Annotated in this window: 205 protein-coding genes, 13 tRNA genes and 4 pseudogenes (2 of these 222 cut by a window edge); 97 read left to right on the plus strand and 125 right to left on the minus strand. The window is 41.6% G+C overall.

Translation table 11 applies throughout. The features are described 5' to 3' along the window. From dmpG to MST18_RS16675, 6 genes and pseudogenes are all read right to left on the minus strand, one after another. Window positions 1-233 carry the 5' end (the start) of a 4-hydroxy-2-oxovalerate aldolase gene (dmpG, locus tag MST18_RS13725; protein ID WP_111884105.1) on the minus strand. 787 nt of this gene lie to the left of the window's left edge, so only the first 233 of its 1020 coding nucleotides appear in the window; it begins with the start codon at window positions 231-233; its stop codon lies beyond the left edge, outside the window. Window positions 234-244: 11 nt separating this feature from the next. Then, on the minus strand, window positions 245-1141 hold the full coding sequence (locus MST18_RS13730) for an acetaldehyde dehydrogenase (acetylating) (RefSeq protein ID WP_078192779.1): 897 nt from the start codon (window positions 1139-1141) through the stop codon (window positions 245-247). A gap of 36 nt (window positions 1142-1177) precedes the next feature. Continuing rightward, window positions 1178-1975, minus strand: coding sequence for a 2-keto-4-pentenoate hydratase (gene mhpD, locus MST18_RS13735; RefSeq protein ID WP_078189749.1), 798 nt, complete (start codon window positions 1973-1975; stop codon window positions 1178-1180). A 689-nt stretch (window positions 1976-2664) separates the two neighbouring features. Then, window positions 2665-3333 (minus strand): HAD-IA family hydrolase, encoded by a 669-nt coding sequence (locus tag MST18_RS13740; RefSeq protein WP_180132713.1) that lies wholly within the window; start codon window positions 3331-3333, stop codon window positions 2665-2667. 151 nt (window positions 3334-3484) lie between these two features. Then, window positions 3485-4456, minus strand: a complete 972-nt coding sequence (locus MST18_RS13745; protein WP_078189751.1) for an RluA family pseudouridine synthase — start codon at window positions 4454-4456, stop codon at window positions 3485-3487. Between the two features lie 55 nt (window positions 4457-4511). Beyond that, a pseudogene (locus tag MST18_RS16675) lies at window positions 4512-4820 on the minus strand (hypothetical protein). Window positions 4821-5214: 394 nt separating this feature from the next. Between MST18_RS16675 and MST18_RS13750 the strand changes: the two are divergent. The 6 genes from MST18_RS13750 (at window position 5215) to MST18_RS13775 (ending at window position 11422) form a co-directional block, all read left to right on the plus strand. After that, on the plus strand, window positions 5215-8619 hold the full coding sequence (locus tag MST18_RS13750) for an Rne/Rng family ribonuclease (protein ID WP_180132714.1): 3405 nt from the start codon (window positions 5215-5217) through the stop codon (window positions 8617-8619). A 185-nt stretch (window positions 8620-8804) separates the two neighbouring features. Next, window positions 8805-10646 carry a long-chain-acyl-CoA synthetase gene (locus MST18_RS13755; RefSeq protein ID WP_180132715.1) on the plus strand — a complete coding sequence of 614 codons (1842 nt, stop codon included), beginning with the start codon at window positions 8805-8807 and terminating at the stop codon, window positions 10644-10646. Window positions 10647-10786: 140 nt separating this feature from the next. After that, window positions 10787-10862 (plus strand) — tRNA-Lys (locus MST18_RS13760). A gap of 21 nt (window positions 10863-10883) precedes the next feature. Beyond that, a tRNA-Lys gene (locus MST18_RS13765) sits at window positions 10884-10959 on the plus strand. A gap of 49 nt (window positions 10960-11008) precedes the next feature. Further along, a tRNA-Lys gene (locus tag MST18_RS13770) sits at window positions 11009-11084 on the plus strand. Between the two features lie 262 nt (window positions 11085-11346). Next, window positions 11347-11422 (plus strand) — tRNA-Lys (locus MST18_RS13775). A gap of 137 nt (window positions 11423-11559) precedes the next feature. Here the strand turns inward: MST18_RS13775 and MST18_RS13780 are convergent. Further along, the gene (locus MST18_RS13780) at window positions 11560-12213 is read right to left on the minus strand and encodes a hypothetical protein (protein ID WP_180054323.1); all 654 of its coding nucleotides are present in this window, start codon (window positions 12211-12213) and stop codon (window positions 11560-11562) included. A gap of 300 nt (window positions 12214-12513) precedes the next feature. Here MST18_RS13780 and MST18_RS13785 point away from each other — a divergent pair, with 300 nt between their 5' ends. Next, complete coding sequence (locus tag MST18_RS13785) at window positions 12514-12771, plus strand: PspC domain-containing protein (RefSeq protein ID WP_180132716.1); 258 nt, start codon at window positions 12514-12516, stop codon at window positions 12769-12771. A gap of 118 nt (window positions 12772-12889) precedes the next feature. Here MST18_RS13785 and MST18_RS13790 read toward each other — a convergent pair whose 3' ends face one another. Both MST18_RS13790 and MST18_RS13795 read right to left on the minus strand, forming a co-directional pair. Then, window positions 12890-13996, minus strand: a complete 1107-nt coding sequence (locus MST18_RS13790; protein WP_180132717.1) for an HPP family protein — start codon at window positions 13994-13996, stop codon at window positions 12890-12892. Window positions 13997-14122: 126 nt separating this feature from the next. Further along, window positions 14123-14914: a tetratricopeptide repeat protein gene (locus MST18_RS13795; protein WP_078189755.1), complete on the minus strand. Its 792-nt coding sequence runs from the start codon at window positions 14912-14914 to the stop codon at window positions 14123-14125. 150 nt (window positions 14915-15064) lie between these two features. Between MST18_RS13795 and MST18_RS13800 the strand changes: the two genes are divergently transcribed. The 9 genes from MST18_RS13800 to MST18_RS13840 all read left to right on the plus strand — a co-directional run bounded on the left by MST18_RS13800 (window position 15065) and on the right by MST18_RS13840 (window position 22628). Next, window positions 15065-15505: a hypothetical protein gene (locus MST18_RS13800; RefSeq protein ID WP_180010262.1), complete on the plus strand. Its 441-nt coding sequence runs from the start codon at window positions 15065-15067 to the stop codon at window positions 15503-15505. Between the two features lie 103 nt (window positions 15506-15608). Beyond that, window positions 15609-16592: a glycine--tRNA ligase subunit alpha gene (gene glyQ / locus MST18_RS13805; protein ID WP_180132718.1), complete on the plus strand. Its 984-nt coding sequence runs from the start codon at window positions 15609-15611 to the stop codon at window positions 16590-16592. Then, the gene (gene glyS, locus MST18_RS13810) at window positions 16592-18661 is read left to right on the plus strand and encodes a glycine--tRNA ligase subunit beta (RefSeq protein WP_180132719.1); all 2070 of its coding nucleotides are present in this window, start codon (window positions 16592-16594) and stop codon (window positions 18659-18661) included. Before glyQ ends, glyS begins: the two co-directional genes overlap by 1 nt. A 107-nt stretch (window positions 18662-18768) precedes the next feature. Next, window positions 18769-19242: a hypothetical protein gene (locus MST18_RS13815; protein WP_180132720.1), complete on the plus strand. Its 474-nt coding sequence runs from the start codon at window positions 18769-18771 to the stop codon at window positions 19240-19242. Window positions 19243-19476: 234 nt separating this feature from the next. Further along, a complete protein-coding gene (locus MST18_RS13820) occupies window positions 19477-19761 on the plus strand; it encodes a DUF3060 domain-containing protein (protein WP_180121975.1) in 285 nt (94 codons plus the stop codon). Window positions 19762-19867: 106 nt separating this feature from the next. Then, a complete protein-coding gene (locus MST18_RS13825) occupies window positions 19868-20257 on the plus strand; it encodes a hypothetical protein (RefSeq protein ID WP_180121973.1) in 390 nt (129 codons plus the stop codon). A gap of 353 nt (window positions 20258-20610) precedes the next feature. Continuing rightward, complete coding sequence (locus tag MST18_RS13830) at window positions 20611-21258, plus strand: hypothetical protein (RefSeq protein WP_180132721.1); 648 nt, start codon at window positions 20611-20613, stop codon at window positions 21256-21258. A gap of 260 nt (window positions 21259-21518) precedes the next feature. After that, the gene (locus tag MST18_RS13835) at window positions 21519-22007 is read left to right on the plus strand and encodes a hypothetical protein (RefSeq protein ID WP_180113705.1); all 489 of its coding nucleotides are present in this window, start codon (window positions 21519-21521) and stop codon (window positions 22005-22007) included. A 111-nt stretch (window positions 22008-22118) separates the two neighbouring features. After that, window positions 22119-22628 (plus strand): hypothetical protein, encoded by a 510-nt coding sequence (locus tag MST18_RS13840; RefSeq protein ID WP_180132722.1) that lies wholly within the window; start codon window positions 22119-22121, stop codon window positions 22626-22628. Window positions 22629-23133: 505 nt separating this feature from the next. Here MST18_RS13840 and MST18_RS13845 read toward each other — a convergent pair. The 3 genes from MST18_RS13845 to MST18_RS13855 all read right to left on the minus strand — a co-directional run bounded on the left by MST18_RS13845 (window position 23134) and on the right by MST18_RS13855 (window position 25772). Next, complete coding sequence (locus MST18_RS13845; protein WP_180132723.1) at window positions 23134-24087, minus strand: 2-hydroxyacid dehydrogenase; 954 nt, start codon at window positions 24085-24087, stop codon at window positions 23134-23136. A gap of 97 nt (window positions 24088-24184) precedes the next feature. Beyond that, on the minus strand, window positions 24185-24376 hold the full coding sequence (locus tag MST18_RS13850; RefSeq protein WP_078189765.1) for a hypothetical protein: 192 nt from the start codon (window positions 24374-24376) through the stop codon (window positions 24185-24187). Window positions 24377-24500: 124 nt separating this feature from the next. After that, window positions 24501-25772, minus strand: a complete 1272-nt coding sequence (locus MST18_RS13855; RefSeq protein ID WP_180132850.1) for an alpha/beta fold hydrolase — start codon at window positions 25770-25772, stop codon at window positions 24501-24503. Window positions 25773-25888: 116 nt separating this feature from the next. On the opposite strand from MST18_RS13855, the gene MST18_RS13860 reads away from it, so the two are divergent. Next, window positions 25889-26665 carry a class I SAM-dependent methyltransferase gene (locus MST18_RS13860; RefSeq protein ID WP_180034986.1) on the plus strand — a complete coding sequence of 259 codons (777 nt, stop codon included), beginning with the start codon at window positions 25889-25891 and terminating at the stop codon, window positions 26663-26665. A 15-nt stretch (window positions 26666-26680) separates the two neighbouring features. Next, window positions 26681-27250, plus strand: a complete 570-nt coding sequence (locus tag MST18_RS13865) for a hypothetical protein (RefSeq protein WP_180128374.1) — start codon at window positions 26681-26683, stop codon at window positions 27248-27250. A 139-nt stretch (window positions 27251-27389) separates the two neighbouring features. On the opposite strand, the gene MST18_RS13870 is transcribed toward MST18_RS13865, so the two are convergent. The 3 genes from MST18_RS13870 to MST18_RS13880 all read right to left on the minus strand — a co-directional run bounded on the left by MST18_RS13870 (window position 27390) and on the right by MST18_RS13880 (window position 29736). Further along, entirely contained in the window at window positions 27390-27800 is a 411-nt protein-coding gene (locus MST18_RS13870) for a GFA family protein (RefSeq protein ID WP_180132724.1), read from the minus strand. A 73-nt stretch (window positions 27801-27873) separates the two neighbouring features. Further along, on the minus strand, window positions 27874-29079 hold the full coding sequence (locus MST18_RS13875) for a TIGR03862 family flavoprotein (protein WP_180132725.1): 1206 nt from the start codon (window positions 29077-29079) through the stop codon (window positions 27874-27876). Window positions 29080-29085: 6 nt separating this feature from the next. After that, window positions 29086-29736, minus strand: coding sequence for an SAM-dependent methyltransferase (locus MST18_RS13880; protein ID WP_180132851.1), 651 nt, complete (start codon window positions 29734-29736; stop codon window positions 29086-29088). Between the two features lie 84 nt (window positions 29737-29820). Here MST18_RS13880 and MST18_RS13885 point away from each other — a divergent pair, with 84 nt between their 5' ends. After that, entirely contained in the window at window positions 29821-30006 is a 186-nt protein-coding gene (locus MST18_RS13885; protein WP_067764029.1) for a DNA gyrase inhibitor YacG, read from the plus strand. A 100-nt stretch (window positions 30007-30106) separates the two neighbouring features. Here the strand turns inward: MST18_RS13885 and MST18_RS13890 are convergent, their stop codons facing one another. From MST18_RS13890 to MST18_RS13910, 5 genes are all read right to left on the minus strand, one after another. Continuing rightward, entirely contained in the window at window positions 30107-30751 is a 645-nt protein-coding gene (locus MST18_RS13890; RefSeq protein WP_180132726.1) for an MBL fold metallo-hydrolase, read from the minus strand. 12 nt (window positions 30752-30763) lie between these two features. Then, window positions 30764-31786 carry a ferrochelatase gene (gene hemH, locus MST18_RS13895; RefSeq protein WP_180132727.1) on the minus strand — a complete coding sequence of 341 codons (1023 nt, stop codon included), beginning with the start codon at window positions 31784-31786 and terminating at the stop codon, window positions 30764-30766. Window positions 31787-31851: 65 nt separating this feature from the next. Further along, complete coding sequence (locus MST18_RS13900) at window positions 31852-32880, minus strand: DUF4062 domain-containing protein (protein ID WP_180132728.1); 1029 nt, start codon at window positions 32878-32880, stop codon at window positions 31852-31854. A gap of 121 nt (window positions 32881-33001) precedes the next feature. After that, window positions 33002-33886: a glutamate racemase gene (gene murI / locus MST18_RS13905; protein WP_067764041.1), complete on the minus strand. Its 885-nt coding sequence runs from the start codon at window positions 33884-33886 to the stop codon at window positions 33002-33004. 48 nt (window positions 33887-33934) lie between these two features. Further along, window positions 33935-34543: a DUF1285 domain-containing protein gene (locus MST18_RS13910; RefSeq protein WP_180084748.1), complete on the minus strand. Its 609-nt coding sequence runs from the start codon at window positions 34541-34543 to the stop codon at window positions 33935-33937. A 194-nt stretch (window positions 34544-34737) separates the two neighbouring features. Here MST18_RS13910 and MST18_RS13915 point away from each other — a divergent pair, with 194 nt between their 5' ends. Next, the gene (locus tag MST18_RS13915; RefSeq protein ID WP_078192805.1) at window positions 34738-36450 is read left to right on the plus strand and encodes an electron transfer flavoprotein-ubiquinone oxidoreductase; all 1713 of its coding nucleotides are present in this window, start codon (window positions 34738-34740) and stop codon (window positions 36448-36450) included. 837 nt (window positions 36451-37287) lie between these two features. On the opposite strand, the gene MST18_RS13920 is transcribed toward MST18_RS13915, so the two are convergent. The 3 genes and pseudogenes from MST18_RS13920 to tusA form a co-directional block, all read right to left on the minus strand. Further along, complete coding sequence (locus MST18_RS13920; RefSeq protein ID WP_180132729.1) at window positions 37288-38214, minus strand: hypothetical protein; 927 nt, start codon at window positions 38212-38214, stop codon at window positions 37288-37290. A gap of 1159 nt (window positions 38215-39373) precedes the next feature. Further along, window positions 39374-41938 (minus strand): annotated as a pseudogene (locus MST18_RS13925) (type VI secretion system Vgr family protein); the annotation flags it as partial. A gap of 133 nt (window positions 41939-42071) precedes the next feature. Next, a complete protein-coding gene (gene tusA / locus MST18_RS13930; protein WP_078189780.1) occupies window positions 42072-42329 on the minus strand; it encodes a sulfurtransferase TusA in 258 nt (85 codons plus the stop codon). Between the two features lie 200 nt (window positions 42330-42529). Between tusA and MST18_RS13935 the strand changes: the two genes are divergently transcribed. Beyond that, window positions 42530-43369, plus strand: a complete 840-nt coding sequence (locus MST18_RS13935) for an HlyC/CorC family transporter (RefSeq protein WP_078189781.1) — start codon at window positions 42530-42532, stop codon at window positions 43367-43369. Next, window positions 43366-44925, plus strand: coding sequence for an apolipoprotein N-acyltransferase (lnt, locus tag MST18_RS13940; RefSeq protein ID WP_180078073.1), 1560 nt, complete (start codon window positions 43366-43368; stop codon window positions 44923-44925). The genes MST18_RS13935 and lnt overlap by 4 nt, the downstream gene beginning before the upstream one ends. Window positions 44926-45009: 84 nt before the next feature. Here lnt and MST18_RS13945 read toward each other — a convergent pair whose 3' ends face one another. The 4 genes from MST18_RS13945 to gspF all read right to left on the minus strand — a co-directional run bounded on the left by MST18_RS13945 (window position 45010) and on the right by gspF (window position 47897). Next, window positions 45010-45348, minus strand: coding sequence for a tRNA-binding protein (locus tag MST18_RS13945; protein WP_180042366.1), 339 nt, complete (start codon window positions 45346-45348; stop codon window positions 45010-45012). 250 nt (window positions 45349-45598) lie between these two features. After that, a complete protein-coding gene (locus MST18_RS13950) occupies window positions 45599-45934 on the minus strand; it encodes a hypothetical protein (RefSeq protein WP_180132730.1) in 336 nt (111 codons plus the stop codon). 283 nt (window positions 45935-46217) lie between these two features. Beyond that, entirely contained in the window at window positions 46218-46655 is a 438-nt protein-coding gene (gspG, locus tag MST18_RS13955) for a type II secretion system major pseudopilin GspG (protein ID WP_078189784.1), read from the minus strand. 36 nt (window positions 46656-46691) lie between these two features. Further along, window positions 46692-47897 (minus strand): type II secretion system inner membrane protein GspF, encoded by a 1206-nt coding sequence (gspF, locus tag MST18_RS13960; protein ID WP_180089615.1) that lies wholly within the window; start codon window positions 47895-47897, stop codon window positions 46692-46694. A 150-nt stretch (window positions 47898-48047) separates the two neighbouring features. Here gspF and MST18_RS13965 point away from each other — a divergent pair, with 150 nt between their 5' ends. The 11 genes from MST18_RS13965 (at window position 48048) to MST18_RS14015 (ending at window position 57608) form a co-directional block, all read left to right on the plus strand. After that, a complete protein-coding gene (locus MST18_RS13965; protein WP_180132731.1) occupies window positions 48048-50270 on the plus strand; it encodes a primosomal protein N' in 2223 nt (740 codons plus the stop codon). A gap of 79 nt (window positions 50271-50349) precedes the next feature. Beyond that, entirely contained in the window at window positions 50350-52191 is a 1842-nt protein-coding gene (locus tag MST18_RS13970) for a monovalent cation:proton antiporter-2 (CPA2) family protein (RefSeq protein ID WP_180132732.1), read from the plus strand. Between the two features lie 50 nt (window positions 52192-52241). Further along, a complete protein-coding gene (gene hslO, locus MST18_RS13975; protein ID WP_111885623.1) occupies window positions 52242-53117 on the plus strand; it encodes an Hsp33 family molecular chaperone HslO in 876 nt (291 codons plus the stop codon). Window positions 53118-53363: 246 nt separating this feature from the next. Then, window positions 53364-53816, plus strand: coding sequence for a DUF2147 domain-containing protein (locus MST18_RS13980; protein WP_180035003.1), 453 nt, complete (start codon window positions 53364-53366; stop codon window positions 53814-53816). Between the two features lie 284 nt (window positions 53817-54100). After that, window positions 54101-54565: a DUF2147 domain-containing protein gene (locus MST18_RS13985; protein WP_180132733.1), complete on the plus strand. Its 465-nt coding sequence runs from the start codon at window positions 54101-54103 to the stop codon at window positions 54563-54565. A 189-nt stretch (window positions 54566-54754) separates the two neighbouring features. Then, entirely contained in the window at window positions 54755-55219 is a 465-nt protein-coding gene (locus MST18_RS13990; RefSeq protein WP_168377965.1) for a DUF2147 domain-containing protein, read from the plus strand. Between the two features lie 141 nt (window positions 55220-55360). Continuing rightward, window positions 55361-56323: a DnaJ C-terminal domain-containing protein gene (locus tag MST18_RS13995; protein ID WP_180132852.1), complete on the plus strand. Its 963-nt coding sequence runs from the start codon at window positions 55361-55363 to the stop codon at window positions 56321-56323. A gap of 10 nt (window positions 56324-56333) precedes the next feature. Further along, window positions 56334-56672: a chaperone modulator CbpM gene (locus MST18_RS14000; protein ID WP_111885626.1), complete on the plus strand. Its 339-nt coding sequence runs from the start codon at window positions 56334-56336 to the stop codon at window positions 56670-56672. 81 nt (window positions 56673-56753) lie between these two features. Continuing rightward, the gene (locus tag MST18_RS14005) at window positions 56754-57017 is read left to right on the plus strand and encodes a YdcH family protein (RefSeq protein WP_078192816.1); all 264 of its coding nucleotides are present in this window, start codon (window positions 56754-56756) and stop codon (window positions 57015-57017) included. Window positions 57018-57175: 158 nt separating this feature from the next. After that, window positions 57176-57322 (plus strand): hypothetical protein, encoded by a 147-nt coding sequence (locus MST18_RS14010; RefSeq protein ID WP_180132734.1) that lies wholly within the window; start codon window positions 57176-57178, stop codon window positions 57320-57322. Window positions 57323-57401: 79 nt separating this feature from the next. Beyond that, the gene (locus MST18_RS14015; protein ID WP_180066201.1) at window positions 57402-57608 is read left to right on the plus strand and encodes a DUF2147 domain-containing protein; all 207 of its coding nucleotides are present in this window, start codon (window positions 57402-57404) and stop codon (window positions 57606-57608) included. Window positions 57609-57643: 35 nt separating this feature from the next. Here MST18_RS14015 and MST18_RS14020 read toward each other — a convergent pair whose 3' ends face one another. The 6 genes from MST18_RS14020 to MST18_RS14045 all read right to left on the minus strand — a co-directional run bounded on the left by MST18_RS14020 (window position 57644) and on the right by MST18_RS14045 (window position 72023). Beyond that, window positions 57644-58912 (minus strand): magnesium transporter CorA family protein, encoded by a 1269-nt coding sequence (locus MST18_RS14020; protein WP_180132735.1) that lies wholly within the window; start codon window positions 58910-58912, stop codon window positions 57644-57646. Between the two features lie 138 nt (window positions 58913-59050). After that, window positions 59051-61138: a polyribonucleotide nucleotidyltransferase gene (gene pnp / locus MST18_RS14025; protein ID WP_180078135.1), complete on the minus strand. Its 2088-nt coding sequence runs from the start codon at window positions 61136-61138 to the stop codon at window positions 59051-59053. Window positions 61139-61411: 273 nt separating this feature from the next. Then, window positions 61412-61681 carry a 30S ribosomal protein S15 gene (gene rpsO / locus MST18_RS14030; protein ID WP_067761248.1) on the minus strand — a complete coding sequence of 90 codons (270 nt, stop codon included), beginning with the start codon at window positions 61679-61681 and terminating at the stop codon, window positions 61412-61414. Window positions 61682-62548: 867 nt separating this feature from the next. After that, the gene (gene recD / locus MST18_RS14035) at window positions 62549-64276 is read right to left on the minus strand and encodes an exodeoxyribonuclease V subunit alpha (protein ID WP_257227496.1); all 1728 of its coding nucleotides are present in this window, start codon (window positions 64274-64276) and stop codon (window positions 62549-62551) included. Window positions 64277-64470: 194 nt separating this feature from the next. Further along, the gene (locus MST18_RS14040) at window positions 64471-68241 is read right to left on the minus strand and encodes a UvrD-helicase domain-containing protein (protein WP_180132736.1); all 3771 of its coding nucleotides are present in this window, start codon (window positions 68239-68241) and stop codon (window positions 64471-64473) included. Beyond that, the gene (locus MST18_RS14045; protein WP_180132737.1) at window positions 68238-72023 is read right to left on the minus strand and encodes an exodeoxyribonuclease V subunit gamma; all 3786 of its coding nucleotides are present in this window, start codon (window positions 72021-72023) and stop codon (window positions 68238-68240) included. The genes MST18_RS14040 and MST18_RS14045 overlap by 4 nt, the downstream gene beginning before the upstream one ends. A gap of 179 nt (window positions 72024-72202) precedes the next feature. Here MST18_RS14045 and MST18_RS14050 point away from each other — a divergent pair, with 179 nt between their 5' ends. Continuing rightward, entirely contained in the window at window positions 72203-72724 is a 522-nt protein-coding gene (locus MST18_RS14050) for a hypothetical protein (protein WP_180024754.1), read from the plus strand. 141 nt (window positions 72725-72865) lie between these two features. Here MST18_RS14050 and MST18_RS14055 read toward each other — a convergent pair whose 3' ends face one another. Next, the gene (locus MST18_RS14055; protein ID WP_180132738.1) at window positions 72866-74284 is read right to left on the minus strand and encodes a phosphate--AMP phosphotransferase; all 1419 of its coding nucleotides are present in this window, start codon (window positions 74282-74284) and stop codon (window positions 72866-72868) included. Between the two features lie 205 nt (window positions 74285-74489). On the opposite strand from MST18_RS14055, the gene MST18_RS14060 reads away from it, so the two are divergent. From MST18_RS14060 to MST18_RS14090, 7 genes are all read left to right on the plus strand, one after another. Beyond that, window positions 74490-75203 (plus strand): hypothetical protein, encoded by a 714-nt coding sequence (locus tag MST18_RS14060; protein WP_111885630.1) that lies wholly within the window; start codon window positions 74490-74492, stop codon window positions 75201-75203. A 226-nt stretch (window positions 75204-75429) separates the two neighbouring features. After that, complete coding sequence (ubiE, locus tag MST18_RS14065) at window positions 75430-76374, plus strand: bifunctional demethylmenaquinone methyltransferase/2-methoxy-6-polyprenyl-1,4-benzoquinol methylase UbiE (protein WP_078192823.1); 945 nt, start codon at window positions 75430-75432, stop codon at window positions 76372-76374. A gap of 16 nt (window positions 76375-76390) precedes the next feature. Further along, complete coding sequence (locus tag MST18_RS14070) at window positions 76391-77059, plus strand: SCP2 domain-containing protein (RefSeq protein ID WP_180132739.1); 669 nt, start codon at window positions 76391-76393, stop codon at window positions 77057-77059. A gap of 18 nt (window positions 77060-77077) precedes the next feature. After that, window positions 77078-78697: an AarF/ABC1/UbiB kinase family protein gene (locus tag MST18_RS14075; RefSeq protein ID WP_180132740.1), complete on the plus strand. Its 1620-nt coding sequence runs from the start codon at window positions 77078-77080 to the stop codon at window positions 78695-78697. Window positions 78698-78797: 100 nt separating this feature from the next. Continuing rightward, window positions 78798-79205: a hypothetical protein gene (locus MST18_RS14080; RefSeq protein ID WP_180132741.1), complete on the plus strand. Its 408-nt coding sequence runs from the start codon at window positions 78798-78800 to the stop codon at window positions 79203-79205. A 106-nt stretch (window positions 79206-79311) separates the two neighbouring features. Continuing rightward, complete coding sequence (locus MST18_RS14085; RefSeq protein ID WP_180132742.1) at window positions 79312-80391, plus strand: patatin-like phospholipase family protein; 1080 nt, start codon at window positions 79312-79314, stop codon at window positions 80389-80391. A 72-nt stretch (window positions 80392-80463) separates the two neighbouring features. Continuing rightward, window positions 80464-80778 carry a hypothetical protein gene (locus MST18_RS14090; protein ID WP_180132743.1) on the plus strand — a complete coding sequence of 105 codons (315 nt, stop codon included), beginning with the start codon at window positions 80464-80466 and terminating at the stop codon, window positions 80776-80778. 69 nt (window positions 80779-80847) lie between these two features. Here MST18_RS14090 and MST18_RS14095 read toward each other — a convergent pair whose 3' ends face one another. Together MST18_RS14095 and MST18_RS14100 are read right to left on the minus strand one after the other, a co-directional pair. Further along, window positions 80848-83028, minus strand: a complete 2181-nt coding sequence (locus MST18_RS14095; protein WP_180132744.1) for a SulP family inorganic anion transporter — start codon at window positions 83026-83028, stop codon at window positions 80848-80850. A 246-nt stretch (window positions 83029-83274) separates the two neighbouring features. Further along, on the minus strand, window positions 83275-85635 hold the full coding sequence (locus MST18_RS14100) for a Tex family protein (protein WP_180132745.1): 2361 nt from the start codon (window positions 85633-85635) through the stop codon (window positions 83275-83277). Window positions 85636-85970: 335 nt separating this feature from the next. On the opposite strand from MST18_RS14100, the gene ompR reads away from it, so the two are divergent. From ompR to MST18_RS14125, 5 genes are all read left to right on the plus strand, one after another. Next, complete coding sequence (gene ompR / locus MST18_RS14105; protein WP_078189809.1) at window positions 85971-86735, plus strand: two-component system response regulator OmpR; 765 nt, start codon at window positions 85971-85973, stop codon at window positions 86733-86735. 247 nt (window positions 86736-86982) lie between these two features. Beyond that, a complete protein-coding gene (locus MST18_RS14110; RefSeq protein WP_180024744.1) occupies window positions 86983-88443 on the plus strand; it encodes an ATP-binding protein in 1461 nt (486 codons plus the stop codon). A 206-nt stretch (window positions 88444-88649) separates the two neighbouring features. Then, window positions 88650-90167 carry an acetyl-CoA hydrolase/transferase family protein gene (locus tag MST18_RS14115; protein WP_078189851.1) on the plus strand — a complete coding sequence of 506 codons (1518 nt, stop codon included), beginning with the start codon at window positions 88650-88652 and terminating at the stop codon, window positions 90165-90167. Between the two features lie 127 nt (window positions 90168-90294). After that, entirely contained in the window at window positions 90295-90714 is a 420-nt protein-coding gene (locus MST18_RS14120; RefSeq protein WP_078189811.1) for a GNAT family acetyltransferase, read from the plus strand. A 148-nt stretch (window positions 90715-90862) separates the two neighbouring features. Continuing rightward, a complete protein-coding gene (locus MST18_RS14125; protein ID WP_180022688.1) occupies window positions 90863-91549 on the plus strand; it encodes a DsbA family protein in 687 nt (228 codons plus the stop codon). 76 nt (window positions 91550-91625) lie between these two features. On the opposite strand, the gene MST18_RS14130 is transcribed toward MST18_RS14125, so the two are convergent. After that, complete coding sequence (locus tag MST18_RS14130; protein WP_067761311.1) at window positions 91626-91826, minus strand: dodecin family protein; 201 nt, start codon at window positions 91824-91826, stop codon at window positions 91626-91628. 237 nt (window positions 91827-92063) lie between these two features. Between MST18_RS14130 and MST18_RS14135 the strand changes: the two genes are divergently transcribed. From MST18_RS14135 to MST18_RS14160, 6 genes are all read left to right on the plus strand, one after another. After that, window positions 92064-92312, plus strand: a complete 249-nt coding sequence (locus MST18_RS14135) for a glycine zipper domain-containing protein (RefSeq protein ID WP_218948552.1) — start codon at window positions 92064-92066, stop codon at window positions 92310-92312. 234 nt (window positions 92313-92546) lie between these two features. Then, on the plus strand, window positions 92547-92735 hold the full coding sequence (locus MST18_RS14140) for a hypothetical protein (protein WP_180132746.1): 189 nt from the start codon (window positions 92547-92549) through the stop codon (window positions 92733-92735). A gap of 351 nt (window positions 92736-93086) precedes the next feature. Continuing rightward, complete coding sequence (locus tag MST18_RS14145) at window positions 93087-93266, plus strand: hypothetical protein (protein ID WP_078189814.1); 180 nt, start codon at window positions 93087-93089, stop codon at window positions 93264-93266. 11 nt (window positions 93267-93277) lie between these two features. Beyond that, complete coding sequence (locus tag MST18_RS14150; RefSeq protein WP_180132747.1) at window positions 93278-94417, plus strand: hypothetical protein; 1140 nt, start codon at window positions 93278-93280, stop codon at window positions 94415-94417. A 96-nt stretch (window positions 94418-94513) separates the two neighbouring features. After that, window positions 94514-94726 (plus strand): hypothetical protein, encoded by a 213-nt coding sequence (locus MST18_RS14155; protein WP_180132748.1) that lies wholly within the window; start codon window positions 94514-94516, stop codon window positions 94724-94726. 98 nt (window positions 94727-94824) lie between these two features. Continuing rightward, on the plus strand, window positions 94825-95964 hold the full coding sequence (locus MST18_RS14160) for a hypothetical protein (RefSeq protein ID WP_306669430.1): 1140 nt from the start codon (window positions 94825-94827) through the stop codon (window positions 95962-95964). Window positions 95965-96046: 82 nt separating this feature from the next. Here MST18_RS14160 and MST18_RS14165 read toward each other — a convergent pair whose 3' ends face one another. The 6 genes from MST18_RS14165 to MST18_RS14190 form a co-directional block, all read right to left on the minus strand. Then, complete coding sequence (locus MST18_RS14165; protein ID WP_180132749.1) at window positions 96047-96307, minus strand: hypothetical protein; 261 nt, start codon at window positions 96305-96307, stop codon at window positions 96047-96049. A 153-nt stretch (window positions 96308-96460) separates the two neighbouring features. Further along, complete coding sequence (gene htpG / locus MST18_RS14170; protein WP_180024740.1) at window positions 96461-98380, minus strand: molecular chaperone HtpG; 1920 nt, start codon at window positions 98378-98380, stop codon at window positions 96461-96463. A 117-nt stretch (window positions 98381-98497) separates the two neighbouring features. Then, complete coding sequence (locus MST18_RS14175; RefSeq protein WP_078189819.1) at window positions 98498-98845, minus strand: lysozyme inhibitor LprI family protein; 348 nt, start codon at window positions 98843-98845, stop codon at window positions 98498-98500. Between the two features lie 161 nt (window positions 98846-99006). Beyond that, entirely contained in the window at window positions 99007-99594 is a 588-nt protein-coding gene (locus MST18_RS14180) for an OmpW family protein (protein ID WP_180024739.1), read from the minus strand. A gap of 306 nt (window positions 99595-99900) precedes the next feature. After that, the gene (locus MST18_RS14185) at window positions 99901-101268 is read right to left on the minus strand and encodes a Na+/H+ antiporter family protein (RefSeq protein ID WP_180101526.1); all 1368 of its coding nucleotides are present in this window, start codon (window positions 101266-101268) and stop codon (window positions 99901-99903) included. Between the two features lie 97 nt (window positions 101269-101365). Continuing rightward, window positions 101366-102241, minus strand: a complete 876-nt coding sequence (locus MST18_RS14190; protein WP_180132750.1) for an alpha/beta fold hydrolase — start codon at window positions 102239-102241, stop codon at window positions 101366-101368. A 128-nt stretch (window positions 102242-102369) separates the two neighbouring features. On the opposite strand from MST18_RS14190, the gene MST18_RS14195 reads away from it, so the two are divergent. Further along, window positions 102370-102852, plus strand: a complete 483-nt coding sequence (locus MST18_RS14195; protein WP_180054258.1) for a DUF4442 domain-containing protein — start codon at window positions 102370-102372, stop codon at window positions 102850-102852. A gap of 50 nt (window positions 102853-102902) precedes the next feature. On the opposite strand, the gene MST18_RS14200 is transcribed toward MST18_RS14195, so the two are convergent. The 30 genes and pseudogenes from MST18_RS14200 to MST18_RS14345 all read right to left on the minus strand — a co-directional run bounded on the left by MST18_RS14200 (window position 102903) and on the right by MST18_RS14345 (window position 132282). Continuing rightward, window positions 102903-103259 (minus strand): DNA transfer protein p32, encoded by a 357-nt coding sequence (locus MST18_RS14200; RefSeq protein ID WP_078192840.1) that lies wholly within the window; start codon window positions 103257-103259, stop codon window positions 102903-102905. Between the two features lie 130 nt (window positions 103260-103389). Then, entirely contained in the window at window positions 103390-103932 is a 543-nt protein-coding gene (locus MST18_RS14205; protein ID WP_078189825.1) for a hypothetical protein, read from the minus strand. Between the two features lie 160 nt (window positions 103933-104092). Continuing rightward, window positions 104093-108292, minus strand: coding sequence for a DNA-directed RNA polymerase subunit beta' (gene rpoC / locus MST18_RS14210; RefSeq protein WP_078192842.1), 4200 nt, complete (start codon window positions 108290-108292; stop codon window positions 104093-104095). 141 nt (window positions 108293-108433) lie between these two features. After that, window positions 108434-112522, minus strand: coding sequence for a DNA-directed RNA polymerase subunit beta (rpoB, locus tag MST18_RS14215; protein ID WP_180024736.1), 4089 nt, complete (start codon window positions 112520-112522; stop codon window positions 108434-108436). Between the two features lie 302 nt (window positions 112523-112824). Then, complete coding sequence (gene rplL, locus MST18_RS14220; protein ID WP_078189828.1) at window positions 112825-113196, minus strand: 50S ribosomal protein L7/L12; 372 nt, start codon at window positions 113194-113196, stop codon at window positions 112825-112827. Between the two features lie 48 nt (window positions 113197-113244). Continuing rightward, complete coding sequence (gene rplJ, locus MST18_RS14225) at window positions 113245-113751, minus strand: 50S ribosomal protein L10 (protein WP_111885844.1); 507 nt, start codon at window positions 113749-113751, stop codon at window positions 113245-113247. A gap of 301 nt (window positions 113752-114052) precedes the next feature. Then, window positions 114053-114748 carry a 50S ribosomal protein L1 gene (rplA, locus tag MST18_RS14230; RefSeq protein WP_078189830.1) on the minus strand — a complete coding sequence of 232 codons (696 nt, stop codon included), beginning with the start codon at window positions 114746-114748 and terminating at the stop codon, window positions 114053-114055. A gap of 3 nt (window positions 114749-114751) precedes the next feature. After that, window positions 114752-115180 carry a 50S ribosomal protein L11 gene (rplK, locus tag MST18_RS14235; protein ID WP_004868049.1) on the minus strand — a complete coding sequence of 143 codons (429 nt, stop codon included), beginning with the start codon at window positions 115178-115180 and terminating at the stop codon, window positions 114752-114754. Window positions 115181-115295: 115 nt separating this feature from the next. Next, window positions 115296-115829 (minus strand): transcription termination/antitermination protein NusG, encoded by a 534-nt coding sequence (gene nusG / locus MST18_RS14240; protein WP_078189831.1) that lies wholly within the window; start codon window positions 115827-115829, stop codon window positions 115296-115298. 7 nt (window positions 115830-115836) lie between these two features. Next, window positions 115837-116277, minus strand: a complete 441-nt coding sequence (gene secE, locus MST18_RS14245; RefSeq protein WP_078189832.1) for a preprotein translocase subunit SecE — start codon at window positions 116275-116277, stop codon at window positions 115837-115839. 76 nt (window positions 116278-116353) lie between these two features. Beyond that, window positions 116354-116429, minus strand: a tRNA-Trp gene (locus MST18_RS14250). Window positions 116430-116484: 55 nt separating this feature from the next. Continuing rightward, entirely contained in the window at window positions 116485-117675 is a 1191-nt protein-coding gene (gene tuf, locus MST18_RS14255; RefSeq protein WP_180132751.1) for an elongation factor Tu, read from the minus strand. Window positions 117676-117830: 155 nt separating this feature from the next. Then, window positions 117831-117905: transfer RNA gene (locus tag MST18_RS14260), tRNA-Thr, on the minus strand. A gap of 23 nt (window positions 117906-117928) precedes the next feature. Next, window positions 117929-118004, minus strand: a tRNA-Gly gene (locus MST18_RS14265). Window positions 118005-118042: 38 nt separating this feature from the next. Then, window positions 118043-118126 (minus strand) — tRNA-Tyr (locus MST18_RS14270). A gap of 54 nt (window positions 118127-118180) precedes the next feature. Further along, a tRNA-Thr gene (locus MST18_RS14275) sits at window positions 118181-118256 on the minus strand. A gap of 98 nt (window positions 118257-118354) precedes the next feature. Then, window positions 118355-119848, minus strand: coding sequence for an anthranilate synthase component I (gene trpE / locus MST18_RS14280; protein WP_078193306.1), 1494 nt, complete (start codon window positions 119846-119848; stop codon window positions 118355-118357). Between the two features lie 117 nt (window positions 119849-119965). Then, window positions 119966-120634 (minus strand): phosphoglycolate phosphatase, encoded by a 669-nt coding sequence (gene gph, locus MST18_RS14285; protein WP_111886013.1) that lies wholly within the window; start codon window positions 120632-120634, stop codon window positions 119966-119968. Between the two features lie 77 nt (window positions 120635-120711). Beyond that, window positions 120712-121461, minus strand: a complete 750-nt coding sequence (locus MST18_RS14290) for an FHA domain-containing protein (RefSeq protein WP_180132752.1) — start codon at window positions 121459-121461, stop codon at window positions 120712-120714. 77 nt (window positions 121462-121538) lie between these two features. Beyond that, window positions 121539-123770 carry a type II secretion system secretin GspD gene (gene gspD / locus MST18_RS14295; protein ID WP_180132753.1) on the minus strand — a complete coding sequence of 744 codons (2232 nt, stop codon included), beginning with the start codon at window positions 123768-123770 and terminating at the stop codon, window positions 121539-121541. Window positions 123771-123812: 42 nt separating this feature from the next. Continuing rightward, on the minus strand, window positions 123813-124679 hold the full coding sequence (locus MST18_RS14300) for a type II secretion system protein N (protein WP_180132754.1): 867 nt from the start codon (window positions 124677-124679) through the stop codon (window positions 123813-123815). After that, on the minus strand, window positions 124679-125422 hold the full coding sequence (gene gspN, locus MST18_RS14305) for a type II secretion system protein N (protein WP_168379021.1): 744 nt from the start codon (window positions 125420-125422) through the stop codon (window positions 124679-124681). The genes MST18_RS14300 and gspN overlap by 1 nt, the downstream gene beginning before the upstream one ends. A 167-nt stretch (window positions 125423-125589) precedes the next feature. After that, on the minus strand, window positions 125590-125916 hold the full coding sequence (locus MST18_RS14310; protein WP_078190459.1) for an H-NS family nucleoid-associated regulatory protein: 327 nt from the start codon (window positions 125914-125916) through the stop codon (window positions 125590-125592). 142 nt (window positions 125917-126058) lie between these two features. Next, window positions 126059-126490 (minus strand): thioesterase family protein, encoded by a 432-nt coding sequence (locus MST18_RS14315; protein ID WP_180132755.1) that lies wholly within the window; start codon window positions 126488-126490, stop codon window positions 126059-126061. A gap of 9 nt (window positions 126491-126499) precedes the next feature. Beyond that, window positions 126500-127693, minus strand: coding sequence for a heme biosynthesis protein HemY (locus MST18_RS14320; protein WP_180132756.1), 1194 nt, complete (start codon window positions 127691-127693; stop codon window positions 126500-126502). Window positions 127694-127699: 6 nt separating this feature from the next. Further along, window positions 127700-128542, minus strand: a complete 843-nt coding sequence (locus MST18_RS14325; protein WP_180132757.1) for a hypothetical protein — start codon at window positions 128540-128542, stop codon at window positions 127700-127702. Beyond that, window positions 128539-129318: a uroporphyrinogen-III synthase gene (locus MST18_RS14330; protein WP_180132758.1), complete on the minus strand. Its 780-nt coding sequence runs from the start codon at window positions 129316-129318 to the stop codon at window positions 128539-128541. The genes MST18_RS14325 and MST18_RS14330 overlap by 4 nt, the downstream gene beginning before the upstream one ends. Before the next feature lie 3 nt (window positions 129319-129321). Then, window positions 129322-130239 (minus strand): hydroxymethylbilane synthase, encoded by a 918-nt coding sequence (gene hemC / locus MST18_RS14335; RefSeq protein ID WP_078193127.1) that lies wholly within the window; start codon window positions 130237-130239, stop codon window positions 129322-129324. 95 nt (window positions 130240-130334) lie between these two features. Then, entirely contained in the window at window positions 130335-131075 is a 741-nt protein-coding gene (locus MST18_RS14340; RefSeq protein ID WP_078190465.1) for a LytTR family DNA-binding domain-containing protein, read from the minus strand. 53 nt (window positions 131076-131128) lie between these two features. Further along, a pseudogene (locus MST18_RS14345) lies at window positions 131129-132282 on the minus strand (sensor histidine kinase). Here MST18_RS14345 and argH point away from each other — a divergent pair. Further along, window positions 132273-133703, plus strand: coding sequence for an argininosuccinate lyase (gene argH / locus MST18_RS14350; RefSeq protein ID WP_180036141.1), 1431 nt, complete (start codon window positions 132273-132275; stop codon window positions 133701-133703). The pseudogene MST18_RS14345 and the gene argH sit on opposite strands and share 10 nt — an antisense overlap. Before the next feature lie 27 nt (window positions 133704-133730). Beyond that, window positions 133731-134000 carry an oxidative damage protection protein gene (locus MST18_RS14355; RefSeq protein WP_078190466.1) on the plus strand — a complete coding sequence of 90 codons (270 nt, stop codon included), beginning with the start codon at window positions 133731-133733 and terminating at the stop codon, window positions 133998-134000. Window positions 134001-134817: 817 nt separating this feature from the next. Here the strand turns inward: MST18_RS14355 and pgsA are convergent. The 3 genes from pgsA to uvrC form a co-directional block, all read right to left on the minus strand. After that, window positions 134818-135405, minus strand: coding sequence for a CDP-diacylglycerol--glycerol-3-phosphate 3-phosphatidyltransferase (pgsA, locus tag MST18_RS14360; RefSeq protein WP_078190467.1), 588 nt, complete (start codon window positions 135403-135405; stop codon window positions 134818-134820). A gap of 104 nt (window positions 135406-135509) precedes the next feature. Next, window positions 135510-136304, minus strand: a complete 795-nt coding sequence (locus tag MST18_RS14365) for a thioesterase family protein (RefSeq protein ID WP_180132854.1) — start codon at window positions 136302-136304, stop codon at window positions 135510-135512. A 136-nt stretch (window positions 136305-136440) separates the two neighbouring features. Further along, window positions 136441-138240 (minus strand): excinuclease ABC subunit UvrC, encoded by a 1800-nt coding sequence (uvrC, locus tag MST18_RS14370; protein WP_180132760.1) that lies wholly within the window; start codon window positions 138238-138240, stop codon window positions 136441-136443. Between the two features lie 178 nt (window positions 138241-138418). Between uvrC and MST18_RS14375 the strand changes: the two genes are divergently transcribed. After that, entirely contained in the window at window positions 138419-139465 is a 1047-nt protein-coding gene (locus MST18_RS14375; RefSeq protein WP_180132761.1) for an AAA family ATPase, read from the plus strand. A gap of 53 nt (window positions 139466-139518) precedes the next feature. Here MST18_RS14375 and MST18_RS14380 read toward each other — a convergent pair whose 3' ends face one another. After that, window positions 139519-139932 carry a PH domain-containing protein gene (locus MST18_RS14380; protein ID WP_180042072.1) on the minus strand — a complete coding sequence of 138 codons (414 nt, stop codon included), beginning with the start codon at window positions 139930-139932 and terminating at the stop codon, window positions 139519-139521. Window positions 139933-140113: 181 nt separating this feature from the next. Continuing rightward, a complete protein-coding gene (locus MST18_RS14385) occupies window positions 140114-141196 on the minus strand; it encodes a diguanylate cyclase domain-containing protein (protein WP_180132762.1) in 1083 nt (360 codons plus the stop codon). On the opposite strand from MST18_RS14385, the gene MST18_RS14390 reads away from it, so the two are divergent. Then, window positions 141195-141491, plus strand: a complete 297-nt coding sequence (locus tag MST18_RS14390) for a hypothetical protein (RefSeq protein WP_180132763.1) — start codon at window positions 141195-141197, stop codon at window positions 141489-141491. The two genes, MST18_RS14385 and MST18_RS14390, sit on opposite strands and share 2 nt — an antisense overlap. A gap of 71 nt (window positions 141492-141562) precedes the next feature. On the opposite strand, the gene lpxO is transcribed toward MST18_RS14390, so the two are convergent. Next, entirely contained in the window at window positions 141563-142477 is a 915-nt protein-coding gene (lpxO, locus tag MST18_RS14395; RefSeq protein WP_078190472.1) for a lipid A hydroxylase LpxO, read from the minus strand. A 471-nt stretch (window positions 142478-142948) separates the two neighbouring features. Here lpxO and fadB point away from each other — a divergent pair, with 471 nt between their 5' ends. The 5 genes from fadB to MST18_RS14415 all read left to right on the plus strand — a co-directional run bounded on the left by fadB (window position 142949) and on the right by MST18_RS14415 (window position 148996). After that, window positions 142949-145102, plus strand: coding sequence for a fatty acid oxidation complex subunit alpha FadB (fadB, locus tag MST18_RS14400; RefSeq protein ID WP_180024931.1), 2154 nt, complete (start codon window positions 142949-142951; stop codon window positions 145100-145102). A 12-nt stretch (window positions 145103-145114) separates the two neighbouring features. Next, window positions 145115-146287: an acetyl-CoA C-acyltransferase FadA gene (gene fadA, locus MST18_RS14405; protein WP_180036233.1), complete on the plus strand. Its 1173-nt coding sequence runs from the start codon at window positions 145115-145117 to the stop codon at window positions 146285-146287. Between the two features lie 266 nt (window positions 146288-146553). Further along, on the plus strand, window positions 146554-146676 hold the full coding sequence (locus MST18_RS16680; protein WP_373692670.1) for a hypothetical protein: 123 nt from the start codon (window positions 146554-146556) through the stop codon (window positions 146674-146676). Then, window positions 146676-147884: an ImmA/IrrE family metallo-endopeptidase gene (locus tag MST18_RS14410; RefSeq protein WP_180132765.1), complete on the plus strand. Its 1209-nt coding sequence runs from the start codon at window positions 146676-146678 to the stop codon at window positions 147882-147884. The genes MST18_RS16680 and MST18_RS14410 overlap by 1 nt, the downstream gene beginning before the upstream one ends. 5 nt (window positions 147885-147889) lie before the next feature. Next, window positions 147890-148996: a beta family protein gene (locus MST18_RS14415; RefSeq protein ID WP_180132766.1), complete on the plus strand. Its 1107-nt coding sequence runs from the start codon at window positions 147890-147892 to the stop codon at window positions 148994-148996. A 73-nt stretch (window positions 148997-149069) separates the two neighbouring features. On the opposite strand, the gene tehB is transcribed toward MST18_RS14415, so the two are convergent. Continuing rightward, window positions 149070-149942, minus strand: coding sequence for an SAM-dependent methyltransferase TehB (gene tehB / locus MST18_RS14420; RefSeq protein ID WP_180132767.1), 873 nt, complete (start codon window positions 149940-149942; stop codon window positions 149070-149072). A gap of 297 nt (window positions 149943-150239) precedes the next feature. On the opposite strand from tehB, the gene MST18_RS14425 reads away from it, so the two are divergent. Continuing rightward, window positions 150240-150860 (plus strand): hypothetical protein, encoded by a 621-nt coding sequence (locus MST18_RS14425; RefSeq protein ID WP_180132768.1) that lies wholly within the window; start codon window positions 150240-150242, stop codon window positions 150858-150860. Between the two features lie 55 nt (window positions 150861-150915). On the opposite strand, the gene MST18_RS14430 is transcribed toward MST18_RS14425, so the two are convergent. The 10 genes and pseudogenes from MST18_RS14430 to MST18_RS14475 form a co-directional block, all read right to left on the minus strand. Continuing rightward, window positions 150916-152277 carry a GGDEF domain-containing protein gene (locus MST18_RS14430; RefSeq protein WP_180132769.1) on the minus strand — a complete coding sequence of 454 codons (1362 nt, stop codon included), beginning with the start codon at window positions 152275-152277 and terminating at the stop codon, window positions 150916-150918. Between the two features lie 376 nt (window positions 152278-152653). Beyond that, the gene (locus MST18_RS14435) at window positions 152654-152932 is read right to left on the minus strand and encodes a hypothetical protein (protein WP_078190480.1); all 279 of its coding nucleotides are present in this window, start codon (window positions 152930-152932) and stop codon (window positions 152654-152656) included. 79 nt (window positions 152933-153011) lie between these two features. Further along, window positions 153012-153761 carry a hypothetical protein gene (locus MST18_RS14440; RefSeq protein ID WP_180101567.1) on the minus strand — a complete coding sequence of 250 codons (750 nt, stop codon included), beginning with the start codon at window positions 153759-153761 and terminating at the stop codon, window positions 153012-153014. A gap of 192 nt (window positions 153762-153953) precedes the next feature. Then, window positions 153954-154481: a hypothetical protein gene (locus MST18_RS14445; RefSeq protein WP_227591847.1), complete on the minus strand. Its 528-nt coding sequence runs from the start codon at window positions 154479-154481 to the stop codon at window positions 153954-153956. A 193-nt stretch (window positions 154482-154674) separates the two neighbouring features. Further along, a pseudogene (locus tag MST18_RS14450) lies at window positions 154675-155409 on the minus strand (class I SAM-dependent methyltransferase). Between the two features lie 104 nt (window positions 155410-155513). After that, window positions 155514-156236 (minus strand): hypothetical protein, encoded by a 723-nt coding sequence (locus tag MST18_RS14455; RefSeq protein WP_180101571.1) that lies wholly within the window; start codon window positions 156234-156236, stop codon window positions 155514-155516. Further along, the gene (locus MST18_RS14460) at window positions 156236-156685 is read right to left on the minus strand and encodes a hypothetical protein (protein ID WP_180025927.1); all 450 of its coding nucleotides are present in this window, start codon (window positions 156683-156685) and stop codon (window positions 156236-156238) included. Before MST18_RS14460 ends, MST18_RS14455 begins: the two co-directional genes overlap by 1 nt. A gap of 155 nt (window positions 156686-156840) precedes the next feature. Beyond that, window positions 156841-156916, minus strand: a tRNA-Phe gene (locus MST18_RS14465). Window positions 156917-157053: 137 nt separating this feature from the next. Then, a tRNA-Phe gene (locus MST18_RS14470) sits at window positions 157054-157129 on the minus strand. Window positions 157130-157335: 206 nt separating this feature from the next. Then, window positions 157336-157725: a GNAT family N-acetyltransferase gene (locus MST18_RS14475; RefSeq protein WP_078190486.1), complete on the minus strand. Its 390-nt coding sequence runs from the start codon at window positions 157723-157725 to the stop codon at window positions 157336-157338. Between the two features lie 97 nt (window positions 157726-157822). Here MST18_RS14475 and hisB point away from each other — a divergent pair, with 97 nt between their 5' ends. From hisB to MST18_RS14520, 8 genes are all read left to right on the plus strand, one after another. Then, window positions 157823-158416, plus strand: a complete 594-nt coding sequence (gene hisB, locus MST18_RS14480) for an imidazoleglycerol-phosphate dehydratase HisB (RefSeq protein WP_078190487.1) — start codon at window positions 157823-157825, stop codon at window positions 158414-158416. Next, window positions 158416-159033: an imidazole glycerol phosphate synthase subunit HisH gene (hisH, locus tag MST18_RS14485; RefSeq protein ID WP_180132770.1), complete on the plus strand. Its 618-nt coding sequence runs from the start codon at window positions 158416-158418 to the stop codon at window positions 159031-159033. The genes hisB and hisH overlap by 1 nt, the downstream gene beginning before the upstream one ends. Before the next feature lie 130 nt (window positions 159034-159163). After that, the gene (locus MST18_RS16595; RefSeq protein WP_180132771.1) at window positions 159164-159673 is read left to right on the plus strand and encodes a DUF805 domain-containing protein; all 510 of its coding nucleotides are present in this window, start codon (window positions 159164-159166) and stop codon (window positions 159671-159673) included. Between the two features lie 228 nt (window positions 159674-159901). Further along, a complete protein-coding gene (locus tag MST18_RS14500; RefSeq protein ID WP_162689739.1) occupies window positions 159902-160375 on the plus strand; it encodes a DUF805 domain-containing protein in 474 nt (157 codons plus the stop codon). Between the two features lie 174 nt (window positions 160376-160549). After that, on the plus strand, window positions 160550-161215 hold the full coding sequence (locus MST18_RS14505; protein WP_180132772.1) for a 3'-5' exonuclease: 666 nt from the start codon (window positions 160550-160552) through the stop codon (window positions 161213-161215). A gap of 433 nt (window positions 161216-161648) precedes the next feature. Next, the gene (locus MST18_RS14510; RefSeq protein ID WP_180132773.1) at window positions 161649-162413 is read left to right on the plus strand and encodes a hypothetical protein; all 765 of its coding nucleotides are present in this window, start codon (window positions 161649-161651) and stop codon (window positions 162411-162413) included. A gap of 192 nt (window positions 162414-162605) precedes the next feature. Then, window positions 162606-163337: a 1-(5-phosphoribosyl)-5-[(5-phosphoribosylamino)methylideneamino]imidazole-4-carboxamide isomerase gene (gene hisA / locus MST18_RS14515; RefSeq protein WP_078190493.1), complete on the plus strand. Its 732-nt coding sequence runs from the start codon at window positions 162606-162608 to the stop codon at window positions 163335-163337. A 68-nt stretch (window positions 163338-163405) separates the two neighbouring features. Further along, a complete protein-coding gene (locus MST18_RS14520) occupies window positions 163406-164320 on the plus strand; it encodes a DMT family transporter (protein WP_180132774.1) in 915 nt (304 codons plus the stop codon). Between the two features lie 66 nt (window positions 164321-164386). Here the strand turns inward: MST18_RS14520 and MST18_RS14525 are convergent, their stop codons facing one another. Both MST18_RS14525 and MST18_RS14530 read right to left on the minus strand, forming a co-directional pair. Continuing rightward, window positions 164387-165796: an FAD-binding oxidoreductase gene (locus tag MST18_RS14525; protein ID WP_180132775.1), complete on the minus strand. Its 1410-nt coding sequence runs from the start codon at window positions 165794-165796 to the stop codon at window positions 164387-164389. A 60-nt stretch (window positions 165797-165856) separates the two neighbouring features. Next, the gene (locus MST18_RS14530; protein ID WP_180050676.1) at window positions 165857-167188 is read right to left on the minus strand and encodes an APC family permease; all 1332 of its coding nucleotides are present in this window, start codon (window positions 167186-167188) and stop codon (window positions 165857-165859) included. Window positions 167189-167284: 96 nt separating this feature from the next. On the opposite strand from MST18_RS14530, the gene MST18_RS14535 reads away from it, so the two are divergent. Then, window positions 167285-167644 carry a helix-turn-helix domain-containing protein gene (locus tag MST18_RS14535; protein WP_168378991.1) on the plus strand — a complete coding sequence of 120 codons (360 nt, stop codon included), beginning with the start codon at window positions 167285-167287 and terminating at the stop codon, window positions 167642-167644. A gap of 348 nt (window positions 167645-167992) precedes the next feature. On the opposite strand, the gene MST18_RS14540 is transcribed toward MST18_RS14535, so the two are convergent. The 3 genes from MST18_RS14540 to MST18_RS14550 are packed head-to-tail and all read right to left on the minus strand — an operon-like array spanning window position 167993 to window position 170028. Then, window positions 167993-168385, minus strand: a complete 393-nt coding sequence (locus MST18_RS14540) for a hypothetical protein (RefSeq protein WP_180132776.1) — start codon at window positions 168383-168385, stop codon at window positions 167993-167995. Window positions 168386-168423: 38 nt separating this feature from the next. After that, on the minus strand, window positions 168424-169050 hold the full coding sequence (locus MST18_RS14545) for a DUF1294 domain-containing protein (protein WP_180132777.1): 627 nt from the start codon (window positions 169048-169050) through the stop codon (window positions 168424-168426). A 27-nt stretch (window positions 169051-169077) separates the two neighbouring features. After that, the gene (locus MST18_RS14550; RefSeq protein WP_111884520.1) at window positions 169078-170028 is read right to left on the minus strand and encodes a homoserine kinase; all 951 of its coding nucleotides are present in this window, start codon (window positions 170026-170028) and stop codon (window positions 169078-169080) included. A 110-nt stretch (window positions 170029-170138) separates the two neighbouring features. Between MST18_RS14550 and hisF the strand changes: the two genes are divergently transcribed. After that, window positions 170139-170900: an imidazole glycerol phosphate synthase subunit HisF gene (hisF, locus tag MST18_RS14555; protein WP_320109244.1), complete on the plus strand. Its 762-nt coding sequence runs from the start codon at window positions 170139-170141 to the stop codon at window positions 170898-170900. Window positions 170901-171275: 375 nt separating this feature from the next. Here the strand turns inward: hisF and MST18_RS14560 are convergent, their stop codons facing one another. Continuing rightward, complete coding sequence (locus tag MST18_RS14560; RefSeq protein WP_180132778.1) at window positions 171276-171896, minus strand: hypothetical protein; 621 nt, start codon at window positions 171894-171896, stop codon at window positions 171276-171278. Between the two features lie 111 nt (window positions 171897-172007). On the opposite strand from MST18_RS14560, the gene MST18_RS14565 reads away from it, so the two are divergent. Together MST18_RS14565 and aqpZ are read left to right on the plus strand one after the other, a co-directional pair. Further along, on the plus strand, window positions 172008-173018 hold the full coding sequence (locus MST18_RS14565; RefSeq protein WP_180132779.1) for an AraC family transcriptional regulator: 1011 nt from the start codon (window positions 172008-172010) through the stop codon (window positions 173016-173018). A gap of 165 nt (window positions 173019-173183) precedes the next feature. Continuing rightward, complete coding sequence (gene aqpZ / locus MST18_RS14570; RefSeq protein WP_180132780.1) at window positions 173184-173870, plus strand: aquaporin Z; 687 nt, start codon at window positions 173184-173186, stop codon at window positions 173868-173870. Window positions 173871-173969: 99 nt separating this feature from the next. On the opposite strand, the gene MST18_RS14575 is transcribed toward aqpZ, so the two are convergent. Together MST18_RS14575 and MST18_RS14580 are read right to left on the minus strand one after the other, a co-directional pair. Next, window positions 173970-174218 carry a hypothetical protein gene (locus tag MST18_RS14575; RefSeq protein WP_111884516.1) on the minus strand — a complete coding sequence of 83 codons (249 nt, stop codon included), beginning with the start codon at window positions 174216-174218 and terminating at the stop codon, window positions 173970-173972. Between the two features lie 117 nt (window positions 174219-174335). After that, the gene (locus MST18_RS14580; protein ID WP_078193159.1) at window positions 174336-175424 is read right to left on the minus strand and encodes a DNA/RNA non-specific endonuclease; all 1089 of its coding nucleotides are present in this window, start codon (window positions 175422-175424) and stop codon (window positions 174336-174338) included. Window positions 175425-175687: 263 nt separating this feature from the next. On the opposite strand from MST18_RS14580, the gene MST18_RS16685 reads away from it, so the two are divergent. Further along, the gene (locus MST18_RS16685) at window positions 175688-176404 is read left to right on the plus strand and encodes a hypothetical protein (RefSeq protein ID WP_180116117.1); all 717 of its coding nucleotides are present in this window, start codon (window positions 175688-175690) and stop codon (window positions 176402-176404) included. 203 nt (window positions 176405-176607) lie between these two features. Here MST18_RS16685 and MST18_RS14590 read toward each other — a convergent pair whose 3' ends face one another. Then, window positions 176608-178488: a potassium transporter Kup gene (locus tag MST18_RS14590; RefSeq protein ID WP_078193161.1), complete on the minus strand. Its 1881-nt coding sequence runs from the start codon at window positions 178486-178488 to the stop codon at window positions 176608-176610. 122 nt (window positions 178489-178610) lie between these two features. On the opposite strand from MST18_RS14590, the gene MST18_RS14595 reads away from it, so the two are divergent. From MST18_RS14595 to MST18_RS14605, 3 genes are all read left to right on the plus strand, one after another. Further along, window positions 178611-178701, plus strand: a tRNA-Ser gene (locus MST18_RS14595). A gap of 428 nt (window positions 178702-179129) precedes the next feature. Then, window positions 179130-179357 (plus strand): hypothetical protein, encoded by a 228-nt coding sequence (locus MST18_RS14600; protein ID WP_078190515.1) that lies wholly within the window; start codon window positions 179130-179132, stop codon window positions 179355-179357. Window positions 179358-179547: 190 nt separating this feature from the next. Further along, window positions 179548-179623, plus strand: a tRNA-Thr gene (locus tag MST18_RS14605). A 51-nt stretch (window positions 179624-179674) separates the two neighbouring features. Here the strand turns inward: MST18_RS14605 and MST18_RS14610 are convergent. From MST18_RS14610 to MST18_RS14620, 3 genes are all read right to left on the minus strand, one after another. Continuing rightward, window positions 179675-180502, minus strand: coding sequence for a cyclopropane-fatty-acyl-phospholipid synthase family protein (locus tag MST18_RS14610; protein ID WP_180132781.1), 828 nt, complete (start codon window positions 180500-180502; stop codon window positions 179675-179677). A gap of 1 nt (window position 180503) precedes the next feature. Next, window positions 180504-181802, minus strand: coding sequence for an FAD-dependent oxidoreductase (locus tag MST18_RS14615; protein ID WP_180025071.1), 1299 nt, complete (start codon window positions 181800-181802; stop codon window positions 180504-180506). A 430-nt stretch (window positions 181803-182232) separates the two neighbouring features. Continuing rightward, the gene (locus MST18_RS14620) at window positions 182233-183111 is read right to left on the minus strand and encodes a pirin family protein (RefSeq protein ID WP_078193173.1); all 879 of its coding nucleotides are present in this window, start codon (window positions 183109-183111) and stop codon (window positions 182233-182235) included. Window positions 183112-183439: 328 nt separating this feature from the next. Between MST18_RS14620 and ycaC the strand changes: the two genes are divergently transcribed. Then, window positions 183440-184066 carry an isochorismate family cysteine hydrolase YcaC gene (gene ycaC / locus MST18_RS14625; protein ID WP_078193174.1) on the plus strand — a complete coding sequence of 209 codons (627 nt, stop codon included), beginning with the start codon at window positions 183440-183442 and terminating at the stop codon, window positions 184064-184066. Between the two features lie 107 nt (window positions 184067-184173). Then, window positions 184174-185097 carry a LysR substrate-binding domain-containing protein gene (locus tag MST18_RS14630; protein WP_180025069.1) on the plus strand — a complete coding sequence of 308 codons (924 nt, stop codon included), beginning with the start codon at window positions 184174-184176 and terminating at the stop codon, window positions 185095-185097. Window positions 185098-185164: 67 nt separating this feature from the next. Here the strand turns inward: MST18_RS14630 and ahpC are convergent, their stop codons facing one another. The 4 genes from ahpC to MST18_RS14650 all read right to left on the minus strand — a co-directional run bounded on the left by ahpC (window position 185165) and on the right by MST18_RS14650 (window position 189256). Continuing rightward, window positions 185165-185728, minus strand: coding sequence for an alkyl hydroperoxide reductase subunit C (ahpC, locus tag MST18_RS14635; RefSeq protein WP_078190520.1), 564 nt, complete (start codon window positions 185726-185728; stop codon window positions 185165-185167). 283 nt (window positions 185729-186011) lie between these two features. Then, on the minus strand, window positions 186012-186599 hold the full coding sequence (ssb, locus tag MST18_RS14640; protein WP_078193176.1) for a single-stranded DNA-binding protein: 588 nt from the start codon (window positions 186597-186599) through the stop codon (window positions 186012-186014). Window positions 186600-186650: 51 nt separating this feature from the next. Continuing rightward, entirely contained in the window at window positions 186651-188015 is a 1365-nt protein-coding gene (locus MST18_RS14645; protein ID WP_111884498.1) for an MFS transporter, read from the minus strand. A 155-nt stretch (window positions 188016-188170) separates the two neighbouring features. Beyond that, window positions 188171-189256, minus strand: a complete 1086-nt coding sequence (locus MST18_RS14650) for a DUF475 domain-containing protein (RefSeq protein WP_180035454.1) — start codon at window positions 189254-189256, stop codon at window positions 188171-188173. Between the two features lie 207 nt (window positions 189257-189463). Between MST18_RS14650 and tenA the strand changes: the two genes are divergently transcribed. Then, the gene (gene tenA, locus MST18_RS14655; RefSeq protein ID WP_180132782.1) at window positions 189464-190129 is read left to right on the plus strand and encodes a thiaminase II; all 666 of its coding nucleotides are present in this window, start codon (window positions 189464-189466) and stop codon (window positions 190127-190129) included. Window positions 190130-190240: 111 nt separating this feature from the next. Here tenA and MST18_RS14660 read toward each other — a convergent pair whose 3' ends face one another. From MST18_RS14660 to MST18_RS14670, 3 genes are all read right to left on the minus strand, one after another. Beyond that, window positions 190241-190963, minus strand: a complete 723-nt coding sequence (locus tag MST18_RS14660) for a hypothetical protein (RefSeq protein ID WP_180132783.1) — start codon at window positions 190961-190963, stop codon at window positions 190241-190243. Between the two features lie 189 nt (window positions 190964-191152). Continuing rightward, the gene (locus MST18_RS14665) at window positions 191153-191491 is read right to left on the minus strand and encodes a GlpM family protein (RefSeq protein ID WP_180132784.1); all 339 of its coding nucleotides are present in this window, start codon (window positions 191489-191491) and stop codon (window positions 191153-191155) included. A 134-nt stretch (window positions 191492-191625) separates the two neighbouring features. Beyond that, the gene (locus tag MST18_RS14670; RefSeq protein ID WP_111884494.1) at window positions 191626-192009 is read right to left on the minus strand and encodes a hypothetical protein; all 384 of its coding nucleotides are present in this window, start codon (window positions 192007-192009) and stop codon (window positions 191626-191628) included. Window positions 192010-192188: 179 nt separating this feature from the next. Between MST18_RS14670 and uvrA the strand changes: the two genes are divergently transcribed. Both uvrA and MST18_RS14680 read left to right on the plus strand, forming a co-directional pair. Then, a complete protein-coding gene (gene uvrA / locus MST18_RS14675) occupies window positions 192189-195020 on the plus strand; it encodes an excinuclease ABC subunit UvrA (RefSeq protein WP_111884493.1) in 2832 nt (943 codons plus the stop codon). Window positions 195021-195079: 59 nt separating this feature from the next. Continuing rightward, window positions 195080-195592 carry a hypothetical protein gene (locus MST18_RS14680; protein WP_180132785.1) on the plus strand — a complete coding sequence of 171 codons (513 nt, stop codon included), beginning with the start codon at window positions 195080-195082 and terminating at the stop codon, window positions 195590-195592. 389 nt (window positions 195593-195981) lie between these two features. On the opposite strand, the gene blaOXA is transcribed toward MST18_RS14680, so the two are convergent. After that, window positions 195982-196833, minus strand: coding sequence for a class D beta-lactamase (gene blaOXA, locus MST18_RS14685; RefSeq protein ID WP_257227491.1), 852 nt, complete (start codon window positions 196831-196833; stop codon window positions 195982-195984). A gap of 202 nt (window positions 196834-197035) precedes the next feature. Between blaOXA and MST18_RS14690 the strand changes: the two genes are divergently transcribed. After that, window positions 197036-197845 carry a toxin-antitoxin system YwqK family antitoxin gene (locus MST18_RS14690; RefSeq protein ID WP_180132786.1) on the plus strand — a complete coding sequence of 270 codons (810 nt, stop codon included), beginning with the start codon at window positions 197036-197038 and terminating at the stop codon, window positions 197843-197845. Between the two features lie 41 nt (window positions 197846-197886). On the opposite strand, the gene MST18_RS14695 is transcribed toward MST18_RS14690, so the two are convergent. Continuing rightward, window positions 197887-199593, minus strand: coding sequence for a diguanylate cyclase (locus MST18_RS14695; RefSeq protein ID WP_078193187.1), 1707 nt, complete (start codon window positions 199591-199593; stop codon window positions 197887-197889). A gap of 1096 nt (window positions 199594-200689) precedes the next feature. Between MST18_RS14695 and omp33-36 the strand changes: the two genes are divergently transcribed. Then, a complete protein-coding gene (gene omp33-36, locus MST18_RS14700) occupies window positions 200690-201565 on the plus strand; it encodes a porin Omp33-36 (protein WP_078193188.1) in 876 nt (291 codons plus the stop codon). A gap of 58 nt (window positions 201566-201623) precedes the next feature. Here the strand turns inward: omp33-36 and MST18_RS14705 are convergent, their stop codons facing one another. Then, entirely contained in the window at window positions 201624-202319 is a 696-nt protein-coding gene (locus MST18_RS14705) for an ion channel (protein WP_180008803.1), read from the minus strand. A 252-nt stretch (window positions 202320-202571) separates the two neighbouring features. Here MST18_RS14705 and MST18_RS14710 point away from each other — a divergent pair, with 252 nt between their 5' ends. After that, the gene (locus tag MST18_RS14710) at window positions 202572-202946 is read left to right on the plus strand and encodes a hypothetical protein (protein WP_180132787.1); all 375 of its coding nucleotides are present in this window, start codon (window positions 202572-202574) and stop codon (window positions 202944-202946) included. A gap of 89 nt (window positions 202947-203035) precedes the next feature. Here MST18_RS14710 and MST18_RS14715 read toward each other — a convergent pair whose 3' ends face one another. Beyond that, window positions 203036-204751, minus strand: coding sequence for a cation acetate symporter (locus tag MST18_RS14715; protein WP_180132788.1), 1716 nt, complete (start codon window positions 204749-204751; stop codon window positions 203036-203038). Window position 204752: 1 nt separating this feature from the next. Beyond that, window positions 204753-205085 (minus strand): DUF485 domain-containing protein, encoded by a 333-nt coding sequence (locus tag MST18_RS14720; RefSeq protein WP_078193192.1) that lies wholly within the window; start codon window positions 205083-205085, stop codon window positions 204753-204755. 181 nt (window positions 205086-205266) lie between these two features. Between MST18_RS14720 and MST18_RS14725 the strand changes: the two genes are divergently transcribed. Beyond that, a complete protein-coding gene (locus MST18_RS14725; RefSeq protein ID WP_180132789.1) occupies window positions 205267-208755 on the plus strand; it encodes a PAS domain-containing hybrid sensor histidine kinase/response regulator in 3489 nt (1162 codons plus the stop codon). Between the two features lie 429 nt (window positions 208756-209184). Further along, on the plus strand, window positions 209185-209952 hold the full coding sequence (locus MST18_RS14730) for a hypothetical protein (RefSeq protein WP_180132790.1): 768 nt from the start codon (window positions 209185-209187) through the stop codon (window positions 209950-209952). Between the two features lie 170 nt (window positions 209953-210122). On the opposite strand, the gene MST18_RS14735 is transcribed toward MST18_RS14730, so the two are convergent. Continuing rightward, the gene (locus MST18_RS14735; protein WP_078190543.1) at window positions 210123-210773 is read right to left on the minus strand and encodes a response regulator transcription factor; all 651 of its coding nucleotides are present in this window, start codon (window positions 210771-210773) and stop codon (window positions 210123-210125) included. A gap of 375 nt (window positions 210774-211148) precedes the next feature. Here MST18_RS14735 and msuE point away from each other — a divergent pair, with 375 nt between their 5' ends. The 4 genes from msuE to MST18_RS14755 all read left to right on the plus strand — a co-directional run bounded on the left by msuE (window position 211149) and on the right by MST18_RS14755 (window position 215679). Further along, complete coding sequence (gene msuE / locus MST18_RS14740) at window positions 211149-211880, plus strand: FMN reductase (RefSeq protein ID WP_078190544.1); 732 nt, start codon at window positions 211149-211151, stop codon at window positions 211878-211880. A gap of 39 nt (window positions 211881-211919) precedes the next feature. Further along, the gene (gene sfnG, locus MST18_RS14745; RefSeq protein ID WP_180131156.1) at window positions 211920-213026 is read left to right on the plus strand and encodes a dimethylsulfone monooxygenase SfnG; all 1107 of its coding nucleotides are present in this window, start codon (window positions 211920-211922) and stop codon (window positions 213024-213026) included. A 495-nt stretch (window positions 213027-213521) separates the two neighbouring features. After that, a complete protein-coding gene (locus MST18_RS14750; RefSeq protein WP_180132791.1) occupies window positions 213522-214940 on the plus strand; it encodes a deoxyribodipyrimidine photo-lyase in 1419 nt (472 codons plus the stop codon). Between the two features lie 124 nt (window positions 214941-215064). After that, window positions 215065-215679, plus strand: a complete 615-nt coding sequence (locus MST18_RS14755; protein ID WP_180132792.1) for a riboflavin synthase subunit alpha — start codon at window positions 215065-215067, stop codon at window positions 215677-215679. Between the two features lie 68 nt (window positions 215680-215747). On the opposite strand, the gene MST18_RS14760 is transcribed toward MST18_RS14755, so the two are convergent. Continuing rightward, window positions 215748-216926 carry an acyl-CoA dehydrogenase family protein gene (locus tag MST18_RS14760; protein ID WP_180132793.1) on the minus strand — a complete coding sequence of 393 codons (1179 nt, stop codon included), beginning with the start codon at window positions 216924-216926 and terminating at the stop codon, window positions 215748-215750. Between the two features lie 305 nt (window positions 216927-217231). After that, a complete protein-coding gene (gene acs / locus MST18_RS14765; protein ID WP_111884479.1) occupies window positions 217232-219175 on the minus strand; it encodes an acetate--CoA ligase in 1944 nt (647 codons plus the stop codon). A 284-nt stretch (window positions 219176-219459) separates the two neighbouring features. Here acs and MST18_RS14770 point away from each other — a divergent pair, with 284 nt between their 5' ends. Together MST18_RS14770 and MST18_RS14775 are read left to right on the plus strand one after the other, a co-directional pair. Further along, on the plus strand, window positions 219460-220038 hold the full coding sequence (locus MST18_RS14770; RefSeq protein WP_078193199.1) for a DUF805 domain-containing protein: 579 nt from the start codon (window positions 219460-219462) through the stop codon (window positions 220036-220038). Window positions 220039-220161: 123 nt separating this feature from the next. Then, window positions 220162-221133 (plus strand): mechanosensitive ion channel family protein, encoded by a 972-nt coding sequence (locus MST18_RS14775; protein ID WP_180132794.1) that lies wholly within the window; start codon window positions 220162-220164, stop codon window positions 221131-221133. Here the strand turns inward: MST18_RS14775 and MST18_RS14780 are convergent. From MST18_RS14780 to prfB, 5 genes are all read right to left on the minus strand, one after another. Further along, window positions 221119-221829: a 16S rRNA (uracil(1498)-N(3))-methyltransferase gene (locus MST18_RS14780; protein WP_180124384.1), complete on the minus strand. Its 711-nt coding sequence runs from the start codon at window positions 221827-221829 to the stop codon at window positions 221119-221121. The two genes, MST18_RS14775 and MST18_RS14780, sit on opposite strands and share 15 nt — an antisense overlap. 227 nt (window positions 221830-222056) lie before the next feature. Continuing rightward, window positions 222057-223337, minus strand: a complete 1281-nt coding sequence (locus MST18_RS14785) for a 3-deoxy-D-manno-octulosonic acid transferase (protein WP_180132795.1) — start codon at window positions 223335-223337, stop codon at window positions 222057-222059. Between the two features lie 87 nt (window positions 223338-223424). Further along, window positions 223425-224513, minus strand: coding sequence for an alkene reductase (locus MST18_RS14790; RefSeq protein ID WP_111884475.1), 1089 nt, complete (start codon window positions 224511-224513; stop codon window positions 223425-223427). 37 nt (window positions 224514-224550) lie between these two features. Next, entirely contained in the window at window positions 224551-224850 is a 300-nt protein-coding gene (locus MST18_RS14795) for a helix-turn-helix transcriptional regulator (RefSeq protein WP_078190555.1), read from the minus strand. A gap of 154 nt (window positions 224851-225004) precedes the next feature. Further along, window positions 225005-226100, minus strand: a protein-coding gene (gene prfB / locus MST18_RS14800) for a peptide chain release factor 2 (RefSeq protein WP_111884474.1) whose coding sequence is annotated in 2 segments (ribosomal slippage) — window positions 225005-226027 and window positions 226029-226100 — 1095 coding nt in all. Because the reading frame shifts where the segments join, the coding sequence is not laid out codon by codon here. Window positions 226101-226281: 181 nt separating this feature from the next. Here prfB and MST18_RS14805 point away from each other — a divergent pair. Further along, on the plus strand, window positions 226282-227100 hold the full coding sequence (locus MST18_RS14805; protein WP_180132796.1) for a putative porin: 819 nt from the start codon (window positions 226282-226284) through the stop codon (window positions 227098-227100). 324 nt (window positions 227101-227424) lie between these two features. Beyond that, on the plus strand, window positions 227425-228210 hold the full coding sequence (locus tag MST18_RS14810; protein WP_180132797.1) for a putative porin: 786 nt from the start codon (window positions 227425-227427) through the stop codon (window positions 228208-228210). A 72-nt stretch (window positions 228211-228282) separates the two neighbouring features. Here MST18_RS14810 and recJ read toward each other — a convergent pair whose 3' ends face one another. The 3 genes in view from recJ to glmM are tightly spaced (at most 18 nt apart) and all read right to left on the minus strand, a layout consistent with a single transcriptional unit that may run on beyond the window. Beyond that, window positions 228283-229986, minus strand: a complete 1704-nt coding sequence (gene recJ / locus MST18_RS14815; protein WP_180132798.1) for a single-stranded-DNA-specific exonuclease RecJ — start codon at window positions 229984-229986, stop codon at window positions 228283-228285. Then, a complete protein-coding gene (pdxH, locus tag MST18_RS14820) occupies window positions 229987-230643 on the minus strand; it encodes a pyridoxamine 5'-phosphate oxidase (protein ID WP_180041705.1) in 657 nt (218 codons plus the stop codon). It abuts the gene before it with no gap. An 18-nt stretch (window positions 230644-230661) separates the two neighbouring features. After that, window positions 230662-230686: the final stretch of a phosphoglucosamine mutase gene (gene glmM, locus MST18_RS14825; protein WP_180131185.1), read on the minus strand. 1307 nt of this gene lie beyond the right edge of the window; only the last 25 of its 1332 coding nucleotides appear in the window; its start codon lies beyond the right edge, outside the window; the stop codon is at window positions 230662-230664.

Raw genomic sequence — 230686 nt, forward strand, 5'->3', positions numbered from 1 at the left:
GCCTGTTTCAGGTTTGGAATCACCGCTTTTAGGTATTCTTCATCGGTTGCTGCTGCAAAACCATAGTTCACAGAGTTACCGCCTAAGCCGTCACCATGCGTAACTTCGATTAAAGGTACACCTGCATCATCCAAAGCAGTTGCAATGGCAACCATTTGTTCAGGTGTAGTTTGATGGCGCATAGGATGCATACCATCACGTAAAGTCATATCATTAATAATAATCTTAGACATTTTGGTATTCCTTAAGCTTCAGCAGTGTTTAATACGCGTTCTGCAAACATTTCTGCAGTACGTGCAGCTGCCGCAGTCATAATGTCGAGGTTACCTGCATATTTAGGAAGATAATCACCTAAACCTTCAACTTCTAAGAAGATTGAAACACGGTTACCGTCAAATACAGGACCATTTACAAGTTTGTAACCTGGTACATATTTTTGAACTTCAAGAATCATCGCATGTACAGATTCAGTGATTGCTGCTTGATCTGGTTCACCTTCAACAAGACAGTGAACAGTATCACGCATCATCAGTGGTGGCTCAGCAGGGTTAATGATGATGATCGCTTTACCTTGTTTCGCACCGCCCACTTTTTCAATAGCGCCAGCAGTCGTACGAGTAAATTCATCAATGTTTTTACGTGTACCTGGACCCACAGATTTTGTTGATACTGTTGCAATGATTTCGCCATATTCAACAGGCTGAACTCGTGAAATCGCAGCAACCATAGGAATCGTTGCCTGACCACCACATGTCACCATATTGACGTTCGGAACTTCACCGGCATCCAATAACGCTTCTAAGTTTACTGGTGGTACGCAGAATGGACCGATTGCAGCAGGTGTTAAGTCAATCATTAACACGCCAAGTTCATTCAATTTACGGCTGTTTTCAGCATGAACATAGGCAGAAGTTGCATCAAATGCGATTTTAATGTCGTCTTCAATTACGTGTGCAAGTAAACCATCTACGCCTTCAGCAGTGGTTTTTAAACCCATTTTAGCAGCGCGAGCCAAACCTTCAGACGTCGGGTCAATACCAACCATCCATACTGGTTCTAAAAATTCGCTGCGTTGAAGTTTGTAAAGCAAGTCAGTACCAATGTTCCCTGGACCGATCAATGCACATTTAATCTTTTTCATGAATGTGTACTCTTAAAAATTCCGTAAAACCCAAGCTTATTTCGCTGCAAATGCTGCAGTCACAGAACCAAAGCCTTCAATTTCAACTTTGAATTCATCACCAGGATTTGCCACAACCATTGGGCCTAAGGCACCGGTCAATACGATGTCACCTGCAAGCAATGGACGACCACGACGAACCATTTCGTCAGCCAACCACACTGCTGCATTTAATGGGTTAGAAAGACACGCTTTACCCACACCTTGTGAAACCACTTCTTCACCACGAGTCATGACCATTTTGCAATTTACAAGGTCAAGATCTGCAAGTTTTACAGGCTTAGAACCCAGCACAAAACCTGCTGAAGATGCGTTATCTGCCACAGTATCAATCAACGAGATTTTCCAGTTTTCAATACGGCTATCGACCACTTCAATTGCAGGCAGTGCATATTCTGTTGCACTAATAATGTCTGCATAGGTGTGTTTTTCTTTGGTCAAATCTTGGTTAATCACCAAAGCAATTTCTGCTTCAACTTTTGGCTGAATCAATAAACCAGCAGGGATTTCTTCACCATCGCCATACGCCATGTCAGCAAACAACATACCGAAGTCAGGTTGATCAACGCCTAACTGCGCTTGTACAACTTTTGAAGTTAAGCCAATTTTACGACCTACAAGGCGACGACCTTCTGCCACCGCACGTTTGGTATTCACTTCTTGAACGGCATAAGCAATATCTACATCAGCACTTTCACCACCAAGTTGTGGACGGATCGGTGCAATCGCAGCCTGATTTACTTCCGCATCGCGTAATGCTTGCGCAACTGATTCAACAACAGCAGAATTCGACATCAATGTTTCCTTAAACTGCAAAAATTGGATGCACAACGTGTTTCATCCCGATCACCATCAAAATCAAAGTGATGAAAGTCATGTCAGGATTCGCCTAAAGCATTTCACTTGACATACTACACGTTATGTTTAGATGCATTTAGCATCGAGATTTTAGAAAGTGAATACCAATACTTATTTTATTTATGACTATAGCTATTAGCTATAAATTAATCATTATTTATTATTAATATTCAAAAACTTAAGTAAAAATAATTAAATAAAATTCACTATTTTTTTCGCCCTTAAATCTGAATCTCTACTAAAAAACTTGGCTTATACGACTAAAAGATAAGATTAAAAGATTATTTTAGCGTCAGGCCAGCTTTTACACATAGGTGTTCAATTTCATCTGATTTAGTTTAATAAATTGATAATTTAAAAATAAATCAATAAACAACAATAAGATAAAACCAAAAATTCAAACAAAAAATCTATTCCAGCTTGTGGTAAAAGGCCAAATAGTTGCGCTCAACTTTTTAAGGTAAATTTGCTAGAAGACTGCTTGTTATTGTAGAAAAATCTAGTGTTATTACTTTTTTAAATAATTGAATTTACTCATTTCAACAAGTAGAGCTTGCATTACTATTCATTTGGTAACAAAAAAGGTGAAAACAAATTTCACCCTTTTTACTCGTTTGTATCTAAAACTATACAGCTAGACGTAATTTCACATGTTCTAGTAGAAATTCAGTCAAATCACCTACGCTATGTGCAATATGTAAGGGTTGAAAACACTGGAGTGTTTCTACAGTATGCACTCCATAGCTCACGCCTACACGTGGCATCTGAATATTGAGGGCCATTTCTAAATCATACGACGTATCACCGACCATAATGGCTTGATCAGGACGCAGGCCCGTTTCCGCCAAAATTTCTGCCAACATTAATGGATCTGGCTTAGATTTGGTTTCACTGGCTGCTCGGGTCGCACAAAATAGCTCATGACTTTGTGTTTGAGCCAAAACACGGTCTAGACCTTTACGACTTTTTCCTGTTGCAACAGCCAATTGTAGACCGGCATCACGTAATTCCTGCAACATATCCGCGACACCATCAAACCACATATCCCCTTTGGAATGGGCCACATAGTGATCGGCATAACTTTGCAAAATGTCGCTGTGAAATTCAGGAACCGTCGGAAATAACCGCTGTGCGACTTCCGGCAGACCTAAACCAATAATACTTTTCGCATCAGTATCAGTCAGCGGCTGTGAATATTGATCTGCTGCAAATTTTAAACTCGCTACAATTTGACCCACAGAATCAAATAAAGTGCCATCCCAATCGAAAATGACTAGTTTTACAGCTGAGTTCATACGTTTTCCTAGATTTGATTCAGTGTTTGGTAATTCAGATTCTGGAGTGCATCAATTTATTTACCTCACCCCAGCCCTCTCCTTAAAGGAGAGGGAGAAAGAAAACTTACGAAGCAGTCCTGCTCAGGGAGAGAAGTCTCGTATTTAAAACTTACTCGTCATCTTCTGAAGACTTCACCACTTTGTCGGCTTTTTGCGCGCGTAGCTGCGCCACAAGGCTTTGCATATCTTCTGGCAATGGCGCTTCAATGGTTTGGTAACCCGGAATTTCTAAACGCATAGCATGCAGACATAAACGACGTGGCTTTGGACCACGGTATTCAGTTTCATGACCGTATTTTTCATCGCCCACCAATGGATGACCAATACTTAAACCATGTACACGGATCTGATGTGTACGGCCCGAAAGTGGAGACGCATACACCAATGTGGCATGCATAAAACGTTCTTTCACGTTCCACAGCGTCTTCGACTCTTTACCTTCTTTAGGTGATACACGAACACGACGCTCGCCATTTGCCAGTTCGTAACGATGCAAAGGCTGATCAATCAGCTGCTTATCCAAACTCACCACGCCTTTCACCACAGCAGCATAAGTTTTTTGGATTTTGTGCTCACGTAACATGTCTTGCAGGCTTTTTAACACACTACGTTTTTTCGAAATCATCACCAAACCAGAAGTGTCGCGGTCAATTCGGTGAATCAGCTCAAGGTATTTCTTCCCTGTTGCGGCACGTAAGCCTTCGATCAAGCCATACGCCACACCACTACCGCCGTGAACAGCAATACCAGAAGGTTTGTTTACCACCATTAAGCCTTCATCTTCGTACACCACACGGCTCAGTAAACTTTGTGCCACTTTGTCCGATACGGGAACCGCAGACTCATCTTTTTGCTCATAACGAATTGGAGCAACTCGAACTTGGTCACCAATATTGAGTTTGGTTTCCGCTTTGACGCGTTTTTTATTGACGCGAACTTGGCTTTCACGAATCAGACGATAAATGCGACTTTTAGGCACACCTTTCAGACGACTAAACAGGAAATTATCAATACGTTGACCCGCCTGATGCTCGTCCACTTCAAACCAGGTGACGCTTTGCCATTCTTGCGTAGAATTCATACAGTTACTGTGACCTAAAAAAATACTAAAATTGATTAAAAATTGATCATTTAAGCTATACTTTTCGCAAGAAACATAAGCTTAGCCCATAGGCAGATGATGCAAGGTTTGATATAGTCAGCGCACGGAAACCACCGTAACTGAGTAAAAGTTGATTCATTTCAGTATTTACTGTCATTGAACTTTCAAGCAATTACTCATTTAGCTCGGAAAGGTCCCAAAAGAATTATGCCGACGCCGAAGGCTTATTATATCGGCAAAACTGCAAACTGTTGCGTTTAATTGTGCCGTAGGTACATAAAACAGTTTGCCCCAAAAAAATATGTGCCAACCAAGGTTGGTTTTTAAACGTAAACTGATACACATCAGACCAGTCGCTCCCTGGAAATCGTGTTCAGGCCACAACGTTTGATGCATTGGATCTGCACAGTTTGTAAAGGTACGATGATAATTCCGTATCAAGACGCTCTATCAGATATGAATGGATGCTCTTCGAGCAATGTGACAGTGAAAGTTACTCACATCCAATGCACCGTTTGTCCGCCAGTGAAACGCGTTCAGGTGACTTTAATCGTTTAAAAGATTGAAGCCGTATTGCCATCATCAATACGTGAATCAAAAACCGTTGCCCACCCAAAGAAGGTCGGTACACATGCACAGATGATGTTTTTCGATCTGTGCAACTTGATCCATGCTATCTGATGCTCGCTACGAGTCAGGCGATGTTCTTCTGTGTATCACTATTAGGTGTTACACCCATGAAACGTATGTTGATTAATGCAACACATGCCGAAGAAATTCGCGTTGCACTTGTCACTGGTCAGCGTCTTTACGATTTTGACTTAGAGAATCGTACCCGTGAACAAAAAAAATCGAATATCTATAAAGGTCATGTGACTCGCGTAGAGCCGTCTTTAGAAGCTGTATTTGTTGAATACGGTGCAGGTCGTCAAGGCTTCTTGTCGATGCGCGAAATTGCTAACTCTTATTACAAAGCAGATCCTCGCCAAACTTCAAACATCCGCGAATTGATCACTGAAGGCACTGAGCTTTTAGTTCAAGTGGAAAAAGAAGAACGTGGTAATAAAGGTGCTGCCCTTTCTACATTTATCTCACTTGCTGGTCGTTATTTGGTCTTAATGCCAAACAACCCGAAAGGTGGCGGTATTAGCCGTCAAATTTCAGGTTCAGTTCGTGAAGAATTGAAAGAAATGTTGGCGTCTTTAAATGTCCCTCGTGGCATGAGCGTGATTGTACGTACTGCAGGTATTGGTCGTTCTCAAGAAGAACTGCAACTTGACCTTCAACACTTGCTGGACCTTTGGGCACAAATCCAAAGCACATCAAGTTCTGGTCCATCACCAATGTTGGTTCACCAAGAAGCCGGTGTGGTTACACGTGCGATCCGTGACTATTTACGTGATGATGTTGCTGAAATTTTAATTGACTCTGAGCAAGCGTATAACGAAGCCTATAACTTTGTTAAAGCGGTGATGCCACGTCAAATCGACAAATTAAAAACCTATACTTTAAATGAACCGTTATTCGCTCATTTTGGTATTGAAAGTCAAATCCAAACTGCCTATGAACGTGAAGTGAAACTTCCTTCTGGTGGTTCAATTGTGATTGACCAAACTGAAGCATTGGTTTCAATTGATATTAACTCTGCAAAATCAACACGTGGTAGCGACGTAGAAGATACAGCGCTCAATACCAACCTTGAAGCTGCTGAAGAAATCGCTCGCCAATTACGTTTACGTGATATCGGTGGTTTGGTTGTGATCGACTTCATCGACATGACCAAAGACCGTAACCAACGTATGGTTGAAGCTAAACTTCGTGAAGCAACACAAAGTGACCGTGCACGTATCCAATTCGGTCAACTGTCACGCTTTGGTTTGATGGAAATGAGCCGTCAACGCTTACGTCCATCGCTTGAAGAAGCCACTGGTTATGTGTGCCCACGCTGTCATGGCACAGGTATGGTACGTGACCTACGTTCTTTATCACTTTCAATTATGCGTAAAGTGGAAGAAATTGCGCTACGCGAACGTCATGGTGAAGTTCAAGTTGAAGTGCCTGTTGAAATTGCTGCATTCTTATTGAATGAAAAGCGTCACAGCCTTGTATATCTTGAACAAACTTCAAATGTTCGTGTGACTGTACTTCCACACCCTCACCTAGAAACACCACATTACGAAATTTCGTATAACCCTGAAGGTTTTGCACCTACAAGCTATGAACGCACTGAAGCGACACGTTCTAGCGAAAAAGAATTGGGTTACGAAGCATCTGAATGGCATTTAAGTGAAGAACAGGCCGCTGCTGCTCAGCAACAAGCACCTGTACAACAACAAGAAAAAGGCCACAAAAAGAATAAGCAACAACCCGTTGCTGCTCAACAAGCACCTACACAAGTTGCCGCTCCTGCAGCATCATCTAGTCCATGTGCATGGTTAGAAAACTTATTTGTTCAAAAACAAGCTGCAACCGTTGACCAGTCGCGTACTGCAAACAATGCCGCTGCTGCAATTGAACAAATGGTAAATAGCGGTGCTGCAAGCCGTGGCCAGTTTGGTCAAATTACCCCTGCATCGGCAGCGCCTGTTGTTGTCGTAGACAATAATGCTTACCTTGCGCCTTCTTCTGTTGTGCACAAACAAGAACGTGACAGCCATTCAGAAAAAGCTGACCGTGAAGAAAAACGTCACAACAAAAAGCGTACTAAGCATAAAGAACCACGTGAACAAGAAGCTCAATCGCATCAAGTTCATGAAGAAGTGTTACAACCTTCACGTCAAGACCGTCAAGAACAGCGTAATAACGAAGCACGTCAAAACGAACGCCAAGAGCAACGTTCTGAACGTCAAGAACCGCGCCAAGACAACCGTCAAGACCAACGTGAAAACCGCCGTAACTCACGCCGTCAACACAACAACGAACAAGTACAGCAAGATGTTCAAAATAATGAGCAACCGCAGTCTGTTCCACGTCGTGACCGCAACAACCAACAACGTCCAAATCGCCCAAATCGCCACCGCGATCAAAGCGTATTGAACGAGCAAGCGATTGCTCAGGAAGTTGCAACTGAGCAACAACCTGAAAACCGCAATCAACGTCAACCTAAAGTTGAAGTTGTTAATGCACCACGTCAAGACGTGATGCCAACAGCACTTGTAGTAAATGTTGATCAAGCTCAAAGCGAAATCGTAGCGCTAAATACTGCCCCAGCAGTTGAAAAACCTGTAGAAACCCCAGTAGTCCCAAAAGCCGCTGTCGTTGAAGCAGAAAAAGTGGAAAAACCTGCGACTGAAACAAAAGAAGCAGCGCATAAACCACAGCATGCGCAGCAAAAACCGTCTCGTGCAAGCAATGACCCTCGTCAGCGCCGCCGTGAACAGCGTGAAGCTCGTGCTCAACAAGCACAGGCTCCGAAAATTTCGCCATCTCAAGTGCCGACACTAGGTCAATACACTATAAGCAGCTTGATTAAGCATGTATACGGCGAAGACTGCTCAGTACTGATTGAGCAATTTGGCTTAATTCCAACATTCAACCGTGCATTGCAAAAATTCACGGAAGAATATGCCGCGACTTTGACTGCACCTGCAGCTGAAGCAGCTGTAGAGAAAAAGCCTGTCACTCGTGATGTTCAAGTTACAAAAGCTGCACCTGAAGCTGAACCAGCGCCAATGTTGGATTTGACACCACCAAAGCCTGTGTCAGATAAACGTGTTGCTAATGACCCACGTGAGCGTCGTCGCCTTGCTAAACTTGCCGCTGAACAAGCGAAACAAGACCAAGCAAAAGCACATGCTGAGGTGGAAGCTACGCCTGTCGCAGACACTGCTATTGAGGCGCCTGTAGTTGCAGAAGCTAAAGCTGCTACAGTTGAAGCCAACGTATCTGATGTTGTAGTTCAAACTGAAGCACCTGAACCCGTTCAAGCTGAACTGGATGTGAGTGCGCAGCCTGAAAAGACGGAAGAAGTGTCTGAAGCTCCTACTAAACCAGTAGAAGAAAAAGCTCAAGCCGTTGAAACGGAAAAGAAAGTTGAGGTTCCTGTAGACGAAAACTCGGCCGCTGAAGGTGAAAAACCTGCACGCCCTCGTCGTCCTCGCGGTCGTCCACCGAAAAAAGCAAACACCGCAACTGAGCAGTAATTTGCTATTTTGCAGGTGAATAAAAAAATCCAGTCATTTCGGTGACTGGTTTTTTTTTGATACTTTTGTCAAATTAGGTTGATTGCACTAGATCTAAACGATTAAAAGACAATTGTAGAATTTGCTGCAAATTTCATTGCAAAGAAATAGACCGTATCGGATTACGAAAAATAAATAGGATTCACATGAGCCAAACTACACAACACGACCTTATTGGGATTGCTGATGTTGCAGCAAAAATTCCCGCGTTCATTAGCAAAGTACCCAACCTGTTGAGTGGTCTAAAGCAAGCCTATTTACGCACCCCAAATACTTCCGCAGGCTTAGGGATTGCATTTGAAAAAGCCGTAAAGCGTAATCCCAAAGGCTATGCGCTATATTTTGAAGAGCAAAAATATACCTATAACGAACTCAATGAATGGGCCAATCAAATTGGTCACTATTACCTAGCACTCGGTGCAAAAAAAGGTGATGTGATTGCGGTGATGATCGAGAACCGATCTGAACTCGTGGCAACCATCGTGGCACTAGCCAAAATTGGCGTCACCAGTGCCTTGGTCAACACCTCACAAGTTGGCAAAGTCCTGACACACAGCATCAACTTAGTAAACCCAATTGCGGTGATTGTGGGCGAAGAATGCCGTCAAGCCGTAGAAGAGATTCGTAATGAGCTCAGTGTGGCTACAGATCGTTTACATTGGTTCGCAGATCAAGCCACTCGTGTAGATGCCGGTCAAGCACCGAAAGGTTTCTTAAACCTTGCAGAAGCGATTGATGAATTTCCAAAGTTCAACACACCCACCACTGCAAGTGTAAAAGGCAAAGACGGCCTATTTTATATCTACACCTCTGGGACAACAGGCTTACCTAAAGCGGTGATTTTCACCAACAGCCGTTGGACTTTGGCTTATGGAACTTATGGTCACGTCCTTAATCTGAATAAAGATGATGTGATGTATGTGACCTTGCCGCTCTATCACGCTACAGGCACTGTAGTTTGTTGGTGTGGGGTGATTGCAGGTAGCGCCACCCTTGCCCTGCGTCGCAAGTTTTCAACCTCATCGTTTTGGAAAGATGTACAAAAATTTGATGCATCAGCCATTGGCTATGTGGGCGAGCTTTGCCGCTATTTGATGGATGCTCCACATTCAGACCTTGAAAAAGGCCATCGTGTGAAAAAAATGATTGGTAACGGCATGCGACCAAACATTTGGGATAAGTTTAAAGAACGCTTTGGGGTCGAAGAAGTCCTTGAACTCTATGCTTCAAGTGAAGGCAACGTCGGCTTTAGTAATGTGTTTAACTTCGACAATACCGTTGGTTTTTCACCAACGCCTTATGCGATTATTCAGTTTGATAAAGAAAAAAATGAAGCTGTACATGATGCTAAAGGTCGCTGCATTAAAGTTAAAAAAGGTGAAGTTGGCTTACTCATCGGTAAAATTACCCGTCGCTCACCTTTCGATGGCTATACCGACACGGAAAAAAACAAATCCGTCATTATGAAAGATGTATTCAAGCATGGTGATTCATACTTCAACACTGGTGACTTGGTTCGAGACATTGGCTTCCGACATGCACAATTTGTCGACCGTCTAGGTGATACTTTCCGCTGGAAAGGTGAAAACGTTTCAACCACTGAAGTTGAAAACATGGTGAGTGAGTACGATAAAATTGCTGAAGCTGTGGTTTATGGCGTAGAAATTCCAGATACCAATGGCCGTGCAGGTATGGCTGCCATCACGCTCACCGATGGTGCCGAACTCAACGAACAAGATTGTAGTGAAATGGTTCTGCAATTTAAAAAATGCTTACCAGCGTATGCTGTACCGGTATTTTTACGTGTACAGAAAAAAGTCGAAACCACAGGTACGTTTAAATACCAAAAAAACAAGTTGAAAGAACAAGCTTTTGATCCCAAGCAAACAGATGAGCGAATCTTGGTTTTACTGCCGAACGCGAGTGCTTATTTTGACTTGACCCCTGAAATTTATAACAATATTCAGGCCTATCAATATCGTTTCTAAATCAAAGTGGCTCATTTTGACGACAATCACCCGTCAAAATGAGCCACTTTGTTGTATTTATAATCAAACACAAGCAAGTTTATGATTTTTTACTTGCGCTTGAAGCAGATCTTGCTACAATACGCACCATCAAGCGAAATGGGTCGTTAGCTCAGTTGGTAGAGCAGTAGACTTTTAATCTATTGGTCCCGCGTTCGAGTCGCGGACGACCCACCATTTCCTTCGATACCACAAGATGGGTCGTTAGCTCAGTTGGTAGAGCAGTAGACTTTTAATCTATTGGTCCCGCGTTCGAGTCGCGGACGACCCACCATCTTTCTAAAATTCCAGTTTTAGATTACAATCTTGTGCATACCCCCTAAGGGTCGTTAGCTCAGTTGGTAGAGCAGTAGACTTTTAATCTATTGGTCCCGCGTTCGAGTCGCGGACGACCCACCATTCTTTCTTAGGGCTTCTTTCTTCCGGCAGTTGAAGAAAAAGAAACCTGCAGGTTCCGACCAAGACAAACCATCACCATTATTGGTTTTGATTCGCCATTCTCGAAATTTTGCTATAGCGATGTTGCGAAGTATCATTCTTGTCTTGCTAGATGAATTATTTGACCTGAAAAATTTTAGATAACAAATATTCCCTAGTATTCAAAACTACGCGCTTCGTTTATCTTGCTAAAATTTTAAAATGCTCTTTTAAAATTTTCTCAGGGTTGTTAGCTCAGTTGGTAGAGCAGTAGACTCTTAATCTATTGGTCGTGGGTTCGAACCCCACACAACCCACCAATTCTGTTTTGTCTTAACTATATCGTATTAATAATTCAATTTTTTATAAGCTAGTTGCATTCGATTAGCCAATGTCTGCGAATTTCACGCCGACACTCAAACGCAATTTATAATTTTATTTACTTCATTCGCAGTATTTAATTTGGGTCTTTCACCAAGGTATAGGCATGTTGCGGCTGAGGATAACCCTTGGAAAATAATTCCTGATTTCGATCAACTTCACCTTGACGAATTTTGTCTAAATCCATGGTGATTTTATTTTCATTAATCACGTGATAATAAAAATTCACGCCTTCTTTTCGATGAACCACCAGCTCGGTATGTGCTTCATTGACACTCCACGTATCCTTACGGTATTTCACATTAATGCCTGGCGTATTGGTTTTTTCAGCAAACACTTTACCAATTTGAATAATACTGCGGTGTACCGTGCCATCTGGCAATAAGTTAAGAATGAACTCCGCATCGCCTTCTGGGCATGGAATAAAACTGTCATCGCATTTTACTTTGGCATGAAAACGTCCAATAAAAATTTTGGCATGCTCAGGAACAGGAGCTGACTTTATGTCCTCGTCATTCGGCAATGTCGCCTGCCCTGCCACTTGGGTTAATTTTTTTCCATGATCTTGCTTCGCTTGAACTTCCGATGCGACAGTTGATGCTGAACTTTCACCCTTTTCCGCTGCGGGTTGATGCGTTGGACTACAACCAATAAAAGAGAGGCTGAACACTCCTGCAAACACTGAAAGATATGCAAATTTCATCAAAAAAGGTGAAGCCGATGTTTTCATATAATGTGCCAAGACCAATCATTCATTGGTTTTTTCAGTTCTTGCTGACTTAATATTGTAATCAAATAATCAACGCTGTATACATATATTTGCGATATATGTTAATCATATCTCATTGTTATCGTTGATATTTAATTAATACTCAAGCTATTTTAAAGGCAAACTAATCAAACCAATTCTTCAAATTACATAACTTTACTTAATTTTTTTTCTGCACCCTTTAAATCGCAAAGCTTGTCACCATTTCTATAATATGAATTTGGAAATATTCAAATTTATTCTTTTTTGAAGGAGACCTGAATGGCCAATGTTGGTTTATATCGCTCAAACCGCTCTAACATGATTGCTGGTGTGATGGGGGGTATTGCTGAACGTTTTGGTTGGAACGCAAATTTACTGCGTATTATTTTTATCTTTGTATCATGCTTAAGCGCAGCCTTTCCCGGTATTTTGGTGTACTTGGTTTTATGGTTAGTCATGCCTAAAGCACAAGATAACTTTTTCCGTACCAATGGCTATTCAGACGCTATTCGTACTGTGAATGATGACAGACGTTAAAATCCTTTGACCCATTTTGGTCGCTACGGTTTCTCCCCCAAGATTCCGTAGCTTTTTTTTGCCTATATATTGGCAAAGCCATATTTAAGTCTGATGAATTTAAATCAAAGTTTAAGGCTTAAGATTTTGTTTGCTGATTTAGCTGTTGATATAAGGCGGCAATCATATCGGCACGGCTAATCATTCCCACCAACCGTTTTTGCTCAACAACTGGAATATAATTAAAAGATCTTTCCACAAAATATGGCACCAAGTCTTCAATCGGCTGATCCGGCTGCACGGTCACCACTTTGGGATTCATAATTTGATAAACGTGATTTTCCCAACTGGCTTTGGGGTCTGCGGCACGTTTAAACCATTCCACTACATCATATAAAGCCAAATTTCCCACCAAGCGATCTAAATCACTCACCACAGGCAAACTCATCAAATTGACTTGTTTAAACTTTTCCAATGCTGATTGAATATCATCTTCTGCACGCAGGGTAATCACTTGCTGACTCATGATGTCACGACAATGAAACTGGCTTAGGCCACGACGACTGGCTAATTGCTGTGCTTCTAAAATAATTTTTTGTAAGTCATATTCACTAATATCAAGCAACTGACTTTGCTGTTCTAAGACTTGCTGAATATCCGCTGGCTGAATCGACACTTTTTGTGTCGGTGTTGGATCTGTCGTCCGAGTATTGACTTGTGCTTTTTGTGGATACTGCTTGCCTAGTAATCGGTTATAAATGATAGCAACCACCATCAACAGTACCGAATTTAAAAGGACTGGATAGAAGAGAAAGGCATAGCCTAAATTATGGACTGCCTCTCCGCCCAATACCGCTGTAATCGCCACGGCTCCACTTGGTGGATGCAATGAGTCTGTGGTCATCATTAAGATAATCGCTAATGCAACCGCGATACTAAATGCTTCGGTTAAATTAGGAATAAACATCGCACACGTCACGCCAATCAAGGCCGCAAGACTATTACCGACTACCATATTCCACGGCTGTGCCAATGGGCTGGCAGGTACAGCAAAGAGCAGTACGGACGATGCGCCCATCGGGGCGATATACCACGCATTTAAGTCATCTAGCGCCAGCCAACTGATCAGCGAAGAAATACTCAGGCCCAGCAAAGCACCTACCCCACACAGGATGCGGTCTTTTAAAGGCAGAACTTTAAAGTTGGGTTTAAGCGTATTGAGCCAAGCTGATTTTGCGTGAAACATGGTCATGCCTGATTTTTTGAGGATGAGAAATTATAGGAGATTTAGTCCTAAAATTTCATCAGCATCAGATGGAATTTTAAGGTTATTCTATTTTAACGTTCATATCCCATAGCTTTTACCCTCTTACTAATCCACAATATTTTTGCATTTATTTAAATAAGTTTCTTCTTCTTCCAATTTGAGACCAAAGACAGGTTGAATCGGTATTTCATCCGTTCTGTAATAGCATTTTTCACGCCATTTTATCGCCTCTTCCTCATCTTGAGGCAGTCCATTTAAACCGTGATAATAATTTTGAAACATATTCTCAAGACCTTGTGAATATCCTAAATTACCTGACTTAATGTACCATTCGGTTGAGATTTTTCCATTTTTTTCAACTCCTAATCCTCTTTGGTAAAGTACACCCAAATTGTTCATTGCTGCTGGATTACCTTGAGCAATCGCCTTTTCATACCAATATTTAGCTTGTTGAAAATCAACTTCTGTACCTAATCCTGAATGATAGGACTCTCCAAGTTTAAACTGAGCATCAGCATTACCCGACTCGGCAGACTCTTTTACTAATCTAAAAATTTCAGGATACAGCTCTGGATCATGCTTATATGCATAAAGTCTTGCTAAATTTAATTTGGCGAGTGGACTTCCTTGCTGAGATGCTTTTTCAAATAGTTTTTCGATTTTTATGTCTTGTTCAGTCGGCTGATCATTTTCATCCTCATCTCGATTTCTAACGCCTTCATAGATATTTTTATAGTAGAGTAAAGCAGCATAACGATTTAAATCATCGCCTTTAAGTTCCTGTGTCTTGTATTTAAAAGCAGCTTTAAGATAGTTAAGGTTATTTTTTACACTCGAAAAACCTATAAAAATCAGAAAAACGACACCAAGTAGGAGGTAATATTTTTTTAAGCTCATAATTTTATAGATTTTTTCAAATAATTTTTAAATTTTACTTACATATATTTCATCAAAACACGGTTCATTATGTATAAGATTCATTATCTAGACAATCACTTGTTTAAAATTTAAAATGTTTAAATCGAAAAATTATATAAAACACAGATAATGAATACAGAAAAACCTTTTAATTTCAAACCTAAAGAAGCACTTATTTTATCACCACTTATTCCTATACTACTTTTCATTGGATATTTTTTAATTAATGGTTCATTCAAGCTTGATGTTTTAGAAATTGTAGGAACTTTTGCTGGAATTTATTACGTTATCTTGTATCCAATTTTACTTAAAATTTGCCAAATTCTTATAGCCAAAAAATTATTTATTTTTCCTTTTATATGGTTAGGTGCGCATCTAACCCTAGTCATGATCTACTTTTTCATTACAACTTTTCAAAATTTCTACTATGGATTTCCAATTTTCGAATCTGTTGGTCGAACAGTGTGGGACACAGCATTTTCCTTATTCATAGCGATCGTTAGTTTTGTTCTTTCCATTATTTTTTGGAGTTTTTCAACATTGCAACCAAAGCTAAAACTCAAAAAATAAATAGCGCTATTAAAATCTTAAAAGGAACCAAGTAGCCTTTGCCACTCCTCTGCAAAATCCTTATACTTAGAGCCAATTTTTCACTAATTTTAATGGATGCTACATGAGTCGCGCCATATCGCATATTGATACATTTCAAGGCTTAATTCTTGCCTTACAAAACTACTGGGCTGAACAAGGTTGTGTAGTGTTACAACCTTACGATATGGAAATGGGTGCAGGGACATTCCACACTGCAACTTTCCTACGTGCTTTAGGCCCTGAAACTTGGAACGCGGCTTATGTTCAGCCTTCTCGTCGTCCTAAAGATGGCCGTTATGGTGAGAACCCGAATCGTCTACAACACTACTACCAGTTCCAAGTCGTGTTGAAGCCAAACCCAGACAACATCCAACAGTTGTACTTAAATTCATTAAAAGCCATTGGTATTGATACCCTTGTTCACGACATTCGTTTCGTGGAAGACAACTGGGAATCTCCAACACTGGGTGCTTGGGGCTTAGGTTGGGAAGTTTGGTTAAACGGTATGGAAGTGACTCAGTTCACTTACTTCCAACAAGTCGGTGGTGTTGAGTGCTACCCTGTGACAGGTGAAATCACTTACGGTCTAGAACGTCTAGCGATGTACCTCCAAGGTGTAGACTCTGTTTACGATTTGGTTTGGACTAAAGGTCAGTTTGGTACAGTGACTTATGGCGACGTGTTCCACCAAAACGAAGTTGAACAATCAACCTATAACTTTGAATATGCCAACGTTGAAAAAATGTTTGAGCTATTTGACTTCTATGAAGCTGAAGCGACTCGTTTAATGGAAGCTGAACTTCCACTGCCTGCATACGAACAAGTAATTAAAGCATCTCATAGCTTTAACTTGCTTGATGCACGTGGCGCAATTTCAGTAACTGAACGTCAACGTTATATTTTACGTGTACGTACTTTGGCGCGTGCGATTGCGCAAAGTTATGTTGCTGCACGTGCGAAGCTGGGCTTCCCAATGGCAGAACCAGCTTTACGTGACGAAGTATTAGCTCAGTTAAAAGCACAAGTTGAAGCGGAAGCAAAAGTAGAATCTAAGGAGAGCAAATAATGTCTAAACATACAGTATTGTTCGAATTAGGCTGCGAAGAACTTCCACCAAAAAGCTTAAAAAAATTACGTGACGCGCTACATGCAGAAACGGTAAAAGGCTTAAAAGACGCAGGTCTAGCATTCGATTCAATCGAAGCATATGCAGCACCACGCCGCCTTGCATTGAAAATTGTCAATGTAGACGGTGCACAAGCAGACACACAAAAACGTTTTGATGGCCCTGCTAAACAAGCAGCGTTTGATGCCGAAGGCAAACCAACTAAAGCGCTTGAAGGCTTTATGCGCGGTCAAGGCATTACGGTTGATCAAGTATCGACTTTCCAAGCCGGTAAAGTTGAAAAAGTGTGCTACTTAAAAGACGTGAAAGGTCAAAGCCTTGATGTTTTACTTCCACAAATTTTACAACACGCTTTAGATAACCTACCTATCGCAAAACGCATGCGTTCTGCTGCAAGCCGTACTGAGTTTGTACGTCCTGTAAAATGGGTTGTTTTGTTGAAAGACAGTGATGTAATTGAAGCAACCATTCAGGATCACCAAGCAGGTAACGTGACTTATGGTCACCGTTTCCATGCTCCTGAAGCAATTACACTTGCAAATGCCGATGCTTATCTTGATGCCCTGCGTACTGCAAAAGTGATTGCAAACTTTGAAGAGCGCCAAGCCATCATCGACCAACAAGTCAAAGCTTTGGCTGATGAAGTAAATGCCATTGCGATTGTCCCTGCGGACTTACGTGACGAAGTAACAGCATTGGTTGAATGGCCAGTTGCGCTTCGTGCAAGCTTTGAAGAACGTTTCCTTGCTGTGCCGCAAGAAGCGTTGATCACAACGATGCAGGACAACCAAAAGTACTTCTGCTTAGTAAATGCCGACAATAAGCTTCAACCTTACTTCATTACCGTTTCAAACATTGAGTCGAAAGATCCGTCTCAAATTATTGAAGGTAACGAAAAAGTCGTTCGTCCACGTTTGTCAGATGCTGAATTCTTCTTCTTACAAGACCAAAAGCAACCGCTTGCAGCTCGTAAAGAGAAACTTGCAAACATGGTGTTCCAAGCAGAACTTGGCACACTATGGAACAAGTCTGAACGTATTGCTAAATTGGCTGTGGCTTTGTCGGCTATCACAGGTGCAAACCCAGCAGATGCTGAAAAAGCTGCACTCCTTGCAAAATGCGACTTAACTTCTGAACTTGTGGGTGAGTTCCCTGAGCTTCAAGGTATTGCGGGTACTTACTACGCACGTATTGAAGGCGAAAATGATGAAGTTGCTGAATCTTTAGGTGAACAATACTTACCTAAATTTGCAGGTGACGTTTTACCAAAAACTAAAACCGGTACAACGCTTGCACTTGCTGACCGTTTAGATACATTGACAGGTATTTTTGGTATTGGTCAAGCGCCGACAGGTTCTAAAGACCCATTTGCACTACGTCGTTCAGCCATTGGTATCTTGCGTCTTGTGACTGAAAATGATTTAGATGTTTCGATTGAAGATCTAATCAAACTTGCACTTGCTGCTTATGGCGATGTATTGAAAGATCACGGCAAGACTTTAAACGATGCTGTTGCATTCCTTGAAGGTCGTTACCGTGCGAAATACGAAGACCAAGGCGTGGCTGTAGATGTGATTCAAGCTGTTCAAGCCCTTTCTCCAAAATCACCACTCGATTTTGACAAACGTGTAAATGCGGTAAATCATTTCCGTGACCTCCCTGAAGCTGCTGCACTTGCTGCTGCAAACAAACGTGTTGCCAATATTCTTGCGAAAGAAGCTGCGCCTGAAGGTGCTGTGGTTGAAGCAAACTTGGTTGAAGATGCTGAAAAAGCATTGTTCGCTGAACTTGCAAAAATCACACCTGTAGTTGAGCCGTTATTTGCTGCGAAGGACTACACTGCTGCCCTTTCTGCACTTGCTGCACTTCGTGCGCCAGTCGATGCATTCTTTGACGGTGTAATGGTGATGGCAGATGATGCTGACCTAAAAGCGAACCGTTTACGTATGCTTGCACAGCTTCGTGACTTGTTCACGAAAGTGGCTGATATTTCGGTACTTCAACACTAAGTTTAAGTATTCATTAAAAACCCGCTTTAAAGCGGGTTTTTTTATGCCGTTTGAAATCAAGGTAAAATCCTGTTAGAAATAGCGGGATTTTTTGATAAGAACAATATATGAAAAGTATTACAGCTAATCATCCTTACCGCCCAGATCTCTATCTTTTTATCTTACATGCAGTACTGATGGCATGCAGCTTTTACCTTTGGAAGGTTTATCCATACATTCCAAACAAGCCAGATATGGGTGCTTTATTCTTTTTGATTATTTCTGTTTTGGGTGGATTTATTGGAATCATCATCGTTGCGGTGACTTTGCCCAGATTAGACCGCACTGTGCGTTACTTAACGCTTTCAAAATTTGTTTTAAGTTTGGTGTATTGGTTGTCGAGCACAACCATTTTCGTTTTATTTGGCAGTACTAAATTTATATTCAATAACCCCCTTGTGTTATTTGTCTTTGTTTTTCTATTTTTTAGCAGTCTGTATTTTTCAATAATTCGTGTTGCTGATATGCGTAAGAAAGATTGGCTCATTATCGGTGGAGTATTGGGTGGCCTTGTGTTGTTGTTCTTTTTGCCAAAACTTTAATCGCTAAATAAACCAGCTAAGGCTTCATTGTATATTTAGGATAACGTACTGATAATTCAATGAGACGGTTTGAAACATTAGATAAATCACCAAGCGAAATCACTTCTTAATACATCAATGTGAAAAAGATCTGGCATTGCACTCAATATCTCGTTTTAAATAAAGATGAATAAAAAATTACTTAGCTTTGGACTATTGATTCTATCTTTTTCTTCTGCAAATGCTGGAACGGAAATGACTCATTCCCAAATCAGCATTTCTTCACCCGATACCGTTGCAAGTTATGATTGCGCAGGACGCTCAGTGAATATTCCTGCTCCAGATAGCCGTATTACTCTAAAAGGCAGTTGCCCGATGATTACGGTTGCAGGTCCAAATACAATGGTCTATGTAGAATCAGTCAATAAAATCAATATTTATGGGCCGAATTCGAAAGTGTATTATCAAAAAAGCACCCATCCATCACGCCAAGTCAGCATCAATGCCGTTGGTCCAGGAAGTGCGGCCTATAAACGTTAAATATTAAGTGAATGAAGTTGAATTTAGGTTTAAGACTTAAATCTATAGCCAATAATTCACCAATTCCCTATACTCAATCCAACAACACTCAACAAGAATGAACCTTATGAAATTGAAAGCATTCCTTTTGACTGGTCTTGCGGGTATAACACTTTCTGCATGTACATCTGCACCAACGATTCCACAACTTGAAACAGGTGTATTACAAGAAGTTCAAAACATTGATGTCTACCCAGATACCACAGATAACAAAGCAAAACTGACTAAATTTGTAGATAAATGCGTGATTGAATTTACAGGCAATTTAGAAGAAGCAAAATCGGTTGAACAATGGTCATTTAAAGGCTTAACCCTTATTTCAGGTGGTACAGCAACCTTTGCCAAAGATGGTACAAGTTCAGCGCACAATTTTGATTTAAATGCGTCGGATGTACAAAAGAACTTCCTTGCATTACGCGGTCATTTTGCAAAAGATGCGCTTACACAATGTGAATAAATAATAAGAACCATATCTCCAAAATGGAGGTATGGTTTCATTTTTTTCTTGAATCTTGAACAATAATTCGTTCAAACCCATAATTTTTAATCATGAAAATCGTAACTAGCACCACACCACAGCAACGCGCAAAACACATATAAGCCACTGTATTTTCATAAAATTACAATACTACGTTAACTTAACCAAGTTTCCACACTTCAAACTTCCGCGTATCTGAGCTGTTATTGCATTGTGTGACTTATCGCACAAAACCACTTTTTGCTTTTTTTTACTCTTAAGATGTCCTCTGCTCCAAAAGCGCTAATGCTGAGTGCAACAGCAGCGTTCAATAAAAGAGGACAAATGCAAAGATGAAACCTTTATTTAAAACAACACTGATCACCGCAGCATTATTCGCAACCACCCCACTATTTGCGAACACCGCAGTAGAAGCCAATGCGAAAGTTGAAACACAGCAACCGTCTGTACTGCAAAATCTAAAACAAGACATTAATCAGTCTGCGCATACAGCCGGTGACAAAATTGAAAAAGGCGTCGATAAGACCAAAACATTCACCCAAGAAAAATGGCAAGACACCAAAGAATTCAGTGCTGACAAAAAGCAAGATGCAAAAAATAAATGGGCTGACCTAAAACAGTCTAAAGATGAAAAGTCAGATGCAGCGAAAGCCAAGATCGATGCCAAGGCTGAGCAAAATAAAGCTAAGCTTGATGAGCGCAAAGCACAGCTCGATGAAAAAGCTGCAAAAGACAAAGCAAAACTTGATGAACGTAAAAGCAATGTCGACAACAAAGTTGATCAAACCAAGAGCTATTTAGGTGAAAAAGCTCAGGAAGGTCGCCAATTTGCCAGTGAAAAATGGCAACAAACCAAAGCGAATTTCCAAAAAGGTCAAGAAGCCAATGTGAGTGGCAGCAGCAATGTACAGTTGAAAACGCCTGTCGCACAAGCTGAAGTCCATAGCTCACATGAAGCCAGCTTAGGTGCTCACAAATAAATAAACTGGCTTTCATACCCTCTCCTCCAGAGAGTAAGCTCACCCTTCGGTGGGCCTTTTTTACCTTAAGCAAAATACAAACGTGTACAAAGCTGTCATTTGCTGTATTGATTTTGCTACGGCAAGTTTTTTTCGCTGCAATTTTTCCTATAATGCGTTAAAACCATTCATCAGATAGAAAATCTATAAAATTCAGAGGTGAAGCTGTGAAAATTTCATTAAAAGCAACGTTATGCCTAAGCTTAATATTCACGACACCCATGCTTTGGGCACAAGAAAACACAGCAGCGCAAAGTACTGAGCAACAAGCGAAAAAACCTGTGAGCCCTTATGGCGATAATCCAAATTTATTGCATGTGTGGGCCTATAAAGCCCAAGAAGGCGTGGTCGGTGCTGCTAAAAATATTGGTGAAATGACTGAACGTGGAATTTCTAAAATTAAGCCTTCGGTTGACCAAGCTTGGGACAATACGAAAACTGCTACTCAAAATACAGTGCAACAGGTTGATCAGGGCGCACAGCAAGCCACTCAAAACGTCAATGAAAAATTGAAACAAACCCGTGAAAATATTACAGGTAAAACTAGCCAACCTGCGCCCATTAGCCAACAGTCGTTGAGTGAACCGTCTTCAGGCAATACAATCAATACGGCTCCGAGCAACAATGCGGGGCAAAATAACAATCAATATCCTCAAAGTAGCTATCCTTCGAGTTCGACGTCTACAACCTATCCTGTGACTGATTTATAATTTAACAGTACATTTAAAAGCTCAACTTTGGTTGGGCTTTTTTAAAACCAAAATTAAATACTTTTGGTCTTTGGCCTATGCCTATAAAAATAATGAATTAATGAGAAAAAAATGCGAATTTTATTTGGTATCTTGCTTGGCATTCTGCTCTGTGTTGGCTCTGTGATTGGCTTACAACGTTTTCCACAATTGTTGAAAAGTTATCCACAGTTGCAAACTATTTTTCCCCAATTGTACGATTCATACCAATATAATCATGATGCCGAAGGTAAATTATTACAAACCTTAGAGATGCTAGATGACGAAGAATACAAATCGACTGAAGGCAATGAAGCGACACTGTATCAACTCGATGATCAATGCAAAATTAATCTTTATGTTTTTGGAGAATCCAATCAATCCCTAACAAGTTATTATTTTCACAATGATCAGATTTTACGTGCCTATGAGACAAATTTGATCTACCCAAATGGTGGCTTTAATCCTGTACCCAATACCAAAGAGCCTTTTAAACTCGAAAAAAGTTATTTACGAATCATGATGCCAAACAGTATCAAGACTGAACTTGAATTTGAGCGGATCAAAAATCATTTCAATGTTAAATTTTTGAAAAAATGCTGAAATTTAACTATTAAATTAAGCATTAAGCATTAGGCTTGAGATATCGCCAACGTACAAACGATGCAGTACAGATTTGAATAAGCATCAACAGGCAAAATGGATAGTCAACCCAGACTGATAAACGATCAATATGCGCAACCTCTCCAAAGACGGAAAAATAGACCTGTCCCACAATAATAGGTACCACAACCAGCCATAGTCCCCAATACCAATAGCGATTTAAAAAATCAATAAGCGCTAAGATAAAATGCGCAATAAAAAAATACCGAAACCAGCACAACTTGTAAGGTCGGCATGAATTTATGAACTTCAAAATCAGGGTTCTGGAATAAATAATTTTCACTGATATTTAGTACATAACTGTACCATGCCCAAGTGATGCATGCGGTAAAGAGAATCAGCATGCAAAATATTCTTAAACTTTTTTTATTGGCAAGATCGACCTGCATAGACATCCCTATTTATATGGAGCATTGTTCAAAAATAATATTCCTTAAACACGATTTTAATTCACCTGTCGAATGACTATCCCCGCTTTAAAGGCTTCTACATTTTCCACCAATTGCTGCACAATGCGTTGTCGCGCATCGACGCTTCCCCATGCACTATGTGGGGTAATGATTAAATTTGGAATACTTGGGTCGAGCAGCACATTACCCTGCTTAGGTGGCTCAACCGTCAGGACATCGGTTGCCGCACCTGCGATCTTACCTGATTTTAATGCCTCGGCTAATGCCGATTCATTAACCACACCACCTCGTGCACAATTGATCACAAAGGCCGATGCTTTCATTTGAGCCAAGCTTTCATGATTGAGTAAATCACGAGTTTCCTCTGTTAAAGGACAATGCAAACTGAGAAAATCGACCTGCACTAACATCTCAGAAAATGCCACACGCTCAGCTGCCATAGGTCGATTCGGTAGCGCGCCAATCATAATTTTCATGCCAAACACTTTAGCCAAATGGGCCACGGCTTGACCCAATTCGCCATAGCCGACAATCCCCAAAGTCTTACCAGCCAACTCAATAATTGGAAAATCTAGTAAGCAGAACTGATCTGCTTTTTGCCAATCTCCCTGTTGGACCGCCCGATCATACTGTCGAAACGATGTCGCCAAGTTCAACATTAACATCAAGGTATGCTGTGCGACCGCAGCGGTGCCATAAGCTTGGCAATTACACACCACGATGCCTTGTTGCTGTGCGTGTACAAGGTCAACGTTATTGGTGCCAGTAGCAGAAATCAAGATCAGTTTTAATTGCGGATTGAGCTGCATGTGCTCAGCATTGATGTGTACTTTATTGCTGATAATCACATCAGCCTCTTGTATGCGCTGAGCAACCTCTGCAGCCATTGTTGCGGGATAGAGCGTCAAGTCATCAAACTGTGCTTCTAGTCCGCTAAAATCTAAGTCCTGTTTATCTAGAGACTGATAATCTAGAAATACCGCTTTCATGGCTGCTTCCCTTCTGGCCGATTATAAAAATTCGATTGTGGATGATTAAAACCTGTGATGCACCAAAGTGCAATCGAACAGCATATAAAAAAACCCGCTATTTCGCGGGTTTATCGAGATGATGTTGCAATGAATTTCGAATTTTGAGTATGACATAAATGGTCAGTATCGTAAGTAACAACATACTGCTGCTAAAAATCAGTATGCTTGAACTAACCCCCTGTGCATAGGCTGAACCCATGGTCAGCACTAAGATGAATAATACAGCAAGCATCTGTGTTGAATGCATACTGATACCCCTCGTATTCCTCATGATGTTTTAGGTAGTATGATTGTTTTTTATACTACCTTTCTCTCATCATAATCTCTTCCTACAAATTAGCAAGCTTTGGATTTTCAACCCAATGTCGAGCTTAAATTTGTTCGGGTTGCACCACAAACTGGCAAGATGCATCGGCATTTTCCACAAAGAAGACTTGACCAAATTCATCGCTACTCAAACGCAATTCTTTATAGTTCAGCGTGTAATAGCCCACATATTTCTGCATTAAAATCGGATGCATACCTGCCGCCAGTTCATCTTGAGCTAAGACCAATTTCATTACCTGACGGTCATTCATCACCACCATGTAACGCTCATCTTGGACTTGGACGTAAACTAGACCTGTGCCTTTTGGCTGTAAAGGAATCAAAAACTTATGGTTCAGCGCAATCACACCGGCTGCATAGCTTTCAATTTTTTGGCTAATCACATTAAACACTAAACCATGTTCAAACTGGTCGAGTAGTAGGCTACGATTTTCCTGTGGCAAAAAGGTCGTGATCCCCAACTTTTGCAGATCTTGCTCACTGACTTGTATGTTATTAAACAATACCCGTAATAAGGTTTGTTTTTGTTTGGCATCAAAAAACTGAGGGTCAAGCTGAAACGAATTGCTTTTTAAAATTTCACCCAAGGCATCACGATGGCGTGTCAGTAAATTTTCGATGACTTTTCGATAATAAAATTTGCTGTTTTTCTTAACCCGACGCATTTTTTGATAAAAATACGGTGCATCAAAAGGATGCCTTAAGAAATCATTTAACAGTTCAGAACTCGCCAATACCGCAATGGCATCATGCCCTGTAAACGGCAGATGCAACACATGCACATGCGGAATTAAAGCCTGTAATTTTTCAAAGTGAGCGCGATCTTCTGGACAATAAGGATCATACACCACGATATATTCACGTGTAGTCGATACATCTTCCGCAAGTACTCGCATATTGGCATGCAGATTAGGTTGAAAGAACATGCCATAGCGAGTATCGACAATGTCTTCAGGGTCTATGGAGAACTGTGGCACCATACTCACCACGCGCTGGAATCCAAATAAATTGGCATACTTAATGGCTGCATAGCCACCCATGGAACCACCATATGCAATACGTAGGTCAAATTGTTCGAGGATTGGCTTGATGGCTTGATACATTGGTTGCATTGACGATGCTGGAAACCACGATTTTTGTTTCGGCATCACACCAATCACATTAAAATCATACTTTTGCAAAGACTTCTCTGCATTGATGCTCAAGCCCTTGGCGCGGGTAATCAAATCACCGAAGGAGAAAATAAGCTCACGAGAACTGCCTGGCTGAAAAATGACACGAATTTGATCATCTTCAAAAATGATGTGCTTTTCCATTGTGCTTTGCTCCAGTCCTTGTTGCGTCACGCTTTTCCTTCCTTGTTGCATTCAAAGTTTATCTTGTTCCGAATATGCTATTTTATAGAGGCCATACAGATTAAAAAGTGCAGAATATGACACATTCAATACATCCTGCCGCACAACAAGGCTTTAGCTCTGCAGCTGAACTCTATCAACAAGCCCGTCCTGACTACCCGATTGAAATCAGTGCGTGGCTACAACAACATTTAGCTTTAGCCCCTCAAGCCCATCTGGTGGACTTAGGCTCAGGTACAGGCAAATTTCTCGAGTATATTCGCCCACTCAGTGAGAATATCACCGCGATCGAACCTGTACATGAAATGCTGCAACAATTGCAGAAAAAACATCCGCATATTGCAACTATAGCCGCCCAAAGTGATCAGATTCCACTGCATGATCATTCTGTAGCAGCGGTATTTTGTGCCCAATCATTTCATTGGTTTGCCACCCCTGAAACCCTCAATGAAATCAGTCGTATCTTGGTTCCCAATGGTGATCTTGTTTTGATTTGGAACCAGCGTGATATCCAAGTCAATTGGGTCAAACAACTCGCTGATGTCTTGAGTGAACTCGAAGGTGACACACCACGTTATCATAGTGGGCAATGGCAAAAAGTGTTTGAACAGCAGCAAACATTTAAATTAATTGCCGAAACCACCTTTCAACAATTGCATCATGGTACAGTGGAACACGTGGTTTCCAAACGATTATTGTCCACCAGTTTTATTGCAGCGTTAAACACGGATGAACAACAAAAACTGAAACAACAATTTGAAAATATCGTGGCTGAATCAACCCTAAAGACTGCACAGGATTTCATTGATTTTCCGTATATCACACATGTCTATATCTTTAGAAAAACACATTAGGACACGATTATGCTCATGCCAATCTCTTTTAAAAAATTCAGTGTCGTCTTCTTGATGGGTACGGTGCTAGGACTCACTGCATGTGAAAAATCAACAAAAACAGTGGAACAAAATAGTGAAATCAGTTCCGATGATCAAATCATGAAAGAGCTGAGTAGTGATCCTATTAAAAACTTTGCCAAGACCCCAGATGATCTACACGACTTAACGCTACTGACGCAATATGACGAGAGCTTTAGTCAAATTAGCGATGAGATGGAAGATGAGCTGATGAAACTGCGTGAGGAAGGCAAACTCACTGATGAATTTGCTACACAGCGTAAGCGTGACAACATCCAGTCAGCACTGAATATGCTCAAAGAACTCGAAATGAAAACTGAACAAGGCCGTTACATTCAAGGCTTGATGTACCAGTACTGGGACAATCAATCACAAATTTATCGTGAGAAAAATCAAACAGCCGATGGTGAGTTGAAAAATCCTAGTGATAGTGTCAAAGGTCTCGGTCAGTTTATTCATGCTCAAGAACAATTGGGACATTGGCAAGAACAATATCCTGAACTACAAAAAACTCGACAACCCTAATCATCCACCCTGTTGCAATCTATGCACCCAAATTCAACATAGATGAATGAGAAGGTAACACGAGCTAAAAAACACAAAATAAACTCAACTTCAAGGGCACATCCATGCCCTTGATGTTATTGCTCAATCTTGATTTTCGCTATGGTCGTTCAGCATATTGTGGTAAATCATCATGAATACTGTCCCATTCTGCTTTTGAGCTGACGAATATATGGCAGACTGGTACTTGCTGTATGGGTGTATCCAGTGTTCCTATACGTAAGCGATAGTAATCCGGGGTATCGGTTTTAATACTCATAATTGGTGAACCACATTCCCCACAAAAACAACGCTGTGTGGTTGGTGAAGATTGAAACTTTTTCAATATCTGTTCACCCGACACAATTTTGAAATCTGCTTTGGCTATTGGAGCATTGGTCGCAAATGCCGTGCCATTGGCTTTTCTGCACCGAGAACAATGACATTGCACGATCTCACCAATCGGACCATTAATTTCGTAGCAGACCGCTCCACACAAGCAGCTTCCGGTATATTGTTCTTGTACGCGCATAGTGGTCTTTCTTAGAAGAATTTCATCTCAAAATATCACAACTCCTCAGCAAGATTGTGACAATTTGAAGCGCTTAGCTCTGCAAAGAAACCAGATAGTTTTGAACCCCTTCACCCGCTGCTCGACCGGTTGCAAGGCATGCTGTTAGCAAATAGCCTCCTGTAGGCGCATCCCAATCCAACATCTCTCCGCAGACAAATACTGCAGGATTGCTCTTCAATTGTAAGCCATCATTTAGGACTGAACGCTTCACACCGCCCGCGCAGCTAATCGCCTCATCTATCGGGCGAAATCCATCAAGTTGAATATCTAAGTGTTTAATTTTCGCAGCAAGTAAGGCAGGTTCATGCCACAAAGATTTATCCACCAGTTCACGGACCAGTGCAGCTTTCGCCACATCTAAACCGGCTTTACGCCAAACATTGGTTAAAGATTGCTTTTTCGAAGGCTGTAATTTCTTAGCCAATTGCTCAACACTTTGATCTGGCAATAAGTCCAAAGTCAGCTGCATGGGCTGAGCAGAGTTCACTTGTTGACGCAGTCCTCGACCTTGTTTGTAGATCAATCCACTTTCCAGTCCATAGTGTGAAATAATGATATCGCCTTGGGTCGGCTCGGCTTGCTCGACCCATGCATTGACCCGCTTTAAAGGCTGTCCAAACACGGGCTGCATGAACTTCGACCAAACGCGTTCCACACCGGCATTACTGGCCTGAAAAGCTTCAATGCTCTCAGGCTGCAGCCATTTTTGCCATGCACCATCACTGCCTAAACGTGACCAAGACACAGCCCCACATGCCATAATAATCGCATCAAAACCAAGTACTTGACTTGATTCATCAACAAGGTTTTGAATCGTTAGCTGATTGGACTGCAAGTCCAAAACTTGATGTCGATAATGAAACTGCACCCCGTCGAAACTGAGGCGTTTTAACCATGCACGTAGCAAAGGCGCAGCTTTCATTTCAATAGGAAAGACCCGACCTGATGAACCAATATAGGTTTCAATACCTAGCCCCATCATCCATTGTTGAATCCATGCTGCATCCCACTGCTTAACCCATGGACTCAGCCATTCCACTTGATCATAGCGCTGCACAAATTGTTCAACGGGTTCTGCATGCGAAATATTCAGCCCCGTCTTGCCAGCCATTAAAAATTTACGGGCTGCCGATGGTTTTTGCTCATAAACATGAATGTCATAGTCAAATTGGCTAAGCACTTCCGCCGCCATCAATCCCGCAGGACCTGCCCCAATGATTGCAATACGCTGAGTCATGCCCAATTATTCCGCAGATGCTTCGGTGGGTTGCTTACCTTGTAGCGGCTGAAAATCATCAAAACGTGTGGTGTAATCTACAGGCTTGGTAATGATTAACTGCTGACAGAGTTCACCACGTTCTAGATATTTAATCTCAAAGTGTGTACGTGCTGAAGTCTCTGCAATGCGTTCTTTGACAAAAGGTAGCTTCCAAACATCAATTAACTGCTGCTGCGCTTCCTCAATATATTCAGGAATATTACTGGCCACAGTAATCTGACCACCCGGCTGCAAACGCGACAATAGAAATTCAAAAAACGGCATATTTAACCAGCGCTGTGCAGGATTATGCGGTTCAGGGTTGGGATACAGAATAAAGAATTGCTGTACTTGCGCAGGATGTAAGGCATGTACAACCCAAGGAATTGCATCTGCATGAACAGGGCTAAGATTTTGCTGCCCTTCAATTTGATGCTGTTTTTGCATCGCAACAAATTTTTCACGGGTACGCTCTACTGCGATCAGCTGAAATTCAGGATGTTGTGCAGTGAATAGTAAGGCGTGTTTTCCTTTGCCTGCACCAATTTCCACACAAATTGGAGTTGGCTGAATGGACTGAAAATCACGGGGAGCATGCATACGCTGCGCTTGAAATTGACGAATAGGCATAAACAGATCAAACTAAACAGAACCGCATAAGTCTAACAACTGCGACTGTTTTTGCCTAATTGAATCATCCATTTTCGCTGGAGTTGCCCCATGCCAACCACCATGAACTGCCCTCGCTGTGGCAAACTCACCACATGGGAGGACAATGAATACCGCCCATTCTGCTCAGATCGCTGCAAATTGATTGATCTTGGTGCTTGGGCCAATGACGAATATCGCCTGCCAACCCAAGATGCACCTCAAGCTGATGGTGGCCGTGAGGAAGATCAGTTCTAAATACGTTTAGCTCAAATTTAAATATAAAAAAGTTCCAATAAAAAAGGTCTAACTATGTAGACCTTTTTTTATTTTACCCAATCAAGTTAAAGCGTATTACTTAACCCGCTTTACTTGCAACAAAAGGATTGTGCTGCTTTTCATAGCCAATGGTACTCATTGGCCCATGCCCAGAAATAAACTGAGTATCGTCAGGCAAACTAAAGCATTCGCGTTGAATCGAGTCTAATAGCTGCTGATGATTGCCACGCGGAAAGTCAGTACGGCCGATAGAACCTTTAAATAATACATCACCTGTCCATAACACCCCATATTTAGCGTTATAGAACATAACGTGGCCTGGTGTATGCCCCGGTGCAAAACGTACTTCAAACTCTTCTTCACCCAGTTTCAGTGTTTCGCCACCTTCTAACCACTGAGTCACATGAACATTTTCAGGGATCGGAAAGCCATATTTGGCTGATACGTCTTGAATCATGTCGAGCCAAAATGCATCTTCTTTATGCGGGCCAATCACCGGAACATTCCATGCTTGGGTTAATGCCCCAACCGCACCCGCATGGTCTAAATGTCCATGCGTTAACCACAAGGCTTTGACCGTTAAACCGAGCGCTTCAACTTCGGCTTTTAATTTTTCCGGCTCTCCCCCTGCATCAATCAAGACCGCTTCTTTCGACTCAGAGTCCCAAACAATGGAACAGTTTTGTTGAAATGCCGTAACGGGCACGATTTTAACTTGCAACATAGGGCGAAAACCTCAAGGCGATGAATGGGCTAATGTTTGCTTTAAGGCATCAAGATTAGCTTGAAGTAATAAATTGAGCAATGCGACATGATCATCCCGCACGTTTAATGCGGGAATATAGCCATATTCACCACCGCCTGCAGCTTGGAAAGTTTCAGCATTTTGCAGCGCCAACTCTTCTAGCGTTTCCAAACAATCCGCTGAAAATGCAGGGCTCATAACCTGTACCGATTTCACGCCTTGTTTGCCCCACGCTTCCAAAGTGGCATCGGTATAAGGTTTCACCCATTCTTGCTTACCAAAGCGCGATTGGAAACTGATTTCATATTGATCTTCATTTAAACCGAGCGCTTTTGCGACCAAGTGCCCTGTTACACGGCAACGGTCAGCATAGGGATCACCTTTATCGGCATAAGGCTGTGGAATACCGTGGAATGACATCAATAATTTATCTGGTACACCATGTTTAGCTTGATAATCACGCACACTTTGCGCCAAGGCCTGTATAAACACAGGATGCTGGTAATAGTCACGAATAATGCTCAAACCCGGTAAATTACGCTGCTGTGGAATCCATTTCGCAATCGCATCATATAAAGGTGCCGTAGATGTTGCTGAATACTGTGGAAACAACGGAAATAATAGAATATGGTCTTGAGGCTGCTCAGCCAATTGCGCTAAAGCGGCAGAAATCCCCGGATTACCATAAGTCATGGCCGGAATCACATTCAGTTCAAATTCTGGATATTTTGCTGTGAGATGCTGTTTTACTGCGGCGACTTGCTCAAATAAAATTTCACGCATGGGCGAATCATTACCCCAAACCATGTCATAAGCATGTGCAACACGTTTAGGGCGAAATGGCAAAATAAACAAACGTAGAATGATTTGCCATATCGGTTTCGGGATTTCAATCACCCGCTGATCTGACAAAAACTGTTGCAGAAAACGACGCACTGCGGGCACAGTTGGCGCATCAGGCGTACCTAGATTCGCCAGAATAATGGTGACTTTAGCTTTCTCGACAGGCAACATTACACTTTTTCCATCAATTTGAATGACGCTAATGTAGCAGCTTTTAATCCATTTAATAAAATAGATTAATATGCAGATTTAAATTGAAAAACTCGATCATTATCAAGCAAATTACTTTCTAGTAATTTTTGACCTTTACTGGTCACTTGCCACAACATCCGCTGACGATCATCTCGGCCATTGGGCACAATCCAGTCATTCTGCCGCATCTGGCTTTTAATGCTGTGTAAAGCACGAATATTCACTTGTGCCCGCGCAACCGCATGTGCACGTGGCATCTCAATACGTGCATCATCCAAACCTGTTTCATTCAAAAACTCATTCATTCGTTTAGAGAAGAATTCTTCAGGGGTTGGATTAACAAAGGTTTCGCCTAAAATCGACAAGAGCTGCGCCCACGTCATTTTCTTCTGTACTTTTAATTCTTTGAAATTACCATCTTGATAAGCGTGCATGCGGTATTCAAATGAAAATAGTTCATGCATCGACACTTTTGGTAAAGATAGGAATGGATCAACTTCGCGTTTTCCAGACTCTGTTTCGAGTTGAACTAACTGGGCTTTTAAACGATCAATTTCATCATGTAAAGCTTGAGTATTCTGTGGACGCACCCAACCTGTAACAGGATAGCGTTCTAGCATTTGTGGCATGTTCAATCGAACTGCCATTTCTAAATCACGCAAACTACGATAGGTAAAAACTTGATCAACTTCATTTTGTAATAGTTTTCTAAATTCTTTAAATTTTTCACGGAGTTCAGGTTTAGCATCATGTAAGGCATCATCACGTGAATCTGGATCATCATGCATAAACACAATGACAGGTTTTTGCTTGGTCACCGCATAGATGTATTCAAGGTGCATATAGCCCACACCAGACACAGACTGCTCACCGTATTGACTGCCCAATAAAATCATCACATAGTCACAATCGTCAATTTGACGACGTGCAAAAGCAGTGCTCAATGGTGTGCGTTGTTCTAGCCCCCATGAGAAAAACCCCATTCCTACAAGCGTCTGAGCCAAAATAATCCGTTCTGGCTGCATTTCGCTACCAGATGTGGAAATGAATACTTGATAACGCTTATCGAGCATTAGTGATCCTCTCCCGCTGCATAACGCACTCAGCATCGAATTAATCTTAGCTGGAAAATGCGACATGACTACCCCAATAAAAAACTAATTTTTTCATTTAACGTTGTCCAAAATGACTGATTTAGTCTTCTGAACTTATAAGTCCGATGTTGGCAATGTTCCAAGAAATATCATCTTGAATCAGGCGCGCCACAACCGGTTTTAAATTTTCCGCATTATTGCCACTGACATAGCACTCTATACGCAAACAATTTTCTCTTTTCTGATCAAATAATAACTCATTTTTAATCAAAATTCGGGCTGTTTGTCGTGCAACTGCAAAACCTGAGTCAATTAATGTCAGCTTCTGACCAAAAATATACTGAATTGCCGATTTTAGGAAGGGGTAATGTGTACATCCAAGCACTAAAAAATCTGCACCTTGATTTACAACTGGCTGTAAAACCTCAGTTAATGTGTTAAGACAAGCCTCACTCATCTGCGCACCTGCTTCTACAAAGGGTACTAATTCCAAACTGGTAACAGTCAGAACATTGACCCCTGCCGGCTCAGCAAAACGATGCATCACATCTTTAATCAACTTTCCACGAAATGTCGCAGGTGTTGCAAGAACAGCCACTGTTTTACTTTTTGTTTGCAGAACGGCAGGCTTTAACGCAGGAACTAAACCAATAATGGGGAAGTTCTCCCCATAATGTTCACGCAAATAATCTAAACTAAAAGCAGATGCCGTGTTACATGCCACGACAGCGACTTTACAGCCTTGGCGGTATAACCACTCTATGGCATGTGCAGTCAATTCACGTATATTTTGATCATCACGTGGCCCATAGGGTACATGTGCAGTATCGGCATAATACACAATACGTTCATTCGGCAAGTAGCGCGCAATTTCTAAAGCCACAGATAAGCCACCAATCCCCGAATCAAATAAACCGATCGGTGCATCTGCGCCAGCTTTCGGCATGGGTACATCCAGTGGGTAAATGGGGTGAATGGCGGTCATAGGGTCACTTATATATTGTTCAGAATGACAAGGTGGAAAGCTTAAACCTCAGGTGCCTAATTGCAAGCGCAAATCACCACTTTGTAACACTAAAATGGATTCACCTTTTTCATTTTCAAGCAGTTCACCCATCTCAACCAAATGAAAGAATGCTGCACGCTGGATCAGTGCATTAATTCCAAAACGCACATGTACATAAGGGCGCAATTCACCTTGATATTCACGCATAAAAATAGGATGTTCATCATCCACAACAATCACGTCTTGTGTTGTGGTCGTAAACTGGATATAGCTCTTGTTTTCTAGCTCAAGCATATCGACTTGATTAACAAATAAAGGCTCATCTTCTACCTGTATTTCAATCTGCTCGACTGGGGTCTTTAAATAGAACTTGCTGTCTTCTTTCCATAGTACTGTCGAGAACAAGTCAATAAGCGCTTGGCGTTTGATCAATTGACCATCGTGCCACCATTCTCCATTGGCTAAAACCTTCAGATCCATTGCACCACAATGCTTTGGATGCCATTGATCTAATGGGGGGATTGACCTTTTGTGACCGGACTGTCCATCTTTTAAGTATTGTGCAATGTTCATTAAATTTCTATCATCCCTATTAATGAATTTTTTCGTCGGGTTTTCGTTCAATTGCTGCTTCATCCGCCTAATAAATACCTTAGTGACGGAAAAATAATATGATTCAGCCAATTGGCTAGAACTCGGTTTAAAACTATACTAGCCCACAATATCAAAGACACGATAGAAAAATTGTGTCTGGGCATTAAGAACACTCATGGCAGCACCATTTAAATGAATTGAATGGATGCCACCTTCCGAAATATGAGGAGTCCTACATGGAACACATCGAACGTGAATCGATGGAGTTTGACGTAGTTATCGTCGGTGCAGGTCCTGCCGGCCTATCTGCTGCGATTAAAATTCGTCAACTTGCAATTGAAAATAACCTAAACGATCTGTCCGTTTGTGTCGTGGAAAAGGGCTCCGAAGTAGGTGCGCATATTCTATCGGGTGCTGTGCTTGAACCCCGCGCGATGAATGAATTGTTCCCAGATTGGAAAGAACAAGGCGCACCGTTAAATGTGCCTGTGACTGAAGATAAAACCTTCTTCTTATTGTCTGATGAAAAATCACAAGAAGCACCGCATTGGATGGTGCCAAAAACCATGCATAACGATGGCAACTATGTTATTTCGTTAGGTAACGTGGTTCGCTGGTTAGGTGCTAAAGCTGAAGAATTAGAAGTGTCTATTTTCCCAGGCTTTGCAGCATCTGAAATTCTTTACCATGAAGACGGGACTGTGAAAGGTATTCAGACTGGCGACATGGGCATTGGTAAAGATGGCGAACCAACGCACAACTTTACCCCTGGCTATGAACTTCATGCGAAATACACATTATTTGCTGAAGGCTGTCGTGGTCATTTAGGTAAACGTTTAATCCAAAAATTCAACTTGGATAAAGATGCCGATCCACAACATTACGGTATTGGTATTAAAGAATTATGGGAAATAGATCCTGCTAAACATAAACCAGGTTTGGTGATGCACGGTGCAGGTTGGCCTTTAAGTGAAACAGGTTCTTCAGGCGGTTGGTGGTTATACCACGCTGAGAACAACCAAGTGACTTTGGGCATGATCGTTGACTTATCATATACCAATCCACACATGTATCCATTTATGGAAATGCAGCGTTGGAAAACACATCCACTGATCAAGCAATATCTTGAGGGTGGTAAGCGTATTTCTTATGGCGCACGTGCGGTTGTAAAAGGTGGCTTCAACTCACTACCTAAATTCACTTTCCCAGGTGGTAGCTTAATTGGTGATGACGCAGGTTTCCTAAACTTTGCGAAAATCAAAGGCTCTCATACAGCAATGAAATCAGGCATGCTGTGCGGTGAAGCTGTATTTGAAGCGATTGCTGCGGGTGTGGAAAAAGGTGGTGACCTTGCCATTGCACGTGTGACTGAAGGTGAAGACTTCTTCGCTAAAGAGTTAACTGCGTACACAGACAAGTTCAACAACAGCTGGTTAAAAGAAGAGTTATATAACTCTCGTAACTTCGGCCCTGCTATGCATAAGTTTGGTCAATGGATGGGTGGTGCGTTCAACTTTGTTGATCAAAACATCTTTAAAGTGCCGTTCACGCTGCATGACTTACAGCCCGACTTCAGCGCTTTAAAAACTGTCGATGCTGCGAACTTCAAACCGAATTATCCAAAACCAGATGGTAAAATTACATTTGACCGTTTGTCTTCAGTATTCGTATCGAATACCGTTCATGAAGAAAACCAGCCTGCTCACTTGAAACTGACAGATGCTTCTATACCTGTAAATGTGAACTTACCAAAATGGGATGAGCCTGCTCAGCGCTACTGCCCTGCTGGTGTTTATGAAATTATGGAAGAAAACGACGGTTCTAAGCGTTTCCAAATTAACGCGGCAAACTGTGTTCACTGTAAGACGTGTGATATTAAAGATCCATCTCAAAACATTACTTGGGTAACACCTGAGGGTGGTGGTGGTCCTAATTATCCTAATATGTAATCTCTTTTGAGATTGAAATAAACCCGCTTAATGCGGGTTTATTTTTTAATATACAATCACACTCTTTAAATAAATATTATTACAAAAAAAATAATTCCTATAAAAAATTAATTTCATAATTAGTTTATTTTAAATAATTATCAATGTGTCATTTTATATTCATTAGATTTAGATATTTTATAAATAATTAAAAGAAATAATTTCACTAAGCCTAAATACAAATTTAAATTTCATCTATGTAGTAATATATTCTTTTAGATCCTTCAATTTGATAATAATTAATTTTAATTTCTCGAGGCTTTTCCATATTACAAAGCTTACTTACAACTTCATCTCCTCCACCGTACATTGTAATTCCCTTATTTTCAATCAGAAAATTAAACGATGTCGGCTCTTCATGATTTCGATGAATTTTTTCCAACTTATATTTTAAGGTTAGATCTTTTATCTTAGAAAAATCAGTACTATTAAATGGAAAAATCCCCCTATTACACCCCCTAAAAAAAGCGCTTGTTTATTTTTCTCGTATAAATATGCTATTTTTTCGTCATCAGCATATACATGCGAGCTAATGAGCACTATAAATAACAATCTAAAAACACCAACAAAATTCATCATAGCTCAATTTATTTATTAAAAATAAAAGACATAATTTTTCTAAAATCAAACCCACTAAATAAAATTAAAAAATCAATATCAACAAAAACCATTGCAAGAAAGTTTAAATAATTAAACAATCAGAATAAAATTCCGCCTACAAAATTATTACTTCAAACATTAAAAATACAATTCCCTTGCACAAAAAAATGTGAAAAAACCAAATATATAACATGCAATTCATTTAGAATAAATAAATTCATTCAAACTAGTTAAATAATGAAAATCACCTGCAATAATACTTGGCGATAGCACTCTAAGATCCATAACAACATAATATTTTAGCTCTGCATCATCTATACTTTTTTGATATTCTTCTAGCTTATTCATTTCATTTTTATCTAACTTGAAATGAATACTTTTTTTCATTTTCCCAGGTAATATTAAATTGTTTAATAAATCCTCATTTTTCTCTATCAAATTATATTTATTCAAACTAAATTTAAAAGATGCATTCAAACCATCCCTAATCACTAAATTTGATATTATTTTACTTCTTCTATTTTCATTACTCACCTCCCAATCATTAACTCCAGTGATTGATATATCTTGCCTAGATAAATTCTCAAATATCAATTCTAAAACATAATCAGATTCATTTTTTTTTATTTTAGTAATAATTTTAAATCCTATTTCCATTTTACTTTCACTGGAATTAATAAAATTTATTTTTTTTTCATTAAACCATTTTAAAACTTCCTGCCCATTACTGTCTTTTGAATTAAAAAGTATTGAAGAAACAGTATTCTCACCTGAAACTTCAAAAAATCTAAAATTTAGCTTCTTATCTTTACTACTTTTGACATCATATTTTTTATTAATCAAGAAAATTTTTTTTCCATATTTGTCATAATCTTCAGCCTCTTTTTCGGTTAAGCTTTTAACAATCAAACCGACTCCGTTTATTTTATTATTTTTACTATCTATTCTATCTACTGTAGAATTTTTCAAATAAAATTCTTTACCATTATTAGCCCAAAATTTTTCTATAAGAGGATTACCCCAATAATTTGGATATGTACTCGTGTAAAACTCTTGATTATTTTTCGCCATTGATACAGTACTCACAAATAAAATTGAAACCATTATAAATTTAAGATTTAACATCCCAATTAATCCCTGTTTCTTTTTCAAACCAATCTCGAATTTGATGCAGATAATATTCATGCATTTGTGGATTTTTAATTAAAGTTCCTTCACCCATTAAATTATTTTTTGAATTTCTTTTCCAAAAATCTGCAGGCTCTGCAATCTTAAGATCTATTTGATATGGTGGATTACTTGTAGCTAAAGTATACCTTTGATTTACTGCTCCCCCATAAGCAAAATACTCATCTGGCCAATTAAATAAATGACCAGATTCATGCGCATGTATATTATTCGACATCCAACTTGGCTCAAATTTCCAACATCCGAAGTCATATTGTTGAAAATCAGTTAATGAAGTTGAGTTTTCAATAAATTCATAAATTTGATAGTAATCAGTTACCTGTTTTTTCGATGCTTTGTATTCTGCTGTAGTATTTATAGACCAATTACTTGAATCCGCACGAGTACTTAATTTGTATATATTAACTTCATGACCATCTTGTGCTTCTACAACTTCCAACCAAACTGGAACTTTACACGTACATTTTGATTGAGCACAGTTTTTCGGATATAAATAAAAATTATTTTTATTTAAAATTTTCTCAATTTCAGATTTAGCTTTATTAAAGTCAAACCAATCTTTATATGGAATTTCTATATCCTCAAAAGAAAACATGGAATTTTGCAAATCTAAGCTAGAATCATATGGTAATTCTACTTCTATACCACTTTTATTAGTAACTATCTGGTTATTATTGTCAACTAAGACACGCTTTTTTCCTTTAAAAGATATCTTTGTTGTTACTGTTAAGAGGTTTTTAAGTGGATCAAACTTAATATCAAATGGTTGGCTTATCTCTGAATAATCATAAAATTTGACTTTATACCTCTTTGAATTTTCATAATAGTCAACATAACCATCTTCTAAAGTTTCATTTTTTTCTATACCTATTGATATTAAATTTCCGTTTTCATCCGTATCTACAATTTTCCCAGAAAGAGCTTCTGGTAGATAATCAACTATACTAATTGGTTTTAATAAAGATGAACAACTATTTCCATGTAATGCTGAATCATTCAACGCCGTGGATGACTCAGCATTAGATATATATTCGGTATTTGAATTTGATTGTTTTAACCTTATAGGACATTCGCTCACTGAATTTTCTTTGATTTTCAGTGCAGGTAAATTTACATTCAAAGTGGGAATCTTGTTCCCTCCCACAAACTTATGCTGCCCCGCCTTCACTTCAAACTTACCGCTAGTAGTAGGCAATACACCCCCACTACTAATCTCAATCTGACTACCACCCGCAACTAAAACAATTTTTTTGCTCGCTTTGATTTCAACTTTATCTTCCGTGGAAATAATTTGAATACCTTTTCGGGCAATCAAATCAGCCCCATCACCTTGAGCTTGGATTTCAACTTTGCCTTTGCCTGCATAAGCTCTTAATCCCTCTTGTGCTGCAAATAGACTGATCTTGCTTTGTGCATGGGCAATTAAAGATTTTTGACTGCTGATATTGATGCTATCGCCCGCACTTTGGCTGATCTGTCCTTCTGCTGAAAGATGAATATCTTCCTGACTACTTACAGCAATTGAGTTCGGTGCAGATAAAATCATTAAGGCTTGTTTAAAGGCATCAGCTTTTTCTTTACTGCCTTTTTCGATTTGCCGAAGGAAGTTTTTTAAATTATCCAAGACTTCAAGTGGGTCAGTTTGTTGATTTTTCGCCACTTCACTTAAGGCTTTACTGCTGTTTAAGTTGGCTTCGATTTGTTCTTTCGCCGCTTGTGCGTCGAGGTGCATTGCCGCTGCTTGTTGTTGTGGGTGTGTGCTGACAAGTAGCCCCTGTCCTGCACGTACTGCGCCCCATTGGTCTGTTCTTAGTTCAAAGCCTTCGCCTCGACCTTCACTTTCTGCCATTTCTTTGGGGTGACTGAGGTTACCGAGGTTGAGCTGAGTCGCGCCATGGGTACTTTGTAATTGTGTCGAGATTTGTCCCGTCGTGTCATCAAAGCGCAGTTGTCCAAAGCCTTCACCTTGGACTTCCTTACTTTTTATTCCAGCCAGTTTTTTGGTCTCAGGTAGTTTGCCTTTACTATCAAATTGGGTTGGACTGCGCTGTGCTTCATGTATACGCCCCACCACAAATGGTCGGTCGATGTTACCGTCAAAGAAATCGATGACCACGATTTCATTAATGCGCGGCAAGAAACGTGCGCCATAGCCTTCACCTGCCCATGGAGTCAGTACATCTACCCATGCAGAGTCCGTATCATTGTCATTGCTGCCTGCACCGCCATCATGGCTGTGGTCATCACCACGGGTAAATAAGAAACGGACTTTGATACGCCCCCATTCATCGACATGAATTTCTTCACCACTTGGCCCAACGACTTTGGCGCGTTGCGGATGGGTACTTGGACGGTGTTCGAGTGGGTTATATTCAGGAACCGTCGCAATATTGCGGCGTTGCAATGTGAGCTGATTGGCCTGACGCTCTGCCTGTTCATGGATCGGTTTAATGTTCCACTGACTTTGTTCAATCAGTTGATTGACTTGTTCAGTAAGGTCTTTGGGTAAGTTATTTTGGTTATAGAATTTCTTTTCTGTAATTAAAAATTGTTTGTCTGCACCACTGTGTTGATCGATTTCTGGGTGTTCATTCAATTCAAACCAATAACCGACTTGTGTATCACGCGCGGTCGATTGTGCATTGAATTTTTTCGATTGTAGCTCGTGATAGCGCGTTAGGTTTTGATTCAGTTTTTCAATCTGGCTATTGGATGAAGCGGTAGCTTGGTCTTCGCCTTTTAAATCTTGCATCCATGCAGGGCTGACATGCCATGCTTGTTCCAAACTTAAGCTGGCATTGTCTTGGCTTTGGCTATGCTGATGTTTGCTTTGAACTGAACCTGCGCCTTCTTCTTGGTTCAGTCCATCGGCTTGCCAGCGCTGCACATGGACCGCAGTCGGTTGAATGCTACGCTCACCGATCAAGCTGGTGATGCTGTCTTGTTTTTCAGTGGCGCTAGAACGATGAAAGCGGATACTACGACGGCTGAGCGCTTGATATTGGCTATTGTCATCAATCAGGCGGAGTTTTTGTTTTTCAATTGGTGCTGAGGAATGTGACACTTTCAGCTGCGCTTCATCGATGAGCCAGTTGATACCCTCACTGCGCCAAAGTCGGGTTAAAAAGTCATAATCGCTTTCATTCGACTGCATGATGAAAGGTCGAACATCATAGTTTTGGCTTAAACCGCTTAGATCTAGCGTTAGACTGGCAGCAAAGAGCGGACTTTTGCTTTGCCATTCTTTAAAAAGAGTCTCACTGACATCACGCACCGATTTGTTCATAAACACACGGCTGTTCCTGCGTTTATGCCACAGCGATGTTGCATCTTCTAAAGTGAGTTTATACAGCGTGAGTGAACCGTCACTCTGCCCTTGGGTGGCTTCGGTAATAATACCCGTGGTACGGAAGAGTTCGCCCTGATCGGTCACTTGATCAACGGCGACTTGTGCGCCAATAAATTGTTTTAATGGAATAAGGGCATTGGTAGATAGGCAAATCAAAGTCGCTTGCAGGCCTTGGTTTAAGACATGCTCCCCATCAATACGTTGAATAAAAAGCTCATCATTCAACGCAGGGTTGGAAAATTGCACATGAATGGCACGTTTTTGGGCGGATAAGCCTAATTTTTCAAGTATAAGAGCAATCGAATTTAACATTTTAAAAGTCTGTTTTTTAAACTTTGTATAATTATGCTGCGAATGATATAGGCTAGCCATCAGACTTGACCAGCCTATTTTATTAATAAAAATGTAACATCTTAATAATTATTATTTTTTACAATCTCTTAAATTAACCTTTCTGAACCAAATAATGAAATTCTTTATTTCCATTTTCATCAAGACGTTCTTCTTGAAGCAATAGCTCATGACCTAAATGCATACAAAATTTCGGAATATCCCAAGAGGTCGAATTATCTGTTGCAAAAACCTCAACAATATCGCCCGATTTTGATTTACGAATGGCTTGATGCAACATCATCACAGGCTCAGGGCAACGTAAGCCACGGGTGTTTAATTGAATTGATGGGGGCACAGAAGGCTCAGACATTAGAAAACTCAGTATTAAAATCTAAGGCTATTTTAGCATAATCCTGACGACCGAATGTTAGCTTGAAAAATGCAGATGATAACGTCTTAAAATGACTTGATCGCTCATCATCTAGATCAACATTAACAATAGACAACTGTATTTTCTACGGTATGATAAAATCATCATTTATTAGATATTAAGAGTCTTTAGGAAAGATCATGCAAGAGGAATCCGGCCCGTCGTGGGGCATGCGCGGCTTACGTAAATGGCTGGGCACTGCACCAGAAACCCGTGACGAACTGTTGAAATTGGTACAAGATTCACGTCGCTTCTTAGAACCCGATACAGTTGCCATGCTCGAAGGGGTACTCGACTTACCTGCAACTAAAATCCGCGAGGTTATGACCCCCCGTACTGCGATGATCAGCTTACAAGAAGATGATGAGCTATTAGATATTTTGCATGTACTTGTTGAATCTGCACACTCACGTTTCCCAGTCTTTTCCTCAGACCAGCCAGACAATGTTGTCGGTATTTTGTTGGCCAAAGATTTGTTGCCATTTTTGACAGAGCCGACCACCAAAGTCGATATTCGTGCATTAATGCGTCAACCCTTATTTGTACCCGAGAGCGCGCGTTCTGACCAAGTTTTACGTATGTTGAAAAATACCCAAACCCATATCGCTGTAGTGATTGATGAATATGGCACAACTTCAGGTTTAGTGACTTTAGAAGATATTCTTGAAGAAATTGTAGGTGAAATTGAAGACGAACACGACAAAGTCGATGAAGAAGCTCAATTTATCATTCCAGATGAAGATCCACTAAGTGCAAATACATGGTTGGTTCAAGCACTTACACCAATTGAACACTTTAACAATCTTTTAGATGCTGATTTTTCAGATGATGAAGTAGAAACTGTGGGCGGCTTACTGCTACAAGAAATGGGCTTGGTCAGTGATTTACAAGGTCAAGTGATTGAACTTGAAAACTGGGAGTTTACCATTTTGGAGGCAGATGCACGTACCATTCATCTGATCCGAGCTGTCCGTAAATGAGAACCTACTTTGATAAGCTGCTAAACCACTCACAACAAAAAAAACAGCTACCTTTCATCTATCCTTTGCTGATTGCGTTATTTTCAGGTGCCATCTTCAGCTTGTCGCTGGCACCTTATCATTATTGGTGGTTGGCAATTTTATCTCCAGCCCTGTTGTATGCCTGCCTAAGTCAACGTGCACCTAAACAATCATTTTTCATTGGTCTAGCTTATGGCTTCGGCTTATGGTTTGTCGGGGCTTTTTGGCTATATACCTCAATCCATGTCTATGGTGATACCAATTCAGCACTCAGTGTTTTGATGATTGCCATTATGGCGATTGTGATGGGGCTGTTTACCGCAGTTCAGAGTTGGCTCTACCGCCGCTTCTTTCCAGAAACACCACTGACCTTTGCGCCACTGTGGGTGTTTTTCGAGTGGAGTAAAACTTGGGTCTTTACCGGTTTTCCATGGCTGTTTGCAGGTTATGCCTTTACTGAACGATTTCTCGATGGCTATGCGCCATTATTCGGGATCTTTGGGGTATCTTTTGCGGTCATTGTATTGGCCTGTGCATTGGTTGAAATCCTGCGTAAACGCATCTTCTGGATTGTTCCCTCTGCCCTTGTTTTGCTCGGTGCATGGGGTGCAGGGCAAGTGCAATTTGTTCAGCCTAAAAATGAAAAACCGCTGAGTGTTTCCTTAATTCAAGGCAATATTCCACAAGATTTAAAATGGTTAACAGAATACCAAGCTCAAACCTTAATGAAATATGCGTCATTAAGTCGGACCGAATGGGGGCGTGATGTCATTGTTTGGCCAGAATCCTCTATTCCAATGTTCCAAACCGATATTGAGCCGTTTTTGGATGCGATGAAAGTCCAAGCCAATAAAACAGGTACGGCTTGGGTGACAGGTATTCCCTATTGGGATTTGGCAGAATCACAGCAAAACCAACACCCTATGTATTACAACACCATCATGGCAACTGGTGATGAATCTTCTGGTCTATACAAGAAGCAACGTCTAGTCCCCTTTGGTGAATACATTCCGCTTTCAGGGATGTTAAGTTGGGTACTACCTGCCCTACAAAATGACCCGTCGATGAGTGGCTTTTCACGTGGCGCAAACAACCAAAAGCCTTTGAATGTTAAAGGTCATGATTTAGGCGCAGCGATTTGCTATGAAGTGGCTTATCCCAACTTAACCCGTCGTAATGCCAGTCAAAGTGACTACCTAGTGACCATTTCCAATGACGCATGGTTTACTGGAACAGCGAGCCCGCATCAACACCTACAAATGGTTCAAATGCGTGCCAAAGAAAATGGCCGTTGGTTTATTCGCGCAACCAATACAGGTATTACCGCCTTTATTGATCATAATGGTCACATTGTGAAACAGGCACCGATGGATAAAGATGCAGTACTTCGTGGTGATTTACCTGCCATGCAAGGCGAAACACTTTACACTCGCTTAAGTGATTGGCCTGTGTTGATTTTCTCATTCTTGTTATTGGTTCTCGGTTGGATTTATCGCCCGCGTAAAGTTGATATTTCTTTTAAATCACGCCGTTGATTCCGCTACAAAAGATCAAGAAAACCGAGCTTTGGCTCGGTTTTTTATTGATAAACTTTCAACGTGCCAACTCATCCTACTTTTTTAAAGTAACTTGGTGCCTAGGGGAATCTCTGTATCAGGCACACAAAGAGCAACATGCCCCTCTGCATTATGAAAACCTGTGACTAAACACTCTGACTGGATTGGACCAATTTGTTTTTTTGGAAAATTCACGACGGCAACGACCAATTTTCCCAATAGATTTTCCGGCTGATACAGCTGTGTAATTTGCGCACTGGATTTTTTAATGCCCAGTTCCTCTCCAAAATCCACATGAAGAATATACGCGGGTTTACGTGCTTGCTCAAAGACTTCAGCCTGCACAATTTTCCCCACACGTAATTCAACTTTCAAAAAATCTTGCCAATCGATCTGTTGCATTTTTCCCTCTTTCTTTTCTTTGTTGTACTTCATCTAACTATCTAAGATCTGATATGTAAAGATTATAAAAATTTCATTCAGGCTGACCATATGTGAAACAGACATTCGATGCGTCAAAACGGACAAAGCAAGGTTATGTTAGAGCGCGTACCATGTAGAAGTATGCACTGATGTACGCTACGAACTGTTCATTAACACGAGACATAAAAAAACTGGAACAAGCTCCAGTTTTGAAGGTTTAATTTTGGGGTTATAACTGCGTAACTAAATAGGAAAGCATGGCAGCTAAAGATACCATTGGAATATATCGATAAAGACGAACAACCAGTTGTTCGATGGCAGATGCATGTTCTTGTTTTAAATTTACCACAGTCGCTTTTAATGCAGACCAAAAACTTAAAGCCAGTAATGAACTCATTAAGCTCATGGCAAAGAAGCCCACCATAATTTGGCTACTGCCCTCAGTGCTTTGCCATAAATACACAATGCCTTGACTGATCGGCAGAATACTTAAAATCAAAAGAACAGATTTCAGCATAGACCAATGAAATTGGTTAATTTCATCCGTTAATAATAATGCTTTCATGCTATCCTCCATGGCTAAAAAAGTACCATAAAAGATATTATGCGCGGTTTTATTTAAATGAAAAGCCTATATTTATTCATATTTTGCGATTATTGTAATCAATAAAATTGGGAATAATTCTTATTATAAATATCACATATTTCATATTATGTTATTTAAAGTAAATTCAACAACTTAATATTAATTTTATAATTAAGATTTATTATCACTTCACTCAATATTGAAACATCCTATTAAGTGAAGTGATTAATTCCATTAAAACTGAATTTATAATTATTCTCAGTTAGTGTTTATAGTAAATATCGGCATCATTTTCTTCACCGCCAGACTGACCATCCGCACCAAATGAATAAAGATCATAAGGACGGCCTTCAGAACCTGGAATCACATATTGGATGTCATTGTCCCAACTGTCTTTTGGATAGCCACCTTTGATATAGCCACCCGGCAACCAGTTTTTAGCAGACTCAGGTTTAGTGACCAAAGCATTTAATCCACCGTCTTGCATTGAAGGGAATTTACCATTGTCCATTTTGTATTGATCTAATGAGCCAGCGACACTTTTTAAAGTAATGGCCGTAGTATCGACTTTAGCTTTTTCACCACGGCCCATCACGTTCGGTACAATCAGCGCTGCCAAAACACCTAAAATGACAATGACCACCATCACTTCAATTAAAGTAAAACCTTGTTGCTTCATATTTTTTGTCTTCACTTGCATGTTACAAATCTCTGTTCACATCATTGTTCGAATGTCTTAAATCATATTATTCATATTCACGATTGGCAGCATCACAGCAATCACGATCACCAGTACAATGCTCGCCATAAATACCAACATCAGCGGTTCAAGCAACGCCAATAAAGTTGAAATTAAGGTCGTCACTTCACGGTCTTGCATCGTCGACGCACGTTCTAGCATCCGGTCTAATTCGCCTGAACTTTCACCACTTTTGATCATTTGTACCATCATCGGTGGGAAATAACCACTTCGCTCAAGCTGTGTTGCTAAATTACCACCTTCTGTTACTTTCTCTGCCGCAAGGTTGACCGAATCTCGAATCACCCAATTATTACTGACCGCTGCGCCAATTTTTAAAGCATCGACCAATGGCACGCCAGACTTGGTTAAAATCGACAAGGTACTGGCAAAACGAGCGGCATTAATGCCTTTAGACAGTTTGGAAAATAACGGTAATTTCAAGGTCAATCGGTCAAAGGCATAATGTCCCGCCGCTGTTCTGAGGAATCGAACCAAGAGAAAAATCGAGACTACGCTACCGACCAATAAAAATGGCCAGGCCATTCGAATAAAATCACTGGCTTTCATTAAAGCGATCGTTATCCACGGCAAGGCATCTTTGCTTTGGTCAAAGGTTTTGACAATATCTGGGACCACATAGGTCATGAGTCCCATCACAATACCGAAAGACATTAACATCAGGATGATGGGATAAATCATCGCACCCTGCACTTTTTTTTGCATGGCGAAGCGGTTTTCGGTGTAATCGGCAAGTTGGTCGAGAATGAGATCGAGATGACCTGAACGCTCACCTGCTGCAATCGTGGCAATATACAGTTCCGGAAAGCGTCCCGCTTGTTGTAGTGCGTTGGCTAAAGAATGCCCTTCCAAAACTTTAGAACGCACCGACATCAACAGGTTTTGCACATGGGCTTTTTCGTTTTGTTTTCCCACAGCACGAATCGCTTCTTCTAATGGAATCGCAGCGGCAACCAAAACTGAAAGTTGGCGAGTCAATAAAGCCAAGTCATAGGCATTCAGCCCTTTTTGAAACCAGCGCTGCTGCGCGTGTTTGTCTTTTTGCTCTATCGGATCGACAGCAACTGGAATGAGTGACTGATCTCTGAGCTGTTGACGAATTTGACGCGCAGAATCACCCTCAAGTACACCCTTCTGCTGCTTCCCTGAAGCGTCTATGGCAGTAAACTGATATGCAGGCATTGTAATGCTCTAATTTTCCAAAATTTCTATCAGCGCAGTTGCGTCTGACCATCAAAATCATTCATATTCTTAGATATAAAATATGAGCTCACTCTAACACAACTCCTTTACGATCACGACGAAATTTAATCAGGAACTTATCCACGTTTTATGGCAAATTCAGCGAGCATTGCAACACCTATTTACCGCGTTCGAGTCGCCGTTCCGGTATATTTATACGACTGCTTCGATTACAGCTTAAACCAAGAGCAATACCAACAAGCTGAAGTAGGTGCACGCGTTGCTGTATCTTTTGGTCGGCAAAATTTGACCGGTATCATCGTGGAAAAAATTGCTCCCGATGCACCACTCGATTCAAGCTTTAAACTCAAGGCCATTACCGAACTTCTTGATGATCGTGCCATTTTAGATGAGAAAGTTTTAAATTTATTGACATGGTCTGCACAGTATTACCAATTTCCGATTGGTGAAGTGATGCAAAGTGCCCTTCCGACGCTGTTACGCCAAGGAAAGCCCTATAATTTATTGGCACGGACATGGAATCTGATTGACCATAATGCTGAAGCCAAAATTAAACGTTCAGAGCGTCAGCAAGAAGCGTATAAAATACTAAAATTACATCCCACAGGCACAGGTGAAAATCTTTTAAATTTGTCAGGTGTGGAAACAGCAACACTCAAAGCCTTAGAGAAAAAAGGCATCTGCGAATGTGTGTTAGCAGAACAAGACTTTAGCCCGATGCCGATGAGCATGGCGCAAATGCCACTTACAGCAAACCCTGACCAAAAAAAAGCGATCGATAGCGTATTAAAAGTCCGTAAAAAATATCAGGCCTTCCTGCTCGATGGCTTAACTGGCAGTGGTAAAACTGAAGTCTATTTACAAATCATGCAAGAGGTTCTCAAGCAAGGCAAACAGGTCTTGGTTTTAGTTCCTGAGATTGGACTCACCCCACAGACAATTAGCCGCTTCCAATCACGTTTTCATTGCAATATTGCCCTATTACATTCGGGGTTAAACGATTCAAAACGTATGCAAGCTTGGCAAGCTGCGCAAACAGGTAAGGCGTCAATTATTTTAGGCACACGTTCTGCGATTTATACGCCACTGCCTAATCTAGGTTTAATTGTGATTGATGAAGAGCATGATCTGTCCTTTAAACAACAAGAAGGCTTTCGCTATCACGCTCGGGATGTCGCACTTTACCGTGGGCATCTGGAACAATGCCCTGTAATTTTAGGTTCTGCCACGCCTAGTATCGAGTGCTATGCACTGGCGAAACAAGGCAAAATGACCGTACTGGAATTGAACCAACGTGCGGGCACCGCGGTCATGCCGAAAATACACATCCTTGATTTGAAAGTGGCACAGAAACAGCATGGAATCAGCCAACTTTTGATTGGTGAAATCCGTAAACGGCTTGAAAAAAAAGAGCAAGTATTGGTGTTTTTAAACCGCCGGGGTTATGCACCTGTACTGATTTGTGAAAGCTGTGCATGGCAGGCCAAATGCCCACATTGCGATGCCAATTTCACGGTTCATCGTACACCTTATCAACATTTACATTGTCATCACTGCGGCACCATTCACCGTATGCCAGAGCATTGTCCACAGTGTAATCACCAAGAACTGAAATCCGTGGGCATGGGCACAGCGAAGGTTGAAGAAAGCCTGAATGAACTATTTCCGCAGCATGACGTTATAAGGGTCGATCGTGATTCCACCAGTCGCGTCGGCAGCTGGCAAAAAATCTATGACAAGATTCAAAAAAGCGAACCTGCCATTTTGCTTGGCACACAAATGCTGGCCAAAGGACATCATTTCCCTTACGTCACCTTAGTGGCGATTTTAGATATCGATTCAGGTCTGCTGAGTGTGGACTTCCGTGCCATCGAACGTACCGCTCAACTCATTGTGCAAGTCACAGGGCGTGCCGGCCGTGGCGAACGTAAAGGCGATGTATTCCTACAAACATTAAGACCCGACCATCCGCTTTTGAATATTTTGGTCAATGAGAACTACCGAAAATTTGCCAAAGAAACCATGAAAGAACGGGAAATGGCACAAATGCCACCGTTTCGCTATGCCGCATTGGTACGCTGTGAGTCAAAAAACCAAGAACTCAATACTGAATTTTTACAGCAACATGCCCAATTGCTGCGTCAGGACTCTGCTGGAATTATTGATATTTGGGGGCCGATTCCTGCCCCGATGGAGCGCAAAGCAGGGCGTTACCAATCCCACATGGTTTTACTATCTACAGATCGTGCGCGCTTACATTATTATCTGCGTTATTGGTGGCAAAACATCTTGCATAACAAGCCATCAAATATGAAATTGAGCCTCGATATAGACCCACAGGAACTCAGTTAAACGCGTACAATTCAGTCTGAAAATATCAGTCATACTGAATTGCAACTTTCGACCAAAAACACAACTCTAGGACGAGTAAATGTCACTACTGTTACAGATCACAATTTTCCTTGGCGCATCCTTATTGCTTGTCCCTTTGCTCAAGCGCTTTGGTATTGCAACGGTATTGGGATATCTGTTCACTGGTATTTTGCTCGGCCCCGATGTCTTTAACATTGCCAGTGATCCCCAAGCGATCCAAGATCTCGCTGAGTTTGGCGTGATCTTACTGATGTTCCTGATCGGCCTCGAACTCCGTCCACAGCGTCTATGGAGTATGCGTAGTTCTATTTTCGGCATGGGGAGTTTACAAGTAGGTCTGACCGGTCTTGTTTTAGCGCTAGGCAGTTTTTTTGCCTTACAACAAGGCATTGCAGCCAGTATCGTTATCGGTTTCGCTCTCGCTCTTTCTTCTACTGCCTTTGTCTTGCAGATGCTGAGTGAGAAGCAGCAATTAAACACCACCTATGGGCAACAATCCTTTTCGATTTTGCTGTTTCAAGATATGGCCGCGATTCCCCTGATTGCAGTCATTCCCCTGCTCGCAGGGACAGAATCATCACATCACGGAATCGCCTATTTCGCTGCCATCATTGCGACTTTTTCAGGCTTATTTTTATTTAGTCGATACTTAATGCGGCCTTTTTTCCGCTTCGTCGCGAAAAGTGGTGCGCATGAACTGATCACCGCTGTCGGTTTATTTATAGTGCTGGGTGTCGTGGTGTTGATGGATGTACTTGGCATCAGTACCACACTCGGAGCATTTTTGACTGGCGTACTATTGGCAGACTCGGAATTCCGCCATGAACTCGAAGCCAGTATTGCTCCATTTAAGGGGCTTTTACTTGGTCTGTTCTTTATGACCGTGGGCATGACCACGGAACTGTCGTTGTTTGTTGAAATGCCATGGTTCATTATCGGTGGTGCGTTGGCACTGATGCTCATCAAAATGGCGTCAGTTACCGCGATTGCGCGTTATCTCAAAAATTCATGGCGCAACAGTATTTTACTGGCGACCTGTTTGGCTCAAGGCGGTGAATTTGCCTTTGTGGTCTTTAGTGTGGCGAAAAGTGAAAATGTCGTACAACAAGCCATTTTGGAGCCATTAACCCTCATCGTCACTTTGTCGATGGTGCTGACCCCTATGTTGTATTGGTTAATACAATCACAAATTTTGCCACGTTTTAATCCAAAAACCATTCCCGAATATGACGACATTCCGGATGAACATAATCCTGTGATTATTGCGGGCTTTGGACGTTTTGGACAAATCATTGCTCGTGTGGCGCATTTACAGCATTTGTCTTTTACCGCCATTGATAGCAACTTAGACAAAGTCGATTTCGTACGTAATTATGGTGGTCATCTGTATTATGGCGATGCCACACAACCAGATATTTTACGCGCTGCGGGCATTGAACATGCCAAAGTGTTTGTCCTTGCCATGGATGATATTGAAGACTCGATGAACGTGGCGCGTCATATTCGTCTGAATTACCCTCAGTTAAAATTATTGGTCCGCGCGCGTGACCGTCATCAGGTGCATTTGCTGCGTGATTTGGGGATTGAGCATATTTGGCGTGAAACCTATTTATCCTCTTTAGGAATGGCCTATCACATGCTGTGCGACTTAGGCATCAGCGATGAAGATGCCTATAAAAGTATCGAATTGTTCCGTGATTATGATGAAAAACTGCTGACTCAACAGCAGCAAATCTATACCGATGAACAAAAGATTTATGAAACGCATCGTAACGCTTTAGCTGAACTGGAACATTTGTTTGAAAGCGATGCGCAAGCCCGTGAAAAACCTACAGGTGTTGATTTACAACGAAGCTTACAACGTCATCGTATTGATGTCACAAGAGATGATAATGAATGACTTGTGTTTTACAATATCGTCACCATTAAAGCAGGGTTATGGAGAATTTTATGTCAGATTTACGCCAACGCTTTTTTATTGAAGATAGCCCTGTTCGTGGAGAAGTGGTTCATCTTGAAGAAGCCCTACAAACGATTCTTGCACAGCGTGACTATGCACCTGCTGTACAAATTCTCTTGGGTGAAATGCTCAGCGCGACTGCCTTGTTGGCCAGTACCTTAAAAATTAAAGGTCGTATTAGCTTACAAATTCAGGCTGCAGGCACATTTAAATGGGCAATGGCGGAATGTAATCATCTCGGTGAAGTTCGCGCACTTGCCGATTATGAAGAAGACCCGCACTTTCAAGCTGCTGAAGACAGCAGCACGGTACTAAAAGCCTTGGTAAACCCAGTACTTTTCATTAATATCGAGCCTGAATTTGGTGAGCGTTATCAAGGGATTGTACCTTTAGACAAACCGACATTAGCGGGTTGCTTGATGCAATATTATGATCTATCTGCACAGATCCCAACACGTATCGTCTTAGCAAGCAGCAACAGCCGTTCAGGTGGTTTGCTGATCCAGTTATTACCACGTAACAACGAAGAAGAACAACGCCGTGTCGATGAAGATCTATGGCCACGTTTAACCATGCTGACTGAGACATTAAAAGCAGAAGAGTTAACGTCTTTATCCGCAAATGAAATCTTATATCGTTTATACAACGAAGAAGAAGTTCGTCTTCCTGAAACTGAGGCCTTAAAATTTGGCTGTACATGTTCAAAAGAACGCTGTGCGACAGCACTTGAACAAATCGGTGTTGCTGCAGTTCGTGAAACCCTAGAGTTTCAAAACCCAATTGAAATGGATTGCCAATTCTGTAATACAAAATATACCTTTACTGCAGAAGAAGCTTTATCCCTTTTTGGTCAACACCTCAGCTAAATCATCGTGATGATTGAAAGCCTAAATCTAAGCATCCTTCGGGGTGCTTTTTTATTATTCCCATTAAATTTAGAACAGTTACTTTCTTGCGCTTAGTCGAATGGTTGCGAACTTTATAACCTCAAGATGATCAGCTGTATTTGCGATCATTTTTTTTTCGAGTAGAATCGCGCCAGAAATAAAGTCAAAAAAATCAACAGAGCTTTATTTTTAATAGAAAAATAATGTAAAAAAACTGGATAAAATATGAAACTCAAAATACTCGCTATTCTTTTAGCCATGTTCTGCTTTGGCCCAATAACAGCACATGCAGCAGACCTCGTCGGGACATGGAAAACCATAGATGACAAAACAGGCTATGCCCGTGCTGAAGTCCAAATCACCAAATTAAAAGACGGCAGCTATAGCGGTAAAATCACCAAAGTACATGCCATCCCTAACCGCCCTGTCACCACGATTTGTGAAAAATGCGAAGGTAAACTCAAAAATGCACCCTTAATTGGTTTACCGATATTCTCTGGCTTCAAACATAATGCAAAAGAGAATGCCTATACCGATGGCAAGGTGATCGACCCACTTTCAGGCAATACCTATCAAGGTAAAGGGCAATTGAATGCGCGCGGCAATGTGCTGACACTTCGAGGTTATGTTGGAACCACGCTCCTCGGCCGGACGGTATCTTGGATCCGCGTCAACTAAAGCGGCCTTTTGGCTTTCATTGGCATGATGAACTCAACTCCAGACGAGTTCATTATGCCGATAACAATCTACTTTGAGATGAATTCCGACTATTTTACTAGTGCGTAGACGTTCAGCATAAACCTCATTTAGCGCAAACTCGTTCATGTTTTGGCTCAAAATATAAATACCAATCCTTAAAAAATCACTAGAATATTCATATTATTTCAGGCTACATTAAACCCATAATATTTTTATGCCTTTAAGTTTTAGGCATCCGCTTTTTGTGTAATGTGGGTAATTATATGGCTGTTAAACTCCTCCCTTCTATCCTGTTCGGCATGTTCTCCATCTGCAGTTTATCCTCTGCTATTGCAGCGATTGACCCCTTAGTGGGGACATGGAAAACCATTGATGATAGAACAGGTTATTCACTTGCCGATGTAGTGATTCGCAAAGATAAGCATGACCTGTATTCAGCCACCATTATCCAAAGCCGAAGCGTACCGGGAACGGCAAATGTTTCGACATGCACGCAATGCACCGGTGCTCAGAAAAATAAACCCATGGTCGGTTTAACCACTTTAAGCGGCCTAAGCGCTGATCCAGAAAAGCCCAATGAATTTGTGGGTGGAGTGATGCTCGATCCCAAATCAGGCAAGCACTACAATGCACGCGCTCGTTTGATGAATAATGGTAAGCATTTGATCATCAATGGTCGTACTGAAGGCTCTGCAATTGGACGCAATGTCACTTGGGTCAAAAACTAAGCACGAGGCCTTTAAATCATTAAAGGCCTTTTTTTAACTTAAAAATTAGAGTAAAAACTCCATATTAAAGCAGCGTTTTAAAAAAATATGCCAAATACATCACAAACTATCACATTGATTTTGTAGGACTTTATATATAAATTAGGCAACTTACTCTAAAAACACAATTCTGAATTTTCAGGGGATGAAATGAAAAAAATATATCAACAATTATTTGCCGGAATAGTACTTAGCACTTTGTCAGGATTGTCAATCGCTGCGGAAACCGATCCGCTAGTGGGGAAGTGGAAAACCGTCGATGACCGTACAGGATATTCGCGTGCAGACGTTGAAATTCGCAAAAAAGCCGATGGAAGCTATGAAGGCATCATTGTCACCACACGCAATGTCCCTGGCACTGAAAAAATGGGCGTCTGCTCGAACTGCCCAGGTGAATTGAAAAATAAACCTTTTATCGGCTTGCCATTTATTTGGGACTTTAAACAAGATCCAAAAAATCCACGTGAATTCCAAAACGGTAAAGTTCTGGACCCGATTGGTGGAAAAATCTATAAAGGCAAAGCAAGACTTAGTGCTTCAGGAAAACATTTAACTATACGTGGGTATGTTGGTGTATCTGTGATTGGTCGTAGTGTCACTTGGATAAAATATTAATTTTAAATGTGTTTTTAAAAGCCTCCTCGTGAGGCTTTTTTATTGTCATGTTTTGAAACAATAAGCTGCAGTTTGCCCCTATGACAGTTTGATGAACCCATCTATATTGATTAAAACATGATCAATATTTATACAGAGAGTATGCCAGACAATCACTATCAAACTTTAGGGATCGCCCGAGATGCTTCGGCAGATCAAATTAAAAAAGCCTATCGAAAATTGGCGCGTAAATATCACCCTGACGTCAGCAAAGAAGCTGATGCTGAAGCGCGCATGCAAGCGATTAATGTTGCATACGACACCTTGAGTGATGCCGAAAAGAAAAAACAATACGATTTTGAACTCGATCATCCTCAAGGATTTGCTGGGTTTAATGCTGGCAACCAAGGTGGTTTTGACCAATCTCAGTTTTATCGCCAATCGACGAGTGATGGTCAGCATGCGGACCTTAGTGGATTTGAAGACTTGTTTGGTCGTTTTGGGCAAGGCTTTGGTGGCGGTGACTATCAGTATCAACGTGCAAACCGCCAAACCAAGAGCTTCCGTGGTGAAGACCAACACGCCAGCTTAGAAGTGGATTTAGATATTGCCTTTCATGGTGCAACGCAGAATATCACCTTACAGATTCCAAGCCTCAATGCCCATGGTGAGCCTGAAGTCCAACGTAAAACCCTGCAAGTCAAAATTCCTGCAGGGATTAAATCAGGTCAACAAATTCGACTCTCCGGCCAAGGGCAATCCGGTTATAACGGTGGGGCCGCCGGCGATTTATACATTGAAATTTTGTATAAACAAACTGAGCAAACCCGCGTAGAAGGCGTTGATATTTTCCAACAACTGAATATCAGTCCATGGGAAGCCGCATTGGGTCAAAAAATTGCATTTACCAGTCCTGATGGCAAAACATTAGAACTACAAATTCCTAAAAATGCACGTACTGGTCAGCAGCTACGATTAAAGGACAAAGGGATACCAAATAAAACACCCGGACACCTTTACCTGATTTTAAATATACAGATACCAGCTGCACAAACCGAACAAGAGCAACAAGCATATGCGGCTTTTGCTCAAGCTTTTCCGTCATTTAATCCACGACAGTCTTAAGGAGAGCACCATGACAACAATTCATTATCGTGAAATTGTCTGTGACGGATGTAAACAGACTGAAATCGTAGACGAAAAAAGTAGTTTTGATCTACAACACTTTGCCTCTGCCTGTGGGCAAAGTCCAGAATGGGTTCTGCAACTACTCGAATACGATATTCTGCCTAGCCGTTCAGAAGACAGGATTCATCAATTTTTTGGCGATGATATATCTCGCGCACGGCGTGCGTATCGGCTTCAACGAGATTTCGATGCCAGTTTTACTGCGGTCGCTATGATGCTTGATTTAATTGACGAAGTTCAACAACTACGTCGCCAAGTCAAACACCAACAGTTTCATTCACATTAAATGTAATCATGAACGCTCTGCCTCGCAGGGCGTTTTTCTTTTCTTGTAGAGTTTGTCTTGTAGAGGAAGTGATCGACAACCATGAAAACACGAGATTGCAATAAAAAAGTCAAAAACATGTTTCCTGAGTACCGTGATTTGGTCTCTCAGTTACGTGATGAAAATCCATATTTTGCACGGATCTTTGAAGAACATGATGAGTTAGATCGTGAAATTATTCAATTGGAATTAAATCCTGTCAATCACCATAACACGGATATTGAGACCATTAAGCGTAAGAAATTAAAGCTAAAAGATGAAATTTATCGCTTGCTGAAAAGTAACGAAAATGATGATATCTCTTGAGATATCGATTCATGTATAGGGGATTTTTCATGATGCATGTCGTTCGCAGTACAACCCACGAGGCTACGCAATTGAATTACTAAGACCATAAGGATCGGTCAAATCGCGTTGTACTGCAGATTTTTAAAAAACAATAAAATCATGACAAAGGATTCATCATGCAAATACATCATGTGCTATTTGGAGCATTACTCAGTTTCAGCGGTCTGTTGCATGCCAATGATATGACCGGTGTTTGGAAAACAATTGATGACCAAACAGCAGATTCACACAGTGACCTTATTGTGCCTAACAATGCCGATTAGACGGACTGTAGAACATTCACTGCAATGCCCCATTAGTCGAAATATGCTTAAAATGTAATGGCAAACTCAAAAATGGGTTTTGATAGGTTCCGAAATTATCAAAGAATTTAAACCAGACCCACAACATCCAAATCAATATAGCAATGGAACCGTGCTGGATCCCCTCTCGGGCAATGTCTATAAAGGCAAAGGCAAGCTGAGTGCAAATGGCAAACGTTTAACCATGCGCGGCTATATTGGCGTGTCTGCACTCGGACGTAGTACCACATGGATTCGTAATGATTAGCAACTAAACCCACCCATCAGAGAAACTGACGCGAACTATTTGAGTTTCGTCAGCTTCTCAATTTCTTTCATGGTTTTAACCGTACCTTTGACTGTGCCCTTCACCGTCTGTTTGATTGGTTCATAATCCATAAACCAAAACAGATTCATGTGTTGATCGCCGTGCTGCTGTGCCAACATATCAATCACACTTTTTTCACCGCGCCCGACCAAATGCCGTCGATAAAAATAATACAGTAGTAAAATCGTGGTCATCAGCATGATGCCGAGCATGATCCAAAAACCGGTTGGTGACTTAAGTCCAGGAATAAACTCAAAGTTCATACCGTATATACCGGTTAATAAGGTTAATGGTGCGAAAATCGCCGTAATAATCGCCAGAATCCGCATATTTTCATTGGTTTGGTTGGCGACAGCTGAAAAATGCAGATCAATCGCGGCCTGCACAGCACTGCGTAATCGTGTGGTATGTTTTTGAATGCGTTCGATATGGCTGGTTAAATCATCTACCCGAACCAGCATGATATCCTGCTTTTCACTGCGCTTTTTGCCTTTCAAATGTGGGTAATTATCCACAACTTCATCACGCAGTTCTTGCAAAGCTTCAATTTGCTCTTCACACAAATTTTCCACTTGCTGAAAGGCCATATTTTCCTGCAACAACTGATGCCACTTGGTAAAACGCCGATGCCCTTGCAGCAATTCTCGCTGCCAAAACTCGACACGGCGGGTCAATGGAACACGTAAATCGAGGTATCCATCCACCATATTATTCAGTAAACGCAATGCCAAATCTAAGGGTGTAAGGGCTAATTTTCGTGGTTTATTTTGTTCATCAATCGGCCGAGAAATTAAGGTTTCAATTCGTTGGATATAACTTTCAATGGCTTTGTTGCCTTTTTCGCGCACCGTGATCAGCACTTGGGGCGTGAGCAAAAAACTGATCGGGGTGGTCGCCAAACCAAAGACCCGCTCATGCTTTTCAAGCGCATCGGCGCCGGCAGCAATTTGGTCATCGGGTGTGACCATTTTTCTAAAAATTAATAAATCGTAATCATCAAGTGTGTCAAAAGCACACGGATGCTCTAAATTTAAAATATCCCGCAGATGGTATTCATTGACCCGCAAGTCTGATGCCTGAAAAATATCACTCTGCCACTGCTCTGGGCGGTTGACGACATCTTCACGGGTACAATCAATCCAAATAAACTCAGGTTCAAGTTCAGGATGATGCTCACATTGCACTTGGTCTTGCACATAGATATGCGCGGCTGTTGGATGCTGAAAAAAATAATAGGTTTGCATATCTCATTTATTATTGTGTTTACTTTTTGCATGATGCCATAAAAAAAGCCTTGAGCAAGTCAAAGTTCATACTCTGACTGCACTCAAGGCTTTTTAGAATCCATTCACAGAGCCGAAACCCTGTGAATCAACAAACCATTAAGCTTGTTCGATGTCTTTCATGGTTAATTTGATACGACCGCGGTTGTCGACATCAGCAACTTGTACTTTGATCTCTTGACCTTCAGACAATACGTCTGAAACGTTCGCAATGCGTTCGTTAGAAATTTGAGAGATGTGAAGTAAGCCATCAGTACCTGGAAGGATGTTTACAAACGCACCAAATTCAACGATACGGATTACTTTACCAGTGTAGATTGTACCTGGTTCGATTTCAGCAGTAAGCGCTTGGATTTTCGCAACAGCAGCAGAAGCAGCCGCTTTGGTTTCACCAAATACGCGAACTGTACCGTTGTCTTCGATATCAATTGCCGCTTTGGTTTCTTCAGTGATTTGACGGATTGTTGCACCGCCTTTACCAATCACGTCACGGATCTTATCAGGGTTGATGTTGATCACTTGGAATGTAGGTGCATGCATTGAAATTTCAGGACGAGCACGTGAAATCACTTGGTTCATTGCATTTAAGATGTGCATACGACCTGCATACGCTTGGTTTAATGCAACTTCCATGATTTCTTCAGTGATACCTTCGATTTTGATATCCATTTGAAGTGCAGTAATACCGTTTGCAGAACCGGCTACTTTAAAGTCCATATCACCAAGGTGGTCTTCATCACCCAAGATGTCAGAAAGCACTGCGAAACGTTCGCCTTCTTTCACAAGACCCATCGCAATACCAGCAACTGGCGCTTTAATTGGCACACCAGCATCCATAAGTGATAAAGAAGCACCACATACAGACGCCATTGAAGATGAACCGTTTGATTCAGTAATATCAGATACGATACGAATCACGTACGGGAAGCGGTCAGCTGCAGGAAGAACAGCTTGTACACCACGACGCGCTAGACGACCATGACCGATTTCACGACGTTTAGGACCAGATTCACGACCAGTTTCACCTACAGAGTATGCAGGGAAGTTGTAGTGCAACATGAAGTTGTCAGTTTTCGTACCTGCTAATGTATCCACCATTAACGCATCACGTGTATTACCCAAAGTTGTTGTTACCAACGCCTGAGTTTCACCACGTGTAAATAATGCAGAACCGTGAGCACGGTCTAATACACCAACTTGTACGTCAAGCGCACGAACTGTTTTCGTATCACGACCATCAATACGTGGCTTACCTGACAAGATGTTGTCACGTACTGTACGGTATTTAAGGTCTTCGAATAATTCAGCTAAGTCGTCAGCGATACCGTCAACGTCATCTTCTGGAACGAATTGAGCAACAGCTTCAGCTTGAAGCGCATCAAGCGCTGCATAACGATCGTGTTTAACCGCGATTGTGTATGCTTCAGAGATTTTCGCTTCAAACGCTTCTTTTAATTTCGCACGAAGCTCTTCGTTTTTCGCAGGTGCAGTCCAAGTAGACTCTGTTGCACCAGCAGCTGCAGCAAATTCTTTAATCGCTTGGATCGCGATTTGCATTTCGTCATGACCGAACAATACAGCGCCAAGCATTTGGTCTTCAGAAAGCTCTTTCGCTTCTGATTCAACCATCAATACCGCAGATTCTGTACCTGCAACCACAAGGTCAAGGTCAGATTCTTTTAGCTGTTCGTGGTTCGGGTTTAGGATGTATTCACCGTTGATTAAACCAACGCGAGCACCACCGATTGGACCACGGAAAGGTGTACCCGCAATTGCAAGTGCAGCTGAAGTACCTAACATTGCAGCAATGTCAGCTTCCATTGTCTTATCAGAAGAAATAACAGTCGCAGTCACTTGGATTTCGTTATAGTAACCTTCTGGGAACAATGGACGAATTGGACGGTCAATTAAGCGTGAAATAAGCGTTTCAGCTTCAGATGCACGGCCTTCACGTTTACCATAACCACCTGGAATACGACCTGCAGCATATTGTTTTTCTTGGTAGTTAACAGTCAATGGGAAGAAGTCTTGACCTGCTTTCGCTGTTGGCTGAGCAACAACAGCAACAAGAACTTGTACACCACCCATAGTGATGATCACAGTATTCGCTTGACGCGCAATACGACCTGTTTCTAGGACAACTTGATGCTGACCATATTGGAATTCTTTACGAATAATATTAAACATCGACATGTTTTATTTTTTCCTGATTTTATTCTAGTGGAGACCCCTAAGGTTTGGCATTCATTCAACGCCCCAAACGCTGTAACATAAATGACAAAGCTTAGAAGCCGACCTCACTAGAGATTAAAAACATTAATTTAAAATACTAATTTAAGACACAAAGAAGGAGCGAATCATCGCCCCTTCCCCATTATCCAACCAAGGTTGGATAGACTTTAGTTTTCAGTAATACGGCACTTAGCATGCAATAGTCCGAAAATAAAAGTTTAAATCGAATTAACGACGTAAACCTAAAGCAGCAATCAATGCGCTGTAACGAGTAGCGTCTTTACCTTTAAGGTAGTCAAGAAGCTTACGACGTTGGTTAACCATACGAATAAGACCGCGACGGCTATGGTGGTCGTGCTTGTGCTCTTTGAAGTGACCTTGTAAATCATTGATTTGAGCAGTTAAAAGAGCTACTTGAACTTCTGGTGAACCAGTGTCGTTTTCAGCGCGAGCGAATTTTGCAATGATCTCTGCGCGATCTGCGTTTGTTAAAGCCATTCGATTTCTCCGAGATGCTTATAAAGTTAACTTTTGATACGAATCAACCGATAAATCAGCTGACTGCCGTGCATCACTACAGCAAGTGCATTATATTAAGGGAAAATCGTCCCAATTGCAAAAAGAGATGGCCGACTTCGTCAGGTTTTCTTAATGACAATAACGCCTTATTTTTCCTCTCGATTCCATTATAAATTTTTTATATGCTTCGACACTCTATACGACATAAAACTGCATATTTCCAACACATTGAATTCCAGATTATTGAATGAATTTTAAACTTATTTTTGATACATTTTGCCACTCGATGTTTAGAATACAAAACTCAAACTGGAATGATTAAAAAAAAGCCCGAGCTGGGCTCGGGCTTTTTTGCGCTGTAGTTTCTTCTTTTTTAGTTATTGTTTTATTATTTATTGTTTTATGTGGCGCTTTTCCGCGTCCTTATGTTAAACATTCCATGTTTTAACTTGCACTTCCTTATGTGGTAGATTTTGCCACAACGGCTGTTAGATAAAAGTCGTATTTTTCGTATCTATATGTAAGCTTTTTCGTACATCGGTTAATCTCTATTTCTTTTCTGTTACAGCATATAGGCATTTCTTATTTTCTATACATAAAAAAGCCTTGTAGTCTCTCCCAAAACTACAAGGCTTAGCGGCTGTAAGTTTCCTATTTCCTTACTTCACTGTAAGTTCGCTGTCTTTTGACGTTATTCTTATACTTTTGCGATTTTACTCAACCATCCGTGTTGAGTTCTTTTTCTGTGAAGTCATCTTCTCAAAAAGCTCTAAGAAGCTCTATGCGCAAATCTCCTGAATCAATGTAAGCTATTTCTTACAAAATACGGTACATTTTTCCCAGGCTTTACAAAGATAGGTGATTGTTAATTTTTTCTAACAAACCACTAACTCGTGCTGTTCTTTTTATAAGCGCTTTTGCCAATGCATCTTTTGCAACAAGTAAACTCACCACTTTTTTTGCACGAGTGATAGCAGTATAAATCAGCTCTTTACTCATCATTTCAGTTGCATGATTTTCCAAAACTACCGCCGTATGGGTAAATTCAGAACCTTGAGACTTATGTATGGTCAAGGCATAGGCGGTTTCTATACTTTTAGGTAGCCGTGTTGCCACAACCCATTTATCCAAACTTGGAAAATAAACCTCAAACTGCGACTTTTCCGTCATCGGTCGTTTTAAGCAAATCCCAATATCACCATTTGATAGTCCAAGTTGATAATCGTTATAGGTCATCATGACTGGACGACCGACATACCAATCCCCTTGTTTTAACACACCTAAGGCATTTAAGACCCGTAGTTCAATCTGCTGATTGAGTTCGTGTAAGCCTAATTTTCCATGTCGAATGGCCGATAGAATTCGATAATCATCAAAATAACGAATCAATTGGGCTAACCAATCTGCATATTCAGCGGATTGCTCTGGCCATTGTTTTAACCATGCCACATAGGGCTGAAAACCATACATCAGTTGATCATAATATTTTGCCCAATGTGCCGCACTGTTCGTGGCTTCGGGGAGATATTGCAACTGAATCACATCGCTCATATTCGGTGTCAGTTGAATCGGCTGAAGTTCGGATGCAGATACCACCTGATGTTCGAATTTCGCCAGAACTTCTGTGGTTGTTTGCTGTTGTTCTTGTTGTTGAATAAAACGAGCAAACTCACCAATAGCTGCACCCTGTACAAAACGGCGGCTGGTCTGTAAATGGGTACGGTTGGCTTGTAAGGCATCAACATCTTGAAGGTTGGCCAAAACAGCGCCAACATCGACCGAAGCCAACTGTTCTGCATCCCCCAATAGAATCAGCTTACTGTTCTGAGGGATTGCCGCGAATAGCATCTGCGCCAAACTTAAGTCCAACATAGAGGCTTCATCGACCACAATGACGTCATAGGGTAAGCGTTGACGTTCATTAAACCGCGGGATAGCGCGCGTCCCTAATCCCAATAGACGATGCAAAGTTACGGGTTTCAAGTGTTTGTGAATAATCGAATAATGCTGCAATGCAGGATCTTTAAACGCTGCTTGTAAGGCTTCTTCCATTCGCTGCGCCGCTTTTCCTGTCGGCGCTGCCATCGCAATTCTTAAATTTGGATTTTGCTCATTCAACACGGCAATAATCCGTGCCAAGGTATAGGTTTTACCTGTCCCAGGCCCACCGGTAATGATATTAAAATTGTGCTGACACACCATGTGCAGTGCTTGAATCTGATGGGGATCGGTCAGTAAATCCTTTTCAATATTAAGCGTCTGCGTTTGATTAAGATTTTGCTCTGTTTGCTGTTTTAAACGTGCAACTTGCTTGGCTAAAGCATTTTCTAGTGCCCAATAGCGATAAAGATAAAGTCGCTGTGAATCAAAAATAAAAGGCGCAACAGGTGTTTTTTCAGCTTGCTCGTGCTGAACCATCTGAGCCAAACATTGAATCTGCGCATCTTCGGCCAAAATACAACTATCGCCTTTTTCCACGGCTTGCATCAATTGTTGAATTAACTGATTTGCAGCAGGATGACTGGCCTGATCGGGTAAATAATGTTGGATTAAATAGTCAATCCAATCCGGCAAAACCGCATCTAAATCAGCTTTTTCTTGGGTATTTTGGGGAACTAAAACCTGCGTTTCTACAGTATTTTCTTGTCCCGCGTGCAAAGGCTGTGCTGATAAGGCTTCTTGATCATTTTCCACACAGTTATCCTCAAACTTATCCACAATGCAACTTATTGTTTCAGCGTGAATATTTTTATCTTTTTCGTGCTTATTCACGTTTTAGCCACAACCTTTTCGCTCAATATTGCATCGAGGTTTTGAATGAATGTATCCGCCGGCTTCCAGTGATATACCCCACGATCGGACTGTCCATCCATACCGCGAAGATACAAATAACTCGCCCCACCCAAATGCTGCTTCATGTCATAGTCTTTCATCACGGCTTTCAAATAACGATGTAGGGCCACCAAATATAAAGCCGCCTGCAACCAGTAACTAGAATGACTCATACTTTCTCGAATATAGGCATGATTATAATGTGCGGTCTGATCGCCTAAGAAATTACTTTTATAATCGGCAATGTGATAACGCTGACCATCATAATATACCAAGTCAATCGACCCCGTCAGATAGCGTGCCGTAAACACATCATTCAAATCTTGTATCTGTAAATCTGGCTCATTCAGGCTTTCAAATAGCATGCGTATTTTACGTATTGCCAATGCACGATCCGCCATACTTAAATGAAAGTCCATTTCTGAACGGTATTCACCATCGTTTAACTGATGCAGGCTAAAACCATCATGCAACGGTGTATGAATGATTTGACTGTACCATTCCTGCATTTCTTCAATCAGTTCAGCTTCGTCTTGTTCAGGGTTCGCCGTTTGCCCAAACTGTTTAATCAAATTTTGCAATATTTGCGGCGAATCAAACTCAACATCACTATGAAAACGCGATGCGATGGCTTTGGCCAACTTATCTTCTGGGGTGCTAAATCGAACTTTTTCCATCAACTTGTGCAAGAAACTTCCGGGCTTGGTTCCCTTTGGAAAATGCCGTTTGATCCAGCTAATTTTCTCTGCAGTTTCTGCTTCAATGATTTCAATTTGTTCCACTTCATCGGCAGCACTGTCTTCTGGCTCGGTCATGACCGCTGCCAGTTGGTCACGTTGTATATGTGCCTTATGCGTCGTGCGCGTGAGCGCGGTAAAACTGGTGGTTTCCCGTGGATAAAAATGGCTGTTGGGAATTTCTTCCGCGTCTAATACAACAGTTTCAACCTGAGTCTGAGTCAAAATTGGTGGTGCTGCACGCAAAACATCAGCATCCACACTTTCTGCATGTTGGAACAGATCAGGTTCGCTTCCACGCCAAAAAGTCAGTCCTGAACGCGCTTCTGCCATTTGTTTCTTTTCTACTTCATGATGACGTAGCACGGCATAGACACGATAACTGGCACGGGTCAACGCCACGTACCACAAGCGATGATGCTCTGCTTCATTGCGCGCATCATTTTGTTGAATATCATCTTCGGGTAAGTCCGAAGACTTCACGGCAATCACACGTTCTAACCCAAGGCTTTTTTGCTGATTGTCTTTAAGGGAAAAATTCAAATTGCCTTTTTCACTTAAGCCTGCATTTGCTCCCAATAAAAATACACAACCAAACTCTAAGCCTTTGGATGCATGAATCGTCATCAGTTGCACCCCCAATTGCCCAGTCAATTTTCGCTCTTGGGTGCTTTCATTATTGATGCCTAAATTGATTTGGCGAATAAACCATTGATAAAGCTTATGTGCACCTGTGTAATGTTCACTTTGCTGACTTAATAATTCTGCGATATGGCGTAAATTCACCACTGTGCGTTCATTATCTCGACTTTGCCCAGCCACCAAACGCGTCCACACCTGAAAGACCGTCATGCAGCTATTCCACGCGCTGCGGAATCCTTGCTCATTCCAAATTTGTCGGATCTGTTCGAGTTTTTCGATAATTTCGCTCAGTCCATCTGCCTGCTGTTCGAGTGCGACCAGTTGTTTCAGATCAAAACCCAATAAACGGCTCAGCAGCGCACGTTTCACCTTGGCTTCTTGATAAGGATTTAAAATCGCCGTCAGCAAAGCGGCAACATCTTGCGCGACGGAACTTTTATAGACACTGTCCCGAGAGGCTTTATAACAAGGAACGCCCAGCTGCAATAAACATTGTTGCACTTGCTCTAAGTCGAAATGGTTTTGCCCCAAGACCGCAATATCGTTTGCTGTCAGTGCTCGCTGGGTATTGTTGTCTTGAAAATATAAATGTCCTTGCTGAGCTTGGTTGAGTAATGACTGAATCTGCCAAGCTACTTGTTCAGCTTCATTTAGCGTTTCATCCAAAGCCAACCAACGCAGCGGTTGTGGATTGACTTGATCATGATCAATCAACGGCGGATGCTCACGCTCACCTGCTTGAATCGGGGTGTATTCAACTTGCTCACCAAAGTCCATTTGCCGATGAAACAAGGCATCCACCACTTCAACCAAGTTTTTGACTGAACGATGGTTTTTGTTCAAGGTATAACAACGCCCACCCTTGGCATGAATGTCATGACGCGCTTTACGATAGGTCAGCATGTCACCGCCACGGAACCCATAAATCGCCTGTTTGGGGTCGCCGACCATAATCATACAACCCTGATGTAAGCACTCCTTGACCCGCCAAATACTGGATAGCATGTCATCTTGATCTTGGTTGGTGTCTTGAAATTCATCGACTAAAATCAGCGGATATCGTGCCAAAACATGAGCGGCAAAACTGTCTTTCCCTGCTGCTGAGCTTTGCTGTAAGGCTTCCAATAAGGTCCTAATTTGTTGTGAAAAGGTGGTTTCGCCAGCGTGGGACAACACTTGAGGTAAACGCTTTTTGACTTCCTGTGCCAAATAAAAGTTTAGAAATTGTTCTGCTTGATTGATATGTTCATAAGCATTGAGCACCGCTCGGAGTTGTTGCACAAAAGCATGTTGATAAAATTCTTTTGAGACATCTGGCTGCTCTTCAACGACTTTGTCTTTAAATACACGTGGCTTGAATTCAGTTTTATTCGGATCATAAAACAATGAACGAATGGCTTTCATTGTCGGTTGTAACACGTCGGACTGAGTCAATACCCCTTGGCTACCCGAATCTTCAAAGTGCTGTAAAAACTCGGGAATGCGTGTGTTAAAGGTGACAAAGAATGCCCCTTTATTAAAACGTCGAGCGTCGACAAGGTTCTTATAATGACTTGCGGCATCAAAACACGCTGCAAGTTCTACACGAGCAGCAGGCAGCATTTGCGCAAGCTGATGACACATCGCCTCAAAATGTGCCAAAGCATTTTCGGGTAATTCAGGGACACGTAAATCCACCGATGGGAAGTTTAGACTTTCCTTTACCACGCCCAGATAGTATTCAGGGCCTTTCAACTGATGATTCAACAGCAAATATTCAATCAAATGCGCAGGCTGCTGCTGAATCCAATCTCTTAATAAATCATGAATAATACGTTCAATATGTAGATCTTCATCTTCACTGATTTGCACCTGTTCAATACGACCACTTTCAAAGGCAAATTCACGTAATAACTTTTGGCTAAAGCTGTCCAAGGTCCCAACGAATAATTCTTCATATTGTTGTAAAACCACATTCAGCCGATTGTAAGCATAATCTAAATGATGCCCATGATCTTTTAGTATTTGTTGATACAAAGGGTCACTCAAACTTTGCTGAAGTTCGGCCAATTCATCTTGAGAAGCCGCTAACAGGCTATAAATAAAGTCACGGGTTTCTTCAATCCGCAGTCGAACCCGCGCTTTGAGTTCTGCTGTGGCTTTACGAGTAAAAGTGGTGGCAATGACTTGATTCGGCATATAGCGATCGAGAAAAATCCGCACCATCAGACTGGAAAGCGTATAGGTTTTACCAGTACCCGCAGAAGCTTCAATCCAATGCAGTCCCGTAAAGCTCATGTCTGCAATCGGGTTGGTGGACATTTTCATTGTTTGCTGTGGCTTGTTCATTTTTTCACCTCAGGCTTGATGACATTGAGTTTTTTTAGGCCGTCATCCGCCTCGGTATCCATCACATGATATAAACGTTCTGCATAATAACGACAGGACAATGCCAAAAGCTCATCTGCCGCTTGTTGCTGTAAAATAAAGCTCCAATCACGATGGTGGCTATTGGCTTCATTCGACTCCAACTCCACACCACCAAAACTATGATTTTTCAACCATTCCTCTTGAAGTTTTGCAAAATTATCTGGCATGAGTTGGCCTGTTTCATTTTCCACCCAAGTGCATTTTTCTTGGCGAATTAAGGCAGCAGGCAGCACCACAGGACGTTTTTGTGCATGTTTCCACATCGCCAGCCATTCACTGAGCTGTAGCTTGGCTTGTGCGGAGCTTAAACCACAACAAACTATACTTTTATCATTACAAATTACTTCACGACGATACGTCGCGCCCTCATCGCCTAAGTCTAAATAGCTCAACCACAGTAGATATTCGAGCCACGTTTGCGTCTGACGTTTAGGCTTTGCCCCAGACGCCATACAGCTTAACCAATGCATACTCTGAGAGTCTTCAGGCACGGTGATGCTCAGTATCAAATGCGGTTCAAGCTGTAAGTTTTGTAAAGTGGTCGCAGTTACACAACGTCCATCCAAACGCTCTAATAACTGTGCCTGCTCTTGTAAACTGAGCTTCCAAGTCGCTATTTGGCTATGTCCTACAGGCAGTACATCTTGGAATAATGCTATATCTGGTTCAGTTGGAGTCGTAGAGTTCTGATCCTCAGCTTGATTGACACGAGATGCAGGCTGCACATAATGCTTTTGCAATAATTCACGGACATGGTATTGCTGTAAACGGTCAAGTAATAAAGGCTCTTTCTGTGGTAACTGATCACCGGTATACACACTGGCCACACCAAGCGTTTTCAAATATGCCCGAGCTGGGAATACCACATCTTTAATCCATTCCTGACCATCTAACACCCTTACTTCTTGTGCATCATGCACTGGATAATCAAGGTTAATCCAGGGTTGGCGTTGTCCAGACTGATTTAAAATATGTTCCGCCACAGCAAACCATTGATCTTTATATCGTACGTTTTTCGACTGCTGAAATCCTGTCGGGTCAAATGGCTGCAACGGATAGATATGATAGAGCGGTTCGAGTTGCTCTGGAATTCGTAAGCCATCCAAATCCAACATGGCATCATGTGGCTGATCTAACTGCTGGGGTTGAATCATTCGAGCGAGGAATTGGCTAAACTCATAAATGACAGATGATGGTTCACGACTTTCACCTCCATTGACATCAAAGCCATTATAGAAAATCCATAAGGACTTTCGGGCAAATAACAAGGCATCTAAAAATGCACCTTTATCATCTTCCAAACGTGAGCGATCACCCAATACTGGCTTAAACACATCCATTAAATCAAAAGGTACTTTCTGATCACGACGTGGGAATTTTCCACTATCCATGTTCAACAACACCACCAGTGAAAATGGGACTTGACGGATTTTACCCATGTCTGCAAAGGTCACTGAACCAGTTGGTTCGATCTGGTCGACAGAACCATCGATGCCTTGTTGTATCTCCTTGAGCAATAAAGATAGCGGTAAATTAAAGCTATTTGGTAGCGACTCAACTTTTTCACTTTGGGCATTTTTCAGTCGTTGTGTCATTGCACGCATCACACCGCGTATGGTTTCAAATGCTCGACCACTGGCTTCAACAAAAGGTTTTAAATCTGCATCTAGCTGTTGCAACCACGCTTTGACCGTCTGTGCACTGAGGTTAGGATTAAGCCAATCTCGACGCGCACTGATATCTTGATAGATCTGAATTAAGGTTTGCACCAACTCAAAATCACTACTCTGCACCCCTGCGAAACTTAAAGTATTCTCAAATACGGCATGCTGTGGAATCGCAATCCCTAACGCCAAACGGTCTAAAGCAAATTTAAAGGTATAACGATAATCTCGGTCTTGCTCAGACAAATAAGCCAACATGTGCTGTTCATCTAAACCACGACGGAAACCGGCTTGAATTAGCAGTTCCATCATACGTTCCATTTGTACATGGTCGAGCTGATACAGTTCTTGCACCGCATTCAAATTCAACCAATCGTGAAAATCTTCTGCGGTAAAACGACCTTGGCTAATTTCAATGCGTCCAACAAAGGCTTTCCATGCATTTTGAATATCTTGACTAACCACTCCTGCAATTTTTACTGGGATATAAGGTAAATCCACAGCACTGCGACCCATGCCTCGAGTCGTCGAAAAGACCGTCCGAATATGCGGTTCCAGTTCTTTTAAATTTGGCACCAATACCAAGATATCACTCGGATGGCGTGGCTCTTGTTCCGAGCCTTCGGCCAACCAATGTACCAACTGCTCACGTAAAACTTCTAACTGACGCAGGCTAGAATGACAGACATGAAATTGAATCGATTCATCTGAACCCGCGAGTGCATATTGATGCTGTTCGGGCTCTTCTAGAGTCATGATGTCATATTGAATTTGAGCGAGCAGCGTTGTCGGTTCAGTATCTGGAAAAATATCTTCCCAGCCTTCGCCACCAGACATATTCACCAATAATGCAAAGTTATCCCGCGCACGTTTGCCTAAACGAGTCAATAATGAATGCTGTGATTCACGAAATTCCGCATTGGTCGTACTCAGATAGGCCTGAATTTGCGCTGTGCTGACATTAGGATTTCGTTCAATATAACGCTGTTGCAATTTTAGGTTATAACGATCTTTCCAAACAGGATCGACCATGTCTGCCCAATACTCACGCGATGGGTTGAAATACAACAAATGTACTTCGGTATACGCCGCCAAACGATACAAAAATTTGAGTTGTGCAGGTGGTAGTTCTAAGGTAGTAAAGACAAAAATCTGTTCAGGTAAACCGTTATAGGTTTGATGACGCTCATCATCATCGCGTTCATCATCCTCAGCATCCAAATCAAACTGCTGCTGCCGATTTTGCTCAGCATGCGCCAAGGCAAACCAAAATTTATTGTCTATTTCCTGACGGTCATTAAAATCTTTTTTGAATACTTGATGCCACAGCCAACGCTGCCACTGCTCTAGTTGTCGAGCCTGCGTCGGTAGATATTCATCAGCTTGTTCAGGTTTCAGACCTGTGAGTTGCATAATATTTAATGGCTGGTTATGACTCCACGCTTTTAGCCAGTCGGTATCGCAATGTGGACAAATCCATTGCTCAACACCTTCATCAGGGGTATGAATACAACTGCCACGAAAGGCCATGTAGTTAGTAAAAAGCCGGGTGACTTGAGCAGCGATCCAGTACAACATTTCTTGGCGCTTTTGCTCACGTTTTTTTCGATCTGAGAGTTGTGCTGTGCTGTCAAAAATACGCTGAACTAAGGGCTGCACGTCTGTCGGAATCTGAGCAGCATCAAACTTATCAGCCGCAATAAAACCGGCTAGAGCATTATAAATACGCCATTGCATAATCAATGGCGGCATGTTGATACCTTTAATTCGCTCACGGTCTTGTTTGTTAGGCAAGGCCCAATCGTAGGCTTTCCACTGCAACCCTAAAATTTTACGATGATGCTTAATATTGGCACTAATACTGATTTTTTCAGCAACTTGTTTTTCTAACCATGCTGCAATGGCTTGATCGGGTACCACGATATGCCGTTCTTGCAAGACAGATAATGCATTAGTCGACTGATTTGATTTCAATTTTTTGATTAGACAATCCACCAAAACTTCGATTCTTTGACTCTGAATTACATGTATTGCCATGGATTACCTTTACAGCCTGAGTGACCAACTACTACAAAACAACAATGATTATTTACTATACATCTTGGGCTGTCTATGCGACTTTGACAAGAGAATAGATTGCAAAAAATGCTTTTAAACAAGTATCTTAATGATACTTTATGAGAAAAAAACCAATCCAGTATTAAGGGTATTTGCTTATGAAAATTGATAACATTCCTGATTCCATCGACCCTAACTTAAATCTGGACATTATTCGCGCTGAATGCTTAGAGCTCGTTAAAAAACGTGCTTATTTTTCAGCAGGTGCAGCCATTATTCCTGTGCCATTTTTGGATGTGGTGATTGACGTCGGAATTTTGTCACAGCTCATTCCAGAAATTAATGCGCGTTTTGGTTTAGCACCAGATCAAATTAGTGTGTATGATCCAAAAACCAAACAAATTCATTGGACAGAACTGCGTAAACGTGGTGTCGAATTTTCTGGTTTAGTGGTTGCACGAACCGCGATGAAAAAATCGCTAAATAACATTGCTGCAAAATATATTACCAAACAAGTCACTAAATTTATTCCATTAGGTGGACAATTGGTGGCAGCCAGTTTGGGTTATATTGTGATGAAAAAAGTCGCTGAAACCCATGTAGAAGAAAGCTACCAATTGGCGAAGCGTATTCAACAGAAATTTCCGAACCAACCTGTCCCAACACCTAACAATGGTTAACGAAACGATGTATAGCGCATCAACAAGATTTAAGAATCAAAGTGATTTAAACCATAGATCTAAAGATGAAGTAAATCTGAAAATGAGCGAGTTTTGAAAATGAAGAAAAAAGCCACGAATTGCGTGGCTTTTTTCATAAAATCAATCTGCTTTCAACTGCGCTAAAATCGTTTTTAGCACTTGTAAACGAGCACTATGCTTATCATTGGTCGCAATCACATGCCACGGCGCATATTCTGTATTCGTGCGTTGCAACATATCTGCAGCAGCTTTGAGATAGTCATCCCAACGGTCACGATTCCGCCAGTCATCTGGAGTAATTTTAAAACGCTTATGCGCGGTTTCTTCTCGAGCTTTAAACCTTGCTGCTTGCTCATCCTTTCCAATGGCTAACCAGAACTTGATGACAACCGTTTGACTGTTATATAGGTCCCTTTCAAAGCGATTAATTTCATCGTATGCCCTCTGCCATTCAACGGTATTAGCAAATCCTTCAATCCGCTCAACCAAAACACGACCATACCAACTGCGATCAAAAATCGTGATTTTCTCTTCAGGGACAATTTTATTCCAAAAGCGCCATAAGTAAGGACGGCGTAGTTCATATTTTTCAGGTGCTGCTATGGTATGAATTTCATATTCGCGTGGGTCTAACTTTTTAACAATACGTTTAATTGCTCCGCCTTTCCCTGCGGCATCCATCCCTTCAAACACGATCACCACGTTGCGTGAATCAAAACGTAAAGCTTCAGCCACCTTACGGCTTAATTTTTTTAATTCTTTTTTATAATCGGCTTCATCAGCGATGACTGTACTTGGCTCCAATAAAGCCTGTGGTGTTTTGGCTTGTTTCCAACGCCCTACCGCTTTAGTTTCATGTGTTGGACAATGTTTTAAAGTGCGTAAAATATACTGTGCAAATTGTTGATCACGGACTTGCTCATCTTCACAGTCGATAATGATCCAGTCATGACTAAAACGCTGACGTAAACGTTGCAAGTTGTCATATTGTTTTTTATTGCGCCAATCTAAACCATGCAATTTATGCCAACGCGCTTCACTCGGGTCCATTTCATCCAAACGTTTTTGTAAAGATTTCCAAGATAAATCGAACCAGACCTTAATCACATCGACATGATTATTTTTTAGGTCTCGTTCATAAGCCCGCATGTTCTCGACATATTCATCAAATAAGGTTTCATCCAAAGGCTTTGACACATGCATGGCGGTACTCAGTAAGTCACTGTACCAGTTTCCAAACATCACCATGATTTGCCCTTCGGCAGGAATAAACCGTGCATAAGACTGCCAAAAGGTTTGTTTTGGATTAAATATGATCGGGGCATCCGCTTTCACCCTTAAGTAACGTGGATCGACCCATTCACGGAGCTGTTTGACGGCCTCCCCCTTACCCGCAAGCTCTATTCCGCTGACTAAAATCAACACACTTTTGGCATTAGGCTGACGGCTGGTATTTTTCAGTTGATATTGCGCTTCAATTAGCTCAACCGAGAGTTGTTCTTCATCCATCAATTGAAATTCTGTTTCTTTTAAGCTCATGGCGGACCCTTGGTTTTATTCTGTTTTGAGTATAACCATGCCGTTCATCACACAACAATGCTTTCATGTATATGCTGAAATGCAAAATATGACCATTTCTGCAACAAACTGACTCAGATTAACCTGTAATTTCGTCACTTTGTCATAGCCCTAAGCTACAACACCCACTAAGATTCAAACATCTAAAAAATAATTGAGACACTCAATGTCCAAACTTGCAGTATTAGATGATTTACTTGAACTGTATTACCAGTTGAACTACCACAAAAAGCCAGAAATTTTACAGCGTTTACAAGATGTCCAGCAGTGGCAAAAACAGCGTATGCAACGCACACATGCCATACAATTTGCTGAAAAACACAATGTGCTGATGTCTGAATATTTTATTAATCGTTTATATGGCGGTCCTGATTTTGATGCATTAGCAGCACAAATTGCTCGTCTCACGCGCTATGCACACAAAGCTGAAAAATTGATTCCAGACAATGCTATAAAGACTGGTACTTCGGGCGTACAACTTGCCATTTTAGCCGTACAGCTTGATGAACAAGTGGCCATGCAATTATTAGAAGATTATCCATCCAATCTGACCCTAACCGATGAAATGATGCGCCAGACTTATCTTAAGCTTGATCAGGGCAAGGACCGTATGTTACAGCTGCAACTATTGGACGATTTAGGTCGTAATCTAGATAAATATATGCGCTCATTTATGGTCTATACCGCCTTTAAGATGTGCAAAGGCGCAGCAATAAAATATAACTTCGAAGTGATGTATGACTTTATGCAAGATGGCTTTCTCGCAATGAAACCACTTAAGTCAGCAGAAAAATTTGTGCGTGAATTTACCACTGTAGAACGTCAAATCATTGACCGTGTACATGCTGGAGACCCTAACCCGTTTCAGCCGGCGGCCTAACAAAATTATCATCCCCATTCAGCCCACATTTGATATAAAACAAACAGGGCGCTCAAAGCTGAATTCAGATTTTTTATAGGGGTTTTGCAAAGCAATTACAGCAGCCCCTTATTTTTTCTGTATATTATTCACAACAAATGCAAATGACTGCTGTATAACAACAGAGAATCTGTCATCATGCTTACAAAGCAACATTAACCCTATTTATAAGTTAGGAGTGACTCTAATGTCTAACGAGAATCAAACGCCTGTCCCTACACCTGAGTCGGCACAAAATACAGACAAAGCGAGTCCATTCTTAACTGAACCTTTACCACAAGGGACAGCGCAAGGTCAGCAACAATCTTTAGAACAACGTCTGACCGACACACCTGTGACAGGTTCAGTACCCAAATATAATCTGCCACGTGGCGCGAACACAGGTAATGTTGGGCCAACCACACACTTTGGTTATCAGACCGTGAGCAGCGAAGACAAAGCGCAAAAAGTCGCGGAAGTTTTCCACTCAGTGGCTGCGAAATACGACATCATGAATGATTTAATGTCATTTGGTATTCACCGTCTATGGAAACGTTTTGCCATTAACATGTCAGGTGTTCGTCGCGGTCAGCACGTACTGGATATTGCAGGCGGTACAGGTGACCTTGCTAAAGTGTTCAGTCGTGAAGTTGGTCCGACAGGTCATGTGGTGCTTTCAGACATTAACGAATCGATGCTCAATGTCGGTCGTGACCGGCTAATTGATGCTGGTTGTACCAATGTCGATTTCGTTTTGGCCAATGCTGAAACTTTAGAACCTTTTGCAGACAACAGTTTTGACCTATTAACCATTTCATTTGGTCTACGTAACGTGACTGACAAAGATGCTGCTCTTGCTGCAATGTACCGCGTTCTTAAGCCAGGTGGTCGTTTACTGATTTTAGAATTCTCTAAACCGGTATTTGAACCATTCTCAAAACTGTATGACTTATACTCATTCACTGCATTACCAATTATGGGAAAAATCGTAGCAAATGACTCTGAAAGTTATAAATACCTTGCAGAATCAATTCGTATGCACCCAGACCAACGTACTCTTAAAGGTATGATGGAAAATGCAGGCTTCCAAAACTGTGATTATCACAACTTAACAGGTGGTATCGTAGCCGTACATCGTGGTTTCAAACTTTAATACTGCAGGCTGAACTATGTGGTCGATTCTCGCACTTGGTGCAGTTGAACGCTTAATTCATCATTTCATTGATCTGGATGCTATTACTCGCATCCAACTGAATGAATTGCAAGGCAAAATGCTTCGTGTGGTGATCGATTCACCACAGTTGTCGGTGGATGTGTTTTTTGACAATCAGAAAGTTCGCTTAGAACCGACGCCAACAGGACACTCTGAAACCGCATCTATCTTTGAGCAACGTCCTTACGAGCAGCAGTCAAGTACGACCGAAGCAACGGCGACCTTGCATGTCAAAACGGTCGTCGAGCTCCTTAAACTGCTGTTGGCTGACGATGTCGGCAATATCCCATTGCAAGGTGATTATCATTTATTGCAGGATATCCAACGCATTATGCAGCAAGCTGAGCCCGATTTAGCTTCGCATTTAAGCCCTTGGATAGGTCCAAGCCTTGCGCATGAAATTGGTAAGTTGCAACTTGCACCCAAATATCTCAAACGTACTTTACAAAGCCATTTGTTCTTTGCTGAAGACGCGTTAAAAGAAGATTCTGGCTTGTTTGCCCCACGTTGGCAGATGGATGACCTGAATCAAGACACACGAATTTTGAATCAAAATCTGGACCGTGCAGAAGCAAAAATTCAGCAACTGCATAGCCAAATTGACTCATTACAAGACAACACTTAAGACTAGGTAATTGCACATATGATTCCGCACGTTTCACGTTTACTCGACCTTTGGCGCATCGCTGCGCACTATAGACTCGACACGTTGTTTCCTGCGGAAGAATTACCGGAAAAAGCCCGTCATATTCTTTCTCTCATTCGTATGCACCCTGCGGCATGGTCAAGCCGCGAGCGTAAAAATCCGCTCAAGCTCAAAGAAGCCATGGAAGAGATGGGCCCGCTGGCCATTAAAATGGGGCAATTACTGTCTACCCGTCGTGACTTGATTCCACCTGAAGTTTTACAGCAATTGGTACTACTACAAGACCGTGTAAAACCTTTTTCGAATGACGTTGCCAAAATGCGTATTCAGGAATCACTCAAAGCGGATGTGAATACCTTATTTGCACGCTTTGACGAGCAGCCTTTAGCAGCAGCATCTATTGCACAAGTGCATACTGCAGCCCTGCATGATGGCCGTGAAGTCGTGGTAAAAGTGACTCGCCCAAATATTCGCAATCAAATTCTGGAAGATTTTGAAATATTAGAGTGGCTTGGTCAGTTCCTTGAAAAACGTCTAGAAGCCGCTCGTGCCCTGCATTTATCTGAAATTATTCAGGACTACCGTCAAATTATTCTCAATGAGTTGGATTTGACTTTAGAAGCGGATAACACCCGTCGTATGCGTCATTACTTCACTGGTTCAAGCATGATGTACGTGCCTGAAGTCTATATGGACTGCCGTGATGTCATGGTCGAAGAACGTATTACGGGTGTACCCATTTCAGATATTGCGACCTTTGATCGCTTGGGCATGGATCGTAAAGATTTAGCCGAAAAAGGGCTCACCATTTTCTTTACCCAAGTGTTCCGCGACAACTTCTTCCATGCCGATATGCATCCGGGGAATGTCTTCGTCGAAACCATCAATCCTAGCAATCCACGCTTTATTGCCTTGGACTGCGCGATTATGGGTGAGCTTTCAAAGCACGACCAAATGACCGTAGCACGCATGCTACTTGCGGTTATGAACAGCGACTTTATGCAGCTGATTCAAATCGTGCATCAAGCGGGTTGGATTCCACCGGGTACAGATCAAGATGCCTTAGCACGTGAAATGCGTCGCACAGTTGGCCCAATGGTCTCTAAACCAATGCATGAATTGGACTTCGCCGGCATTCTGATTCAAGTGATGGATATTGCGCGTCGTTTCCATTTAGAGATTCCGCCACAACTCATGTTGCTGCTCAAAACCTTGGTCCATGTCGAAGGTTTAGGAACTGATCTCTATCCTGAATTGGATATTTGGAGTTTGGCAAAACCAATCCTCACCGATTGGATTAAAGCCCAAATGAATCCTCAGAAAAACTTAAAAGAACTCGGACAAAAAATTCCAGACTTACTTTTAGGTGCGCAAGATTTACCAACCTTGATGATCGACAGTCTGAATGGTTTAAAAAATCAGTCGGCTTGGCATGCTAAACAACTGAATGAACTGCAAAGCATGCGCTTGCAAATGGAACATCAGCAAAAGCGTAGTTGGGTCTTTGGCAGTGTTATGGCCATCTTCCTATCCATAGCGATAATTGCGCCATGGTACGTTTCCATCGTATTAATTGCACTTTCAAGCTTACTTGCCATTTGGCGTGTGTTTAAATAATCTGTATTTAAATGATCTTGATGTATCCATAAATCCTTTAAGCCTTTTGACAATAAAGGGCTTAAAGCTATAAAAAAAAATTTAAATAAGGCTGAACGCCATGTCATACAGTTATTTAGGAGTACTGTATGGTCGAAATCCACTCCGAGCATGTGCAACGGCCTTGCTGTATAGTTTTTCGACCCTGCTCGATGTGTTGGTTCAATTAAATATGCACATGCCTTTTCTAAACTGGCAACCGACAGCCAACACCACCCTGTATCGGATGCAACATAGCGCTGCATTTTGGTGGATCATTCTCTTTAAGGTACTTCCCTGTTTATTCCTACTTTGTTTGCCACAGCAAAAACTGATGGCCGGGTTAAATTATTGGTTATTAGCTGGGGCCGTGGTTTTTATCATTAATCTATTTGCTTGGGCGGTCTTCCCTATGGCGACATGGGCAATCGTCTGCCTTAGTTTGTTTCAATTGCATCGGCATAATGAACAATTATTACAGGATTCGTGAGCGGTGCCCTAATATGACTGAGAAGTCATTTGTCGTAAGTTTCAGCCATTGGGTCTGTGCAAAAACGCACTAGAATAATTCTACGACTGTATTTTAAGCGACTGCCATGACTCAAATTTTGCAAAAAAAACCGCCTGCGCTCAATATCCGTGCTGGCCATTTAGCCCGCCAACTGATTGAGCAAGAGGGTTTAAACGCTGCTCAAGTGGATATCCTGCCCGGTGCTGCTGGTGGCCCGAAAGGCATTGGTATTCAAGGTTTAGATCAGGCGATTTTTGCTGACTTTTTGCCACGTGCGCAACAAAAGCGTACTTTAATTGGTTCATCGATTGGCAGTTGGCGCTTTGCCAGTATTGCTGCTTGGGGAGCTATCGAAGGCACGAAACGCCTCTCTGAGCTGTATACCAATCTGAGCTTTCATAAAAAGATGAGTCGTCAAGAAGTCAGCGATGTGTGTCGTGGCATGCTGATCGATTTGATTCAAGGTCAAGAAGCTGCACTGGTTAATCATCCTGATTATCACCTCACTGTGCTTTCAGTCAAAGCTCAGCATATTTTCCAAAGTGATAAAGCCCTGCCGCTGTTAGCCTCTGTCGCAGGGATCGTGGGCACAACAGCGCTTGCACGTAAACACAGTCGTTATTTCATGCAGCGTGTGATTAGTCAGCCTGTGTCAGGTCATCAATTTACCGTGGCAGATGATGGCTTTACCACGCATTATCATGCATTGACTCAAAATAGTGTTATGCCGTGGCTTATGGCATCTGCATCTATTCCTGGTGTTATGGCCGCGATCCGTGATATCCCTGATGCACCACAAGGCAGTTACCGCGATGGCGGCCTAATCGACTATCACATTGACCTGCCCTTCCAAAGTCAAGGCATCGTACTGTATCCACATTTCACAGATAGCATCACCCCCGGTTGGTTTGATAAATTATTTAAACGTCAGGCTAATCCAGACAATCAGGCGCGTACCCTGTTACTATCACCTTCACAAGAATACCTTGCAAGCTTGCCGCTTGGCCGACTGCCTGACCGTAAAGACTTTACCCTCAAAGGCTTAGACAACCAACAACGGATTAAAATGTGGAACCAATGTGTGGCTGAAAGTCAGCGTATGGGCGATGAGTTTTTGGAAATGGTTGTGAAGCAACACTTCCCAGCAGTCATGCAAGCACTCTAAGCGTTACAGTAATCTCTTGCGAGGGACGCTATAATCCTGTTTCAGAATTTTGAGCTTATTTAGTATAGATTTATGCGGATATTTTTAACTGTTTTGCAGTATGCCTGCATCGCTTTTGCACTTTTCCTTGTTTATCAAGTGTTAACCGCCTTGATCAGCGGCCAATACGATTTAATGGAAGTGGTAGCAGATGTCGGTACCATTTTAATTTGTATCGATTTGGCGGTGTTTTTATTTACCAGTAATGCAAAACAAGGCATTAGCATCGAAGACTATGCGAAACAATTGGAACAAAAGCCGTCAAAATTGGTATATGTCACCCGTAAATTGGGACATTTCGGTATTTTGCTGATCATTACCAGTTGGATTGTACCGATGATTCGCTAATGTATTTTAGTTCAATAAAAAGGATCATCATGTGTTCATGATGATCCTTTTTATGTCATCGGATTTTATTTATCCGAAGAAATTAACCCGTCCAGTTTTTACATCATACACTGCACCAACAATCGCCACTTTACCTTCTTGCACCAACTGCTGTAGCACTTCACTATTTTGCAAAATATAGCGGATGTTGTAATGCACATTCATTTGCGTCACTTGCTCTAAAAATGCCGGACTCAGCGTTTGTAGTTGCATCAATTCGGCAACACGCGATACAGACTCATTGAGTGGCCCCAGCACATATTGAATATGTGGCATACGCGTCAGGCTCTGAATCGATTGACCAGCTAAATGCAACTGACAAGCACTGCTAACCGCACCACAGTCCGTATGACCAAGCACCACGATCACTTTGGCGCCTTTGGCTTCGCAGGCAAATTCTAATGAACCCAAAACTTTTTGCCCCGCGACATTCCCCGCTATACGTAAACTAAATAAATCACCAATTCCAACATCAAAGATCATTTCAGTCGGCGCACGAGAATCCATACAACCTAACACTGCCGCAATCGGATGCTGCCCTTCTTCAGCGGTCACCCGCAGTTGACGATAGATATCTCGTTGCAAACGCTCATTTTGTACAAACCGCTCATTGCCTGCTTTAAGCAAAGCGAGCACGGCCTCTGGGGTCAAACGTTGCTGTAAAGCTGCGGTACTGATATCAATATCTAATGCCGCCTCCTGCGCATCGGCATAATGTGCCTTGAAACCAATCAACTGTACTTGCACTTTACGTTGCGCCGCCTTTTCCTGTTGGTACTCTTGAATGAGTTGGAAAATATCAGCATCCATATCACTCACATGTGTGGCATCAATCACCACTTGTTCGCCCCGATGGATATGTTCCAATGCCGAGATTAATGCCGACCGGTTGAGAAAACTAACTTGTGAAGGCAATTCAATCCGTGTAATCACCCCATGTAAATGATGCTCTTTATACACCTTCAGTCCCTTATTAAAATTGGCATATAAAATAAAGGCCGCACTACTGGCTAAACCAATCAAGATTCCGAGCAATAAGTCTGTGAATAAAATCGCCAGTAAGGTAATGATAAAAGGAATAAATTGTTTCCAACCTTTTAAATACAACTGTTTAAACAATTTGGGATGTGTCAGTTTAAACCCAGTGAGGATTAAAATTGCGGCTAATGCTGAAAGCGGAATCATGTTCATCAAAGGCACTAAACACAGTACGGCAAACAAGAGCAATATGCCATGAAAGATGGCAGAACATTTACTTTTAGCTCCAGCACTGGCATTGACCGAACTACGAACAATTACTGAAGTTAGCGGCATCCCGCCTATAGCACCCGAAACGACATTGCCGATGCCTTGCGCCCATAACTCTCGGTTGGGGGGTGAAGAGCGCTTATGCGGATCCAATTTATCTGCTGCTTCCAAATTCAATAAAGTTTCTAATGACGCCACAACCGCCAAAGTGATAGCCCCTGTGTAAATCAGAGGATTATTTAATGCGGTCCAATCCGGAAAGATCATCACATTTTGTGGCTGATCCCAAAGGTTAGGAAGTTGGATGAGATTTGATGGATGAACTGCAAAAGACGAGCCACTAAGCACCAACACGGCATTACATAGTGCAGCGATGACTACAGCAACCAAGGCTGAAGGCAAAACCCATTTTTTGCATGGGCTCTGTTCCCATAGCAACATCAGCACAAGGCTACCGATACCGATCAGAACGGCACCGATATCCCAATGCAAATCGAGCGGCTGTGACTGCCACGGCACAGACCATGAAAATTGGTTCAAGCCAAACAAATAAGGTATTTGACTCCCAATCAAAATCAGCCCGATAGCTGCCAACAAACCCAATATGACATTGTTCGGAATAAAGTTGGCAAAGAAACCGAGCCGAAATAAGCCAAATCCAATCTGTAAGATACCGGCAAAAACAATACACAATAAAAAGGCGGCATAGTTGCCGCCCAGTAATTCTAGCTGTACCAAAATGACTGCTGTTAAACCTGCTGCTGGCCCTGCAACACTGATATGTGAGCCACTCAGTGCCCCAACTAAAATACCACCGACAATGCCGGCAATAATGCCAGAGAGAATCGGTGCGCCAGAAGCCAATGCAATACCTAGGCATAGCGGTAAAGCCACGAGAAATACCACTGTTCCAGATAAAAAGTCGTGAATATGAAATCGATGTCGTTCAATTTTAGATGTCATCATTTTACCGTTTATAATAAATATCAAATAATTAGATGTAAGTATGTAAAGCCTAAAGTTTGTGACCACTTTATGGCGTGACTTATATTGTCTGACAATCGAACGATTCTATAGTGTGTTTTGATACGTGATTTGTGTGATTTTTACACTTTATTTCGAAGTTTAAGATTCAGCTCATTTATCTTTGATAGGCCGTAATAGAAATAAAAAAACCTCCCATTTGGGAGGTTTTTTAACAGTTAAAGATTACTTCGAACCTTTAATCCCTGCTTGTAATAACAATGCACCTAAACCACCAATTTTATTTTCTTGTGGTTTCGCTGCTTGAGGTTTTTTATGACCTTGTGGGCGGTCGCCTTGAGGACGAGACTGCTGTGGACGTTTCGCATGTGGCTTACGCTCACCGCGTTGCTCTTGCTGTGCATTGTCACGACGTGGTTGACGTTGTGGTTTTGCCGCAACAGCGCCTTCAGCACGCATAGACAAGTTCACTCGGTTACGTTCAACATCGACATTTAGTACACGAACTTGAACAATTTGACCTGGTTTTACGACTTTGTGCGGATCTGCAACAAATTCATTTGCAAGTTCAGAAATATGCACTAAACCGTCTTGGTGAACACCTACATCAACAAATGCACCGAAGTTGGTTACATTCGTAACCACACCTTCAAGCTGTAAACCTTCAGTCAACTGCGCCACTTCAGTAATGTCTTCACGGAATTTAGCCGTGCGGAACTCTGGACGTGGGTCACGGCCTGGTTTTTCAAGTTCAGATAAAACGTCCTGAATCGTTGGCAAACCAAATTGGTCATTCACAAATTCTTCGGCGTTTACTTGGCGAATAATTTCAGTATTACCAATAATATCTTTGACGGTGGTTGCTTTCGCTGCCACAATTTTTTCTACTAAACCATAAGATTCAGGGTGAACTGCAGATGCGTCCAATGGTTCAGAACCATCTTGAATACGTAAGAAACCTGCTGCTTGTTCAAAGGTACGTTCGCCTAAACGAGGTACTTTCTTCAAACTTTGACGGTTATCAAAACGACCATTTTCTTTGCGGAATTCAACAATTTGCTGTGCAATCGCTTTGTTTAGACCCGCGATATAACCCAAGATTGCAGATGATGCTGTGTTCACATCTACACCAACTGAGTTCACGCAGTCTTCAACTACTGCTTCTAGTGTTTTTGCCAAACCGGTTTGGTTCACGTCATGTTGGTATTGACCCACACCAATCGATTTCGGATCAATTTTCACAAGCTCCGCCAATGGATCTTGTAAACGACGTGCAATCGATACAGCACCGCGGATCGATACATCTAAATCTGGCAATTCATTTGACGCCAATTCAGATGCTGAGTAAACCGACGCGCCTGCCTCAGATACTGACACACGAATCAAGTTCAAGTCTGTATTTGCTGCCATCATTTCAGCCACAACCGCTTCAGTTTCACGGCTTGCAGTACCGTTACCAATCGCAATTAATTCAACATTGAATTCGCGGCAAAGGCGCGCAAGTTCAGCAACTGAACCAGCTTTATCTTCTTTCGGGGCAAACGGGTAAATAGTACTGTGTGCAAGTACATCACCTGATGCATTGACAACAGCCAATTTCACACCCGTACGGATACCAGGGTCAACACCCAGAGTGGTACGCGCGCCTGCTGGTGCAGAAAGTAATAAATGACGTAGGTTTTCAGCAAATACATCCATCGCTTCAGCTTCGGCAGCCAAACGTTTTTCAGTCAATAATGAATGCTCAATAGCAGGACGTACTTTGCCCAACCAGAACAGTTTTGCTGTTTGTTTTAAGAAATCTGCACGCGCTTGTGGCTGAGCTGTTTCTATATTGTATTCAGTTTCAATACGAACCAATGGTGCTTCATCTTCACCATCGACTTTTAAGCCCAAGACATTTTCTTGACGGCCACGGAGCATCGCCAGTAAACGGTGTGAAGGGACTTTGTTTAAGCTTTCAGAGAAATCAAAGTAATCGCGGAATTTTTTACCGACTTCCTTTTTCTCATCACTTGCAACTAAACTTTTCAACACTGCAGTTTTCGCAAATGTCGCTTTTAGCTCAGTGGTTAATGCAATATTTTGTGCCCAGTCATCAATTAAAATGTGTTGAATCGCGTCTAATTGGCTTTCAACATCAGCATAATCTTCATGACTAAAACCAGCTAAAGCTTCGGTTGGATCAACCGCTTCATTAAAGATTTTTTCAGCGATTGGGCCTAAACCCGCTTCTTTGGCTTTAAATGATTTACTTGTACGTTTTGGACGGTACGGCGCGTAAATCTCTTCTAAAGCATTTTTCGTTTCTGCTGCATTCACACGAGCAAGTAAGTCATCAGATAACTTGTTTTGTTCTTTTAGAGATTCGATTACCTTTTCACGGCGCTCAAATAAATCACGCAGGTAAGTCAGACGTGTATCGAGCTGACGTAATTGAGTATCGTCCAGACCTTGCGTCACTTCTTTACGGTAACGTGCGATAAATGGAACACTGGCACCTTCATCAATGAGCTTGATGGCAGCTTCAATTTGATTTGGACGTACGGCAATTTCTTTTGCCAACTGCTGAACTAAGTCAGTCATCGTATTAGATCCCTGCAAGGATAAGTTCTAAAAGCCATGATTATAAAGACCAAGACCATAAAATCCACAATTGTTTTTATAAATTTATTCGTGGTTTTTAATGCCAATTCATCTCAAATACACATTTTTTTACGAAACTGACTATGAAACAGCAAATTAGCGAGACTTAGACAAGCAAACTGATTCGAACAACATGTATACATTTGGTATCTATGTCTTGATTTTAACTGCAATATTTGTTGCTTTAGAGCATAGTAAATTTATATAAATGAATCGTATACTCAAGTGAAATCGACTTTTTGTTTACGATGACAATAAAGAATAAGGAGCACGTCATGAGTTTAGTTGTACCTGCTGAAAAAACAGATGCCGTACAAGCCGAAACCGACCGAGTCGAACGCATTCTGGTTGTCGATGATGATGTGCGTCTACGCACCCTCTTACAACGCTTCCTAGAAGATAAAGGTTTTGTGGTCAAAACCGCACATGATGCGACTCAGATGGATCGTCTGTTGCAGCGGGAACTCTTTTCCCTGATTGTGCTCGACTTTATGTTACCTGTTGAAGATGGCTTGAGTATTTGTCGCCGTCTGCGCCAATCTAGCATCGATACCCCAATCATTATGCTGACCGCTCGTGGTAGTGATTCAGACCGTATTGCTGGACTTGAAGCCGGTGCAGATGACTATTTACCAAAACCATTCAACCCGAATGAGCTTTTGGCACGTATTCGTGCCGTATTGCGTCGTCAAGTGCGTGAAGTTCCGGGCGCACCAAGCCAACAAATGGAAGTGGTGTCTTTTGGTCCGTGGTCACTCGACCTGTCTACTCGTACATTAACCCGTGAAGGTCAAGTCGTCACATTAACAACGGGTGAATTTGCTGTACTTAAAGCATTAGTTCAACATCCTCGTGAACCACTGACACGCGACAAGTTAATGAATCTTGCTCGTGGTCGTGAATGGGGTGCTATGGAGCGTTCAATTGACGTTCAGGTTTCTCGCCTGCGTCGTTTGGTTGAAGAAAACCCAGCACGTGCGCGCTATATTCAAACCGTTTGGGGCGTAGGTTATGTTTTTGTTCCAGATGGTGCTGAATAAGCTATAAAATAAGACCTGAGAATCGAGTCACCGTACCTCATGTCCGGAAATGCCATTCGCTGCTGTCCGAGCCACTTGAAATTGAATGAATAAAAGTAATGTGCGCGAGTTCAGCGAATGGCAAAAATTTTGGTTACTTTTTTAAAAAGTAACATAACGAACTCCTCCCAAAAAACGTTCCAGCAGTAAGATTCCATCGCAAAGAATAAAAACTGCCTTTCAAAAAAATTTGCTTAAAGGATTCTGCGTGAAACTCGAACCCATCGACCCACAGGAATTTACCGACTACGTTACCTACTCCGAAAAAAAACGGACACCTTGGGAACGCTTCCTCGATAAAATCAAACCCCGCTCTGCAGCCATGCGGACCACCGTATTGGTCTTATTTGTGGTGTTTTTTAGCCTGTTTATGTCCTTATGGTTCTTTTGGCGCACACTCTATTTACCCGAAATTCAACAACATGCTCGTTACCTCGCGGTCGAACTTGAAATCATTAACAATCCTGATTTACGGATTTTTCATAACAATGCCGAAGTGGATGTCGACGACTGGATGCGCAACCGTGTCGGGATCGAATATGTGACCGATCCGAAAGAATTCCCCAACGTCAAAGACAAAGTCATTGCAGAGTTCTTTACCAATCAAATTGAAAAGAAACTGGCCAAAGAAATGCGCATTGATAATGCGACCGTGTATTTCCAATTTAAACCTGACCCACGCATCTGGATTCAAACTCCAGAAATGAATGGCAACTGGGTTCGCGAGCCTTTAAAAACCTATGCCAACTATAGCGCAGAGCTGATTTTAGGCTGGTTATTGGGTATTCCGCTGATTGCTGGCATCATTATCTTAACCTTGGTTCGTCAGCTCAACCGTCCACTAAAACGTTTACAAGATGCGGCAAACAACTATAGTAAACAAGGCACTGCTCCTTATTTAGAAACCAACCATGGGCCACAAGAAATCCGTGAAGTAAACCAAGCCTTTAACCACATGGTCTACACGCTGGAACAAACTGAACGTGATCGTCGCATCATGTTGGCCGGTATTTCCCACGATTTGCGTACTCCGCTGACCCGTATTCGACTCAGCGCAGAAATGATGCCTGATGATGACTTCCTAAAAGAAGGTCTGATTTACGATGTTGAAGATATGGATGCGATTCTGAATCAGTTCATTTCGTATATGCGAGATGGCTCTGATGAAGTTCCGCAAGATACTGATTTAAATGCGCTATTGCAGGAATTAGTGATTCAATTTAAACCTTTAGATATTCGCTTTGAACCCCAAGACTTACCGATTATTCAAGCACGTAGCCTGTCCTTAAAACGACTAATAGGCAACTTAATCAATAACTCAAAACGCTATGGTGCCGAGCCGATTGAACTGTCTACCGAATATGAAGGTGACCATATTCAAATTCGCGTTGCCGATAATGGCGAAGGGATTCCTGAAGACCAAATTGAAGACCTGATGCAACCTTTTGTACGTGGTAATGATGCACGTACCATTCAAGGCAGTGGACTCGGTTTAGCCATTGTAAAACGTATTGTGGATATTCACGAAGGTCAACTTTCAATTCACAATCGAGCAGAAGGTGGACTCGAAGCGATCATTTCTTTACCACTACAAAAACTCGAAAATGATGAAATATTAAACAACAGCCCATTGGAAAAAATTAAGCAAAGTTTAACTGAACGCTTTTAACAAGCGTTCAAAAAAGCAACGAACAGTTTTGTTCAATCCTTAATCATTGGTATTTTTAACTTTATTATTCATCAACTTAGAAATCATAATAAAATCTTATACCCACATTTTTTCAAAAAATTAGACCTTAGCCTAACAGGGATGCAAAATGGCTTTTTTGATCGGTACAATCCGTATCAGTTTTGAGAATTTCACGAGAGTATATGATGTCTTTAGATCGCATCCGTTTAGCTGCCCTTCACGACAAAGTTATCAGCGCAGAAAAAGCTGCTGAATTCATTCAGGATGGTATGACGGTAGGTATGAGTGGTTTCACACGCGCAGGTGAAGCGAAAGCTGTACCTTTAGCGTTGGTTCAACAGGCTCATGCTAATCCTCTTAAAATTACCCTAATTACTGGCGCGAGCTTGGGTAACGATTTGGACAAAAAATTGACTGAAGCAGGTGTTCTTGCTCGTCGTTTACCGTTCCAAGTAGACAATACATTACGTAAAGCGATCAACAAAGGCGAAGTAATGTTCATCGATCAGCATTTGTCTGAAACAGTTGAACAAATGCGTAACCTTCAGCTTAAAAAGCCTGATGTAGCAATTATTGAAGCTGTTGCGATCACTGAAGATGGTGGCATCATCCCTACAACTTCTGTAGGTAACTCTGCAAGCTTCGCAATTTTTGCTGAAAAAGTGATTGTTGAAATCAACACCAACTTAAGCCCAGCATTTGAAGGCTTACACGATATTTATATCCCAACATATCGTCCAACACGTCAAGCTATTCCATTGACTCATGTTGATGAACGTATTGGTACACATGCAATCAACATCGATCCTTCAAAAATCGTAGGTATCGTATTTAACAACGAATTGCATGACTCTCCATCTACAGTGACTGCCCCTGATGATGAAACTCAAGGTATTGCAAACCACCTTATCGCTTTCTTTGAAAAAGAAGTAGAAGAAGGTCGTTTACCGAAAAACCTAGGTCCATTACAAGCAGGTATTGGTTCAATTGCAAACGCAGTATTGACTGGTCTTAAAGATTCAAACTTTGAAGACTTGATCATGTACTCTGAAGTACTTCAAGACTGTACATTTGAATTGATCGACGCAGGCAAAATGAAATTTGCTTCAGGTTCTTCTATTACGCTTTCTGCGAAATATGGCGAAAAAGTATTTAATAACCTTGAACAATACAAAGACAAACTTGTATTACGTCCACAAGAAATTTCTAACCACCCAGAACTTGTACGTCGTTTAGGTATCATCGGTATCAACACAGCACTTGAGTTTGACATTTACGGTAATGTGAACTCAACTCACGTTTGCGGTACAAAAATGATGAACGGTATTGGTGGTTCAGGTGACTTCGCACGTAATGCGCACTTGGCGATCTTCGTGACTAAATCAATTGCAAAAGGTGGCGACATTTCTTCTGTTGTTCCATTTGCTTCTCACGTTGACCATGCAGAACACGACGTTGACATCTTGGTTACTGAACAAGGTCTTGCTGACTTACGTGGTCTTGCTCCACGTGAACGTGCTCGTGCTGTAATCGACAACTGTGCACACCCAAGCTACCGTGCAGCATTGAACGATTACTTCGACCGTGCATGTGCAAAAGGCGGTCAAACACCTCACCTTCTACGTGAAGCATTGTCTTGGCACATCAACTTCGAAGAGAACGGCCATATGTTAGCTGCTCAACCTGAAGTGAAAACTGCTTAATTGACAGTGAACTAAAAAAACGCTCTTCGGAGCGTTTTTTTATGGCTTTTATTTTTCAATATGACTTATCAAGTCTGCAAAACTCGACTAATCTAAATTGGTCAAATTACATGCTAAAACAAAAATTATGTTTATTATCCGCCCCTATCTCGAATCTGATTTAGACGATGTGATTGCACTTTGGGAACTGTGTGATCTGACCCGTCCATGGAATAATCCTGAAATTGATATATTTCGAAAACTAGCGCAACGCGACCAATTATTCTTGTTGGCAGTCAAAGATGATCAACTGATTGCAACTGTGATGGGTGGCTATGATGGACACCGAGGCTGGGTCAATTATCTTGCCGTACATCCACATTTTCAACGTAATGGCGTCGCTACCGCCCTCATTCAACAATTAGAAAAACGCTTAATTGCTTTAGGCTGCCCAAAACTTCAATTACTGATTCGACAAGACAACATTGACGTACAAAATTTTTATGAACAATTGGGCTATGAAGAGGTTGAAGTGATTTGTTTGGGTAAACGTTTAATCACGGATTAATCGTTAGACAAATCTTCATTCAATCCTTGTAACAAAATCAAAAAAAACCGACATTGCGCCATCGAAACAAAAATGGATTGCATTGCTTGGCTTTAAATTTTAGGATTTGCCCCCATCATTTTCCCAGAACATAGAAAAGAGATTTCCCATGCGTGTAGATATCTGGTCAGACGTGGTTTGCCCATTTTGTTATATTGCGAAAAAACGCCTTGAAGCTGCTGCCGAAGAATCGGGTGTAGAACTTGAAGTGTTTTGGCATAGCTATCAACTTGATGCAGATGCGCCCGCTCGTCTAGAAATTTCTAATACTGAACGTCTAGCTCAAAAATATGGCCGCAGTATTGAAGAAGTAGAGGAAATGCAGCGCAATATTGCCGAAATGGCGAAAGCTGAAGGTATTGAATTTAACTGGCAAAAAGCCAATTCAGGCAATACTTTCAACGCGCACCGCTTGATTCATCTTGCACAAAGCAAAGGTCTCGGCAGTGAAGCCAAAGAAGCTTTCTTCTATAGCTATATGACGCAAGGCTTGGCCATTGGTGAACGTGAAACCTTAGAAGACGTTGCATCTCGTATTGGTCTAAACCCTGTTGAAGTCGATGACTTATTAGACTCAGATGAATTTGCTGATTTCGTCAAATACGACGAAGAAGTAGCACGCGATCAACTTAAAGTTACGGGTGTACCGTTCTTTGTATTTGAGCAACGCATTGCTTTAGCAGGCGCTCAACCGAAAGACGTGTTTAAACAAGTGATGGACAAAGCTGCGGAACTTCCTGAGCTTGCTCCTACACCTGTCTGTAATGATGAAAGCTGTGAAACACCTGAAAAATAATTCAGCGTGTTCAATCAAAAATCCCCGAACTTCGGGGATTTTTTATGATCAGTTTTTAACTTCAATAAAATGAAACTTATTCAACCAAGAAGCTGATTTTTAAGTTCACTCGATATTCCGCAATTTTATTGTCTTTCACCACAACTTTTTGTTCATTAATCCATGCACCCTGAACGTTCTTTACGGTTTCAGTGACTTTATTAATTCCCGTTTGGATGGCATCTTCAAAACTTTTTGTGCTACTTGCATTTACTTCAACGACTTTAGCAACAGACATTGTATTTATCCTCATTGTTATGATTTTGAATCTTCATCATATGATTAAGTCACTTATTTTGGTTATTTTTTAAACATCAAAACAGCAAAATATTACATGTCTTACACAGGAGTGAATTCCACTTCGAGGGATTACAAACTGACCATCATTTATTACATGCTTTCTGTTTAAGCCAAGGCCACTACCGATTAGGCTAAAAGCTTCATTCTTCAAACGATCATGCTCGGGAGTAATGTCATGACTATTGAACCTCAAGCAACTTCTGCTGAAACCGAACTATCTACCAATACACCCCCTCAAACAACCACCAACAAGTCCCAAACAGGGAAGAATAGCTTTCTCTCACGTTTTTCTCCGACCGTCAAAGGTGCTGCGATCGGCGCTGTTGCAGGCAGTATTTTGCCTGTTTTTGGTACGATTAGTGGTGCCATTATTGGTGGTATCGCAGGCAAAGTCTATGAAAAGAAATGTGCCAAACATTCATAGATTTTTCATCTATATCTGAGTGATACGCCGCTGTCACTCAGCCACTAAAAACTCTAGAGCAATAACTCTAATATATTGTTTTATATAAATATTGAATCCTACCATTTATCTTGTGTTGCCGAATCGATCATTTTTAATTGATTATTTTTTGATATTATTTTCACATAAATTCAAGTGATTAATTTTCTCCCTGACTCAATTTTTGAGTTACTAATGATTGATAGGAATACACAAATGAACGCAATCAAATATGCTATGGCTGTTGCTGTGATGGCGCTTTCTGCAACTGTTTCTGCACAAATCGTTTACGTACCAGATTTTCCAGTAAAAAAAGCTGTAGTTGCAGAAACTGCCAACGCAGAGAGCCAAGCTCCAGCTGCTGATACAACTGAAGTTGTAACAAATACAGAAAAAAAAGCTTAATTTTTAGCTGATTTTTCTATAAAAAAACCGATGGCTCCCACCATCGGTTTTTTATTTTCTGTGCCTTTTCTTTGAGCTTTATTCTTTACTTAACATTAAAAATGAACTTCTAAAAGCGCTCGATCGCTAATGATGACTTCAAAAAAATTGAGCAAACCATACCGCTATATCTTTTGCAAAACCTATCTTTAAGCTAATGATTTGGTATTATTTTTAAACAAAATGCGCATTAATTGTCATATTTAACGCTTAATTTGTAGAAGCTGACATTTATTTCCATGTTTTTTTTAATGAAATCTCTATAATCAAATGAACTAATCGACTTCTTTATTTTTAAATTTACATTGTCCTATGCAAGAACTTCAGGCACTGATACAAGGAAAAATTTCACCGCAGGTTATCGATATTGAACGCCTGATTGAATTGGCCAATACATATCGAAACCCGAATTCGGCTGAATATAAATTAGTAGAACTTGCAACCAATATTGTATTGGCTAAATATTTAGAAAAAGCACAAAAAGTCCTTTAGGAAGCGGACAAATGAATTTACAAGAGAAAGTACAATTAATAAAAGAAATCCATGTACTTACCCATCAACTTGAACACCGTGCTTTGAGTTTTTATGAAACTGCGCTTTCTAAACGTCGGATTCATGAAATTTTTGCCTTATGTGACGAACCGATTTTTCAAAAGCAAATATTAAGTTATCGCGCATTAACTGAACCACAGATGGCTGCCACTGAATTTGCCAAACAAACGCCATATTCATGGTTATTTCGTGGCTATTTTAACCATGACGCTGCACTCGAAAGTGCTTTATATCAATATCCAGAGATGGGTTGGGCCTTGCTGCATGACCATGAGTTAGGTTGGCAAGTTTGGATGATTCCAGCCAAACAGCGCACGGCGTTACTTAGTGAATGGGGCAATTTCAGTGAATGCTATGATTGGTTAATTGAGCAACAACAGCTATATAAATGTTTAATCAGTGATATCGATCTACGTCTACATGCAGTACGCCTAAAGGACGAAGTCAGCACAGCACCAAGCACTGTTGCAACAAGTGTGGATGTCCTACTGCCAATTGAAGCGATAAATAAAGACGGATCTGTCGATCTAGATCATTGCGATAAGCAAATCAATGAAGCAGATACGTTGCTTGATAACTCAAATACAAATAAACCAGAGCTTTCTGCACCTGATACCGTTCCTCTTGTTCAAATTGAGCAGCCAACACATGCCCCATCGGAGGAAAATCTCAACTCGACAATGGCAGGCGTTGAACTTCCTGAACAGGTTCAAATCGCTCAATATACCGCTCGCGTTCAAACGCTGCAAAACATCGATGCGCAATTGGCCTTGTATGAATTGCAGTTTATGGATCAGCCTGAACTCACAACACAGCTTGATGTTCTATTGCATACGACAGATGGTACAGATTGGAAAAACCAGCCACTGTATTTAGCAGAGCAAATCAATACCGAAGGTCGCTTCATCAAATATCTCTTGTTGTTTGGTGCTCAAACGCAAATGGAAGCCATTCGACTCTCTCAACTGTTTTGCCAACAACATCAACATGAACTTGCCGCGATTAAAGTCATGACATGGGACAATCTAGAGCAACTCTGTGCTGCACCTGATCAGCTCTATCAACAGTCTCAGCAGGCTGAAATGATTTGATCGCAAAACGACTATTATCCATTTATCCCGGCACAGTTAATTCATACGCAAAAATTCATTCATTTTGATGAACCTGAACCGACGCTACATACCCCGTTGTTGTTATTACAAGAACGTCAAAAAATACGGTTAATCCACGGTCAAAAACGCCTGACTCTATCGCGTACTGAACAAGCCCTTCCCTATTTGATCCTCCATCGACAGCATGGTTTAAATTGGCAAAGCATCCAAAATGTGATCCAACAATTGTCTCAACCCATTGATGTGATTTCGCTTTATCAAGCACTTAAGCAAATGACCGAAGATTAATTGCATTTATTTTGTAGTTTGGCTTGCATTTATCCGACAAAAATAACAAAACTACAGATGCAGGATACTCAGATGATAATTAAATAGAGCCAAAACATATGCATAAAAAACAACAGTACTTTATTCGGACTTTGCTTTTTTCCGCATCAATGAGCTTGATGTATCAAGTTGCTTGGGCCAATGAAACTGAGGGGCAACATTCGCAGGATGTGCCTGCAACCGAGCAAAGTTCACCGTATATCATGCCAAAAACCTATGATTTTTTAGATCAAATTCCACGTTGGATTGATGCAACACCGACCTTCTTACCTGAACAATCAGATCACCCCATTGTTCCGACAACAGAACAAACGGAAAATAATAGCTGGACCGATCGACAACAGAAGAAAGTCCGAAATTGGGCAGATCGAACGGCCGTTCGCATGGATAATTGGTTTGGGCAAAGTGAGCCTGATAAACCAGCCAATGCTACCCTTAGGGTGATTTTAGACAACAGTTGGAATAAGCACGATGAATACGAAATTAAGCCACGTATTCGCGGTAAAATTAAGCTTCCCACTTTAGAAAAAAAATTGAGTGTGGTCTTTGGTGATGACTCACTTGATAATGAATTAGAAAATAATGCTGCAATTACCAATGAAAACCCTGCGGGGCGTAGTGATAAAAATTATGACAATAAGCAAACCCGTGAAGATAACAGTTCGCTCGCGTTACGTTGGTCAGAAATTTCAGATCGACTGCCCTTCGAAACTGACGTTGATCTAGGTTTACGTTCTGGTGATGACCTATATGTCCGCTTAAAAGCAGCTAAAAAATGGCAACTCGACAATGATTACAGTTTTTTAGCCGAACAAATTTATCGTTATGGTATCGATAGTGAAAATTATCTAAGAACCAATTTAGAATTAACCCATGCCCGTCCAGGCCAACCCTTTATCTCAAACCAATTCAACCTGACCTATGCAGATGCACAGGATGATGATCTGAAATGGGATAACTTCAGTTACCGCCAACACCAATTTTTTAAAGGTAACCGATTCAACTACGGCCTATATACAGGTGGTTTTTACAATAACGATCAACTGCGTTTAAACAGTTGGGGACCCTATGTATCATGGCGACAGCCCTTTCTGCGCGAATGGTTTTATATCCAAGGTGATCTCAACTACCTCAACAACCATCGTGACGATAAAAGCCACTTTGTGGGCGCCTTAGTGCGCCTTGAAGCCTTGTTCTAGAACCCGCTATTTCACAGCGAATAAAAAGCCCATCTCAACAGGATGGGTTTTTTTTAAATAACTCAGCTTCAATTTTTCTTAATCACCGTACACGATCATTACGTACAATACTCGGCTGTTTTTCAGCGACTTTTTTCACTTTAGGAAAACTATACTGAACACGATCATTTCGCATCACACGGCGACTATCTACAAAAGGATTAATATCATATTGTGCGATTTGTTTTGAAACCTGCACACGGTCATTACGCACCATTTTTTGCTTAGCGCTGTCTGCCTGAGCAGATTGCATGAGGCCCATAGAGAGCAGCGAGCCCATTACAGCGATCACTAAAATTTTCATCTTAAAATTCCCAATACTTAGTAATTGTTATTATAGATTAATTATTTATTTTTAATTTGTTTTAAAGATTAAAACATGGACGTTTTTATTCATGTGCTCTATCGAAAAACCAAATAAAAAACCTCCCGAAGGAGGTTCATTTCATATCTACCGTTACTTCAGCAATAAGCTGTTAATCCGTTTGATGTATTGGGCAGGATCTTCGGGTAAACCGCCTTCAGCAATCAACGCTTGATCGAAGATCACATTCGCCAAATCATCAAATTGCGCTGAACCTTCTAATTTTTGTACCAACGGATGGGATGGATTGATTTCCAAGACTGGTTTTGACTCGGGAACCGCTTGTCCTGCTTGTTTTAGCATACGGACCAGTTGCGGTGATAACTCACCCTCAGCCACCACCAAACACGCAGGAGAGTCCACTAAACGTGTTGTTACACGCACTTCAGAGGTCTTATCTTTTAACGCATCCGACAGTTTTTCAACAACAGGTTTAAACTGCTCAGCAGCTTCCTCAAGTGCTTTTTTCTCTTCAGCATCTTGTAGATCACCCAAATCAACTGCACCTTTCGATACATTCTGTAATGGTGTTCCATCAAACTCAAAAACAAATTCCATCGCCCACTCATCCACTCGTTCAGTCATGAGCAGCACTTCGATACCTTTTTTCTTGAACAATTCAAGTTGTGGTGAGTTTTTCGCAGCATTTAAACTATCAGCAGTCACATAGTAAATTGCCTTTTGGCCTTCTTTCATATTGGCTTTATAGTCTGCAAATGATGTTTTCACTTCATCATTATTTGACGAAGCAAAGCGCAATAATTTTAGAATACGCTCACGATTCGCCATGTCTTCGCCTAAGCCTTCTTTTAAGACTGAACCAAACTCAGCGTAGAATTTTGCAAACTTCTCTTGATCAGCAACATCTTCAGATTTCGCCAAACCATCTAGCACCGTTAAAATACGGCGGGCGTTACCTTCACGAATCGTTTTAACGTCGCGACTTTCTTGTAATAATTCACGGCTTACATTAAGTGGTAAGTCTGCGCTATCCACCACACCTTGAACAAAACGTAAATAATTTGGAATCAAATTATCCGCATCATCCATGATAAATACACGTTTCACATACAGCTTAATTCCTGCTTTAGCTTCACGTGTGAAAATATTGCTTGGTGCGCGAGATGGAATATAAAGTAACTGTGTATATTCCGTACTTCCCTCTACACGGTTATGTGTCCATGCAAGCGGGGCTTCAAAATCATGGCTCAGGTTTTTATAAAACTCAGTATATTGTTCTTCACTGATCTCATTTTTATTACGCGTCCATAATGCACTTGCTGAGTTAATCGCTTCCCATTCATCCGTCAGTACATATTGACCAGGTTTTGCTTCTTCGCCTTCGGCAGCTTCCTCTTGTTGCCAAACTTCTTTCTGCATCTCAATTGGCAAACTAATATGATCAGAGTATTTATTAATAATCTGCTTAACTTTGTAACGATCTAAATAATCTAAAGCATCCTCGCGTAAATGCAAAATGATGTCGGTTCCACGTGAAGCCTTATTAATTGGCTCTACATCAAACTCACCTGTACCATTACTAACCCAACGTACCCCTTCAGCGGCATTTACCCCAGCACGACGTGATTCCACTGTAATTTTTTCAGCAACAATAAAACCTGAATAGAAGCCCACACCAAATTGACCAATCAATTGTGCATCTGACTTTTGATCACCCGTAAGCTTCGACATAAAATCTTTAGTGCCAGACTTAGCAATCGTACCCAAATGATCAATCGCTTCTTGTTGTGTCATACCAATACCATTATCCGAAATGGTAATTGTCTTCTGCTCTTTATTTAAATGAATACGCACATGTAAATCTGGATCATTTTCATAATATTCAGGATGGTTAATGCCTTCAAAACGTAATTTATCGCAGGCATCAGATGCGTTTGATACTAACTCACGAAGGAAAATTTCAGGATTTGAATATAAAGAATGTGTTACTAAATGCAGTAACTGAGCCACTTCCGCTTGGAAGCTGTGTTTTTGAGATTGTTGTTCGCTCATCAGTCTCTCCGTTCATACTGAGTAAAATTATCAATTGCCTATATGAATGGAGGGACTTCACTATTTTTCAATAGTGTGAATGGAAAATTTTTATTCTGTCGCACTAAATTTTAAGGTTTAAAAAGGTCCTTGTTTATAAACGCGGTCCATGTAGAGATCCAGTTTTTGCTGCCGCATTTTATATACATCACTTAAACAACTGACATTGTCACGGCACTGATCGCGTAGTTGTAGCCATTTAATTTGTTGATCTTGAATTGCACCACGTGTCCCCATGGGAACTAAATGACGAATAATCGTATAGGTCGTGGCCATTTTGACATCGGCATCATTAATACTCCGGTTATCACAAACCGCATGTTCGGTAATGGTTTTCGCCTTTTTACAATCAAAACTTGCGGCATAACTTGTCGAAATAAAATAAGCACTGCCCAAGACCAGCATACCCTGAATAATTTTTTTCATCGTCTTTTCTCTTCTTTCAACTTGCTGATTTATTTCGACTCTAACAGTTCCACCTAAATTTTCTATTGCCTATTTGTTCAATTCGATCAACTGATGAATGGAATATGCTGCATAAAAAAAACCCTGCCTAATGGCGGCAGGGTTTTAAGATCAGTTAAAGCTTAGAATTTGTAGCTATAACCAATTGTATACACCATAGGATCGATATCTAAATCGAATTTACCGCCACCTAATTCATCAATTAAAGTCACTTCAGGGCTTAATTGAGCATAGCGAGCATCGAAGTATACACCCCAGTTTTTCGCATCAGCTGGTTGGTAATTAAAGCCGACTTGACCTGCAAAACCAAAATCTTCTTTTACATTTTTAGCCGCGCCAGATTCATCCCAAGCAACAAATGCTGTACCACCTACACCAATATATGGTGTAAAGCGTGTTGAATTTTTAAAGTTATATTTTGCAGTAATTGTCGGTGGAAGATGCTTAATTTTAGCAGCTTTATCACCATCCAAAAGTACATCATGACCAATTGGAGTAGCTAAAAGTAATTCAGCTGAAATGTTGTCATTAAAGAAATATTCAACCGATGGTGTAAATGCTAACTCATCATCCGCTTTTACTGTACCTAATGCGGTTTCAGTGTCACCTGTTGGAGAAATTACAGAACCACCAACTTTAACCTGCCATTGACCAGCCATCGCTGAAGCAGACATACCCAATAATGCAATAAGAGCAGCTTGTTTTAACATTTTTAAGCAACCTTCTAGAATGAATAATTAATATTAAACATTAGTATTAAAATTATGCAATAACATTATTTAATAATTTATTACACTATTATATAAGTTATTATTAATTAAATATATTTATTTTAATCAAAGTATAAAGGTTGGTTTTATTTATCAACCATTATAATTAACTTAATATTTAAAATATACCAACCATTTTAATCAGAATTAATCAAATGAATGATTTTAAACCAACTAAATTCATCAGGTTTAAATAATAAAAAAGGCGATTATATAATCACCTTTTTATTTATCTTTGAAAATTTTTTAGAGTACCATTGCGGCAATCCAACCAAAGATCATTAATGGAATATTGTAGTGAATGAAGGTCGGGACCACACTGTCTTTCATGTGGTCATGCTGACCATCCATATTAAGACCTGATGTTGGGCCTAAAGTTGAGTCTGATGCCGGAGAACCTGCATCTCCTAAAGCTGCTGCTGTACCAATAATGGCAATCGTTGCCGCTGGGCTAAAACCAAATTGAATACAAAGTGGTACATAAATAATGGCCAAAATTGGGATTGTTGAGAATGAAGAACCAATACCTAAGGTAATTAATAGCCCTATCAATAGCATCCAAAATGCAGCTAAACCTCGGCTGTTTCCAATCCATTCAACCGAAGCTTGTACCAGTATTGGTACTTGATTCGTAGCCTCAATCACAGATGCAAAGCCCTGCGCAGAAATCATAATGAAACCCACCAGTGCCATCATGCGCATACCACTGATAATGACATCGTCGGCTTCTTTCCACTTAAAGATACCTGCACAGCTTAAGATCGCAACACCAACGAGACCGGCCAAAATCATCGACTCAGATATGACTTGAACAGAAAGCGTAGCAACCACTGCAACCGCAGCCATAATCAAAGTAAATTTAGCGACTTGTGGTTTACCATTTTCATCTGCTTTTACATCAGATGAGATGGTGTGCTGTGATTCCTTAATCTGAACGTCAGCATACTCTCGTGGTTTACGGTAGCTATAAAAAACAGCAATTAATAAGCCAACAAACATCCCAAATACTGGAATTGCCATAGCAGTTGGAATTTGATCATAGCTGATGTTGAAACCGTATGGCTTACCAAAGTTATTGATGTTTTGACCTAAAATATCATTAAGGAAAATAGCACCAAAACCAAAAGGTACCAGCATATAAGTCGCCACAAGACCAAAAGTCAGAACACAAGCAATCAAACGACGGTCAAGTTTTAAATGATTAAATACGCTGAGTAATGGTGGAATTAATACTGGAATAAACGCAATGTGCACTGGAATCACGTTTTGTGAACATACGGCGGCTAAAGCGATAGTAGCGAAAATTACGTATTTCACGCGATTCTGGGCTTTCACATTACTGTTACCTTTGAGTTTAGTAATGAGTTGATAAGCCAGTAAATCTGGCAAACCTGAACGCGCAAGTGCCAAAGCAAATGCCCCCAACACGCCATAAGCAAGTGCGATTTGAGCACCGTTGCCTAAGCCACTATTAAACGCTTCGATGGTGCCATGAATACCAAGACCAGCTAACAAGCCACCTGTTACTGCACCAATGATCAGCGCAAATACAACAGGCACGCGTGCCAGCGACAGTCCAAACATGACTGTAATTGCGGCAAGAATAGCAAACATAAGAAAAAAAGGGAGTCTGACAAAAAACCGTATTTTATCAGAATTTGCTCGCTATTTAGCCCCCTATCGATGAAACTGCCACTGTTGAACGATTTACTTAAAGCTGCTGTGATTGCGCAAATTGAGCGATGTAACTTGCAATTTTTTCGGGTTGGCTCAGCACGGCCCAATGATTGGCATTGACTTCAACTACAGATAAATCCTCAACCCATTTAGGTAATTCTTTAATGTAATCTGGACTGACAAAATTATCATGTTTCAACACAATCGCTTGTACAGGACAGACCGCATGACGTTGTCTAGGCTGAGTTAAGCGGGGAATAAAATTAGCACGGTAAAGCGCAATACCGTGTTTACCATCATGCTGAATATTATGATTCAAAGGCAATTCTTGAGTACGTTCTAAATCATTCACAATTTTTCCCCAACGTTCAGCATTCAAAAAATGCCACGCCGTCGGTGCCAAAAATGGTAATTGGAATACCCCGATGTACCATGACTTACTTAATAATTTGAGTAATTTTTTCTGCTGATGCTTAAAGCTATTTCTGAGCAAAAATGCCGCATGATCCAAACATGGCCCAGAAATAGTTGAATAAGACAAAATACGTGAGCGAAATTTTGGCTCAGTTACCGATTCCCAAGATTGGATAGAGCCCCAATCATGCGCGGCCAAATGAAAACTACGCTCGCCTAATACCGCTTGCGTCACACTATCTAAATCAAGTGAAAGTTGTTCTAAACGGTAATCTCGTACTTTACGGGGCACAGAGGACTGCCCTGCACCTCGCACGTCATAGGTGACGATATAAAATTCATTAATAAGATGTTCAATAACCGGTTCCCATACTTCCTGATTATCAGGATAACCATGAACCAAAACCAATGCCGGCTTAGTTTCATCACCCCATGTCTTCACATAGAGCCGTTGTTGATCTGTGGTATTCACCCATTGCGTATTTAGTGGTTGCATTCTTCTTGTCCTTTTATCGATTCCATCGAATTGACGTTTTATTTGTGAACATGGGCAATGTGATCAATGCCACAGTTTTAAAACTCATTTAGTATGCAAAGTTCAGCATAAAAAAAAATTGACCCAATATGAGCATAATCCAGAAAATAATGACAATGCCTATTGTCTCTAAATTCTTACTCAATCATTATGCCCCTTATAAAGGTGCTGGCATTTCGATTGATAAAATTGATCTCGCCAATTATCACATTCGCGTCAAAATGCCATTAACTCGAAAAAATCAAAATATTGTCGGTGTACATTTTGGCGGTAGTCTATATTCAATGGTTGACCCATTTTATATGTTGATTTTGATGCATCACCTTGGCTCACGTTATATCGTGTGGGACAAAGCGGCAAATATCCAATTTTTATCTCCCGGGCGTGGAACGGTATACGCTGACATCCAGCTCGACCCAAATGAAATCAATCATATTAAAAACTTAGCAGATAACCACGCACCTGTTTTACGGAACTATAGCTTAAATATTTTTGATGAAGCAGGCTTACGTATCGCTGAAATTCAAAAAACGCTATACATTCGTCGCAAACAACCCCGTCCACGCAAATAAAAAAGGCGCTTATCTTTAAGCGCCTTTTCATTCAATTTTATCGGATTGGATTAGCGATTTTGCTCAATTGCAGCACCTGCACCACCACCGATTGCACCACCAATCGCAGCACCAGTGTTACCACCAAAGATACTTTTACCGACTGCAGAACCAATCGCACCACCTACACCACTATATGTAGCATTTCGGTTTGAACCGTTTTGAGTTTTACTACCTACAGCTGCACCAGCGCCACCACCAACGGCTGCACCTACACCACCACCGACATTATTACCCACACCACCACCAATGGCACCACCTAAAGCTGCAGCACCAATACGCTGTTCATTAGGTGACATGCTTTCACAACCAGCAAGCATTAGGGTCGACATCATTGCGACTGCGCATACGCTCATTACTTTTTTCATTGTGATGTTCCTTGTCTTCTTCAATACCTATGATTCTAAAACCATTGTATGAAACAATTAAACATAGCTTGTTACGGCTTGGAGCATAAATGATGCATTTTGTAAAAAATCACGCCTAATCGCTCACGAATCACTCAGGGTTTTCATCCAAAATCATCAAATCTTTTGTGGTTTCACCATTTTCAGTCAGCACAGCATGAGAGAGTTTAGCTTTGCTTTCTGGATCAGTTGCCTGATCTAGTTTTAGCGTGCGTTTAATCGGGTCTTGCCCTTTCTTAAACTCTACGCCTTCTGCATCAATATTGGTGTTTTGACGAATAATCTGACCGTCCTGTTTCACCGTCGTCTTGGTTTCAATTTTAGAGGTCGGGACGATGACGCCACCACGTTGTAGTACTGGAATCGATAATTTCTTTTCAGAAAAATCACTTTGATGATCTGAAAGTTCAATTTCACGTGCCACGATATCCTGACCTTTATTGGTCATTTCTAACACTGTTGCAGTCACTTGGCGTACAGGTTCTTGACCTGCAACACGGCGAATCACTTCTGTTTTTAGTACTGGAACTACAGCTTTATCTTCCACCACAATCGAATTGGGCATAGGTGCAGCAATCGCTGTCAATGAGCTGAATAATGCAGAAACTGCGAATACTTGCTGTGTGAATTTCATCAAAAAGACCCCGTTATGTTTAAGTTTAAAAATCAAGAGATTTGTTATGTTCTATTTTTACTATAGGAAATAAATCAACATTAGGAAAGCTTTAATTTTCAATTCATCCGCATAAAAAAAGCCACCCAAAGGTGGCTTTTTTGAAAGATTTAAGGGCTAATTAAAGACCGTTAAATTCATCGCTAAATGCTTGGCTTAATGCTTGATCTACATCAGAGAAATCATTGTGAAGCTCAAGCTCTGCAGCTTCAGACTCTTGACGACGACGTTCTAAGTGGTAAGCCAAACCTGTACCCGCTGGGATCAGACGACCTACAACTACGTTTTCTTTCAGACCACGTAATTCATCTTCTTTACCTGTTACAGCAGCTTCAGTTAACACACGAGTTGTTTCCTGGAACGATGCAGCAGAAATGAACGAGTCAGTAGAAAGCGACGCTTTGGTAATACCCATCAATTGACGTTCAAACTTCGCTGGGAACTTGTTTTGAGCTGCCACAGCTTGGTTTTCTTGAACAACGCGGATGTATTCCACTTGCTCACCTTTGATGAAGCTTGTATCACCACCGTCAGTGATTTCAACTTTACGAAGCATTTGACGTACGATCACTTCAATGTGCTTGTCGTTGATTTTTACACCTTGCAGACGGTATACGTCCTGAACTTCGTTCACGATGTAGTTTGTCAGTGCAACTTCGCCTTTCAAACGTAAGATGTCGTGTGGGTTTTGCGGACCATCAGAAATGGTTTCACCACGGTTCACATGCTCGCCTTCGAACACGTTAATCGTACGCCATTTCGGAATTAGCTCTTCGTAAATCTCAGAGCCATCATCCGGAGTAATCACAAGACGGTTCTTACCTTTGGTCTCTTTACCGAAGCTTACGATACCTGAAATTTCAGCAAGGATCGCATGTTCTTTCGGTTTACGTGCTTCGAACAAGTCAGCTACACGCGGTAGACCACCGGTAATATCACGTGTACGTGAAGATTCTTGTGGTACACGACCAATAACATCACCGACACCAATTGTTTCGCCGTCGCGCACAGTCAGAATCGTGTTTTGTGGTAGGAAGTAGAACTGTTCGCCGCCATCTGTTGTATCCAATACAACAGCTGGACGCATATCTTTACCAGATGCTGGACGTGAAGTTACTGGAAGTACCTCAATAGTCGTCATACCTGTTGCATCATCAGTTTTCGATGTCACAGTTACGCCATCAGCGATTTGGCTGAAACGCACTTTACCTGCAACTTCGGTAACCAATGGATGTGTATGCGGATCCCAAGTCGCTACGATACCGCCAGCTTCCACAGCTTCTCCATCTTTAATGATGATTGAAGCACCGTATGGAATTTTGTAACGTTCGCGTTCACGACCGATGTCATCTGCGATACCGATTTCACCTGAACGTGAAGTTGATACCAAGTGACCTTTAGCGTGTTGTACTGTTTTCACATTGTGGAAACGTACTGTACCTTTGTTACGAACTTGTACGCTGTTAGCAGCAGAAGTTCGGCTCGCAGCACCACCTACGTGGAATGTACGCATTGTTAACTGTGTACCTGGCTCACCAATTGATTGAGCAGCCATTACACCCACAGATTCACCTGGATTCACCAAGTGACCGCGAGCAAGGTCACGTCCGTAACATTTCGCACATACACCGAAAGTAGATTCACAGTTTACAACTGAACGTACTTTCACTTCATCGACACCTTGCTCTTCTAAGTAGTTTGCAAGTTTTTCGTCGATTAAAGTATTACGTGGAAGAATCACATCATCCGAACCTGGTTTCTTCGCATCTTCAGCAAGTACACGACCCAATACTCGAGTACCTAAGTTCTCGATGACATCGCCACCTTGAATGAACGGAGTCATTACAAGACCGTCGAAAGTACCACAATCTGGCTCAGTAATTACCAAGTCTTGTGCAACGTCAACCAAACGACGAGTCAAGTAACCTGAGTTCGCAGTTTTCAATGCAGTATCGGCCAAACCTTTACGTGCACCATGTGTTGAAATGAAGTACTGAAGTACGGTCAAACCTTCACGGAAGTTCGCTTTAATTGGTGTTTCAATGATCGAACCATCTGGTTTCGCCATCAAACCACGCATACCCGCTAACTGACGAATCTGAGCTGCCGAACCACGGGCACCTGAGTCAGACATCATGTAGATCGAGTTGAATGATTTTTGTTTCTCGTCTTCACCCTGTTTGTTTTTAACAGTTGTGAAAGACAAGTTGTCCATCATCGCTTTCGCTACTTGGTCGTTTGTACGCGCCCAAATATCGACAACTTTGTTATAACGTTCGCCGGCAGTTACGAAACCTTGCTCGAATTGTTGTTCAATTTCACGAACTTCAACTTCAGCTTTTTCGATAATTGCTTGTTTTTGTGGCGGAATTAACATGTCTTCCATACCAACAGACACACCTGAGTGAGTCGCTTGACGGAAGCCCAAATACATCAATTGGTCAGCGAAGATAACAGTATCTTTAAGACCTAATTTACGGTAGCAAGAGTTGATCAATTTAGAGATGTTCTTTTTAGTCATCTCAACGTTGATTTGTTGGAAATCCATACCTTCAGGTACAACTTCCCAAAGTAAACAACGACCTGGAGTTGTGTCTACAACAATGGTTTGTTGTTCACGGTTACCATTTTCGTCAATGACAGTTTGGTGTACACGTGCTTTTACGCGAGCGTGTAAATCAACTTGACCTGTTGCAAGTGCACGGTTTACTTCGTCAGTATCCGCAAACACCATGCCTTCACCTTTGGCATTGATCGCATCACGAGTGATGTAGTACAAGCCTAAGACAACGTCCTGAGAAGGTACGATGATTGGCTCACCGTTCGCAGGAGAAAGAATGTTGTTTGTTGACATCATTAACGCACGAGCTTCTAACTGAGCTTCAAGTGTTAATGGTACGTGTACCGCCATTTGGTCACCGTCGAAGTCGGCGTTAAATGCCGCACAAACTAACGGGTGAAGACGGATCGCTTTACCTTCAATCAGGGTTGGTTCAAATGCTTGAAGACCCAAACGGTGAAGTGTAGGCGCACGGTTCAACATCACTGGATGTTGACGAATTACGTGAGCAAGTACGTCCCAAACTTCTGGAGTTTCACGCTCAACCATTTTCTTCGCAGCTTTAATGGTTGTCGCTTGGCCAGATGCTTGTAGTTTCGCAAAAATGAATGGTTTGAATAATTCAAGCGCCATTTTTTTCGGAAGACCACATTGGTGAAGACGTAAAGTCGGACCTACGGTAATTACCGAACGACCAGAGTAATCGACACGTTTACCCAATAAGTTTTGACGGAAACGACCTTGTTTACCTTTGATCATGTCTGCCAAAGATTTAAGAGGACGTTTATTCGAACCAGTAATTGCGCGACCACGACGACCGTTATCAAGCAATGCATCAACAGACTCTTGTAACATACGTTTTTCGTTACGTACGATAATGTCTGGTGCTGCAAGGTCTAGTAGACGTTTTAAACGGTTGTTACGGTTAATTACACGACGGTAAAGATCGTTTAAGTCAGAAGTCGCAAAACGACCACCTTCTAGAGGAACCAACGGACGAAGATCAGGTGGAAGTACTGGGAGTACATTCATCACCATCCATTCTGGTTTGTTGTTCGACTCTTTGAACGCTTCCATCAATTTCAGACGTTTAGAAGCTTTTTTAAGCTTCGTTTCTGAAGTTGTATTTGGAATTTCTTCACGAAGACGTGAAATTTCAGCTTCAAGATCGATGTCTTTCAACAAATCTTGAACTGCTTCTGCACCCATTTTCGCAGTGAATTCATCACCGTGTTCTTCTAAAGCAGTGAAGTATTCTTCATCGTTTAGAAGTTGGTATTTCTCAAGTGGAGTCATACCTGGGTCAGTTACAACGTATGATTCGAAATACAATACACGTTCGATATCACGTAAAGTCATGTCTAAAAGCAGACCAATACGGCTAGGAAGTGATTTTAAGAACCAAATATGTGCAACTGGAGAAGCAAGGTCAATATGCCCCATACGCTCACGACGTACTTTTGCAGTTGTTACTTCAACGCCACATTTTTCACAAATGACGCCTTTGTATTTCATACGCTTGTATTTACCACACAAGCATTCGTAATCTTTTACTGGACCAAAGATTTTGGCACAGAATAAACCATCACGTTCAGGTTTGAACGTACGGTAGTTAATGGTTTCAGGCTTTTTAACTTCACCATGAGACCACGACTTAATCATTTCTGGTGACGCAAGACCAATACGGATGCGATCAAACTCTACAGGAGCATGACCGTCTGAATCCGTCTTTTTGCGCATGATATCGAGCAAGTCTTTCAATTTTTTTCTCCGTGTGTTGTGGAGATTTTCACTTCACAACTGGGTCACAAATATTGTTTTTTTAACTGAGAAATCCCCCTTGCCCCTCTTGATTAAAGAGGTGAGAAGCACTGCTTCGCAAGGGAGATTCAATGGAACTAATTAGTCACCATTTTTCAGTTCAATGTTGATACCTAAAGAACGGATCTCTTTGGTCAATACGTTGAACGATTCAGGCATACCTGGGTCCATGTAATGGTTACCATCTACAATGTTCTTATAGATACGGGTACGACCTTCAACGTCATCCGACTTCACAGTAAGCATTTCTTGAAGTGTATATGCTGCACCGTAAGCTTCGAGTGCCCATACTTCCATCTCACCGAAACGCTGACCACCGAATTGTGCTTTACCACCAAGCGGCTGTTGAGTTACTAGAGAGTAAGAACCAGTAGAACGCGCATGCATCTTGTCGTCAACCAAGTGGTTCAGTTTCAACATGTACATGTAACCCACAGTTACTGGACGGTCAAAACGTTCACCTGTACGACCATCATACAATACTGTTTGACCAGTACGTGAAATGCCACCAAGTTCTAACAATTCTTTGATTTGTGATTCTTCAGCACCATCAAATACTGGTGTTGCTAAAGGAACACCTTTACGCAAGTTACCTGAAAGCACCAAGATTTCTTCATCAGTCAAGCTATCAAGATCTTCTTGTTCGCCACCAACTTTATTGTAAATCTTGTCTAAGAAATCACGAAGCTCAAGTACAGTACGTTGCTCTTTCATCATCTTGTCGATTTGATCGCCAAGACCTTTAGCCGCCATACCTAAGTGAGTTTCAAGAATCTGACCCACGTTCATACGTGATGGTACACCCAGTGGGTTAAGTACAACATCAACTGGAACACCGTTTGCATCGTGTGGCATGTCTTCTACAGGTAGGATGTTTGATACAACACCTTTGTTACCGTGACGACCCGCCATTTTATCACCCGGTTGGATGCGACGTTTTACAGCCAAGTAAACTTTAACAACTTTCAATACGCCAGTTGTCAGTTCATCGCCTGTAGACAATTTACGTTTTTTCTCTGCAAATTTCTCGTCAATTTCAAGGCTCTTCTCTTTCAAGAACACTTGAATTTGAGTTAAACGCTCAGCAATCGCTTCGTCAACTGGTTGGATTTCAATAAGATCAACCAACTCAAGACCAGACAATAACTCTTCAGTTAATTTGTCACCGCGTTTAGTTGTACCGCCACCATTCGATTCTTGACCTTTCAACAAACGAACAATACGTTCACGAGCTGCTTCTTCAAAGATTTTGAATTCTTCTTTCAAATCTTTACGGTAAGCATCTAATTGAGCTTTTTCAATTGCTTGAGCACGTTCGTCTTTTTCAAGACCATCACGTGTAAACACTTGAACGTCAATAACAGTACCTTTAACACCAGAAGATACACGTAAAGATGAATCTTTAACGTCAGCCGCTTTTTCGCCGAAGATTGCACGAAGAAGTTTTTCTTCCGGAGTAAGTTGGGTTTCACCCTTAGGTGTTACTTTACCTACAAGGATATCGCCCGCTGTTACTTCTGCACCGATGTAAACAATACCTGACTCATCAAGTTTAGAAAGTGCTGCTTCACCCACGTTAGGGATATCGGCAGTAATTTCTTCCGCACCCAATTTAGTATCACGTGCTACACATGACAATTCTTGAATGTGGATTGATGTTAAACGATCTTCTTGAAGCACACGCTCAGATAATAAGATCGAGTCTTCATAGTTGTAACCGTTCCAAGTCATGAATGCTACGCGCATGTTTTGACCCAATGCCAATTCACCGCCATCTGTAGATGGACCATCAGCTAATACGTCACCACGACCCACTTGATCACCAAGGCTTACAAGCACTTTTTGGTTAATACAAGTGTTTTGGTTAGAACGTGTATATTTGATCAGGTTGTAGATATCTACACCTGCTTCACCCGCGATCATTTCGTCTTCGTTTACACGAATAACAACACGAGACGCGTCGACGAATTCAATACGGCCACCACGTTTCGCAAGAACACATACACCTGAGTCGTGCGCTACGTTTGCTTCCATACCTGTACCAACAAGCGGCTTGTCAGCGATTAACGTAGGTACTGCCTGACGTTGCATGTTTGAACCCATCAATGCACGGTTGGCATCATCGTGTTCAAGGAATGGAATAAGTGATGCAGCAACAGATACAACCTGCTGTGCAGATACGTCCATATGCGTCACTTTTTCAGGAGGCATACGTACGAAATCACCTTGGTGACGTACAGAAACAAATTCTTCTGTTAAATTACCGTCTTTATCTACACCTGAATCGGCCTGTGCAATCACAGTACCTACTTCTTCAATCGCAGAAAGGTATTCAACGTCATCCGTTACACGACCATCAACAACTTTACGGTAAGGCGTTTCTAAGAAACCAAAATCATTCGCTTTCGCATAAACAGAAAGTGAGTTGATCAAACCAATGTTTGGACCCTCAGGAGTCTCAATTGGACATACACGACCATAATGAGTTTGATGTACGTCACGTACTTCGAAGCCCGCACGCTCACGAGTCAAACCACCTGGGCCCAATGCTGATACACGACGTTTGTGTGTAATTTCAGACAACGGGTTGTTTTGGTCCATGAACTGAGACAACTGGCTTGAACCAAAGAATTCTTTGATTGCAGCAGCAACTGGTTTCGCATTGATTAAATCTTGCGGAGACAAGTTATCAGTTTCAGCTTGAGATAAACGTTCTTTAACAGCACGTTCAACACGAACTAGACCAACACGGAATTGGTTTTCTGTCATTTCACCAACAGAACGAACACGACGGTTACCCAAGTGATCGATATCATCGACTTCACCTTTACCGTTACGGATTTCAACTAATGTTTTCAATACATCAGTGATGTCTTCGTTCGAAAGAATACCTTCAACTTCACGAGACTTCTGATCCGTACCCACTTCGTAAGGACGACCCAAACGACGGTTGAACTTCATACGACCTACTGGTGATAAGTCATAACGTTCAGAAGAGAAGAATAAATTGTTGAATAAGTTTTCAGCAGCTTCTTTTGTTGGTGGCTCACCCGGACGCATCACTTTGTAGATTTCTACAAGTGCTTCTTCACGACCAGTTGTAGTATCTGCACGTAAAGAGTCCGCAATAAATGGACCACGGTCGATGTCATTGGTATAAAGTACGTTGAATTGTTTAACGCCGCCTTCAGCCAATTTCACCATAATTTCATGGCTTAGTACTGTATTTGCAGCAATTACTTCGCCATCACGTAACGTTACATCTTCAGCAACAATACGTTCATATAGGTATTCATCAGGAACAGAAAGTTTTTCAAGACCTGCTGCTTCCATTTGACGAACATGGCGCGCGTTAATACGTTTACCTTGTTCAACAATTGTCTTACCGTCTGTACCCACGATATCAAACTGAGCCATTTCGCCACGTAGACGTTCTGGAACCAAGTCAATTTGATAGCTACCCATATCAAGATATACAGGTACTTTTTCGTAGAACATGTCTAGGATTTGTTCGTTGTTATAACCCAAGGCACGAAGCACAACAGTCGCAAGTAATTTACGACGACGGTCAATACGAACATATACAAGATCTTTTGCATCGAATTCAAAGTCTAACCATGAACCACGGTAAGGAATGATACGAGCAGAATAAAGAACTTTACCGCTAGAGTGAGTTTTGCCTTTATCGTGGTCAAAGAATACACCTGGTGAACGGTGTAATTGAGATACGATTACACGCTCAGTACCATTGATCACAAAGGTACCGTTGTCTGTCATAAGTGGCATTTCACCCATGTAGACTTCTTGCTCACGCACATCTTTGATTGTTTTAGTTTCGCGATCTTTAATGATCAGACGAATTTTTACACGCATTGGCGCCGCATAAGTTGAGCCACGAAGAATACATTCGCGCACATCAAATTCAGGCTTACCAAGACTATACTCAACAAATTCTAAAGCAGCATTGCCAGAATAACTTTCAATAGGAAAAACTGAACGAAATGCGGCTTGGAGACCGATATCTTCGCGGTTTTTTGGAGTTTTGCCGTCTTGAAGGAAAGTTCGGTACGAGTCGACTTGAATCGCGAGCAAGTACGGAACATCCATTACCTTGGGCAATTTACCAAAATTCTTACGGATCCGTTTCTTTTCGGTATATGAGTATGCCATCTGGAGTCCTCGGAAAGTAAACTAAGTCCGCCTGCAGAACGAACTTAGAAGGAATTACGCAGGCCGATATGGCCACCACTTTCACAAATGCTGCAATTTTTAGTGGTATTAAAACGCTTAACAATATTTTTTACTGAAAAATATTGGTAAGCGTTTGGTTTTATAAATTATTTTTAATTTGTATGATTTTTATATCATGCAAACAAAAATCGAGCCGATTATTGTAACGCAAAAAGGCTGATGACCCAAGGGCCACCAGCCATTTTTTGGAGCCGATTATAAAAAATCGACTCCCCTTAAGATTACTTAAGTGTAACTGTAGCACCAGCTTCTTCAAGTTTTTTCTTAAGTTCTTCGCCTTCTTCTTTAGAAACGCCTTCTTTAAGAACTGAAGGAGCGCTTTCAACAAGATCTTTAGCTTCTTTAAGACCAAGGCCAGTAGCTTCACGAACTGCTTTAATTACAGCAACTTTGTTAGCACCGAAAGAAGTCAACTCAACGTTGAATTCTGATTGTTCTTCAGCAGCAGCACCAGCAGCGCCAGGAGCAGCAGCAACTGCTACAGCAGCAGCAGATACGTTGAATTTTTCTTCGAAAGCAGAAATAAGTTCAACAAGTTCAAGAACAGTTTTTTCAGCAACTGCGTTTAAGATTTCTTCGTTTGTTAAAGCCATGAGAGTAACTCCAAATGGGTATTGAATGGTGTGTAAATTGATTTAAGCTTAAGCAGCTTCTGACTCGTTTTTCTCTTTGAGCGCAGTAATAAGGCGACCCAATTTCGAAATAGGAGCTTGAAGAACGTTTGCAAGCATAGTAAGCGCTTTCTCTTGGTTTGGAAGGTTCGCGATAACGCTAACTTCAGCACCTTGATAAACTTTACCGTCAAATGCAGCAGCTTTAAGTTCAAATGCTTTATTAGTTTTAGCAAATTCTTCGAACAAACGAGCAGCTGCGCCCATGTCGTCTTCAGAAGTTGAGAAAGCTAAGATTGTTGGGCCAACAAGGTTGTCGCTCAAGATATTGAATTGAGTATCTTGAAGAGCACGTTTAGCCAAAGTGTTACGAACTACACGAGTAGCAACACCTAGTTTACGAGCTTCAACACGTAGAGCAGTTAATTGCTCAACAGTTAAACCTTGATAGTCAGCAACAACAGCAGCATACGCAGTAGAAGCAACTTCAGTTACTTCAGCTACGATCTGTTTTTTGCCTTCGATAAGAAGAGCCATTGTAAAACCTCCTAACGGTGATTTATGCACCTATACAGATGCACTCCCAATTCGTTAGCTCATCACTGAACCAACACGCGGAGGAGGAACAAATCACACCACCGCGTCTACTCAGGCTGGGCTATTAAGAAGAAAGCATACAACTCCCCTCGCCTGAGGTCTTTGACGCTGATAAATCTAAATTTATCAATTCAAAGTTTGCCTGAATCACGCAATATACGACGAAGCGTTTCTTGCGTAATATTTAAAGCAGTGCTTCAAATATTACTCAGGGCTTTAAAATTCTGTAATAAGTCGAAACTTATTTAGAAACGTTTGCTACATCAACAACAAGACCAGGACCCATAGTTGAGCTTAAAGTGATCTTTTGGATGTAAACACCTTTAGAAGTAGCAGGTTTTGCTTTCTTAAGGTCAGCTACAAGAGCTTCAACGTTTGAACGAACAGCTTCAGCAGTGAAACCTACTTGACCGATCGCAGCGTGGATAATACCCGCTTTGTCTACACGGTAACGTGCTTGACCAGCTTTCGCGTTTTTAACAGCAGAAGCTACGTCAGGAGTTACAGTACCCACTTTAGGGTTTGGCATTAAGCCACGTGGACCAAGAATCGTACCTAACTTACCAACAACGCGCATTGCATCCGGAGCTGCAATTACTACGTCAAAGTCAAGGTTACCCGCTTGGATGCTTTCCGCAAGATCATCAAAACCAACAACGTCCGCGCCTTCAGCTTTAGCAGCTTCAGCAGCAGCGCCTTGAGCAAACACAGCTACACGTACAGTTTTACCAGTACCTGCAGGAAGTGTAGTCGCGCCACGAACAACTTGGTCAGATTTACGAGGATCAACACCTAGGTTTACAGCAACATCCAAAGATTCTTTGAATTTTACTGCTGGAAGGCCGTTAAGAACTGCAACTGCCTCTTCCAAAGTGTAAACTTTGTTAGCTTCAACAGCAGCAACAATGGCTTTTTGACGTTTAGTTAATTTAGCCATGTCTTATAGCTCCACTTCCAAGCCCATAGAACGCGCAGAACCAGCAATGGTACGTACACGTGCGTCTAAATCAGCACCAGTAAGATCTGGTTCTTTAGTAGTCGCAATTTCTTCTAATTGAGCGCGAGTCAACTTACCAACTTTAGTTTTGTTAGGTACAGCTGAACCCTTTTGGATGCCCGCAGCTTTCTTAAGAAGAATCGCAGCAGGAGGAGTTTTCATGATGAATGTGAACGACTTGTCGTTGTACACAGTGATCACTACTGGAATTGGAAGACCAGCTTCAACTTTTTGTGTCGCAGCATTGAATTCTTTACAGAATGCCATGATGTTAACACCACGTTGACCTAGTGCAGGACCAATCGGTGGAGATGGATTTGCTTTACCAGCTGGAACTTGCAGCTTGATATAGCCGTCAATCTTCTTAGCCATTTCAATTACCTCTGGGTACTAACGCCGCTAGGCTCCCCATACATATAAGTAACAATACCGTTACAACAACAATGCCCGACTCATAACAAATCGGGCGTTTATCAACCAAGTTAAATTAAACCGATTTTTCGACTTGGCGAAATTCCAGCTCAACCTGAGTTGGTCGATTAAATACATTAATCGTCAACGTTAAACGTGACTTATCGTATAGAACTTCTTCCACCACGCCTTTAAAATCGGTGAATGGACCATCAATTACGAGTAATTCTTCACCTGGTTCAAACATCGTCTTAGGACGAGGTGCTTCGCCAGTATTGCGTACACGTGCAAGAATCGCATCAGCTTCTTTTTGCGTAATTGGTGCAGGCTTCTCTGCAGTACCACCAATGAAACCTAATACTTTTGGACATTCTTTAACAATGTGCCAAGTTTCATCATTCATTTCCATCTCGACTAATACATAGCCTGGAAAGAATTTACGCTCAGATTTACGTTTCTTACCATCCTTCATTTCCACTACTTCTTCAGTAGGGACAAGGACTTCACCAAAGCTATCGGCTACAGCGCTACGCTGGATTCGATCATTAAGTGAGCGTAACACTTGTTTTTCATAACCAGAATAGGCATGAATAATGTACCAACGTTTCATAGCTCTCTTACCCGATAATAAACTTCATTAACCAGCTCAAAGCATAGTCAAAGCACCATAATAAAATAGATGCCACTAAGACTACCGCAAGTACCTGCCAAGATGTGGTCATGGTCTCTTGCTTGGTTGGCCAAGTCACTCGACGTAACTCAATTCGAGCATCTTTCAACAATCGAACAAAGCCTTTGCCTTGATGGGTGGCGTATAATAAACCTAAAGCCACGATGATACAAGCCAAAATTACCCCAACACGGACCCAAACATCATTCGCTGGTGCCCAGTATGCTGGCAAATGTTGATTCACCATCATAGAACTACCGAGTAAAATCAACGCGATAACCCACAGAACATAGTCTAAAGGGGAACCAGAATTAACAACTTCAGCAGGATTATTTCTTTGAGGAATTGGCGCGTCGCTTAATGCGTCACGCGATTTATCATTCGACATTTTTGTACTCGTCGTAGGATTCGCGACTTATTATATGACCAGTTGAGCCAGCATCAAGCTTCTTTTTAAAAAAATTTGGCAGGCCAGGAGGGACTCGAACCCCCAACATTCGGTTTTGGAGACCGACGCTCTACCAATTGAACTACTGACCTGCAGAGCAAATCGAGAGTCGAAACTCTCGATCTGTACAAAGATAACTGTATTATATTATGCAGTTACTTTAGAAACAACACCCGCACCAACTGTACGGCCACCTTCACGGATTGCAAAGCGTAAGCCAGCGTCCATTGCGATTGGGTGGATTAATTCTACTGACATTTCTACGTTGTCACCAGGCATAACCATTTCAACGCCTTCTTTAAGCGAGATCGCACCAGTTACGTCAGTTGTACGGAAGTAGAACTGTGGACGGTAACCGTTAAGGAATGGAGTATGACGACCACCTTCGTCTTTAGAAAGTACGTATACTTCTGCGTCGAATTTAGTATGCGGTTTGATTGTACCTGGTTTAGCAAGTACTTGACCACGTTGAACGTCTTCACGTTTAGTACCACGTAGAAGAACACCACAGTTCTCGCCCGCACGACCTTCGTCAAGAAGTTTACGGAACATTTCTACGCCAGTTACAGTTGTTTTAACTGTATCTTTAATACCAACGATTTCAACTTCTTCGCCTACTTTCACGATACCAGTTTCAACACGGCCAGTTACTACTGTACCACGACCTGAAATTGAGAATACGTCTTCGATTGGCATAAGGAATGCTTGGTCGATAGCACGTTCTGGTTCTGGGATGTAAGAGTCAAGAGCTTCAACAAGAGCAGCCACAGCATCTTCGCCGTATTGACCAGCTTCACCATTAAGCGCTGCAAGAGCAGAACCACGGATTACTGGAGTGTCGTCGCCTGGGAAGTCATAAGTAGAAAGAAGTTCACGAACTTCCATTTCTACTAATTCAATTAATTCTTCGTCGTCTACGATATCGCATTTGTTTAGGAATACAACGATATAAGGTACACCTACCTGACGAGAAAGGAGGATGTGTTCACGAGTTTGTGGCATAGGACCATCAGTCGCCGAACAAACAAGGATCGCACCATCCATTTGCGCAGCACCAGTAATCATGTTTTTAACATAATCGGCGTGACCTGGGCAGTCTACGTGAGCGTAGTGACGGATTGGAGAATCGTATTCTACGTGTGAAGTATTAATTGTAATACCACGTGCTTTTTCTTCTGGTGCAGAGTCGATTGCAGCGTAATCTTTCGCTTCACCACCGAATTTTTTTGCACACACAGTTGCAATCGCAGCTGTTAAAGTCGTTTTACCATGGTCAACGTGACCGATTGTGCCCACGTTAACGTGCGGCTTATTACGTTCAAACTTAGCCTTAGCCATGCTTTTCTTCCTCGTTTACGTCGAACACAATTCTGAGTAAAACCCAGCTCCGACATATCGCCTAAAAAAAATAAACACCCAATACTTGAAAAGCAGACTAAAAAGCCTGCTTCTGGAATCTTGCGCAACATTTAAAGTTGCTAAACTGTAAAATCTGGAGCTCTTATCGAGATTTGAACTCGAGACCTCTCCCTTACCAAGGGAGTGCTCTACCACTGAGCTATAAGAGCAAATATAAGCACTTCAATAGATATGGAGCGGGAGACGAGGGTCGAACTCGCGACATGTAGCTTGGAAGGCTACCGCTCTACCAACTGAGCTACTCCCGCACGATGTTGGTACAAACCACTTATTGAAGTCTTAAAATTGGTGGTGAGGGAAGGATTCGAACCTTCGAAACTTTCGTAGCGGAGTTACAGTCCGCCCCCTTTGACCGCTCGGGAACCTCACCATTTTACACTTACTTCAGCGTTGTTCTCTCTACTCACTCTCAAACTTTCTAAGATGGTGCCGGCACACGGATTCGAACTGTGGACCTACTGATTACAAGTCAGTTGCTCTACCAACTGAGCTATGCCGGCGTTTCTTAGTGTTTCGTACGTTTCGTATCGGAACGGTGTGCAGTTTAGCAAATCTTGAAATCCTTGCAAGTGTTTTTTCTAAAAAAAACGTGAAAAACTCATAAAATCAATCCATTTGATGATAATTCAACCGCTTTGATCACTGCGCGAGCTTTTATTTGGGTTTCATTCCACTCTGATTCAGGATTTGAGTCGTACACCACCCCTGCTCCAGCTTGAACATACACCTTATTTTCACGAATTACACAGGTACGAATCGCAATCGACATGTCCATTTCGCCATGCCAGCCTAAATAACCAACAGCACCACCAAAAATTCCACGTTTTACTGGTTCAACTTCGTCAATAATTTCCATAGCACGGATTTTTGGTGCGCCTGAAAGCGTACCCGCAGGGAATGTTGCCTTAAAAACATCCAAAGCATCGACATCATCACGTACTTCACCTTGCACATTTGACACAATGTGCATGACATGCGAATAACGTTCGATCACCATTTGATCAGTCACGTGAACTTTACCGATTTTAGAAACGCGTCCAACATCATTTCGCCCCAAATCGATCAACATCAAATGCTCTGCAATTTCTTTTTCATCAGATAGCAAATCTTTTTCTAGCGCTAAATCTTCTTCTTTTGTTTTACCTCGTGGTCGCGTTCCCGCCAAAGGACGAACTGTTGCCACACCATTTTCTAAACGGGACAAAATTTCAGGTGATGAACCGACGATATGAAAAGGAATGTCATTTTCTAGTGTCTGCCCTTGCACCAAGAACAAATATGGCGATGGATTGAGGTGACGTAGTGCACGATAGACCTGCAAAGGCTCACCATCAAAATCGGATACCATACGATGGCCCGGCACAACCTGCATCACATCACCGGCCTTAATGTACTCTTTTACTTTCGCAATAGAGTCAATAAAGTTGTCATGTCCAGTGATGGATTCAAACTGTGGTGCAGTATGCTTATTTGCTTTGAGTGCAATTGGGGTTGCCAAAAGTTCTTCTAGCTCATCCAATTGTTGCTGCGCCTTGGTATAGGCCTCAGCATCATTTACATCGGCATGCACAATTAAGAATAAGGTATCCTTAAGGTTATCAAAGACGATGACGGTTTTTGATAGCATCATCCAAATATCCGGAATCCCGACCGGGTCAGCTTCTGGAACGTTATTGAGCTTTGGTTCGATATAACGTACAGCATCATAACCAAAGTATCCAACCAATCCACCAGTAAAGCTCGGCAACGCTGGCAAATCTTGCTGTGTAGGCACTTTATATTGTGCTTGGAAGTCACGAATGTATTGAAATGGGTCAGCACATTGTTGTTTTTCAACCGAGCCATCAGCATGTTGAACGGTCAACTGCCCTTCATTACACGAAAATACGGTGGACTCGCCCAAGCCAATAATGGAGTAACGCGCCCAGTTTTCGCCACCCTCTACAGATTCAAATAAATAGGCTTGTTTATGTTGTTTTAATCGCGCAAAGACAGAAAGTGGAGTTTCTGTATCTGCCAAGCGCTGACGATATACTGGAATCAAGTTATATCCAGCAGTTTTCAGTTGTTCAAATTGAGTTTGTGTAGTCATTTGGGTTTCTCTATATTTCGCGTGTTCAATTTCAGTTAATTTCTTCTCATGCTGATTGAGTGACGCCATCGAAATACTACACACTTGCTCATTTTCACTTCCTTAACCCTACTTATTTCAACCCAATAATTCTTTTAAGTTATCAACCACGTGCTGCGGCTGACAATCTCGAATATTTTCACCATGATTATAGCCATAGCTGACCACAATACAATCAATACCCGCACGACGTGCTGCCTCTACATCATTGACAGAATCACCCACCATCAAAATTTGCTGTTTCGGCAAGGCATAATGCTCCGCACAATACTCTAGCTGCTTGGGATGTGGTTTACGCTCTTCAAAACGATCTCCGCCAATCACATCATCAAAGTATTCATGCATACCTAGTGCCTGCACAATACTGCGTGCCGGTTGCTCTGGTTTATTGGTCACACAAATCAGAATTTTCTCTTCTGCTTTTGCCCAATCCAAGAACGCTAGAATGCCGTCAAAGGGCTGCGTCAAAACACAAGGATCTGCATTGTAAATCTTTAGAAAAGTTTCCAGTAAAAGATGGTGCTGTGCGGCATCCACCTTCCCGGTCAAGTATTCAAGTACGCTATGACAAAACAATGAAGTTCCTTTCCCAATCCAGTTTCGCACCTGCGCTTCTGTGACCAACGGTAATTGCAACGCATTTAGACTCATATTCATCGCACGATGTAAGTCAGATGCTGAATCGACTAGCGTTCCATCCAGATCAAATAAAATCATTTGGCGTTCTGCTAAACGAACTTCAAACATAATGTCCCTCTATTTTTTTGTAAATTTTCCCCATAAAAAAGGCATGCCCATGCATGCCTTTTGAGGAATGTCTCGGTTTATTTAAACAAGACCCATGCAATAATTGCAAGAATGATTAAAACAATGACTGAGATTAAGCCCACAGAGGCATTTTTTTGCGCTTCACGCTCTTGCTCTACACATGTCGCTGGAATTTCTACATCACATGCTTCATTTTTCGGAACAGCAGTTACGTCAATTCCCTCAGGAATTGGTGCAGGTTTAGGCACACCTACATTGGTCGGCATACCATCACGAGTCAATTGAACCGAGCCATCTCGCTCTTTCAACTCTGGCATACCTTGATCATTCATTTGTTGTGCTGCGGTTTTAACAACAGGCTCTTGTGCCTTAGTCTCAGACGTGTTTGCTACAGACTCTTGTGCCACAGTTTCAGAAACTGCAACAGCTTCAGACGGCTGCTGAACAGGTGTAATTTCTTCTGTTTGCAACGCTTCAACGCTTTGTTCAATATCCGCAGGGATCTCCACGGCTTTAGCCGGAGCCAATAAACTAAACTTCACACTGGCAAACTGTACAATATCACCTTCTTTTAAAAGAGATTCACCAGTCAAACGGACATCATTAATAAACGTCCCATTAGATGAATTGAGATCTTGCAACCAGAGTGCCTGATCTTTCAGTACAAAGGCAGCATGTTTACGCGATACATCAGATTCTTGTAAAACAATATCTGCTTGTTGATGACGACCCACCAACATATCTCGCTCAATACTAATTTCTTGTCCTGTTAAATCACCAGAAATTGCTTGAATTTTCCAAGTCATGAAGTTAATTCTCTATTGCTCGTTTTTTTCATCATAGCATGCTGTGGTTTCAAAGCTAAACCACCCTGCTGTCTCACCTAAGGCATGCCCGCCACTTTGCCATTCGGTACGGTAATGGTTTGGCGCTTCACCGCAGGTTCAATGGCGACTGGCGTGGAGACCACTGCCGCTGGCTGTGTCATTTGTGGTGCTGTCGGTACCGTCTTATACACAGGGGCTGGCGCTGTACCTTTTGAAACAGGTATGCGCTGTTGATACACATCGTCCACATTTTCAGGTAATTTCGCAAAATTACCGTCATTATCCAATGCCAGTTGCAGACTATAGAGCTGACTGTAGCGCTGCTGAGACATTTTCTTCACATCGGCAGAATTTCCAACAATGGTCGGATGAATAAAGATCAGCAAATTGCGTTTACTGTTGGATTTTCCTTCCGAGCTAAAGAGTTTACCAAGTACAGGAATAGCCCCTAGCCCCGGAACCGATTGACGCCCATGCAATGTATTGTCAGAGATCAAACCACCCAACACAATCGTTTGACCATGCTCTGCCAAGATCGAGGTTTTGATCGCACGTTTAGTCGTAACCAAGTCCGACGCTTGACCTTTATTGTCTTTTACATCAGAAACTTCTTGCTCGACCTCTAAACGCACCGAACCACCGTCGCCAATATGCGGCACAACTTTCAACGTCACACCGACATCTTTACGCTCAATCGATGTATATGGATTGGCTGTACCACCATTGGTGGTGACCGAGCCTGTCACAAATGGAACGTTCTCACCCACCACAATATAGGCTTCTTCGTTATCCATCGTCACAATAGACGGTGTAGATAATAGATTCGATTTGGTTTTTTCTTTTAGGGCCTGAATCATCGCACCATAGAGTTTGCGCGAACCATCACTGCCTTCACGATAATCACCAAGGACCAAAGAAGTACCCGCACTCACCGCGCTACCTGCACCCGCAGCGCCACCAGTTAAATAACCTGCGGCAATATTCTTTAAACTAGAACCAAAGTTATCAAAGTTAATTAAGCCGATACCACTACTGATATCACCCAACGCCCATTGCACACCGAGTTGATCGGTATCCGTGCCTTCGACTTCAATAATCGCCGCTTCGATCAGCACTTGCTGACGACGAATATCCAGCTGCTGAATCGCAGATTCAATTTCACGCATGAGCTGCGGATCTGCTTTCACAATCAGTGCATTTTGTGTGGTATCGGCAATAATACTGACGCCATTGGCATTAAAACTTGAAATACCATTTTGCGTATTATTGGAAGAGTTATTGCTGTTGAGGTTAATGCCAGAACTGGTGTTATTTTGTGAGCTGAATGACTGTGAATTCGAACTGTTACTATCATTCATTAAACTGTTCATCGTGCTGCTATTTGAGCTATTCGATGAATTCGTACTCGAAACAGCCTGCCCCGTGACCAAGCCTTGCAAGATTTCCGACAAGTTTTTGGCACTTGCATACTTCAAACGGAAGACTTTCAATCCACCCAATCGATCTGCCGCAGGCACATCTAAGGTCTCAATAATCTTACGAATACGCTTACGTGTCGCTGTATCACCTTTAATGATAATACGATTGGTTCGATTGTCCGCAATAATACGAATTCGTGAACCTTTCGGGTCTTTTGATGCGCCGGTCGAACTCATCGACTCTAACAGCCCAATCATTTCTTCGGCCTGACTCGATTGCAGCGTCACGGCTTCGATATCATTTTGACCCGTTCCATCTAAATTACGAATAATCGTTTCGAGCTGGTAAATATTACTAGCACGGTCTGAGACGATCAGCGCATTGGTCCCCGCCACTGCCGACAAATGTGCAAATTGTGGCATCAAGGGACGTAGGGCTGGAATTAAGTCATTCGCATTGGTGTTATCGAGCCAAATTACTCGGGTGACAATTTGGTCTCCAGACGCAAGGTGGCGCGCATCATAAGGAATGCCTGAGCTTTTTACATTACTGTCTGGAACCAGTTTAATGGTGTTGCCCGATGGAATCGCCACCACGCCATTGACATTCAATACACCGAGAAACAGGTCATAGACTTCATTTTTATTTAAAGGCTTATTGGAAATAACCGTTACATTTCCTCGTACCCGTGGATCAACTGCAAAATTTTTCCCCGTGATATCTGCGACTTCATTAATGAATGCCGTAAGATCTGCATCACGTAAATTGATTTTCCAAGTTTGTGCATAACTTGCTGTGCTGACCATAGCAACCAAGGGCACCATGGCATAGGTAGCTAAAGTTGAACGGTTATTATTAAATAAAGCCATATACGCCTGTGTTTCCTAACCCTATAAAGTGATGAAACATCACTAAAAATCCTGTTGTATGGTCATCACTTGATCACCACGTTTGACTTCAAGTTTCACCTGCCCTTCACGGCGGGCTTGTTCTAATAATTGCGCCTCAGATTGTCCTGCACCGACCGCCTGCCCATTTAAAGACATGATGCGGTCACCCGGCTGCAAACCCAATTTATTTCTTAAGGCTGCAGGTGTTCGATTTGAAACTTCAAACCCACCATTAACTGATGGATTTACCCCCATTTCCTGCATATATTGTTCACGATTTTCAGTCATGCGTTGTACGGCCTGACCAATCGCGGACTGCGTTGTGCTTTGCCCTAAATTTGCAGGATCAGTTGTATTTTGCATGCTGTTATTCTGCAAAGATCCGCCTGATGTTGCATTGGCTGTAGGGACAATCGGTTGATCTAATCCGTTTTCAATACCTTGGAACGCCAATTCACGCCGTGCACCATTGCCCTGCGTTAAAATCACCTTATCCCAATACACTTCAGCCAATTGGTAGGATGAACCTTGAATGGTTTCTCCAACCAAGTAGCGATCTGAACTCTCATTGACCTTAATCACTGCCGACGAGTAACGACTTGACTGTCCAACCACCACACCTTGTAACACCATATTTAACTGCGCGTCAGCTGCTGAACTGCGATTTTCCTGAAACAAGGCAAAAGAACTAATATTAGGAACTTGCGTTTGCTGTGAACCCAATTCAACTCGGTCTAACTGCATGGCTTGTGGCGGTGCAATCAATAACCAAAATAAAGCGGCTAACTTCCAGCACAGGTACAAAATTATTAAAACCAAGACCACAGGTGCAAGTCGATCTGTTTGCTTCCAATTGATCTCGCGGATTTTTTCGAAATAGTCAGCCATCAGTTCACCCCACTCAATAGGGGTTGACGCGAACTAATCACATACGTATCTAATCCTGCCTTACCTTCATAGGAAGCAACATTCATCAAAAAGCGCTGGGTTAATTGCACATCCAACATGAGGTCTGGCTCAAGTGACATATTCATCATTTTTTGTTCACGTTGATCTCGAACATCAATCGACAATTTGCCATTATCGTCTTTTAATTGAGCCAACATGGCAGGCACATTCATTGACTCTTGACGCTGTGCAAAGCTAAATGACAAATCCCCACCTGCCCACTGTATCTCGCCTGATGAACGACTAAATCCCTGTTGTGGCTTATATTTAAACTGCACATCTTTTAATTGAATGGCATTCATTGGCCATTGCCAATCGGCAAAACTTTTTAAGGTTTCAGGGGCAATTTGACCCTCTAAGTTTTTGATGCTGATACTTTTTCCAAAACCATACCCCATCACACCTTGCAGTTTGGTATTGCCACTATGAATTTCAACATTTGCACCCAAGCGCAACAAAATCAAATCCCACGGGCGTGTGTTCCAGTTTAACGAGCCTTTCAAATTTCCTCGTGTCCAATCTGCTTGCCCGTGCCAAATATTGCCACTGACGTTATGTAGCATTTGGTTATTTTTATAAAACTTTGTAATGAGCCACGCTGCTGGCACTTGCAGCATAACGAAAATTAAAAAACTGATCGCAGCAAAAATGAGCCACCGAATATTATTAGTTTTATTGATCATCCCACCACAACCGAGCCATCAATTTTTTTCCATCATTTAAACATTTTTCTTTATAGACACATTATGCATACTTTTTCTTCATAGCCAATTCAAAGAGATAAAAAAACCAGGCATTTGCCTGGTTTAATTATCCTGAACTCAGGATATGACGATTTCATGAATTATTCTTAAATTAAGAAGTCTTCTAGTTTCGCGCCTTTTTCTAACTCAGCCACTAACCAACGTGGTTGCTTACCACGACCAGTCCAAGTGTCATCTGCATTGGTTTTGCTACGGTAACGTGGTTCAACCGCTTTACGAGTTGATTTTTTACGTTTGCTTGAACCAAATTCAAGGATTTGTTCAACGCTTAAATCTAAATTTTCTGCAATTTCAACAATACGGTTGTACGCATCTTCAATCGCTTGATCTTTTTTAGATGCAATCAGCGCTTCAGCTTCTACTTGAAGCTTCTTTAACTCTTCAACTGATAAATTACTAATATCAGGCATAATCTTTAACTCCGAAATTTCATTTTAATAATGCTTATGAAAACTCGCTCATAATATTATAATAAAATTTTTATTCAATAAATAACTTTCATTTTACTACAATATTTTAACACGACTCCTTAAAATATATAAAGTTAAATTGTATTTAAATATTATTTCCGACTGAAATCTCCAAAGCTTTTATTTTAGTTTTTATACTTTCTGGAATTGAAGTTTTTTGTAGGGTAGTTTTATCCACGCACACAATAACCGCATCGCCTGTTGCAACGATTTTTTGTTGCTGTTCACTCCATAATATATAACTCATACGAAATGCACTATTTCTTAATTCTTCAACGCGCGTTGCCACTTTTAAAATATCAGGATAAACCACGGGGCTTAAATATTTACATTGGCTTGAAGCCACAACCGTAACCACAGACTGATTAAATATATCCAACTGATCTAAATAACCAATCCGCGTACTTTCCATATAACGATAATAATGCACGTTATTTACATGACCAAAAGCATCCATATCCCCCCAAGCGACGTGTTGAGTATGAACCAATGAATATTGAGCTAAATCTTCTCGCATATAATGTCCTTATATTCGAATTTCCATAAAATTGGCATTATTTTCAAATATTAAATTTAATTGTTTGATCAAGTCATCCTGCTGATTTAAAGCTGACTTGATGCGTAAATAACTCATTAATACATCATTTGGATATAATTCTAACAATGCATCTGCTTCAGCTTGACGTGCTGTCGCTTGGTAAATATTCCATTTTGCAAAACTAAAAACAGGCAGCGCAGGATACTTTTCTTCCCAATGTTGAATCTGCTGTTCTACAGCCACATAGTCAGGGTTTTGCTTCAGCATTTTTTGCTGGAACCACAAAAAGAACACTTCTTTGTTAAATTGCTGTTCCAGCAAATGAATGGCCAATTGCTCATGCTCCTGACTCATCTCTGGCATACGAGACAAGACTTTTAACCAAAGCACTTTGACCGCATATTTACGCTCTGTGATTTGATCTTGTAAATCCAAATAACGCTGCTTTAAATACTGTAAGTCATCGACATCAGCTTGATCAAACGCTGATAATAATTGCTCCAACCAAGCTTGTTTTGTCAGCTCATCTAAATGTCCATAACGTGTCGAACGCAAATACAACCAAGGAAACTGCAACGCAAACATGCCCCATAGCGTGGTTAGGCGCTGCTCATAGGCACTACTGACTTTTTGCAACCATGGCGATAGTTCATGTTGATTTAAAAATTCAAGATGCGTTAAAGCCTTTTCACCCTCTTGTTGAGATAAATAAATTTCAATCCGTTGCAATTCTGCAAGCTCAAAAGCCATTGGATTGGTCTGAGTTAATGCATTTAATGCTGTTTCATATTGTTGCTGAATCCAATATAAACGCGCATCGATCACCCCTTTTAATAATCCAGACTCAGTAAAAGCTTGCTGAATAAAGTTTTTTTGATCTTGCGCAGCATTTAAAAGCCAAATGACAGCCAATTGCTCATAGGGATGTAGTTTATTAAAACTAAAGACCGTTTCAGATTTACGTTGTTCTCGACTTAAATAACGTTTAACCGCATACCAAAGCATTTGCACGACTAAACTCAGTAATGCTAGCAATAATGCTAAAAACCAAATATTGGATTGAACTTGCCATTCACGCCAGTATAAATACACATAACCTGCACCATGTCCAAAACTCAGCAAACTAATAATGGCGACAACCAATAAGCTAATAAATAAATAGGCCAATAAAATATGTTTCATAGTCGATTATCCTATGAGTGCCCGAGTATTTAACAGCGGTACAGAAATAACCGGAATGTCCTTTAATTGTTCTAAACGTTGGCGTATCAGTTTTAATGAAGCATCTGGCAATTGCTGCATAATTTTAATAATTTCAGTGATTTCTTGTTGAAATTGAGGATATTGTCCTTGATTTAAAACCTGCTGAGCCAAAATTAAACGCAACTGCATTTCTTTTAATACCAAGCTACGCTGCATTAATACGAGACTCGGTTGCTCAACCGATTCGACTTGAATCCATTTTTGCCAAAAAGAAAGACCTTTTTGCTGCTCTTTAGAACTATAGGGCTTTAATATTTCTTTTTCTAACAATTGATCGATCGATTGCAGAGTATTTTTCACTTTATCGGACTGCAACTGACGCTCTGTCACATATTGCTTTAAGGTCTCACGGTCTTTTTGAATCACCTGATGCAAACTCATGCGCAGTGCAGGTGCCAAGCTCAACTGATCTAATTGTTGATCTAATTTGTTTAATTTTTCCATAGCAACAGCAAATTGTTGTTGCTGCATGGCAAATTCAACCAAATCAAGTTGCTGAGCCACCACACTCATTGGCTCAATACTATGGGTTGCCTCAGCAGCAATCGAAGCATTCGATATCGTTGCAGCCGACATCTCGGTCGTTCTGCCGCTCAACTGTCGTTTCAAAGCCACAACCTGATCATTCAAACCTGCATTGCGCTGTTGCAATAAAGTTTGCTGTTGCATCAGTTCGGTTTGTTGAGCATTGACTTGAAATAGGTCAAAACTGAGTTTAGCCAACCAAAGTACGGCGACAATGACCACAACGACAAACAACTTCTTCATGTATTTCCCTGCACGACTTGCACATGCTGCAATATGTGTGTCGCGTTTAAATCTTCGAGTTGAATAATTTTAAAATCTTTGTTCAGTGTTATACGACTTTGCTCAAGTAGCTCGAACAACCTTACACCTAAAACTAAAAAATGTGCATGACTCAGCACTGATAAATGCGACTGAATCAAGTCAAGCCAATTGAGCCAACTGGCCTCACTGGTGATCAACATACAATACGGAGATGACAACTGATGTTCAGAAATGAGTGTTTTTACTTTTTGAGTGGTCTCTTCCGGTAGATGCCGTTCGTATAGCACCAAATTGAGAACCTGAATGCCACGTGCTAGCAACTGCTGCATCATAAATTGACGACCACCTTCACCGCGCCAAAATGCAACGCAAGCCCCGGCCTCTAATTGTTCTAAATGGCTTAAGGTGAGCATTCCCTCCGAGGTTTCCACCTGCGGTACGACACTGTGAATACCATAATCAGCCAGCTTTGCTGCAGTTGCATCACCGACTGCAACCCATTGAATATGTTCGAGCTGATCAAGTGAAATGCCTGCCTTACGCAAACCTTGCATTCCAAAGGTAACCGCAGAGGGGCTCACCACAACCAATACATCCGCAGCACTCAACTGGGCGTAGCACGCTGCCAATGCTTCTGACCATGCCCGTGGCTTGAGCTCAAGTAATGGAAGCTCAGCCACAGCAACACCCGCAGAGCGCAGCGTCAAGCTAAGCTGCGTTGCACGATCTGCTGGACGTGTATTGATAAAAAGCATGTATTAATACAGTGCCTTTAAAATTTCACCTGCACCTTGGGCTAACAAGTCTTGTGCCAATTTGACACCGAGCTGTTCAGCTTGTTCAGGAAGACCTACTTGCTGTGCTTTCAACAAGGTTTGACCGTCAACACTACCGACACGACCTTCCAAATGAATCTGACCATTTTCTAAGGTTGCATAACCTGCAATCGGTACTTGGCAGCCACCTTCTAGATATGCATTAAATGCACGTTCTGCGCGTACACAGGCATTGGTCTCTGTATGCATTAAGGGCAAAATTAAATCCAATACAGTTTGATCTTGGCTACGACATTCTAGGCCCAATGCACCTTGTCCAACTGCAGGTAAACTCACAACAGGCTCAAGAGTATGACGAATACGCTCTGCTAAACCCAAACGCTTCAGCCCTGCACTCGCCAAAATAATCGCATCATAGTTGCCCGCATCGAGTTTAGATAAACGCGTACCCACATTGCCACGCAGATCAATAATCTCGAGGTCTGGACGTTGTTTTAAAATTTGGCATTTGCGGCGCAAGCTCGATGTCCCAACCTTCGCACCTTGTGGCAACTCATCAAAACTGTTATAGGTATTTGAAACGAAAGCATCTAATGGATCTTCACGCTCACAAATCACGGCCAAGCTTAAACCTTCAGGCAATGCCATCGGCACATCTTTCATCGAATGAACTGCCAAGTCTGCACGACCATCCAACAACGCCGCTTCTAATTCTTTTACAAATAATCCTTTTCCCCCAATTTTGGCTAAAGGGGTATCTAGAATCTTGTCACCTTGAGTCACAAAGGTCACCAACTCAACTTTCAAATTTGCATGAAGTGCTTCTAAGCGTGCACGAATATGTTCCGCCTGCCAAAGTGCAAGCGGGCTTTGTCGAGTTGCGATCTTAAGGATATTCATAAATTTTAAAATACAGTCTATAGGGCTATTATTCTAAACTTAACTTGCTCAGTTGAAAATGCAAGCTTAATTCGCAATGTACTTTGACCCTTGCCCTATAATTTTTGTATTCGCTCACGCAAATTCGGTAAATGTCGACGGCTGACCGCCAAACGTTCTTCCAAATCTCGACAACGCACCTGATATTGCCCTGAGCTTACAACTTCCAAACCATCTAAAAAGCTGACAGACACCAAGGCATTGCGATGAATGCGTATAAAGCGATCACCAAATTCATGCTCTAAATCTTTCAGCGTTTCATCAATGAGTACGCTGCCATTTTTGTGCCGAACAGTGACATATTTCTGATCTGCAAGAAAATAGTAAATATTTTCCACAGGTACCAACTCTACACCACGATAGGTCTTTGCCGCGATTTGATGGCGGCTGATTTTAATTTCGTCCATATTTTCTTTTTGTTTTATCGTGCTCAATTGAGCTTGGGTTAATTTAGTTAAATGATCTAAAACCTGCTGCAATTCCTGTTGCATAACCGGTTTTAGTAAATATCCCTCTGCATTCGATTTAAATGCATCAAGTGCATGATGATCATATGCAGTGCAAAAAATAATAGCGGGCATAGGGTCTAATTCACGCAACAATTTCGCGCAAGTCAACCCATCCATTTCAGGCATTTGTATATCTAGTAAGATGACATCAGGCTCGAGGCTTTGAGCCAAGTCAATCGCTTGTTGACCATGTGAAGCTTTCGCAACCACTTGATGTCCAAGTTGAGTGACTAAACGTGACAATCGCTCTACTGCTAGAGGCTCATCATCACAGATTAGGATGTCCATTTTTCCTCCTTATCTCGTTAACGTCATTTATTTTTATTGGTCAACTGAGATTTCTATTTATATTGATATTGCACCACAGTCGTATACATTCCCTCGCCTGCGTAGGTTTGAAAAGTGACATGCTGACCAAAATATGCCTCAAGTCGCTGTTTCACGTTTTCGATGGCAATACCATTCCCCTGACGTAATTTAATTGTATCCTGTGTATAGGGATTTGTAATAACGATATTAATTTGATTTTGTAATATTTCAATCAATATATTTATCGTACTCTTTGTCAAAATCTTTTCAACTCCATGAAAAATACTATTTTCTAATAAAGGTTGTAAAGTTAATAGTGGAATTTGTACTTGAGCGTATTGTTCAATACCTTCTAGTTTCCACTCCACCTTAAGCCGATCACCTAAACGCATTTGTTCAATGGCCAAATAACGCTGACACAGATCGATCTCATCTTTGAGACTTACCAACTTCAATTCTTGAAAACTTGCACGGAACAATCGAGATAAATTCAGTAGCATTTGCTCCGCTTTATCTGGGTCAATCGCAATCAAGCTAATCACATTGTTTAAGCTATTAAATAAAAAATGTGGATGAATCCGAGCTTGCATAACCTGAATGCGTGAGTTTAATTCACTATGATGTTGTCGACCCCACTGTTCTCTTAAATATAAATATCGAAAACAAAATGCCCCAAGCAACACCCCATAGCTCAGATTTAAAACCACACCAGCAGTTAAAACGTATGCACTCAAACCAGCTAAACTGAAATTTTCACCAAAATAGATCAAAACATTTAAAGTTATGGTGGTGAATAACACCAAAGCTTGCAATAAAACAAACCCGCTAAACATGAGCATTTTCATGCTTAAACCACGCGTCTTACTCTGCAATAGCTCTGAAAATGCAGCAAATGCCAATAAAATCCAGTTAATAAACAACACATGCTGCATGACACTGGAAACACTTAAGGCTTGCCACGAATGAGCTTGTGCCAAAGCCAAGACCAACGCCACAATATTGCCCGCAAGAAAAAGCTCCCACAGATAGTGCCAACGGCCCATTTTTCCTGAAAATACAGAAATTGTCATAGACCTAAACCCTGTCTAAAAGTTTGATCAACTTGCCCTTCGGCAACTGGGTTCGAATTTGCTATACTCTTGCTCAGTTCTATGCTTTTTATCTTATTGAGCCGACATGACCACATCTTCTAATTCCTCAAATCCGTCACAAGCCCAAACTTCAGGCATGTGGGGCGGTCGTTTTTCCGAAGCTACTGACGCTTTTGTTGCTGAATTTACAGCATCTGTACAGTTTGACCAACGCTTTTATAAACAAGATATTGCAGGTTCAATTGCACATGCAACCATGCTTGCAAAAGTTGGCGTTCTAACTGAACAAGAGCGTGACGATATTATTAATGGCTTAAACACCATTAAAGCAGAAATTGAAGCGGGTAACTTCGAATGGCGCATTGACCTAGAAGATGTGCACATGAATATTGAGTCACGCTTGACTCAACGTATCGGTATTACAGGTAAAAAACTACACACCGGTCGTAGTCGTAATGACCAAGTTGCAACCGATATCCGTCTGTATGTTCGCGACGAAATCGATGCGATTTTAGAATTATTGCAAAAATTACAAAAAGGTATTTTGGGCTTAGCGGCGAAAAATACCAATACCATCATGCCGGGCTTCACGCATTTACAAACTGCACAGCCAGTGACTTTTGGTCACCATTTAATGGCATGGTTTGAAATGCTGGTACGTGACTCAGAACGTTTAATTGACTGCCGTAAACGTGTAAATCGCCTACCTTTAGGCTCTGCTGCACTTGCAGGAACAACTTACCCGATCGACCGCGCATTCACTGCAGAATTACTAGGTTTCGAAGCTGTCGCTGAAAACTCTTTGGACGCTGTATCTGACCGTGATTTTGGTATTGAATTCAATGCTGCAGCATCACTCATCATGATGCATTTATCACGCATGTCAGAAGAAATGATTCTTTGGACATCGGCTCAGTTCAAATTTGTGAACATTCCTGACCGTTTCTGCACTGGCTCTTCAATCATGCCGCAAAAGAAAAACCCAGACGTTCCTGAGTTGATTCGTGGTAAAACTGGCCGTGTATATGGTGACTTGATGAGCCTATTGACCCTAATGAAAGGTCAACCTTTGGCATACAACAAAGACAACCAAGAAGATAAAGAACCACTATTCGATGCAATCGATACTGTTCGTGGCTCACTCATGGCATTTGCCGACATGATCCCTGCACTAGTGCCAAACATTGACATAATGCGTGAAGCAGCGCTGCGTGGCTTCTCAACTGCAACTGACCTTGCCGACTACCTCGTTAAAAATGGCGTGGCATTCCGTGATGCACATGAGATTGTGGGTAAAGCAGTTGCTCTCGGTGTTCAAGAAGGCAAAGATCTTTCAGAATTAACCCTTGAGCAACTTCAACAGTTCTCTGACTTGATTCAGGCCGATGTCTTCGAAAAAGCATTAACACTTGAAGCATCTGTCAATGCACGTAACCACATTGGTGGTACTGCACCTGCTCAAGTTGAAGCAGCAATTGAACGCGCACACGCACGTTTAGAAAAACTTTACGCATAACTTTTTCAAGTTAAATGGAGTATTGATATGTCTCGACAAGTTTTTTGCCGTAAATATCAGGCTGAAATGGAAGGTTTAGACTTTGCACCATTCCCGGGTGCGAAGGGACAAGAATTGTTTGATACGGTATCTAAACAAGCTTGGCAAGAATGGCTAAAACACCAAACGACGTTGATCAATGAAAAACGTTTAAACGTGTTTGAAGCTGACGCGAAAAAGTTCCTTGAAGAGCAACGTGAAAAATTCTTCAGCAATGATGAATCTTTAGAAAAAGCCGAAGGCCTAAAGCCTGAGTAAAACTTAAAGCGTTGCTTTAAGTTTTACGCAAGACAAGCGAAGCGCGTAGTTTCAAATGTCATGAAGGAGTCCCAAAGGGGCTCCTATTTTTATACTCCGCCACGCCGCAAGACAAGCAGCTATGCTGTGCGTAGGCTTTAATTGAAAAGAATCTCCAATCTTGGGGATTCTTTTTTATTGCTCTAAAAATTACGCAAGACAAGCGAAGTGCGTAATTTCAAAATAAAGTCTGAAAGGACTCTTTTTTTGCTTCGGAGCACTGCTATTTCCGCAAAACCAAGATGACGTCTGTGTAAGCTTTCATTCAGAAATGATCTTCATCATTGCTGGAAAATCTTTTATCCATTGATCAATTTTATTTAAACTTAAATAAATGAACTTATTATTTAAATAATGTTAATTGTATTTTTTCCATTACATATATCGATTTTTATCGTTAAAATCCAAACAAAACCTACCAAAGTTATTGGCCAATTTGTATCAAAAATTCTGAATGTAAATTTGTGATACATTTCTCAATAAAACACAACATTACACTACAATAAACTCCATGTATTTCTAAATCTGCTTTCCTATAATAGCAATCAAGAAGATGGAAACATCTTCCATAATAGCGATAAGTAACCCCGATTTTCCTTCCCAGATTTCCCCCAAAATCTGGGAATTTTTTTATCCAAAATTTGCGCCAACGTCTCACATTTAACTTCAAGCTCTAATCAAATGAAGCGCTGTTCAAACTAGTCAAACCCTCAATTTTTTCTAAAAACTCGGCAATAAAAAAGCCCCGATCACGGAGCTTTTAATAACTTACTTTAAATCAAGGTTGCTTTAAATACGGCCATGCGGCTTTCAAATATATAAACATCGACCATAACGTTAAAACCACGGCTGTATAGAGCAATCCATACGCCAACATTTCTAGGGGTTGCCAATTTAGCAAGAACACTGAAATCGCAATCATCTGAAATGCTGTTTTATATTTACCAACGGTTGAAACCGCAACACTGGTACGCGCGCCTAATTCAGCCATCCACTCACGTAGGGCAGACACCGTGATTTCACGTGAAATAATTACAATCGCTGCAAAGGCCATCGAAATGGTCGGTTGCCATTGCACCAAGACGATCAACGCAGTTGCGACCATCAGTTTATCTGCAACAGGATCGAGAAAACGTCCAAATGCTGAAGTCTGATTTAAACTTCTTGCAAGGTAGCCATCAAACCAGTCAGTGACAGCTGCGATCACAAAAATAGCAGTCAGCAATATATGACGTGACATGCTTGCAGCATGCTCACCCACGCCCATTGCAGGTGGCCAGTACGCCACCAACAAAAACACAGGAATTAAAGCAATTCGTGCCAATGTTAAAATATTAGGAATATTCAGGATTCGACCTGTTGTCATAGACACCCCAGTTTTCCCCTCATGCACGATGAAAATGCAAAATAATTTGAGGATTTATCCATCGTTAGTTGCACTCACTTTATACGAAATGCCCCTCAGTGTCACTAGGCAAACACCGTAACAGTCTGTCGCGCAATCGCTATCAACTGGTTATTTTCATCCCATAAATGAGCATATTCTGTAGCGTATCCATCCGCTGCATAATCGGTAAATACTTTATATTTAAACCAATTATGTAAGTTTGATTGCAAGGGATGTACATAGGTCAATGTCCACGTTAAAGAACTCGCAGGTGCCATGGTTTTGTACATAGGCAGTACACCGGGCGGCCACATATCCATCGAGACCATTAGGTCAGCAACAGTCATCTTACGGTTATCATGACGTTCTGGGTTAAAACGCATCCAACCACTAAAGTCAGGCTTTTTGCTTGCAGTACACGGATACTGCCCATCTACCCAGGCCAAATCCATTTGCTGAAAGCACTGAGGTGCAAGTGGATGATGTTCGGCAATCTTTAAGCTTCTCACTTCAGGAAAATCGGGTGCTTGACGCTCCTGATTGACGGCAATGCTTGATTCACGTGGAACACCAAAGCTCGCCAATAAAATGCTTTGTACGGCATCATCTTGCCAAAGTCGAACTTCGATAGTGGTGACGGATTTGCCCTGTCTTAAAATTTCAGCACTTAAACGCACGGGCGCCAATTGTACTGGCCCAACAAAGGTCACATTACAACTGAGTAAACGTCGCTGCGGATCTGCAATGGTGGCAACGGCTTTGTGCATCATAATGCCAGCCACTAAGCCGCCATAGATCGTACGTCCTTGCAACCATCCTTCTGGAATCTCAACCCATTCATTGTGTTCAATATGTTGATACAACTGTGCGAGTGACATCATCATCCCTGATCATTTTTTTGATTTTTATATCATTGTATAAAAATCGAATGATGTGAATGATTAGTGACTCATGCGTCAATGAGCATTTTGGCAAATTCAGAATTGACCCGTCATCGATTGGGGCTAGTTCGCTCTATTCATGCAGAATTTTATAAATGGTGCGAGCCATCACATCGCCTAAGCCCGGCACTAGTTTTAAATCATTTTCAGAAGCCTTCAACACCCCTTGAATGCCACCAAAATGGGTCAAAAGATCCCGACGACGTTTTGGCCCTAAGCCCGGAATCACCTCAAGTACCGATGAGCCGCGCTTTTTATCTCTTTTCGCTCGGTGTTTGGTTATGGCAAATCGGTGGGCTTCATCACGAACCTGTTGAATCAAATGCAGGGCTTTATGGTCTTCGGGCAATTGAATTTTTTCACCATCGGTAAAGTGCAAGGTTTCCAGACCTGGTTTACGCCCCTCACCTTTGGACACCCCGACCATAAAGGCATCAAGCTCGAGTTCTTGCATGACTTCCATCGCCATGTGTAATTGACCTTTACCCCCGTCAATTAATAGCAAATCGGGCAGCATATGCTTTTTATAGCGGCGGGTCAGTGCTTGACGCATGGCAGCATAATCATCGCCTTCGGTAATGTCATTGATGGAAAATTGGCGATAGTCGCGCTTTCTTGCACCGCCAGCATCAAAGACCACACAAGACGCGATAGTTGCCTCACCCATAGTGTGAGAAATATCAAAACACTCAATACTGTCAATCGGCCGCCCAACGACTTGCTCTAACTGATGAAAGCGCTCATTCAATTCAAAATGATCGGCCAATTTACCTTTAATGGCGTGCTGCACATTCATTTGTGCAAGCTCTTGCCATTCGGCACGGGTTTCACGCACTTTATGTTTGATTTGAATTTTTTTATCAAAGTGCTGATGTAGTGCATCTTCCATGTCTTTGCGATCTGGAATATCGACATTGATGATGAGTTCCGCAGGGATTTCGTCTGCCACCTGAAAGTAAAAATTAGCAATGAAGTCCGAGAGCATTTGACCTAGATCATCACCCTGCATATCAGGGAAATAACTCTTTCCGCCGAGCATTTTGCCATTGCGCACATGCATGATTTGCACACAGGTCACACCAGCTTGATAAGCAATGGCAATGATATCTGCCTCGCCTTTGACTTTATAAATCGCTTGCTGAGTTTGCACATCACGCAGCAGCGCCATACGATCACGATAAAACACCGCCTTTTCAAACTCGAGTGCTTCGGCCGCAGCTTCCATTTTCCCAATCAGCTCTTGATTAAGCTCTTTAGTGTCGCCTTGTAAAAACCGAATCGAGTTATTGACATCTTCTTTGTAATCTTCGGGTGAGATCAAACCCACACAAGGCGCGGAACAGCGTTTAATTTGGTATTGCAGGCATGGTCGTTTGCGCTGTGAAAAATAGCTATTTTCACACTGACGCACATTAAACAATTTTTGCAGCACCACCAAAGTATCACGCGCGTTATAAGCACTCGGATAAGGCCCAAAAAACTTACCAGCTTGATGCTTACCTTTCCCACGTCCTGCGGCAATTCGTGGATAGGGTTTATCGGCAGAGATAAAAATATAAACATAAGACTTATCATCACGCAGCATGATGTTATACGGTGGACGATGCAGCTTAATCAGGTTTTGTTCGAGCAATAGGGCTTCCGTTTCAGAACGCACCACCAAGGTTTCAATATCATAAATACGGGCGACCAAGGCTTGTGTCTTGGGATGCTCAATGGTTTTCACAAAATAACTCGACACACGATTTTTTAAATTCTTTGCTTTACCCACATACAGCAACTCACCGTCTTTACCCAGCATGCGGTAAACACCGGGTAGAGTCGTCATATTGGCAAGAATTTTTTCAATATGTTCGCGTGCGTTTTCGTTCACTTTTGCCTTGTTCCGTCTTCGATATTGCTCTTTGACATGATGTGATGCTTTTACCTACATTTTCAAGCAATCCCGCAAATTTATTGTTGCTCATAGCAATGATCTGATTGCTAAAAGCTATTAATGCAAAATTCTAAATTTGCTATGCTCAAAACATCACGCTTTAGGAACATGATGCATGACGAACGCCAATCCCGCCATCCATGTCATACACCCGACAACTTCGACGCATAGCACTGCTGAAAAAAACCGTTTGATGGGTAAGCCGCGTTTTCATTTTGAACCGCATGACGTTATGCAACGCCTAAAGCAACGGATCATTGGACAAGAAGCAGCATTAGACGAAATTGAAAAAATGCTGCATGTGGTCAAGGCTGATTTTTCCAGTCCTGAACGACCGCTCTCCGTAACCTTAATGCTTGGACCGACAGGTGTTGGTAAAACCGAAACTGTGCGTTTAATCAGTGAAGTGATTTATGGCCGACCTGATGCCTTTTGCCGTATTGATATGAACACGCTCGCACAGGAACATTATGCGGCTGCCATTACTGGTGCGCCTCCGGGCTATGTCGGTTCTAAAGAAGGCCATAGTTTATTTGATGAAGTTGCCATTGCAGGTAGTCATACCCGTCCGGGTATCGTGCTTTTTGATGAACTGGAAAAAGCGTCAACCGAAGTGCTTCGCGGCTTAATGAATGTCCTAGATAGCGGAAAATTAACCCTAACCTCAGGTACAAAAACCATCGACTTTCGTAATTGTATGATCTTTATGACCAGCAATGTCGGTGCACAAGCGGCACAGCAATATCTAGATAAGTTAAATTTTTTGCCCGAAAAAATACAAAAGGTTTGTCTCAAGCGCGTGCCGGTCAGCAGCATTATTGAAAAAGTCATGCAACGTAAATTCGACCCTGAATTTATTAACCGTATTGATCGTGTATTGCAATATCAACCCGTTCAAGATGATGCCTTGCCCCGTTTGGTGGAGATTGAACTGGAAAAACTTAATCAACGCCTACAACATCAAAAACGCAGTATCAAACTCACAGATGCAGCCAAAGGACATTTTTATCAGAACCATGATATTCGTTATGGCGCACGACATTTAGCACGAAAAATACGGGTTGAACTTGAACCTATTTTGGCGGTGTATTTTTTGAATCATCCCGAACAAACTAAAATACACCTAGATGCACAACTTGGACAATTGGTTATTATTAAATAATTTACTGGTCTTTAAAAGGCATGCTCACATACCTTTATTCAGCATTCTTATATTTATTGGATTGGAACACCAATCGCTTTAGCAAAAGCTTGCGGATCTTTCGGTGAAACCATGACAAATTTGGTTTTGCCATCTCGAAGATATTCAATTTTTAAACGTTTAATGGAAAGCGCAGGTGCCGCAGACAAATCCTGACTTGCACTGATGCGTTGGATATCCTGCAAAGGAATTTGCCAACGTAGAAACATGCTACGGACGTTTAATTCTGTAGCGGAAATTTGATAACGTGTATTGAATATTGGCCACCACAGCAGTAATACCGTTAAAATATACACCGCGGTATGAAGAGGATATTGCTGCATCGTGCCTTTGGCTTGCATGGTGAGTAATAATTGAATGAGTAAACCGCTCATACAAACAATAAACGCCACCACCCACCAATCTTTTTTTGAACGAAAAACTTGCATCTTATCCCCCATCAACTGCTTTTATTCTATACAAGATTTTGCAGGATGCATCTGCTATTTCAGCTTTTATTTTTGCAGGAAATAAGCGTATTTATCACATTATTTTCAAGAATATGGAGAACCATTTCGCTCAAGTACCGCTATTCATCAATTGTCATTTTTGGCGTTCTTTACGCTCGAATCACGCTTCTTTCGATATAGGTTGTTCCTGCAAACGTTTATAATTCTTTTTCTCTTGATACATTTTAGCATCGGCTTGTTGTACCAAACTCATCGCATCTATATAGCCTTGCTGATAGTCTGTTTGACACAGCCCAATACTTAAACTTAAGCTTGCTTCCATTTCAGCCACCGCTTCTAATAAACGCGGGATAAAACTCGCTTCCACATGCTTTTCACTACATCCCGGCAAGACCAAACAAAATTCGTCTCCGCCATAACGGAAGCAATGATCACCTAAACGTGCAACAGACTTTATGGCCGCAGCAACCGTTTGTAGTACCTGATCTCCACGTGGATGTCCTTGTTCATCATTGATCTTTTTAAAATCATTGATATCAATAAACACCACTGTCACAGGTTCATGATTACGCTGTGCAGTATATAAAATACTGGTCAATAAGGTCGATAAATGCCGGACATTTAACAGTCCTGTTAATGGATCGCGCTGTGAAAGTTCTTCCATTTCTTGTGCACGAAACTCTAGCGCATGCGCATACTGTTCCATTTTTTCACGGGAGATCTTCACCTCATTAATCAAACTCCACACATAGGTTTCCACCACCAATGTGGTGTCGAACATAAAGAGCTTTTCCAAGGTGTTAATAATCCGCTGATATTGTTCCGTATCATTAAAGGTACGCTGAATTAAGCGAAACAACATGGTCTTTAGGGTATGCACCGCAGAGAGATACAACTTCGGCTCTACACCTATGCGCTTATGAACCAAACCAATCCGTAAACGGTTATTCACATAAGCGCTGTCATAGCGCCCGGAAAATAAGTCCAATAAATACTGGTGCTGCGCGCGTTGCAAACGCTTCAAGGTATCAAGATCCCCAATCAATGTTGCAATTTCTGGAATTGAGGTCTGATTTTCATAAAATTCATCGACCATACTGTCGAGTATTGGCGCCACAATTCCACCAATCGAAGCCAGTTCCGCCAGCTCTAAATCAGTCAAGCCAAGCAACTGTTTACGTCGTTCTATATCTTGCATCGAAATATGCATTTGATGCATCAATGTTTGGTTGGTTGCTTTCATGAATCGGATACCCTTCCCGCCAAATCAATCCCTTCAGGCGTTTACACAGGGTTTCTATGCAGTAGGTCTTCATGCCTGCATGCAAAGCTTCCACCGTTTTCACCCTTGGGTTTTGGCTATCATTGATGATGACACTTTTCTTTCAGCTCAATGGTTTGGCATGGGCTTAAGTTTGGACGTCAACATCATATTTCTCGTCTATTGGCTCATTTTTTCTGGCTTATTCTGGCTAACGCTATTTCTGCTTTTGGCTGATTTGCTCTGCATGATTATTTTTATTCTGCTTGCACGATAACTGATATTTCGCTGACTGTCAGCATAAAAAAACGCCCCTAAGGGCGCATTTTTTCAATATTTATTCCACTTTTAAAATAAATATGGACGTACAAAAATCAGGAAAAACAGCCCCAACATCAGGAACCACTTTAAAAAGTAATACAGTGAACGATTGGTTTTTTTCAAGGCTTTGGCTTTTATGCGAATTTGATAGACATAGCCAAATACTTTATTTAAACCACCTGTTTTATCACCGCTTTCATTCGGTGAACTTGCAGCAGTCATGACATTTTTACCAAACCAATGGTTAAAAGCTTCCATCCACTTCGACTTTAATGGCCGTTCAACGTCTGCAAAGAAAATGATCCGGTTCTGATCCGTTTTATTTTCAGCATAGTGAATATAGGTTTCATCAAACACCACACTCTCGCCGTCACGCCATGAGTACCGCTGACCATCGACATCAATAAAACAACGGTCATCATTGGGCGTCAGTAAGCCCAAGTGATAACGCAATGAACCAGCATAGGGATCTCGATGACGGACTAAACGACTGTCGGGCGCCAACTCGGTAAACATCGCGGCTTTAATAGTGGGTAAATTTTTTAACAAGGCCGTAGTTTTTGGGCAAAGCTCAGCAGCCGAAGGATGAGCTGAGTCATACCATTTTAAATAAAAGCGTTTCCAACCGGTTTTAAAGAACGAGTTAAATCCAAGATCATCATAAGTACTCGATGCTTTGATGCCCCCTTTTTCATACAAGGCCTTGGCTTCATCACGAATCATTTCCCAGTTTTCATCTAAGACTTTTAAATCTTTAAAATGCTGTGTGTCGATATAGGGTTGACTCGGCACTTTTGAAAACATGTACATGAGAAAATTGATCGGTGCGAGCAATGTCGAATGATCAAAAAACTGACGATAAAATGAATGACGGACTTTACCGCGTTGCTGAATATAAAACGCAGAAATGACAAAGACCGCCAGGATAATCCACTTAATCATATGAGGACCTGGTGCTAATAAGCATTGTGCTTAATGAAAAATTAACTTTTGAGAACGCGGCGAGTATAGCATAGTGCTCAGTGATGCCTAAATAAGCAGCATAGAACACTGTGTCTCAGCAAAGATGGATGACAATGTTAAAAGTGAATTGACCATTCTGCCGAAAAATACACTTGCTTTTTTCTTGAATTTTTCTTTTACATCTCAATCTATAGCTTACATTAATAAAAAAATGTGAACTGAAACATAAGCTTCAACATATTTAATTAGAGCGATAGCGATTAAAGGCAGATCCAAAGGCTATTTCCAAAAGAAATTTTGATGACCCTAGCGTCACGGCTTGATACAACTTGTTATGTTCTTTTTAGATATAGTTATCGTAAGATTAGCGAGGCATAAAGTGTACGCAGGAACCGCGTACTCGCTTCACAACATCAACTTAGAAGTCCTCCAAAATAAAGGAGATCAGGCATGATCCACGCTGGCAATGCCATTACCGTCCAAATGCTTTCGGACGGAATTGCAGAATTCCGCTTTGACTTACAAGGTGAGTCGGTCAACAAATTTAACCGCGCAACAATTGAAGATTTTAAAGCTGCAATTGACGCTGTTAAAGCAAACGGTGACATCAAAGGTTTAATCGTTACTTCAGGTAAATCTACATTTATCGTGGGTGCAGATATCACTGAATTCGGTGACAACTTCGCTCAAGGCGAACAAGCGATTGTGGATTGGGCATTGCCTGTTCACGACATCTTCAATGCGTTTGAAGATCTAAACGTTCCTAAAGTTGCTGCAATCAATGGTATGGCATTGGGCGGCGGTTTTGAAATGTGCTTAGTGTGTGACTATCGTGTGATGTCAGATGCTGCACAAGTTGGCCTTCCAGAAATCAAACTGGGTATCTACCCTGGTTTTGGTGGCACGGTTCGCTTAAGCCGCGTGATTGGTATCGACAATGCGGTTGAATGGATGGCAATGGCTGCACCGAAAAAGCCGGCTGCTGCGCTCAAAGACGGTGCTGTTGATGCAGTTGTTGCTGCAGACAAACTACAAGACGCTGCAATTGACCTTGTGAAACAAGCGATTGCTGGCCGTGTAGACTGGAAAGCAAAACGTCAAGAAAAATTAGATCCTGTTAAATTGAACATGCTTGAACAAATGATGGCATTCAATACAGCGAAAGGTGCAGTTCTTGCAAAAGCAAATCCTGCTCAATACCCAGCGCCAAAACTTCTTCTAGACTCATTACAAGCAGGTGCAAGCCTTCCACGTGATGAAGCATTGAAAATCGAAGCGCAAGGTTTTGCTAAAGCGGCTGTGACTCCACAAGCAGGTGCGTTAATTGGTTTATTCCTTAACGACCAAATTGTGAAGAAAACTTCGAAGAAATATGAAAAAGGTGCTCACCCTGTCAACCAAGCTGCTGTACTAGGCGCAGGTATCATGGGTGGTGGTATTGCTTACCAAGCGGCAAGCAAAGGCACACCAATCATCATGAAAGACATTGGTAACCCACAATTGGCGTTAGGTATGTCTGAAGCGAACAAATTGTTGACTAAACAAGTTGATCGCAAAAAAATGACTGCGGCGAAAATGGGTGAAACTCTTGCGCGCATCCGTCCGACTTTAAGCTATGACGAGTTTAAAGAAGTGGACATCGTGATTGAAGCAGTTACAGAGAACCCTAAAGTTAAGGGTATCGTACTTGCTGAAACTGAGAAGAATGTTCGTGAAAACACGATCATTGCGTCTAACACATCAACCATTTCAATCACACGTTTGGCTGAAAACCTAGAGCGTCCTGAAAACTTCGTAGGTATGCACTTCTTTAACCCAGTTCACATGATGCCATTGGTTGAAGTGATCCGTGGTGAGAAAACATCTGCTGAGGCAATCGCAACGACTGTGGTTCTTGCTCAGAAAATGGGTAAAACCCCAATCGTTGTCAATGACTGCCCGGGCTTCTTGGTGAACCGCGTATTGTTCCCTTACTTTGGTGCATTTGACCTTCTACTGAAAGACGGTGCTGACTTCCAGCAAGTTGATAAAGTGATGGAAAAATTCGGCTGGCCAATGGGTCCTGCTTACCTCATCGACGTTGTGGGTATCGACACAGGCGTACACGGTGCAGAAGTAATGGCGGAAGGTTTCCCTGACCGTATGAAGCCTGACTTCAAAGGTTCAATTCAAACGATGTATGAAGCAAAACGTTTGGGTCAAAAGAATGACGTTGGTTTCTACAAATACGAACTTGACCGTAAAGGTAAGAAAGCCAAAGTGGTTGATCCAGTGGCTTACGAACTTGTGGCTTCTGTTGCAACTGCGGAAAAACGTGAATTTGATGCTCAAGAAATCATTGACCGTATGATGCTGACGTTCTGTAACGAAACTGTTCGTTGCCTAGAAGACAACATCGTTGCAACGGCTGCTGAAGCAGATATGGCGATGATCATGGGTGTAGGTTTCCCTCCATTCCGTGGTGGTCCATGCCGTTACATCGACCAAACAGGTGTCGCTGAATACGTAGCGCTTTGCGACAAATATGCGTATTTAGGTAAGGCTTATGAAGCGCCACAAATGTTGCGTGACATGGCTGCAAACAACAAAAAATTCTACGGTTAAGGAGCAACGTGAATGGCTACTTTAAATCCACGTGACGTTGTCATCGTTGATGGCGTACGTTCAGCAATGGGTAAAACCAAAAATGGTATGTTCCGTAACGTACGTGCTGACAGCTTATCTGCTGAATTAGTACGCGCGCTTGTTGCTCGTAACCAGTTTGATACCAATGAAGTTGAAGACGTAATCTGGGGCTGTGTAAACCAAACCCTAGAGCAAGGTATGAACATTGGTCGTAACATTGCGTTATTGGCTGATCTTCCAAAGACTGTTGCAGGTCAAACAGTGAACCGTCTTTGTGGTTCTTCTATGCAAGCAATCCACACAGCGGCTGCGCAAATTGCAACCAACCAAGGTGATATCTTCATCATTGGTGGTGTAGAGCACATGGGTCACGTTGGCATGATGCACGGCATCGACATCAACCCTGAAGCGTCTAAGCACTATGCAAAAGCATCTAACATGATGGGCTTAACGGCTGAAATGTTAGGTCGTATGAACGGTATTTCGCGTGAAGAACAAGATGCGTTTGGTGTGGAATCTCATCGCCGTGCTTGGGCTGCAACACAAGAAGGTCGTTTCAAAAATGAAATCGTGGGCGTTGAAGGTCACGATGCGAATGGCTTCAAAATTCTGTGCGATATCGATGAAGTGATTCGTCCTGATGCAAACCTTGAAGCATTCCAAGCTTTACGTCCAGTATTCGATCCGAAAGGCGGTACAGTAACTGCTGCAACATCTTCAGCTTTGTCTGATGGTGCTTCTGCAATGTTGCTGATGTCTGCTGAACGTGCTCAAGCTTTAGGTCTTAAGCCACGTGCTGTGATTCGTTCTATGGCGGTTGCAGGCTGTGATGCTGCGATCATGGGTTATGGTCCTGTACCAGCAACTCAAAAAGCGCTTAAACGTGCTGGCTTGTCAATTGCTGACATCCAAACGTTTGAATTGAATGAAGCGTTCGCTGCGCAAGGTTTGTCTGTTCTTAAAGGCTTAGGCATTTATGACCAACAAGACCGTGTAAACTTGAACGGTGGTGCGATTGCACTGGGTCACCCATTGGGTTGTTCTGGTGCGCGTATCACAACAACATTGTTGAACGTAATGGAACAGCAAGATACGCAAATCGGTCTTGCGACTATGTGTATCGGTTTGGGTCAAGGTATCGCGACCATTATCGAACGTGTTTAATTTTTAATTAAATACTGAGATAAAAGAAACCCCGCTTATTGCGGGGTTTTTTTATTAATTTTAAAAACTATTCCCAATTTGGGAATTATAAGTTAAAGTATTCCCAAATTGGGAATTTTTATTTTAAGAGCTTTATGAGATTACTGGGGAAAGCAAATAGAAGCCATTTATCCGAAATAGCACTCAAGTGGATTTCTATTTTTGAAAATGAAGTTTTACAGGCTTCATGGCGCAGACCAGAAGATATTTTCAAAATGTATCCTCGTATGGAGCATGTCCAAGATAAGCTTTACAGAATCTCGATCGTAGATACGAATCTATATTTGATTCTTAAAATATGCCTTTCCAATGAAATTGTTGTTATTAAAGAAGTTAAGAGTTCAGATTAATGTCTACTGAGATTAAGGTCATCCGTACAGAAGAGCAATACAGAGCTTACTTAGAGCAGGTTGAAGCTTTAATGGATGTAGATACATCTAAAGATCAAGCTGCCAAAGATCGCTTAGACTTACTATGTTTACTCGTTCAAGATTATGAAACCAGACACTTTCAATTAGATATTCCTGATCCGATTGATGCGATCATTTTTCGTATGAAGGAATTAAATCTCAAACAAGCTGATTTAGCCCCCTATTTTGGTACGACTAGTCGTGTTTCAGAAGTTTTAAATGGAAAACGAAAACTCACAGTGGAAATGATAAGGGCTATTTCAATAGGTTTAAATATACCTGTTGAAACCTTAATAGCTCCTACTCAAGCAAGAGGTTCTTCTGATTCTGAAATTGATTGGAAGAAATTTCCGATTAAAGAGATGGAAAACAGAGGATGGATTAAGATTCCGAGTAAGGAAAAAATTGCAGAAACACTCAGTGCATATTTAGCTAGCAGTGGTTTGAACTTTGCCTCAACCTCATATAAACGCACACTTAATGGTGAAGCATATTCACCCAATACAAAGTTTGCATTACATGCTTGGCTGTCTAGAGTTGTTCAAAAAAGTAGACATAAGAAAGAAGAGAATTATCCATTTCAGAAAGAACTTATTACTAAAGATTTTTTAAGAGAAATTGCTCAATTAAGTTGGTTAGAAAACGGCCCTATCCTAGCTATTAAAAAACTTGAAAAAACTGGTATCTCTGTTGTCATCGAACCACATTTAAAAGGCACAAGAGTTGATGGCGCTTGCTTAAAAGATGCTGATGGAAAACCTATTATTGCTCTTTCTCTAAGATACGATAGGTTAGACAACTTCTGGTTTACCCTACTACATGAATTGGCTCATGTAATGAAGCATCTAGATTATAACGATACATTTGTCGATGATCTTGAGCATAATTCTACCGATCAGAAAGAAGCTGAAGCAAATCGATTAGCTAGAGAAGCCTTTATTCCTAGAGGTATATGGAAAACTAGCGATGCTTTCTTAAATCCAAAGCGAGAGAATATTTACGCTTTGGCAAATGAACTAAGAATTCATCCTGCAATTATTGCAGGGCGTCTAAGAAGTGAACTAAATGATTACACAATCTTTAATGATCTTTTAGGACAAAATGAAGTGAAAAAATTTTTTACTGCGGAATTAACTCATATGGAGTAACTTAAATGAATCCCCTACACACATATTTTCCAATTTTTCCAGCTAAACGTGGTGAATTCAATGCATTGTCGCATCTTCAAGTTGAAGATTTGAAACATTTAATGCCAATTTTTGAGATTCCTGTAGGGGATTGGGACAAAACTTCAAAAGAACTATTTATTGATAAAAAAGTTACAGCTTTAACTAACTTAGTTAAAAAAACTGAAATTTCTTCATTAGCTATAGATACTTATTACTACAGCATAACTGATCAAATTTTAGAAAATAGCAGACACGTTTATGAATATGCATATCAATCTTTAAAGCAACAAAAAATTAATTTAATACCTGTAATTGGGTATGATCGTTGGTTCAATAGCATTGATTCTACCTACCGAACCACGATCTCAAAGATGGAGTTTGATAATGCTCCTTATTTCATTATTCGCTTAGATGGTGAAGCTTTAGATGATTGTGACGAACCTGATTATTTCTTAGAACAAATTGAACATATCTTTCATGGTTTAAAAACAAATGCTGAAAATTGCTTACTTCTTGTGGACTTAAAAAGTGTCGTCAAAAAATCACTTCCAGATTTAATTGGTATGACTGAAAGAATCACAGAGATTCTTAGTAGCTTAAATCCTCTTTCTATTGTTATTAGCGGCTCAAGTATTCCTGAAACAATTGATAAAGCAGTAGATGAACCTGATAGTTGTGGCCTATGGTTGAGAAAAGAATCTCTAATTTGGCAGAATTTAACAACCGTATTCCCTCAAATTTCTTTTAAATACAGTGACTATGGGGTTAAAGCACCTAGTGGGAAAGAAAGTGTTCCTGCTGGTGATAATGCAAATGGTAAAATCCGCTATACCACAGAAAATCACTACTATATTGCGAGAGGACATAAAATTGGAATTGATCATAACTTCTCACAAATGCACATCTTAGCAACGAAAATAGCTAATTCTTCATATTTTGAAGATGATCCATATAGCTGGGCTGATAATGAGATCAAGAAAGCAAGTAACCGAGAACGCACTTCAGGAAATCATGAAACTTGGATAACAATTGATACAAATCGTCATATTCAACATGTTCTTGAAGAAATTAATCACAAAATATTTGTATAGTACCTATTTAAATTAAGAATGAGATGTAGAAGCATGTCTCATTCTTTTTTAACTTAAATGAGCTTAATCTATCCTATACTCTCTGCGCCAACAACGTCGCAAAATGCTGCTTAATCCGATTGCCTTGCTCATCCACCCGATGTAACTCCCCGACATTTTCATTGTATTTCACAATGTTCCAGCCCTCATACAAAGCACTTAACTCCCCTGCTTTAAAGCTAAATGGAAAGTCAGGCTGCGCAGGCAGATCAGGCGTATCCATCGCACAGACAATCAGGTTATAACCATTGATATTTGTGGCTTGCTGCATCTGCTGAATCAGCGGCTTGACTGTATTGGCCTCTAAAAACATCATCACCACGGTACAGCAAATAAAATCATATTTACCTGCAATGCTAGGGGCAGCGTTTAGATCACGCTGCTGTACATGAATATTTTCAATGCCTTCCGCAGCGATCACCTCTTGCAGCTTATGCAAACTGTGTGGATTGACATCCCATGCATCCACCTCAAAACGCTGCTCAGACAACTGACTTAAATACAGCGAATTTCGTCCCTGACCACAACCGACATCCAAAGCACGACCACCTTGCAAATATGGTGTTGCTGCCAAAATCTCTGAATGTGTTGGGCTGAGCTGATACTTCTTATAAAAATAGTCCTGCGCTAAACAATAAAAACTTAACTGACATTGCACATCGTCACTCGCAGAGACAATCTTGTGCCACGCCTGTGGTTCTATAAACGGCGATGGCTGGTCTGGACTAAATACATGCATCGAAAGGACATTTCCTGACGCATCTAACATGGCAAAATTTACTTCACCTTGCAGCACGGTGAGTTTTGCCCATGTGCCTGCTTTGGTATTGTGCTGTTGTTTAAAACCGTGTGGAATCGACTGCTGCGTCCACACAGGGAGCTGTTTATAACAAATAAGCTGCTGCATCTGTAGTTATACCTCATGCGACGTTATTTTTATGCCATACCAATGGCGGAAATGTATATTCACCATAACGGCTTTAATAGTGATTTTAAATCAGCTTTGAATTGAAAATTTCGAATGCTGTGCAATGCTCACTGTTCTTGTTTGTTTTTCTGCGTAACTCTATGTTATCTGTTTGTAATATTGGTGGAATATTCACACAATCAAATCCCTCACTCTGTGCCGTGTAACCTAAGCGCTGTTGATAAGGCATAAAATTTACAATGCCTTATTTTAACTAAGTTTTATAGAGTGATGACTATGAACGCGATCAAAACTACTTTAGCTGTTGCTTTAGTTGCTGCTACAACTTCTGCTATGGCGACTACTGCTGTAGAACAAAAACCTGCGACTGCTGTTGAAGCTGTAAAAGCTCAAGCTGCACAAGCGAAAACTGCAACTGTAGCTGCTGCTCAAGCAACTAAAGATGCTGCTAAAACTCAAGTGGCTGTTGCAGAAAAAGCGACTCAAACTAAAACTTTAACAGTGAAAGAAACCACTAAAGCAAAAACTGCTGACATGAAAAAAGCAGTTGTAGAAAAAGCAGCAGCAACTAAAGAAACTGCAGTTGCAGCAAAAGATGCAACTGTAGCAAAAACTGTAGCGGCTAAAGACGCTGTTGTTGCGAACACTGTTGCAGCAAAAGACGCGACTGTAGCTAAAACTGTAGCAACTAAAGATGCTGTCGTTGCAAGAACTGTTGAAGCAAAAGATGCAGCTGTAGAAAAAGCAACTGATGCAAAAGAAGCTGTTGAAACTAAAACTGAAGAAGTAAAAGCTGAAGCGAAAAAAGACTGCGCTAAAAAATGTGCAGAGAAAAAAGCTGAAGCAGCAAAAGCTGAGAAAAAAGGGTTCTTTTCTTGGTTCAAAAAAGCAGCTTAATCATTGATTAAATGCTAAAAAAAGATGTCTTCACGGCATCTTTTTTTATGCCGATTTAGACTGCAATACTGCTTTCTGCTAACGGAATAATCTTTTGATAAACAAACTGATTTTTCCCCTGTGATTTCGCCTGATATAGGCAGGCATCGACATGCTGTAGAGTCGTGGAGTAATTAGACAAACTCAACTGTTGAAACTCGGCCAAGCCCATACTAAAGCTGACATCTAGCCTTAATTGATCTTTTCGAAACGGTACATGTTCGCAGCGTTCCAAAATTGTTTCACACAACATTTTACCCTGCTCCAAATCGGCACCTTCGAGCAAAATTAAAAATTCTTCACCGCCCCAGCGACTGATAAAACTCGCGCGAGGACTACAATTTTTTAAGATTTTTGCCAAATGCACCAAAACACAGTCCCCCATTTGGTGCCCATATTGGTCATTAATTTTTTTAAAATTATCGACATCGAGCAAAATGACACAGCCTTTATCAACAGCACCCTCTATAAATATTTTTTCTTTAAAGGCATGGCGATTTTTCAGCCCCGTCAATTCATCGCAAAAACTCACACGTTGCAAAGCCAAATACAGGCGTTTATTTCGTGCATACAGCTCACAAATAAACAGAAAAATGATCAGATAAATACCCAATGCCAAACGATAAGAACTGATCCGCGAAAGCATATGTATTTGTGCATCTGACCAATATTCCCCAGCCAATGGCATGGCACCATACCAACCACAGATCAGCGTCATTAAGCCAATCAGCCAGCAAAAGGTTTTGAGGTCGTATTTAATTGCGTAATAACACATCAATAAAGGCAAGACCATGCAGGCATAGAAGATCTGATCATTTGAGATCACATATTGCACGGCCAGTGCCACGATCAGATAACCATAATCCACCCACGGCACATTCATCCAACGCTGAACACCAAATAATAAACACACCACAGCCAAACTTGTTGCAAATTGCTCTAGAAAATAATCAACAAAGGCAAAGTATTGGTTGTCCATCTGAAAGCACGCTACAAACAAGAGACTGCCTGCAAAAGCACTCACGATACTCGGAACAGTTAGCATCAAGGTTCGTTTAAAGCGGCGCTTTTTTAAATGGCTCAGTGCCAAATAGGCTTTAATAAATACCCAAATTTGAAATGCCGAAATCGCACACAGGAGAAATTTATCTTCTAAAGTTTTGGCGGGATCGACCATCTGCGAGGCCACAAAGATCGCACTAAAAGCATAGAGCACGATCAGTAAGTCGTGGCTTAAATGCTTCCGCATTAAAATCATGCCATAGGCCGCGAATGCATTTACCACCCAAACAGGGCTAATAAATAATTCATAGGTATAGCCTATCGACACCAATGAAACCGCACATATGGCAAGCCATAGCAGTATTAATTTTTTCATACGCTAAAAAAATCGTCTCTAAAAATGGCGATAAACCTTTCATTCAAAGCCAATCGGTCTAAGGTTAGAATGCTTGCAAGTTCAATACAGCTCAGCTTCTTATGCGATATGGGCTGCTGGCTAAAAATTTATGTTTAAATTTTCGGCGTATTTTAAGTGATTTAAGTCACACTATTGATTAATAGTTGTATTAAATTTGCAATTTAAACAATCGAAGACTGTTTTAAAGCCAATGTTTTTTGCGTTATTCATGCTAGTTCGGAACTCAGCTCCCAAATTGATGCTCGATAGCAACAAAAAAGCCATCCGCTAAAGGATGGCTTTCACTTGTATAACATGTCTTGAAGCTGTGCTGAATAATTTGAATGAAAAGGACTTATTTTAATATTTGTAATTGTTCCATCAACCAAGCCATGTATTTGTCTTGATCCATAAAGTCAGGCGCCGTCCCTGTATCCAAACTATAAAATTGTTGATTAAATTCAATCACAATCTGTTCAGTCAGATGCCAATCTTCAATCATGCGAAAATACTGACTGAAGAAAAAACGGTTCTTGCCCCAATTGTTTAAACTTTCCAAACGTGGATATTGGCGGTTCGCGATAAAGTCGATATAGACCTGCTGAATATCATCAAAAATCTGAATAGCTCGCATGAGCATGGACCTCTATATGATGTAAAACCCTGCTATAAGCCACTTTATCGCGCAAATTTGAAAGAGTGATGACAGTCAGTTAAAGCTTTTGTTTCAACTCTGAACGGTTCTTTTGGCGGATTTCATCCATTTGCGCATTGAGCGCTAACATCTCTGTATAAAGCTGATTAAACTGCTTTAAAGGCGCATCTTCATAGAACATAAATAATTTATTTTTCTTTTCCCATTTATTGGCTTTCAGCACAGCAAAGAGCTCATCAGCCTTCGCCAAGCTTTGCTTTTCTAACTCAAATAAAGCATGCGACTCATCACTATCACGACTGTCTCTTAAACTCTGGGCAATTTGCTGACGAAACACCTGTTTGACCGCCAACTGTTTGGCCTGAGCTAAACCATTTTCCTCTTGCTGAGTGGTTTTTTGCTCATAAGCATCGACCACAGCATGCACCTGTTGCAGCATTTGCTCAGTCTCTTGATATTGGTTTTTTTTATCTTGCAACAAGCGATCGATGTCGAGAAATTTATCCCAATTCAGTGCTTTAAGATCACGAATATATTGATTCCGCGCTTCTGCACGCTGCAGCATTTGGCTCAAAATAAAATCCGACATGATTTTATAATCACCCGTTAGCCGTGCATCTGTCACATTGAGTTGTATCGGCTCTTCCCAGTGCTGAGCTTGCTGAAAAATTTGCTCGGTTTTTTCGCGCAAAACCGTTTCATAGGTCGAGAGTTGCACAGCTTCTTTTTGCTGTACTGAATATTGATAAAACATCCATCCAAAGACCAATACCGTAGCACTGGCCAAGACAACAAAGATACGCGGCATAATGAGCTCCGAATGCCCTTTTATTCAGTTTAACCAAAAGTTTGAAGGTTGACGATAAAATAGCCATGCTTTTTAAGAAGGCTATTTGAAAACATCAATGTCAATACACTTAAATTGCGCACGTCATCAAAACGAAAATTCATGGATAAAACATGAATTTTCGCCTTCAATTTGCTATAGAGATGTATTCGATTATGGGGTCTTGATCGGATTGGTATTTAACTGACGGTCAATATTGCCAAGATTGATTTGATCACGACTGATTTGCACATTGGTTGCATTACGGTCGATCCCAAAGGGTTGCAACATAATATATAAACCATTGCGTGGGTCAGAAGACTGTAAACCTGCGGCAATATCTAAAACATGCTGCTGCATCAAAGGCGATAAATTCGACATATCAGGCACTGCTGTCGCAGGCAAGACATCTACATTTGATACGATTGTTGCATCGACACCTTTGTTTTGCGTATCGCGCTCAAGTTGCATCACCCGTTGCTGTAAAGCTTTACGGCGATCCACCTGCTCTTGATACTCAACAATGCCCGTCTCTGCACGCATTTCACGCTCTGCCATAATGGTTAAAGCAGGCATCTGAATAGCTTGTTGTTCGGTATCCTCAGCTTTTGTAGTGGCTTTTTCCGCAGCCAAAGTACTCATAGCCGTCATTGCTGCGCTAACAAAAACCAAAACGGAAACAGATTTAGGGAGATTCATCATGTTCATTCCGAGAGATTTAAAAATAGAAAATTGAAAAAATTTACACTGCTATTATTGTACAACAATTAATCAATTCACTGGATTTAACCCCGACAAACGGCAGGAGAGTACAGCCTATTTAAACCTCACGTTGCTCATTCTAGACTTAAGATTTCATCCTGTATCTATCTATATTGCGGCTACTTTTTCTTTTTTATACGGTCCCGATTCTTAATAGCACAGGAAATGACAAAGCAAACTCTTGCTGCGGATGACGGCTAAAGAAGTCGTTCAAAGCTGCACACGGTTGATGTGTTGGATGTTGCTGTTGATAGTGTTTAAGCCCAGACCATGTTTGCAAATAGTCTAAAATTTGCTGTGCACTCCGCCTATAATTTAAAAACAGTTAAGGTGTCGCTAACTCCTGAAATGGAAACGGAATACTGCGATATTCTTCGTCGATGTAACGACGTTCAACGTCCCAATAGCCCTTTAACTTGACAAAATACAGATCCTGTAAAAGCTGGTTTAATTCCGCATGTTCAAATTGAATCAGACCATAGCCCACAATGGCGATGTGACCTTGAGGTTTCAATACGCGTCGTACTTCTGCATAAAAGGCAGCAAAATCGAACCAATGAATCGCTTGCGCGACTGTGATTAAATCCACTGAATGGTCTGCAAGCGGACAATGTTCGGCGCTAGCTTGCTCATAACGTACATTGTCTAATTGGTGTGCGTGTGCCAATTGTTCAGCACTCAGATCTGTCGCTAAAACCTGTTGAAAATAGGGTGCTAAACCTTTGGTAAATTGACCTGAACCTGCACCGCAGTCCCATGCCAGTTCACGCACGGCAACATGCTGCAAGATGCTATCGACGACTTCAGCAGAATAACTTGGACGTGCTTGTTGATACAGCGCACTCCCTGTAGAGAAAAGATCTTTCATTGCGGGGATTCATTGGTTGTTTTTTATCAGTTTAATCGAATTTTTAGGGTCGGAAACTAGCACTTAAGTCATAGCTTCAGCGATAAAATTTGAGCTTCAAATATTTACTCAATCACGTGCTGTATATAAAAACTGGTCTGTGCAATCGGGCTTAATTGATCATTCATTTGATAATATTTCACATCATAGTGCCCTGGCTTCCAGCCAGCGACAGGACTAAAACTGACCCAATTCTGTTCACGCTGAGCACTAATCCGTTGAGGCATAAAAAACAGCACTTCTCCAGTAGATTGATCGCTCCAACGTACAAAAACCTGCTCATTATTCGGAGTTTTTCCTAAAGTATCAAAGTGAGCAAACAACTGCTGCTCTGCATAAATATCACGCGGCAGTACATTTTCAACCCCGTATTCTTGCTGTGCCATAACCGCGGCTCGTCCACTCATAGGCTCATGAGGATTATTTGTTGCATCAACAAATTCGCGTACAAGATGCTTCGCAAATTCGCGTTTGTTTTTTATTGCCGATAAATCATAGCTGGGAAAAGCTTGTTTTAAATATTGATCCAACTGTTGTGGTGTCGCCTGATCAATGACGGCATTCACCTGAGTCATTTGATTTTTAAGTTGCTGTTGTAATTCGATATTATTTTCAGACTGCTCAGGTATATTCTGCTGAAGGTTTTGAATAAACCTAATCCCTGTCTGATCTCTATTACTTTCTATAACTGTAGGATCATCAGATACAGTATTAGACGGGGCTATTAAATAGCCCAATCCAAAACAGACGAGTCCAATCAACATTGGCACAATGAATTTCATCAGCATTAATTACACGTAATCGTTTCAGTCACGTTATTCGCCAGCGTGATTTTCAAACTTCCATTTGTAAATAATGCCCCCTGATTCACTTCTTCTTTAGTTCGATTACTGCCTGACAATAATCTTAATCCTTCTGATGTGCAGATTCCTGTCTGGGTATCATTTGTTAGCTTTAATACACAGCCTGCTGTTGTCACTTTATGGGTATTTGCTACAGGTTGAGTACATATTGCCGTGATCACATTTGTAGACGGTGTTTTAAGATCACACGCTGAACAATCTCGACTTGCACTACCGCATGCATTTGCTGCTTTTTCACTGCGGCAAATATAGGTTTGAGTACCAAAAGTAAATTCTTTTTCATAAGATGAATTAAAACTCCCACTGCTTCCACCACCACATGCTGTTAATAAAGCACTTGTCATTACAGTTAAAGCCATTAACATTTTGTTCATATGCATTGTCATACCTTTTATTTTTAAAAATTTTTTTAACTATTAGTCAAATTATATTCGGTAGATTGTAGCAGTTAAATTGTGTAAATGATAAACAACCGAAAAAACAACAGGCAAAAAAAACCTCAAACAATGGTTTGAGGTTTTTTCGAATATGGTGGCGAGACCCAGGATCGAACTGGGGACACACGGATTTTCAATCCGTTGCTCTACCTACTGAGCTATCACGCCGATGCGGTGTATTAAGCCGTATCTCAGTCAATTAGTCAATCATATTTATAAAAATATTTTTCGTATGCATATTTTTTAGGCAAAAAAAATCCCTGATGGGATCAGGGATTGATAAACTGAAAAATCAGTTTTGAATATGGTGGCGAGACCCAGGATCGAACTGGGGACACACGGATTTTCAATCCGTTGCTCTACCTACTGAGCTATCACGCCGATGGGGCGTATTAAACAATTTCAGTCTCATGGCGTCAAGCATCCGTTGCACTTTTTTGTGCAAATGTTTATTTTTAAATCAATATTTCACATTATTTGCTTATTTTTTGAGTGCTTTTAAATTTCCACAGCTGAAATTACTGTGACGACAACGTATTTATCCAACAAAAAAGCAGCTCAATGGCTGCTTTCAATTGGGGGACCAGTTATTCAGCCGCAGTAATTTTACCAATGTGCGCCAAACAGCGATGTATCGCGCCACAACCCGGCTCAAAAGTCTTCACCCCTTTTTCTTCTTCCATACGGGTAGCCTCACTGACCAAGCGCTCTGCAACACCACGCCCACGATTTGCTGGGTGTACCACAATATATTCAAGGGTTTTGCTTTCACCTTGGCCTGTACACCAAATCGCGCCAATCAATTTTGTATTAAATTCTGCAGTATAAACTAAGGTATACTGAGCTAAGTTCTGCTCAAGTTGTTCAATCGCATCGGAACCGTCGCTAAACTCAGGGCTGGTGTCATACAGTCGCTCAAGCTGGCTGCGCACTTCATCATTTTCCAAAGAAGTATAGGCATGTACGGTAATAGGCATTGATAAACCCTCCTGAGCAATCTAATATGCGGTGACTTTTCGTCACAGCGAAAATATTTTTACATCAATCATTTTGACGTATTTGAGGAACGTGTCTATGACAGATCGTATCAGTGAAGTGGTAAGAAACACCAACGAAACCAAAATTCGAGTTCGTGTGAATCTTGATGGTACTGGTCAAGGCACTTTAAACACTGGTGTTCCATTTTTAGATCATATGATTGATCAAATCAAGCGACATGGTCTGTTTGATATTGATATTCATTGTGATGGCGATCTTGAAATTGACGACCATCATACCGTAGAAGACTGTGGGATTACACTGGGCCAAGCCTTTGCTCAAGCACTGGGCAATAAAAAAGGCTTACGTCGCTACGGTCACTTCTATGCGCCGCTCGATGAATCACTGAGTCGTGTTGTGGTGGATTTATCTGGCCGTCCGGGTCTTTGGATGGATATTCCATTCACTCGCGCGCGCATCGGGACTTTTGATGTGGATCTTTTCTCTGAATTTTTCCAAGGTTTTGTGAACCATGCGTTAATGACGCTGCACATCGACAACCTAAAAGGTAAAAACAGCCACCACCAAATTGAAAGCGTATTTAAAGCCTTTGCCCGTGCATTACGTATGGCGTGTGAAGTTGACCCGCGTGCCGAAAATACTGTTGCGTCTACCAAAGGAACATTGTAATGACCCGTATTGCCCTTCTTGACTATGGCATGGGAAATCTTCACTCAGCAGCAAAAGCCCTCGAACACGTGGGCGCAACTGTTGATGTCACCAATGATCCTAAGTTGATTGCACAAGCAGATAAAATTGTGTTCCCCGGTGTGGGAGCAATGCGTGACTGTATGCAAGGCATGCATGATGCAGGCATTGATGAAGTGGTCCGTAAAGCGGCATTTAATAAACCTGTGCTTGCGATCTGTGTCGGCATGCAAGCCCTAATGCAGCATTCCGAAGAAAATGGCGGTGCAGATGCATTGGGTATTTTTGAAGGTTCGGTTAAACGCTTCCCTGATGTAGAGGGATTAAAAGTGCCGCACATGGGCTGGAACCAAGTGCATCAGGCAGACCATAGCCACCCGATGTGGAAAAACATTGAGCAAGATGCACGTTTCTATTTCGTACATAGCTTCTATGTAGAGCCGCAAGATTCAAGCATTGTCGCTGCAACCTGTGACTATGGTTTGGAATTCTGTACCGCAATTCACAAGGAAAACTTGTTTGCGACACAATTTCACCCAGAAAAAAGTCATACAGCCGGCCTGCAATTGCTGAAAAACTTTGTGGAATGGGATATTTAAAATTCCTTCACCGCAAAAAAGCCCGCTCCTTGCGGGCTTTTTTGTACTGTTTATTTTTCATCCTTTTATTTTCTACATATTCATTTTAGAATTTGCCTACTTATAAAAATACCAAAGCCTAGGAATAATAATGAATACATTCACATCTGACTCACCGACCCAAGCCAGTGGCCGCTTTAGCCGGCGCGCATATCTTGCATGGAATCTACTTCTCGGCATTATTTTTACGCTAATTGCTGTTGTAGTCGGCCTGCTCATACCCGGTGCGCAAAATGCGTTGACTGAGGGTGCAATGTCGACGCCACTCATGATTATTTTCTTTATCATGTATGCCATCGTCATTTATTACAGCGTCATTTTCTTAATCCGTCGTTTACATGACCGAGACCATTCTGGATGGCTTGCACTGCTGATCTTAGTTCCTGTAGTGAATATATTGTTTGCGCTCTATGTGTTATTTGCACCGGGTAATAACGGTAATAATAGCTTTGGACAACCACGCCCGACCAAAGGCTGGGAAACAGTGCTGGCTGTTTTGTATATCGTGGTGTTTATAGTCGGGATACTTGCTGCGATCATGATTCCGTCTTACCAAAACTATGTGATCCGCTCTCAGCAAACCACGATTCAACAACAATAATGATAAATCATTAAATGCCGCCTAGATCGCTCTAAACAGCAATACATCTACTCAAACAAGCTCACACATGTGGGCTTTTTTTGTACTTTACCTTTATAATCAACGCGCTTTTTATGTTCAGGATCAAATCCTGTACTTTTTCACATTTTTATGTCGTTTTTAGCTCAATTTTTGCGGTTAAAAATGAATGATAACTATACTTTTTACGATAATTTAAGATCATTTAATATGAATAATTCACCCAATATAAACTCTGGTTGGAACCGTGACGGTCGTTTTAATCGCATGTCTTTTATCGGTTGGAATGTCTTCTATGGCCTCATGCTGAGCATATTGATGCTACTGATCGTCAGCATGATGCCCAATACCCTCAATGCCCTAATAGCTCATGCTGAAAATCCAATGACGCAAGTGATTGGATTGATCCTAAATATTTTAATGCTGATCCCTTTGATGATTTTTTCAGTGCGTCGTCTGCATGACTTTAATCTCTCAGGCTGGTTTGCACTCTTAGAGCTGATTCCGTTGCTCAATATCGTTATGTGCATTGCGCTGATGCTCATCCCAGGGTCTGCAAATGCCAATCAATATGGTGAGCCACGTGAATCCAAAACATGGGAGGTGGTTCTCGCCTTTCTCTTTATCGGTTTATTCTTACTGATCTTGGTAAATGTATTATTTACTGCGCGTTTTCTGTTTTAAGTTACTGTCTTTAAACCTCTTGGTCACTGTGTTTAAGTGCCCTCGTCACTGTCATAGCAACGCGCTATGACAGGCAGGTGAGTCAATGGCTCATGCTCAACGCCACATATCGGTATTTGCATTTCCCTACTAAACGCTCTAGGCTGCAACAACAAGCCTTTGAATTGAATCACAATGACTGATGCTCTACTGACACCTATTTTGCCAACAAAAGAACAGATTAAAGATTTTCCATTGTTCCAAAATTTAGTGCCAGAGCAGATCCATGTCATTCACAATGCAGAACAATGCCAACACTGGTCCGATGAATTACAGACAACTGCCTTATTCGGTTTCGACTCTGAATCTAAGCCGACTTTTCGTAAAGGTGAGGTCTCTACCGGCCCACATTTAATCCAACTCGCGACGGCGCAACAGGCATGGTTGTTTCAAATGAACGAATGCACTTGGGATTTTTTAAGACCAATCTTGAGTAATCGTGATCAAATTAAAGTGGGTTTTGGCTTAAAAAATGATGCGCATTTATTTCGTAAAAAAGGCATCGAACTGAATAGTGTATTGGAACTCTCCAAGTTCTTTGCTTCTTTTGGCTTAAGCCAACCTTTAGGTTTAAAAAATGCCATGGCACTGCTTTTTCGTGTGAATTTTCCAAAATCTAAATCGGTCAGCACCTCGAATTGGGCCAAAAAGCGCTTAAGTCCGGAGCAAATTCGTTATGCCGCTGCCGATGCCTATGCCCCTGTTTTGGTCTTTGAAGAATTATTACAACGTGGCTTATTACCCAAAACCATTCCCAATACTTCTCTCAAACTAAGAATTCGTCCGCACATGAATTTATAAATCCTTAATTATTTTAATGATTTAATTTATATTCAGCGATGTAACCGCTCTGTAACTGGATATTGCCCCAATCTATGGCATGACCAAGTGCAAAGATCGGCTGAAGAGTGCCAATGAATTTGCAGTTTATTTGCACTAGAGATTTAAACAGTACGTTATTGCCTTAAAAATAGTCACAGCACAGTCTAAAAACAATAAATTTGCACCTTTTAAGTACATTTATATCTTTGATTTAACTAATTTTAATTACATTAATATACATTTATATTTTTATTCAACTAAGGTTTTGATCTCTCTAAGTTTTCTAGCAGAATTACATGATTTATCTCATTCTTTCTATACTTTCATAATTTGTTTTCATCAATCTCCTTTTGCTAAAACAAGTCTGCCAAATACATAACACATCATAATTTAAAAGCTTGGAGAACCTGACATGTTGAACTTATTTACAGGAAAAATCAGCGGTGTACTCAGCCTGACTTTACAAGGGATCAGTAAAGCGGTTGGACTGGTTTTAAATACTGTTTTGGATACAGTAGACAGCGTATTAGAGACCGTAAGTAGCTTAACAGCGCCCTTAACGGATGCACTGACTGAGCTTCCGCTCATTGGTGGGACCATCGAAAAAGTACTCGCGGTTGAAAATCAGTTGGTCGGCACCTTCGGTGACGGCTTACATGCGGTAGCTGATCAACTGGCGACCGGTGATCTTCTCGGAGGTGTACAGACCGCTCTCAATGGTGTAACTGGTGTGGTCGGTCAAACCGTGACAGAAGCTGCAGGTTTGGTTGATCATATAAGTGGTGTTGCTGCACCAATCACAGACGCACTTTCTGACTTGCCATTGCTGGGCGGTCTATTGGATGCAGTAGGCGAAACTACGGGTAATTTAACTGGCTTGTTGGCTGAAACGGGCGACTATGTAGCCAGTATTGATCCTAGCGAATTATTAACAGCCGTCCTGAATGATCCATTAGCAAGTGTGGGTGGTGTCGTGCAAGATGTTTCAGGCACTTTAGATGCCTTACTGGATGACATTGCACCGATTACATCGATTGCTACTGAACTTCCTGTGGTCGGTGATCTCGTTCAAGTGGTCGGTGAAAGTACTACAGCCCTCAATCAAGGCTTATACGATGTCGGTAGCTTACTTCAATCCGTAAACAGCGATTTATTACAAACAACCGCTTATGTTTAATGACTAAAAACACTAATACACAGCGCATTTTTATAGACCAACAATAAAATCCAATCCTCTATTTGCACTAGCCTGACACATGTCAGGCTTTTTAATTCATCAATTCTGATATTAGCATTTAGTGAATAGCCGTTTATTTGATAAGATTAGGTACAAATTCATTCTTAATTTGATTGAGCAAGGAGCGAAAGCATGCTGATCATCCCTGCAATTGACCTGAAAGATGGCAAATGTGTCCGTTTAAAACAAGGTCGTATGGAAGACGATACCGTATTTTCTGACGATCCAGTGGCAACTGCACAGCATTGGGTAAATGAAGGCGCGCGTCGCTTACATTTGGTAGATTTAAACGGTGCTTTCGCTGGTACACCGATTCATAAGCCTGTGGTTGAAGCGATTGCTAAAGCACAGCCTGAATTACCAATTCAAATTGGTGGTGGTATCCGCTCTCTTGAAACCATTGAACACTACCTTGATGCAGGCGTATCGTTTGTCATCATTGGTACAAAAGCGGTAAAAGAGCCTGAATTTGTTGAAGAAGCGTGCAAAAAATTTGCAGGCCATATCATTGTCGGTATCGATGCCATGAACGGTATGGTAGCAACAGATGGTTGGGCAAATGTCACTGATGTGAAAGCTACTGATTTGGCAAAACGCTTTGCAGATGCCGGCGTATCGAGCATCGTCTACACCGACATCGCACGTGATGGCATGATGCAAGGTGTGAACGTCGAACAAACCGTAAACCTTGCAACATATTCAGGCTTACCTGTTATTGCATCGGGTGGCGTGACTAACCTTGACGACGTACGTAACTTAAAAGGCCAACCGGGCATTTTAGGTGCGATTACTGGTCGTGCAATTTATGAAGGGACATTGAACCTTCGTGAAGCTCAATTACTGCTTGATCAACAAAGCTTATAATTTGCCCGAGCAGAAAAGAGGTCTTCGGGCCTCTTTTTTATTTCTCCTCTTCGAACAATCAAATACACATGCCAACCGTACAATCTGCTTGGAAAGCCAAGTTTCCGCAGCTCGCACTCATCCTGATTACCATGATTTGGGGCGCCAGTTTTATCACCGTGCAATACGGTTTAAATTTTAGCAGTCCCGTTCTGTTTGTCGGTCTACGTTTTGCCGCAGCAACACTGGCTGTGAGTCTTTTATCACTCAAATATCTTAGACACTTTTCTCAATATGATGTCATTGCGGGCGCAAGTATCGGCGCGGTGATTGCGATCGGCTATGCGACGCAAACAATCGGCCTGCAAAGCATCAGCAGCAGTGAATCGGCTTTTTTAACTGCATTGTATGTGCCGCTGGTGCCGATTTTTATGTGGCTGTGTTTTCGGCATAAACCGCATGTGATGACATGGCTAGGTGTGTGTTTGGCTTTTGTTGGTTTGGTCTTTTTAACTGGTAATGGTTTTGGCGCCATTCAGCTCAACTTTGGACAAATCATTACGCTGCTCGGGTCGATTGCCATTGCCTTTGAAATTATCTTGATCAGTTATTTTGCACCCCGCGTCAATCTACGCAGAGTGACGGTTCTACAATTGGCATTTGCCTCACTGTTCTGTTTTTGCTTTGCTTCAATGGTAGGTGAAACCACATTGCCCAAATTTGAATGGCCATTAATCGCTGTACTGTGCGGATTGGGGCTGGCCAGCGCCGTGATTCAACTGGTGATGAACTGGGCGCAGCGTATGGTTGATCCTGCACAGGCGGCAATCATCTATGCAGGTGAACCGGTTTGGGCCGCAATCATTGGGCGACTTGCGGGTGAACGCTTAACACCGCTCGCCCTTATTGGCGGGCTTTGCGTGGTTCTCGGTGTGATTGTGAGTGAATGGCGGCCGAAATTCTTAAAGAAAAATAAAGACAAAATTACAGAAGAAATGCCTTAACACGCAAAAGCGCCCTCAATAATGAGGGCTCTTTTAAGCGATATCCTTCATAAAAAAGACTTAAATTTAGAAGGACACCATCTTGCCCGGATTGACCATTGCCCCCAGCCCATAAGCGGTTTTCGCCATTGGAATCACCATTGGTGCAAGTGCGCGACCAAACAAAATGTCCTGATGCTGAATACTGGTGAGCATTTTAAAGTCATCGGCATTGCCACAAAAATCATCGGCAATGGCTTTGCCTATACGCACGGTTTGCGCCACGCCATGACCGCTCCAGCCTTGTACCGCATAAATCGGATATTTCCCATCGGACTTACGGCTATCGGCTGCGCCATTCATGGTTAAATCTGTGGTGCCACTCCAAACAAAGTCCAGCTCAACCTGTGTCAATTGCGGGAACACATGCTTGATTCGGCTCAGTAAATAATCATGGGTTTTTTCAGGCGTCCAGCAAGAGCCCGTCCCTTCACCGCCAAATAGCAAACGGTTTTTAGATACACCGCGATAATAATCAATTTGAAACTGCGTATCGTACACAGGCGCATCACTCGGCAGAATTTCAGCAAGATCGAGCTCTAAGGGCGCTGTGGTACACACATAAGTATAAAATGGAATGGTGGTTTGATTATGGCTTTGCAGCAGTTTAAATGAGGCATGATGGACCCCAATCACGGCGCTCTTACGTGCTTTAATCACACCGCCAGTGGTTGTCACGTAAATCCCATCTTCACGCTCATCCACCGACAGCACTTCGGTTTGCTCATAGATTTTGCCACCTTGCTGGCTAAAACCATAAGCAAGGCCACGGTTTAATGCCAAGGGATGAATATGCCCGCCGAGAGTATCGAGTAAACCGCCATAATAATTTTCCGATTTCACATGCTCAAACAACTCGTTCTTGCCCATAATCTGGGTATGGTCTTCACCCAAATATTTACGCGCATCTGCACCTTCAGTTAAACCCACCAAATGCCCTGGGTGTACGGCTGCGGTAATGTGCTGATGTTTGCGTTGTAGATCTAAATCATAGTTCTGCGCAATTTGGTCAATTAAAGACATGGCCTCAGTCGAAGTGAAGTGCCATAAACGTTTAGCATCCTCATAACTAAAGTGTTCAATCATTTCCCCCGCTTCCCAACGCGCCAACCCAGGAGTTAGCTGTCCACCATTACGCCCCGATGCAGCACTGCCAATACGGTTTTTTTCCACCAGCACCGTGTCCACACCCTGTTCCGCCAAATGCAGTGCCGTAGATGTGCCCAACAAGCCGCCGCCGATCACCACCACATCACACTCAACATCCGCATTAAGGGCATCAAAAGCCTGCCATTCTTGCAGTGAGCTTTCATAATAATTGGCTGGAAAATCAAAACTGCCGCGAGCAGGATTGACCCAGTTCCACTCCTTACCGCTTTGCACATTTACACTGTTTTTATATTCAACATCGTCTACAAATTTTGGCTTTGTATTCATTTTTTTACATTCCTATTTATCAATTCAATTCTGTTTGATCGCTATAGAGGCTTCAGCCTCTTAATACGCATTGCCAATCACAATATTTTGTTTTCTTAACTTTTTATAAGCGAACAATACGACGCCCACTGCCAGCCAAATACCTCCGCAAACCAAGGCGTTGTGTTCTAGGCTCACCCAAAGGCACATAATCGCTGCCACTGAAAGTAGCGGCAGCAGCATGTTCAGGCAGATATTTTTAAGACCATGACGTTGACCATCACGTACATAAAACTTCATAAACACGGAGAAGTTCACGGCGGTAAAGGCAATGAGGGCACCAAAGCTAATCATGCTCACCACTGTAGCTAAATCTAAACGAATGGCTGCCAATGAAATCAGACCGATCAGCAATACTGCATATAAAGGTGTGCCTAACTTGCTATGCACTTGACCAAATGTGCCTTTATGAAAAATGCCGTCTCGTCCCATAATATGAATTAGGCGTGATGCGCTGGCATGCGTGGCAAGCCCAGAAGCAAATGTATTCATAATTTGGGCGCATAAAAATACTGATTGAAATAGCGCCCCACCCACGTACAGGACGATCTCAGGGAGCGCTTCATCTGGGTTGTTAAAACGGACATTGGTTGGAAAATACAATTGCACAAACCAGGATGCTGTAATAAAAATCACACCGCCCGTAAGCGTGGTTAGGATAACCGCTCGAGGAATTGTGCGTTTCGGGTCTTTGGTTTCATGTGACATGGTCGTCACCGCATCAAAACCTAAGAAGCTAAAGCACAGGATTGAAGCCCCTGCGATAAGTGGCAAAATTGACGTATCACCATTAAATAGCGGCGCGAGCGTCAAGACATGCGCATAACCTTGCTCACTCCCTATACCTTTAATGACGAGATAGATAAAAAAGCCCATCAGCAGTACAGGCGCACAGACAAAGATCATGCTTAAATTGGCCAAAATATTGATACGGAAGCAGTTGATGAGCGTGACTAAGCTAGTAAACAAAATCACCCATGCCCAGTACGGCACGCTTGGAATCACTGCTTCTAAATAAATACTTGCCAAAAGCGCATTGACCAATGGCAGCATGATGTAATCCAGTAAAGAACACCAACCGACAAAAAAGCCAGTTTGAGGCCCGCAAGATTCTGCAGTGTAGGTATAAGCAGAACCCGGTTTATCCGAATGCTTACTAAAACGCGCATAACTAAATGCGGTGAGGAGCATGGCAAATAAAGCCAAAATATAGGCCAGCGGCACACGGCCATCTGTAATACCGGACACAATGCCAAAAGTATCAAACACAACCATTGGCGTCATATATGCGACACCAATAATCACCACTTGCCATAAAGACATTTTTTTTAAAACAGACGCTGAAGTTTCCATGCACGTCACCTGAACTATATTTATTTGCGTTACAGGTTCTTTTGCAATCAACATGCCATATAATATTCATTCATTATTTTAATGATGATTCAAAAAATGCCAAAGTATGATTTAGAAACTAGAAAATTAGCCATTCTGATGTATAAAAAAACTGATTACAAAGTGGCTGTTTGCAAAGAGTTTAACATCTCTCGAGTCACCTTGGATGCTTGGATTCGCCTGGAGGAAGAGACCGGAAGTTTGCTCCCAAAAGCTGCAAAAAACCGTGGTGCACCGGGCCACATTCGCGACTGGAATGAATTTCAAGTATTTGTAAAAAATACAAAATTTAAAAATATAAGTGATCTGGTTCCATTATTTGAACAGCGATTTAGCTATCCTGTTTCGTATGCGGTATTGGTACGCGCAATACACGTTTTAGGTATGCGCCGTCGCCGTGGTCGATTCTATAGCTAATACCTAAACTGCTGTAATGTTAAATAAAAATTCAGAAAATAATTTAAATAAATAACTATACATTAATGTATAGTTATTTTAGTAAAAACGTAAATTTGTATTATTAAAAATGTATAATAATAAAAATAAATATGTAAATTAATAAAATTAAATAAGCAAAGTTATTTTATTAAAAATGTAAGTTATATTTCTTAAATATGTATAGTCAATTTTGCTTAAATAACCAAAGTTAAGCACTTTTATGTGCAAATGCTTTATAAAAGAGCATTTTTTTTGATGCCGCCTATCGAATGGTCAAACGAAAAAATAAAAGCGACCCATGGGTCGCTTGTCATTATGCTGCTGTATTCACTCATACATCGGTCGGTTGTCATTGACACGGATTAAACCTTTAATCGCGCGGTACACAATCCATAACCAAGACAGTCCGATTACCGTGACGCAGAAGGTACTCGCTCCCAGTGCTACACCTGCAAAAGCATTGGCATTATTGCCGGTAAAGAACAGAAAAATAAAAGGCACGAAAGCAATGATGTTCCAAATGAAATACCACCAAAACGTGCGAATCTGCCAAGTGAAATGGCTTTCAAAAATCGTGCCTCGGACATCACTGCGTTTGACGTAATTAATAATCAACGCGAGGATCGCAAGCAAGCCGGCAGAAAAAATCGCCACAATATAAAGAATATACAGAATAATCGTGAGCAGGCGGTTTGGATCTTTATCAATGGAATAATTCATTTCGCTCTCCGTCATGATGATTTTGCGGATCGTTCCACCTAAATAGTCAGGATATTAAATGGGGAAATTAGCCATAAAATCAGTAATATGTTAAAGGCTATGGTACAGAAATATATTTTTCGAAACGGTTGTTTTTGTGTTTTATGCCGCAAACGTTGCTGAGCCAGCCATGCCGCAGGCCACCCACCTAAAAAAGATAAAAGATGCAGTGTATTTTCTGGCACGCGTCGGTTCCCCATTTGCGCAGCTTCTTTATCCTGCGCATAGAACCAATAGGTCAGGACATTGATAATACTCACAAAAAGCAGCACCATGCCACTGAGTAAACCCGCCACAGACAAACCCGCCAAGGCGAGGATATACATGATGCACAAGATTTTCATCGGCTCTGCCTGACGCGGCATCTGCACCACATTTTTTTTATTGGGGCGTTGTGCAGCTTTGGTTTGTGAGGCTTTTAAATAATGCACTTGCTGCGCACGAAAGCGTCCGCGTTCGTCTAAGATCACAGCATAATCCAACGCGCAACCCACGATTGGTCGTGGGCCGGGACGGGAAAAGTCTTTAATGTGCAAAAATACGCGATCTTTGGTGCTATCGTTCGGTTGAATGAAGCCGTAGCCCTTATCATCAAACCATTCTACTAAGCGTCCTTGATCACGCATGCTTTTCCCTCTCGTTGTTTTTAAAATTTATGCTGTGACGAATTTTAATCGTTCAATCAGCATATTACGCATTTCAGCAGGGTTTTTCTGCAAAATATCATCGCCTGTACGGCCTTCTGCAGCATTTTTCTGTGCCACTTGTAAACGCATCATCCAGAAGCGACCCGCCGCCATCGCCAAATATAACTCTAGGCATGATTTTTCATCTGCGGTTAATGGACGCACGCTTTCATAGGCATTTAAAAAGGCAATCGCTTTGTCTTCATTCAAATGTACATCCGGATATTCAGTACAAAAGTCATTTAAAGTAATAGCAATATCAAACAAGAGTTCGTCTTTATTTAACTCATAAAAGTCTAAAATGCCGTTGAGTTGATCGCCTTCAAATAGAGTATTGTCACGGAACAGATCAGAATGAATAAAACCGGTAGGACGGTCTGGATACATCGCCGTTAAGATGTCATATAAGCCCAACAGATTGTTAAGTAACGTGGTATCTGCTTCATTTAATGTTGGACGAATATCACGTGAAACTTGTAACCAATAAGCATGATCACGATATTCTGCACGTTCCAAAGGGAAATCTTGTAAAGCCACATGCATTTTCGCTTGGGCTACAGCAATCGCTTCTGCTTGCGCTAAGCTCGCAGGCATGGGATGTTGACCTTGCATGCGTGGCGCAATCTGTGCAGGTTTATCCTTTAAGCTATGAATCGCTTTACCTGAATGATTCAGTGGTACAGGCACAGCTAGACCAGCCTGCCCCAAGTGTTCGAGTACAGGAACCAGCTCCCCTGCACCTTGCTCGTCCATCTCTTCAAAAACGGTTAATACATACTGCGTGCCATTTTCGCAAACAATAAAATAGTTGGTATTTTGAATACCGCCTTGAATCGGAATCAGGTCAATCACCTCCAGTCCATAAGGTGCTGCAAAATCCTGAACTTCCTTTAAAGTCAAAGTGGTATAAACCGACATAGAAAACCTGCGAAAAAACTTACATATTTTTGATAGAATAACCGCTCCGACTACTAAGGTGTAGCATCTAAGTCGCGAAGTTTCATAATCGGCTGTTATTTTTGGAAAAAATTATGCTTGCTAAACGTATTATTCCTTGCCTCGACGTGGACAACGGTCGTGTAGTGAAAGGTGTTCAATTTCTTGATATTCGTGATGCAGGCGATCCAGTTGAAGTTGCACGCCGTTATAACGAACAAGGTGCGGACGAAATTACCTTCTTAGACATTACCGCAACCTCAAATGGTCGTGATACCACTTACCGTACGGTAGAGCGTATGGCTGAGTCTGTATTTGTGCCATTAACAGTCGGTGGTGGCGTGCGTAAAGTAGAAGATATCCGCCTGTTATTAAATGCGGGTGCGGACAAAGTTTCGATTAACTCTGCGGCTATTTATAACCCTGAATTTGTACAAGAAGCCTCTCAGCGTTTTGGCGCACAGTGTATTGTGGTTGCTATTGATGCGAAAAAAACCGGCGATAATAAATGGGAAATTTTCACCCACGGTGGTCGTAAAGAAACCGGTATCGATGCCATCGAATGGGCAGTAAAAATGGCGGACTTCGGTGCAGGTGAATTACTTATCACCTCGATGGATGCCGATGGAACCAAAGCCGGTTATGACATTGAACTCATGCGTAACATCAATGACCGTGTCACCATTCCAACCATTGCTTCTGGTGGTGTCGGTAATCTCCAACATTTGGCCGATGGCATTTTAAAAGGCGGTGCAGATGCGGTGCTTGCAGCCTCTATTTTCCACTTTGGTCAACACACCATTCCTGAAGCGAAAAAATATCTAGCAGAACAAGGCATTGAAATGCGTCTTTAATTGATTCATTTTCAATGAAGATTGAAGAAGAGCGATGATTCGCTCTTTTTTTTGCCTTGTTGCTTTGATGTCACGTCATTGACGTTGTAGCAGAGCATCGTCCATAAAATTCATTTACTATAGACATAAAAAAAGGAGCCTTGTCGGCTCCTATAAACCAAGAAAAACTACAGCACTTGGTCTGATACTTAAAACAAATGAAAAAATATACATAGCAACTTCATCAATCAACTCGTCGTGTACAAGCCTTTTGATGATTTAAATATAGGGCATTTGTACTGCATTTGATTGACAGTAGATTCATAATTTATTGACAAATTGCGACAATTCAATTGAATGGCAACGCTTGTTGTCAAAACGCACAGTGCATTCATATTAGACCGTTTCAAGCAGTGCAACTGGCTTTTCACGCTCAGCGACCCACTTTGCAGGAAATACCCGATTCACCCAGTGTGACATTGGCTTGGCAATCGCTGTCGGTAGTAGCACACCCAGTGGATTCTGTTCCTGTAATTTCGCCGAGGAGATCACCCGAGTTCCTAAAATATAATCAAACCACGGCTTAGTCACACACCAGTTGGCATCCTGATTTGAGTTCATATGGTGGTCATAGTGCCATGGAATCTTTTTCATCGCCCACTCTGGCTCAAGATGTGCGCGACGATGGATATAATAATAATTCCCTGCACAATACAGTACCGACAAACTCATTCCTTTGGAAATAGGATAAAACAGCGGGACAAATACGGCTGAAACTGCCACCAGTGACAATATTTCATTTTTAGTGCGCCAGTTCTGTACACCTTCAACATAGCCATGATCATGAAAATCTGTTTTTCGAACTTCACGATGATGTTCCCAATGTGATTTCATGCTTTTCGGTACTGGACTAAAACGTGGCTTGCCTGACCGATGTGTCCCATGCAAAACATATTTATGCGCGAACCATTCAAAGGCATTGGCGACGACCAACCCTGCAATAAAACCTTTTAACATGACCAATATCTCCTTTTCTTAGCTCCACTATAGGTAATGAAAAGGGCTAGATATTGACCGTTTTTTTTAATATTATTGACAAAACACGACAAAATTTAGAATTAAAAAAATATGCAACAACTCAAGGACTATACAGGATCGGTCTATGGAGGACTGGGCCATTTGCTCTATGCTTATCACCAAGCTCAAGGCATTGCTATTCCTGAAAAATTGAATAAAGTTAAAAACTTAGAGCGTTTTGATTATGCCATTTGGCGTGATTTATTGATGGATTTAGATCAAAAGATCCAAAAGCCGGCGCTGGGTTTAGAAATTGCTGAACATGTGCAACCCAAACATATTGGCATTATTGCGTATATTGCCCTGTCCTGTGAAAACTTGGGCGAAGCGCTGCTCCGCTACCATGATTTTCATCGCTTAATCTTCGATGGCAGTCCATTGCTGATTGATATTCAAAATGATTTTTTCTCCATCGGTTGGAATGATTTACCCATGAATATGGCCAATCAATTGACCGATGAAATTGCGATTGCGTTAATGCTGCAGTTTCTAAAATTATTTATGCGTTTTGAAGATATCAATTTACACGAAGTGCATTTTCATAATCCTGCACCGAAAAATGTCGCTCAGTATGAACAATATTTTCGCTGCAAAGTTCGTTTTTCCCAAGAAAAGTCGAAGGTTATTGTTCCCATTCAAGAACTGTCTCGCCCTTTTTCCCAAGGCGATCAGACCTTACAAAAACTGTTAATGCAACAGGCACAGTCTTTATTAGAAAAACTGCCGAATACCACGCAAATCGACCAACGCTTACAGCAAGCCATCTTAATGGGTTTGCAAAAAAATCAGTTCCAAATTGAACATGTCGCTACGCAACTCAATCTTTCCGTCCGACAATTACAACGCCATTTACAACAACAAGGCAGCACCTATCAGCAACGTATGCAGGAAGTCCGCTGCATGATGGCTGAAGAATTTTTAAGAGACCCGCATTTAAGTTTGCAAGAAATTGCGTTACTGCTGGGTTATTCAGAACAGAGTGCGTTTCAACGTGCGTTTAAACAATGGCGAAACTTAACCCCACAGCAATGGCGCTTATCGCAAATTGAAGCAGCAAATTAAAAATGTGACACAGTTATCATTTTAATGTTGTGATTTTCAGCAAAATCCATTAAATCTATGCATATTCAATAAATGAATAAAACAACACTTCACAACTAGATTGCACTCATGCTGAGTGAAAGATTGAAAATCTATTCCAAATGACAAAAACAAATGGAGTTTTAAATGAATAAATATTTAGCAGAACTGATCGGTACCTTTTGGCTGGTCTTTGGTGGTTGTGGTAGTGCGGTCTTGGCTGCAGCCTTTCCTGAACTTGGCATTGGCTTCGCTGGCGTGGCACTGGCCTTCGGTCTAACCGTATTAACGGCTGCTTATGCGCTGGGTCATATCTCAGGGGGACATTTTAACCCTGCCGTGAGTATCGGATTGTGGGCTGGCGGTCGTTTTGAAGCGAAAGAACTGGCTCCCTATATTATTTCTCAATTGCTGGGTGCAACCCTCGCCGCATTTATTCTATTCATCATTGTGCAAGGTCAGGCCGGATTTACCGGCGTCGGCGGTTTTGCCACCAATGGGTATGGTGAATTATCTCCGGGCAAATACTCTATGCTCTCAGCGTTAGTTATTGAAATTGTGCTGACGGCTGGCTTCCTGATTGTGATCATGGGAGCAACAGATAAACGCTCCCCTGCTGGCTTTGCCCCAATTGCGATCGGTCTTGCGCTCACATTGATCCATCTCATCAGCATTCCCGTCACCAATACTTCGGTCAACCCAGCGCGTAGTATGGGTGTGGCATTCTTTGCTGAAACTGCTGCGCTGTCACAAGTTTGGCTATTTTGGGTAGCCCCAATCATTGGCGCGGTGATTGGTGCTGTCATCTATAAACTGATGGCACAAGACGCATAAATAGAAGAAGACACCATAAAAAAGCTCACCACCTGTGAGCTTTTTTTTTCATTCATCCCGAATTGAGCAGTGCTTCCTTCGACGGCCGATGAAACAGCATTAAAGAAATGGATTTTCCACTTCGTTTTCATCACCGCCCTGCACTATTTTTTCAGCTAAGTTGGTTTCTGCCTCAAGCGTGGTCACCACATCATTGAAAAATGCCTGTAAAGCTTTCGCTGCAGCTAAACCTGCTTGGTCTTTCGTCACCTGTAAGTTGCCATAAATATTAATTCGATCTTGGCCATTTTCTAGTGTTAAGTCATGAATTGCATGCGACGCTGTGTCATTTTCAAATGCTTTAAACATGTTGGATATCCTTCTTTTTTGTTGTAGTGATGCAGCAATAGAAATACGTGAAAAAGATTTCAACTGCAAGCAATGATCCTCTTCATCACTCGCAGTTCAGCGCTATTAGCTGCTCGATTATTTCAAAATCTGTAGCAGATATTGCAAAATTTCTTCAATCAATTGTTTGACCAAGGCATCTTGATTGTTGTCATTTTCACTGCTTGCCATGGATGTCTCTCCCACAGAACCACCACTCGATTTAAACTCTTTTTGCAAACTTAAAATCTTGTCTTCTGCGACATCTGCAGCACACTGGCTTTCAGCATCCCAATGCAAATAAGCGATGTCTTGATTTGCTTTGACTTGGGTGGCTTTGAGTGGCAAACGGTAGGTATTACGCTTTTGGTCTTCGGTTAATTCTGGAAAGAAATTAATTCCAGTCAGTTCTTCTAGCGCACAAATACTCATGACTTTGACTGTCGGTGCCGTATCACGCAAGGTATTGTCTGCATAGTACACGCCTGCAACACCTTTTTTCGGCAAATAGATCGCCTTATAAGTAGCGGTCGGCACGATGACCCCTTGTCCGATGGTTTTTAATTTTTTCGCACTATATACCGGCCCCGTTACCACATAGACATCTTGCTTTTGTTTGGTCACTATCGCCCGTGTGGCTTCTTCTAACTCACGCCACACTTGCTGATTATTTTTGGGAGCTTGCGGCACCATATTGGCCAAAGAAAAACTGTCTAACTGCGCAGCTTTATTGGGCATATCGGCATTTGGCGCCATGTGTCCACGGTCATAGCCTGAAGATTTATAGTCTGAAAGCAAAGCCCGATATTCAGACGGCACGCGAGTCTCTTCATGAAAGTTATCTTCACGCGGAATTTTTTGACTCAGGCGTGCGGGGGTTAATGCTTCTGCAACCCAAAGCGGTGTCTTGGATATCCCTGAATACATGACATTAAAGCCATTAAAACACAGTGGAAAACTGTTTTTATGTAGGCTTTCACGGACCAAATAAGGTGGCACTTCACGATAAAATTGGTCCAAACAGGCGCTATTTGAAGTGCTGCTCATAGAAACAAGTTGTTGAATTTTTTCTTGCCCGAAAGCAATAGCAAAGCTTCCTGTTGCCACCAGACCCAACAGCACTTTTATGCCATTTTGCCCAAATAACTGTGAAAGCGGATTTGCTGAATTGCGTTTCTTTTTGACCATGACTTACAACAATGACTTCTAAAAGGACTATTTTTCCGCAGCTTAGCAAGGGTGCAAATTTTAGTACACTTTTCTTTTTTAATTTGCTTAACAATCACACAAATATTGTTTAACAAAGCAGCAGTTGATGTAACTTTATGTCGCAGTTGTGCAGTTCTTTATAGGAGGTCATGAAGCAGTTGCGTATGTTTCATTGAATTCGCCTCAAGAATTATGACAAGGTAAAAATACGAAAAATTGCGATAAAAATATACGGAGTGATTATGCATTCTAAAATTTTAGGTTTAGGTTTAATTTCAGGTTTAATGAGCGCAGCAGCATTTGCAGAGCCGCCGATTCAACCCGGTGATACATTAGAAAGCTTATCTAAAGTCAAAATTGTGACCACCGTGAATGGTCAACCTGGTTCCATTCAGGACTTAGTTTCAAGTGGCCAAGTTCAATTGGTTGAAGCTCCTGCCGGACAAGTCAATGCCGCTGCAACAGAACAGCCCTTAAACCCTGAACAAGCTCAGGCAAACCAAATCGATCCGAATGCCCCTGCAGTCCCTGCAAATGCTGAACAAGCCGTGACTGAAGCGGAAAATGCACTCGCAAATGAACAACAAAGTGTAGCTGCTGCACCTACAGAGCAGTCCGTTCCAACTGAACAAACAGCAGTGGCCAATACACCTGAAGCCGTTATAACTGAAGCACCTGTGGAAACAGCACAGCAAGCACCTGAAGCCGTAGCAACGGATGCCAATGCTGCACCCGTCATTGCCTCTTCTGCAGAAGCGCCAGTGAATGCCGATAGCGCATCGGCTGCATTGCCTGAAGCTCCTCAAGCACAACAAGATGCTTTTATGGCAGCACCTGAAACTCAAAGTGCAAATCCTGCAGATGCATCAATTCAAGCCAACCCAGAAGCACCTGTTGCTGACGAAGCCATCCAAGCTGCGCCTGAAGCCTCTGCAGATGTAGACGCGACAATCAACTAATCAGCGTATTTTCAAGGATGAAATAACGCAACATCTTCATTCTGTTGTTTTGCTCGCATACTCCTCCCAGGAAAAAGCAACAGAATGATCTCTATGTCTTTGGACTAAAAAAGTTTAATTATTACAGATAAAAAAAAGCCAGAATTGATCTGGCTTTTTCGTGTCTAACTTTTAAATCTATGCCTAAAAGTTCAATCTAAGTCTTAAATTTCAATCTGACTGCCCAACTCAACCACACGGTTGGTTGGAATTTGATAAAAATCGCTGACTGGACTGGTATTTCGCTGCATAGAGATAAACAGCTTTTCTCGCCAAGGTGCCATGCCTTCACCCAAGGTATGAATAATACGGTCTCTGGAAATAAAGAAACTGATTTGCATTAGATCAAATTCAAAGCCCAATTCACGATACGCATGCTCCAAAGCGGCAGGAATATTCGGCTGATCTTTAAACCCATAAAACATCGTGATTCGATAGAATCGATCATCTAGTTTTTCCGTGATCACCCGCTCATTTTCGGGTACAAATGGCACATCTCGGGTGTTGACCGTAACCATAATATTGCGTTCATGCAGGACTTTATTGTGCTTGATATTATGCAACATGGCATGAGGCACGATCTCAGGCGTTCCAGTTAAGAATACCGCATCACCTGGAACAAACTTGGTTTCACTGCCCATGCTGACACTGCGAATAAACAGGTCAATAGGCAAAGCATCTTTACCGAGCCGATTGAGCACCAATGCCCGTCCATCTTTCCACGTCATTAAAATCGTAAACAATACCGCACCAATCAGGATTGGAACCCAACCGCCCGCTGCGATTTTTAATGATGTCGATGCAACAAAGATCAAATCAATCAATAAAAATGGCACTGCAAAAATCGCCACTTTCCAAACCGGCCAACGCCATAAACCATAAGCTAAAACTGAGATCAAAATCGTACCGCAGAGCATGGTCATGGTCACAGCTACGCCATACGCACTGGCCAAATTCGCACTGTTTTCAAACAGCAAGATCAAGATCAGCACCGAGATAAACAATGCCCAGTTAATAAATGGCAAATAAATCTGACCACGTTCAACTTCAGAGGTATGTTTCACTGTCAAACGCGGCAAATAACGCAATTGAATCGCCTGATTGACCATAGAGAATACCCCTGTGATCACCGCTTGAGAGGCAATCACCGCGGCCGCTGTCGCCAAAGCAATCATTGGATACAGTGCCCATTCTGGGATCAGCATATAAAATGGATTGGCTAAAGCTTCTGGATTACGCAGTAGCAAGGCACCTTGGCCTGCATAGTTCAACAGCAAGCACGGCATCACCACAATAAACCATGCCAAGCGGATTGGGAGTCGGCCAAAATGCCCCATATCGGCATAGATTGCCTCACCACCCGTCATCGTCAAGATAACCGCACCCATGGTCAAAAACGCAACATAAGGCTGCTGTACCACAAAATTGAAAGCCCAATGCGGACTGATCATGGTCAACACAAATGGCGTTTGCGAAATACTCCATAGTCCAAAACCACCAATGGATAAAAACCACATGAGCGTCAAGGGACCAAAGAATTTACCCATCGTGCCTGTGCCATGGCGTTGCACTAAAAATAGCCCCGCCAAAATACCGATCGATAAGGGTTGCAGCCATTGGTTAAACATCGGCGTCGCAATACTTAAGCCTTCAATCGCAGATAACACAGAGATTGCGGGGGTAATGATCCCATCACCAAAGAACAAAGATGCCCCAATAAAGCCAAGGGCGATCAGGTAGATTTTTTTGTTTTCGGCAATTCGTGTGGTTCGTAGATTCAAGGCCAACAGCGACATAATACCGCCCTCGCCATTGTTATCTGCGCGCATGATGATGCTGACGTATTTAAAACTAATCGTCAGCATGATGCACCAGAAAATCAGGGACAGAATACCCAGCACAGACGCTTCGCTAATCGCCAAGTGTGCTGTGAGGAAACATTGGCGCAGCGCATATAACGGGCTCGTCCCAATGTCTCCGAATACTACGCCCAAAGCTGCCAAGGTGATGGCAGGCAATGCGGCTTTTTGTGCAGTACTTTGCATATAATTGTCTTCAATTTAGACAGGATTTTTGCGAATCATAGCACCGCTCAAGATGTTTTTGTCTAATTCAATTGTTTCTCTTGGCAGAATATATTTTTTTCGCTATTATCCACCGCGCAAAAGGTGAAGTGTCCGAGTGGCTGAAGGAGCACGCCTGGAAAGTGTGTAAACGTTTATAGCGTTTCGAGGGTTCGAATCCCTCTTTCACCGCCAGAATAAACTGCAATGCCAAGCAGAATGAAGGTCTAAATTGATAAAATTTAGGCCTTTTTTAATTTTATTGTTCTCAATATTAAATATTCCCCTAATTGATCTTCTATTTGTTTAGCTCAATAACTTCACAGTATTTAAGTCCTGATTGATAGATTTAAATCACACGTTTTTTTCCTAATGCACGACTTATGGATTTTTTATTAGCAGTAAGAAAGACACGTTTATTTACAAATACAAATTTTATATTCTAAAGACAATTACTTAAGCCTATGCTAAAAATAAATCATCCTCTCAATATAGGTGCTATTCAAAAAATTATTCATTAATTTAAACATCATAGAACTGAAACGCGATTGCGGTACTTTTAACTTGATCAACGAAAAACTTAAAAAACACCTTTCATATATCACTGCTATTCGGGAGAGAACATGAATAACAGCCAGAATTATGTTAAGCAGATCAAGAACGCCAAACGTGGTGGCTATACCCCAACCCTTGCCAAAGACATCAATAAACATAAAATTCAAAAAGCACAGCGTCTGATTGACGAATGGCGAAAGCTCGCCAATGAACTCCGCCCCCAAATGCAACTGGAGATGGCATATACACTTGAAGAATGCGCACAGGATCTAGACCAAATTTTAAGAATGAAATAGCACTCAACGTCCATCCATCCTATTTTTTCGCCCACATCTTGTGGGCGAAACATTACCTATTTTTATTTCTCTGGTTTTTAGAGCCAAACATCGGTCGAATGCTGAATAAATCAAACGTATAAATTACATTCGATTTGCTGTTTTTTTAACTTGCACCACTTCAAAAAATCTGTAGAATGCATTCCACAACGCCGGCATAGCTCAGTTGGTAGAGCAACTGACTTGTAATCAGTAGGTCCACAGTTCGAATCCGTGTGCCGGCACCATTTCTTAGCCTCGCTTTTTAGTGAGGCTTTGATGTTTTTAGAGCCGCTCTTTTATGGCTTCCTCGCGCTAATCTGCACATAACGAATCAGCCCATCTCGATACAACTTCTCGCACAATTTTGCCGTCATCTTGATTTTGAATTGATCCACATGACTCAGGCTCGTCTGACTTTGTTGTTCTTGAATATAATCGGCAAAACCCTGAAATACGAATTCGCTGATATCTTCGATCTGGATATTTTCGAAACCTGCCTGTTGCACTTGGTGTTGTAAATTTTGTTTTGAATTTAAATTTTTCAAATTCACATCTGCTGCTTTCAGCAGACTTTGATATTTCAGTCGCTGTAATGAATTTAAATTCAAAAACGCATCGGATAACATTAAATAGTGAAAAGCAAAGCGCCCTTTTGAATTCAAAACATCAACGACTGATAAAAGCAATGAATTCAAATCACTATGATAAGCAGCATCAATACACAGTACGGCATCCATACAGTTTTGTGGATAAATATTTTTTAAATTCAAAAATGTATCTTGCTGGATTTTGATTTTTGAATTTAAATTTTTTTGGATTTTTTCCACACATGCTGTTTGCAATTCGACTGCGGATAAGTTTTGAATTTGAAAATGTTCCATCCAAAAAACCAAGCTCGCGCCCTGCCCACAACCAAGGTCTAAAACACGATCTGTAGATTTTAATTGAATGGATTCGGCAAGATGGAAAGCGAGTTTTTGACAGGCTGCAGGGTAGGATGATTTTGCATCATTCCAATAGCCCAAATTGCTCCAAGCAAGCTCCGCATCATCTCCGAGTAGTCGACTGTTAATCGCATATTTATGGCTAGGAATATAATGACGAATTGCTTGAAGCCATTTCATGTTAGTAACCGAGTTGAGGGGCAACCTCCACTTTAGGTTTTAAACCTACAAACGGCAATGGTGCACCAAAAATTTCTGCAATATGCATAGCAGATGTTACCGCAGACTCTAAAATCGGCAGACCATCGCAAGACCATGAGCCACAAAAGAAGACTTTACGCTCAGGAGATAAATGTCGTTGCTGTAACTCTTTATTCAGCGCCACGGTATGAGAATCCACCACTGCGCGTGTCAAACTAACCGAAGAGATCACTTTTTTAGGATCAATCGGTGTCACTGGCTGCCAAGTTTGGAACACTGGGGTTTTACCCACCAAGCTCGGCTCAATGGAGTTCAGCCACACGGTAAATTGCTGACGAGTAAATTTACGATCCATCATATAACTTAGTACAGACCAATCTTTGCGCTTCGGCGGCATCACCGTTTGATCAGTGTGAATCACCAACTGACCTTGCTCAAATTTAAATTTCTTTAAGAGCTCAATATCGTCAGCAAACTGGGTTGGATCTAAAAATTCTTCCGTTTTGGTGGTTGGTGTCGCAACAACCACGCGATCGAATAGATGATGTGCTCCGGCCTCAGTTTCCACCAAGACCTTATCGTTTTGCTCGTGCACTTTGGTAATTGCCGTACCACTTTGAATATTTAAACCTTCAATCAGCTTATCAACCAACGCAGGTGTACCACCTTGGATACGCAACAAGGCATCGCCATTGGTCAATTGACGCAAGAAAATCAACAACGGTTTCGCAGGCCATTCCCCAATCGTTTTCGGGTTACAGGTGCAAATGGTATACAACACAGGCATGACCGCACCATGCCAAAATACTTCTTCAATTTCATTTTTATTAATGAACTCGGCAAGCGTGATGTCCTGATTTTTTGATTTAAAAAATCGAGTGATCGCGGCTTTAAGTTGCAACATTCCTTTGACTAAACGCCAGCCATATTGTTGTAAGCCTTTACGGTTATTAATAATTGGGAAATTACCAATACGGCTACGACTAGTGGTCAACCACGTTTCTGTACGATCTTCAAATAGCCAACTGCATGCCATATAGGTACGGACGGGGAAAGTTTTAATCCCTAAATGGGTCGCCAAACTTAAGGTATTTTTCCAGAGGTGTGGATTCATCACACGCAAAGGGGCATCGATCAAGCCACCTTCAAACTCAGTGCTGTGGCTATCCATACCACGACCAGGCAGAGCTTCGAAAATTGTAATGTTATGCCCTGCGTCTTTAAGAATTCTTGCGGTAGCCAGCCCAGCCATGCCACTACCGATGACTGCAATTTCCAATTTTCTTTTCCATCTATAAAACACAGTTTAAAAGTATGACTGATCAGAAGTTAAAAATAGCTATTAAAAAATACCAGATTCGCATTTTTTGTATGGATTTCAGTACAGCCGTTTTTAAGTTAAATTTACAAATATTTACAGTCAAAAAGCACACAATTTAAGCTTTGTTTTTTAAACATATTTTTATTTAAAATTTTAATTACTCTATAAAACCAAGCAATTAAATTAACCATTTTTATAACTTTCGGTTTACTTTAAAGCCAAGTACCGCTAAGATGCGCCACATAAGAAAGTGATAAATTCATCACAATTTATAAAAAGTAAAATGATATTTAAATCATGACAACTATAAATACTACAGCGCTTAATAAAAAAGCCTCTGACTGTTCAGAGGCTTTTTTTTCGGCTATTTCAATGTCATGAATTTCGCTTAAGCTTCATGCGCCACTGCAATTTCACCAAATTTTCCGTTATTGAAATCATCAAAGGCTTGAATGATTTCAGCTTTGCTATTCATCACAAATGGGCCATAACCTTGAATCGGCTCATTTAGTGGCTCACCGCTAAGCAACAAAAATTGTGTGTCCTGCAACGCTTGTAGCTGAATGGCGATATCGTCTTTGGCAAACATGACCATCGAACTGTCTTGCACTTTATGGCTTTCATTCACCACAACCTCACCCTTCAAGACCACCAAAATGGTGTTATGCCCTTCAGGTACATGTAAGGTGGTTTCATATTGAGCTTTCAACTCACCATCCCAGACATTCACTGGACTAAAGGTCTGTGCTGGCCCAAGGTGACCACCCATTTCACCGGCAATCACCCGAATATGGCCTGCACCTTCATCCATGTCTATGCGTGGAATATCTTGGCGCGTGATCGCTTGATAACGAGGCTGAGTCATTTTGTCTTTTGCCGGTAAATTCACCCACAATTGAACCATCTCAAAAAGACCACCTGCTTGAGCAAATTCAGGCGAATGAAATTCTTCATGTACCAAACCCGAACCTGCGGTCATCCATTGCACATCGCCCGTTTGAATTGTGCCGCCACCACCACTTGAGTCTTTATGAGTCACTTCACCGCTGTAGGCGATAGTCACGGTTTCAAAACCACGATGTGGATGTGAACCCACGCCATGCTGTGCAGTGGTGGGATCGAACTGATAAGGTGCCGCATAATCCAAAAGCAAAAATGGGCTAATGGCCTGACCTAGACGATCATAGGAGAATAAGCTTTTGACTGGAAAACCATCGCCCACCCAGTGCATTTGCTGATTACGATAAACACCAATTACTTTTTTCATTTCTTAGCTCCTATATTCATACGATAGGATGAACATAGCGCTTATTTTAAGCTTTGAAATACTTGCTGACCATCATCCAAATAGCATTATATATCTCAAATATAGAACAATAATCAGTAATACAATCTAAAATCTACTCAAAAACAAGCATTGATTTGAAAAATATAGGGGTTTAAGTCATATTCAACAATAAATCATCCCAATTTTATGATTGTTTTTCTCATTTAAACCCATTCCATTATCCCATTTTTATAGCTATGCTAAATCGAGTTAACACGCAGACTTCATCTGATCCTGCGTACTTGCAAACAGGAAAGAGGACAATAAAATGGGCAAACCTTACGTTCGTTTAGACAAAGACAATGCCGCGGTACTTTTAGTTGACCATCAAACAGGTCTACTTTCATTGGTTCGCGATATTGATCCAGATAAATTTAAAAATAATGTGCTTGCACTTGCTGCAGCTGCTAAATATTTTAATCTTCCAACAATTCTCACCACCAGTTTTGAACAAGGTCCAAACGGGCCATTGGTTCCAGAACTCAAAGAAATGTTCCCTGACGCACCTTATATTGCACGACCAGGTCAAATTAATGCTTGGGATAATGAAGATTTTGTGAAAGCAGTCAAAGCAACCGGCAAAAAACAATTGATTATTGCCGGTGTAGTGACTGAGGTTTGTGTGGCATTCCCAACCTTGTCTGCTTTAGAAGAAGACTTTGACGTCTTTGTGGTGACCGATGCTTCAGGTACTTTCAACCATTTAACCCGCGACTCAGCGTGGGAACGTATGACGCAAGCGGGTGCACAGCTCATGACGTGGTTTGGTACCGCGTGTGAATTACACCGTGACTGGCGTAATGATATTGAAGGTTTAGGTGCGCTTTTCGGCAACCATATTCCAGACTACCGTAACCTCATCAACAGCTATACGCAAAATACTGAAAAGAAATAATCCTCCAGTAGTAAAAAGCGGCTTCGAGCCGCTTTTTTTATACCTGATGTATAAATTGACGTATGATAATTGGAATTGAAATAATTTTTCACTGCATAAGGTGATCCATGCATTCATTTGATGACTATTACTACTTTTACTTGGTGGTGAAACATGGCGGTTTTAGCGCTGCAAGTGAAGCATCGAATATTACAAAATCAAAATTAAGCCGACGCATTTTAGATCTTGAAGCCAAATATAATGTCACCCTTATTCAGCGTTCTACCCGACACTTTAAGGTCACGACATTAGGCCAAGAATTGTATGAAGAATGCATAAAAGTGATCGAACAAGTCGAATGTGCGCATCAGGTGCTCTTGAAGCAAAAAAGTGAACTTGAAGGCTTGGTTAAAATTAGCTGTCCACCAGTCATGATGGAACATCAAATTCGCCCCTTGTTAAATCAGTTTTTAAAAGATCATCCCAAAGTTCAGGTCGAACTCGAGCTGTCTAGCCGCCGTGTGGATGTCTTACATGACGACATTGATTTGGCGATTCGCACCAATTTTAGTAAGAATGAAGACTCGAGTATTATTGTACGTGACGTGATTAAAACCGTGCATTGCTTAGTGATTAGTCCTGAACTTTTACAAGGACGCGAGTTAAAGCATATTACCGAATTGACAGAATTTCCGAGTATCGTTTTGGGCACACAGAAAAACCGCTATCAATGGCATTTGCATCATACGGGACAGCAAGAACAGATTGAAATTGCCTTACAGCCTCGGATTAAAAGCAATGACTTAGCCGGTACTTATTATGCAGCACTCGATGGTTTAGGCATTGCAGACTTACCCTATTTAACCGTGCAAGCAGATATTGAGGCAGGTCGTTTAATTCACCTCTTCCCCGAATGGTGCTCAAATGTCGGTACGGTGCAATTGGTATATGCTTCGCGCAAAGGTCAACGCCTAGTCATGGAAAGATTAATTGACTATTTAGTCGATGGAGTTCGTGGCTATGCTCCAGAACATGATGGCTATTTAGTCTAATGATCTAAACCACAAAAAAGCCAGAACTGAGTTCTGGCTTTTTTAAATCTACGGTTGGATCACCAAATTAGATTTTACCCACTAAGTCGATCGATGGTGCAAGCGTCGCTTCACCTTCTTTCCATTTTGCAGGACATACTTCACCTGGGTGTGCATGTACATATTGAGCAGCTTTTACTTTACGCATCAATTCAGAAGCATCACGACCAATACCACCTGCATTGATTTCAACGATTTGGATTTTACCTTCAGGGTCAATTACGAAAGTACCACGGTCAGCAAGACCATCCGCTTCAATTAAAACATCAAAGTTTTTCGCAAGTGTCCAAGTTGGATCGCCAACCATTGGGTATTCGATTTTCTTAATTTCTTCAGAAGAATCGTGCCAAGCTTTATGCGTGAAGTGTGTATCAGTAGATACTGAATAAATTTCTACGCCCATTTTTTTGAATTCAGCATAGTGATCAGCAAGATCGCCTAATTCTGTTGGACATACAAAAGTAAAGTCAGCAGGATAGAAAAACACCACAGACCATTTACCGTAGAAGTCTTTTTCTGAAACTTCAATAAATTGACCGTCTTGGTAAGCGGTAGCGTTAAATGGTTTTACTTCAGTATTAATTAAACTCATTTGATATTCCTCTAACTCATTTCAGGGATTGCTTATCTGTTGAAGCTAGAATACGACTTATCAAATCATAGGTAAAACCGAACTTTTTTATAAAAACTATCGGATTTTTAGATTTATTATTTATATTAATATTAGATTTTAATCGACGCTACCAATCAATAATCTATTCGCTCAATGCTGAACACAGTACTGGCAAACATTTAGATACACATAAAAAAACCCTCAAGATTGAGGGCTTTTTTTGATGATGATCTACCGTTTTAAACGCTGTGTTTAAGGTTCATTAAAACGGTAAGTCGTCATCTAAATCTGCTGCTGCAGGAGCCGGTGTCGGTGCAGGCTGTTGTTTTGGCGCAAAACCACCTGGGTTGTTATTGCCATAGCTATTGCCTTGAGCCGGTTGGTTATTGCCATAACCGCCTTGGTTTGAGCTATTACCGTAGCCACCTTGGTTTTGGTTATTGTTATAACCACCTTGTTGATTATTAAAACGAGGCTGACCAAAATCACCGCCTTGACCTTGTTCGCCTTGTTGGCGATTATTGTCAAGCATTTGCATTTGTTCACCACGAATTTCAGTCGTGTAACGCTCTTGACCGCCTTGATCTGTCCACTGACGAGTACGTAATGAACCTTCAATATACACTTTAGAACCTTTGCGCAAATATTGCTGTGCAATTTCACCTAAGCGGTTATGTAACACAATACGGTGCCATTCTGTTTGCTCTTTACGTTCACCTGTATTTTTATCTGTCCATGAATCACTCGTTGCAATTGAAAACTGAGTGAGAGAACCACCATTTGGGAAAGTTTTTGTTTCAGGGTCACGACCCAAAGTACCAACTAAAATGACCTTATTTACACCACGCATCAGACGTATTCTTCCTATTTGTTTCTATTATTTACTTTATAAGAGTTATGCTTAAATGGCTACCTCTTTCCCTAACAAGTGCGTTAAATGTTGTCGCGCAGATTCATCCATCTGCTGCTTATCAACTTTTACATAAGCCACTTGCTGGTCAGACATCACCACAACTTCTTCAATACCACGAATTGCTAAAAGCTGAGAAGTCCATTCATCCGTTTCTTTATCTTCAGGCAAACTGAAAACCATAGACGATAAATAACGCGGCTGAGCCAACCCAAAACTAATGATCAACCATAAAATGGCTAGCCCTGTCAGGATGCCCCATCCCATTGCCGTATCATTTAGCAACAGAAGTTGCCCACCAATCATACCACCAAAAAATGCCCCCAGAAACTGACTGCTGGCGTTCACCCCCATGGCAGTCGCTTTGGATTGAATTGGAGCTGCTTTCGATAACCATGACGGTAATAATGCCTCCATCACATTAAATGCGATAAAGAATAAACCTAAGCCTGTCAGCAAAATATATTTTGATTCGAAACCAAAAATTAAGATGCCCAATCCTAAAATAATGCCACCAATGGCGGTCAAGAAAATGCCGCGCATTTTGCGATATTTTTCCGCCAAAATAATACTTGGAAATGCAAAAAACAGGCTCACGACCAAAAGCGGCAAATACACCAGACCATGTGAATGTAATGGAATATTGGCAAAGTCAATCAACTGAGACGGCACATAGATAAACATCGCTGTGAGCAGTAAATGCAATGAAAAGACTGAAACATGTAAACGATTTAGATCAGGCATTTTCAGTACTTGCTTTAACTGCGTCAGATAACCTTGTTGAAAATTTTTATGATGACGCGTTACTTTCGGTACCAATAGCAACATCGCAATCGCGGCAAGTCCCATGATGGTGGTCACCCAAAATAAACCCGAGATGCCGACTAAACCTGTGAGCCAAGGCCCAAGGCTGAATGCGACCACAAAGGACAAACCGATACTCATCCCCATCATGGCCATGGCTTTAGTACGCTGTTCTTCACGTGTGACATCGGCTAACAAAGCCATCACTACGGCAGATACAGCACCACCACCGGCAATCGCACGCCCGATAATTACGCCATAGATGCTATCGGACATCGCGGCAATTGCACCGCCTAAAGCAAACAACAGCAGCCCAATTACCACCAACGGTTTACGACTATAACGGTCTGCAATCAGACTAAACGGGATCTGTAAAATCGCTTGAGTTAAACCATAAACACCCACCGCTAAACCAATAAGTGCTGGTGTTGCCCCTGCATATTGCTGACCTGCCACAGAGAAAACAGGAATAATCATGAACAGCCCCAGCATACGTAAGGCGAAAATACTACTCAAAGCAAAAGTTGAGCGTCGTTCAAGAGCATTCATCATAGCTGGTTAAAAATTCATTAATCTTGGAATGGGATTATAGGACATTCAGCTTAAAGCGAAGCAGGATTTTTATTGATTTTAAATATCCTGATGATTGGACAAATAAAAAGCGCAGCTGACGCTGCGCTTTTTGGGAGATTTTAGTCAAATTTAAATTAGCCTAAATTTTCTTGACGCTTTTTATATTGAATTGAGGCAATCACAGCCCAAACAATAAATGCCACACCAATTAGACCCGTTACCACTTCAGGGACATGAAGACCTGTGCCACTCGCCAACATAATGAAGGCCAAAGCACCAATCGCATAATGCGCACCATGTTCAAGGAAGATATAAGCATCTAAGGTGCCTTTATCCACTAAGTAAATGGTCATTGAACGCACGAACATAGCACCAATAGCAAGACCGAGCATAATGATTACCACATCAGAGGTAATCGCAAATGCACCAATCACACCATCAAAACTGAATGAGGCATCGAGTACTTCAAGGTAAAGGAAACCACCAAAACCTGCTTTGATCACGCCTGTCGGTACGCCATTTGCATCATGTCCAACCGCATTACCGTTTTCATCGACTTCAGGTTCGCCACCCAATAAATGACTCAGTACTTGGACACCGATATATACCACGATCCCCCAAATACCAGCCATCACAACCGCTAAACGAGAAGCTTCAGCCACGTTTGCTGCCATTACCAATAACGCAATTAGGGCAATAAACACGGACATCGCAGGAACGTTTGCAAGATTAGCTAAACGGCGCTCTAGCCAACGGAACCAATGGGTATCTTTCCCTTCATCTAAGAAGAAGTTCAGGAACACCAACAATAAGAAAGCACCACCAAAGGCCGCAATTTCTGCATGATGTGCCATCAATTTTGCAGAGTATTCAATTGGATTATTCAATGCCAATTGCACCACTTCCATAGCGCCCATGTCAGCCGTTACAGCAACAATGACGATTGGGAAAATCAAACGCATACCGAATACAGCAATCACGATCCCGACAGTTAAGAAAATCATTTTCCAGAAATGATCCCAACCACGGAGTACCGATGCATTCACTACAGCGTTATCAAATGACAATGATACTTCCATCACTGCCAAAATTGCAGTAATGGTCAGTGCTGTCAGCATGGCTTGCACGCCTGCATTTGGGCCATGATTCAGCCCCCAATATGCAGAAATAGCAAGACACACGATCGTAAAGACGATTGAGAAACCAAAATGTTTCATCATGATAGATCGACCTATTCATTCAATAAGATTTCAAAATGAGGGAATACCCAGTTTGAAGCTAAGTTTATGGCGCAATTATGCCGCTTTTCAGGATTGAAACCAAAAATTATTCGTTACATTTTGAATAAACACTCTAAGATGGAGGCTCTCAATTACATCGCATCATGGTGTAGACCCGTCTTTCATTTTTAACGACAGGAATGTTCAATGCGTTTTTCTGAAGAAGTTTGGCAACGTAATACCGCGTTATATCAGCAAATTCTCCATCTACGGTTTAATCAGGAATTGGCTCAGGGCAGTTTAAGCCGCGACGCCTTTTGCCACTATGTCATTCAGGATGCCCATTATTTATTGGCCTACGGTCGTGCGCTTGCGGTATGTGCAGCCAAAGCGTTTGATGCCGATGATGTGATTCAGTTTTCTGAAGCGGCAAAAATTGCCATCGTGGTGGAACGCAGTCTGCACAATGACTTTATGCAAGGTTTCAACATCAGCAAAGAACAGTTTGAAAATACCCCATTAACCCTTGCCTGCCATCATTACACTTCGTTTCTAACAGCGACAGCATGGTCAGAAAGTTACCCTGTGGTCCTTGCCTCACTCCTGCCTTGCTTTTGGATCTATGCTGAAGTCGGCAAAGCCATTGTCAGCCAATCTGTACCGAATAACCCTTACCAAGCATGGATCGACACCTACTCAGGTGAAGACTTCAACAGCGCTGTACAAAACGTGATTCAAACCATTGATCGAGTGGCAGCCCGCTGTGATGCAGATACACGTGAAAAAATGCATGCCGCTTACACGAACGGCGCAAAATTAGAATGGATGTTCTGGGACAGCGCGTATCAACAGCGCACATGGCCCGTTGAATAAACCTGTGATTTAAGCTGTATAAAAAACTAAGGATCTAAAATTGCTTTTAGATCCTTTTTTAATATGGTTAGATTCGGTTTTTAGAATGACCTTGCACGATCATTTCAGGCATTAGCGTTTAAAACGATACCATCCGAGAAAAATCCCCATCGCGATAATCACCAAAAAAATCGCAAAACGTGCTTCACGCAATTCACTACGCGCTGCTTTGCGTTCCTGCATCTCTTCTGAATGAAATTGTGATTTGACCATCGGATCTAGTTGAGCAATGGCCAAGAAATCTTTGGGCTTTTCACCTTTGCCTAAAATGAAATACAGCCCTTTGACTTGCATTTCATTGAGTTTGCCCAGTTCAATATTCAGTTGGGTAGCTTGTGCATTATAGTCAGGTACCCAATCTTCTACGCGAGCATATACATGGGCACGACTGGTATCAAAGAGCGATGCATCCTGCACTTTCTTGCCCGTTTGATCTTCCAGTTGTTCACTCAAATCGGAAAATTGGGACAGAACATAGTCTTTTTTCTGTGCCAACTGCACGCCGTCAAAAGCATACTCTTGTATTTTTTGTGCAGGATTATTTTTCAACAATAAGCCTTGGGGAACAACTTTAAAGTCCAATACGGTGTTGTCAGGGACTTGGTTGGTTTGTAGCACCATATAGACCACAGACCATAGCTGTTCATTTTGCCCGACCGCAGGCACGCTCACGCTATAACGCTGCTCGGCTGCAGGGTCAATAAACTGTTCAAACGCGAGGATTTGACTATCTTCAGCCCACAGGATTTGGCTTGAAAACATGAGGCTGATGATCACCCAAAATTGTTTTAACATTATTTGCTCTTATCATGATTATTTTCTGTTCTGGCAGAATTATAATTAATTATTCAAATACTTACATTTAAAATCACACATTTAACGATTGGAAATTCATCATAATTTTAGCCAAATCTATAGTTTTATAAATGATCTAGAACCCGTAAAAAATTGATCTAAATCAGCATCGATATAGGCTTTTGATGCTTACTGAAAACTCTGCCATGCATAAATCAAAACAGCCGCAGCAAGCACCCAACTCAACGTTGCTACACTCAAACATGCCGTTAAACTCACACGTGTTGCGAGCAGGTACACCATCAATAAATAAATGAAATAGGGGATGAGAGACCAGAGTCCAAACAGTGCAGTTTTTTGTAATGCGGCTGCACCCTGATCATTTGCCACAATTACATGAGCAATCAACGCAAAAGTCGGAAACAATGGAACCAAACCTGCAATATTAAACGCCTTACTTTTAGACAGCAAAGCAATTAATACCACAACAAAGGCACCCATTAAGCTTTTGAGAAATAAGGACAACATGGCATTCAATAGTTTAGAGAAAACTGCATTTTACGCCTTTTCTGCGATAGTCCTGAGATTTTCCAATGGATTGTTATGCGCATGACACAGGAGATTTAAACGATGAACTCAAAACAGTCACAGCGCTTTTATATTTATGCACCTTTACACCACAGGCTAGATGTAAAGCGCGCCTTTTGTTGCTCAGCCATTTGCTTAAACTGCGCTTGAACTTTTAAATCTTCAGCACTCATCAAATGTTGATTGTTTTCAACAATTGCCAAAACCAAATCAAACTGTTGAGGAATTTTTTCGCAAGCCAGATGCTTTTTTTCAGCTTCTGTTTTGGCTTGACCTAATTTCGCAATATATAGATCAATTTTTTCACTTTCGGTATTCAGCGCCAAAGTTGCTTGTTCTAAGCTGTCATATTTTTGCGCTTTCGGTGTGTGGTTCGGGGTACATGCACTCAAAAACACACTACACATCAATAAACCCATCACACCTAATGTTGGATTGAGATGAAGTTGCCATTTCATGTTAAAAGTCCTAGATTGCTGATTTGCGGATGTTTTAGGGCATCGGCACAGACAGCTATATTTTGATTCGGCCATTTTTCTCACAAAGTCACGCATAAATCTAGGTTTAAATTACACTTGAACATTTTTCATGCGCTATCATATATAGGTTTTTCGATGAATATTTTAGGACCCCTTGCATGAGCCAAAGCCATATCCGTATTCGAGGCGCACGTACCCATAACTTAAAAAATGTGTCACTCGATATTCCACGCGACAAGTTTGTGGTCATTACGGGTCTTTCTGGTTCAGGGAAGTCCTCTTTGGCTTTTGATACCTTGTATGCTGAAGGTCAACGTCGCTATGTTGAGTCCTTATCTGCCTATGCACGCCAATTCCTTTCGCAAATGGAAAAGCCCGAAGTTGACTCGATTGAAGGCTTGAGTCCTGCGATTGCCATCGAACAAAAATCAACGAGCCACAACCCACGCTCAACAGTGGGAACAATCACCGAAATTTACGACTATTTACGTCTACTCTATGCCCGTGTCGGCACGCCGTATTGTCCTGAACATGACCTCCCGATGGTAGCTCAGACTGTGTCTGAAATGGTCGATACCGTCAAAGGTCTAGAAGAAGGTACGGCGCTTATGTTGCTTGCCCCTGTGGTCCGTGACCGTAAGGGTGAATACACCAACTTATTTGAACAATTACAAGGTCAGGGTTTTGTCCGTGCCCGTGTCGATGGTGAAGTTATTGATATCGACACACCACCCGAATTAGACAAAAAGAAAAAGCACACCATCGAAGTCGTTGTTGACCGTTTTAAAGTTCGTGATGACCTCGGTAACCGTATTGCAGAAAGCTTTGAAACGGCTTTACGCATGGGCGGCGATATTGCCATTTTGTCGTGGATGAAAGGCGAACAAGAAGATCGCGTATTTTCAGCCAAACACTCTTGCCCTGAATGTGAACGTGCCGTTGGTGAACTTGAACCACGGCTATTTTCCTTCAACAACCCATTCGGTGCCTGCCCTGTTTGTGATGGTTTAGGCACACGCAGCCATTTTAGTGCTGACAAATTGATTCCCAATAATGAAGTTTCGATTAGCCAAGGGGCAATCCGTGGTTGGGACCGTCAACGTCCGTATTACTACAGCATGATCCAAAAAGTTGCCGATCATTTTGGTTATTCTCTAGACACACCGTGGAATGAACTCGATGCCGAGACCAAAAAGAAATTCCTTTATGGTACAGGCAAGGAAAAAGTTGACCTCAGCTATATTGATGAACGTGGTCGTTCGCACAAACGTGTGCAAGCCTTTGAAGGGATTCTACCTCACCTAGAACGTCGTTACCGTGAAACCGAATCAAACTACGTGCGTGAAGATTTGGCGCAGTATTTATCCAATGCTGCATGTGATGCTTGCGGTGGCTCACGTCTCAATGAAATTTCACGTCATGTCCGAGTTAAAGATAAAACCATCGCGCAAATCACCAAGATGTCGATTGGCGATGCTGAAAGCTATTATCAAGACCTCAACTTAAGCGGTGCCAAAGGCGAAATTGCTGACAAGATTTTCAAAGAAATCCGTGAACGTTTGCACTTCCTAGTCTCTGTAGGTTTGAACTATTTAAGTTTATCGCGTTCGGCAGAAACACTGTCGGGTGGTGAAGCTCAGCGTATTCGTTTGGCTTCGCAAATTGGCGCGGGCCTCATGGGCGTAATGTACGTGCTGGATGAACCCTCTATTGGTTTGCATCAGCGTGATAATGACCGCCTATTGGAAACCCTAGTACGTTTGCGTGACTTAGGTAATACCGTATTAGTTGTAGAACATGATGAAGATGCGATCCGTGCCGCCGACCATATTATTGATATTGGCCCCGGTGCAGGTGTGCATGGCGGTCATGTGATTGCCGAAGGGACGTATGATGAAATTTTGGCAAATCCAGATTCATTAACTGGTCAATATCTATCAGGAAAGCTCAGTATTGATGTGCCGAAAACACGCACACAACCGCCAAAACCTGAAGAGCAAATTAAGTTAATGGGCGCTGCGGGTCATAACCTGAAAAATGTCGATTTGACTATTCCTTTAGGTGTGATGACATGTGTGACAGGTGTGTCGGGTTCAGGTAAATCGACCCTGATTAACCGGACATTATTGCCGCTTGCAGCAACTCAATTGAACGGTGCAACCACACTGACTGCGGAAAAATTTGACTCGATTGATGGCTTACAGTTCCTCGATAAAGTCGTCGATATTGATCAAAGCCCAATTGGTCGTACACCACGTTCAAACCCAGCAACTTACACCGGTTTGTTCACCCCAATTCGTGAACTGTTTGCGCAAACACCTGAAGCCAAAGCACGTGGTTATGCGGCAGGTCGTTTCTCATTTAATGTGAAAGGTGGTCGCTGTGAAGCCTGCGAAGGTGACGGCATGATTAAAGTCGCAATGCATTTCTTACCTGATATGTATGTGCCTTGTGATGCCTGCCATGGTAAGCGCTATAACCGCGAAACGTTAGAAGTTGGTTATAAAGGTCGTAATATTTCAGATGTCTTAGAAATGACGGTTGAAGATGCGATGCATTTCTTCGACGCTATTCCTGTGATTCACCGTCGTTTGGAAACCTTGAACCAAGTGGGCTTGGGCTATATCCGTTTGGGTCAGTCTGCAACCACACTTTCAGGTGGTGAAGCGCAGCGTGTGAAATTGGCTCGTGAGTTGGCAAAACGTGATACAGGTAAAACCTTGTACGTGCTTGATGAACCGACAACAGGTCTACACTTCCATGATATTGCTAAATTGCTCGACATCCTGCATGAGCTACGTAATAAGGGCAATACCATTGTAGTGATTGAGCATAACTTGGATGTGATTAAAACTGCCGATTGGATTGTGGATTTAGGTCCTGAAGGTGGTGCTGGCGGCGGTATGATTATTGCCGAAGGTACGCCAGAGCAAGTGGCTAAGAATAAAGTGTCGCATACAGCGAAGTTCTTAAAGCCGATGTTGAAATAAGATTCACTTTCCTTTAAGTGCATGATAAAACGGTGATTCATTCACCGTTTTATATTTATATGACTTTATTAGACATAATTGATACAGCCGTAAAAATTGGTTTGGGAGCACTGATAACTGGCGTAATTACCTACTTAAATCAAAAGGCAAATATTTCAGCATCAGTAGCAAAAGATAACCTTCTATATAATCGTAATTTATTGACCAATATTTCCAAAGATCTCGAGGAAATAAATCATCTCGTTTTAAAAATTTGGGCAATTTTTGAATTTGAAACAAAACAATCTCAACCAGCTCTTAATGAGATTTCAGACAGACTTAAACCTCTAAGACACGCACTTTTTAATGACTTTAATTTACTTAGCAAAAATGAAGGTTTACTTCTTTTACATGGATATATTGAACAACAAGAAAAGCTAAGAATTTATGGCGAATTACTTGGAAAATTTAACGCTTATACACTTTGTAAAAATGGAGCTATCAATGTTGAAACAACTGCTCAATATAGATTTGAAATTTTAGAAGCTAGAAAATCACTTTATACGAGCTTAAACAAAGCCATTTCTAAATAAATTCTTGTTCTTCACAACATTCAATCACATGACGGCGACATGGATGTCGCCTGTTTGACTGGGGCAGCACGGATGTGCCCTTAGTCAAACAAAAGCATTTTGCCTACTTTTGTGCTTTCAAAAGTAGGAATCTCCTACGCAATGGAAACTCAAACCCAATGCAAAGTAAGGACGTTTAGAAAATATATTTTTTGAAAATAACCTGAACTAAATTCATCCACAAAATTTGCGCCATCCTTTTATACATTCTACTCGAACCGTTCGGACGTACCTTCAGTCAAACAAAAGCATTTTGCTTACTTCTGTGCTTTCAAAAATAGGAATCTCCTACGTAATGGAAACTCAAACCCAATCTACAGTGAAGACATGCAAATTCAAAATTCAAAAAATTAACGTAAATAATGAAACACACCCAACTTATCCAACACATCCAAAGTTAACTGCTTACGCTCTGCCACATCATCCCCTGCTGCCATCTGCAAATTCAAACTAAACGCCGTGATCTTGCCATGACCATCATCCACCCAACCGGTATACCAACCGACTTGAGGTTCCACATCCATACCCCAACCACTCTTGGCATATAACTTCGCATCGCCACGGCTTTCAATATAAAGCATATCTTTGACTTGCTTTTGTACCGCGACATCAAACGGTAATTTCTCTGTCGCAAGCTGATACGCAAATTTGACTTCTTGTTCAGGCGTAATCTTTAACGGCCCAACCAACCAAAAATTATCCACCTGTTTGCCAATATTGGCATTGCCAAAACCGACCCGTTTGACTTCTTGTTGCATTAACGCCAAACCTATTCGCCTTGCCAGTTCCTGATATACAGGAACTGCAGATGCTTGCATGGCTTCACCCAAAGTCAGGTCTTTTTCCCATGAGGGGAAAGCACGTTTTTCACCTTTCCATTTAAAAACTTCATTGGCTGTCGCCTTCTGATGCTGCAAACCAATTAATGCATTTAACATTTTAAAAGTAGATGCGGGAATGTATTCGGTGTGGGCGCGCTGTAAGTCATTGCCATAATGGCTCAAACGCTGACCATCAAATGTGACAAATACCGCCTGTGTCTGTGCTTGATTAAATAAAGACGTAATCTCTCTCACCCGTGAATTTACTAAATTGGCTTGAGCCGTTTGTTTTAAGTGTTGAGATGAATCCAACATGCCTTCATTTGTTGTACATGCTGACAAACTCAGGACAGTCATCAACGATAGATATATTTTTTTCATTGCACTATTTTTATGGCGTTTAAAGTCCACAGTATAAGATGAAGTTCAAACCTGAATTGTGTACTTTTCAACAGTCTTGTATCTGTTGCAAACTTAGCATATCGACTATTTATTTTTAAACAAAACATCCTTATGATGACGCCTATCGTGAACTCAACAACGAATAATTTTTAACTTTTTAAAATATAAAAGCATACTAACAATGAATAAATTTATCTTAATTTTCAGTCTCTTATTATGTCCAATATATAGCTTTGCCGATGGCTATCTAAACGAATACATGGTGCTGTTTGTCTCACAAGAAGACCCTGATCTTAGCCCATGGAAAGATAAGCCGCAGTGTAAAGCCCTCAGTACCCCGACTTCACACAAAGGGATCTATGAAAATCAATATGTCTATGCCAATGGCAATGCTCTAACCACCATCTTTCTGAGCAACAGCAAAATTAAAAATGGTGAATGTGAACATCTCATTCACTTTCCAGATGGTATTCAAGGCTCAGGCGTATTTGAAAGTTTCTTCCCCAACGGCAAACCCCGTAGCCGCATTGCTTATAAAAATGGGGAGTACGAGGGCAAACTTGAGTTTTGGTTTGCCAATGGGATAAAAGAGCAAGAAAGTAGCATCATCAATGGTGAGTCGCAGGGGGATTACAAAATTTGGCATCCGAATGGCCAACTGGCTTTTTCTCAAAATTATAAAAATGGGATCGAAAATGGCCTGCGCCAACGCTGGTACAGTAATGGTAAACCGTGGACCTATGCCAATTTTCAAAACAATAAATTGATTGGCGAGCTGAAAATGTGGTTTGAAAACGGCAAACTAGAACGCCAAGGTTATTATCGTAATGGCGTTCGTCATAACAGTTATAAAATTTGGTATGACAATGGGCAACCTGAAGCGGTGCTTCAGTACGATTTAGGCAAAATTACCCAAGCCCAGTGTTGGAATGTAGATGGTAGTCAAATGAACCAACAAGCCTGCAATAAATTATATAAAGATGAAGATTAATTCATTTGTCTGGCTAACTTTATGAATCTACCAAGCTGCGTTTAGACTGAAACACGATCACGCCCCGCAGCTTTGGCTTTAAACAATGCTTGGTCTGCTCGCTCTAATAAATCGATCCAGTTTTCGGCCCCCACTGCTACACCAATACTCACCGTCACAATGAGATCGGCTTCGTCCTTTGCCAAATTAAAATTCACATTCTGAATATCGTGCCGTATAGTTTCGGCAATGTGTTGGGCTTTGAGCATATTAATCCCCTCGATTAGGACTAAAAACTCATCTCCTCCATATCGCACCACCAAGTCGGATGAACGAATATGTTTTCGTAATTGATTGGCAACATGTTGAATCACCAAATCGCCGACAATATGCCCATAGCGATCATTCACCTGTTTAAAGTGATCAATATCAATCACGATCAGTGCTGTATGTAAAAAGCCTGAATTTTGGCTGTCGCGAAATTTAATATATTCATCTAAGGCAAAACGATTGGCGACATTGGTGAGTGAGTCAGTATTGGCAATATGTTTAAGCTGAAATTCAAAGGCATCACGCTGTTCCAGCATGTTTTCAATATGCTGAATGGCGTCAAATAAACTGAGATAACCTACTTTGGCAGGTTCAATCACGCCTTGATCCATTTGTCGGTGCCGAGCCAGTTTAAATAACTGATTACGAGCACGAATTAAAGGTTCAAACACCCATTTCTTGGCATAGAACATCGTTAATAATGCAGTCAGTAATGACACGAGTGAGACAAAAAGCGTAAAGATCAATTTATTTCGCGCTTCACGTTGTTCATCCGCAGCTACTTTGAGACTGTAATCTAAAATATAACTTTGCAATTCCACCACTGTGACAAATTTGTTGACCATTGCATCAGTGAGCTGGGTGCCATCCATGTGATAACGCTGATGTTGAAGACTTTTTTGAGTCAAACCATCAATAATTGGCAAACCTTTATCTAAAAATTCCGTCCTTACCGCATGATGTAACTGTTTAAACTCGGGAGTTTTGTCATGTTCAGACTGCACGACATTGATCAATTCCCATAGATAGCGTGTTTGACGCTGGGTTTGTAAACTCCGCGCTAAATTTTGCTCTGGAATTTCCTGTTGAAATGATACCGCAGCCATAATATTTGATGCGACTCTTCCCGCCTGATCACGTAATTCTGCCAGTAATAAAATTAAGGTGTAATAGTTCGATACACGGGTATCTTTACCATGTGAATGATTGACCAATTTCTGCATGGCAATATAGCTTTGATCCCAAGCTTGGAACATCGCCAAAATGGCATGATCCAATTTTTTAGCTTCACGTTGTTGTGTCGGCAGCGCAATATATTGATCGACCGTTTTGCGACCCTGCAACAAATATGGATATAAATTGGACTCTAACTGCTGGGCGATCGGTGCAAAGCCCGTTTCTTTTAAAACTTTCAGTGTATCTTGATATTGCCGATCAACGCCTTGACGATATTCAGCCAACTCAATAATTTTTTGCTCGCGCTGTTCACCTTGACTCGACATTGCACTGTTAGCTGGCGCACGTTCACGGGAAATTTGGTTGGTTAAATCTGCCACCATTTTCAGCATCTGAATTTCTTTCAGCGCTTCGGCACTTTTGAGGTAATGTTGATTGCTGCTCACAATCAATGGAACACTGATAAATACGATAGACAAGACGATTACTAGCATCGCAAGTTGCAAGCGCTTACTAATATGCTCTGTTCGTAATGTTTCCATCTATTTTATGCCCCACACTTGTTGCATACCCCAACCCACTTCTCAACTAAACGCGGGAATATTTAAATTAATGACCAATAATTTATTAATTTGTAAAGTGAACATTTATAGCTCTAAATTCTATATAAATGTGCTTAATCTGTCACATTTTTATCACTTTAGAACGAGATAATTTGCTAAAAAACAGCAGCATATTTCAAAGCGAAATATTTTTTATTAACTTGTTTAAATAAATATTTACAATTGCAATAAATTGGTGCAGAATGCACCGTATTAGGGCACACTAGATTTCTTCCTCAGCAGAATATTTTAGTTTCCCGAAAATTTTGGCTAAAAAATCCTGATTTTCCTTGAAAATCAGGATTTTTTTTGTCTATATCACTTTAATTGAAAGATAAATAGAATTATTAACGCACCATAAAAGTGCATTTATTTCTACAAGATATTTGCTCTATATTTTATCTTTAATATAAAGTTGCATTTTTGAATAAAAAAAAGCCCAACCTTGGGGAAAGCTGGGCGAATAAAAAACAATAATGGAGAATCAGGGTCAAAGTCACACTTTTAAACCGTGTGACGACTCGATTGGCAAATTATGAATCAAATAAAACCTGATGTAAAGCCAAGTATTTCACTAGGATATTAAAAATATCACAAAGACACATATTTAAGTGACATATCCCTCAAACTTAAAACAAAAATGTCTATTTAATATACAAATAAGTGGTTTTAGCCCAACAATTCAGCAGTCAAAGTCCCGATTTATTACCTCAAATGCGTGAAAAGCGTTAGAATTTACCCACTACAATAAATGTTATTTTGAATTAAAATAACAATAATAATTGTTATTTTAGATTGAAAAGTTGTGTATTTTTTCAAGTGTATTTTTTTAATTAAGAATTTAATAAAACTTACTTAATTGTTCTCAATGATTTTTTTTCAGTGACTTATTAGTTAGAGTAAAAACTGAATTTCTTATTATGAAATAAAGATCTGAGTCAGAGACTGAATAATAACCTTTAGGATCATTGACTTAATATATTGTTACAATACAATGCTCAATGTTTAATCCATTTGTAACAACTGGTAGAAAATCATGAAAAAACTCGGTTTAGCCACTGCTTTATTATTAGCCATGACCGGTGCTCAAGCTTACCAATTTGAAGTTCAAGGCCAAGCAGAATACATCGACACAACTGCAAATGACAAAGATTTCATTGGTGGTGTTCAAGGTACTTACTACTTCAAAAATGTTGACTCTACAAAAGGTCCTTTAGCAGAAGCTGCATTCTTAAACCAAGCTTCTAACGTATCTGTTGCTTACAACTACGGCGAAGTTGGTTCAAAAGGTACTGACGTAATTGCTCATAACTTCGGTGCTAAAGCTGAAGCTTATGTTCCAACTAAAGTTGTTCCTGTATACGCTAGTGCTTCTTACAGCCACACTATCCTTGACAGCAAAAATGCAAACAACACTGATGACAACGGCGACCGTTATGCATTAGAAGTTGGTGCGCTTCCAACTCAAAACTTCTTAGTTGCTGTTGGTTACACTAGCGTTGCTGACCAAGCTGCTGTTGACGCGTTCAACGTTATGGGTAACGGTGTTGCTAAAGCTGTTGCTGAAGCTACAACTATTGGCCAAGACCAAGACGCAATCACTGCACGTGCTAAATATGTTGGCGCAATCGACGACACTAACATGGCAATTGGTTTCGAATCAGGCATCATCTACGGTGATGACACTGCTTACCAATTCAAAACTGATCTTTTCGTAACTCCTAAATTAAGCGTTGGTGCTTCTTACGCTGAATCTAGCTTTGCTGGTACTCCAGACTCAGCTTGGGGCGCGAACGTAAACTACTTTATCACTCCTGCTGTTGCAGTTGGTGCTAGCTATGTAAATGCTAATGCTGAAGAAGTTGCGCTTGACACTCAAACTGTTGGCGTAAACGCTAAATTCCGTTTCTAATTCATATTAGATACTGAATACCAAAAAGGACGCATTTGCGTCCTTTTTTATTCTGCCATTATTTGTCTTTAGGCTCATGGCGTTCCGGTAAATGGGCAATATATTGCAAAGCAATTAAGCGAGAAACGATGAGAGCCAAATACATCACCCCACAGAACATTTGAAGCATCGCCAACACCCGTGCAGGCGCGCTCACTGGCATGAGATCCGACAAGCCCGTGGCAGACTGCAAACTAAAACTTAAAAATAATAAATCTAACCACGACTGCATGCCCGGCTCTGCAGGATTCACAAAACTATCCGGATAAATTAGCTGACAAATACTATAGAGAAAAGCAAAACCCCATGCGATGAGGGTAAATACTGCCCCGGCTGCAAAAAGTTCATCTTTGGTTAAATAACGATCGGCAAACATATAGCGTAATAAGCCATAGGCTGCACTAAAATATGCGCATGCTTCAAAACCATGCGCAATAATTTGAATATTGGGATGATTTACACCGAGCATAATCAAAGTAGAAAACAATACGGCGCAGCCAACAAAACTCAGTCCTAGAATCGTAAACATTGGAGTTTGGCGAATCACTTTGGCAATGATCAATAGTACCGACACCCCAAGTACCCAAATTAGCGCACGAAAAGACAGACTTTCTCGGGTAATCGCGGTTAAAACCAAGATCAGAAACTGCACCAGTAACAGCCATGCTGAGGGTAAAAGTCTAAAGCTTTTCCAAAAATCTACAAAACCTTGCATTATTTTCAATCTCTATATTTTTTTCATGCGCTGAAATGATCGATCTGAAGCATCATCAACTGATTGATTTTAAATTAGCACGAAGTGAGTTTTTTTTAATGCAAAAATTTGTTGATCTTAATCTAAAAAAGCATCCATATGAGCACTGTTCTAGCTGGGTTTCTTATTACCAAAGAGGTTCAAAAAAACCTACTGTAAGTTTCAGTTTTCAGGCACATATTCAAATGAATCTCCTACGTGGTAGATTTCATTATGAAAAAACATCTCGTATTTGCACCCCTCTGTCTGCTCATGCTCTCTGCCTGTACACAAAATAGTCCGCTCCTCAAAGGCCATGAAAATTATGTGGGGACTTGGCAAAACAACCACAGTGAATTAGTGATCAAATCGTCGGGCGAAGTGACGTATTACCATCAAGAACATACTGAAAAAAGTATTGCCAACCAAACCTTCAGTGGTGCTGAACAGTCGCGAATAAAAGCCCATTTGAGCAGTTTTGGGGATCAGAGCTTTAGCATCGGTCAGGATGATTTCTCTCAACAATTCACCATTCAGCGCTCGCCTTATCAAGATGATCAAGGCCATTGGAAAATGTCGATCAATGGAGAAAATTATACACGCAAATAGGACAGAGATTTGTCCACAAACCTCTGTTTCATATCATTCACTCAAATATAAAAAAAGCCCCTTATTAGGGGCTTTTTAGGCGATTCAGATTAGTGATCTGAAGCACCAGAGATACCAATGCCAGTTTGTGAACGTACATACTGTGCATCGAATGCTTTACGCTCAGCTTGTGCTTGTACTGAATTATCAGTTACAGAGAACAACCAGCAGCAGATGAATGCCAATGGCATTGCAAAGATAGCAGGACCATTGAATGGGTTAATTGGTGTTTCAGAGATTGCGAATGTATCTACCCAAACTGCTTTAGACAATACAATTAGAATCACAGCAGTTACTAGACCAACCACACCACCAATCACCGCACCACGCGTCGTTAAACCTTTCCAGAACATCGACAATACAAGCACTGGGAAGTTTGCACATGCAGCTACAGAGAATGCAAGACCAACCATGAATGCAACGTTTTGTTTCTCGAACAAGATACCTAAAATCATTGCGAAGATCGCAAGACCTAAAGTCGCGATTTTAGACATACGAAGTTCAGATTCAGGTGTAGTTTGACCTTTCTTGAATACGTTTGCATACAAGTCATGTGAAATTGCTGAAGCACCAGACAACGTTAGACCTGCAACTACTGCAAGAATTGTTGCGAATGCTACCGCTGAAATAAAGCCCATGAACAAGTCACCGCCCAATGCATCAGACAAGTGAACCGCTGCCATGTTGTTACCACCAACAAGTTCTAACTTGCCAGTTACCGCCATTTTCGCTACATCAAGAAATTGTGGGTTGTTCGATACATAAAGGATCGCACCAAAACCGATGATGAAAGTTAATAGGTAGAAGTAACCAATAAAACCTGTAGCAACAACTACTGATTTACGTGCTTCTTTTGCATCTTTTACAGTGAAGAAACGCATCAAAATGTGTGGAAGACCTGCTGTACCGAACATCAATGCAAGACCTAGAGAGATCGCATCAATTGGGTTGGCTGCAAGTTTACCTGGACCCATAATGTTTGCAGCTTCAGCTAAAGATACGTCATGTACTTTAGAGAAAACTTGGATCGATTGAGTGAACATTTCAGAGAAGCTGAAGCCCACGCCTTTCATGACCATGAATGCCATGAAGCTTGCGCCAGAAAGTAGCATCACTGCTTTAATGATCTGTACCCAAGTTGTTGCCAACATACCACCGAAGATTACATAAGCCATCATCAGTAGACCAACGATCACAACCGCAATGTTGTAGTTCAAACCGAATAGTAGTTTAATCAATTGACCTGCACCCACCATCTGTGCAATCAGGTAGAACGCTACAACCACAAGTGAGCTTACTGCTGCAAGGGTACGGACAGGTTTCTCAGCTAGACGGAATGACACCACGTCAGATAAGTTGAACTTACCTAAGTTACGCAGACGCTCAGCCACCAAGAACAATACGATTGGCCAACCCACCATAAAGCCCAATGAATACAGCAAGCCGTCAAAGCCTGAACTGAATACCATTGCGGAAATACCGAGGAACGATGCTGCTGACATATAGTCACCGGCAATCGCTAAACCATTTTGGAAACCCGAAATACCACCACCGGCAGTATAGAAGTCAGCTGTGTTGGTGGTTTGTTTCGCTGCCCATTTGGTAATAAACAAAGTCAAGCCAACAAAAATTGCGAACATGATAATCGCATGCCAGTTGGTTGCTTGTTGCTGTGCTTCACCTAAATCTGGCCCAGCCATTGCCATGCTTGACATGAGCAGAGCAGGAGCCGCTAATACTGTTGCTTTCAATGAATTCCATTTCATCTTAGTGCGGTCCTTTTTCTTGAGTAATTGCTTCTACTTCACGCATTGCTTCTGCGTTTAATGCATCCAACTTGTTGTTTGCAATATACGAATAAACACCACACAGTAAGAATGACAATACGATAATGCTTAGACCTAATGGCATACCAATCGTGGTCACACCACCACTCACGGATTGCATCAAGAACTCTTTGTTATAGCCCACAAGGAGCATAAAGCCGACATAGACCACCAACATGATGATCGTCAAAGTCCAGCTCAACTTACTTTTACGGCTGACCATTTCCTTAAATTTTGGATTCTGTAGAATTTGTTCTACCTGTCTCTCATCCATAATATTCTCCTTACGCCGAACCTTGGCGCGCAATTTTCTAATTCGAATTATTTCGAAGCTAAACTTACCAATGTTCCTTATCTCTTGTAATTTAGACTTTGGTCGTTAAATTTTGAGCAATAACCTCCCTAAGCCTATGGATGCGTTATCATTAAGCGAGAATTAATATGCTGCAGGCTCTATGAATAGTTGGCTTATCGTCGGGGTATTGGCCCTTTACATCGCATTACTCTTTGTATGTGCATTCTTTGGTGAAAAGCATGCCAGCAGGCTCAGTACTCGCGGCAGAATGCTTCTCTTTAGTCTAACTTTAGGGGTGTATTGTTCATCTTGGACATTTTATGGCGCAACGGGTGCCGCCGTTCGTGAAGGCATTATTTTCCTACCAATATATCTGGGACCGCTGCTATTTGTTGCGCTCGGCTATGATATTTGGCGACGTTTAGGGCGTGTCCGTCAGCATCATGCCATTTCATCGATTGCCGACTTTGTAGCAGCACGATATGGTAAAAGTGGCCCCTTAGCTTCACTGGTCACGATCCTTGCCGTAATTGCCATTATTCCCTATTTAGCCTTGCAGCTACGTGCGATTGCCCTAAGTGCAACAGTCATTTTAGAACCGACCGCTGGTCTGACAGGTACCACCAATAGTGTGCTGTTTTTGACCGGTGTATTGGCGATTTTGGCGATGATGTTTGGGACACGACAGATTGCCAATACTGAACAGCACGGCGGCTTAATGTTGGCTGTGGCATTTGAGTCTTTCGTCAAGCTGTTTGCACTACTTGCAGTCGCATTTTTCTTTGTTTTTGAATCACCTGAAAACATGGCGCAAATCAGCCATGACATCAACACTACCTTTAAAGATGTCCAGCTCAAAGGTGTGCCAGAAAGCTTTTGGATTCAAACATTATTGGCTGCTTTAGCGATTATTTGTCTACCACGTCAGTTCCATGTCGCGGTAGTTGAACTACGTGATGAAAAGCATATCCGTGGTGCTCGTCGTTGGTTCGCCATTTATCTGATTTTAACCATTATCGCGATCATCCCGATTGCCAGTTGGGCGCTGCATGCAGCACCGGCTTACTTGGCAATACCCGATGTTGCCGTGCTCTCACTGCCTTTAAGTTATAACCAAGACTGGTTGACCTTACTTGCATTTCTCGGCGGGTTTTCAGCTTCGACAGGTATGCTGTTGGTGTCGTCAGTGGCCTTGTCGATTATGCTCAGTAATGACTTGATCATGCCTGCACTGTGGCGTACACGTTTATTATCACGCCATGACAAACGCCTACCACTCGTACTGAAATTCACACGTCGTGTGTGTATTTTAGCGGTCATGTTATTGGGCTTCTTGTTCTTCCATTTCTTCAATGACATTGACCAATTATCGGTATTTGGCCTATTGGCCTTCAGTGCTGTGGCTCAGTTTGCACCGGCGCTAATTGGTGGTTTGTATTGGCGTGGCGGAAGCAAGCAAGGTGTATATGCGGGTCTGTTGGTCGGTTTTGGCATGTGGGCTTATACCCTGTTATTACCAACCGTATTGCGTAGCTTACCTGAACAATTTAAAACATTTACCGAAAATCTTTTAAGTCAGGGTCCGCTAGGCTTGAGTTGGTTACGTCCTGAAGCACTGTTAGGGTTTGAATCTTTCGATCCACTTACCCATGGCGTAGTTTGGGCGCTCGGTTTAAATATCACCCTCTATATTTGGATTTCCCGCGTCTTCCGTCCAAGTGTTGCCGAGCAAATTCAGGCCGAAAGTTTCTTTTATTATGAAACCAAGCCGCTCCCTGCTCAAAGTACATCAAACGACATCAGCTATATTCACCATGATGTGGCGCGTCTAAAAGTAGGTGATCTAATTACCTTGGCAAAACGCATCACCGGTGAAGGTCCAACCATGCGTGCCTTCAACCAGTTCTGTGCACAAAACAATGTCGTTTTAAATGAAAATAGCAGCGCCAACGGTATGTGGTGGCGTTTTACCGAACAGTATCTTGCAGGCACCATCGGTGCGGCATCCGCCCGTACCTTACTCACCACAGCCATGGTTAATAATGGTTTAGCACTCGGTCAGGTCGCCAATATTCTTGACCAAGCCTCACAGTGGCAGCGCTTTAACCAAAACCTGATCATGACCATGATCGACCATATGACTCAAGGTGTGTCCGTGGTTGATGAAAATATGTGTTTGGTGGCATGGAACAATCAATACCTCAAACTGTTTGATTATCCAAAAGACATTGTCTACGTCGGTTGCCCAATTTCAGACTTGATTCGTTATAACGCTGAACGCGGCGAATGTGGTCCCGGTTCAGTCGAGGAACATGTGCGTAAACGCATGCATTGGATGCAAGTCGGCAGCGCACACGAATTTGAACGGATTCGTAAAGATGGTCGTGTGATTCAGATGCGCGGCAACCCAATCGAAGGCGGTGGTTTCGTGACAACCTTTGCCGATATTACTGCTTTCCGTGAAAATGAAGCCTTGCTTGAAGGCCGTGTACAAGATCGTACCCAACAGTTGGCAGATGCCCTGTCTGAACAACAATTGGCACGTGAGCAAGCCGATAAAGCCAATATGTCGAAAAGCCGCTTTATCGCTGCTGCAAGCCATGACTTATTGCAACCGATGCATGCTGCGCGTCTGTTTAGTACCGCCCTCGAGCAAAGCGTACAAAATGACGATGATCGTAAAACGCTTCAGCAACTTGATCGTGCGCTGCATGGTGCGGAAAGTATGCTCTCTGCCCTCTTGGACATTGCTCGACTCGAAGGCGGAACGATCCAACCGAAACGTCAGCCTTATCCACTACATGACTTACTCAGCGATCTTGAACTGCAATTTAAATCGATTGCAGCACAGCGTAATATCAAACTGACCGTACATGATGCTCAGTTCTGGATTGACACCGACCCACAGTGGATTCGTCGTATTATTCAAAACTTCGTCAGCAATGCCTTACGCTATACAGCGCGTGGTCGTGTTGTGGTGGGTGTGCTACGTTCAGCACGTCCGGAGCATATTCGTATTGGCGTTTGGGATACAGGTCCTGGGATCGCGGAAGAACAGCGCATTAAGTTGTTCCAAGAGTTCGAACGCTGTGGACACACCTCTCCATGGGGCGAACAGGGTCTAGGTTTAGGTTTAGCCATCGTGCAAAGGATGACCAGCCTACTCGACTATCCTGTGCATGTGTTCTCAGAACTTGGTCATGGTTCGTGCTTTATGATTGAAGTGCCGGTGGTCGCTGCGCCAAAAGTGGTCGCTGCACCGACCCAAGCGGTTCCGCTGAAAACCAAAGCCTATAAGATTCTGTGCTTAGACAATGATGAAACCATTTTGGAAGGGATGTCGACCTTACTGACCAAATGGGGCTATCAAGTCTTTAAAGCCACTGAACCTGAACAGGCCATGGAGTTGATTCAACAAGAGAATATTCAAGTTTGGTTGGTTGACCAACACTTGAATAACAACAAGATCGGTCTCGACTTTATTTTAGATAACCGTCAGGAAAATGTCCCTGTGGCACTGATTACTGCAGATTCTGATCCTGAACTACCGCAACGTCTAAAAGAGTTAAACATCGTCTTACTGAAAAAACCGTTGAAACCGGCTTCACTCCGTTCATGGTTATCTGGTTTGAAGATTTCAAATCAGTAGCGCTGTTACAGGACATCTCTCTGTGAAAAGTAGCCCATTTCATTCACATGAAATGGGCTTTTGTTTACCTTGCTTTTACTTAAACTTACCTAACTGGCAAAAAAATTTTTCTCAGCGGCAAGATCATTCAAAATAGCCCCGACATTTCGTCTATTTATTAGCCATAAATATCAAATTTAGATTGCCTATGGCAAAAGATATCGAATGCATGAGTGAACACTTGTACACTTAGTTACAATTAAAAATATATTTGATTTAAAAAAGATTTTTACAACCAAAAATAAAAACTAAAACTTTAGTCTTATATTTAGCTGCCGCCATTCGTTTTAAAAATATTCATAAGAAGTTGATCAGTTTCAAGCCAATTCAAGAAGCGTCATAAATCAACACTTGAGAAGCTGATCTCCCCCTCATATTAGGAGTGATCTTGTGAATATTTCAGAAACAATGCCGCATGGTTTTGATCAAAATCTACAGTTTCATCGTCAGTATGGTGCCAATGCCATTTTGCCAGAGATCGATTGGCGTCAATTATTTAAGTACAGCAAATTAAGTGATGTGCAAGTCGAAGCGTTGGAAACGCTCTATCGCAGTGCCGTTCCTCTCGCGTTGCAGGTGTTTGACGAACTGAATTTTGATGTCTTTGCGCCGAATGCCTACAAACCCCAAGGTCTTGGCTTATTCGATCGACTGGCAGAGCAAGAAGACCTACTGCTGCAAAATTTAGAAGCAGAATCCAATTGCTTAGGCTTGGACACCCGTCATCAGATTTGGAGCATGCTACTGCGCGGCGGTGCGGTATTGGTGTTCAAAGCGTGGCTCGGTAAAGTCAAAACCGACAAAAACCAGCTGGATAAAACACAGTTTGATGAATTATCCGATTTACTGTTTATTAAAACAGCGCCATTTGAATTGGCACAACGTTTAAATGTCGATGCCAACTCCAAGCAAGACCATATCTTCCTGATGTATGACAATGATGTCTATCTGGACCGTTTTAACAGTTTAGAAACTGCAGCCCTATTTGTGGATTTGGGCGTTTATGACGCTGCCTTTTTGAGTTTACGTGATGACCGTGTCGCGGATTATCTTAAAGCGCGCGGCTATGTGACCGATGAACAAATTGATGAATTGCAATGTGCGCTCAACCCTTTGTACTGTACCGATCTGACGCCTAAGCAAGACTATATTGCTTAAGTTGAAGTGGTTTGTTTAAGTCATTGTTAAGTTGCATTGCTCTATTGCTTTTAAACCGCATGTAAAGACCTAACAGCATTTACACCGAAATGATCCAGCGCCAGCATTAGCGCTTAAACAGCATAAAAAAAGACCTCCATCGTGGAGGTCTTTTTTTATGGAAAAAATCCTTAGATTTTCTTTTCTTCAATATTCAGTGCATTAATTGCCAATACAGCTTGAGTTCGGTTTTGTACGCCCAACTTACGGAAAATCGCCGTTACATGCGCTTTGATGGTTGCTTCAGACACATCCAACTCATAGGCAATTTGTTTGTTCAGCAAACCTTCTGCCACCATCATTAACACGCGGAATTGTTGCGGTGTTAAAGACTGAATACGTTCTGCCAATGCCGTTTCATCTGCAGCACGTGGATCAAAGTTCATATTGGCAGGTAAATTTGGTGGCAACCAAATCTCGCCTTCTAAGACTTGACGAATCGCTTCACCAATGTGACTTGGATGCGCAGATTTTGGAATATAACCCATCGCACCATGTGCAATTGCACGTTGGATAATCGACGCTTCTTCATGCGCAGAGACCACAATGATTGGAATCGATGGATATTGTGCGCGAATATGCACCAAAGCAGAAAAGCCTGAAGCACCCGGCAAGTTTAAATCCAATAACACAAGATCAGGCTCAGGGCCATTTTCAAGACGTTCATAGCATTCATTGACTGCTGCAGTCTCATGAATTTGCGCCTGAGGCAAACTATAACGAACCGCCTGAATTAAAGCATGACGAAACAGCGGGTGATCATCAACGATTAAAATATTCATAAGCAACGTGAGAGATCTTGTGCACAATGACCCTATTCTAACCACACATGCTATGTGAAGGATATGCAAGAACTTATTTTTTTGCATTTAAAATGTAGATTTTCACCTAAAATGCGTCTTTTTTCGCATTTTCTATAAATCTTTAAATCTAATCATATTTTCATATAAATTTTATCAACACAGTAAAAATGCTTATATCTATGCATTATATGTTGAAATATCAACAGTTTAAAATTTGAAATTTCACGAATCTTGTGATTTTTCCAACATATCTAAAAATCAGATAACTTTTCTGATTTTCGTTATTTTACAGTGATCCACCCCATCGGGATTAATAAAAGGCATTCCGAGAAACCACACTTTTAGGTTTAAAAAATGTCTCAAGTTAATCTACAAAAACCCCTGAATATTGTTGCTGTGTCAGGTGGTCTAAACAATCCATCTAAAACTGAAGCTTTGGTACAAGCCATTGTTGATGAGCTCGGTGATGCGACTCCAATCAATGTGCATTTTATTAAGTTTAGCGAAATTGGCAATTTATTAGGTGGCGCGATTTACCGTAACCAATTGCCACAACGTGTACAAGATGACCTTGCTGCCGTTGAAGCTGCTGATGCACTGATTGTTGGAACACCAGTTTACCGTGCTTCATTTACAGGTCTGTTTAAACACTTCTTTGACTTTGTCGAACAAACTGCATTGGTCGATGTTCCTGTCTTGCTTGCAGCTTCGGGTGGTTCTGAACGCCATGCCTTAGTGCTTGAACATCAATTGCGTCCATTGTTCAGTTTCTTCCAAGCGCAAACATTACCAATCGGAGTCTATGCAACAGACCGTGATTTCACCCCTGAATATACCATTCATAGTGAATTACTCCGTGACCGCATTACTTTAGCTGTAGCACGTGCGCTGCCGATTTTGGAATGGGCTCCAGCCAAAGGTCAGCGTGCTGAAGTGGTGAAAGCCAAGTCTCAACAAGCCAACCAAAACTTGGGCATTAATAAACAAATCGAGCAAGAAGAAGTCCTTCCTTCTGCAGCTGTTCCAAGTTTGGATGCCGCTGAAGCTCGACTGCATAGTAAAAAGCCAAAAACGCAAGTGGCCTAAACACTACAGCATAACAATTCGATCCCGAGGGTTTGCAAAATGTCAGTACAAGAAAAAAACATTACATTTGCGTATTGGGTACCAAACGTCAGTGGTGGTTTGGTGGTCAGTAATATTGAACAGCGTACCGATTGGAGCTATGACTATAACGTGCGTTTGGCACAAGCTGCAGAAAAAAGTGGCTTTGATTATGCGCTGACTCAAATTCGTTTTACAGCAGGTTATAACGCAGAGAATCAACACGAATCGGTTAGTTTCAGCCATGGAATTTTGGCTAAAACTGAAAAACTCAAAGTCATTGCAGCGATTTTACCTGGCCCTTGGAAACCGGCTCTGGCTGCAAAACAATTGGCGACCATCGATCATCTTACCAATGGCCGTATTGCAATCAATGTTGTAAGTGGTTGGTTCCGTGGAGAGTTTGATGCGATTGGTGAAGAATGGCCCGAGCATGATCAACGCTATGCGCGCTCTGAAGAGTTCATTCGTAGCCTAAAAGGCGTTTGGACGCAGGATAACTTTAGTTTTGATGGTAAATACTATCAATTTAAAGACTACACTCTATCTCCAAAACCGGTGCAAAAACCGCATATCGAGATCTTCCAAGGTGGCAGTTCACGTGCAGCACGTGACATGGCATCACGTGTTTCCGATTGGTACTTCACCAACGGCAATACTCCTGCTGAGTTGAAAAAGCAGATCGATGATATTCGTGAAAAAGCCAAAGCCAATAACCATCAGGTCAAAATCGGGGTGAATGCCTTCATCATTGCCCGAGATACTGAGGAAGAAGCCCAAGCGGTGCTTCAAGCTATTATCGACAATGCCAATACCGAAGCGGTCAATGCCTTTGGCGATGCAACTCGTGAAGCAGGTGCATCCACCAAAGAAGGCGAAGGTAACTGGGCAAAATCTACTTTTAAAGATTTGGTTCAATACAACGACGGTTTTAAAACCAATCTGATTGGCACGCCACAACAAATTGCCGAACGCATTGTGGAACTCAAAAGTGTAGGTGTCGATTTGGTTCTCTCAGGTTTTCTCCACTTCATTGAAGAGGTGGAATACTTTGGCGAAAAAGTGTTGCCACTGGTTCGTGAACTGGAAGCTCAACAGCAGCAAGTTGTGCAGGCTAAATCAGCATAATTGTTGATGCAGTCACAGCTCATGTAATCAGCATAATAATCACAACCGGCTCACTTCACTTTCCTCCCCTAAGGCTCGGCTTAGGGGATTTTTTATCTCGAGTACTATTTAAAGATATGCTTTGATTCTAGAAAATGAGCTAACCTATAGACAAAGAAAAAGCCCGACATCCTGTCGGGCTTTTTCTATATGGATACTTAAGCATGACTCCTGTCTTGCTTCACAGTCCTGATGGTGAACACTTTGTTATTGTTTTATGTTCCGGAACGTCCTGTTCCTGTATGAGTTCATCTTAGGTAAAATTTAAAAGTGCGCCTAGCGTCAAAAACCTCGTTGCTTGTACGCTTAAGCTGACAGGATTGTGCGCAATCGGTTAACTTAAACCATAGATATTATATGGTTTTTTATAAAAATCGATATTTTTTAGATGATTTTATCACCAATAGACACCCCGTAATTCCTGTGATATTTCCAACAAAACAAGAGGCAATAAACATGCAACTGGTTTGGTTTCGACAAGATTTAAGACGACATGACCATAGCGCACTGTGGCAGGCGACACAGTCTGGTCCAACGATTGCCTTTATTGCGCTTTCTCCTGAACAATGGACAAGGCATGATGATGCCCCCATTAAAATCCATCGCTATCTTGCCCAACTGGAACTTTTGCGACAGCAATTGGCTGAGCTAAATATTCCACTGATTATTCAGCATATTCCCCATTGGTCAGACATCGCCACTGAGCTATTAACCTTATGTACTCAGCTCAATATACACACTGTTCATGCACATATTGAACATGGTGTGAATGAGCTTAAACGAGATCGCGAAGTACAACAGTTATTAGAACAGCAGCACATCTCTGTTGAGCTGTACCATGACCGCACCCTGTTTCCTGTAGGCAGTATTCGCAATCAATCTGGACATCCTTATCAAGTTTTCGGTGCATTTAAGAAAAATTGCTACGAAAAATTGAGCATCAGTCTGCCTACTTGTTATCCCGCTATTGAAGCCCAAGCGGCTCTCGCCTCGCATCCGCTGTGGCAAAATCAATTTGATTTAACTCCTTTTTATCCCACATCGCTGTTAGCTGCTCAAATCGAGCTTTGGCCGATTGGAGAAGATCACGCACTACAGTGCTTAGATGAATTTATTGAACAACATCTGCATCGTTATGCTGATGATCGGGACTTTCCTGCGCTCAATGGAACCAGTCGAATTGGCATGTATTTAAACTTGGGCATCTTGTCTATTCGCCAATGTCTGCAAGCCCTGTTTCGTGAACAAGGCGGCTATTTCCAGATCGACCACAGAGGACAACAAACTTGGCTCGATGAGCTGCTTTGGCGTGAATTTTACCAGCACATTTTATTTGACTACCCGCAAGTTTCTCAGCACCAGCCGTTTCAAACCAAAACCTTAAAAATAAAATGGCGCCATGCACCACAAGACTTTGCTGCGTGGCAATACGGCCAGACGGGCATTCCGATCGTTGATGCAGGGATGCGTCAACTACTGGCTACGGGTTGGATGCATAATCGGGTGCGGATGATTTGTGCCATGTTCCTCAGTAAGAATCTACTGATCGATTGGCGGTTGGGGGAGCAATGGTTTATGCAGCACCTTGTCGATGGTGACTTAGCAGCCAATAATGGTGGTTGGCAATGGTGCGCCTCGACGGGTACAGATGCTGTACCTTATTTTCGGATTTTTAACCCGATCAGCCAATCTCAGAAATTTGATCCGAATGGGGATTATTTACGTCAATGGCTACCTGAACTGGCAGATTTGGATGCCAAACAAATTCACCAACCCTTTGCCAAAAATCCTCAATTGGAATTGAATTACCCTCAACCGATCGTCGATATAAAGCAGTCTCGCTTAACTGCAATTGAAACATTCCGAGCATTGTAGATATTGCCAAGATCGAACTGTTAGAGATCAAAACACTGTACTGAAATGGTCACTGTAAAGCATAGCCGAGCGTTCGTTTTGTCCCTACAATACAGAAAACGCAAATCATTTTAGAGACGCTCCCATGTATACAGGCATCGTGCAAGGTTTAGAAAAAGTCTTAGAGATTCGTCAAGGTAATGGCTTCACAACCTTGGTGATTTCAAATCATCAGAATTTTTTTCATGATGTCTTTATCGGGGCAAGTGTGGCGATTAATGGCGTGTGTTTAACGGCTACACATATTGATTTGGCAGCCAACCAAGTGCATTTTGATGTCTCTGATTTAACCAATCAACTCACCACGCTGAAAACTCTCAAAGCTGGTGATGAGGTCAATGTCGAACGCTCAGCCAAAGTTGGGGCAGAAAATGGTGGTCATAATCTGTATGGTCATATCGAAGGCACAGCCACGATCAAAAACTTAGAGCATCGCGGGGAAACCTTTCATCTCGATATTCACATTCCGGCAGGCAATATTAAATATTTCTTTCTCAAAGGTTTTATTGGGCTCAATGGTTGCAGTTTGACTGTGAACCGTGTTGATCGTGCCAGCAGTGAAATTTCAATCGACCTTATTCCTGAAACACTGCGCCTCACTACATGGAAAGATATCCAAGTCGGTGATGCCGTGAATTATGAAATTGATCAAACAACGCGAACCTTAGTCGATACCTTAGAAAATATTCATCAGCGTTAAGATCGACTGAAATTACATTGCAACAAAGCCTCCAAAACGGAGGCTTTGTTGCAATGTGCAATATACGTTTAAGAATAAAAACTTGGATCTGGTACTTTCGCTGTGAGCACCCATTCACCGACCTCCTGATATTTATAATCAATCGGATCGTGTAAGGTTTGGGTACGTACATTGCGCCAGAAGCGATCTAAATTTAGTTTGGCAGTTGTGGCACGTGCGCCCATCACTTGGAAAATATTTTGCGTAATGTATAGCGAGCTATTGGTGGCTGCGATTTTGGCTGTTGCAATCGCAATAGAGACTTCTCCACGTTGTTCCGCCGTCAAAGCTTCACCAATCTCCCAAGCCCATTGCAAACGCTGAACCGCTTTATCTGCCAATAAACGTACACTTTCTAATTGCACATAAAACTCAGCAAAATGCTTTTGAATAAATGGGTCATTCACTGCATTTTCAGCTAAAGATTTTGACCATGCTTTTTGGCTTTGTACCGTTTCTTTTGCTGTTTCAAATGCCCCTTCGGCTACCCCCAAGAACATATGCACAAAGATCAACTGTGCAATCAAAGGGCGTAAACTCGAATAAGGTGTACTGAATGGGCCTGGGTTCAGTAGTAATTCATCTTTGGAAATTTTAACTTGTTCAAAATGGCTACTTCCACTGTCGGTTTGACGTTGTCCCATATTGTCCCAATCGCCGAGAAAACTGACGCCTTCACGTGCTGTAGGAATCACCCCGATCAATAATTTTCCGTCTTCATTGAAGCCAGAACACAGCAAAATGTCTGAATCCATGGAACCCGAACAAAAACTTTTATCGCCATGAAAGACGTATTCGTGTTCAGACAGTTGCGTCGCTGTAGTACGACGGTCTAAGGGGTTTAGGGTGTTGCCCCAAAATAAATGCTCACGTGCAGTCTGTTCAAACCACGGGCCATATTGCTCGGGCTGCGCGAACAACTGTACCGTTGCAATTAATAAATGATGGAAACCATAAACATGCGCCAATGAGCTATCCACTTGAGCAATGGTTTGAATGGTTTTAAAAATCGTCTGCCAATCTGCACCCTGTCCACCGTATTGCTGTCCAATGGACAATGCAAGTAAACCACTTTGACGAATCAAATCACGTTCAGCTTTGGGATTTCCCCCCTGCTTATCACGCTGAGCAGCCGTCGTGGCAAATTCTGCCGCCAGTTTTTGGGCAATATCGATCGGATCTTGAGTCAATGGAGTTGAAGCATTCATATGTCTGTCTGATTATTCTGTTACCGTTTTAGCTTAACAAAGTAAAGGCATTCAGCTTATCTCAATGCCTGCAGTCTGTATCTGTAAAATCTATATCTAATGAAATCTAAGTCACTAAGATTCAGGCGACTTATAATTTGATCATTTTATACGTCGTATTTAGGATGGATAAAATCCATCATGAACGTCCCTTCATCTTAATCAACTTTTATAGGGGAAAGGACGTTCATTATTGCTTTAATAATCCTTCATATAAGCCATAGTGAACTTTCATCAGAACGTGATCACTCACGCTCAAATGGTTTTTATGACTTCGGATAAACCGTAGCAATCAAATGTTCAACCACTTGAGGTTCTGCCAAGGTCGAGGTATCACCTAAAGAGTCCAATTCATTGGCCGCAATTTTTCTTAAAATACGGCGCATGATTTTACCAGAACGGGTTTTCGGTAAGGCCGGCGCCCAATGCAATGCATCTGGCGTTGCCACTGGTCCAAGGATTTTGCGTACCCAAGCCACCAGTTCCTGACGTAACTCATCCGTCTCTGCTGTCCCTGCTTGTAGGGTGACAAAGGCGCAAATCCCTTGCCCTTTAATATCATGCGGCATACCCACCACTGCAGACTCTGCCACAGCATCATGTGCAACCAATGCACTTTCAATTTCAGCCGTTCCCAATCGGTGTCCTGAAACGTTCAAGACGTCATCCACACGACCCGTAATCCAATAATAGCCAGACTCGTCACGACGTGCGCCATCACCTGTAAAATACGTCCCCGGATAAGTGGAGAAATAGGCTTCAATAAAGCGCTCAGGATCACCCCAAATGGTTCGCATTTGTCCCGGCCAAGAATCCTTAATCACCAAGTTACCTTCTACGGCGCCTTCAAGCTCATTGCCTTCAGCATCGACAATCGCAGGTTGTACACCAAAGAATGGACGCGTCGCTGAACCCGGTTTTAAATCGGTTGCTCCCGGCAATGGCGTAATCATGAAACCACCCGTTTCTGTTTGCCACCATGTATCTACCACTGGGCAGCGGCTTTCACCTACCACGGTGTAGTACCAATTCCATGCCTCTGGGTTAATGGGTTCACCCACTGAACCTAGTAAACGCAGACTACTGCGGTCACTTTCTCGGACAAAGGCATCCCCTTCTCGCATCATGGCGCGAATTGCAGTCGGTGCCGTATATAAAATAGTGACGTTGTGTTTATCGACAATATGTCCGGTCCGAGCCCAACTTGGATATTGTGGTACACCTTCAAACATCACGGTCGTGGTGCCATTCGACAATGGCCCATACAACACATAAGAGTGTCCCGTAATCCAACCAACATCGGCAGTACACCAAAACACATCATCTTGTTTAAGGTCAAAAACTTCACGGAAGGTACAATTCACATAGGTTAAATAGCCGCCTGTGGTATGCAATACACCTTTCGGTTTTCCTGTCGAACCTGATGTATACAAAATAAATAGCGGGTCCTCGGCATTCATAGGTTCAGGTGGACAAATATCATTGACCGACATGATTTCCATGTGATACCACAGGTCACGATCCGCTTTCATTTCGATCGGGTTACCTGTACGGTGCACCACAATGACATTTTGAACCGAAGATGTGCCTTCAATGTCGAGTGCAAGATCGACATTTTCTTTGAGTGGAATGGGCTTACCACCACGCATCCCACAATCCGCAGTAATCACGACTTTCGCCTGACTATCATCGATACGACTTGCCAATGAGTCTGGTGAGAACCCGCCAAAAACCACGCAGTGTACTGCTCCAATTCGGGTACAGGCCAACATTGCAATAGCCGCTTCGGGCACCATTGGCATATACAGCACCACACGGTCGCCTTTGCCCACGCCATGTTTTTTCAGCACATTGGCAAAACGGCAAGTTTCATCATGCAGTTCTTCAAAAGAAATGATTTTATGCCGTGAAGGATGATCACCTTCCCAAATAATGGCCGGTTTATGTGGATGTTCTTTTAAATGTCGATCGAGACAGTTGGCACTGACATTCAGTTCACCATCAGCAAACCACTCGATCTTAAAATCATCTTGCTTAAAATTTGTATTTTTAACTTGGGTAAACGGTTTGATCCAATCGATCTTTTGCGCTTGCTCCGCCCAAAACTCATCTGGTTGTTCAATCGATTTTTGATAACGCTCAAAGTACTCCGACTCATTGATGCGCGCGGTTTTTTTGAAACTTTCAGGTACTGGATAGATCTCTTTCATATTGTATTTTCCTTGATCTGATTCATCTCATCACGAGATGCCATGCCACATTTCTACTTTTATAATTCCTGCATCACAGCAGTATGACGATTAATTTTTAATCGCAGCAATCATGCTTTGGTCGTATTATTCTTTCCCATTTAAAGCACATCTATAAGCAAAATTTCAACAAAAACATGTTTTAATTCAGTATCTGACCAGTTCAATTAAACCTATACTGCAAAGGTAATTTTACTCAGCACTCCGCTTTTTTATTCTTTCATATACGTTGAGTTGATCCGATCATGAACACCAATGACTCTTCTTTCTTTTCCCGTCAGACGACCACTACATCGGATAATCCCCTGAAACCTGATGGACGTTTTGGTCGACTGAGCATGATTGGTTGGTATGGCTTTCTCAATATCATCAGCTTTTTTGCCATAATCGCTTTAAGCCTTGCCGTGGGTATTTTTAACATCAATACCATGGCGTTAAATGAGCAATTTGTTGGCATATTCACCGGGGTATCTGGCCTCGCCTATTTGGCAATTATTATTCTCTATATCTATTTCTATTGTGTCTTTGTCGTCCGTCGACTGCATGACCTCAATAAAGCCGGTTGGTTGCTACTGCTTTTATTTATCCCCGTGATCAATCTATTCTTTATCCTGTATTTATTATTGGCCTCAGGCACACCGACCGTAAATCAATACGGCGCGCCACGCCCTGCTGCCGTTTGGGAAAAAATTCTGGCATGGTTGATGATTTTAATCAGTGTGTTGTCGCTCTTGGCTACAGGTAGCATCACCTCGTATATGATGGGTAGCGGTGAAATTGAATCGCCGACAGAAATCATTCAACAAGGCACTGAATATTTCTAAGCCACTGACCGAATCTGAGCCTGTCTGAATTTTGATACATCTGTTCACAAGCCTGTAAATGAGGGTTATTTTCGCCACTAATTTCAGGCAAAATAGCGAAAAACCGAAACATTTGGAAAACTCGTGGCTGAAAAAGAAAATGCCTTGAGTGATGTCACTCAAGGCACGACTCAACTTTTGCAAGAGGCAACAGAAAAAACCGCACAAACCGTGCTGGAACATACCTCTAAATATAATGACGCATACTCAACGATCGATAAATTTGTCGATGGATTTTGGGAACGCCTGCCATATATTTGTATCGCATTAATTGTTTTTACGATCTTCTATCTACTGTCTAAACTCTTTAGATTCTTTGTTCGTAAAGCGCTCACTGACCGCTCTTACTCAAAACAAAATCTAGTTTTGGTCCTGAACCGTGTCGGTAGCTCAGCCATTATGTTCTTCGGTTTCCTAATTGCAATGGTCATTGCGATTCCTGGGTTCACACCGGGTCAGCTCATGAGTGCATTGGGGATTGGTTCGGTCGCAATCGGTTTCGCGTTTAAAGATATTTTCCAGAACTTACTGTCGGGTATTTTGATTCTCCTCGGTGAACCGTTTAAAATCGGTGACGACATTATTGTGTCAGGCATGGAAGGTACGGTTGAAGATATTCAGATCCGTGCAACCTTCCTACGTTCTCCAGATGGTCGTCGTATCGTGATTCCAAACGCGACTGTTTACACCAGTGCTGTAACGGTGAATACCGCTTATCAACGTCGTCGTTGTGAATTTGTTGTTGGTATTGGTTATGAAGATGACATTCAGAAAGCTAAAAATATTGTTTTGGCTATTTTGGACAAAGACCCAACCATCTTGAGCCAACCTGCGTTTACCGTAAACGTAAATGCTTTGGCTGATTTCTCAGTCAATCTGAATGTCCGTTGGTGGGTAGATACCACAGAAACCACCACTGCGAACTCAATTAGTGAAGTGCAAGAACACGTTATCCAAGCATTTAATCAAAATGGTATTTCAATTCCGTACCCTGTACAGGAAGTGAAAGTTTACCGTGGTGATCAAACTGAGACAGAAGCGTCAACAGCTAAATAATCGCCCTAAAACGTACGGAATCACAGTTTCTGTCCGGATAATTCGGTTGCCTAAGCTGACTGCTTGGCAACCGTTTTTTATGAGCAAATCGACCTCATAAGGGATAAATCCACCTTCAGGCCCAATAATGATCGTACATCCATGTTGAATCCCTGCAGGCATCACATCTTCGACATAAGGGTGCGCCACATAAGCCGGATAGGCCGAGGAGATCATGCTCGGCAAAACATCCTCCACAAAGGGTTTAAAGCGTTTATACAATTCAATTTTGGGCGCAATGGTGTCACCTGCCTGCTCCAAACCCAACGTCACATAGTGATCGAGCTGCTGTAAAAATGGTGTCTGCCAATAGCTTTTATCCACGCGATAACTGTGCAGCAGAATGATTTTTTCTACACCTAAAGTGACTGCATCCATGATCAGACGGCGCAACACTTTCGGACGAGGCATTGCCACAATTAAAGTCACCGGATGCTTTGCAGGTACTTCTTCTTCTTGTAAGGGTTTAAGTTGAATGCGCTCATCACTGATACTGACGATTTGGGTTAAATAGCGTCTTCCTTCCCGAATACCGACTTTGAGTGTATCGCCCACCTGTATATTCACATGGTTTTTTAAATGCTCAATTTGACGTTTGGCGCTAATACTCCAAAGTTCAGATTCAGTTTGACGAGGATCAAGCAAGACGATGTTCATAAATAACCATATCAATTCACGCAAAGCATATGTCATTGAGGACAGGCGACATTGATGTCGCCTGTGCGCTGAGGTACAGGAAGTACCTTCAGCGTACAGAGGATTTTTGCTACTTTTAATCCTTTAAAAGTAGATTATGCCTACGAATAGGATGTTCAACGATCACCATAAAATAAGGCCGTGATAAAACTTGCCTAATAAAAATTAATGTATCGCAAAATTAAAACTTAAAGGTACTGATCAATCACCTGAATATGCTTTTGCAGCGACCCGGTATTCTTTTGCATAATCAGCTGAGCTGCATCATTTAAAGCCTGAGCTTTCGCAGTATTTTGAATGATGTCAACCAATGCACTGGCCGCCTGCTCAAAATCCCGCACAACCACAACCGCATGGGCCGCTACAAACTCATCCACAATGGTTTGAAAATTAAAATAATGCTGACCTAATACTGTCGGGACATGTAACGTAATGGGCTCCAAAATATTATGCCCACCACCCGGTTCATTCAACGAACCACCGACAAAACACGCTTGGCTCAAAGCCAACCACAGCCACAATTCACCCATACTATCTGCCAAATATACCTGCGTTTCAGGCTGAATCGTTTGCTTTAAACTGCGGCGCTGTGTGCGTAAATTCAGTTTCTGCGCTTCTACAAAAACGTCATCAAAGCGTTCAGGATGACGTGGTACGACGATACATAACAGCTCAGGCTGTTGTTGCAAAATCGGCTGCAGCGCTGCGAGTAGTTTTTGTTCCTCGGGCGCATGCGTACTGGCAATGGTGATGATCTTACGTTCTTGTAAATCCCAATCTTGACGCAACTGCGCTGCTTGTTGCACAAAGCTATCGGGCGCATGAATATCAAACTTGATACTACCGACGACCTGACTGGTATGCGGGTTTGCACCCAACTCAATAAATCGCGCTAAAGTTGCCTGATCTTGCGCCAATAATTGTTTCAAACTCTTTAGCATCGGCTGCGTCAAACTCGGGACTTTGCTATAACCCTTCGCCGATTTTTCAGATAATCTGGCATTAATCAATAAACACGGAACATTGGCCTGATCGGCTTCAATCATCAAATTTGGCCAGAGTTCAGTTTCGACTAGAGCCAACATTTTCGGTTGATATTTTTCGATAAAACGACGGACTAATTTTTTTTGATCTGCTGGCAGATACACGGCCTGAAATAGCGATTCATACGGTGCTTTTAAAAATAATTGTTTCGCACGCGCTTGTCCGGTTTTGGTGGTATTGGTAACTAAGACCGGATGACCTGCTTTGAGATAATGTTCAATCAGCGGCTGCGCAGCGTTAGTTTCTCCGACGGAAACCACATGAAACCAAATTGCATTACGGTTTTTAACTGGCTGAAATGGCCCAAAGCGCTCAAGACACTCTTGCTGATATAGTTGGAAATCTTCAGCACGTTTTTTGATGCGCCATTGATATAGCGGCTTAATCAGCGCCAAAGCTGCGTTATACCAAAAAGGAGTAGTCAAATTATTACGCTCAAAAACGGTTTGAATCGGCAGAATATATCAGAGCATTATCCACATGTTAATGGATAATGCGTATTCAAGTGTCGATTAATAGGTTGAACGACCTGAACCAAATTTATTTTTCATGCTTGGATAATCAATATAGCCTTCGGCAACATCTGTTCCAATCATATTTTCCAACTGCAATTCATTCAGTGCAGCATTCGCCAGCAAACGTTCAAACAAATCTGGATTGGCAATATAGGCTTTACCAAAAGACACCGCATCGGCTTTACCTGAGGCCAATAAATCTACAGCATCTTCACGGCTTAAACGCATATTGGCAATATATGGCACACCATTTGAGCGCTGTTTAAGATAATCACTAATACTGTCATCCGCCAGATATTCACGGGTAAAGAAAAATGCAATCTTCCTCTGCCCCAACTGCTCTAAGGCATAGCCAAAGGTTTCACGTGGATCATGATCGCCCATGTCGTGTTCATCACCACGCGGCGCAAGATGCACACCTACACGACCTGCCCCCCACACTTCAATCAGCGCATCCACCACTTCAAGCAATAAACGTGCGCGGTTTTCTACAGAACCACCATACTCATCTTCACGTAAATTGGTTTTGCTTTGTAGGAATTGATCGATCAAATAACCATTGGCCGCATGCAATTCCACACCATCAAATCCCGCTTCTTTGGCTTTGATCGCAGACTGTTTGTATTGTTCTACAATGCTTTTGATTTCTGCAATCTCTAATGGACGTGGCACGACATATTCGCGTTTTGGGCGAAGCAGACTGACATAACCCGCCTGTTGTACCGCACTGGCAGAAACTGGTGTATCACCATTCAAAAGGTCGGGATGTGAGACACGTCCGACATGCCACAATTGTGCCACAATTAAACCTTGCTGTTCATGTACGGCTTGGGTCACCAATTTCCAGCCCTGAACTTGAGCATCGGTAAATAAACCCGGCGTCTGCAAATAGCCATTAGCGGCTTCTGAAATGACTGTTGCTTCTGAAATGATTAATCCAGCACTTGCACGCTGTGCATAATATTCAGCCATCATCGGCGTTGGAACACGGTCAATAGTTGCACGACTACGGGTTAGTGGCGCCATTACAACGCGATTTTTGAGGTGTAAATCACCCAAAATGAGAGGAGTATTAAGTTCAGCCATATATGTCTCGCCTGACACTTCAAATGCGAAAAATGATTTAAAGTGAGTTCTGCAGATAATCAATATATTGCTGAATGAGTTCTTCATTGCGTGAAAAATACGACCATTGACCATATTTCTCGGCTTGAATTAAGCCCGCCTGTTGTAACACAGACAAATGATTAGACATCGTAGACTGCGAAACATTACCGAGTTTTTCGATATTGCCAGCGCATACACCACGATTAAAGCCGCCACATTGTTCTTCTGACAAAAATTGTTCAGGTGTTTTTAACCATTCCAAGATTTGACGTCGAGTCGGATTGGCAAGTGCTTTAAAAATTAAATCAATATCCATAATTTAAACGGGTTTAATTAAATAAAAATTTGGACAACAAAGTTCTATTCAGCATCTTGAATACACTATATCGTATTTTTTCGATTTTTATATCGATTTTTATAGATATAAAAATCAAAAACAGATAGAACTTTGTTTTCTATATAAATTTAAATTACAAACCTTGTTTGAGGCTAGCTTCAATAAACTTATCTAAATCACCATCAAGTACTGCACCGGTGTTTGAACTTTCTACACTGGTACGTAAGTCTTTAATACGCGAGTCATCTAAAACGTATGAACGAATTTGACTGCCCCAACCGATATCTGACTTGGTGTCTTCCAACGCTTGTGCCGCATCATTACGTTTTTGCATTTCAAGTTCGTACAATTTTGCACGTAACTGTTTCCATGCATGGTCACGGTTGGCGTGCTGTGAACGTTGGTTCTGGCATGCCACCACAATCCCTGTTGGAGCGTGAGTTAAACGTACCGCAGAGTCTGTTTTGTTAATGTGCTGACCACCCGCACCAGATGCACGATAGGTATCAGTACGTACATCAGCTGGATTGATTTCAATTTCAATATTGTCATCAATTTCAGGCGATACAAAAACCGCTGAGAATGAAGTATGGCGACGATTACCTGAGTCAAAAGGTGACTTACGGACTAAACGGTGTACGCCAGATTCTGTACGTAACCAACCATATGCATACTCACCTTCTACACGGATCGTTGCAGACTTGATCCCTGCCACATCACCATCAGATTCTTCCATCACTTCTGCTTTAAAGCCATGACGTTCAATCCAACGTAGATACATACGCAGTAACATGGATGCCCAGTCCTGTGCTTCAGTACCACCAGAACCTGCTTGGATTTCGACATAGCATGGGTTCGGGTCCATCGGATTACTGAACATACGACGGAATTCTAATTTCGCAAGTTCTGCTTCCGCTGAAGTTAACTCTGCTTGCACATCCGCAAGTAAGCTTTCTTCTTCTGCTTCAACCGCAAGATCCAACATCGCTTGGGCATCTTCTAGCTGAGTTGAAAGCCCTTCGAGCACGTTAATGACGTTTTCGAGTTCACCTTTTTCTTTTGCCATTGCTTGTGCACGGCTTTGATCATTCCAAATTGCTGGGTCTTCCAGCTCACGTAGAACCTCTTCTAAACGCTCTTTTTTCAGATCGTAGTCAAAGATACCCCCGTAATGTTTGACCACGGTCGTTTAAGTCTTTTAGCTGTAATAGATACGGATTAATTTCCACGTGAATTACTCTCAATCAAAAAATTTGGCTTAAATAGCCGCCTATTATATCACAGAGAATTTGCACAGATTCAGCCAGATTGATCATCCAAATCATTGACTTCAATGCACATAATATGAACAATACGCTCGCGTTACTATTTATTACATTTTATTTACAACAATAATGTTTCGAGGGTTTTATGAAAAAGACATTACTTGCACTAGGATTAGCTGTTATCACTTCATCAACTTTTGCTTATGATGGTCAAGTTGATGGCGGTTTTACTTATACAGATTGGGATAATGATATTATTGATACTGATAATACATTCAATCTTAAAGGTACTTTGTATTTTGACTCAGTACAAACTGGTAATGGTCCATTAAATGAAGCTGCTTTTCTAGGTCATAACAGCAATGCCTATCTTGGGTATTCATATAACACTATGGAAAGCAATGAAGTTTTTGGTTTCAAAGCTGAATCTGATATTCACCACTTAACCGCAGGTATTGAATATTTTGTCGATCAATTCTACCTCAATGGTGAAATTGGTTTTGGTCAACAAAATGCTAAAGCAACAGAATATGGTCAAACTCTTTATGATGACGACTACGATGTGACTACTTACCGCGCATTAGTGGGTTATTTACCTGTTTCTAACCTTTTACTTGCTGCAGGTATTGATGGCTATCAAGGTGACAATGATGAAGACGAAGACAACCGTTTTGCTGTTAAAGCAAAATATGTTGCGCCGTTGAACAATGGTCAATACATCAACCTTGAAGCAGACGGTGCTTTTGGTGACATTGATTCTGTTACGATTGGTGCAGACTACTACTTCGACCAAGCTTTTAGCATTGGCGCATCTTATAACATCGAAGATGATGGTGATGAAGACACGGATTACTTCGCTATTCGTTCAAAATATTTCCTTAACCCGAACCTAGCAATCGGTGGTCAAGTTGGTTTTGGTGATGACGTTCAAGCGTTCAACATCAATGCAACTTTCCGTTTCTAATTTCGTTTGAATTAGAAGTTTGCTAAAAAAGCACCTCTATTTTGAGGTGCTTTTTTCTTTTCGATGTAATATTTACTTTAAAAAAAGTCCAGTTATTGACCAAATAACCCACAAATTCATATTATCTACACAGTTTTAATAAAACAAAACATTATAAATAAATACATACTTTTCAATATTTTAAAAAATTTTAATTACATAAAATTACCGAATTCACAGTTCCGCAACTTTGCAGCGATTGACCATCTTTAAAATTTCTCTAGACTAAAACTTGTAACAAAAAATGTATTAAATTTAGCCAAACAATTTAGAGGGGTAGTTTCCATGAAAAAACTCGCAATTGCTTCAGCACTTCTTTCTGCACTTGCTATTACAGGTACAGCTCATGCTTATCAAGCAGAAGTAGGCGCTTCAGCTGGTTACATCGACCCAGATAATGGAAGCACTGGCAGTGAATTTGGTGTAAACGGTACTTATTACTTCAACCCTGTTCAAACGCGTAACGCTCCTCTTGCAGAAGCTGCATTCTTAAACCGTGCAAGTAACGTAAATGCACATGCAACTTTCGCTGACCGTGGCGATGTTGACGACAATACTTATGGCGTTGGTATCGAATACTTCGTACCAAACTCAGATTTCTATGTATCTGGTGATGTAAGCCGTAATAATGTCGAAGTTGACACTCCATTTGGCACAGTAGACAACGATACAACCTACTACGGCGCTGAAGTCGGTTATCTTCCAGCACCAGGCTTCTTAGTTGCAGTTGGTGTGAAAGGTTGGGATAACGATGATGATGACGGCGTAGATCCAACTTTACGTGCTAAATACGTAACAACTTTAAGCAATGGTAAAGACATCAACCTTGAAGCGGGTGCAGCATTCGGTGATCTAGATGAATTCAATCTAGCAGCGGATTACTTCATCGACAAAACATTCAGTGTTGGTGCTGACTACTACAACAACGATGTCACTGATCGTAACGAAGTAGGGATCAATGCACGTAAATTCTTCAACCAACAAGTGAGCCTTGAAGGTCGTGTTGGTTTCGGTGAAGTTGGCAACAATGACTACAATTCATTTGGTGTAGCAGCGAAATACCGCTTCTAATCCATTGAAGTCAAAAACATAAAAAAACCGCTCTTCTGAGCGGTTTTTTTTATTTGCCTGTAAAAATAGAATTTATTGAGCCAAGTGTAGAACTCTCAATTGAACACTGACATTTCCTCTAAATTCATTTTTATCGAGTTCGTAGACCAAGCGGATTTTATCTTGCATAGGATTAAATTCATATTTTTCTGCCGCATTAAATGCAATTGCGTCCACCATTAAGCCATTATCTAAAGCAAGTTTTAATTTCAGATGCACATCTTTCAACCAACGATAATCTAAAACTTTAAATAGGCCTTCATAGACCGGTGCAGGGAATTTTTGTCCCCATGGACTTAAATTTTGCAAAAAATCGACGGTTTCGACATTAATGGCCGAATCGGGCAATTCGCCATCTGTCCAAATAGTGGCCTGAAATAAACTTTCATCTTGCGCAGCGATGAGTGCTTCAAAAGCAGTTTTAAATTCAGAAAAATGCTGCTTTTGGATGGTTAGTCCTGCCGCGGCAGCATGCCCACCAAAATGACTCACCAAATGCGGATGTAATTCAGCAATACGCTCAATACTGTCTCGAATATGAATACCTTCGATAGAACGCGCAGAACCTTTAATATGTACGCCATCTTCATCTGCGGCAAAGACGATTGCAGGTCTATGGAATTGTTCTTTTAAACGCCCTGCAACAATCCCAATCACCCCTTGATGCCAATGCTGTTCAAACATGATCAAGGCTGCAGGTAAGTTATCCTGATCAAGCTGAATATGTTCTAACTCAGCCAGAGCTTCCTGTTTAATCTGCCCTTCGACTTGGCGTCTTTCAATATTGAGTTGATTCAACTGCTGCGCAATCGGATAAGCCGTACTTAAATCTGCCGCAATCAGACACTCAATCCCAATATCCATAGTCTCCATACGCCCAGCTGCATTGAGTCGTGGGCCGACCACAAAGCCCAAGTCCTGTGCTTTTAACTGTGCAGGATCACGACCGGCAATATCCAATAATGCACTGATCCCTGGACGACATAATCCTTGCTGTATCCGCTTCAAACCAGCATCGATCAAAATCCGATTATTCAGATCTAGACTTGCAACATCGGCATAAGTGCCTAAGGCCACCAAGTCCAAATATTGGCTGAGGTTGGCTGTGGATTTAGCATTTTTTTTACGCATACTGGCCAAATTTGCCAACACATAAAATGCAACACCTACGCCAGCCAAGGCTTTACTTGGAAATTCACATCCCAATTGATTGGGATTTACCACCGCTTCTGCTTGTGGTGTTTCCTTTGTGGTCAGGTGATGGTCGGTAATGATCACCTGCATACCATGCGCCTGTGCCTGTGCTACACCAGCATGGCTCGAAATACCATTATCGACCGTAATCAGCACATCTGGAGTAAAGCTCACGAAGGCCAAATCAGCAATGGCAGGTGTCAGACCATAACCATATTTGAAACGATCTGGAACCAGATATTCAACATCCGCGCCCATATCACGTAGTGCCAAGACCATCAATGCAGTACTGGTCGCACCGTCGGCATCATAATCACCAACAATGACGAATTTCTTTTGAGTATCAATTGCTTGATCGATTATTTCAATCGCTTGCTCTAAACCCTTTAAGTTTGGCGCATGTAAGTGCTTAAGCTTCAATTCCAGCTCTTGTGCGGAAGAAACCCCGCGACGTGCCAATAAGTCAGCAATAAACCGGGCAACGCCCTGAATATCTTCAGGGCGCGTCAAATAGGGTCTTTGTTGAATTAAAAGTTTAGACATTTATGGCATCAGTCGCTGTAAAACCCATTGACCATCCTGTAGTTTATAACTCAAGCGGTCATGTAAACGATTCGGACGGCCTTGCCAAAATTCATAATAATCCGGAACTAAACGATAGCCGCCCCAAAACTCAGGTTTCTCCAAAACGTCTTTGCTTTCCACTTGATCATGCAAATTTTGGAAACGCTGTTGTAATTCTTCACGACTAGCGATAACACCACTTTGTGGAGTACTAATGTGCGCTGCGATTTGGCTGTCACGCGGTCGTTTATGGTAATAATCCGTAGATTCTTCGAGAGATATCTTTTCCACACGACCACTGACCCGAATTTGACGTTCCTGCTCTTGCCAATAAAACAATAATTCTGCATAAGGATTATCGAGCAGATCATTGCCTTTTTGACTGTCATAGTTGGTGTAGAAGTCATAACCTGCATGGGTCGCACCGCGCAACAAGACCGTCCGCACGTGCGGACGACCTTGGGCATTTGCCGTAGCCAAAGACATAGCATAGGGTTCATGCAGTTGTGCTGCTAAGGCATGGTTAAACCATAATAAAAACTGCTCATGTGGATCACGGTTCACCTGATCTTCATGCAACTCACCTTTTTGATAAGTTAAACGCAGTTCACTTAAGTCCTTAATCACATCATTCATGCAATTTCCCCTCTTGATTTAAGCTGCATTGGCACGAACAGCA

It is taken from the genome of Acinetobacter sp. YH12068_T, assembly GCF_024606005.1.
Classification (GTDB): Bacteria; Pseudomonadota; Gammaproteobacteria; order Pseudomonadales; family Moraxellaceae; genus Acinetobacter; species Acinetobacter amyesii.

What these genes read in the sequence shown, in the direction of transcription:
- MST18_RS14620 (WP_078193173.1), bottom strand. Translation starts at nt 183,111, where the DNA reads ATGAAAAAAGTAATTGGTGTTTATCGTAATCAGCAAATGCACTGGGTG.
- MST18_RS13985 (WP_180132733.1), top strand. Translation starts at nt 54,101, where the DNA reads ATGGCTGTTAAACTCCTCCCTTCTATCCTGTTCGGCATGTTCTCCATC.
- MST18_RS14690 (WP_180132786.1), top strand. Translation starts at nt 197,036, where the DNA reads ATGAATAAATTTATCTTAATTTTCAGTCTCTTATTATGTCCAATATAT.
- tenA (WP_180132782.1), top strand. Translation starts at nt 189,464, where the DNA reads ATGCGTTTTTCTGAAGAAGTTTGGCAACGTAATACCGCGTTATATCAG.
- gspF (WP_180089615.1), bottom strand. Translation starts at nt 47,897, where the DNA reads ATGCCTGCATATCAGTTTACTGCCATAGACGCTTCAGGGAAGCAGCAG.
- MST18_RS13860 (WP_180034986.1), top strand. Translation starts at nt 25,889, where the DNA reads ATGACACATTCAATACATCCTGCCGCACAACAAGGCTTTAGCTCTGCA.
- MST18_RS13865 (WP_180128374.1), top strand. Translation starts at nt 26,681, where the DNA reads ATGCCAATCTCTTTTAAAAAATTCAGTGTCGTCTTCTTGATGGGTACG.
- MST18_RS13840 (WP_180132722.1), top strand. Translation starts at nt 22,119, where the DNA reads ATGCGAATTTTATTTGGTATCTTGCTTGGCATTCTGCTCTGTGTTGGC.
- ycaC (WP_078193174.1), top strand. Translation starts at nt 183,440, where the DNA reads ATGGGCAAACCTTACGTTCGTTTAGACAAAGACAATGCCGCGGTACTT.
- omp33-36 (WP_078193188.1), top strand. Translation starts at nt 200,690, where the DNA reads ATGAAAAAACTCGGTTTAGCCACTGCTTTATTATTAGCCATGACCGGT.
- htpG (WP_180024740.1), bottom strand. Translation starts at nt 98,380, where the DNA reads ATGAGCGAACAACAATCTCAAAAACACAGCTTCCAAGCGGAAGTGGCT.
- MST18_RS13790 (WP_180132717.1), bottom strand. Translation starts at nt 13,996, where the DNA reads ATGTTTCACGCAAAATCAGCTTGGCTCAATACGCTTAAACCCAACTTT.
- MST18_RS14315 (WP_180132755.1), bottom strand. Translation starts at nt 126,490, where the DNA reads ATGCGAGAAGATTTAGCTCAATATTCATTGGTTCATACTCAACACGTC.
- MST18_RS14135 (WP_218948552.1), top strand. Translation starts at nt 92,064, where the DNA reads ATGACTATTGAACCTCAAGCAACTTCTGCTGAAACCGAACTATCTACC.
- MST18_RS14565 (WP_180132779.1), top strand. Translation starts at nt 172,008, where the DNA reads ATGCAACAACTCAAGGACTATACAGGATCGGTCTATGGAGGACTGGGC.
- gph (WP_111886013.1), bottom strand. Translation starts at nt 120,634, where the DNA reads ATGTTTGAAGTTCGTTTAGCAGAACGCCAAATGATTTTATTTGATCTG.
- MST18_RS14185 (WP_180101526.1), bottom strand. Translation starts at nt 101,268, where the DNA reads ATGTTTGCTATTCTTGCCGCAATTACAGTCATGTTTGGACTGTCGCTG.
- MST18_RS13970 (WP_180132732.1), top strand. Translation starts at nt 50,350, where the DNA reads ATGTCACTACTGTTACAGATCACAATTTTCCTTGGCGCATCCTTATTG.
- MST18_RS14100 (WP_180132745.1), bottom strand. Translation starts at nt 85,635, where the DNA reads ATGACTGACTTAGTTCAGCAGTTGGCAAAAGAAATTGCCGTACGTCCA.
- MST18_RS13800 (WP_180010262.1), top strand. Translation starts at nt 15,065, where the DNA reads ATGAATACAGAAAAACCTTTTAATTTCAAACCTAAAGAAGCACTTATT.
- MST18_RS14560 (WP_180132778.1), bottom strand. Translation starts at nt 171,896, where the DNA reads ATGTTAAAAGGTTTTATTGCAGGGTTGGTCGTCGCCAATGCCTTTGAA.
- secE (WP_078189832.1), bottom strand. Translation starts at nt 116,277, where the DNA reads ATGTCGAATGATAAATCGCGTGACGCATTAAGCGACGCGCCAATTCCT.
- MST18_RS14760 (WP_180132793.1), bottom strand. Translation starts at nt 216,926, where the DNA reads ATGAATGCTTCAACTCCATTGACTCAAGATCCGATCGATATTGCCCAA.
- pdxH (WP_180041705.1), bottom strand. Translation starts at nt 230,643, where the DNA reads ATGAATGATGTGATTAAGGACTTAAGTGAACTGCGTTTAACTTATCAA.
- MST18_RS14795 (WP_078190555.1), bottom strand. Translation starts at nt 224,850, where the DNA reads ATGGATATTGATTTAATTTTTAAAGCACTTGCCAATCCGACTCGACGT.
- MST18_RS14385 (WP_180132762.1), bottom strand. Translation starts at nt 141,196, where the DNA reads ATGAAAGCAACCAACCAAACATTGATGCATCAAATGCATATTTCGATG.
- MST18_RS14475 (WP_078190486.1), bottom strand. Translation starts at nt 157,725, where the DNA reads ATGCCTATTACCGTACATGCCTATACTTCTTTGGAAAATGATGAAGTG.
- MST18_RS14320 (WP_180132756.1), bottom strand. Translation starts at nt 127,693, where the DNA reads ATGAAACATATTTTATTGGCCTATTTATTTATTAGCTTATTGGTTGTC.
- hemC (WP_078193127.1), bottom strand. Translation starts at nt 130,239, where the DNA reads ATGAATATCCTTAAGATCGCAACTCGACAAAGCCCGCTTGCACTTTGG.
- recJ (WP_180132798.1), bottom strand. Translation starts at nt 229,986, where the DNA reads ATGTCTAAACTTTTAATTCAACAAAGACCCTATTTGACGCGCCCTGAA.
- MST18_RS14005 (WP_078192816.1), top strand. Translation starts at nt 56,754, where the DNA reads ATGAAAACACGAGATTGCAATAAAAAAGTCAAAAACATGTTTCCTGAG.
- glyS (WP_180132719.1), top strand. Translation starts at nt 16,592, where the DNA reads ATGTCTAAACATACAGTATTGTTCGAATTAGGCTGCGAAGAACTTCCA.
- MST18_RS14000 (WP_111885626.1), top strand. Translation starts at nt 56,334, where the DNA reads ATGACAACAATTCATTATCGTGAAATTGTCTGTGACGGATGTAAACAG.
- MST18_RS14095 (WP_180132744.1), bottom strand. Translation starts at nt 83,028, where the DNA reads ATGACATCTAAAATTGAACGACATCGATTTCATATTCACGACTTTTTA.
- rpoB (WP_180024736.1), bottom strand. Translation starts at nt 112,522, where the DNA reads ATGGCATACTCATATACCGAAAAGAAACGGATCCGTAAGAATTTTGGT.
- MST18_RS16685 (WP_180116117.1), top strand. Translation starts at nt 175,688, where the DNA reads ATGCATTCTAAAATTTTAGGTTTAGGTTTAATTTCAGGTTTAATGAGC.
- gspN (WP_168379021.1), bottom strand. Translation starts at nt 125,422, where the DNA reads ATGATCAATAAAACTAATAATATTCGGTGGCTCATTTTTGCTGCGATC.
- MST18_RS14190 (WP_180132750.1), bottom strand. Translation starts at nt 102,241, where the DNA reads ATGCAACCACTAAATACGCAATGGGTGAATACCACAGATCAACAACGG.
- MST18_RS14140 (WP_180132746.1), top strand. Translation starts at nt 92,547, where the DNA reads ATGAACGCAATCAAATATGCTATGGCTGTTGCTGTGATGGCGCTTTCT.
- MST18_RS14805 (WP_180132796.1), top strand. Translation starts at nt 226,282, where the DNA reads ATGAAAAAGACATTACTTGCACTAGGATTAGCTGTTATCACTTCATCA.
- MST18_RS13820 (WP_180121975.1), top strand. Translation starts at nt 19,477, where the DNA reads ATGACTCATTCCCAAATCAGCATTTCTTCACCCGATACCGTTGCAAGT.
- MST18_RS13855 (WP_180132850.1), bottom strand. Translation starts at nt 25,772, where the DNA reads ATGGAAAAGCACATCATTTTTGAAGATGATCAAATTCGTGTCATTTTT.
- trpE (WP_078193306.1), bottom strand. Translation starts at nt 119,848, where the DNA reads ATGACTACACAAACTCAATTTGAACAACTGAAAACTGCTGGATATAAC.
- rpsO (WP_067761248.1), bottom strand. Translation starts at nt 61,681, where the DNA reads ATGGCTTTAACAAACGCAGATCGCGCAGAGATCATTGCAAAATTCGCT.
- gspG (WP_078189784.1), bottom strand. Translation starts at nt 46,655, where the DNA reads ATGCAAGTGAAGACAAAAAATATGAAGCAACAAGGTTTTACTTTAATT.
- MST18_RS14780 (WP_180124384.1), bottom strand. Translation starts at nt 221,829, where the DNA reads ATGAACATCGTCTTGCTTGATCCTCGTCAAACTGAATCTGAACTTTGG.
- pnp (WP_180078135.1), bottom strand. Translation starts at nt 61,138, where the DNA reads ATGTTTAATATTATTCGTAAAGAATTCCAATATGGTCAGCATCAAGTT.
- gspD (WP_180132753.1), bottom strand. Translation starts at nt 123,770, where the DNA reads ATGGCTTTATTTAATAATAACCGTTCAACTTTAGCTACCTATGCCATG.
- MST18_RS14665 (WP_180132784.1), bottom strand. Translation starts at nt 191,491, where the DNA reads ATGTTGTCCTTATTTCTCAAAAGCTTAATGGGTGCCTTTGTTGTGGTA.
- rplK (WP_004868049.1), bottom strand. Translation starts at nt 115,180, where the DNA reads ATGGCTAAGAAGATTGACGGCTATATCAAGCTGCAAGTTCCAGCTGGT.
- MST18_RS14500 (WP_162689739.1), top strand. Translation starts at nt 159,902, where the DNA reads ATGAATAATTCACCCAATATAAACTCTGGTTGGAACCGTGACGGTCGT.
- MST18_RS16680 (WP_373692670.1), top strand. Translation starts at nt 146,554, where the DNA reads ATGGAGCATGTCCAAGATAAGCTTTACAGAATCTCGATCGTAGATACG.
- MST18_RS14290 (WP_180132752.1), bottom strand. Translation starts at nt 121,461, where the DNA reads ATGACTTGGAAAATTCAAGCAATTTCTGGTGATTTAACAGGACAAGAA.
- MST18_RS14410 (WP_180132765.1), top strand. Translation starts at nt 146,676, where the DNA reads ATGTCTACTGAGATTAAGGTCATCCGTACAGAAGAGCAATACAGAGCT.
- MST18_RS14200 (WP_078192840.1), bottom strand. Translation starts at nt 103,259, where the DNA reads ATGAAAAAAGTAATGAGCGTATGCGCAGTCGCAATGATGTCGACCCTA.
- nusG (WP_078189831.1), bottom strand. Translation starts at nt 115,829, where the DNA reads ATGAAACGTTGGTACATTATTCATGCCTATTCTGGTTATGAAAAACAA.
- MST18_RS14430 (WP_180132769.1), bottom strand. Translation starts at nt 152,277, where the DNA reads ATGAAAAAATTAATACTGCTATGGCTTGCCATATGTGCGGTTTCATTG.
- MST18_RS14550 (WP_111884520.1), bottom strand. Translation starts at nt 170,028, where the DNA reads ATGTCGGTTTATACCACTTTGACTTTAAAGGAAGTTCAGGATTTTGCA.
- hemH (WP_180132727.1), bottom strand. Translation starts at nt 31,786, where the DNA reads ATGTTGCCTGTCGAGAAAGCTAAAGTCACCATTATTCTGGCGAATCTA.
- MST18_RS13730 (WP_078192779.1), bottom strand. Translation starts at nt 1,141, where the DNA reads ATGAAAAAGATTAAATGTGCATTGATCGGTCCAGGGAACATTGGTACT.
- MST18_RS14205 (WP_078189825.1), bottom strand. Translation starts at nt 103,932, where the DNA reads ATGAAATTCACACAGCAAGTATTCGCAGTTTCTGCATTATTCAGCTCA.
- MST18_RS13745 (WP_078189751.1), bottom strand. Translation starts at nt 4,456, where the DNA reads ATGAATTCTACGCAAGAATGGCAAAGCGTCACCTGGTTTGAAGTGGAC.
- MST18_RS14180 (WP_180024739.1), bottom strand. Translation starts at nt 99,594, where the DNA reads ATGTTAAAACAAGCTGCTCTTATTGCATTATTGGGTATGTCTGCTTCA.
- MST18_RS13870 (WP_180132724.1), bottom strand. Translation starts at nt 27,800, where the DNA reads ATGCGCGTACAAGAACAATATACCGGAAGCTGCTTGTGTGGAGCGGTC.
- MST18_RS14055 (WP_180132738.1), bottom strand. Translation starts at nt 74,284, where the DNA reads ATGAGCTTAAAAGAAACAGAATTTCAATTGATGGATGAAGAACAACTC.
- MST18_RS14650 (WP_180035454.1), bottom strand. Translation starts at nt 189,256, where the DNA reads ATGATGAAACATTTTGGTTTCTCAATCGTCTTTACGATCGTGTGTCTT.
- ubiE (WP_078192823.1), top strand. Translation starts at nt 75,430, where the DNA reads ATGTCTAACGAGAATCAAACGCCTGTCCCTACACCTGAGTCGGCACAA.
- MST18_RS14160 (WP_306669430.1), top strand. Translation starts at nt 94,825, where the DNA reads ATGCATAAAAAACAACAGTACTTTATTCGGACTTTGCTTTTTTCCGCA.
- MST18_RS14390 (WP_180132763.1), top strand. Translation starts at nt 141,195, where the DNA reads ATGAATCGGATACCCTTCCCGCCAAATCAATCCCTTCAGGCGTTTACA.
- fadB (WP_180024931.1), top strand. Translation starts at nt 142,949, where the DNA reads ATGATCCACGCTGGCAATGCCATTACCGTCCAAATGCTTTCGGACGGA.
- MST18_RS14455 (WP_180101571.1), bottom strand. Translation starts at nt 156,236, where the DNA reads ATGCTGATGAAATTCATTGTGCCAATGTTGATTGGACTCGTCTGTTTT.
- MST18_RS14645 (WP_111884498.1), bottom strand. Translation starts at nt 188,015, where the DNA reads ATGATGAATGCTCTTGAACGACGCTCAACTTTTGCTTTGAGTAGTATT.
- MST18_RS14610 (WP_180132781.1), bottom strand. Translation starts at nt 180,502, where the DNA reads ATGAAATGGCTTCAAGCAATTCGTCATTATATTCCTAGCCATAAATAT.
- msuE (WP_078190544.1), top strand. Translation starts at nt 211,149, where the DNA reads ATGTCTCAAGTTAATCTACAAAAACCCCTGAATATTGTTGCTGTGTCA.
- MST18_RS14340 (WP_078190465.1), bottom strand. Translation starts at nt 131,075, where the DNA reads ATGGACATCCTAATCTGTGATGATGAGCCTCTAGCAGTAGAGCGATTG.
- rplA (WP_078189830.1), bottom strand. Translation starts at nt 114,748, where the DNA reads ATGGCTAAATTAACTAAACGTCAAAAAGCCATTGTTGCTGCTGTTGAA.
- MST18_RS14085 (WP_180132742.1), top strand. Translation starts at nt 79,312, where the DNA reads ATGACTCAAATTTTGCAAAAAAAACCGCCTGCGCTCAATATCCGTGCT.
- MST18_RS14080 (WP_180132741.1), top strand. Translation starts at nt 78,798, where the DNA reads ATGTCATACAGTTATTTAGGAGTACTGTATGGTCGAAATCCACTCCGA.
- MST18_RS14445 (WP_227591847.1), bottom strand. Translation starts at nt 154,481, where the DNA reads ATGATGAATCTCCCTAAATCTGTTTCCGTTTTGGTTTTTGTTAGCGCA.
- MST18_RS13845 (WP_180132723.1), bottom strand. Translation starts at nt 24,087, where the DNA reads ATGAAAGCGGTATTTCTAGATTATCAGTCTCTAGATAAACAGGACTTA.
- MST18_RS13910 (WP_180084748.1), bottom strand. Translation starts at nt 34,543, where the DNA reads ATGAAGCAGCAATTGAACGAAAACCCGACGAAAAAATTCATTAATAGG.
- MST18_RS14375 (WP_180132761.1), top strand. Translation starts at nt 138,419, where the DNA reads ATGACGAACGCCAATCCCGCCATCCATGTCATACACCCGACAACTTCG.
- MST18_RS13780 (WP_180054323.1), bottom strand. Translation starts at nt 12,213, where the DNA reads ATGAAAACATCGGCTTCACCTTTTTTGATGAAATTTGCATATCTTTCA.
- MST18_RS16595 (WP_180132771.1), top strand. Translation starts at nt 159,164, where the DNA reads ATGAATACATTCACATCTGACTCACCGACCCAAGCCAGTGGCCGCTTT.
- MST18_RS13920 (WP_180132729.1), bottom strand. Translation starts at nt 38,214, where the DNA reads ATGTTAAATCTTAAATTTATAATGGTTTCAATTTTATTTGTGAGTACT.
- MST18_RS13830 (WP_180132721.1), top strand. Translation starts at nt 20,611, where the DNA reads ATGAAACCTTTATTTAAAACAACACTGATCACCGCAGCATTATTCGCA.
- fadA (WP_180036233.1), top strand. Translation starts at nt 145,115, where the DNA reads ATGGCTACTTTAAATCCACGTGACGTTGTCATCGTTGATGGCGTACGT.
- tehB (WP_180132767.1), bottom strand. Translation starts at nt 149,942, where the DNA reads ATGCAGCAGCTTATTTGTTATAAACAGCTCCCTGTGTGGACGCAGCAG.
- MST18_RS14145 (WP_078189814.1), top strand. Translation starts at nt 93,087, where the DNA reads ATGCAAGAACTTCAGGCACTGATACAAGGAAAAATTTCACCGCAGGTT.
- MST18_RS14355 (WP_078190466.1), top strand. Translation starts at nt 133,731, where the DNA reads ATGTCTCGACAAGTTTTTTGCCGTAAATATCAGGCTGAAATGGAAGGT.
- MST18_RS14175 (WP_078189819.1), bottom strand. Translation starts at nt 98,845, where the DNA reads ATGAAAAAAATTATTCAGGGTATGCTGGTCTTGGGCAGTGCTTATTTT.
- MST18_RS14725 (WP_180132789.1), top strand. Translation starts at nt 205,267, where the DNA reads ATGAATAGTTGGCTTATCGTCGGGGTATTGGCCCTTTACATCGCATTA.
- MST18_RS14075 (WP_180132740.1), top strand. Translation starts at nt 77,078, where the DNA reads ATGATTCCGCACGTTTCACGTTTACTCGACCTTTGGCGCATCGCTGCG.
- MST18_RS14720 (WP_078193192.1), bottom strand. Translation starts at nt 205,085, where the DNA reads ATGGATGAGAGACAGGTAGAACAAATTCTACAGAATCCAAAATTTAAG.
- hisA (WP_078190493.1), top strand. Translation starts at nt 162,606, where the DNA reads ATGCTGATCATCCCTGCAATTGACCTGAAAGATGGCAAATGTGTCCGT.
- MST18_RS14525 (WP_180132775.1), bottom strand. Translation starts at nt 165,796, where the DNA reads ATGAATACAAAGCCAAAATTTGTAGACGATGTTGAATATAAAAACAGT.
- MST18_RS14045 (WP_180132737.1), bottom strand. Translation starts at nt 72,023, where the DNA reads ATGGCAATACATGTAATTCAGAGTCAAAGAATCGAAGTTTTGGTGGAT.
- MST18_RS14535 (WP_168378991.1), top strand. Translation starts at nt 167,285, where the DNA reads ATGCCAAAGTATGATTTAGAAACTAGAAAATTAGCCATTCTGATGTAT.
- MST18_RS13935 (WP_078189781.1), top strand. Translation starts at nt 42,530, where the DNA reads ATGCAAGAGGAATCCGGCCCGTCGTGGGGCATGCGCGGCTTACGTAAA.
- MST18_RS13875 (WP_180132725.1), bottom strand. Translation starts at nt 29,079, where the DNA reads ATGACTCAGCGTATTGCAATCATTGGGGCAGGTCCTGCGGGATTGATG.
- MST18_RS14810 (WP_180132797.1), top strand. Translation starts at nt 227,425, where the DNA reads ATGAAAAAACTCGCAATTGCTTCAGCACTTCTTTCTGCACTTGCTATT.
- MST18_RS14520 (WP_180132774.1), top strand. Translation starts at nt 163,406, where the DNA reads ATGCCAACCGTACAATCTGCTTGGAAAGCCAAGTTTCCGCAGCTCGCA.
- MST18_RS13915 (WP_078192805.1), top strand. Translation starts at nt 34,738, where the DNA reads ATGGAACACATCGAACGTGAATCGATGGAGTTTGACGTAGTTATCGTC.
- MST18_RS13980 (WP_180035003.1), top strand. Translation starts at nt 53,364, where the DNA reads ATGAAACTCAAAATACTCGCTATTCTTTTAGCCATGTTCTGCTTTGGC.
- MST18_RS14695 (WP_078193187.1), bottom strand. Translation starts at nt 199,593, where the DNA reads ATGGAAACATTACGAACAGAGCATATTAGTAAGCGCTTGCAACTTGCG.
- rplL (WP_078189828.1), bottom strand. Translation starts at nt 113,196, where the DNA reads ATGGCTTTAACAAACGAAGAAATCTTAAACGCAGTTGCTGAAAAAACT.
- MST18_RS14735 (WP_078190543.1), bottom strand. Translation starts at nt 210,773, where the DNA reads ATGAATATTTTAATCGTTGATGATCACCCGCTGTTTCGTCATGCTTTA.
- pgsA (WP_078190467.1), bottom strand. Translation starts at nt 135,405, where the DNA reads ATGACAACAGGTCGAATCCTGAATATTCCTAATATTTTAACATTGGCA.
- MST18_RS14010 (WP_180132734.1), top strand. Translation starts at nt 57,176, where the DNA reads ATGCAAATACATCATGTGCTATTTGGAGCATTACTCAGTTTCAGCGGT.
- rplJ (WP_111885844.1), bottom strand. Translation starts at nt 113,751, where the DNA reads ATGGCTCTTCTTATCGAAGGCAAAAAACAGATCGTAGCTGAAGTAACT.
- sfnG (WP_180131156.1), top strand. Translation starts at nt 211,920, where the DNA reads ATGTCAGTACAAGAAAAAAACATTACATTTGCGTATTGGGTACCAAAC.
- MST18_RS14070 (WP_180132739.1), top strand. Translation starts at nt 76,391, where the DNA reads ATGTGGTCGATTCTCGCACTTGGTGCAGTTGAACGCTTAATTCATCAT.
- acs (WP_111884479.1), bottom strand. Translation starts at nt 219,175, where the DNA reads ATGAAAGAGATCTATCCAGTACCTGAAAGTTTCAAAAAAACCGCGCGC.
- ompR (WP_078189809.1), top strand. Translation starts at nt 85,971, where the DNA reads ATGAGTTTAGTTGTACCTGCTGAAAAAACAGATGCCGTACAAGCCGAA.
- MST18_RS14325 (WP_180132757.1), bottom strand. Translation starts at nt 128,542, where the DNA reads ATGAAGAAGTTGTTTGTCGTTGTGGTCATTGTCGCCGTACTTTGGTTG.
- MST18_RS13990 (WP_168377965.1), top strand. Translation starts at nt 54,755, where the DNA reads ATGAAAAAAATATATCAACAATTATTTGCCGGAATAGTACTTAGCACT.
- MST18_RS14060 (WP_111885630.1), top strand. Translation starts at nt 74,490, where the DNA reads ATGTCCAAACTTGCAGTATTAGATGATTTACTTGAACTGTATTACCAG.
- MST18_RS14165 (WP_180132749.1), bottom strand. Translation starts at nt 96,307, where the DNA reads ATGAAAATTTTAGTGATCGCTGTAATGGGCTCGCTGCTCTCTATGGGC.
- MST18_RS13885 (WP_067764029.1), top strand. Translation starts at nt 29,821, where the DNA reads ATGCCAACCACCATGAACTGCCCTCGCTGTGGCAAACTCACCACATGG.
- MST18_RS14415 (WP_180132766.1), top strand. Translation starts at nt 147,890, where the DNA reads ATGAATCCCCTACACACATATTTTCCAATTTTTCCAGCTAAACGTGGT.
- MST18_RS14115 (WP_078189851.1), top strand. Translation starts at nt 88,650, where the DNA reads ATGTCTTTAGATCGCATCCGTTTAGCTGCCCTTCACGACAAAGTTATC.
- MST18_RS14090 (WP_180132743.1), top strand. Translation starts at nt 80,464, where the DNA reads ATGCGGATATTTTTAACTGTTTTGCAGTATGCCTGCATCGCTTTTGCA.
- MST18_RS14630 (WP_180025069.1), top strand. Translation starts at nt 184,174, where the DNA reads ATGCATTCATTTGATGACTATTACTACTTTTACTTGGTGGTGAAACAT.
- ssb (WP_078193176.1), bottom strand. Translation starts at nt 186,599, where the DNA reads ATGCGTGGTGTAAATAAGGTCATTTTAGTTGGTACTTTGGGTCGTGAC.
- MST18_RS13965 (WP_180132731.1), top strand. Translation starts at nt 48,048, where the DNA reads ATGGCAAATTCAGCGAGCATTGCAACACCTATTTACCGCGTTCGAGTC.
- MST18_RS14575 (WP_111884516.1), bottom strand. Translation starts at nt 174,218, where the DNA reads ATGTTTAAAGCATTTGAAAATGACACAGCGTCGCATGCAATTCATGAC.
- MST18_RS13900 (WP_180132728.1), bottom strand. Translation starts at nt 32,880, where the DNA reads ATGCTCGATAAGCGTTATCAAGTATTCATTTCCACATCTGGTAGCGAA.
- lnt (WP_180078073.1), top strand. Translation starts at nt 43,366, where the DNA reads ATGAGAACCTACTTTGATAAGCTGCTAAACCACTCACAACAAAAAAAA.
- MST18_RS14425 (WP_180132768.1), top strand. Translation starts at nt 150,240, where the DNA reads ATGAACGCGATCAAAACTACTTTAGCTGTTGCTTTAGTTGCTGCTACA.
- mhpD (WP_078189749.1), bottom strand. Translation starts at nt 1,975, where the DNA reads ATGTCGAATTCTGCTGTTGTTGAATCAGTTGCGCAAGCATTACGCGAT.
- MST18_RS13795 (WP_078189755.1), bottom strand. Translation starts at nt 14,914, where the DNA reads ATGAGCTTAAAAAAATATTACCTCCTACTTGGTGTCGTTTTTCTGATT.
- murI (WP_067764041.1), bottom strand. Translation starts at nt 33,886, where the DNA reads ATGACCGCCATTCACCCCATTTACCCACTGGATGTACCCATGCCGAAA.
- MST18_RS13785 (WP_180132716.1), top strand. Translation starts at nt 12,514, where the DNA reads ATGGCCAATGTTGGTTTATATCGCTCAAACCGCTCTAACATGATTGCT.
- MST18_RS14705 (WP_180008803.1), bottom strand. Translation starts at nt 202,319, where the DNA reads ATGCAAGGTTTTGTAGATTTTTGGAAAAGCTTTAGACTTTTACCCTCA.
- MST18_RS14755 (WP_180132792.1), top strand. Translation starts at nt 215,065, where the DNA reads ATGTATACAGGCATCGTGCAAGGTTTAGAAAAAGTCTTAGAGATTCGT.
- MST18_RS13945 (WP_180042366.1), bottom strand. Translation starts at nt 45,348, where the DNA reads ATGCAACAGATCGATTGGCAAGATTTTTTGAAAGTTGAATTACGTGTG.
- MST18_RS14590 (WP_078193161.1), bottom strand. Translation starts at nt 178,488, where the DNA reads ATGCAAAGTACTGCACAAAAAGCCGCATTGCCTGCCATCACCTTGGCA.
- MST18_RS14435 (WP_078190480.1), bottom strand. Translation starts at nt 152,932, where the DNA reads ATGCGAGCTATTCAGATTTTTGATGATATTCAGCAGGTCTATATCGAC.
- MST18_RS14710 (WP_180132787.1), top strand. Translation starts at nt 202,572, where the DNA reads ATGAAAAAACATCTCGTATTTGCACCCCTCTGTCTGCTCATGCTCTCT.
- MST18_RS14040 (WP_180132736.1), bottom strand. Translation starts at nt 68,241, where the DNA reads ATGAACAAGCCACAGCAAACAATGAAAATGTCCACCAACCCGATTGCA.
- MST18_RS14020 (WP_180132735.1), bottom strand. Translation starts at nt 58,912, where the DNA reads ATGCAAACCTATTATTTTTTTCAGCATCCAACAGCCGCGCATATCTAT.
- MST18_RS14195 (WP_180054258.1), top strand. Translation starts at nt 102,370, where the DNA reads ATGAGCATAATCCAGAAAATAATGACAATGCCTATTGTCTCTAAATTC.
- lpxO (WP_078190472.1), bottom strand. Translation starts at nt 142,477, where the DNA reads ATGATTAAGTGGATTATCCTGGCGGTCTTTGTCATTTCTGCGTTTTAT.
- MST18_RS14120 (WP_078189811.1), top strand. Translation starts at nt 90,295, where the DNA reads ATGTTTATTATCCGCCCCTATCTCGAATCTGATTTAGACGATGTGATT.
- MST18_RS14540 (WP_180132776.1), bottom strand. Translation starts at nt 168,385, where the DNA reads ATGAATTATTCCATTGATAAAGATCCAAACCGCCTGCTCACGATTATT.
- MST18_RS13825 (WP_180121973.1), top strand. Translation starts at nt 19,868, where the DNA reads ATGAAATTGAAAGCATTCCTTTTGACTGGTCTTGCGGGTATAACACTT.
- MST18_RS14680 (WP_180132785.1), top strand. Translation starts at nt 195,080, where the DNA reads ATGACTTTATTAGACATAATTGATACAGCCGTAAAAATTGGTTTGGGA.
- MST18_RS14660 (WP_180132783.1), bottom strand. Translation starts at nt 190,963, where the DNA reads ATGTTAAAACAATTTTGGGTGATCATCAGCCTCATGTTTTCAAGCCAA.
- MST18_RS14750 (WP_180132791.1), top strand. Translation starts at nt 213,522, where the DNA reads ATGCAACTGGTTTGGTTTCGACAAGATTTAAGACGACATGACCATAGC.
- MST18_RS14715 (WP_180132788.1), bottom strand. Translation starts at nt 204,751, where the DNA reads ATGAAATGGAATTCATTGAAAGCAACAGTATTAGCGGCTCCTGCTCTG.
- tuf (WP_180132751.1), bottom strand. Translation starts at nt 117,675, where the DNA reads ATGGCTAAGGCTAAGTTTGAACGTAATAAGCCGCACGTTAACGTGGGC.
- ahpC (WP_078190520.1), bottom strand. Translation starts at nt 185,728, where the DNA reads ATGAGTTTAATTAATACTGAAGTAAAACCATTTAACGCTACCGCTTAC.
- MST18_RS13850 (WP_078189765.1), bottom strand. Translation starts at nt 24,376, where the DNA reads ATGCATTCAACACAGATGCTTGCTGTATTATTCATCTTAGTGCTGACC.
- MST18_RS14365 (WP_180132854.1), bottom strand. Translation starts at nt 136,304, where the DNA reads ATGTCACTCGCACAGTTGTATCAACATATTGAACACAATGAATGGGTT.
- MST18_RS14790 (WP_111884475.1), bottom strand. Translation starts at nt 224,513, where the DNA reads ATGGCTGAACTTAATACTCCTCTCATTTTGGGTGATTTACACCTCAAA.
- MST18_RS13740 (WP_180132713.1), bottom strand. Translation starts at nt 3,333, where the DNA reads ATGAACTCAGCTGTAAAACTAGTCATTTTCGATTGGGATGGCACTTTA.
- MST18_RS14125 (WP_180022688.1), top strand. Translation starts at nt 90,863, where the DNA reads ATGCGTGTAGATATCTGGTCAGACGTGGTTTGCCCATTTTGTTATATT.
- MST18_RS14505 (WP_180132772.1), top strand. Translation starts at nt 160,550, where the DNA reads ATGACTGATGCTCTACTGACACCTATTTTGCCAACAAAAGAACAGATT.
- uvrA (WP_111884493.1), top strand. Translation starts at nt 192,189, where the DNA reads ATGAGCCAAAGCCATATCCGTATTCGAGGCGCACGTACCCATAACTTA.
- MST18_RS14600 (WP_078190515.1), top strand. Translation starts at nt 179,130, where the DNA reads ATGAATAACAGCCAGAATTATGTTAAGCAGATCAAGAACGCCAAACGT.
- MST18_RS14150 (WP_180132747.1), top strand. Translation starts at nt 93,278, where the DNA reads ATGAATTTACAAGAGAAAGTACAATTAATAAAAGAAATCCATGTACTT.
- MST18_RS13750 (WP_180132714.1), top strand. Translation starts at nt 5,215, where the DNA reads ATGAAACGTATGTTGATTAATGCAACACATGCCGAAGAAATTCGCGTT.
- MST18_RS14670 (WP_111884494.1), bottom strand. Translation starts at nt 192,009, where the DNA reads ATGAAATGGCAACTTCATCTCAATCCAACATTAGGTGTGATGGGTTTA.
- MST18_RS14300 (WP_180132754.1), bottom strand. Translation starts at nt 124,679, where the DNA reads ATGGCTGACTATTTCGAAAAAATCCGCGAGATCAATTGGAAGCAAACA.
- MST18_RS14380 (WP_180042072.1), bottom strand. Translation starts at nt 139,932, where the DNA reads ATGCAAGTTTTTCGTTCAAAAAAAGATTGGTGGGTGGTGGCGTTTATT.
- hisH (WP_180132770.1), top strand. Translation starts at nt 158,416, where the DNA reads ATGACCCGTATTGCCCTTCTTGACTATGGCATGGGAAATCTTCACTCA.
- MST18_RS14580 (WP_078193159.1), bottom strand. Translation starts at nt 175,424, where the DNA reads ATGGTCAAAAAGAAACGCAATTCAGCAAATCCGCTTTCACAGTTATTT.
- MST18_RS14510 (WP_180132773.1), top strand. Translation starts at nt 161,649, where the DNA reads ATGTTGAACTTATTTACAGGAAAAATCAGCGGTGTACTCAGCCTGACT.
- blaOXA (WP_257227491.1), bottom strand. Translation starts at nt 196,833, where the DNA reads ATGAAAAAAATATATCTATCGTTGATGACTGTCCTGAGTTTGTCAGCA.
- MST18_RS14545 (WP_180132777.1), bottom strand. Translation starts at nt 169,050, where the DNA reads ATGCGTGATCAAGGACGCTTAGTAGAATGGTTTGATGATAAGGGCTAC.
- MST18_RS13890 (WP_180132726.1), bottom strand. Translation starts at nt 30,751, where the DNA reads ATGTTGCAAGTTAAAATCGTGCCCGTTACGGCATTTCAACAAAACTGT.
- MST18_RS14530 (WP_180050676.1), bottom strand. Translation starts at nt 167,188, where the DNA reads ATGGAAACTTCAGCGTCTGTTTTAAAAAAAATGTCTTTATGGCAAGTG.
- MST18_RS13815 (WP_180132720.1), top strand. Translation starts at nt 18,769, where the DNA reads ATGAAAAGTATTACAGCTAATCATCCTTACCGCCCAGATCTCTATCTT.
- MST18_RS14330 (WP_180132758.1), bottom strand. Translation starts at nt 129,318, where the DNA reads ATGCTTTTTATCAATACACGTCCAGCAGATCGTGCAACGCAGCTTAGC.
- glyQ (WP_180132718.1), top strand. Translation starts at nt 15,609, where the DNA reads ATGAGTCGCGCCATATCGCATATTGATACATTTCAAGGCTTAATTCTT.
- tusA (WP_078189780.1), bottom strand. Translation starts at nt 42,329, where the DNA reads ATGTCTGAGCCTTCTGTGCCCCCATCAATTCAATTAAACACCCGTGGC.
- hslO (WP_111885623.1), top strand. Translation starts at nt 52,242, where the DNA reads ATGTCAGATTTACGCCAACGCTTTTTTATTGAAGATAGCCCTGTTCGT.
- aqpZ (WP_180132780.1), top strand. Translation starts at nt 173,184, where the DNA reads ATGAATAAATATTTAGCAGAACTGATCGGTACCTTTTGGCTGGTCTTT.
- MST18_RS14440 (WP_180101567.1), bottom strand. Translation starts at nt 153,761, where the DNA reads ATGCCGCGTATCTTTGTTGTCTTGGCCAGTGCTACGGTATTGGTCTTT.
- MST18_RS13995 (WP_180132852.1), top strand. Translation starts at nt 55,361, where the DNA reads ATGCCAGACAATCACTATCAAACTTTAGGGATCGCCCGAGATGCTTCG.
- MST18_RS14050 (WP_180024754.1), top strand. Translation starts at nt 72,203, where the DNA reads ATGAAAATTGATAACATTCCTGATTCCATCGACCCTAACTTAAATCTG.
- MST18_RS14770 (WP_078193199.1), top strand. Translation starts at nt 219,460, where the DNA reads ATGAACACCAATGACTCTTCTTTCTTTTCCCGTCAGACGACCACTACA.
- MST18_RS13755 (WP_180132715.1), top strand. Translation starts at nt 8,805, where the DNA reads ATGAGCCAAACTACACAACACGACCTTATTGGGATTGCTGATGTTGCA.
- MST18_RS14130 (WP_067761311.1), bottom strand. Translation starts at nt 91,826, where the DNA reads ATGTCTGTTGCTAAAGTCGTTGAAGTAAATGCAAGTAGCACAAAAAGT.
- MST18_RS14460 (WP_180025927.1), bottom strand. Translation starts at nt 156,685, where the DNA reads ATGAACAAAATGTTAATGGCTTTAACTGTAATGACAAGTGCTTTATTA.
- hisB (WP_078190487.1), top strand. Translation starts at nt 157,823, where the DNA reads ATGACAGATCGTATCAGTGAAGTGGTAAGAAACACCAACGAAACCAAA.
- argH (WP_180036141.1), top strand. Translation starts at nt 132,273, where the DNA reads ATGACCACATCTTCTAATTCCTCAAATCCGTCACAAGCCCAAACTTCA.
- MST18_RS13835 (WP_180113705.1), top strand. Translation starts at nt 21,519, where the DNA reads ATGCTTTGGGCACAAGAAAACACAGCAGCGCAAAGTACTGAGCAACAA.
- MST18_RS13950 (WP_180132730.1), bottom strand. Translation starts at nt 45,934, where the DNA reads ATGAAAGCATTATTATTAACGGATGAAATTAACCAATTTCATTGGTCT.